This window comes from Glutamicibacter creatinolyticus, assembly GCF_006094275.1.
Classification (GTDB): Bacteria; Actinomycetota; Actinomycetes; order Actinomycetales; family Micrococcaceae; genus Glutamicibacter; species Glutamicibacter creatinolyticus.
Map to the genome: position 1 here is coordinate 167873 of NZ_CP034412.1, position 225073 is coordinate 392945.

Below are 225073 nucleotides of genomic sequence, written 5' to 3' on the forward strand. Positions count from 1 at the left end.
ATCCGGTCGCGATCGGCGTGGGGTGCGGCGGTCTCGCCCTGCGGCGGGAACCTGCCTGGTGACGCAGATCTCAAAAAACTTTGCGCCGCCTTCGGAGCTATCCCCAGCCCAATTCATGCAGTCGGGCGTCATCGATGCCGAAGTGATGAGCGAGCTCGTGCATAACGGTAATGCCCACTTCCCGTACCACTTCTTCAGGTGATCGGCAGACCCGCAGCGTTGGGTTTTTGAAGATGATGATCCGGTCCGGCATGGCACCCGCCGCCCAGTCGTGGTCCCGCTCGGTGAGGGCGATGCCCTCATAGATGCCCAGAATCTCGGTGTTTTCCGGTTCTCCGGGCAAGGGTTCGTACTCGTCTTCAATGAAGAAGGCGACGTTATCCATCATGCGCTGGGCAGAGGCGGGAATCGCCTCGATCGCCTGACGGACCAGCTCGTCAAACTCCTCGTCGGGCATCTGCAAATCCATGCCTCCAGACTACGTTGGAAGATGGCGGCGAAGGGTCTTCGGGTGCGCCATGGGAGGGGTGGAGCTCGTTTTGCGAAATCAAAAAATGCCACGTATAGTTATTGAAGTCCGCAGCGGAGACGCAAGAAACCGCAGCAGATCATAGGCCCCCATCGTCTAGCGGCCTAGGACACTGCCCTTTCACGGCAGCGGCACGGGTTCGAATCCCGTTGGGGGTACAAGCAATCGTTATCGATTGCCAGGTGGAGTAATTCACCGGCTTGCAATAGCAAGGCCCTGTAGCGCAGTTGGTTAGCGCGCCGCCCTGTCACGGCGGAGGTCGCGGGTTCAAGTCCCGTCAGGGTCGCTTAGGTTTCCAAGAAATTGGATACCGGGTGTCCGTCAGCAATGGCGATGCCAGGCTCTGTAGCTCAGTTGGTAGAGCGTTCGACTGAAAATCGAAAGGTCACCGGATCGACGCCGGTCGGAGCCACGCAAGCCCTCGGGTGACCGAGGGTTTTTACTATGTCGTTTGGGTGGCAATCCAAATCACATGGCCCTGTAGCGCAGTTGGTTAGCGCGCCGCCCTGTCACGGCGGAGGTCGCGGGTTCAAGTCCCGTCAGGGTCGCCAAGAAAAGCCTTCCTTCGGGAAGGCTTTTTGCGTTAAGCTTGCCGGTGGCGCGAACCGAAGGCTCACCCGCCTCCCGTGGTCGGCCCTAGTTGGCGCGTCCCAGATGTCGCGGCCCCAGCCAGCGGTTGCTTAACCTGCGGTATGCGGCAGCCGCCCCGGTGGCGTCGCTCTCTTCCAGCGCCTGCAGGCCATGGTGTAGGTCATTGACCGAATCGTCCGGCCAGACCAATTCGGCCAGGGTGCCGTAATCGAGTTCAAGCACCGACTCCCGGTCAAAGCCCTCCAGCCAGGTGCCCAATTGTCCCAGTTCTTCAAACAGCGGGGCCTGGGCGGCGTGCGCGACCATGACGTTCAGGGCCCAGGATAGTCGCTCCACTGCCTGCGAAAACGTGGTCAGCAGGCGAACCGAGCGCAACTTGTCGCCCTGCTGGTGAACCCGAACCTCGTCATCCTCGCGGAAGAGCGCGAACCAGCTCAAGGGGATGCCCCAGCTGGAGGTGCGGGTGTTCAGGTGCGTCAGGTCCTCGGCCAGCCGGTTGGTGTCCAACCGGGCAGCGTTGGCTTCCCGCGCTGCGGGGGGAACGAGCAGGTCAAAAACCTCCGGACGCATAGCTTCCTCCGCCTGCTCCGCGGCGAGCAGCGCCCGGGCCGGCAGTTGGCCTGGGCAGTACCGCGTGTGCTCTGTACCGTCATAGCCAGCGATGGTTACCGCTCGGAAGAACTCCGGCTCGTCGTGGGGGAAGGGATCCGAAACCCTGCGTAACGTGCGGGTCCAGAGCAGACGGGTTTCATGTTCCTCGGATTGTTGCCAGTCGCGCTTGGGGGTGGACAGGATGATACTCTGCGCCCAGTCCTCAAAGGCGGCCAGCGGTTCATACACCCGCAGGTGAGCGGTGGCTGCACTCAGCTCCTGAAGTGGGCCAGAGATCTCCGGAGTCATCAGCCGGCGAGCTCCACAACCACCGGGGCATGGTCCGAAGCACCCTTGCCCTTGCGTTCTTCACGGTCAATCCAGGCATTGTTCACCCGGGCGGCCAGCGCCGGCGAGGTTAGTGCGAAGTCGATGCGCATGCCCTCACCACGCGGGAAGCGCAGCTGAGTGTAGTCCCAGTAGGTGAAGGCGCCCTCGGTGAAGGGGCGCACTGGGTCGCTGAATCCTGCGGTCTCAAAGGCCCGGAACGCTGCGCGCTCGGGCTCGGAAACGTGGGTCATCCGGTTCTCAACGAAGAAGTCGATGTCCCAGACATCTTCGTCCCTTGGGGCAATGTTCCAGTCCCCGGCCAGGGCAATCTGGGCGTCGGGATCCCGTTCCAGCCAGGAGGCCGCATTGTCCTTCAGCACATCGAGCCACTGCAGCTTGTATTCCATGTGCTCGTCATCCAGTGCGCGTCCATTGGGAACGTAGAGGCTCCACACGCGAACGCCGTTGCAGGTGGCGGCCATGGCGCGCGGCTCCTGGATCGGATCCTTCCCACCCTTGCCGAAGGAGGGTTGACCGCCAAAGGTGCGTTCGACGTCGTCCAGCCCTACACGGGAGGCGATCGCCACCCCATTCCACTGGTTCACCCCGAAATGGGCCACCTCGTAGTCGTTGTTTTCGAACAGTTCCCAGGGGAAGTTCTCGTCTTTGCACTTGGTTTCCTGGATCGCCAGGACATCGACGTCGGTGCGCCGCAGCCAGTCCTCGACACGGTCGGCGCGGGCCCTGAGGGAGTTCACATTCCAAGTCGCAATCTTCACGTCTTCAACCTATCAATTTTTGGCGCGGGAATCCGGGTCGATGAAATCACGGGCTGGCCGCTGCGGCGAGCGAGTTTGGATGGCACCCTTCAAAATACTTGGATGTCCGAGTATATTCGTCAGTAGCATGTGACCTCCCTCACGAGAAGGCCTGATAGATGAGCGATATCCGCATTGAACAGCGCGGCACCCTGGGGCTAATCACCTTGGACCGTCCCCGTGCGCTGAACGCCCTGACGACCGCGATGTGCCAGCAGATGCTCGACGTTTTGCTGGCTTGGCGTGACGATCCGCAGATCCACCAGGTCGCAGTGACCGGGGCCGGGGAGCGCGGGCTGTGTGCCGGTGGGGACATCGTTGCCATCTATCGCGACATTAACGACCGCGACGGGTCCACCGAGGAATTCTGGCGCATTGAATATCAGCTCAATGCGCTGATTGATGAATACCCCAAGCCCTATATCGCCCTCATGGACGGCATTGTTCTGGGCGGGGGCATAGGCATCTCGGCCCACGGTAGCCACCGTGTGGTCACCGAGGCCAGCAAATGCGGCATGCCAGAGGTCTCCATCGGATTCTTTCCCGACGTGGGCGGCACCCACCTACTGGCGCGCGCGCCGCGTTCGGCGGGACGCTACGCGGCGCTGACGGGACAGAGCGTCGGGGCGGCCGACGCGATCGAACTGGGCCTGGCCGACGTGCACGTGGAACAGCGCCTGTTGCCGCAGCTGCTGCGGGAGCTGGAAACCCTGTCGGCGGACCAGGTGCTCAACCAGCACCGCAGTCAGCCGGCCCCCGGGATCCTGTCCGAACCGTGGATCAGGGCGTTTGAGGCCGCGGAACCGGTGGATATCCTCCAGCAGTTGCAGCGGTACCAGGATCCGGCGGCGCAGCGGGCGGCCGCCGCCCTGCAACGGGCCTGCCCCAGCTCGGTGGACCTGGTGTTGGCGTTGCTGCAGGAGGCGGGCAGCGACCTGCGCGAAGACCTGCGCCGGGAATTCCGGGCCGCAGTGCACCGCCTGGACGACCCGGACTTCGGCGAGGGGATCCGTGCCCAGGTGATCGACAAGGACCGCAGCCCACAGTGGGCGGCGCGGGTGGACGGGCTCAGCGCGCAGCAGCGCGTGGCCCGCCACCTGGCGCCCCTGACCGGGCGCGAACTGGATTTCGAGTTGATCGAACATGGCACCGTAAGCGTTAAGGAGTGAAATAGGCATGGACAGCAAACCTCGGATCGGATTTCTCGGGCTGGGCCACATGGGCCTGCCCATGGTGGCAAACCTGCACGCGGCCGGCTACGAGCTCAAGGCCTTCGACGTCATGCCCCAGGCACTTCAAGCGGCCACCGGCCTGGGCATCACCACGGTGCAGGAAGGGGCGCAGGCGGCGCAGGGTGTGGACATCGTGGTTACGATGTTCCCCACCGGTCAGCACGTGCTTGATGCCTACCGCGACTACCTGCTGGAGGCGGCCCCGCCAAATACGCTGTTCCTGGAATGCTCCACCATTGATGTGGCCCAGGCCCGCGAAGCCGCCGAGTTGGCGGTGGCCGGTGGGCACCGCAGCGCCGACGCCCCGGTCTCCGGTGGGGTGGTGGGAGCCGAGGCGGGAACGCTGACCTTCATGCTCGGCGCCGAGGAGGCGGACCTGGACCAGATCCGGCCGGTCCTGGAAGTCATGGGCAAGCGGGTGGTGCACTGTGGCGGGCACGGAGCCGGGCAGGCGGCCAAGGTCTGCAACAACATGCTGCTGGGGATCTCTATGATCGGTGCCGCGGAGGCCTTCGTGCTCGGCGAGCGGCTGGGGCTGAGCCACCAGGCTCTCTTTGACGTCATCTCCTCGGCTTCCGGCCAGTGCTGGTCGGTGACGACCAATTGCCCGGTGCCCGGGCCGGTGCCTTCATCCCCGGCAAACCGGGACTATGCCCCGGGCTTTGCCGCGGCCCTGATGAGCAAGGACCTGGGCCTGGCCGCCAGCGCCGTGCAGCTGACCGACACCGACGCGCACATGGGCGCGCTGGCCACGCAGCTGTACAAGAAGTTCAGCGAGGCCGGGGGAGCGGACAACGACTTCTCGGCCATCATCACGGCAATTCGCGAAGGCTCGCTGTAGCGCCGTGGCACGCTACAGGAAATCGCCGGCCCGGTGCCGGAAGGCGGCCAGGATTTCGAACAGCTGTGTGGCTTCCGCGTGCTGCAGCCCGCTGTTGGCGAAGAGCTGCTGGTTCAGTTCATCGCGTGCCTGCTCCAGGACCGCGCGTCCCTGGCCGGTCAGTTCCAGGAGCCGGGTTCGCCCATCGGTGGGATGGGCCACCCGCCGGACCAGGCCCGCGGCTTCCAGCCGGTCCACGGAGCTGGTCAGGGAGGTGGCATGAACCTGCAGGCGCTGGCTGGCGTGGCTCATTGGCAGCGATCCGCGCGAGGAGAACCCCAGCAGGGCGAGCACCTCGAAGCGCGCGAAGGTCAACCCATGCGGCTTGAGGATCGCGTCGGCACGCTGCAGGAAGATCGAGGCGGTGCGCATCACGGCGGTAATCGCCGCCATGGCGTCGGCCTCCTGGCCCCACCCATGTGAAACCCACTGGCTGCGCGCCTCGGCGATCGGATCGCGTGGTAGCGGATCAGTCATCTCATACCCCTAGGAAAACGGAACTAGTCCAACAATATACTTGGACGTCCAAGGTTTGGAAGGAGACCCCAGATGGACCTTTTGGGAATCGAAACGCAGCTGTCACCGGCAGAACAGGCCCGGCTGCGCGAAGTGCGTGAACTGGTGCAGCAACAGCTGCGGACACAGTCGGTCGAGTACTGGAACAAGGAGGCGTTCCCCGCCGAGCTGGTGCGCACGCTGGGCGCTGCCGGGCTGGGCGGGCTGCAGCTGCAGTCGGGCTCCCAGCTGCTGCGCGGACTGATCCATGCCGAAATCGCCCGGGCCGACATTTCCCTGTCCTCCGTGGTGGGCATCCACAATGAACTGATCGTGGGGATGATCGACTCGCTGGGCTCCCAGGAGCAGAAGGACACCTGGCTGCCCAGGCTCAGCCGGTTCGAGGCCTTTGGCGCCTTTGCCCTGACCGAACCGGAACACGGCTCGGATGTCGCCGGCGGGCTGGGCACCGAGGTGGTGCGCGATGGCCAGGAGTACGTCATCACCGGCTCCAAACGCTGGATCGGGATGGCGACCCTTGCCGACTTCGCCCTGGTTTGGGCCCGCGACCCAGAAAGCGGCGAGGTCGGGGCGTACCTGGTGGAAAGCAGCCGGCCGGGATACCGGGCCAGCAAGATCGAGAACAAGATCGGGTTGCGGATCATGCAGAACGCGGATATCGAATTGGATCAGGTGCGCATCCCGGTGGCGAACAAGCTGCCCGGAGCCACCAGCTTCGCCGCGGCCAATGAACTGCTGATGCAGTCACGCGCCTGGGTGGGCTGGCAGGCGGTCGGGGCGATGATGGCCACCTTGGACATCACCCGGCAGTACAGCCTGCAGCGCGAGCAGTTCGGCAAGCCGATCGCCTCCTTCCAGCTAGTGCAGCAGTCGTTGGCCGAGATCGCCGGTCACCTGACCGTTTGCCTGTCGATGATGCGCGATGTGGCCCTGCGGCAGGAGCAGGGGGAGCTGGAGATGGTGCAGGCGGCCCTGGCCAAGTCCACCGCCACCCGCCTGGCCCGCGAATCGGTGTCTCAGGGCCGGGCGTTGCTGGGTGGAAACGGCGTGGTGAGTGACGGGCACATGGCCAAGGTCTTCTGCGATGTCGAAATCCTGCATACCTATGAGGGGACCTATGAAATCAACTCGCTCATCGTGGGGCGGGCCCTGACCGGGGTGAGCGCGTTCGTCTAGCCCGGGGGCCAGCTGTTTGCTGAAAGTACTTTCCAATACGGAAAGTACTTGTCATGGTGGTGGAAACCAACGGCGACGGCAGGGGAGCACGACATGGGCGGCACCGGCAGCACGATCAGGGGCACAACTCATCGGCAGAACACCCGCGGCAGGGCGGCGATGGCGCTGCGCATCACGCTGGTCCTCGCCGCGACGGTGGTGCTCGGCGCCTTCATAGCCTTCGCCCTGACCGGGGCCCCGGTCTACTTTGTGGCCGGGATGTCCGGATTCGCGGCAGTGGGCGCGGCGGCCAGCGCCGCCCACCAGGTCACCGGCCGCAAGGAGGCGGCATGAGTTTTGGCGAACGGGAGGAAGCGGCCCGGCAGTTGGCCGCCGTGCAGGCTGCCCAGCGGGCCCTGGCCTCGCCACGCCGGGCCGGGGCCCGCCAGATCGGCTGGCTGAGCGTGCTGCTCGGTCTGCTCCTGGGGGCGCTGCACGTACTGCTGCATTTCTTTACCCCGCAGCGAAGCCTGACCAGTTTCTGGGTGCTCTGCGCGGCTGCGGCGGTGGCGATCACCGTTCTGGCGCTCGGGTACCGCCGGCTTCACCGGGTGCTGCCAGCGGGCTTCGGGCGCAGGTACCTGGTTGCCCTGGCCGCCAGCCTGGTGCTGTATGCCGGGCTGCTGGCCCTGATCATGACACCGATGCCGTTGGCCGTGGTGTTGCTGCTCGGCGCCGTGGTGGCCCTGCCGCTGGCGGTGGCCGGAGGGTGGATGATCCGCCAGTGACGCAGCATCCCCGGGCCCGAATGAATGAGGACTTCACCAACCCGGTGCGGCTTTCGCTGATGGTGGCGCTGCAGCAGGTGGACGAAGTCGATTTCAGGACCCTGCGCGAAACCCTGGGGGTCTCGGACTCGGTGCTCTCCCGGCACCTGGCGGCCCTGGAGGAGAAGGGCCACCTGGTGATCCGCAAGGGTTTTGTCGGCAAGCGGCCGCGCACCTGGGCGCACCTGTCAAAAACCGGGCGGCAGAGCCTGGCCGAACATGTCCAGGCCCTGCGGGAAATCACCGGGACGCTCTAGTCCTGGGCACGCCACCAGGTGTCGGCCGGGGTGGCCGGGGTGGTGCGCTTGTGCCGGGACACCAGGTAGCGCCGTTCCAGCAGCTCGGCCGCGGCGGTGTCGATCTGCTTGCCCTCCAGGTAGTCATCGATCTGCTCGTAACGCAGGCCCAGTTCGTCCTCGTCGGTGCGCTGGGGCTGATCATCGAGCAGATCCGCGGTGGGCACCTTGGCCCACAGGGCCTGCGGGGAATCCAACTCGCGCAACAGCGCCTGGTTCTGCCGCTTGTTCAGGCCCGCCAGGGGAACCAGGTCGGCCCCGCCGTCACCGAACTTCGTGTAGAACCCGGTCACCGCCTCGGCAGCGTGGTCGCTGCCCAGGACCAGGAGATGACGGTCCCCGGCCAGGGCGTACTGCACAATCATGCGCATCCGGGCCTTGACGTTGCCGCGGTTGAAGTCCGAGAGCTGCTGGTACCCGGATTCGGTGATGGCCTTGTCCACCCCCATCACCGCGTCGGCGATGTTCACCGTGTAGTCCTCATCCGGACCAATGAAGTCGATGGCCGCCTGGGCGTCCGCCGCGTCCATCTGCACCCTGTGCGGCAGCTGCACCGCAACGAAGGTGGCCTCGGTGCCCTCCGCCCGCAGTTCCTGGACCGCCAGCTGTGCCAGCTTGCCCACCAGGGTGGAGTCCACTCCGCCGGAAATGCCGATGGTGAAGCCCTTGGCGCCGGTCACCTTCAGGTAGTCCTTCAGGAAGCCGACGCGGTTCCGGATTTCCTGTGCCGGGTCGATGTGGGGCTTGACGCCCAGTTCCTTGATGATTTCAGCTTGAAGTTCGCGCATGCCTCCATCCTAGGTGCCGGTCTCGGGGGACGTCTGCGGTTCCCAGCCAAGATTGCGGGCCATCTGCTCCAGTGAGGCCACCGTGGTGGCGTACTGGTCCTCGCTCAGGTTTTCTCCGCACTGTTCGCGAATCTGGTCGACCAGTTCGCTGAGCGTGGACAGGGAGGTGCTGCCGCGTTCGGTGATCGAGAAATATTCGCCCTCGTGGGCGATCCACCCAGACTCCACCAGCTCGGCCAGGTGCTCACTCACGCTGGGCGGTTCATCGGCCGAGGCGAAATAGGGGGCCAGCGCATCGATCAGGGAGCGTTCGGTGGCGGGGTGTTGTTCGAGCATGTTCAGTACCTGCCATTGGCGCCGGGTCACGCCATGTTCATCGAGAGTCGCTGCGAAGTGCTCGTCAATCAGCGAATCAACCAATTTCAACCAGAAACCCAGTGGGCGAGTCGCGTTCATGGCATCAGCCTAAACCGGATGCCGACTAGAATCGAGGGCATGAGCAAAACCAGCGCCCGCGAGCGACTCAAAGAACTTATCCAGGAACTTGCCATCGTCAGGGGCAAGGTGACTCTCTCCTCCGGCAAGGAAGCCGACTACTACATCGATCTGCGCCGCATCACCCTGCACCATGAGGCATCAGGTTTGGTTGGCCAGGTCATGCTGGAGATGCTGGATGTGGCCAAGCTGGAATTCTCCAACGTGGGCGGGCTGACCATGGGCGCGGACCCGGTCGGCACCGCGATCATGCACAGCGCTCGCGCCGCACACCGCAACATCGACGCTTTTGTGGTGCGCAAGGCCCAGAAGTCCTATGGGATGGGCCGCCAGGTTGAAGGCCCGAGCATCGAGGGCAAGAACGTGGTCGTCCTGGAGGACACCTCCACCACCGGCGGCTCGGCATTGACCGCCGTTGAGGGCGTGCGCAAGGCCGGGGGCAACGTGGTCGCCGTCGCCGTGCTGGTTGACCGGGACACCGGGGCCAAGGAGCGCATCGAGGCTGAAGCCGAGGTGCCGTATCTGTTCGTTTACGGCAAGGACGAGCTGGGTCTCTGATCCCCGCCGGTTTCCTCCGCACATCCCGGGCCAATTGCCCATGATGTGCGGAGTCGTCGTTTAAGCGCCGGTGCATCTGCGGCGGGCCGTGCTGCTTGGCGAGCACGGTCTGCGCCGTGGCGCGCCGGAGGCGGAGCGCACCGGCCGGGGGCAGGCCCCCACCCACACCGGGGAGCGGGGACCTCAGATGGGTGCTCGTTGCCCGGCCCCGCTTTGGGGCAGTGAGGTGCTACTTGGCTTGGGGAAGGTCCTCATCCTGTACGGCGTCCGTCCCGGACACGACGGGCGGGACATCGGCCGCGGCCTCCGGATGTGGTCCTTCCTTCAGCTGCTGCTGCAGCTCGGCCACGGAACCGGCCATCAGATCCGGCCGGAACGGGAAGGAGGCCACATCGGACTTGGAGGTGATTCCGGTGTGGACCAGGATGGTCAGTAGCCCCGCTTCCATACCGGCCACGATATCGGTGTCCATCCGGTCCCCGATCATGGCGGTGGTTTCCGAGTGCGCGTCTATCCGGTTCAGGGCGGAGCGGAACATCATGGGATTGGGCTTGCCCACCACGTACGGGTCGCGGTTGGTGGCCCGGGTGATTAAAGCGGCCACGGCGCCGGTCGCCGGCAACAGGCCCTCGGGGGAGGGGCCGGTGGCATCCGGGTTGGTGGCAATGAAGCTGGCTCCCGCCTCGATCAGCCGGATGGCCTTGGTGATGGCTTCGAAGGAGTAGGTGCGGGTCTCGCCCAGCACCACGTAGTCCGGTGCCACATCGGTGAGGATGAAACCGGCGTCGTGCAGGGCCGTGGTCAGCCCGGCTTCACCGATCACGAAGGCCCTTCCGCCGGGACGTTGGCGGGAGAGGAATTCCGCCGTGGCCAGAGCCGAGGTCCAGATGTTTTCCTCGGGCACGTCCAGTCCGCTGGACAGCAGACGGGCGCGCAGATCCCGCGGGGTGTAGATCGAGTTGTTGGTCAGGACCAAAAACGGCATGTCATTGGCGCGCCAGTAGTCGATGAGGTCCGAGGCGCCGGGGATCGCCTGGTCCTCATGGACCAGCACCCCGTCCATATCGGTCAGCCAGCTGTTGATGTCGTGGATGGTGCGTTTTGCCCGCTGTAGCTTGGACACGATGCCAAGGTCCTTTCGTTGGATGGAACCGGCGGAACCAGTCGTCGTTGAGCGGCTTCCCTCTTAGGTACAGATTACACAGCCGCGCACGGAGCCCCGCCGTGCCCTCAGAGGACCGTGCGGAAGATGCTCAAAGCCATTTGTTCTTCTTGAACACCAGATACAGTCCCAGCGCGGCGGCCACCATGAGCCCCAGCGCGTAGGGGTAGCCGAAACTCCATTCCAGCTCCGGCATGATCTCGAAGTTCATGCCGTAGATGGCACCGATCAGGCTGGGGGTGAACAAGATGGCGGCCCACGAAGAAATCCGCTTCATCTGCTCATTCTGGGCCAGACCCGTTTCGGTCGCCCGCTGTGAGGCCAGGGTCGCCGACAGGGACAGGGCGTTGGAGAGCAGGGCGCGGAAGGACTCCACCCGCTCGGCGCAGCGAATCGCGTGGTCGATGACGTCCACCAGGTTGGCGTCCAGGCTCTTGGCCTCATCCCGATCCATGCCCGTGCGCCGCACCAGCCGGCGCAGCTGCTCCAGGACCTCGGGCAGCGGGGCCACGGCGCGCTGGAAGTCGATCACCTCGCGGGACAGCTCATAAATGCGCCGCGAGACGTCCAGGTTGCCCTGGAAAAGCTGTTCATCGATCTCGTCGATGTCATTTTGCAGCCCGTCGATCACCGGGAAGTACTCGTCGATCACCTGGTCGATGATGGCGTACAACACCGCCGCCGGGCCGCTGGCCAGCAGCTGTGGGGACTGCTGCAGGTGCCGGCGCACGGTGGCCAGCCGCGGGGACTCGGCGTGGCGCACGGTCACCACGAAGTCGTCGCCCGCGTAGATGTGAACCTCCCCGAACTCCACCTCCTCGACGTCATCGAGGTAGCGTGCCGGGCGCAGCACCATAAACAGATGGCCCTCGTAGCGATCCAGCTTCGGGCGCTGGTGGCCCTTCAGGGTGTCTTCCACGGCCAGTGAATGCAGGGAGAATTGCTCGCTGACCACCTGAAGCTCCTGTTCGGTGGGTCGGTACAGGCCGATCCACCCCATGCCGCCGGTGCGTCGCATCACTTCAAAGGTCTGGTCCAGGTCCTGCGGATGGGCCACGGCCTTGCCCGCCACGTAGATGACGTTGTCGATCACTGTCACCGGTTACCACCCGTTCGTTCCATGGACAGAAAGAATCCCATGACCTACTACCCTAGTAAGAGTGAGTCAAGAAGTGCATGATCCCTCCCGCGAGTCGACCGCCCAAGGTGAGGCTGCAGGCCAAGACACGGCGCAGAGCGAGGTCGGTGTCGGCCCCTGGCAGGGCCCCTGGCCGCAGGATGAGCGGCTGGATCCGCAACTGCTGGAGCACGGGGACCGGCGCAACGTGGCCGACAAGTACCGCTACTGGTCCATGGAGGCGATCGTCGCCGACCTGGATGAACGCCGCCATGACTTCCACATCGCCATCGAGAACTGGCAGCATGACATGAACATCGGCACCGTGGTGCGCACCGCGAACGCGTTCCTGGCCAAGGAAGTGCACATTATTGGCCGCCGCCGCTGGAACCGGCGCGGTGCCATGGTCACCGATCGGTACCAGCACGTGCGTCACCATCCCACCGTTGAGGACTTTGTCCAATGGGCCCAGGGCGAGGGCCTGGCGGTCATTGGGGTGGACATCTTCCCGGACTCGGTGCCGCTGGAAACCTATGAGTTGCCGCGCCGCTGCGTGCTGGTCTTTGGCCAGGAAGGGCCCGGACTGAGCGATGAGGTGCACGCCGCAGCCGAGGCCACCTTGTCCATTGAGCAGTTTGGCTCCACCCGCTCCATCAACGCAGCCTCCGCGGCCGGTATTGCCATGCATGCCTGGATCCGCAGACACGTGTTTAACCAGCAGGTCGGCTAGCCGCCACTCCAAAACTCCCCTACTTTTTACTCAAGCGCCTTTATTAGTCGCGCGGGAGTGCCTAGGCTTGGAAGTGTTCGTCCTCGGGGGAAAGCGGGCACTTGTGAAACGGCGTCATCAGGTTAATCGCGAGCTCTTGCTGCCCACGCGCACACGCGGCGCGCGCCGTGCCGTGAAAGTGTCCTTAACCGGACTGGCGGCAGCTGGCCTGAGCGCGGCCCTGGCCTTCCCGCTGGTGGCCCAGGGCACCGAGGACCGTCAGGGCAACATCCCGGTTGCGATCGATGCGATCGGCGACCCGAACTTCTTTGCCGGTGATGTTGTCGTCGACCAGTACGCGCCGCTGGCGGTATTCGGTGGATCGGGCAAAGTGGTGGCCATCGATGGCCGGCCGGTGGAGATGCTGAAGGGCGCCGCCCCGCACACAGCGGCACCGGACCGGGATTCCCCCAGGGCGCCGCTGCTGGCCGGGCAGGTGGGGCAGCTGGGTGTGCTGCCCGGCAGCCTGCAGCTCATGCACCCGGTCACGACACGCAACATTTCCAGCCCCTACGGGTGGCGCAAGAATCCCACGGGTCCCGGCAACCAGATCCACATCGGCCAGGACTATCCCATCGCCTGCGGTTCGCCGGTCTATGCCGCCGAAGCCGGCCGCGTGGTCGTCTCCGGTTGGCGCGGCCATTCGGGCAATCGGGTGACCATCGACCACGGGAACAATGTGCACACCGGCTACAGCCACAACTCCCGCCTGCTGGTGGGGATCGGGGACGAGGTCGAACAGGGTCAGCTGATCGCCCGCAGCGGAACCACCGGCAACTCCACCGGATGCCATGTGCACTTTGAGGTCATTGTGGATGGGCGCTGGCACGACCCGCGCAACTACCTGCCGGGCATCCCCGGGCAGCGTCAGGCCATGATCGACTCGCGGCGGCTGACCGTGAAGTCCCCGACCCTGCCCGGCGGCGGCCAGCAACGTGAGGAACCGACCCCGCCGGCCGCGGCGCCGGATCCGGATGTGGTGGTGCCGGAGGATGACACCCCGGTGGTTCCCCAACCCAAGCCCAGCAAGCGGCCCAGCTCAGCACCGCCCACCCGCCCGGCAGCGGAACCTTCCCAGTCCTCAACGCGCCCGGATAAGCCGCACAGCTCACCCACACCGAGCACATCGCGTCCCGCACCCCCGAGCTCGACCTCGCCGAGCCCGGAGGAGAGCAGCACCCCACCGAGCGCCGAAGGCTCCAGCCCGTCCTCGACGGTACCGACAGCGTCGCCAACGCCCACCGATTCCACACCCCCGGAAACCACGCGAAGCCCGCAAAGCGAACCTTCTGAGTCCACCAACGCGCACAGCCGGAGCGCCCCGCACACCGAGTCCCCGGATCGCGAACCCACCCACAGCGCGCCGGCCCAGCAATGTGAAGAATCAAGCGCCTCGGTCCTTGAATCGCTGGTTCCCTCCGACAGCGCCTCGCCCTTCGAGCGGTCGACGCCGCCCACGCATGGCTCCCACGGGCCCAGCGGCCCCACCGCCTGCTAGGTCAACCGGTGGGCCCGGCGCCCGGTGACCGGCGTAACTGGCGCGTCACTTACCGTGGCCTTCTGATGCCAACCCAGCGAGGAAGCTAGGATGGAAACGAATTGTCGTCGAGGATGACGGGTTATCCCCGCTCAATCACCAGGAGTGAAGCATGCCTATCGCAACCCCGGATAAATACAACGCCATGATCGACGCTGCCAAGGCAGGGGGATACGCCTTCCCCGCCGTCAACGTCACCAGCTCCCAGACCCTGAACGCGGCCATCCGCGGCTTCGCCGAAGCCGAGTCCGACGGCATCATCCAGGTTTCCACCGGTGGCGCCGCCTACTTCTCCGGCGCTTCGGTCAAGGACATGACCGCAGGCTCCCTGGGCTTTGTGGCCTTCGCCCGGGAAGTCGCCAAGAACTACGGGGTCAACATCGCCCTGCACACCGACCACTGCCCGAAGGACAAGCTGGATTCCTTCGTGCTGCCGCTGCTGGCCGCCTCGGAGGCCGAGGTCAAGGCCGGACGTGACCCCTTCTTCAACTCGCACATGTGGGACGGCTCCGCCGAGACCCTGGACGAGAACCTGCGCATCGCGGCCGAACTGCTGCAGCGCACCTCCGCCGCCAAGCAGATCCTGGAAGTTGAGATCGGCGTCGTGGGCGGCGAGGAGGACGGCGTGGAAAACGCCATCAACGACAAGCTGTACTCGACCGTTGAGGATGCCATGGCCACCATCCAGGCCCTGGGCACCGGCGAACAGGGCCGCTACATCACCGCCCTGACCTTCGGCAACGTCCACGGTGTGTACAAGCCCGGCGGCGTGAAGCTGCGCCCGGAAATCCTGAAGGACATCCAGGCCCAGGTTGGCTCGAAGGTCGGCAAGGACAACCCCTTCGACCTCGTCTTCCACGGTGGCTCGGGCTCCTCCGAGCAGGAAATCGCTGATGCGGTGTCCTACGGCGTGATCAAGATGAATATTGACACCGACACCCAGTACGCGTTCACCCGCCCCGTGGCCGGACACATGTTCACCAACTACGATGGCGTGCTGAAGGTTGACGGGGAAGTCGGCAACAAGAAGACCTACGACCCGCGCGTCTGGGGCGCCAAGGCCGAGGAGTCCATGGCCGCCCGCGTGGTTGAAGCCGCGCAGCAGCTGGGTTCGGCCGGGAAGGCCCTGAAGTAATGATGATTGGCAAGAACCTGCTGGGCATCCCCGAAACCCTGCTGCCGGAGGAGACCGAGGTTCTTGAGCGGCTGCAGGCCGGCGATGAGCCGGTGGATGTTGCCGCCAAGTACCCCGCCTCCTCACTGGCTTGGGCACTGCTATCCAACGAGGCCCACGACGAGGGGCGGGCGGTGGAGTCCTACGCATACGCGCGGGTCGGGTACCACCGCGGCCTGGATGCCCTGCGGCGAGCCGGTTGGAAGGGCCAGGGCCCGGTGCCGTGGCGTCACGAACCGAACCGCGGCTTCCTGCGCTCGCTCTATGCCCTGGGGCGTGCCGCCGCCGCCATCGGTGAAAGCGAAGAGGTGCAGCGCATCTCGGACTTCCTGAACGATTCGGACCCCAACGCGAAGGCCGCCATCGAGGCCGGCGAGTAATCCGAGTAGCACCATCCGCGCCGTTGCCCGGTCCGATCCCGCATCGGTCCGGGCATTCGTGCGCTCAAACGCGCCGGACGGCGGGGAGGGGAAAATCATGAGCAACCCAAAATTCCGGGTTCGCCGAATACTGATTCCGGACTGGCATACGTCAGTTGCGGGGGTTTACGAAGTCGAGGCGACTCCTCGCGGTGCTTCGATCCCAGCCTTTAGGCTCCGTACTCGTTTTCCCGTGGATGTCATGAGCGCCAGTCGACAACCCGGCAGCTTACTTGCCCAGACGAACCAGATTGAACCTCGTTTGGCGTCCAGCATCGTTCAAGAAGCTGACCGCGCGGCGGGAAAGCGAGGTATTCTCTGGGCTAAGTTTGCGAAGACCGAGGAACCCGGACCCTGGTGCGGTTCGGAGAAGGATCATACTGAACCGGAATGGCCAGTATCTTCAGCACAGGAACGAATGGTCCTGATGCAGTGTCAGTGGATGGCCGAGTGGTTCAGTCGCAAAATGGGTCAGCCCGCCCTCCACGAGACATATTCACTGCTCAGTCGCGGAACTCCAGGTCCTGCTCTTGAACAGCTCCTTGCGACGGTTCGGAGAGGGGGAACTCCTGTTCCGCGTCGTTATGCGAACACCTTCGAGCGTCTGGCTCTAGTGTGTGGTCTACCCGACGATGTGGCCACATCGATCTGGTCATTTGTGTCGCCAACAGATGGTGTGAACTTCTGGTCGGAGCTTTTGCCATTACCAAGAATTAGAGTTTGTTGGGTGCCCGAAGTGGAGGATGAGTTGGTGGAAATTGAATTTACGCCGATTGGATCCTCGGAACCAGAATGGGTCGAGACGAAAAAGTTTCCGACCGGGTGGGTGCCGGGGCCCAGCGAAGCGAGAGAGGTCCTTAACGACCTGCTAGATCGAGACTTCGCAAAGAGCCTTACGGATCTCATCGAAGACGAGCAGTATGCTCCAGCGCACCGCTGGCTGTCGCTATTCCGACAAGACGAATTGGAATGACAACAACTGGGAGCGGGGTTGTCGTTCAATAGTCCGACGGATCGTCGGACACGGAAGGGTTGCCCGAGATTCTGGGTGTAGGCATTTCTGAAACATGACCGCCAAGAAAGGAACCTAATTTATCTTGGCGGTACGAATCAGCCATACCTCCCGAACCCATGGAACCGAGGAGCGATCATTGATACATGGTAGTTGAACTAGAACACGAAGCGTTCGGGCAGGTTGCGGATCAGTTGCGTGAACTAGCCGCCTACGTGGAACACGAGCGTCTCATTGCTGCGGCCCAAACCTTCAGGGCGTTCGCCAGTGAACTTGAGGAGGAAGTCCTGCCCGATCGACTGCGGCAGATCGCCAGCGAACTGCAGGAGGCGCTTCGAGCCGGTCCCATGAGTATCAGCGATCACCCGATAACGAATTCAAGCGGGGAAGTGGATCCCCAAGCCGCGGCACGATTCGATGCGCTCATCGAGCAACTGCGTAAATTCGCGCGACAGACCAGTCGCCGACCCAGCATGTTCGGCTTGCTGGGCAAGCGAAAACGATAGGCAGTTCGTCAAGGTGCCGTTCACATTGAATTGAATGCCAATCGGCGGTCAGGCAAGTGACGGCGCACCGGCACCCACCGATTTGGACGAAAAATCGGGCTGCGCGCGGAGATTATGAGCAGATGGATGCCTAGAAAGATAAGTGTTCCTGAGGATCCATGGCAGCAAGTTGAAGCGGCTGGCGGAACAGGTAGGGCGCCGCTTGACGACGGTCGATCGTCAGCTTGACGCTACCTCTGGAAGCTACAAACACGGTGGTTTGCATGGAGATTGCAACAGTGAGCATCGAATCGCCGTTCGAGGAAGATGACTGTAATGGAAGTTGGTGGAGACAATGATCGAGAAAGCTGAGCGCAAACCGCGTTATGCCAAGGGGGCCGACGCCGTGTCCTGGGCTGTTGCCATCGCCGCGCCATTCTCGGCAGTTGCGTTGTCTCTGTTCTTCGTGGGGGTGGGTGTGCTTCCACTGCTTTTGCTGGGAGTAGCCGTAGGAGTGCTGTGTGGATCTGCGATGTACTATTTTCTCCGTCCAAATCTGGCTGGTGTGGCGCTTTCACTAGTGGTCTTCGCCAGCGTTGCGCTGCTTGGCCTGACCGAGAGCCGATGGCTGGGTTTGTGGCCAACGGAATTGGTGAGTGCGGTGTCCGGGGCCATTATTGGGGCACACTTCAGGTTCCTGGCGGATCGGCGCTATTCGAGAATCGGCAATGTGTCGCGTCGTGAGGGAAGAGTTTGAAGAACGCTCGGTCCAGGGTCCGCCGAATTAATAATGGCGCCCGCAATTTTCGTCGCGGTGCGTTGTATAACGTCGAGGCAATCCCGCCGGCGCGGTTATGTCAGCTTTCCGTGGAGGGGCAAGTAGCTCCCCAATAACTCATGAGCGAAATCTGTAGACATCGGCGCATGGACTCCAATCTTTACTAGTCGACGTGATGTTGTTGGTTCAACAAGCCGATCGAACCCGCTGGAAAGGCGGTGCCGGGCGCCGGGACAAGTGGCAGTCGCTATTCAGGGGGGACGTGATCTAGAGCCAATCACGGTCATGTCTTTGAAGGCGGGTTCAGGCTGACGACCCCAAGACATGCCAGACATATCGCGCCGCAAACCGGATTTAAGGGATCATGCTAGTTGCGGGACGCGAACCAAACAGGAAAACCGAATTCTCGGCGACTCGGCGACTCGGCGACAGGGGAGCTCATAGGAAAATGGCCGCTCAATTAGACGGAGCATCACGCCAGGAGTTAGCAGGCAAGCTTCAACGGCTTGCGAGGTACCTTGAGGGAATGTGGCAACCAGAAATTGCCCAGAAGTACGAAAAGGCTGCACTTGAACTTGAGCGCGGTGTCACGCCACAACGGCTATATCAAATCTGCAAGACGGTTTTGGCCACGGTCACCGGACACCATGATGGTCTGTTGGTAATTTACGTTCAAAAATCTGACGGATCACCGGACTCCAGAGAAACTGAAAAATATAATGTTTTACTCAAAGAAGTTCGAGCTTTCGCGCGCCGAACCGTTATTGTTGCTAGATTCCATTGGGCTGCCCGTGGATTCCGGTGGTAGGCATTAAAAGGTCATCTGACGCACTGTATCTAATGAAATAGGCGACCGTACTCCTCGGGGCGAAGTGCGGAAGGACTACGCACTGGGGGGCGTAGGTCGAATCTTCCGACGGGTGCATCGGGCAGATCTGGCTCCTGAAAGGGGCACCGCAACCTGGTGAGCTGCCTGGTTCAGCGATCTAGTTGATAAGAAGACGCTGGAGTTGGTCTATCTTCTGATCGCTTCCGGAGGCACCCGATCCGCCCTTGACCCCTCGTGCGCCGGGGCCGCTTGCTCTCTCGGGCGATTGATGCGGGTTTTTCAGGGCTTCCACTGGTAGCGCCGGACCGTCAGTTGTTGTCATGCATCCCATGACGCACATGAGAGTCTTCTCATCGGCTTCTCTTATTTCCTTCATTTGGCCTTCCTACTCTTGAAACAAGAGATGAACTTCCGGTGAAAGGTAAATGAAATGTTGTCATTCTGGATGGCGCTGGCGGCCAATGTTCTTGGCATGACGGTGCTGGTTTACTTCGTGTACTTCCGTCGGCACTTCCGCCGCGACCTCGTGCTGGCCTACATTGCCCTGAGCATGGGCATCTTCGCGGTCACCCTGCTGCTCTCAGGCAGCGGCGCAGGGATGGGCCTCGGCTTGGGGCTGTTCGGCATCCTGTCGATCATTCGTCTGCGCTCGGACACGCTGACCCAGGAGGAAGTGGCCTACTACTTCATTTCCCTGGCCATTGGTCTGGTCAACGGCCTGCACCCCGATCCGGCCTGGTTCTCCCCGGCGGTGACCGCCGCCCTGGTGCTGGTCATGTTCCTGGCCGATCACCCGGGTTTCGCCCCGCGCACCCAGCGCCAGACCGTCACCCTGGAACGCGCCTACCCGCGCAATGAGGACCTGGTCGCGGCACTGGAGGAACTGCTGGGAGCCAAGGTGCTGCGCACCGTGGTGACCGAGCTGGACATGGTCCGGGATCTGACCATCGTTGACGTCCGCTTCCGGGTGACCCCGTCCACCGGCACCAAGGACTTCCACGGCACCTACGAGCTGGCCAATGTCCCCTCCCAGGTTCCCGGCGGCAAGCAGGAGACGTGGTCCTAATGACTGCGGCATCACAAGACGTCCACGCGGCGGGCACCGGGCATACCGGACGCGCCCGCCAGGCGTTGGAGGAAGCCGTCGCCCGCCGGGCCCCGATCCAGCTGGAGGAGGTGATCCGCGAAGCGGCCCTGCAGACCCGGGTGGACCGCAAGTTCCTGTTGACTCCCGAGCAGTTCACCGCCATGGTGCAGAAGCTGGGGAAGGACTTCAGGATCATGCAGATCGAGGGACTGCGCACCTTCCGCTACGAGTCGGTGTACTTCGACACCGCCGATTTTGAGCAGTACCGTGCCCACCGGCAGGGTCGGCGCCGGCGCTACAAGGTTCGCAGCCGCACCTACGTGGACACCGGGTTGTCGATGTTTGAAATCAAGACAAAGGGCCTGCGCGGCAACACGGTCAAGCACCGCATCGAGCAGGACCCTGCCGACTGCGGGCGGCTCACCGAACGCAGCATGCGCTTCCTGGACGAGGTGATTGCCCGTGAGTACGGCGAACAGGTGCCGGATTTGCGCCCGGTGCTGGACAGCTCCTATGTGCGGGCCACCTTCGTGAACCCGCTGGATGGGGAGCGGGTCACCTGCGACGTGGAGCTGGCCTATTCCAATGGCCGCGAACAGGTGGACGGCCCGGATCTGGTCGTCGTGGAGACCAAGTCCGCGGACGGGCGGGGGGTCTCGGACCGGGCCCTGGCGGAGCTGGGCATCCGGCCGGAGAGCATGAGTAAGTACTGCATCGGCGTGGCACTGCTGAACCCGCAGCTGCCGGCCAACCGCTGGAGCCGGCTGCTGAAGCAGCGGTTCAGCGTCCCGCGCGGTTCCCGGGGGCCGGGACGCCGGATCCCCAAGACCCGTCCGTAGCCCGTGGCGGCGCCCCGGCGGTCCTGGGACTAGTTCAGGCCCAGGACCGCGGTGGCGATGGAAAAGTAGATCAACAGGCCCGTGGCATCGCAGAAGGTCGAGATGAACGGGTTGGAGAACACCGCCGGGTCGGCGCCGATCTTCTTGGCCAGCAGGGGCATCACCCCTCCAACGCAGGCGGCCATGACACAGATGGAGAGCAGGGTCAGTCCGATCACCGCGCCGATGTCCATTCCGTAGACCAGTGAGGCCACCGCGAACCCCAGGGATCCAAGGGCCGCACCGAGAATGGTGCCCACCCGCAGTTCCCGCCAGATCACCCGCGGCAAATCTCGCAGCCGCACGTCTCCGACGGCCAGCGCCCGGGTGACCGTGGTGGCCGCCTGGTTGCCGGTGTTCCCGCCGGTGCCCGTGAGCAGCGGGATGAACAGGGCCAGCGCCACCACCTGGTCCAGGCGGTCCTCGAAGATTTCCAGCACCTGCACCGTGAGCACCGCGGAGAGGGCCAGCACGACCAGCCAGACGATGCGGCTGCGCACAATGCGCAGGACCGAGGTGCTCAGGTAGGAGCGCGAGATCAGCTCCGAGCTGCCCGAACGTGCGGCGCTGCGCGCGGCGGCCTCATCGAGGATCGCCGAGGCGTCATCGTTGGTCAGCATCCCCACCAGGCGTCCGTCGGCATCGGTGATCGGCATCGCCACCAGCTTGTGCTTCATGAACCTTCGGGCGACCTCCCGGCGGTCTTCATCGGCCCGCGCGCTGATCGGCACATCGCTGATCTGCGCCAGCCGATCCCCGGGTTCGGCCCCCAAGAGGTAGCGGATCCCGATCACTCCGGTCAGTTTCCGGTCCTGGTCAATCACCGGCAGCAGGTAGACGGTCTCCGGTTCGCGGATCCGCGAGCGCAGGTACTCCAGCGCCTGCCCGGCGGTGAAGTTCTCATCCAGGCCCAGCACGGCCGGGGACATGTAGCGGCCGATCGCGGTGCGGGGGTAGCCAAGCACCAGTGCGGTCATCTGGCGCTGGTCGGCGCTGAGCGAGGTGAGCAGCTCCTCCCGCACGGCGGCGGGCAGCTCATCGAGCAGGGAGGCCCGGTCATCCGGGGCCAACGCCTCCACCAGGGAGTTGATGTCCTGGCCCTGCAGCACCGAGAGCAGCTTGCCCTGGTAGGCCGGGGCCAGGTCCTGGAACACCCGCAGCCGGGTCTCGGCGTCCAGCGCCTGGAACAGTTCGGCGCTTTCGGTGGGGGAGGTGGCCTGGATGAGATAGGACAGCTCGTCCACCGACAGCTGCCGGGCGTGGTCGGCCACGCTGACCAGCGGGCCCTGCCCGCCCGGTCCGTTGCGCAGCGTCCGCTCGATTTGCTTCATGATCTGTGTTGACACGCTGCGCTCCCGTGATCCCGCTCTGCCTGGTATCCGGTTCGGGCGGGCGCCGCGAACCCTCACCAGCACCGTAGCCACCGGCCGCGCCGCTTACAATTCACCTTCGGTGGACATCGAGCAAACACCCAGCCTCACTGTTCGGCCCGCCCCCGCCGGCGGGGAACCGCTAGGCTTCCCGGGCGAGCCGGTAACCCATGCCGCGCACCGTCTCAAAGCGTGCTCCGCCGAGCTTGTTGCGCAGGTAGCGCACGTAGACGTCCACCACGTTGGAGCCCGGGTCGAAGTCATAGCCCCACACCCGGGAGAGCAGCTGTTCCCGGCTGAGCACCTGCCCGGGATTGCGCAGGAACGCCTCGGCCAGCGAGAACTCACGGGCCGAGAGATCCACCTCCGCCCCGTCGACCTCCACCACCCGGCGCAGCAGGTCCATGCGCAGGCTGCCGTGCTCAAGCACCGCGGTGTCCGCGCCGTTGTCCTCGCTGCGCAGCCGCAGCCGCACCCGGGCCAGCAGCTCATCAAAGTGGAAGGGCTTGGCCATGTAGTCATCGGCCCCGTCCCGCAGCCCGGTGACGGTGTCGTCCACCGAGTTGCGGGCGGTGAGAATGATGACCGGCGAATCGATATGCGCCGAGCGCATCCGGCGCAGCAGGCTGAACCCGTCCTCGTCGGGCAGTCCGATGTCCAGGATGATCAGTTCGTAGCAGCCGTTCTGGGCGTGCTCGAACCCGTCCGCGGCGGTGTCGCACACGGCGGGGGCGAAACCGGCGGCCTTCAAGCCCTTGGCGATGAACGAACTGATCCGTGCCTCATCTTCGATGATCAGGATCCGGCTCATGGGGTGGGGGCTCCTTCGGCTAGGGGGATGTCGATGTAGAACGTGGAACCGCTTCCGGGGGTTGAATCCACCCAGACCTTACCACCATGGGATTCGGCGATGGCCGCGACGATGTTCAGCCCCAGGCCCGAGCCCATGGCCCGTTCACTGTTCTTCCCGCGCCCGAAACGCTCGAAGATCCGCTGCAGGTCATCGGGGGCGATGCCCACCCCGCCATCGCGCACCCACAGGCGCAGGCACGGGGCTGATCCGTCATTGTGCACCAGGGCCGAACCCAAATCGATGCGGGAGCCGGGGCTGGAGAACTTCACCGCGTTGGCGCTTAACTGCAGCATCGCCTGGGTGATGCGCGAGGCGTCGAGCCGGACGCTGGCCTCGGCACGGTGCCCGATGCGCCAGTCCCGTTCGCCCAGGCCCCGGGCCTTGTCCAGGATGTCATCCAGCAGCGCCCCCACCTCGCAGGGCCGGCTGACCACGAAGTCGGCCTGGTTCGCCCCGGCCAGGGTCACCAGGTCGTTGATCAGCAGCGACATCCGCTTGAGCTCATCCAGCGAAATTTCCCGGGTCTGGGCCACATCCTCGGCGTCATGCACGTCCATCAGCTCCAGGTGCCCGCGGATGATGGTCACCGGGGTGCGCAGTTCGTGGCCCACATCATCCAGCAGCTGGCGTTGGGACTGCAGGGCCGCCTCCAGGCGGTCGAGCATCTCATTGATGGTCACCGTCAGCTCGGCGAACTCGTCGTGGCCGGTCACCTCGATGCGGGAGGAGACATCGGATTCGGAGATCTGCCGGGCGGTGTCCCGCAGCCGGCGGATGGGTTCGAGCATCCGCCCCACGATCAGCCAGGCCGCGATGGAGGCCAGCACCACGACCATGGCCCCGGCGGCGATGAACACCATGATCTGGGTGTTGATGTGCCGGACCTCGGAAGTGTAGTCATAGGCCAGCACAAAACGGGCCGGCTTGGGATCCGAGGCCAGCTGGATGGGCACCACCATGGCCCGGTAGGTGCTGTGCTGGGTGGAGACATTCTCGATGCGCACCCGGGCGTCGGTGGAACTGTTCTTGGCCCACTCCAGGAATTCCGGGTCATCCTCCAGGCGCAGTGTCACCGAATGCGGCGCGGTCCACTGCAGCTGATCGGCGCTCAGGCCCAGCATCCCCTGGTAGCGGGCCGGCACGGTGCGCTGCATCGCGGTGTACAGCAGGTCCTCGGCGTGTTGGAAGCCCTGTTTGGTTTGCGGATCCACCCCGGTCTCGGCCAGCACCCGATATTCCTCCACGGTGCGGATCAGCGAGTCATCCAGCCGGTCGTTGAGCTCGTGGCGCTCCAACACGTACATGGCCGTGCCGGCGGTGGCCAGGGCAATTGCCACCAGCAGGATCATCCCGGTGATCACCTGGGCCCGGATGGGCATGCGCCGCTGGCGCGGCCTAGTCGTCGTCATAGTCGTCATCATCGTCCCATTGATCATCATCCCAATCATCGTCGTCGTCATCGTCATCGTCATCGTCATCGGTGACGCGCGGCGTCGAGGGGGAGGTGGGCGGCAGGGGCTTGACCGGCCCGTGGGAGCGCGACGGGGTGGGCTTGGGGGTGGGGCTTGGCTTGGGTGTGGCCTTTCCGCTGGCCGGTGGATCACCGACCTTCGGGGTGGGCTCTTCGGACCCGGGAGACGGGTCGCTGCCGGTGCCCGGCGGATCGGTGGGCGGCTGGTCCACGACCACCCCCGGCCCCAGGTCTCGTTGTGTCGGCCCGGAAAGCACGTGGGCGATTCCCACGGCGCCCAGGGTGAGCAGCACGATGACTGTCACCACGACCAGGATGCGAAAGATTGCCTGCCTACCCATGTGATCCATTCTCCCCAAGCCAGATGAGACGAGGATGAGAACCGCCGCGCACGCCAGAACGCTGGCCTGCACCAGCGTTCCCCGGCGTCCGCCGGCGGTTTTCACCGTAGATGTTCGAAGATGATGCTGGTCTGGGTGGAGGAAAAGGCGGGGTTCGCCCCCAGGTGGCGGGCCACAAAGTCCCGCAGCTCGTCGATGGTGCTGGTGGCCACCCGCACCAGCAGGTCCGGCGTCCCGCCCAGCACGAACACGTCACGCACCTGGGGCAGCGCACCCAGTGCCTGGGCCGAGGGCAGCATCCGGTCCCGGGCATGGGCGGCGACCACGATGGAGATCATGGCGTTGACGCTCACCCCCAGCAGCTTCTCGTTGATGCGGGCCTCATAGCCCTGGATGATCCCGCGGGCCTGCAGCGCCCGCACCCGTCCCAGACAGGTGGAGGGCGCCAGGCCCACCCGGGCGGCGAGCACGTTGTTGGCCACACGGGCATCCTGGCCCAGTTCCGCCAGGATCGCCAGGTCCGTCGCATCGACGCGAACCGGATTCGACGCACCATCCTCGGGCACGGGGAATTTCGAATCAGCCACGGAACCTCCGGCCCTTCTTGCGCAGAACTTCGGCCGCGCCACCACAATCTTGATTCCAATTCTATGATGGGGTTTCACCTCCGATCACGCGCAGACACCGGCGCACCGTTTGTTGAAAGGTCACGATGAGCACTCAGACCAGTCGCGAAGCCCTGCAGGCCCTGGACCGCCAGGATCCCCTGGCCCGCTTCCGGGACCGTTTTGTGTTGCCCGAGGCGGTGATTTACCTGGACGGCAACTCGCTGGGGCCGCTGCCGGTCGGGGCGGCCGAACGGGCCGCCGAAGTGGTGAACGAACAGTGGGGCCAGGGGTTGATCCGCTCCTGGAACACCGCGGGCTGGTTTGAGCTTCCCACCCGGCTGGGCGACAAGCTCGGAACACTGCTGGGGGCCAACCCCGGGGAAACGGTGGTCACGGATACCACCAGCCTGAACCTGTTCAAGGCGCTGGCCTCGGCGCTGCGCATCCAGCAGGTCGACGGACCCGGGCGCCGGGTAATCATCACCGAGCGGGACAATTTCCCCACCGACATCTACATCGCCCAGGGCCTGGCGGATTTGCTGAACTCGGTCACCACCGAAACCGGCGTGGACTACGAGGTACGGCTGATCGACACCCAGGACGAACTGCTGGCCGCCCTGGGGCCGGACACCGCGCTGATCTCCCTGTCCCACGTGAACTACCGCACCGGGCGGATGTGGGACATGCCCGCCATCACCGCCGCCGCCCATGAGGCCGGGGCGCTGGCGATCTGGGATTTGGCCCACGCCGCGGGCGCGGTGCCGGTGGACCTGAACGGGGCCGACGCGGACTATGCGGTGGGCTGCACGTACAAGTACCTCAACGGCGGGCCGGGCGCCCCGGCGTTCATCTGGGTCAACGCCCGGCACCAGCGGCGTTTCTGGCAACCGCTCTCCGGCTGGTGGTCGCACGCCCAGCCCTTTGCCATGGATGAGGACTACGCCCCGGCCGATGACGCCCGCCGCTTCATGTGCGGCACCCAGCCGATCACTTCGCTGGCGATGCTCGAGGTGGGCCTGGACGTGTCGCTGGAGGCGGACCAGCACCAGCTGCGGGCCAAGTCCCTGGAGCTGACCGACCTGTTCATCGAGCTGGTGCGCGAACGCTGCCCCGGACTGGGACTGGAACTGGTCACCCCGCAGCAGCACGCCGAGCGCGGCAGCCACGTCAGCTTCCGCCACCCCCACGGCTACGCCGTGATGGCCGCACTGATTGAGCGCGGGGTCATCGGGGACTACCGGGAACCGGAGGTGCTGCGTTTTGGGGTGACCCCGCTGTACCTTTCGCGCACCGATATCTGGGATGCGGTGGAAATTCTGCGTGAGGTTCTGCACACCGGGGCCTGGCAGCGGGAGGAGTTCACGCGTCGAAACGCGGTGACCTAGTCCAGCTTGGCGTCCCGGGACCAAGACCGGGGCAGGCAGCGGCCCCTGGGGTGGGCGCGGTAGCGTTGTTCACGGCGCCCCAGCGTGGGGCGCGGTGAACAGTGAATCCGAGGACGGTACGTGTCAGAAAGTACGGGGCCCGACGCCACCGGCGGCGGGCTGAAGCGCACCCTGGGCTCCGGGCAGATGTCCATGATCGCGCTGGGCGGCGCGATCGGCACCGGGCTGTTCATGGGCAGCAAGCTGGGCATCGAGATGGCCGGCTCCAGCGTGATCCTCAGCTACGTGCTGGGCGGGCTGATCGCGCTGCTGGTGATGGGCGCGCTCGCCGAAATGACGGTGCAGCACCCGGTGTCCGGCTCCTTCGGCCTCTTCGCCCAAAAATACCTGGGCAACTATGCCGGGTTCATGACCCGCTACCTATACTGGTCCGCGCTGGTGCTGGCGGTGGGGACCGAGGTCAGTGTGGTCGGGCAGTACATGCAGCTGTGGTTCCCGCAGGTGCAGCCGCTGTTGTGGGTGGTCCTGTTCTCGGTGGCCCTGCTGGGGGTGAACATGAGCAATGTGCGCGCCTTTGGCAGCACCGAGTACTGGTTCTCCGCCATCAAGGTCTTCGCCGTGCTGGCCTTCATCATCGTGGCCGGGTGGCTGGTGCTGGGCAGCGGCAATCCCGACTACGGGGTGGCGAACTACACCGCGCAGGCCCCGTTCTTCGCTGGCGGCCCGCTGGGGGTATGGGGTGCGGTCATCGTGGCGATCTTCTCCTACATGGGGGTGGAGGTCATTGCGATCGCCGCGGCCGAGGCCCGTCAGCCGCGGGTGGCGGTGCGCCGGGCCTTCAAGGTCACGTTCCTGCGCCTGCTGCTGTTCTACATCGCCACCCTGGGCCTGATCCTGTGCATTGCCCCGCGCGATGAGCTGCTTAACGGCGGATCCCCGTTCGTGACGGTGATGCAGGTGGTGGGGATCCCCTACGCCGATTCGGTGCTAAACTTCGTGCTGATCGTGGCCGCGCTGTCGGCCATGAACGCCCAGCTGTACGCCGCCTCCCGCACCCTGAAGTCGTTGTCCGAGGTCGGCTACGCGCCGGCGCTCAGCGGCAGGGTCGCGGCCAACGGGGCCCCGGTGCATGCGGTGTGGATGTCCGCCGGGGGGATCGCGGTCGCCGCGGTGGTCTACGCCCTGGTGCCCGAGGGCGGGATGGGCATCATGATTTCCCTGGCGACCTTCGGTGCCATGGCGACCTGGCTGATGATCCTGCTCAGCCACGTGGCCTTCCGCCGCCGGCATCGCCAGCAGGGCACCACCCCGGACTTCCGGCTGCCCGGCTTTCCGGCCGGTTCGCTGCTGGGCGCCCTGCTGCTGGCCGGACTGCTGGTGACCTCCCTGTTCACCGAACAGTTCCGCCTCACCCTGGTCTTTGGCGTGCCGTTCGTGGTGGTGATCAGCATCATTTACCGATTCCTGGGGCGCCGGGCGGACAAACTACACTCGGGAACCGTGGCTTCCGGGCCATCCGGTACGAGCTAAGGGAGCGTCAGTGGCCAAACTGTATTTCCGCTACGGGGCAATGAACTCGGGCAAGTCGACCAGCCTGCTGCAGGCCGCGTTCAACTATGAGGAGCGCGGCCAGCGCATCGCGCTGGCCAAGCCGGGGGTCGACACCAAGGGGGACAGCTCGATTGTGTCCCGGTTGGGACTGGAACGGGAAGTTGATTTCGTGGTTGGTCCCGCGGACAACCTGCGCGAGCAGTTCGCGGCCCTCGCCTCCGGGGAGGACCCCGAGGCGCTGCTGACCCACGTGGATGCCCCGCCGGTGGCGTGCCTGCTCGTGGACGAGGCCCAGTTCCTCAGCCGTGACCAGGTTGATGACCTGCTGCGCATCGCGGTGCTCGATGACGTGCCGGTGCTCGCCTACGGCATCCGCACCGATTTCAGGACCCACGCGTTTCCCGGATCGGCCCGGCTGATGGAGCTGGCGCACTCCCTTGAGGAGCTCAAAACCATCTGCCGTTGCGGGCGCAAGGCCATGTTCAACACCCGCCGGGTCGGCGATGAGGTGGTTTTCGACGGGGACCAGGTCGCCATCGACGGCGAGGACGTCTGGTATGAGTCGCTGTGTGCCGGCTGCTATCTGCGGCTATCCGGCGGGGAGCTGAGCTAGTTTCCCTGCCGCCCTGCGGCCGGCGGGACGTTGTGGCTCAGCCCGCGGTTTTCGGCAACAGCCCGGCAACCGCCCGCTGCAGGGCCCAGTCAAACCCGTCCGCCTGCTCGTGGCTGACGTCCAACTGCACCAGGTTCTGCCGGTAGGCCACCGACCCCAGAATGTGGTTCAGAAGCAGCTGGCGGCCGAACGCGGCCTCCTGGGCCGGCAACCCGGCCGACTGCAGCAGCCGATCCAGCTGGGCCAGCGGGGCCAGGCCGGTCACCTGCAGGGCGCTGGCCACCTCAAGCACCTCCGGGCTGTCCTGGATGGGCAGCAGGGTCAGGTACAGCTTGCGGCACAACTGCAGCAGCGCATCGCGGGGGTGCGCAAAATCGGTGGGATCCACCGCGAGCTGCGGAGTGTTCAGCAGGGCAGCGGCGACCTGGCCGAGCAGTTCCTGCTTGTTCTTCACGTGCCAGTACAGCGCCCCCACCTGGACGTCCAGTTCCCGGGCCAGGCGGCGCATTGACAGGTCGGCCAACCCAAACCGCTGCAGGATATCCACTGCGGTGCTCACCACCGCCGACTGAGTTAGGGCCATACCCACCAGTCTAGGGGCAGTTGTCCCGCCCTGCGCATTAGGCCCCCTGCCGCTGGGGTAGGTGACCTGGGTAGTCTGGACACCACGATTCAGGGCCGTGCGCCCATGACGGGGAGGGGTGAGCCGCAGTGGGAGCGAAGGTGGACTTCAAGCGGCAGATCGAGGCATATCGTGCGCCGCGCGGACGCGTCCAGCGGATTGCGGTGCCCGCCCTGCAGTACCTGATGATTGACGGGCACGGTGACCCGAACACCTCCCCGCGCTTTGCGCAGGGCATCGGGGCCCTATTTCCGCTGGCCTACAAACTCAAGTTCCACAGCAAGAACGAACTGCGGCGGGACTATGTTGTCATGCCCCTGGAGGGGCTGTGGTGGGCCGAGGACATGGGGGCCTTTACCGTCCGGCGGGACAAGTCCCAATGGCTGTGGACGATGATGACCATGGTCCCGGACTGGATCGATGCGTCCCTGCTGGACCTGGCCCGCCAGCAAATTGGGGCCAGCGGCGCCAGTCCGCTGCTGGATCAGGTGCGTCTGGAACGCCTGGAGGAGGGAACGTGTCTGCAGACCCTGCATGTGGGTTCGTTCGATGACGAGGGCGGGGTGATGGGGCAGCTGCATGCCCACGCAGCGGATGCCGGCCTGCGGCTGACCGGGCGGCATCACGAAATCTATTTGAGCGATATCCGGCGCAGTGCGCCGGATAAACTGCGCACCATCCTGCGCCAACCGGTGACCGGCACATGAAGGAGCCCCGGGGCCAGCGCCCCAGAGGTGGTCAGGGGCAGGGGCAGGCGTCCGGTGAGCAGGTCGCGGCTCAGCACAGGTTTCTGCGGGAGGTCGTGGCCGCGTTGCCCGCGCTGAGTTCGATCCTGGCCAGTCAGTTTGCCGCCTGCCTTGTCGAAGCCGCCCCGCACGGCGGCCAGTGCCTGGTCCTGACCCGCCGGGGCGCTGCGGCCCCATTGCCGGCGGGAGTGGAAAACCCGTTACCTCTCGATGCGCAGATCGATGAGAACCCCGGCGCGGCGCAGGTGCTGCTGTGGCATGAGGCAGGGTTCGTGGAGCAGGTGGAGATCTGCTGGTTCGGCCAGGACCATCCGCTGCTGGGGGATTTGCGCCTGATCACGGACGCGTCGCCGCGGCCGTCATAGTTCCTGGGCCACCACAGGTTCTAGACTAGTCTGTCTAGTGGAGGTGGATGATGTCCCCACGGATCAGTGCCAGGGAGAGGCTGCTGCAGGAAGCGGCGCAGCGTTTCTACGCGAACGGGATCGCCGCCACCGGCATCGACGGGATCATCCAGGGTGCCGGGGTGGCGAAAATGAGCCTGTACAACAACTTTGGGTCCAAGGCCGAGCTGGTCGCCGCCTACCTTGAGCGGCGCCACCAGCAGTGGCTGGAGCTCTACCATGAACGTTTGGGCCGCCAGCGCGGGGCGCAGGCCGGGGTGCTGGCGGTGGTGGACGCGTACCTGGACCACGCGCACATGGCCTACGCGCACGGTTTTCGCGGGTGCGGCCTGCTCAACGCGGCGGCCGAATTGCCCGCCGGCCACCCTGGTCGTGCCACCGTGGCCCGGCACAAGGCCGAAGTTGAACACCTCCTGCGCGGGCACCTGGACACGCAGGACCCGGGGCGGGCCGCTGCGCTGGCCGAACAGATCTCCTACCTGCTGGAGGGTGCCATGGCCCGGGCCGGCCTGGAAGGCAGCGACCAGCGTCTGGTGGCGGCGCGCCGGATCATCGCCGGGTGGGTGGAGTCCCGGTGAGCCGCGCCGCGGCCCCCGGCGTCCTGGCCCTGGTGGTCACCTCAATCCTGTGGGGAACCACCGGGACCGCGGCGAGCTTCGCCCAGGGCGTCTCCCCACTGGCCATTGGGGCGGCGTCCCTGGGCATTGGCGGACTGCTGCAGGGGATGATTGCCCTGCCCCAGCTGCGCCGGCAACGCTCGGAGCTGCGTCGGCGCGGTGGGCTTCTCGCCGCCGGCGCGCTGGCGGTCTTCGTGTATCCGCTCGCTTTCTATTCCTCCATGCACCTGGGCGGGGTGGCCCTGGGAACGGTGATCTCCCTGGGCTCCGCGCCGGTGCTCTCCGGAGTGCTGGAACGGATTTTTGACGGACACCCCCTGCGGGCACGGTGGTGGCTGGCCGTGGCCGTGGGGGTAGCCGGCAGCGTCCTGCTGTGCCTGGCCCGCAGCGCCGGCGACCAGGCCGGGCAGCAGCAGGTCGTGGCCAGCGTGTTGCTGGGTCTGCTGGCCGGGGCCAGCTACGCGCTGTACTCCTGGGTGGTGGGCCGGCTGATGGGCAGCGGCATCGAGCGCCGCGCGGCGGTGGGGTCGGTGTTCAGTGCCGGCGGGCTGCTGCTGATGCCGGTGCTGCTGCTGACCGGCGCGCCGCTGTTGGCCTCGGCGGTGAACACCTGGGTGGGCCTGTATTTGAGCCTGGTCCCGATGTTCCTGGGGTATGTGCTCTTCGGGGTGGGACTTTCGCGGGTCAACGCCAGTACCGCCACCACCATCACCCTGCTGGAACCGGCGGTGGCCGCCGTGCTGGCCGTGCTGATTGTGGGCGAACACCTGGGCGTCGTTGGATGGCTGGGGGTGGTGCTGATTGGGCTGGCGCTGGGTGTGCTGGTGTACTCCCCGCGGCGGATAACCGCCCAAGGCCGGCCGCGCGGCCCCGCGCGGTCCAGCGGGGGGCAGCAATGCCCAACCTCCAGGACGATGCAGTAACATCGCCTTCTTATGCACCACGCTGGCCGATGAACCGGGCGCCGCGGGAGCGCGAGGTGTCGATTTTTGGAGGAAGAATGCGCAGCAGTACCGTGGGTGGAGCCCTGGAGGTGCTGCTGTTCGCCGGCGCGGGCCTGGTGGTCCTGCTGAGCCATTCGGTGCTGTTCCAACTGCCCGGGCTGCTGCTGCTTGGCGGAATCGTTCTGGCGTACCGGATGACGGTGCGGGGGCATATTCTGGGCTGCGTCCCGTAGGTGGCCCGGGTCTACCGCAGGAACACGCTCATCCTTGGAAGCGTGGGGTTCCTGGGCCTCTTTGATCCGCTGGGCTGGCCAGCCGCGCTGCTGCTGTTTGTCCTGGCCGTGGTGATCGGCAAACGTGCCCGTGCCTACGGGCACCCGGTCACGGAGCGAGGGGATGTCCCGCGTTTGATGCAGCTTTTCTAGTTCCGGGTCCGGGTCCGCGCCTGCTGGCGGAGCCGGCGCAGGCAGAACACATGACGGCACACGGCAACGAGCTCGAGAATAACCTACCGGTTCGCTAAACTTTGGTTGTAAGAGCCCCCTGAACTCTTATGGTGGACCCATGGTCCTGTAAGTGCGTCAAGGGGTATATTTTTGCCCGGCACCGTGCCGGGGCGGCGCGAAGCACGCCGGTACCACTGCTTTACGCAAGGGGGAGGATCCCATGCCAGCAATCGTGATCGTCGGCGCCCAGTGGGGCGACGAAGGCAAGGGGAAGGCCACCGATCTGCTCGGTGGCAAGGTCGACTACGTGGTCAAGCCCAACGGCGGCAACAACGCCGGGCATACCGTGGTTGTTGGCGGTGAGAAGTATGAGCTCAAGCTCCTTCCCGCCGGCATCCTGTCCCCGAACGCCACCCCGATCATCGGCAACGGCTGCGTGGTGAACCTCGAGGCCCTGTTCGAGGAAATTGACGGGCTGGAAGCCCGCGGGGCGGACACCTCACGCCTGCGGGTCTCGGCCAACGCCCACCTGGTGGCCCCCTATCACCAGACCATGGACAAGGTCACCGAGCGTTTCCTGGGCAAGCGGGCCATCGGCACCACCGGCCGCGGCATCGGGCCCACCTACATGGACAAGATCGGCCGCCTGGGCATCCGCGTGCAGGACGTGTTCGATGAATCAATCCTGCGCCAGAAGGTTGAAGGCGCGCTGCGTCAGAAGAACGAACTGCTGGTCAAGGTCTACAACCGCCGTGCGGTGACCGTCGAGGAAATCGTCGAGTACTTCCTGTCCTTCGCCGAGCGCCTGCGTCCACTGGTCATCGATTCCACCTATGAACTGAACAAGGCCCTGGATGAGGACAAGGTGGTGCTCATGGAAGGCGGCCAGGCCACGTTCCTGGATGTTGACCACGGCACCTACCCGTTCGTGACCTCCTCCAACCCGACCGCCGGCGGCGCGTCCGTGGGCTCGGGCATTGGCCCCACCCGGATCAACCGCTCCATTGGCATCATCAAGGCCTACACGACCCGTGTGGGTGCCGGGCCGTTCCCCACCGAACTGTTTGACGAGATGGGCGAATACCTGCAGAAGACCGGCGGCGAGTTCGGCGTGAATACCGGTCGTCCGCGCCGCTGCGGCTGGTACGACGCGGTCATGGCCCGCCACGCCTCGCGCGTGAACGGCTTCACCGACTACTTCGTGACCAAGCTGGATGTGCTGACCAGCATCGAGAAGATTCCGGTTTGCGTGGCCTATGACGTGGATGGGGTGCGCCACGACGAAATGCCGATGACGCAGACCGAATTCCACCACGCCAAGCCGATTTTCGAGTACTTCGACGGCTGGACCGAGGACATCAGCGGGGCCCGCAGCCTGGAAGACCTGCCGGAAAACGCGCGCAACTACGTGTTGGCGCTCGAGGCCATGAGCGGCACCCGGATCTCGGCCATCGGCGTTGGCCCGGACCGCGACCAGACGATCGTGCGCTACGACCTGCTCAACGACTAGTCTCCGTCGGCTGCAGGACACACCCGGTTGCCGCGCAGGATGGCCGGCACCCCAGGGGTGTCGGCCATTGCCTTGCCCGGGGCGGCCGCCGCCAACGCGGCGCCTGCGACGGTGTCCGCTAATCCTGCGGGGGCGCGGGGTACGGGTTCTGCCGCAGCAGCCGGGCCAGGTGCGCGGTGTTGCGCACCGCGATGGAGGTGGCGTTCGCGGTCACCTCCGGGGTCTGTTCCAGATCCTGGTAGTCCACGGTGTGCATGGCCTCGCCCACCCAATAGGTGGAGCCCTGCGCCGGAAGGCTGAAGCCCACCTCGGCCAGCCCCTGGGAAAGCTCCGCCACCACATGGTGGGCACCGTCCTCGTTGCCCACCACCGCAACCAGGGCGACGCGGTCAAAGAGAATTGGGCGCCCCTTCTCATCGGTTTCCGACAACTCGGCGTCCAGCCGTTCCAGGACGCGCTGCGCCGGGCTGGCCGGGTGGCCCACCCAGATGGGGGTGGCCATCACCAGGATGTCTGATTCCAGCATGGTCTTGCGGATCTGCGGCCAGGCGTCACCTGGGCCCATGTCGGTGAGCACCCCGGGTTTGACGTCGTGGTCGACCACCCGCAGCAGCTGGCTTTCGACGTGGTGCTTTTTCAATTCCTCGGCGACCTGCCGGGCCAGCAGGTCACTGCTGGAGGGCTTCGGGGAGGGGGTGAGCGTGCAGACCAGGATGAGGGCCTTGAGCGGTGTAGGTGTCATGCCCCCAGTCTGCGCGAGGCGCTGCACCCTGGCCACGGTCGCCAGCAGATCGCCAGCTACCGCCAAGTTTTGGCTCTTGCCAGCCGGTTGGGCAGCGCCTCCGGTCGTGCCCGGGCCCTCGGTGCACACCCCAAGTCCCTGCCTGGCGCGACCTGACCTGGAAAAACCGGGTTCGTTCCGGCATGCTCGCCGGGTCGCGCCACGGCAAATTCCCTGCCCGCCATCGTGGCCGGGGGTGGAGATAGATCACGGAGAATCGGCATGACAGCTCCGGCTGTGCGTCATAAGATGAATTGCTACGAACCACCACAGCGACCCCGAGGCGGAGAACAATGGCACAGATGAGCGAGGAGCTCATTGAGCAGTGGGCTGATGCCACTGCTGAGATCTACAACGAATCCCTGACCGGCATCAACCTGACCCGGCTGGAATCCGCGGTGGAGCGCTATATCGACCTGTTCGCCCAGACCGAGGACCTGACCTTCAACCCGGAGGTCACGCCCCTGGACTTCTTCGAACGCCACCCGTTCCATGCAGTGAGCACCATCCTGAACCTGCCCGAGGCCCAGGAAGTGCTGGACTCCGACCAGCTGGACGAGTTGGACGCGATTGCCGACTTCACCGAAGCGTGGCACACCTTTGACGCGGAACAGGAACCGGAGCTGGGGATTTCCGAGGCGGACGACGAAGAGGGCTGGTAGCCGGGCCCCACCGGCTCCCGCCCCCGGCCCGTGGAGCTATTCACTTTCCGGGCCACCCATGGCACGATGCGCGTATGAGTCAGTTCACTGTGTTCGAAAGCGTGGAAACCATCCACCTGCCGGTGCACCGCGTCTGGGAGCTGCTGACCGACTGGGGGTCGGCGAACCTGTGGATGCCGCAGGTGAGCTACATGGACGCCAGCCAGGACCCGCCGCGGGTGGGCACCCTGCTGGATTACCAGGTGGCGGGCCGTTCACGGCAGTTCGTCATCCACGACCTGGTGGAGCCCAACACCCTGGTCCTGCACTCCTCGGAGGATACCGACGCGCTGTCCTACCGTTTTGACCTCACCGCGCTGGGCGCCGACACCCGGGTGATCCTGCAGGTGATGATCATCGACCCGGACCTGACGGTCCAGGAATGCGAGCGCTTTGCCGAACAGGTGCGGGCCAGCGACGAAACGATGCTGGCGCGCCTGAAGCAGTACGCGCAGCAGGCCCCCTGACCGGCGATTACTGGGAATCGGCCGGGGCGCTGGGGGAGGGCCCGGCGCTGGCCGGGGTCTTCAGCTTTGTGTAGACGCTCCCGGGCTCGAACTCCGTGTGGGCGAACAGGTCCTGCACGGTCACCAGGGTGTACCCGGCCTCGCGCAGTTGCTGCACCAGCTCGGGCACCGCGTCCACCGAGGTCTCGTGGATATCGTGCATCAGGATTACCGACCCCGGGCTGACCTCCTGCATGGCGATCTTCACGGTTTTCTTCGGGTCGTGGTGCTTCCAGTCCAGCGTGTCCACGTCCCACAACAGCAAGGGGGTGGGAATCAGCCGGTTGTAGACCACCCCGTTGGCGCCGTACGGCGGACGGAACACCTCGGGCGTCACCCCGGCGGCCTGCTGGACGGCCTCATCGGTCCACTGCACCTCATGCTCGATTCCCTCGCGGGTCAGCTTGGTGATGTCCTTGTGGTCATAGCTGTGCGAACCGATCTGGTGGCCCTCCGCCACCATGCGCTGCAGCGCCTGCGGGTAGTGCCCCACATTCTTTCCCAGCACGAAGAACGTGGCCGGGGCCTGGGCTTCGCCCAGTTCATCAAGCAGCCGGTCGGTGTACTCTCCCGGACCGTCATCGAAGGTCAACGCGACGCAGGCCACCTGCTGGCAGTCCACCTGCTGCGGCGCCTGCTCCTGCGGGGCCGGCTCCTGATCGGATCCGGGGCTTGCGCACCCGGCCAGCAGCGGCAGCAGCAGGGCGGCGGCCACCATCCGGTGCCGCCGACGGTTGAACAAACGCATCCTTCCACTGTGCTCCGGACCCGGGACAAAGTGAAATCGCCACGCGCACCGCGTGGCGATTTCACAGGGTGATCTGTGCCGTACCGCTGGGGCCGGCGGCGCGGGCCCCTACTGGGCGTCGTGGTCGGTTTCCAGTACTGCGGCCAGTGTTTCCAGCGCCTGTTCGGCACCTTCGCCTTCGGCCCGCAGCACCACCCGGGTTCCGTGTTCGGCGCCCAGGCCCATCAGGGACAGGATGCTGGAGGCGTCCAGCGCCTCCTCGATGGGTTCGCCCTCCAGGGCGATGGTGACCTCGACGGGCTGCTCGGCGGCGGCCTCGGCGAAGATCGCGGCCGGGCGGGCGTGCAGGCCCACACGGCTGGCAATGGTGGCGATACGTTCTGCCATGATGACTCCTTCGGTGAAATGGTAATCGGTGGTGTTTTCGGTTGGGCTTGGGCGTGCTGCTTGGTCCTAATTTCCGCTGGCCGGCGCGGTGCCGGGCGCTAGAGGCCGAAGCGCTGCAGGTCCGGCAGCTCGGCGCGCACCAGCTGTCGCGCCTCGGCGGCGGACGCGGCATGCAGCGCCAGCTGTGCCAGGCGGCGCGCGGTGTGCGAGTCCACGCCGCGCAGCACCTGGGCGACCGCCGGCAGGGCGCGCTGGTTCATGGACAGGGAGGCGACTCCCAGCCCAACCAGCACCACGGCCAGGGCCGGGTCGGCGGCCGCCTCACCGCACACGCCCACGGGTTTGCCTCCGCTGCTGCGTGCGCCCTGCGCCGTGGCCTGCACCAGGTGCAGCACCGCCGGCTGCCAGGGGTCGTTCAGGGCGGCCAGCGCGCCCAGCTGCCGGTCGGCGGCCATCGTGTACTGGGTCAGGTCGTTGGTGCCGATCGACACGAAGTCGCAGCGCTGCAGGATCGGGGCGGCGAGCAGCGCCGCGGAGGGCACTTCCACCATCACCCCGCTGGTGTCCAGGCCCGCCTGCGCCGCCAGGGCAGCGAAGTCGGCCGCTTCCTGGGCGGTGGAGACCATCGGGGCCATGACCCACACCTGGGCCGTGCTGGACCGGGATGCCTCGGCGATGGCCGCCAGCTGCCGGGCGAGCACCCCGGGAACGGAGGCGTCGGTGCGGTAGCCGCGCACCCCCAGGGCAGGGTTCGGTTCGGCGGTGTCGGTCAGGAACGGCAGCGGCTTGTCCGCCCCGGCGTCCAGGGTGCGCACCACCACCTTGCGTCCCTCAAAGGCCTGGAACACCGCTTGGTAGGCGGCGACCTGCTCGGCGTGCTCAGGTTCGCTGTCGCGCCCCAGGAAGCAGAATTCGGTGCGCAGCAGCCCGACACCCTCGGCCCCGGCGGCGGCCGCGCTGCGGGCATCGGAGCCGCTGCCCACGTTGGCCAGCAGCGCCACCGCGGTGCCGTCGCCCAGGCGACCTGCGCCGTCGAAGGCCGGCAGCGGCTCGCGCCGGGCGTAGGCCTCGGACAGCTGCCGCTGGGCCTGCCCCGGGTCGGGGATCACCTGTCCGCTGACCCCGTCCACGAATACCTCCTGCCCCTCTGCGAGCCGCTGGCTGTCCCGGGCGGCCACGACGGCCGGCAGCCCCAGCGACCTGGCGATGATCGCGGTGTGGGACTGCGGTCCGCCTTCGGCCGTCACCAGGGCCAGCACCCGTGAGGGGTCCAGGGTGGCGGTGTCGGCCGGGGCCAGGTCCTCGGCCAGCAGCACGAAGGGCTGCCGTTCGTCCGGGATGCCCGGCGCCGGTTCCCCGCGCAGCTCGGCGACGATGCGGGCGCGCACATCCAACACGTCCGTGGCCCGCTCGGCCATGTACCCGCCCAGCGCGCTGAGCTGGGTGGCGACCGCGTCGGCGGCCTCCCAGATCGCCGATTCGGCGCGGGTTCCGGAGGCGACCAGGGCACTGGCCGACTTGAGCAGGGTCTTGTCCGCCGCCATCAGCGCGGTCGCCTTGAGCACCGCGCGGGCGTCGCCGGTGGCCAGCGCGGCGCGCTCCTTCAGCCGTTGGGCCACCCGCCCGGTGGCCTCGGCCAGCCGCGCGGTTTCCTCCTCGACGCTGCTGCCCTCGGGCAGCGGGGCGCCCTCGGGTGGGGCCGCCAGGGGTGCGGGCATCCGGCGCACCGGACCGATCACGCGGCCCGCGCTGACCCCTACACCGTGCACTATCTGGGATTGTTGCCGGCTCATGCCGCCACCTCCGTCTTGACCGGTGCGCCCTTGCGCACATACTTCTTCAGTCCCACCACCAGCAGGCCGGAGACGATCGTGCCGAGCACTGTGGAGACCAGGAACATGGGCCAGCTGCCCTGCATCGCGAAGAAGACGAAGATCCCGCCGTGCGGGGCCTGGCTGACCACGTCGAAGGCCATGACCATCGACCCGGTGATCCCGGCACCGACCATGGACGCGGGGATCACGCGCAGCGGGTCCGCGGCGGCGAAGGGAATCGCTCCCTCGGAGATGAAGGCCGCGCCCAGCAGCCAGGCCGCCTTGCCGTTCTCCCGCTCGGCCGGACTGAACAGCTTCGGGGCGATGAGCGTGGCCAGGGCCATGGCCAGCGGCGGCACCATGCCCGCGGCCATTACCGCGGCCATGATCATCCATGGGGCCGGGTTCTCCAGCGAGCCGGTGCCCAGCCCCGCCACGGCGAAGGCGTAGGCCACCTTGTTCACCGGCCCGCCCAGGTCAAAGGCCATCATCAGGCCCAGGATCAGCCCCAGCAGCGCGGCCCCGGTGCCGCTCATTGAGGAGAGGAACAGGTTCAACGCGTCGGTCAGCCGGGCGATGGGGCCACCCAGGAACAGGAACATCAGCCCGGAGGCGATGATGGAGCCAAGCAGCGGCACGATGACCACCGGCATCAGCCCGCGGGCCCACTTGGGCACGTTCCAGGAGCTGATCCAGCGGGAGGCCAGACCGGCGATCACCCCGCCAACGATGCCACCGAGGAACCCGGCGCCCATGAACCCGGCGACGGCGCCGGCCGTGAAGCCCGGGGCGATGCCCGGCCGATCGGCGTAGGCGTAGGCAATGTACCCGGCCAGCGCGGGGACCAGAAAGCCCATGGACAGCGAACCGATCTTGAACGCCACCGCCCCCAGGTAGGCGCCCAGCCCTCCCGCGGGCAGGTTGAACAGCGTGTTCGTTCCCAGGATGTCATCGGCCACGTCGGTGATGTCGTAGCCGCCAAGCAGGAAGCCCAGGGCGATCAGCAGCCCGCCGCCGGCGACGAAGGGGATCATGTAGGACACCCCGGTCAGCAGGGCCCGCTTCAGCCCGGCACCGAATGATTCCCGCTGACCGCCGCGCGGGTCCTGATGCCCGGATCCTTCCGGCGTGCCGGCCTGAACCCGCCGCGCCGCGGGGTCGGTGGCGGCCGCGATGGCCTGGCGCAGCAACGCTTCCGGCTCGTCGATGCCGCGCTTGACCGGCACCTGGATGACCGGTTTGCCCGCGAAGCGGGAGCGGTCGCGCACATCGACGTCCACGGCGAAGATCACCGCGTCGGCGCGGTCAATGACCTGCTGGTCCAGGGCCGTGGAGCCGGAGGATCCCTGGGTTTCCACCGCGAAGTCCACCCCCATCTCCTCGGCGGCCTGCGCGAGCGAATCGGCGGCCATATAGGTGTGGGCGATGCCCGTGGGGCAGGCGGTGACCGCCACGATGCGTGCGCCGGGCTCCTGCTGGGCGCCAGCGGCTTCCGGTGCGGTGCTGGGGGTTTGCGGGGTCGGCGCGGCGGGCGCTGCCGGGGCCGGGGTCCCGGAAAGCACCCCGTCGATCAGCTCCACGACCTGTCCTGGCTCGCGGGCCTCGCGCAGCGCCGTGGTAAAGGACTTTTTCACCAGGGCCCGGGCCAGGGTGGACAGCAGCTTCAGGTGGTCCTTGTCCGCCCCTTCCGGGGCGGCGATGAAGAACACCAGGTTCGCCGGTCCGTCCTTGGCCCCGAAGTCCACTGCCGGGGCCAGGCGGGCCATCGCAAGCGTTGGCGCAGTCACGGCGGCCGAGCGGCAATGCGGGATGGCGATGCCGCCGGGAACCCCGGTGGCCGTCTTCGCTTCCCGGGCCTTGGCGTCAGCGGCCAGGGCCACGGCGTCGCTGGCCCGGCCCTGCCTGGCCACCAGCGCGGCCAGCGCGTCAATGACCTGGTCGGTGCTGGAACCCAGGTAGGTGTCCAGGCTCACCAGATGCTGGTTGATCAGTTCGGTCATGGCTGCATCCTTGACTTAGAACGGTCCGTCGACGCTGACCGCGTCGGCGGTGAGATGGGTGGGGGAGGGGATGGTGGAACCCGGCAGGGCGACGGCCGCCGAGCCGTAGGCCACCGCGTGGGCCAGGCTTCCGGCCGGGTCCGAACCGGTGGATTCTGCGATCAAGTACCCGGCCAGGGCCGAGTCCCCGGCCCCGACCGTACTGCGCGGGATCACCGGCGCGTGCCGGGCCAGCCAGCAGCCCTCGGCGGTGGCCAGCACGGCGCCCTGCGCGCCGAGGGTGGCCAGCACGGTGCCCACCCCGCGCTGCACCAGGTAGCCGGCGGCGCGGGCCGCCTCTTTGGGGGACTGCTCGAACCCCAGGGCCGAATCCTGGGCGATCAATTCGGTCAACTCCTCGGCGTTGGGCTTGATCAGATCCGGCAGGTGGTTGGCATCAAAGGCAAACAGGCTGGCCAGCGGGGCGCCGGAGGTGTCCACCGCGATGCGTGGGGCGCGGTCGGCGAGCCTGCTGCGCAGGGTGGCGCACAGCCGGGCGTAGAAATCCGGGGCGACTCCCGGCGGCAGGGACCCGGCCAGCACCACCCAGCGGGCCGAGGCACCCAGCTCGCACAGCACCTCGGTGACCTGTTCCAGGGCTGGTGCGTCCAGTGCGGGGCCCGGCTCGTTGATCTTGGTGGTGGTCCCGTCCGGATCGGTGATTGTGATGTTGGTGCGCAACGGCTGGTCGATGGGGATGGCCCGGTGCGGCAGCCCGTCGGCTTCCAGCGCCCGCACCAGCGGGTCGTGGGCCGCCCCGGGCAGTACGGCCAGCACCGGCTGGCCGGCCTGGGCAATGGCACGGGCCACGTTCACGCCCTTGCCGGCGGCCTGCACCCGGCTGGCTGCGGCGCGCTGCACCTGTCCCGGGGCCAGCGCGGAGCTTAGCTCCACCGTCTGGTCCAGGGCCGGGTTCATGGTCAGGGTGAGGATCATGCCAGCACCACGTCCACGTCGGCCGCCTCCAGGGCGGCCGCCAGTGCGCCGGCCGGCGCGCGGTCGGTGACCAGGGTGTCGACCTGGTCCAGGGTGGCGAACTGGACCAGGGTCAGCTCGTCGTGTTTCGTCGCGTCGGCCAGCACGACCACGCGCTGGGCGCTGGCCACCATGGCGGCCTTGACGCTGGCCTCCAGCGGGTCGGGGGTGCTGAGGCCGAAATCGGCGTGCAGGGCGTTGGTGCCCACGAAGGCCAAATCCGCCCGCAGCCGCGCATAGGCCGTTACGGTTCCGGCCCCGGTGGCCGCACTGGTCAGTCCCCGGACCCGTCCGCCAATGAATTCCAGCGCCAGCTGCGGGTTCGCGCTGATGCGGGCGGCGATCGGCAGGGCGTGGGTGATCACCAAGGTGTCCTCGCCACCCTGCTGGGCGATCAGGCCGGCCAGCTCGGCGGTGGTGGTGCCGGCATCCAGCATGATCGAACCGCCCGCGGAGGGCAGCAGCTGTTGTGCGGCCCGGGCGATGGCCTGCTTCGCCTCGGCGTGCAGGGTGCTGCGGTCGCTGTGGCTTTGCTCCCGGGTGCTGGCCGCGGCCAGTCCGACCGCCCCGCCGTGCACCCGGCGCAGCAGGCCGTCGGTTTCCAGCAGCGCCAAATCCCGCCGGACGGTTTCACGGGTGATGGCAAAACGTTCGGAGAGTTCCGCGACGGAGACCTTCCCGTGTGTTTCCACCGCTTCGGTGATGAGCCGGTGTCTCTCTTCGGCGAACATTCCTGCCTCCCGTGTGCGTGAGCTGACCCACAGTGATCTGTGTTTGTATGACTTTATGCCTGTTTGTGTGGCATCGTCAAGACATTTGGGGGGCAAAAGTTGGCGTTATGTTTGCTTATCTGTGCTTTGGGGCTCTTATTCGCCCTGCGGGGCCACTGGTTCCGGGGCGCCCTCGTCCAGCGGGTGGGCGATTTCGTCCCGCCAGAAGCGGCCGCACCACCAGGCGATGACGGCAAAGACCGGGGAGGCCAGGCCCGCGAAGATGAAGATCTCCCGCGGCGCAACGAGCTGGCTCAGCGGTCCGGTGACGGCCATAGAGACCGGCATCAGGGCCAGGGAGACGAAGAAGTCCAGGCTGGAAATCCTGCCGAGCAGGTGCGCCGGCACCCGCCGCTGCAGCAGCGTGCCCCAGGTGACCTGCCCAATCCCGTCGGTCAGCCCCACGATGAACAGCAGGATCACCAGACACCACAGGGCCGGGACGAAGCCCACGGCAACCAGCGGCAGGGAGCCAAAACCCCAGCAGGCCATCATGATGCTCAGGTAGCGCCGGGGCATGCGCAGCGTGGCGGTGGCCATTGACCCCAGGGCGCAGCCCACGCCGTAGGCGGCCAGTGCGGAGGCGAAGTCCGTCGCGTCCCCGCCCAGCCGGTCGCTGACCTCGAAGGGCAGCAGTACTTCGAAGGGCCCAATAAACGTGAAGACCGCAACCACCGCGAACAGCAGGGTCCAGCGCAGCCACGGGGTGCCCACCGTGTAGCCCACGCCCTCCCGCAGCTGGTGGATGATGCCACCCCCGGCCTGCTGCCCGCTGCCACCGGCGGGCCGGTCATAGGCCGGGGCATGGGAAATGCGGCGCAGGGTCAGCAGGGCCGCCACGTGGGTTACCGAAATCCCGGCAATCGCGTGGGCGGGGGAAACCGAGGCCACCAGCACCCCGGCCGCCAACGGACCCAACGCGGTCTGCACCACCGGGCGCACCGTGCCCTCGATGCCGTTGGCCGCCAGCAGCTCGGCGGCCGGCAGCATTCGCGGCAGCAGTGCCGAATAGGCCGGATAGAAGAACGCGGCCCCGGCCCCGGAGAGGAACCCGGCCAGCACCAGGTGCCACAGCTGCAGGCTGTGGGTCAGGGCCAGCGCCGCCGTGGCGCTCATCACCAGCAGTGAGGCGGTTTCCACCAGCAGCAGGATCTTGCGGCAGGAGTACCTGTCGGCAGCGATCCCGCCCAGCAGCACCAGGCCAATCAGGCCGAGCGAGGTGGCCGTGGCGACGCTGGAGAGCTGCACCGGACCGCCGCCGAGCTGGCGCACCTGGTAGACCATGGCCACCGCCCACATGCCGTGGGCCAGGGTGGAGAGCACCAGGGCGCACGCCAACACGGTGTAGTCGCGGCGCGCGAAGGGCCGCAGCAGGCGGATCGCGGCGAATGGCTTGGCGCCCATGGCGCACTCCTCGGGTCGGTGATTTGTCTATCGTCACCGACCCGATTGATATTTGTCAATCACTATTTGCCGGGTCCGCCGCCCCGCCGGGCCGGCAGCCTGCGGCCGTGGCGGGGGGCAGCGGGCAAGCGCTAGGCCAGCAGCTGGCGTTTGGAGGAGATCACCCCGGTGTTGAACCCGGCCAGGCGCAGCCCGCCGTGGAAGCGGGCGTGTTCGATTTTCACGCAGCGGTCCATGACCACATTCAGCCCCGCGGCCTCGGCGCGCTCGGCCACCTCCTCGTGCCAGGAACCCAGCTGCAGCCACAGGGTCTTGGCCCCCACGGCCAGGGCCTCGTCCAGCACCCCGGGCAGGTCATCATGCTTGCGGAAGACCTCGACCAGGTCGGGGGTCTCGGGCAGGTCCGCCAGCGACTTGTAGACCGGTTGGCCCAGGATCTCGTCCACCACCGGGTTGATGAAGTACACCCGGTAGTTTGAGGAGGACAGCAGGTAGGTGGCCACGAAGTAGCTGGCCCGCGAGGGCTTGTTCGAGGCCCCCACGATCGCGATCGAGGTGGTCTCGCGCAGGATCTGGAGGCGCTGCGCGGCGCTGGGGCCCTGCCAGGTGCGTAGTGCGGTGCTCATTAGTTCGCTCCCTTCCCGGCCGGCACGGCGCAGGCCGCCGCGTCATAGGACGGCATCTCGAATTGGTGCTCCGGCTCCGGCTGCTGGGCGGCGCTCAGTGCCTGGTCCAGGTCCCAGATGATGTCCTCGACATCCTCCAGGCCCACCGACAGGCGGATCAGGTCCTGCGGCACCCCGGCCGCCTGCAGCTGCTCCTCGCTCAGCTGCTGGTGGGTGGTGGACCCCGGGTGCAGCACCAGGGTGCGTGCATCACCGATGTTCGCCAGGTGGCTGGCCAGCTGCAGGGCCTGGATGAACTTGGCCCCGGCCTGCCGGCCGCCCTTGATTCCGAAGCTGAAGACCGAACCCACACCCAGCGGCAGCAGCTTGCGCGCCTGCTCGTGCTGGGGATGGGAGGCCAGGCCCGCATAGTTCACGTAGCTGACCCGGTCATCGGCCTCCAGCCACTGGGCGACCTGCTGGGCGTTGGCCAGGTGCGCGTCCATCCGCTGGGCCAGGGTCTCCACGCCCTGCAGCAGCTGGAACGCGGACTGGGCCGGCAGGGAGGGGCCGAAATCGCGCAGCTGCTCACTGCGCAGCTTGGTCAAAAACCCGTACTCCCCGAAGTTGCCCCACCAGGAGACGTTCCCATAGCTGGGTACCGGCTCGGTCATGGTGGGGAACTTCCCGTTGCCCCAGTTGAAGGTGCCCGATTCGATGACCACCCCGCCCAGGGTGGTGCCGTGACCGCCGATGAACTTGGTCGCCGAATGGATCACGATGTCCGCGCCGTGCTCGATCGGACGCAACAGGTAGGGCGGGGTCAGCGTCGAATCGACCACCAGCGGAATGTCGTGGCGGTGCGCCACCGCGGCCAGCCCGGCCAGGTCGGCAATGTCCCCGGAGGGGTTGGCAACCACCTCGGTGTACACCGCCTTGGTGTTCGACCCGATCGCGGCCTCGAAATCGGCCGGGTCGTTGGAGTCGATGAAGGTGGTCTGAATGCCAAAGCGGCGCAGTGAGACATCCAGCTGGGTGATGGTCCCGCCGTAGAGCTTCGCAGAGGCGACAATGTGGTCCCCGGCCTGGGCCAGCGCGGCAAAGGTGATGAACTCCGCCGCCATGCCCGAACCGGTGGCCACCGCGCCGATCCCGCCCTCCAGGGAGGCCATGCGCTCCTCGAAGGCGGCCACGGTCGGGTTGCCGATGCGGGAGTAGATGTTCCCGTACTTCTGCAGCGCAAACAGGTTCGCCGCGTCATCGGTGTCCTTGAATACGAAGGACGTGCTTTGGTAGATCGGCACCGCGCGGGCGCCGTGTTCGGCATCGGGGGTTCCGCCGGCGTGCAGGGCACGGGTGCGGAATCCAAACTTGTGGTCGGCCATGGTGGCGTGACTCCTTATCGGCTCGTCTTCCGGCCCACCGCGGCATTGGCCGGGAGGGCCATCAAGGCAATATCCCGGAATCAATGTCTGTCTTCACTGCACTGGCCCTATGGCCGAAGACAGCTCCATCGTTTCTGGCGGTAGCACCGTATCCACCGGCTGTGGCAGGTTGCTGCGGCGTCATCGAACCAGATCTCTCGGCCGCTCGGGATGGTTACCCCCAGTGTCTCAACATGTGTGAATGTGACCCAAGTTGTGCGTCGAAAGATTGCGCGGCGCGTCACAGGCCCCATCCGGCCATCCGCACCCTGGGGGATTCAGCGCCACCGGCAGTACTGGCTAGACTCAAGAAGTATGAATGGTGCACTGGCTTTGGTTCGACACGGACAAACCGACTGGAACCTGGCAGGCAGGCTGCAGGGGCAGACGGACATCCCGCTCAACGCGACCGGGCGGGAACAGGCGCGCGCGGTCGGCGCCCGGCTGGCCGATGAGGGCTGGGATGTGGTCCTGGCCTCCCCGCTGGGCCGCGCCCAGGAAAGCGCGCAGATCATTGCCAAGACCCTTGGGGCCCGCACCGGCCCGCCGGTACCGGAACTGGTGGAGCGCGGATTCGGGCCACTGGAGGGGCAGTGCCGCTCGGAGCTGGATGAGGACCTGGTGCAGGAGCTGATGGAGCAGGCCGAACCGCGTTCGGCCGTGCTGCGCCGGGCAGTGCCGGCCCTGCTCCAGCTGGCCGCCACCCATCCCCAGCGGCGCATCCTGTGTGTCAGCCACGGGGCGACCATGCGCATCATCCGCGATACCCTGCTCGGACGCCGCCTGCCCCAGGGCGTGGAGAACGGGGAAGTGGTGCCCCTGGACCTGGGCGAACTGCGCGAACTGGAACTGGCCCTGCGCGACGGTGACCCGGTCGTGGTCTAGAAACAGGGCCGGCCCCCACCGCCCGGTGGGTGGTCGCAGGAAATCCGGCCAAAGACCTCACGAAAAGCTGTCCCGCCACGTTTACATGGTGAGAGCCAATCACCAGGAGCACCATGAAGCAGCCATTCGAACAGATCGTGCAGGCCCACGGACTGAGCGTGTTGCGCGTGTGCCGCTCCCTGCTGGATGAACACCGCGCCAAGGACGCCTGGTCGGAAACCTTCCTGGCCGCCCTGCGGGCCTACCCGCAACTGGATCCGGAGGCCAACGTCCAGGCTTGGCTGGTGCGCATCGCCCACCGCAAGGCCATCGATGAGCTGCGCCGCCACCGCGGCGAGGATCTGGAAACCGACCCCGCCGCACACGCCCCCTCGACGGAGGCCGGGCCAGAAGGCCGGGCCGAAAACCTGGAGCTGTGGCAGCTGGTCAAGCAGTTGCCGGAAAAACAACGCTTGGTCGTTGCGTACCGCTATTTGGGTGGATTGGACTACCGGCAGATCTCCCAGATTCTTTCCGGAACCCCGGAAGCAGCGCGGCGCGCCGCCGCCGACGGGATCAGCAATCTGCGACGCCGAATGGACGCCGGATCAGCAACTGGAGGAAAACCATGAGTCAGCTTGATGGCACCGCCCCGCTCAACACCCCGCCGACCGAGGTTGAGCAGCGCCTCCTGGCCAGCCTGCACGACCGGCTGGAGCAGGCCGCCCACCGGGAGCACCTTACCGACGCGGTGTACCGGATCGTGCAGTCGCCCCTGGGCCCCCTGTTGGTGGCCGCCACGGAGGTAGGGCTGGTGCGGGTGGCCTTCGCCTCCGAGGAGCACGAGCGCGTGCTGGAACAGCTCAGCGAAAGCCTGGGCGCCCGGATCCTGCGCTCGCCGGGCGCATTGGACACCGCGGCCCGGCAGCTGGAGGAGTACTTCAGCGGCCACCGCACCAGCTTCACCCTGCCGCTGGATCTGCGGCTCTCCACCGAATTCCGGCGCCGGGTCCAGCTGGAACTGGGCCACATCGGTTACGGACACACCCTGAGCTACCGGCAAATGGCCGAACGCATCGGAAAGCCTGCGGCCGTACGGGCCGTGGGGTCGGCCTGCGCCACCAACCCGCTGCCCATTGTGCTGCCCTGCCACCGGGTGCTGCGTACCGATGGTTCGCTGGGCGGCTACCTGGGCGGGCTGCAGGCCAAGCGGATCCTGCTGCAGCTGGAAAACCCGAACGGCGCGCGGCAACCCTCCACCCTGTTCTAGCTCCCCATGCGACGCCCGGGGTGCCGGCGCTTGCGTGGGAGGACGACCGCCGATTCCACGTGAAACAACCTTGAGAGGCTGATAGCATCACCGACGTGGTGTGATAGAGGTTTGTCGCCACTACGAGAGAATATTCGACAAACGATTTCGTTTGCCATCCGACCCTGTTGTCCTCCCGCCAGGGTCGGGAGTGCGGACCGGATCAGGCATCGATGACCAGGTCCGTGCTCGCGGTGGAGCAACAGGGCAGGAATTTTCCGGCTTCGATTTCCCGGGCCCGGATCCCGCCCTGGTGGTTCATGTCCACCTCACCGGAGAGCTTGATGACCTTGCAGGAGCCGCACATGCCCTCCTGGCAGTTGGCCCCGATGCGCACCCCGGCCTGTTTGGCGACCGGCAGAATCCGCTGGTCGGGGTCGATGCGCACCTTCAGGCCGGACTTGAGGAAGGACATGGTCAAACTGCCTTCCCCGACGGTGGCAACCTCCTGGGGGTCCATGGGCGGTGTGCCGCCAAGGTCCGGTGGCGGCCCGGGCACCGCATCCGATGCGGAACCACGCCCGCCCTCCTCCGTGGGCAGGGCACCGGGCGGGTTTCCCGGCGGCGTGGCTGGCGCCGGGTCGTACAGGCCTAGGTTCTGCTGTTCGAATTGGGATTCGGGTGCCTCGGCCATTTCCCCGGCCAGGTCCTCGGCATATGCCAACTCCTGCTGGTATTCCAGGCGGGTCTGCCGGCCCCCCGAGAAGAACTCCATGTGGATGGAGGTGTCGTCAACCCCCACCTCCAGCAGCAATTGGGCCGCGTTGTTCAGGTACCCCTCTGGGCCGCACGCATAGACGTGGCGGCCGTTCGCGTCCGGGGCCACCTGCTCAATCATGTGGCAGGTCAGTCGTCCCAGCATCCATTCCCAGTCCCCGGGCACGGAGCGGTCCCCCAGGGAGTAATACACCGTGATGCGTTCATCGACCGCCGCAATGTACTCCAGTTCCTTGGCAAATCCGAACCCGCCGGGTTCGGCTCCGTGGTACAGCACCACGACGTCGGCCTGGCCGGGCAGGGCGTGGATGGTGCGCACCATGGAGATGATCGGGGTGATGCCCGCCCCGGCGGCCAGGAAGAGAAAGCGCGCGCGGCGCTCGGCGTCGGGCAGGTGGAAGGCGCCAATCGGGCCGAGCATCTCCAGCACGGTGCCCGGGCGCACGTGCCGGTGCACCCACGGGGAGACCAGACCCTGTTCCTCGCGCTTGACGGTGATGTTAAAGGTCCATGGTTCGGTGGGCGCACTGGAAATCGAATAGTTCCGGTCGACCGGTTCCTGGCCTTCCCCGTGAACGGGAAAGGCGATGTTCAGGTACTGGCCGGAGCGGAACGCCAGCGGGGCCCCGTCGGTACGGCGGAAGACGAAGGTCATCATGCCCCCGGCCTCGGGGATCGTTTCCACGCATTCGGCGCTGAATTCCTGCGGGTGCCAGGGGCCCAGGGCGCGGGCGGCACCGGCTGCCCGGTTCGTGGCCCGCAGCACCCGGTTCCAGGGCATCTCCAGACCGCGGATGCGCTGGATGCCGGAGGCACGGATGCTCGTGGTGGTGACCGTCATGCCAGATGCTCCCGCATCCGCTGCACGTACCAGTTGATGAACGCCTCCACCTGGTACTCGCTTTTCATGTAGGGCCCGGGCTCGTAGGCGGGACTGGCGGCACCGGCCTGGCACAACTCCACGAAGGCCTTGTCCTGCAGGTTGGTCTGCTTCCAGGTGTGCGTCAGGGACTCCACCTCGTAATCCACCCCGGCCTGCGCGTCGTCGGCCACCAGCCAAGTGGTGCGCACCAGGGTCTGGTGTTCGTTGATGGGGAAGACCGCAAAGGTGATGACGTGATCACCAAGCAGGTGGAACCAGCTGTTGGGTTGAATGTGCAGCGAGCAGCGGCCGAGGCGGAAATCTGGGAGGTCGCCGAGCAGTTTCTTGGACAGCCGGCGCCCGGTGGGCGAGAAGGATTCGCCCTGTCCGTCCAAAGGTTCGCGCGAGACGCGGAACCCGGCCACCCGGGTATCCAACTCCTCGATGACCGCATAGGGCAGCCCATAGCGTCGGCAGCGTTCCTCCAGTGCGCCCTGCGCCTGTTGGTTCCGGTCCCAGACCTCGACCAGGTGCGGTGGCACCGTGCTCTCATTCAGGCCCCAGGTGGGGAAGAGCGCGCAGGCCAGCTCCGGGTGGCCGTCGCAGTGGTAGCACTCGCGGTTGTTCTCCATCACCAGTTTCCAGTTGCCCTGTTCAACAATGTTCTGCTGGTAGGCCACCTTGGTGCGGGACAGGTCATGGGGCGCGAGGTAGGGCTCGAAGACGGCCGCTGCCCGGTCAAAGTCCTCGGGCGGCTCGGGGGACAGGCAGACGAGGATCAGTCCCGCATAAACCCTGCTGTGTGCCCGTTTCAGCGCGAAACAGCCCTTGTCGAAATCCACTTCCCCGGGGGCCGAGGCGTGAATCAGCTCCCCGTCCTGGGAGTAGGTCCAGGAATGGTAGCCGCACACCAGGTTGCCGGTCGAGCCGGAGGCCTCGGTCAGCACCCGCGCGCCGCGGTGTCGGCACACGTTGTGAAGGACGTTGATTTGCCCGTCGTCCTTGCGCAGGATGATCAGCGAGCTGGGGCCGAAGTCCACGGTGATGTAGTCCCCGGGCTCCGGGATTTCCGCGACACTGGCGGCGTAGAGCCACTGGGTGCCGAAGATTCCCTCCATGTCCAGGGCGAAGAGGGTCGGGTCGGTGTAGAACGGCGCATTGAGCGAATACCCCGAGCGGCGCCGGGCGAAGAGCTGGCGTATTTCCTCCAGCTGCCCGGCGGGCAGGGCAGTGGCAAGGCTGCCGCGGGCCGTGCGCGGCGCATTCATCGAAACAGACATGGGCGGTTCCTTGGAAGGGGGGCGGAAGGGGAGCCTGTCAGCGGCCGCGGCGTGGCGGGGACCGCAACGTGAACGGATGTTGTACCGATCACATTAGATGCTGTGAAAGTGCAATAAAAGCGCAAAAAACTGCCGATCATCGTGCACAATATCCGCATGATCGATGCCCGTCTCCACACGCTGCGCGTGTTCGCCACCTGCGGCACCGTGGCGGCCACGGCCGAGCTCACCGGCTACTCCCCGTCGGCGGTCTCCGCGCAGCTGCGCGAACTGCAGCGCTCGCTGGGCATTGAGCTGCTGGTCCGTGACGGGCGGGGCGTGCGGCTCACCGCGGCCGGTCGGCACCTGGTGGCGGGTTCGGATGACCTGGTCGCGCAGTGGGAGGGGCTGCGCGCTGCGGCCCTGCGCGCCGATGAGCAGGTGCCGGCGCAGTTTGGCCTGGGCGGGTTCTCCAGTGCCGCCGCGCAGCTGCTGGCCCCGCTGGCCGCCGCGCTGCGCGAAACCCGGCCCACCCTGGCGGTACGCCTGATCGAGGCCAGCCCGGCACGCTGCTACGAACTGCTGGTGGCCGAACGCATTGACCTGGCGGTCGTGGTGGCAATGCAGGCAGACAGCGTGGGGGAGGAGGACCCCCGCTTTGAGCAGACGTTCCTGCTCAACGATCCGCTGGACGTGTTGGTCCCGGCCGGGCATCGGCTGGCCGAGCGGGTCTCGGTGCGCCTGGAGGAGCTGGCCTCCGAGCCCTGGATTACCGACACCGTCGGATCTACCTACCGGGCGCTGTTTACGGCGGCCTTCACCGCGGTGGGCGCCACCCCGCGCATTGCCCACGAGTCCCTGGAGTGGGAGACCATGATCGCCTTCGTCGGTGCCGGGCTCGGGGTGGGCCTGTTGCCGCGGCTGGCACCCATCGGTGGGCATGAAAATGTGCGCAGGCTGCGACTGACCGGGCCAGGACGCCCCACCCGACGCATCGTCGCCGCCGCGCGGCGCGGCAGCATGGACTCCCCGCTGATTGGTCAATGCCTGCAGATCCTGCAGGGGAGGGCGCGCAGCATCCTGGACGAGCGGCTGGACGAGGAGACGTAGGTCGAGCCGACCACGGAGCGCACCCTTGACACCCCCTGTGACGCAGAGCACACTGTTGCTAGGTTGGACTCATTTATCCAACTTATATTTAACAAGGCGGAGGTTCTCAGGTGGGAAACAAGGCAGTGAGCTACGCAGGACCGGGCAAGGTCGAGGTCATCGACACCCCCTATCCGGAATTCGTCCTGCGCGACGGGCCCGGGGTGCACCCAGACAACGTCGGACGCAAGGTGGAGCACGGGGTGATCCTGCGAACCATCGCCACCAACATCTGCGGTTCGGACCAACACATGGTGCGCGGACGCACCACCGCCCCCTCGGGCCTGGTGCTCGGGCATGAAATCACCGGTGAAGTCATCGAGGTGGGGCGGGACGTCGAGTTCGTCAAGGTCGGGGACGTCGTCTCGGTGCCGTTCAACATCTCCTGCGGCCGGTGCCGCAACTGCAAGGAAGGCAAGACCGGCATCTGCCTGAACGTGAACCCGGACCGTCCCGGCTCCGCCTACGGGTACGTGGACATGGGCGGCTGGGTGGGTGGCCAGGCCGAATACGTGCTCGTTCCCTACGCGGACTGGAACGTGCTGAAGTTCCCCGACCGCGACCAGGCGATGGAGAAGATCCTGGACCTGGCGATGCTCTCGGACATTTTCCCCACCGGGTACCACGGGGCCGTGGGCGCCGGGGTGGGTGTGGGATCAACCGTGTACGTGGCCGGCGCCGGCCCGGTGGGCCTGGCCGCCGCCACCTCCGCCCAGCTGCTGGGCGCCGCGGTGGTCATCGTCGGGGACCTGAACGCCGACCGGTTGGCCCAGGCCCGCAGCTTCGGCTGCGAAACCGTGGATGTCTCCCAGGGCGACCCCGGTGAGCAGATAGAACAGATCCTGGGCGTGCCGGAGGTGGAGTGCGGGATCGACGCGGTCGGGTTCGAGGCCCGCGGCCACGGCCACGAGGCGGCCACCGAGCAGCCGGCCACGGTGCTGAACTCGCTGATGGAGATCACCCGCGCCGGTGGCCACCTGGGGATCCCGGGGCTGTACGTCACCGGGGATCCGGGTGCCGCCGATGAGGCGGCGAAGGTCGGTTCGCTGTCGATGCGCTTCGGCCTGGGCTTCGCCAAATCCCACACCTTCGTCACCGGACAGTGCCCGGTGATGAAGTACCACCGCGGGCTAATGCACGCGATCCTGGCCGACAAGGTGTCCATTGCCAGGAACGTGAACGCAACGACCATTTCCCTGGATGAGGCCCCGGCCGGGTACGCGGCCTTCGACGAGGGGGCGGCACAAAAATTCGTGCTTGACCCGCACGGCCTGATTCGCGGCTAAACGCCGAAGGCGGGCGCAATGCGGGGGCGCGGGGGCGGGGAGGCGAGGAATTTCACATCCCCGCCCCTGGCACTGCATGGCACAAGGGCAAAAAGCGTTCTGGTGGGAACGGGATCGGGGGCAAAAAAGACCGTGGGGCTTGACCTGACTTGCCTGCATCCAACAGTATTGAACGCAGACCTTAGGGCCGCGGTGGGCCGTGTTGGCCGTTGTCGCATGCATCTGAACGGCGGGCTCGCCGATCTTCGAAGCGCCGCCGTTTCCGGCCCCTGCCGTCTGCTGGCCCGCCCGACTGGGGCCATGCAACCGTTCCGCTGCCACCGCCTGGCAGCCTGCCGTCCGGAGCGCGCCGCCGCCGAGTCGATGATTTCCCCGTCGGCAGCGCCGTCCTGCCAGTGAAGGAAGAACGTAATGAAGCCAAGTGATCAATCGATCCAGGAGCTCGTGGGTGAGCTGCACACAGCTCGCAAACGCCGCCCCCGGAAATACACCGCCTCCGGCACCGACTACTGGGTGTTCGGCATTGCCGGCTGCCTGGCCCTGGCGTTCATCGCCTGGGGGTTCGTTTCCCCCGAGGGCCTGGGCGCAGTGGCCGGCAAGGCACTGGATTGGGTGATCACCAACACCGGCTGGCTGTTCGTCATCGCCGCCTCGGTGTTCGCGGTCTTCGTGATCGTGCTCGCTTCGAAGAACTTCGGGCGCATCCCGCTGGGCAAGGACGGGGAAAAGCCCGAATTCAGCACGGTCTCCTGGATCTCGATGATGTTTGCCACCGGCATGGGCATTGGCCTGGTGTTCTACGGGGTGGGCGAACCGCTGTTCTTCTACATGTCCCCGCCGCCGGGAACCGTGGAGGGGCAGACCGATGCGGCGCTGAGCACCGCCATGGGCACCACCTTGTTCCACTGGACGCTCTACCCGTGGGCGATGTACGCCATTGTGGGCCTGGGCATGGCCTACGGCAGCTTCCGCCTGGGCCGCCCGCAGCTGTTCTCCTCCATGTTCTCCTCGATCTTCGGCGAGCGCGCCATCCACGGCTGGGGCGGACGCACCATCAACATCCTGGCCATCCTGGCCACGCTGTTCGGCTCGGCCTGTTCGCTGGGCCTGGGCGCCCTGCAGATCGGCGGCGGCATCCAGGCCACCGGCGTGATGGAGAACGTCGGCTCGGGCATCCTGGTGATCATCATTGCCATCCTCACCGCCCTGTTCGTGGCCTCCGCGGTCTCCGGCATTGAGCGCGGCATCCAGTGGCTGTCCAACACCAACATGGTGCTGGCCCTGGTTCTGGCGCTGATTGTCTTCATCGGCGGCCCGACCCTGTTCATCCTGAACGTCATCCCGAACGCGATTGGCGCGTTCATCCGCGACCTGCCGGAAATGGCCTCGCGCACCGCGGCCTCCACCGACGGGACCATGGCCGACTGGCTTTCGTCCTGGACCGTGTTCTACTGGGCCTGGTGGGTGTCATGGACCCCGTTCGTGGGTCTGTTCATTGCCCGCATCTCCCGTGGGCGCAGCATCCGCCAGTTCGTCACCGGCGTGCTGCTGGTGCCCTCGACCGTGACCCTGCTGTGGTTCGCGATCTTTGGCGGCGGCGCAATCGGCCTGCAGGAACGCGCGCAGCGTTCGGGGGATTCGGGCCAGGCGCTGGCCAGCATTGTTGACGGCGCCCCGGACATCAACTTCGACCTGGTGCTCTTCGACCTGCTGGAGAAGCTGCCGGTGCCCGGCTGGGTGGCGGTGGTGCTGATGGTGGTCACGGTGCTGCTGATCGCGATCTTCTTCGTCACCGGCGCCGACTCGGCCTCCATCGTAATGGGGGCGCTCAGTGAGCGCGGGGCTGAACACCCGACCCGCAAGTCCGTGATCTTCTGGGGCGTCGCGGTGGGCGCCGTGGCGGCGGTGATGCTGCTGGCCGGCGGGGACCACCCGGCGGCGGCCCTGAACGGGCTGAAGAACATCACGATTGTCTCGGCTCTGCCCTTCGTGCTGGTGATGCTGCTGCTGTGCGTGGCCATCTGGAAGGATCTGAGCCGCGACCCGCTGGTCATCCAGAACAAGGTGGCCCGTGAGGTGCTGGAGCAGTCGGTGGCCGAGGGCGTGGAACGCCATGAGGGCGGGCACTTCAGCCTGATGACGACCGAAATCGACATCATCACCATCGAACGGGCCCCGGCCCCGCACGACACGATCGTCTACGAGGAAGGGCAGCAGCCGCCGGCCAAGCCGGTGACCGATGAGGACCGCCCCGACCCGGAAGGGGAGAACCCGCGGACCGGGGACGATGACCCGCAGTCCGATGGCACTGATCCCCGGAAATAGCCGGCCCACCGGCTAGGCACCGGCCGGGCGTACGCCCCGGCGGGCACCACAACGGCCTTGCCCCGCCCCGCGCAGCTCACTGCGTGGGGCGGGGCAAGGCCGTTGTTCTCCAAGAGGCTCAGCCCAGCGGGCCCGGCGCCTAGCGGTGGCGGCAGATTTGCTCCAGCTTCGCGATGCATGGCTCGTTTTGCAGGCTGGTGGTGTCACCCAGTTCGGTGCCCTGGAACAGCTGGGTCAGCAGCCGGCGCATGATCTTTCCGGAGCGGGTCTTGGGCACGTCCGGGACCAGCACCACGTCCCGCGGCTTGGCGATCGGGCCGATCTGCCGGCGCACGGTCTCCCGCAGCTCTGCCACGAACGCCTCGCGCCTCGCCGCGGTGGCCGCATCCGGTGCGGCCGCGACCAGCGACTGGTCCAGCGGCACCACGAACGCGGTGGCCGCGTGCCCGGTGGTGGCATCCGGGGTGGGGCACACCCCGGCCTCCACGACGCCCGGATGGGTGACCAGCGCCGATTCGATTTCAATGGTGGACAGCCGGTGCCCGGAGATGTTGATGACGTCATCGGTGCGTCCCAGGATCCAGATGTCCTCATCCGCATCGAACCGGGCCCCGTCCCCGGCCAGGAACCAGCCCTGCTCGGCGTACTGCTTCCAGTAGCTGGTGTAGTAGCGCCGCGCATCGCCCCACACGGTGCGGGCCATTGCCGGACCGGTGCGGGTGATGACGATGTTGCCCTGTTCGCCGGGGGCCACACGTGTTCCCTGGGCGTCCACGATGTCCACCGCGACCCCCGGGGTGGCTCGCGCGGCACAGCCGGGCTTGAAGCCGGTGTCGGTGGGCCGCGGGGAGAGGATCGTCGCCCCGGACTCGGACTGCCACCAGGTGTCCACCATGGGGATGCCTTCGGCGGTGTTGCGTCCCACTTCGGTGCGCAGCCAGCGCCAGGCTTCCGGGTTCACCGCCTCGCCCACGGTGCCGCCCACCCGGATGGAGGACAGGTCATAGTGTGCCGGGATGCCGTCGGGGAACCAGCCCATGAGGGAACGCACCAGGGTGGGGGCCGTGTAGTAGCTGGTGACCTTGTAGCGTTCGATGATCTCAAAATGCCGTCCCGGGTGCGGAGCGTTGGGCACCCCCTCGTAGATCACCTGGGTGACCCCGTTGGCCAGGGGACCATAGATTTCGTAGGTGTGGGCGGTGACCCAGGCCAGGTCCGCCGTGCACCAGTGCACGTCCAGCTCGCGCAGCGCCGGGTCCGGGTTGGCGAACAACAGGTTGTGGCTGTAGGCGGCCTGGGTCAGGTAGCCGCCGGTGGTGTGCACCAGCCCCTTGGGCTTGCCGGTGGTCCCGGAGGTGTACATGATGAACAGCGGGGTTTCGGCGTCAAAGGCCTGGGCCTGGTGTTCGGTGGGCTGGCTGTCCACCAGCTCGTGCCACCACACGTCCCGTCCCTCGGTCCAGGCGATGTCGCACCCGGTGCGCCGGATCACCAGCACGTTCTCAATGTTGTTCTCCCCGGCCACCGCCGTGTCCGCGTTGTCCTTGACCGGGACGGCGGCGCCGCGGCGAAACTGGCCGTCCGTGGTGACCAGCAGCTTCGCTGCGGTGTCCTCGACCCGGAACTTCAGGGCCGCGGCGGAGAACCCGCCGAAAACCAGGGAGTGGATCGCGCCAATGCGGGCGCAGGCCAGGGTGATGACCACCGTCTCCACCAGCACCGGCAGGTAGATGACCACCCGGTCACCCTTCCCGATGCCCAGTTCGGTCAGCGCGTTCGCGGCCTGGCATACCCGTTCGGCCAGTTCCCGGTAGGTGACGGTCTCCCGGTCCCCGGGTTCCCCCTCGAAGTACAGGGCCACCTTCTCACCGCGGCCGGCCGCCACATGCCGGTCCGTGCAGTTCACGGCGGCGTTCAGCGTGCCGCCCAGGTACCAGGAAATCTGCGGGCCGCGTTCGGCGGCGGGGTCGGCGGCAACGATCCGGGAGGTGGTGTGCCATCGGGTGTCCCAGTCCAGCAGGTTCGCCGCTTCATCCCAGAAGCGCTGGCGGGTGGCTTCGTCGGTGCTTTCCTCGGAGGTGAGGTCGATGGTTGTCATCGAAGAAAATCCTTTACACGTGGTCGCGGGCCCTAGGCCCAGCGGGCAATGGCCTTGCGTTCGGCGATGGACAGCAGGGCATCGGTGAGTTTGCCGAAGATCGCCAGCAAGATGATGGTCAGGATCAGGCGGTCAATGCGCCCATTGTTTTGGGAATCGGTGAGCAGGAACCCCAGGCCCATGGAGGCGCCGAGCAGTTCGGCCGCCACCAGGAACAGCCATGCCTGGGCCAGGGCCAGGCGCAGCCCGGAGAAGATCGCGGGAACCACGGCCGGCAGCTGAACGGTGCGCAACAGGCGCAGGCCCCGGTAGCCAAAGGAGCGGGCCGCCTCCACCAGCTGGGGATCCACGTGGCGCAGCGCCAGGGAGACGGTGGTGAAGACCGGGAAGAAGGCGCCGATGATGATCAGGGTGACCTTGGAGTCCTCACCCATCTTCATCCACAGCACCAGCAGCGGAACCCAGGCCAGTGACGGGACCGCGCGCAGCGCCCCGATGCTCAGGCTCAGCAGGGCATCGGCCAGCTTCGATAGTCCCACCAGGGCACCGAAGACCAGGCCCAGCAGCGAACCGGCGGCAAAGCCCAACAGGACCCGCTGGGCGGAGATGCCTATGTGGGTCCACAGCTCGCCGCGCTCCAGCAGGTCAACGGCGGCGGTGATGACGGAGGCCGGGGTGGGCAGCGCATAGGAGGGCACCAGTCCGCTTGTCGTGGCCAACTGCCACGCCACCAGGACCAGGGCGGGGACAACCAGGCCCACCAGCCAGTGCGGGAGCCCCAGCAGTGCGGCGAGCAGCCCGGCGCGCGGGGCATCGGCTTGTGTGGTGGCCGGCTGCTGGTCAACAGGAGCGGTCATCGCCTATTCACCCGCAATCTGTGAGGCATCGGCCTGCCGGGCAAACTGGTCGTCAACCAGGGTGTCCAGTGCGGCGTCCACCTCGGCTTGGCTCTTCACATCGCCGCTGTCGACAAACACCGGCCCAATGTTGCCCAGCACCTGAACGAACTTCTCGCCCGGGACCGCCGCCACGTCGAGGTTGGATCGCTCGGAGATGACCGTGTCGGCGACCTGAGCGTCCAGTCCGGCGACATCGGCCAGGATCTGTGCGGTTTCCTCCGGGTGGCTGCCGGCCCACTGGCGCGCCTTCTCATAGGCGTCAACCACGGTCTGCGCCACTTCCGGGCTGTCCTTGAGGAAGTCCTCACGGGCGTTGAGCGCCCCATAGGTGTTGAAGTCCAGGTTGCGGTACAGCAGGCGTGCCCCGTCCTGTTCGGCGGACGCCATGATCGGGTCCAGTCCGCTCCAGGCATCCACCGAGCCGTTGGCCAAAGCGGTGCGCCCGTCGGCGTGCTGCACGTTCTGCAACGTGATGTCCTTTTCCCCCAACCCCGCCTCCTGCAGGGCCTGCAGCAGGAAGAAGTAGGGGTCGGTGCCCTTGGTGGCCGCGACCTGCTTGCCCTTCAGGTCGGCGACCGAGGAAACCGGTGAATCCTTGCCCACGACCAGTGCTGACCATTCGGGCTGCGAGTACAACGCGATCGTCTTGATCGGGGAACCGTTGGAGCGGGCCAGCAGGGCGGCGGATCCGGCGGTGGAGCCCACGTCGATGGCGTCCGCACGCAGTGCCTCGTTGGCCTTGTTTGACCCGGCCGACTGGATCCATTCGACGCTGATGCCGTCGTCGGCCAGCGCATCCTCCAGCCATCCCTTTTCCTTCAGCACCAGGCTCAGGGGGTTGTAGGTCGCATAGTCGAGGGTCAGGGTCTCACCGGCAGCGGCGTTCTCCCCGGCGCAGCCGCTGAGGCTGCTCGCGGCCAATGCCACGGCGGCGAAGGTGAATGCGCAACGGCGGGACAGGATGAATTTTGACATGGGAATCCTTAGCGGGTGGGTTCGGCGGCGCACGGGAGCAGGCCCGGACGCAAGGGTGAGGGATGGGCAGGAAGGCGACGCGGCGCGGGGGTTAATGGCCCGACGGGTCGACACCGAGCAGCTGCAGCAGATGCGCGCGCTGGGCGGTGAATCCGGAACCCGTCCGGTTGCGGGGCCTGTGGGAGTTCAGGGGCAGGTCCTCGATGACCCCGGCCCCGTTCTGCTTCTGCTCCGCGTTCGGCCGCCGGTGCCCCAGGACAATGACGCGGTCGGCCAGGCTCAGGGCCTCGTCCACGTCATGGGTGACCATCAGCACCGTGGTCGGGAACGAACGGTGGATGTCCAGCAGCAGATCCTGCATTTTCAGGCGGGTCAGGGCATCCAGCGCGCCGAACGGTTCGTCCAGCAGCAGGACCCCGGGGCGCCGTGCCAGGGCGCGGGCCAGTGAAACGCGCTGGGCCATGCCCCCGGAAATCTCGCGCGGACGAAGTTCCGCCGCGTGGGTGAGTTCGGTCAGTTCCAGCAGCTCGGCGATCAGCTCGCGCCCGGCCTGGGCGGTCAGCTGCGGAGACAGGCCCAGGGCGATGTTCTGGCGCACCGTCCGCCACGGCAGCAACCGGGGTTCCTGGAACGCCACCGCACAGCGGTCATCGATTCCCTCCACGGCGTGGCCGCCAATGCGGACCTGGCCGACACTGGGGTGATCCAGGCCGCTGACGGTGCGCAGCAGTGTGGACTTGCCGCAGCCGCTGGCGCCCAGGATGGCCACCACCTGACCGGCGGTGATCTGCAGGTCGATGCCCGACAGGACCGTGCGGGTCTGCCGTCCTGCGGTGAACGAACGCCCCAGGTTGTGGAACTGAACCGATCGGGCAGTGGATGGCGCCACGGGTGTGGGCGACACAAGGACAGTACTCATTGTCATCTCCATCGCTTCTGGCGTTAGCACCGTCCATGCAGGAAGAGGCCTTCTCCCCGTCATGGTGGTTGCTGCGGCGTCAACGAGCCAGATCTCTCGGCCGCTCGGGATGGTTACGCCACCATGTAATCGTCCCGAACGGATGGAAGGCAAATCGTTCGTAATGTGACGAATCTTCGAAGCATACGTTTCTGGGGCCGGTAATTCTGGTATTTCTTTGATCCCTTGTGGATTCTGCATCATTCTGCCGCTTGAGGGGGTCAGGCTGTAACGTCCTGCCCATTCGCGCGATCCGGGCGTTCGACGTCATCTGCGCTTCATGCCCCGAAATATGACGCCAGGCCTTGAGCCGGCTTCGTCACCGCCGGTACAAATGAGATGAACCATCCAGAGCGGCCGAGAGATCTGGCTCCACGACGCCGCAGCAACCACCCCATGCGGGCCGGTGCTACCGCCAGGACCGATGGAAGAATTGAGGCTCTTGCATGTCATTCGGCGAACCCCAACCGGACTTCAACACGCTGTCCGACCCTGCCCAGGCCCCTGCGGGCAACGCCGTGGACCTGGACCAGCACCCCGAGCAGCTGCCCGAGCGGCAGCTGCTGAAGATCACCCCGGGGCCTGGGGCCGACGAACAATATGAACGCCTGGCCGCCACCTTCCGGCCGGTCTTCGCGCAAATCGCCGAGGGCGCGGCCCACCGGGACCGGGAGCGCATCCTGCCCTTTGAGCAAGTGGGGCTGCTGAACCGGGAACGCTTCGGGGCCCTGCGCGTCCCGGTGGACCGCGGCGGGTACGGTGCCCGCATGTCCGATGTCTTCCGCCTGCTGATTGAACTGGCCGAAGCCGACTCCCACATCGCCCAGCTCTGGCGTGCCCACCTGGCCTTCGTCGAAGACGTGCTGGCCTTCGAGGACCAGTCGCTGCAGGCCAAATGGCTGGAGCGGATCTCCGCCGGGCACATTGTGGGCAACGCCTACACCGAACGCGGCGGCAACCGGCTGGGCAGCCTGAACACCACGGCCACCGAGCACGAGGGCCGCTGGTTCGTCACCGGGGAGAAGTACTACTGCACCGGGACCATCTTTGCCGACTGGACCATGGTGGCCGTGGCCCACCCGCAGCTGCCCGGTCGGCAGATCGCCGTCGTGGCCACCCAGCATTCCGGGGTGCGGATCCTGGATGACTGGGACGGGTTCGGCCAGCAGCTGACGGGCACCGGCACCACTACGTTCGAGCGGGTCCCGGTGGACAGCTTCATCCCGCAGCATGAGAACGACACCGAATCGGCGATCTTCCAGCTGGTGCTGCTGGCCGTGCAGGCCGGCGTGGCCCGCGCGGCGCTGAATGACCTGCGCTCCTCGGTCCAGCTGCGCACCCGCAGCTTCAGCACCGGCACCGGGGTCCCGGTCCGCCACGAACCGCAGGTCCTGCAGGTCGTGGGGGAGGTCTCGGCCGAGGTCTTCGCCATCGAGTCGGTGGTGATGGGCGCCGTGCTGGAGGTCGAGGCCGCCCTGGCCGACGCCAACCTGAGCCCCGCCGAACGCTATGCGGTGTGCGAGTTGGCCGCCAACCGCGCCCAATCGGTCACCCAGCCGCTGACCATCGGGGTGACCAGCAAGCTCTTTGACCCGCTGGGCGCCTCGGCCACCAAGGCCAGCTGCAACATGGACCGGCACTGGCGCAACGCCCGCACCATCGCCACCCACAACCCCGCCATCTACAAATCCCGCATCGTGGGCGACTACGAGATCAACGCGGTGCCCCCGGTGCGGCTGAACGCCACCGGGGACGTCCCCGCCCCGGGCCAGGTCAGCTTCCGCTAGTCCCGCCCGCCACCATCGAATCAAACCCCCGAAAGAAGGACCGCCATGAGCCGCACACCCCGCGAAATCCTGTTCAACGCCTTTGACATGAACTGCGTCGCCCACCAGTCGCCCGGACTCTGGCGCCACCCGCAGGACCAAGCCGCAAGCTACAACACCCTGGGCTACTGGACCCACCTGGCCAAGGTGCTGGAAAAGGGCAAGTTCGACGGGCTGTTCATCGCCGATGTGCTGGGCACCTATGACGTCTACAACGGCACCAACGAATCCCCGCTGCGCACCGGCGCCCAGGCCCCGGTCAACGACCCGATTCTGCTGGTCTCCGCCATGGCCGCGGTCACCGAGAACCTCGGCTTCGGCATCACCGCGGGCACCGCCTACGAGCACCCGTACCCGTTCGCCCGCCGCCTGGCCACCCTGGACCACCTCACCGGGGGCCGGGTCGGCTGGAACGTGGTCACCGGCTACCTGCCCTCCGCCGCGCGCAACATGGGCCAGGAAGACCAGATGGAGCACGACGAACGCTACGACCACGCCGATGAGTACCTGGAAGTGGTGTACAAGCTGCTGGAGGGCTCCTGGGAAGATGACGCGGTCAAGGCCGACAAGGTCCGCGGCATCTACACCAACCCGGAGCAGGTGCACCCGATCAACCATGAGGGCAAGTACTTCAAGGTACCGGGCATCGCCATCACCGAACCGAGCACCCAGCGCACCCCGGTGATCTACCAGGCCGGGGCCTCCAGCCGCGGGGTGAAGTTCGCGGCCGAGAACGCGGAGGCCGTCTTCGTCACCTCGCCGACCCGGGAAATGCTCAAGGCCACCGTCACCAAGATCCGTGACGCCGCCGAGGCCGCCGGCCGGGACCGCTACGACATCAAGATCTTCGCCATGCAGACCATCATCACCGGCCAGGACTCGGCCACCGCGCAGGCGAAGTACGAGGACTACAAGTCCTACGCTGACGTCGAGGGGGCACTGGTGCTGATCTCCGGGTGGATGGGGGTGGACCTCTCGGCCTACGACCCGGACGACGTGATCGGCTCGAACGTGAAGTCCAACGCGATCCAGTCTTCCGTGGAGACCTTCCAGAAGGCCAGCGGCGACGAGGGCTCACCGTGGACCATCCGGCAGCTGGCCGAGTGGGTCGGCGTGGGCGGTTTCGGCCCGATCACCGTCGGTTCGGGCGCCGAGGTAGCCGAGAAGCTGATCGACTGGGTGGACTACACCGACGTGGACGGGTTCAACCTCGCCTACGCGATCACCCCGGGAACCTTTGAGGACATCGTCGAGTATGTGGTTCCCGAACTGCAGGCCCGCGGCGCCTACAAGACCGAGTATGCCGAAGGCTCGCTGCGCAACAAGCTCTTCGGTGCCGGCGACCGGGTCAAGGACACCCACCGCGCCGCCCAGTACAAGATCGCCAACCGCCTGGCTGCCGCCCGCTAGCGGCCAGCGGTGAACAGGGCGGCGCGGCCGCGGAAAAACCCGTCACTGGTCTTTCCGCGGCCGCGCCGCCTTCGGTGTGGATGCGCGGGAGCTACTTGTGCTTCTTGTGTCCCTTCAGCTGCTTCACCACCATCGCCGAGCCGCCCCCGCGCCGGGTCGGTTCGGCCGCGGCGGTCAGCTTGCCCCGCGGGCCGATCTCCACGGCCGCCACCGCACCGATCTCCGCCTGCGGGGTAAAGGAATCCCCGGACGGCACGAACTGGTGGCCGAAGGGCTCCAGCATCCGGGCATCATCGGCAATGAACTCCGGTTCGGCGGTGACCGCGGTGGTGTTGCGCTGTGAGGCGCGCGGCGCGGCAATCGCCTCGGAAATCTCCATGCCCAGATCCACGCGGTTGACCAGGGTCTGCAGCACCGTGGTGATGATCGTCGAGCCGCCCGGGGAGCCAACCGCCAGCACCGGCTTGCGGTCCTTGAGCACAATGGTCGGCGCCATGGAGGAGCGCGGCCGCTTGCCCGGCTCGATGCGGTTCGGGTCGGCCGGATCGTAGACGGTGGAGAAGTCGGTCAGCTCGTTGTTGAGCAGGAACCCGCGGCCCGGCACCACGATGCCCGAACCGCCGGTCTGTTCAATGGTCAGCGTGTAGGACACGACGTTGCCCCACCGGTCGGCCACCGACAGGTGCGTGGTCGAGATGTTCTCCGTGTCCTTCTCCTGCGCCACCACACCGGCTTCGGTGGGGCAGCGCCCGTCGTAGTTGGCGGCATCGCCCGGCGCTACCGGTTTCACGGAGGCGCGCTGCGGATCCAGGGCGCAGGCCCGCTCGGCCCCGAAGAGCCGGTCGGTCAGCTGGCGGGTGGGCACATCGACGAATGCCGGATCCCCGACGTATTTGCCGCGGTCGGCAAACGCCAGGGCGCTGGCCTCCAGGTAGTGGTGCAGCGCGTCGGGTCGCGGCATCGTGGAAAGCTGGAACCGATTCAGGATGTTCAGGGCCTCGCCGACCGTGGTGCCCCCACTGCTGGAGGGGGCCATCCCGTAGACGTCCAGGCCGCGATAGTTCACCCTGGTCGGCTTCTGCTTTACGACCTTGTAGCGTGCCAGGTCCGCGGCGGTCATGTGGCCGGCTGGCACGGGCAGCTCGGTTCCCGGCACCACCGGCGGGGCCTGCACGGTCGCGGCGATCTGCTCGGCGAGCTCACCGCGGTAGAACGAGTTGATGCCCCGGCGCGCAATCATGCGGTAGGTCTTGGCCAAATCGGGGTTCTTGAACACGCTGCCCACCTTGGGGGCATCCCCCCGGGGAAGGTACAGCTTCCGGGTGGACTCGAAGGCCTCGAACCGCTCCTTGTTATCCAGGGTTTGCTCGCGGAACGTCTCATCCACGACGAAGCCGCGCGTGGCCGTCTTGATGGCCGGCTGCAGGGCCTTGCCCAGGCTCATCGTTCCCCAGCGGTCCAGGGCCTCATCCCAGGTGGCCAGCGTGCCGGGCACGCCCACGGACACCCCGCTGGTCACCAGCTCCGGGGTGAAGGGGTAGGGGCTGCCGGTCTGCGGATCAATGAAGGCGTCGTGGGGCATGGCGGACGGGGCGGTTTCCCGACCGTCCAGCGTGCTGATCTTCCGGGTGTCGGCGTCGTAGTACATGAAGTAGCCTCCGCCGCCAATGCCGGCGCTGTAGGGTTCGGCGACTCCCAGTGTCGCGGCGGCGGCCACCGCCGCGTCCACGGCGTTGCCGCCGCGGCGCAACACGGAAATCGCCGCGGAGGTGGCCTCCGGGTCGACGGTGGCCACGGCGCCACCGTAACCGGTGGCGGTGGCTTGCTTTTCGGTTTGGCGTGGTTCTGCCTGGGCCGGCGCCAGACTGAGCGCGGTCAAGCCCAACGCCAGGCTGATCGCGCAGGCTGGGGCGCGAAGTGATCGTGGGTGCACAGCTACCCGCTCCTTGGGGGGTTGATGGGTTCTGACCCCCTCAAGCTAGGCGAAGTGCACCACATCGAATGGAAGTGACACGCATCACATCCCAAAAGTTGTGGTTGTACTGAGGAACCGGCTTTCGGCGCAGTGCCTCCTGGGCGGGGCCGTCCTTCGGAGAGGAGCCGGTGGTTTCTGCGCACGAAGCACCATATGCCTTTCCCGCCGATTTTTGCGCGCAACCTTGGTTCCGGGCAGAGGCAATGAAAGGCCCCTGTGCAGCGCCGGCCCATGGCGGAAAGCACTAGGCTTGGGGCCATGGATTCCTCGGCCTCCCGGTTCCCGCCGGTCGGCCTCGCGCGGGCAAGACAATTGTGGGGCGATTATGTGCTTTGGGCAGGGGGCGGGGGCCTGCGACCCGAGGTGTTGCCTGTCGTTGACTACTTCGGGGACAGTCCCGCGTTGGCCGATGCGTTGCTGCGCGCAGTTTCCGACGGGGATAAGCGCGCAACCTCGAGCCTGGAGAACGAGTACACGGCAAGCGGTGAACCGTTGCCGGAGGCAGGCGCCTATTGGCTAGCCTGCGATTCCACCGGTACGGCGCGTCTCATCCTGCAGACCACCGAGGTCACCTTGGCGGCTTTTGATCACGTGGACGCCGATTTCGCCTTTGCCGAAGGGGAGGATGACCGCTCGTTGGCCAGCTGGCGCCGCGAGCATGAGAAGTACTGGCGTCGCACCCAGCGGGTTGCTGGACACCAATGGGATCCGACCCTGACGTCGCAGCCGGGTTTCCGGGTCGTGCTTGAGCGTTTCGTTGTCGCCTGGCCTATGGGCCCCGGCAGGGCGTAGCCCCCAGCGGTTTTTCCGCGCCGGTGGATCGGCCGGCTCGTGGATGAGGAATCTGTACAGGGTTTCACAGGGCTCCAACTGCGGGACAGGGGCAAGCAGGCCCGGCCCTGCGGCTGCTGCACGGTGCTGCCCCCGGTCCGCGGATGCGTGTAAGACCCGCGCCACCCGCTACAGCGGGCGCGGTGGCACCGGCGCCATCCTGCCGGGGGGATTGTCAAGGATCTGCGGTTTTCGCCTTCACATAATGACTTACCGGCGCATGTGACCCCATTGTTACGGTGCTGCCGAGCCTTTGTCGCCTCCTCGGTGACGATGTGACGTCGATGTTTCGTCATGGTTGGTCACATGAATGTCCCCGCCGCACACTGAAATCACCCGGAACACCCACCGGAACAACACCATCCAGAGCGACTGAGAGACCTGGCTCGTTGACGTCGCAGCAACCACCCCGACGGGGAGCGGTGCTAAGGCCAGGACCGATGGAGATTGCTAGATTTCGCAACGGTCCCCGAACACGGGCGGATGTCTGCCTGTTTTGCCTCCCTTCGCGGGAGGGACCTGAATTCAGCGTGCTCCTCGGGCTAAACCGAGAGGAACACGGATTATGCGGCCACCACGTTTGGCGCTGAAAGCCACCGCACTGCTTGCGGCCCTGGGGCTGTCGTTGACCGCATGCGGCGGCAGCGGCGTGGCAAGCCCGAACACCGAGTCGGCACAGTCGGCCGGCGACCCGGTGCAGGGTGGAACCCTGACCTACGCCGAGGTCACCCCCATCGACAACTGGCAGACCCAGGCGGCCCGGTTCTACGAGAAGGCCAACGTGCTGAACTCGGTGCTGGACCGGCTGACCTATTTTGACGCCGAGCAGGGCAAGCTGGTGGGGTGGATCGCCAGCGGCTTCACCTCCAACGAGGCCAAGACCCAGTACACGTTCACCATTCGTGATGGGGTGACGTTCTCCAACGGCACCGCACTGGATGCCAAGGCCGTCAAGGCGAACCTGGACGCGCTGGGACTGGGCATCAAGGATGCGCAGATCCAGCCGAACGTGGATTTCTCGGCGTACAAGTCCTCCAAGGTGCTGGACGGGAACAAGGTCCAGGTCACCCTGAAGCGTCCGGACGCCAACTTCCTGCGCGCCACCTCCTCGGTGACCGCCGGGCTGGTGGCCCCCGAAACGCTGAAGCTGGACAACGCCGGGCAGTCGGCGATCTCCAAGATCGTGGGTTCGGGACCGTTCGTCTTCGCCTCGGAAAAGCCCGATGAGGAAGTGGTGTTCAGCGCCCGCGACGACTACGCCTGGGCTCCGCAGGGTGCACAGAACCCGGGGGCTCCCTACCTGGATGAGCTGGTCATCAAGTACCTGCCGGAGGTTGCGCACCGTGCCGGTGCCGCCCAGTCCGGGCAGGTGGACCTGGTTCGGGGATTGCAGCCGGTGGATGAGCAGGTGCTGAAATCCGGCGGCGGCCAGGTGTTCGCCGCGCAGGGCGTGGACTTGACCACCAACAACGCCTCGGTGCGCATTGGCTCCGGGCAGCTGGCCGACGCCAAGGTCCGCCAGGCGCTGCAGGTGGGCATCGACCGCCAGGCGCTGAAGGACACCGTGCTTTCGGACAGCTATGTGATTTCCGCATCGATTCTGAACCACAAGGCCCCGGGCTTCGTGGACTTCTCCGCGGAATTGGCCTACGACCCGGCGCGCTCCAAGGAGCTGCTGGATGAGGCCGGCTGGGTTCCGGGACCGGATGGGATCCGGCAGAAGGACGGGAAGAAGCTGGAGGTCACCGTCGCCTCCTCGAACAACTCGGTGGTCATCAAGCCGGCCTTCGAACTTATTGAGCAGCAGTGGCGCGAGATCGGGGTCAAACTGGTGAACCGGGCAGCGGACAACACGTTCCTGACCAGTGCCCTGGTCGATGACAAGGTCGAATTCTTCGGCACCCGGCAGTTCGCCTACGGCGGGCTGGGGCCGGTCTTCGGGCCGGCGAACAACACCCAGACGCTGAACGCGGACGAAGAGCTGAACGAACTGTTCACCCGGGAACAGGCGGCCACCACCGAGCAGGAGCACCTGAAGCTGATCGGTGAGGAACAGCGTGCCCTGGTGCTGGACAAGGCCCTGACCCTGGTGCTGTGGGATGAGGTCCAGGTCTACGGCGCGCATTCGGGCACCCACGTCGACTTCACCTCCGGCACCGCCCCGATCTTCCAGGGCGCCTGGAAGAGCGGCAAGTAGGGGAGGGAAGCATGGGCGGATACATTGCCAAGCGCGTTGGCCAGGCCCTGCTGGTCATCTGGCTGGCCTACACCGCGGTTTTCCTGGCGGTGCAGGCCCTGCCGAATGACCCGGTGACCATCTTCCTGTCCACCGACGCCGCCGCGGACCCGGCCACCATCGCACAGCTGAAGGCCCACTACGGCTATGACCAACCGCTGATCACCCAATACCTGGGGCAGCTGTGCGCGCTGCTGCGCGGGGACCTGGGCTACTCGCTGTCCTCCGGGGCGCCGGTGGCCGCCCGGATCGGGGAGGTCATCGGATCCACCCTGGTCCTGGCCGGCAGCGCCTTCGTGCTGGCCGTCCTGCTGGCGGTGGCCCTGGTGGCCGCGGCCACCCTGGCCCGCGGTGAGCGGCTGCGCCGGGCGCTGTTGAACCTGCCGCCGCTGTTCATTTCAATCCCGGTGTTCTGGCTGGGCCTGGTGCTGCTGCAGCTGCTGGCCGTGCAGCTGGGGGTGATGTCCCTGTTCCCGGACGGTTCGGCGCTGTCGCTGCTGGTGCCGATCCTGGTGCTGGCCCTGCACCTGAGCGCACCGATCGCCCAGGTGCTGCTCAAGAGCGTTCAGCAGGTCTCGGCCCAGCCGTTCGTGGACGTGCTGCGCGCCAAGGGGGCCGGAGAGTCCTGGATCTTCTACCGCCACACCCTGAAGAACGCCGCCCCGGCCGCGCTGTCGATTGCCGGGATCACCATCGGCACCCTGCTGGCCGGCTCGGTGATCACCGAGACCGTGTTCGCCCGCGCCGGACTGGGGCAGCTGGTGCTGCAGGCGGTCACCGTCCAGGACATTCCCCTGGTGCAGGGGCTGGTGCTGCTCACCGCCGCCACCTTCACTGTGGTGAACCTGCTGGTGGACCTCATCCACCCGCAGCTGGACCCCCGAATCATTACCGCCCACGCCGGCTCGGCACGGGCCCTGGCCGCCTGAAGGGACAAGGGATCATGAGCGTACTGACCGAACAGAACACCACCCCGGCCGGGCTGCCGCTCCCGGAGCCGGCACCAACCACCGCGGCGCCAGCACCGGGCCGCCCGGTGCGCCGCTGGCTGGGACGCTGGTGGATGCTGCTGCCGCTGGGCCTGCTGCTGGCCTGGGCGCTGGTGCCCGGCGCGTTCAGCGCAGCGGACCCGATCACCGGGATCCCGGCGCAGAAGCTGAGCGCCCCCAGCCCCGCCCACCCCTTTGGCACCGACCACCTGGGCCGCGACGTGTACTCCCGGGTGGTGCACGGCACGCGGCAAACCCTGATGACCGCGGGACTGGCATGCCTGATCGGTTCGGTGCTCGGCAGCGTGCTGGGCCTGCTGGCCGGCACCGCCGGAAGGGCGGCGGACGCCGTGGCCATGCGCCTGGTGGACGTGCTGCTGGCGGTGCCCGCGTTCCTGATCGCGCTGATCCTGGTCACCGCCACCGAGCCCGGGCCGCTGTCCCTGGGCCTGGGGGTGGGGATCGCCTCGATCGCCGCGTTCGCCCGGCTGGTGCGCACCGAGGTGCTGCGGGTGCGCTCCCACGACTTCGTGCAGGCGGCACTGATGAGCGGCGGCGGCTACTTCACCGTGCTGCGCCGGCACATCCTGCCGCACGTGATCGGACCGGTGCTGGCCCTGCTCGCCGTGGATTTGGGGGCGGCGATCCTGGCCATCTCGGGACTGGGTTTCCTGGGCTTCGGCGCCCCGCCGCCCACCCCCGAATGGGGGCTGCTGATTTCCGAGGGACGCCAGTACCTGTCGGTGGCCTGGTGGCTGACCACCCTGCCGGGCCTGGTGATCGTCACGGCCGTCATGCTCACCGCCGCCCTGGGGCGCAGCATCAACCGCGCCTTCCGCTTCTAGGACAAGGACAGTGGACATGGAAATGAACACCAAGAACACCCCCGCCGCACCGGTGGTGCGCATCGAGGACCTCACGGTACGCTACCCCGGCGGGACGGTGGCCGCCAACGGGCTGGACCTGCACATCCCCTCGGGGCAGATCCTCGCCGTTGTCGGGGAATCCGGGTCCGGCAAGTCGACCCTGACCAAGGCGCTGATCGGGCTGCTGCCGGCCGGCACCCGCGTCGAGGGGTCCATCCGCTTTGGCGGCACCGAGGTGACGAGCCTGGATGTGCGCCGCTGGCGGGCCATCCGCGGGGCCGGCATCGGGCTGGTGCCCCAGGATCCGGGCTCCAGCCTGGACCCGGTGAAGACCATCGGCTCCCAGCTGATCGAGGTGTTCCGGCTGCACCCGCAGCGTTCGGTGCCCAAGGCCCAATGGCGGTCCCGGGTCGTCGAACTGCTGGCAAGCGTGGGCGTTGACCGCCCGGAATACCGGCTGGGCCAGTACCCGCACGAGCTGTCCGGCGGACTGAAGCAGCGGGTGCTGATCGCGATCGCCTTCGCGCTGGACCCGCAGCTGCTGATCGCCGATGAGCCGACCAGCGCCCTGGACGTCACGGTGCAGCGCACCGTGCTGGAGGTCTTCGTATCCCTGGCCCGGCAAAAGGGCACCACGGTCCTGTTCGTGACCCACGACCTGGCGGTCGCCACGGACATCGCCGACCGGGTGCTGGTGATGAATTCGGGGCGGATCCTGGAGGACCGCAGCGTGCGCTCGCTGATCACCGAAAGCACCGAACCCTACACCCGGGCGCTGCTGGCCCAGGCCACCGGCAACCGGCAGCGGCCCCAACCGGTCGCACACGCAGACATCGCGATCGACGTGCAGGAGGTGTCCAGGACCTTCGGCCGCGGCGCCACCGCCCACCGTGCGGTGCACCAGGTCAGCTTCCAGGTCCCGCGCGGCACCACGTTCTCCCTGGTCGGGGAATCGGGTTCGGGCAAGTCCACGACCGCCAAGCTGATCATGGGCCTGCTGGATCCGCAGTCCGGGCAGATCCGGGTCAACGGGCAGCGGGTGGGTGCGGCCCACGGCCGGCGCCGGCACCAGCTGTGGCGCCAGGCCCAGCTGGTCTACCAGAACCCGGACTCGGCGTTGGACCCGCGCCAGCGCATCGCATCGATCATTGCCGAGCCGTTGCTGAACTACCGGCTGGGGGACCCGCGCTGGCGTTCCGGACGGGTGGCCGAGCTCATGGAGCAGGTCAACCTGGCCCCTTCCCTGGCCGCGGCCCGCCCGCCCCAGCTCTCCGGCGGACAGCGCCAGCGGGTGGCGATCGCCCGGGCGCTGGCGTCCGGGGCCGAGATCCTGGTGCTGGACGAGGCGCTGAGCGCACTGGATGTGCTCACTCAGGAGCAGATCCTGGCCTTGCTCCAGTCCCTGCAGCGCGAGCACGGGCTGACCTACCTGTTCATTTCCCACGACCTGCATGTGGTGGAACGCATCAGCCACCATGTGGGGGTCATGCGGCGCGGGGAGCTGGTGGAGAGCGGCAGCGTGCACCAGGTGTTCACCGAACCGGCCCACCCCTACACCCGCACCCTGCTGGCGGCGAACCCCGGGCAGGTTCTGCGTGAACTGTGCCCTGCCGCCGGCTGAACCCGAGCCCGGCCGGGAAGCGCCCGGCCACCGACGAACGACGAACTTCCCCCGTCACGAAAAGAGGAGCATGAGCACCCACGCCATCCAGGCCACCAGCGACGAAGCGGTCTACCAACGCCTGCTGGAACGCTTTCGCCCGGTCTTCACCCGCATCGCCCAGGGCGCCCGGGAGCGCGAACAACACCGTGAACTGCCCTACCAGCAGGTGGCGTGGCTCAAGGACGCCGGCTTCACGGCGCTGCGGGTCCCGGCCAGCCACGGCGGAACGCCGGTGAGCCACACCGACCTGTTCCGGCTGCTGATCGAATTGGCTGCCGCCGACTCCAACGTGGCCCACCTGCTGCGCAGCCACTTCTCCTTCGTGGAGACCATCGCGCTGCAGCCCGCCGAGTTCCAGGACCGCTGGTTCCCGCGGGTGCTGGCCGGCGAAATCTTCGGCAACGCCGCCACCGAACGCGGCGGCAACGCCCTGGGCGCCACGAACACCAAGCTGATCAACACCGGGGCCGGGTGGGTGCTGCGCGGGGAAAAGTACTACACCACCGGCTCCATCTTCGCCGACTGGGTGGTGGTGATGGCCTCCACGGACGGCGTGGAGGGGCGGCAGTACGCGGTCGTGGAACGCACCGCGCCGGGCGTGCGGATCCTGGATGACTGGGACGGCTTCGGCCAGCCGCTGACCGGCACCGGCACCGCCATCTTTGAGGATGTCCCGGTGCAGGAGCAGAACATCATCCAGCGCAAGGTCGCCTCCACCCTGGAACCGGCGTTCTTCCAGCTGTGCCTGCTGGCCGTGCTGGTGGGCATCGGCAAGGCGGCCCGTGGCGAGGCGGCCGGGCTGGTGGCCGCGCGCACCCGCACCTTCAACACCGGTTCCGGGGCGCTGTTCCGCGATGACGCACAGATCCAGGAACTGGTGGGGCGCCTGGCCGCCAACGTGTTTGCCGCCGAGTCGATTGTCATCACCGCCGCCCGGGAACTGGATGCCGCCCACGATGCGGCGCTGGGGCTGGACGAGCAGCAGGCCTACCTGCGCGCCGAACTGGCGGTGCAGCAGGCCCACGTGGCCACCCCGAAGCTGGTGCTGGATGCCACCAGCGAGCTGTTCGACGTCACCGGCGCCTCCGCGGTGTCCACCAGCAAGTCGCTGGACCGCTACTGGCGCAACGCGCGCACCGTGGCCACCCACAACCCGGTCGCGTTCAAGGCCCGCTCCGTGGGGGACTACTTCATCAACGGCACCATCCCCACCGGGTTGAACTCCATTGGCGAAGCGAAGGGAAAGAAGTAAATGGGAACCTTTGACCAGCGACCGCGCCTGCTGCTGTCCGCCTTCTTGATGAACACCTCCAGCCACATCCTGGGCGGCATGTGGCGCCACCCGCAGGCCCAGCAGCACCGCTTCCACGAACTGGCGCCCTGGGTGGACCTGGCCCGCAAACTGGAGGACGCGAAGTTCGACGCCATGTTCTTCGCCGACGTGGTGGGCCTCTATGGGGACCACGAGGGCGGCTGGGCCTCCCACGTGCGCAAGGGGCTGCAGGTGCCCAGCCACGATCCACTGGTGCTGCTCTCCGCGCTGGCCGCCGGCACCGGGCAGATCGGGCTGGCCATGACCAGCTCGGTCATCCAGGCCCACCCCTTCCAGTTCGCCCGCCAGCTCTCCACCCTGGACCACCTCTCCAACGGCCGGGTCGCCTGGAACATTGTCACCAGCGTCCTGGAAAACGCGCACCGCAACTTCGGGGGAGCCTCCCTGGTCGCCCACGATGACCGCTACAGCTGGGCGGAGGAATACGTGGAGGCCGCCTACAAGCTGTGGGAAGGCTCCTGGGCGGACGACGCGCTGCTGGCGGACAAGGCTAACGGGATCTACGCGGATCCGGACAAGGTCAGCAAGATCAACCACCGCGGCCAGATCTATTCCATCGACGGGCCGCACCTGGCCGTGCCCAGCACCCAGCGCACCCCCTTCCTCTTCCAGGCCGGTTCCTCCCCGCGCGGCACCCAGTTCGCCGCGACCCACGCCGAGGCGACCTTCCTGTTCGCTCCGCACCCGCAGTACGTGGCCAAGAAGGTCGCCCAGCTGGATACGAACCTGCAGGCGGCCGGGCGCCGCCGCCAGGATCTGAAGGTTTTCGCCGGGCTTTCCTTCGTGGTGGGCTCCACCGAGGCGGAGGCCAAGGCGCTGGAAGCCGAATACGACCAGTACCTGGACCCGCACGCGATCATCGCGCACATCGGCGGCGGGCTGGGAATCGACCTGGGAGGACTGGAGCTGGACACCCCGCTGGGCCAGGTGCAGACCGAAGGCGCCCAGGGGGTGCTCGAAGCGGTGCTGGCCTCCACCCCCGGCGGCAACCCGACGCTGCGGGATCTGGCCCACTACCGGGCGAAGGCCCAGCAGCTGGTCGGAACCCCGGAACAGATCGCCGACCAGCTGGAGCAGTGGCAGGACGCGGGCATCGACGGGCTGAACATCATGAACCACGTGCTGCCCGGCTCCTACGACAACTTCATTGACGGGCTGCTGCCCGAACTGCGTCGCCGCGGACTGGCGCAAACCCAGTACACCCCGGGAAGCCTGCGCCACAAGGTGTTCGGGCGCGGGGACCGGCTGCCGTCAAACCACCCGGCCGCCGCGTTCCGCGGGGCATTCACGCACTCCAGCGCCGCCAGCGGCCAACCGGAGCAGAATCTGGTCCCGTAGCCGGACACAAGACCCGGGTAGCGGCCCCTTGGATGGCTGGGGGAGGCCGGGCCGCTACCCGCACCTGAACCACCGCTGCAAGTTCGCAGCGGTGGTTTTCCCCTGCCCGCACCCGGGGTAGGGTGACGGCATGAACGCCAAACATGTCAATGATCCAGAGGTTATCCGCCGGCTGCTGACCACCCCCGCCCGCTGGGCCGTGGTGGGATTGACGAACAACCCGCGGCGGGTGGCCCCCTCCATTGCCCGTTACCTGAAGGAACAGCTGGGAATGCAGATCCTGCCGGTATCCCTGAGCGGGGAAACCGTCATGGGGGAAACCGGGTTTGAGCGTCTGGACCAGATCCCCGGGCACATCGACGTCGTGGACTGCTTCGTGAACTCGGCGAAGGCCGGGGACATCGTGGACCAGGCCATCGAGGTCGGCGCCAGCGCCGTCTGGCTGCAGCTGGGCGTTGTGGACGAAGCCGCCGCGCAGCGCGCCAAGGACGCCGGGCTCGAGGTGGTCATGGACACTTGCCCGAAGATCGAATACCCGCTTCTCTAGCGCCAGTGCTGCGAAGGAGCCCACCCCAGTCCCTGCCCCGGACGGCGACTGCTACCGTGGGAACCGGACGCGGCGGAGATCCGGGACGGTGGAAATGAGCGCGCTGGAGGAGCACCACGAGGTGTGGCGGGCCCTGTGCCTGTCCATGCCCGGAGCCTACGAAGACTTCCCCTTTGGGGAACACAGCACCGTGTTCAAGGTTGCCGGACGGGACCGCGCCAAGGGCAAGATGTTCGCCCTGCTGATGGTGCATCAGGGCGAACTGCTGCTGAACCTGAAATGTGAACCGGCCATCGCCGAACGGCTGCGAGACGAGCACGAACAGATCACCGGCGCCTACCACATGAACAAAAGACACTGGAACTCAGTGCGCGTGGGACTGGGCCCGCAGGTGATGCGCGAACTGGTCGAGGATTCCTATGATCTGGTGATCGAGGCAATGCCGGCACGTGACCGGAGCGCCATCCAAATCAAGAGACACACCGGTGGCGGCTAACTAGACTGGTGGCATGTACTTCATCGTTGTTAAGTTCCAGGTAAAGCCCGAATTCACCGAAAGCTTCATGGACCGCGTCGCCGAGTTCACCCGCACCACCCGCGCCGAGGAGGGCAACTTGTTCTTCGACTGGTCCACCAGCGTCGAAGACCCGAACGAGTTTGTGCTGGTTGAGGGGTTCCGTGACGACGAAGCGGCCGCCACCCACGTCAATGGCCCGCACTTCGCAGCAGGTCTGGAAGCCATGCGTCCGGCCCTGGTGTCCACCCCGAAGATCATTTCCCGCAAGGTCGATGGTCAGGGCTGGGACGAAATGGGCGAGCTGAAGATCGACTAGTTTCTGCCGCTGAGCGACCCCGCTTCCCCGGCTGGGGTCAGGGCGTCGACACGTCAAAAGCACCGCCGCTGGCGGTGCTTTTGACGTTAATCTTCACATTGTCTCCCTGGGCTCTCGGCCTTTAGTGGGTGTTGCCCCGGCGACGCAGCAGCACCATGAGCAGCCCTACGACCAGGATGACCGCGGCAATGATGCCGATGCTCGAGTACGCGAAGCCCGTGTCGGCCAGATCCTGAGGATCGGGTGCCGGTGACTGGGAAGCGTCCGGGCGTGGCGGTGCGGGGCTTTGGGTTGACTGGGTCGGCGACGGCGACGGCGACGGCGACGGCGACGCCGACGGGGACGCCGTGGGCGAGGCGCTCGGCTGCGGGCTGGGTTGCGTGCTCGGCGTGGTGGGTGCCTCGGCAGCTACCGTGAGCGGCACGGAAATGTCCTCCCGGCCCACCTGCGAGATCACCAACTGGTACTGGCCTTCCTTCAGCTTTTGAGGCGCGGTCAGCTGGAAGGATGTGGAGCCGGCGCCATCGGCCGCGGCGATGTCCTGAACTTCAACCTCCCCGTCGAAGGCGCTGGCCGAGATCTTCGCCCCGGGCTCCAAATCGGAAACCGCCACATCCAGGGTGCCGCCAGGAGCGAGGGTGGCCGAGGAGAGGCTCACGGTGGCCCATTCGGTGCCGGCCTGCACGGCGCGGCCCAGCGGCGCTGGATCCACGACGTCGTGGGACTTGAAGTAGTTCACCGTGGCGTCCAGGTCCACCTGGCCGCTGTCGGCATGGTCCTTGGCTTCAGCGAAGGCCGTGAAGTTATCCCCGCCGGAGGCCAGGAACGCGTTGGCCGCGACCCGAAACGTGTCAGAGTCGGCGACGGGCTTTCCGTTGAAACTCACCGACGTGATGTGCTCACCGCGGGCCGCGTCCTCCACGTAGGTGTAGCTCAGTCCTTCGGAGATCCCCAGGTGCAGCTTTTCACGGGAAGCTCCTTCCGGCTGCCACTGCTGTTCGAGCACTTCATACAGCTGGGCGCCGGTCATGTCCATGGTGATCAGGGTGTTGGCGAAGGGCTGTACGTCCGCGGCTGCTTTGTAGGTGACGATGCCGTTTTTGCCGTACAGCAGATCAGCGCGCAGACCACCGGGGTTCATGAAGGCGATTTGTGCCAGGGTCCCGCCGAAGTCCTCGTTGGAGGTCGCCCACAAGTGGACATCGGCGACGGTGTTACCCAGGGTGGATTCTACGCCGCGGTCATCACCCGCCGGTTCGCCGCCGCGCAGGATGTCGGCGCTGATGGCGCCGATTTCCTGCTGGCCTACTTCTTCGGATTCGGCAACGGCCTTGTCAACAATCTTTGTAGCGGCATCGTTTGGCTCGAAAGCCGAGCCGCCTTCGGCAGCCAAGGGGACAAGCTTGGTGTCCGACTGCGTGACCGTGCCGTCGCTGGCATCAATGCTCAGGGAGATTTCGCCCAGGGTGGTGCCGTACTGATGCGCCTGGATCACCGGCCGGGTTTGGTCAGTGCCCGCGACTGGCACTGAGCAGTGGTAGGGCTTATGGGTGTGTCCGGAAATGATGGCGTCAATGTGCTCATCGGCATTGCGGATCAGCTGCCCATAATCCGTTGATTCCTGAGCGATCGTGTCACAGGCCGTGCTTTCGGATCCGTCGTGGGTCAGCAGCACCAGCACGTCGGCTTCACCGTTGTTCTTGTCGCCATCGCTCAGCTTCTCTGCCACCCGGTTGGCGGCCTCGAGCTGGTCGCCGAAGGTGAGGTCGCTGATCCCGCTGGGGCTAACCAGCGTGGCCGTGTCCGCGGTGACCGTGCCGATGAACCCGACCGATACACCGTCGACTTCGCGGATTGTGTACTCCCTGAGGGCCGGCTTGCCGGTGCCCTTCTCGTATACGTTCGCGCCGAGGGCATAGTCCGCCCCCTCAGCTCCTTCGGCTTCGGACTTCGTGCCGTAGCGGGGGATGACACGCTCCTGCAGGTCCTGGAAGCCACGATCGAATTCGTGGTTGCCCACGACCGACAGGTCCAACCCGGCGGCGCCGAGCGCGTCAATCGTGGGCGCATCCTGCTGTGCAGCGGAGGCGAACGTGGAGGCGCCGATGTTGTCGCCGGCCGAGACAAAGAGGGTATTCGCGTTCTCCTGCCGATATTTTGCGACCGCTCCGGCCAGTACTGCAGCTCCGGCAGATTCGCCCTCGGCCTGGATGCGTCCGTGGAAGTCATTGATGCTCAGCAGGTTGAGCTCTACTTCCTTGGCCGGACTTGTGTCGGTGGGCGCTGCCTGCGCGCCAACGGCGCCGGAGGCAATGAGCGAAAAGGACGCCAGGGCAGTGAAACCGACCCTGGGCAGACGTCTGGAGGTAGGCATGGAAAATCCCCTAGAGGTAAACAAGTGATCGTCACATGTTTATCCCATGGGAGTGAACCTGTCGATACTTTTTGATGAAGTGTGGGGTTGATGTCGGGGGTCGTTCACGTGGCCTGGCTTCACACGGCCCACTCGCAGCGGGTCGGCCTGGTCGGCTTTCATCGCGAAATCCGCGCCACAGTTTGACTATCAAGCAGATCTTTCACGTTCACCGTGTGATCGTGGCCGGCTTTGGTGCAGAGCCGCAACGGGGGCGCGCGGATCATTCGCCGCTGGGTGGTCTCACCCGCGAGGCTCCCACGATTCGTCCGACCAGCGTGCATACGGCCAGCACGAAGAGCAGGTATGCCCCGGTGAGCAGGCCGTAGGCCAACTCACGATGCTGGACGTTGAGGGCAAAGATGAAGACCGCGGCACCGCACACCAAAAGCGCAACCCCCAGAAGCCGCATCTTCATCTCCGCATCACGCATCCCTTGTTCCGTAGACCACGCTGTCCCGTGAAAAACCAATGACTGTAATTACAATAATTGCACAAATAGTTGTCCGAAGGAATCCTCCGAAAGGACTAGATGTGCCTGCTCACCTACCGCAGTGGGATGAAGCGGCGCCTCGGGGAGCAGGGTAAACCTAGGAAAAACCCGTTCACCGCCGTGAGTCGGGGGTGTGCGGTTAGAGGCAGCTGCGCAGGATCTTCTCAATGGCCGCCTGTTCGGCCTTTGTCATCCACGCGTCATATTTCGCCTTCACCTGCGTCTGACGGGAAACGTAGCTGCACCGGAAGGAGCGGTTGGGCGGCAGCCACGTTGCCGCGTCCTTGTCGCCCTTGGATGCATTGGTCGGGCCATCCACAGCCATCAGGTTCAGCGGGTCGTTGGCAAAGTTCAGGCGGGTTTCGGCGTCCCACTGCTGGGCGCCCTTCTGCCAGGCATCCGAAAGCGCCACCACATGGTCGATCTGCACCGCGCTGCTGGTTCCCTGCCCGCGCACAAAGGAGATGCTCTTGCCGGTGTAGGGGTCATCAAGTACGCCGCTGAGCACCACGCATTCAATGCGTCCCTCCCGGTATTCCACGTCCTTCAGGTCCCGGGCGAGAATGTCATTGCGCGCGTCGCACCCGTTGCGATCGGGGTCCTTCCAGCCCTTGCTGAATTCCTCGCGCGAGTACCCGGTCTTCGGGGCGCGGCCCTTGACGTCGATTTCCTCAAGCAACGCCAGCGATTCTGCGAACTCAAGGCTTTGCTCTTCGGTGATGGGGCCGCCGGTGGAGAGGGCTTGTGACTGCGTTTGCCCTGGAGCGGCGTCGGGGTTGAAATCGCTGAGCGTCCCGGCCGAGCATGAGGTCAGTGACAGTGAGCCAAGCAAGAGGGCCAGGGTGATGAAGCGACGCGGGCTGCGCATGCGGTAGAAGGTTCCCTTCGATGCAGTGGGCGCACCAAAAATAAGGTGCTGCCTGTGGTGTACAGCCAGCACCTTATCGCTTCGGGGCGACACTATCGCCCGAACCGCCGGGGCACCTTCATGTGGTGTCCGTGACGCAGACCGCGCTAGTTGGTCGCGGTTCCCGGATCCTCGTCCTGGCCCGGACGGATGTGCGATGCCCCGCCCTCATCACGCCACTTCTTCAGCTGCTCGGGTGACACTTCGCCGGTGTCGATGTTTTCTGGTGCGTAGGGATCCTTGCCCTTGTCATTTACCGTGTCCATATCCTCACCGTAGGCCGGTTCCGGCAAAGCGACAAGGAGTCCGGTCCCGTCCGTTTTCGTAACGGCAACGGCGGCCTCGGCATTGTCCGGGCCAAAAAGTCTCCAAGTCGGTGCCTTGTCGCTGGATGTGGTAGGAATGGGGTTAGTGACACGGGGTGCCGCCGCAGCGGCTGAGAAAACACCCGTCGAACCTGCACCAGTTAGTACTGGCGAAGGGAATGTCCTGGATTCCACGATGCCCCGCACCTTTGAGTGGCTGCGGCGTATCCACACCGGGTTCCGTTCGCCTTGACCCACATTCAAGGAGTTCGAACACCATGAACACACAAACCACCACCGTCGAAACCAGCAACAGTGCTCTACCCCTGGCAGAGCAGCAGGTGTTGGTCACCGGCGCCGCGCGCGGGCTGGGCGCGGCCATCAGCACCGCCTTCCTGGACGCCGGAGCGAACGTGGTCCTCAACTACCACTCCTCGAGGCAGGCCGCCAACGATCTGGCTGCCCGCTACCCCGAACAGGCCCTGGCCGTGCAGGCTGATGTGCGTGAAGCCGGGCAGCTGAAGGACCTGGTCCGCCAGGCCGAAGAGCACTTCGGCAAGCCGCTGACCACGCTGGTCAACAACGCGCTGGTCGACTTCTCCTTCAACGGGGACGCCCGGCCCAAGGCTGGCGAACTCAGCGCGGCCGATTTGAGCAAGCAGTTCACCGGGTCGGTGCTGGCCCCGGTCGCCGCAATCCAGGCCGTGCTGCCGAACATGCGCAAAGCCGGTTTTGGACGGATCATCAATATCGGCACGAACCTCTTCCAGCATCCGGTGGTCCCGTACCACGACTACACGGCCACCAAGGCGGCACTGCTGTCGCTGACCCGCACCTTCGCCGATGACCTGGGACCCGAGGGGATCACCGTGAACATGGTCTCGGGCGGACTGCTGCGCACGACCGACGCCTCCGCGGCCACCCCGGAAGAGGTCTTTGACTTCATCGCCTCCGGCACACCGCTGCGCAAGGTCACCAGCCCGGCCGAACTGGCGGACGCCGTCCTGTTCTTCGCCTCCCGCTGGGCCCGCGGCGTGACCGGGCAGAACCTGATCGTGGATGGGGGACTGGTCAAGGGATGAGCCCCAAGCAATTGAAACTGAACCTGTTCATCTACGGTGCCGGCCACCACCAGGCTGCCTGGCGGGACCCGGACTCCGCTGCCGAACGCCTGGGCGACACCGGGTACTACACGCAGCTGGCGCAGACCGCAGAGCGCGGGCTGCTGGACGCGGTGTTCCTGGCCGACGGCCAATCCGTCTCCCCGCAGGCCGCAAAGGCCGGACCCACCTGGTTCTACGAGCCGCTGACCCTGCTCTCGGCATTGAGCCAGCACACCGAGCACATTGGCTTGGTGTGTACTGTCTCCTCCAGCTTCTACTCCCCATTCCATGCCGCCAGAATGCTGGCCAGCCTGGACCACCTCTCCGGCGGGCGGGTCGGGGTCAACGTGGTCACCAGCATGTGGGATGCCGAGGCGCAGAACCATTCGATGCCCGGGCTGGGGGACCATGACACCCGATATGCGCGAGCCGATGAATTCATTCAGGTGGTGCGCCGGCTGTGGGACTCCTTCCCGGCCCAGGCCATACAGGCCAGCCGGGACGGGGACTTCGCCAACCCGGAACTTCTGCAGCCCATCGAACACGTGGGGGAGCACTTCACGGTGCGTGGCCCCCTGAACGTTCCCGGCGGCCCGCAGCGGGCCCCGGTGCTGTTCCAGGCCGGCTCCTCCCCGCAGGGTCGGGAGCTGGCCGCGAAATATGCCGAGGCCGTGTACGCGGTGGCCGCCGACCAGCAGATGGCCCTGGAGTACGGTACCGACCTGCGCTCCCGGATCACCGCGGCGGGACGCGACCCGGAAGCGGTGGCGATCATGCCGGGTCTGGTGACCTACGTGGGGCGCACGCATGAGGAAGCACGGGCCAAGCAGCGCCGACTGAACGAGCTGCTGCCCACCGGTGACGCGCTCAAGCAGCTGGGCGTCTTCGTGCAGCAGGACACCTCCGGGTGGGACCTGGATGCCCCGGTGCCCGAACTGCCGCCACTGCACAGCTTCACCGGACCGAAGGGACGCTATGCCACGATCCAGCGGCTGATCGCCGTGCACCAGCCCACGGTGCGCGAACTGCTGGGGCTGCTGGCCGCCGGAGGCGGACACGCCACCATGATCGGTACCCCGCAGTCCATTGCCGATGAGATGGAGCAGTGGCTGGACTGCGGGGCGGCGGACGGCTTCAACCTGATGCCGCCCACTCTGCCCGGCGGCATCGCGGATTTCGTGGACCTGGTGATCCCCGAACTGCAGCGGCGGGGACTTTTCCGCACCGCGTACTCCTCCTCGACCCTGCGCGGGCATCTGGGACTGGGCCTGCCCGCATCGTCCCGGCCCCGCGAAGAAGCCAGCCAGCCCGGATAGCGGCCGGGGCCGGTTCAGCGCGATCGGGTCCGTAGCGTCCAGTAGGAGGAGACGTGCACCCGCTTCTTGTCCAGGCCCCAGCCAGCGACGATGCGGGAGATCGCCTTGGCGGCAGAGCGCTCGCCGTGGGCGATCACCGTGCTCTGTGGCGGGGGAGTGGGCAGCTCCAGGAAAGCTTCGGCCAGCAGGTCGGTGGTGCCCGGAGGCTGTCCATTGCGGTGCAGCCAGCGCAGCTCCACTCCCGCAGGGTGGGGGATCTGCAGTTCGCCCTGCGGCCCGGCCACCTCCAGCAGGGCCACGCCCTGCGCCGTCTCGGGCAGGGCGGCAAGGGCGCGGGACACCGCCGGGATCGCCGTTTCATCGGCGCCGAGGACGAAGTACTGCGAGTCCGGGTCCGGGCTGAACTTGCCGCGGGCCGCCGAGATCACCAGTCGGTCCCCGGGGCGCGCGGCCAGCGCCCACTCCCCGGCGGAACCGGGTTGATCATGCAGCACGAAGTCGATGGCCAGTTCCTGCGCAGCGCGGTCCACCCACCGGATGGTGTAGGAGCGGGAGCGGGGCACCAGGTGGCGGGGCAGGTGCTGCCGCAGCGCCTTAATGTCATAGGGCGGTTCAAGACCCAGCTGGGGGTCGGCGAAGTAGACCTTCACATATTGGTCGGCCTTCGTGTTGGGCTGGAAACCGTCCAGCTGTGGTGCTCCGGCAATGATCCGGAGCATTTGCGGGCTCAACTGCTCGCTCCGGCGGATCTCCAGCACGTGCTGGCCCTTGCCCTGCGCCGGCGCCACACGGGGCTGGTCGGATTCGGAGGCGGCGGAGGCCGGCGCCTCGGCGGGCTCCCCTTCACTGTGCGGTGCGTGGAGCGCGGAACCGTGCAGCATGTTGCGGGCTTCGAGCAGGGCCGCGGCGGCCCCGGCACGTTCGGCGGCCGCCCGAAGCTGCTCACGCTGCTCTGGGCTCAACTCGAAGCCAGGGGTGTCGGCGTACTTCAGCGCCTTCCTCACCGCTTTGCGCCCGGCCTTCGCCCCGGCCTGCTCGGCGCGTTCAAGCACCTGCAGGACGAACAGATCCGCGCCACTCGGAGCCTCCTCGCCTCGTCCGGGGCGCGGGTACTTCTGCCTCTGGTGCTTCGACATCTGCCGGCTCCTTTCGAATCACGCGCGGGTATCGGGTGGCGGTGCCGCACTGGCCCGGCCCACCGCGCTTGGGCCGGAACCTCGAGTCTGCGCGCTGCCGAGCGGGGATACAAGATGGGACGGCTCACCTCCACCACCGACGTGACTCTCCGTAGCGCAGCCTTATCTTGCACTATTCCACGGCTACCACGAACATCAAGGTTGACGAATGGAGAATTTTGTTTGAGCGTCCCTTCAGCCGTGTCAAGTGGTGTCTTCGGTGATGAGAGACGGGCTGAATTGGCATGAAGGGGTCGATGATTCGTTGGAGATCAGTGCCGCTCTGCTCCAACATGGCGGTGTAAAGTTCTAGATTCCCCTGTAAGCGGATTGCTCGAAAGGACCTAAGAGTGGGCAAGCTGCCTCGTGATCGCGTCACTGCGACTTCCCGTAAGCGGATTCTTCAGTGGCTCGATTCCCCTGAGATTGACGCCGCGTTTCTGGGCGATGATTTGAAGTTCTCTGTGTTGTTGCTAGACCAGTACGAGGCCGGTGTCGAGCGTATCCTTGCAGAGCGGTCCGAACTAGGGGAGCTGTCCTGGCTTGGTGGACCAGCATTAGGCCCGATGGAGCAATGGCCTCGTAACACGGATGGGGAACCGTTGGCGCATATCGCAACGATCCAACTTGGTGAAGCCCAAGCGCTAATTGAATCCCCGGACTTCACGGAACCCGACTGGCCCGAAGCCACGGTCCGTTTACCGGAATCTGGATATCTTGAGGTATTCCATCACTTGGGCACCTATGGGAACCCTGAAGACGAAGGCACTGGCGGATGGCTTGTTCGTCATCTGCCGCTAACCGGTGAGTATTTTCCGCCGTTGGTTGATGGTCCTGAGGATTTGGAAGTCCCTCACCCGGTGTGCCAACCAGTCCTGCTTGGGACCGGTTTCAGCCTGCCTCGCGCTGTGGAGTTCATTGATGATGCTGCTGCTACATTCGAGGCTGCTGAGCGGGTTGAAGAAGAAGCTAACGCCACCTGGATGGCCTGGCGGCAGGGAGCTGATTCTGTCACCGGCCCGGTCATTCCCACCTCGCACCTGTACGGCCACAGTAACTCCGGCGATACCTACGCTCACGAGATCCTTACGGCAGTTCGCCCATTAGAGCCGGGAGATACCTACGTTCTGATCCTTAGTGTCGAAAGCTGGACGCATTTTGAAGGCTGGTTCGCAGACGTCGGAAACTTTGAAGTGTGGATGCGCGCCAGCGACCTTAAAGCGCAACGCTTCGACCAGGCTTGGTGCATGATCCGGACCGATCACTAGCAGAGCTACCAGCGAACTTGAGTAGTCCGTCGTGCCAAATAATCAGTAAGTGGGGGGGATTCACCTTGGTGTATGAAGCGAGGACACTGTCCTGAACCGGCCTGGGTTTGCGGGAGAGCATGATCTAACACGGAGAATAGGAATTATGCCCACACCACGCAAATACGACGCCGAGACCCAGGCCCGAGCAGTCCGCCTATACCAGGAACGCATAGAGCAGGGAAACATCTCGCAGACCCGTGCCCGCCAAGAGATCGGTGAGTTGCTGGGTAATAATCCCGGCACCCTGCGCAACTGGATCCGTCGAGAGCAAGGCGAAAGCCTCACCCCTGCAGCGGCCGCCAGTCGGGAGCCGGCCAACGAAGAAGTGGCGCGCTTGCGGCGCGAGAACGCTCAACTGCGGCGGGCGAACGAGATCCTGAAGACCGCGTCAGCTTTTTTCGCGGCAGCGGAGCTCGACCGCAAACTCGGACAGTAATCGCCTACATTCGCCAGTACCACCCCCGGTTCGGGGTCGAGCCGATCTGTGATGCCCTGCGCGAGCAGGGCATCACGATTGCCCTGTCCACTTTCTATGCCCACCAGGCCCGCGGATTCGGTCCCAGCGACCGCGACCGGACCGACGCCTACCTGGCCAACAGCATCTACGATCTCTGGGCGGCTAACCGCCGTCTGTATGGGCGCAGGAAGCTGTGGAAAGCAGCGCTGCGTGCCGGTATCGAGGCAGGCCGGGATCAGGTCGAACGGCTGATGAAGCTGCTGGGCATCACCGGGATCCGGCGTGGGAAACGCACCACGGTCGCGACCCGCCAGGATCCGCAGGGTCTGCGGCATCCGGACCACGTCCAACGCCGATGGAACTGGCCCACGCGACCGGATCAATGGTGGGTGGCGGACTTCACGTATGTGTGGACACCCCAGGGTTTTTGCTATGTCGGGTCTGCTGAAAGTTTGGTTGACACCGGGGTTTATGCCGCCAGAGCGACGGACTCGATCATTCTAGCTTCGAACTGGACAGGAGTCAGCTTCCCCAGCCTGCGCTGCTTGCGTTTGCGGTGATACTTCCCCTCCACCCACCCCACGATCGCCAGGCGCAGCTGCTGGCGGGTGGTCCACCAACGCCGATCCAGCACGTTCTTCTGCAACAGGCTGAAAAACGATTCCATGGCCGCATTGTCACCGGCCGCACCAACCCGGCCCATCGACCCGATCAGCCCATGGCGTTCCAGCGCCTGAGTGAATTTGCGGGAACGGAATTGACTGCCACGGTCGCTGTGCACCCGAACCCCACGCTGGTATCCACGGCGCGCCACCGCCATCTGCAGGGCGTTGACCGCCAGCTGGGCCTTCATCCGCGAGTCCATCGAGTAGCCCACGATCCGGTTGCTGAACACGTCCTTAATCGCACACAGGTACAGCTTGCCCTCACCGGTGTGATGCTCCGTGATATCGGTCAACCACAGCTGGTTAGGCTGCTCGGCGGTGAAATTCCGCTGCACCAGGTCATCATGCACCGGCGGACCAGCCGGGGCGCACTTGCGCCGACGCTTGCTGATCACCGAACGAATGCCCGCCTTGTTGCACAGCCGCCACACCCGCCGCTCTGAGACCTGGTAGCCCAGGTCCTCCAGGTCATCGGCCAGCACCCGGTACCCGCCCTCAGGGTCCTCGGCGTGCAGCTCACGCAGCTTCGCGGTCAGCTCCTGCTCTTCAACATCCCGCGCCGAGACGGGACACTTCAGCCACTTGTAATACGCCTGGGTACTGAATCCCAGGACCTAAGCACGTCACCACCACAGGCACACGTTTCCTGCCTGTTCTGGCGGCCAATCCACGGACGAGCGGGCCCATTATTTTGGGGAGCGGATATGCGGCTGTGAAAGGTAGGCCGCAGCCTTGCGCAGCACCTCGTTCTCCATCTCCAGCTCCCGGATCCGCTTGAACGCCTGGGACATCTCCTTGCGTTCTTCCGGGTCGATGGACGGTGTCATGCCATGGGCATGGAACCGAGTATCGCGCAGCCAGGACTGCAGCGCTGTCCTGGAGATCCCCAAATCCTGACAGACCTGCTTCTGGGGAATCCCTGATTCCACCAGCGCCACGGCATCGCGCTTGAACTCATCGGTGTAGACATTCTTGGGCATGGGGTCTTCCTTCGTTTGAGCACAACCTTATCGAGGTTATGCGGTCGAAGTATCAACCAAACCTTCAGCAGACCCGGGTCTTGCGCCCAGGCGAACACGTCAGTAATCGGACGGTTGCCGACCGCTGCGGCGAAGAACAGGTGAGAGAGCAACCGTTTACCGTCGGATTCGAAATACGCGTCCTGCTTCGCGCCGGCATCGGTGGCCGAGGCCAGGAACACGTCCGCGAGTTTCTCCGCTGTTTCCATATCGGTCACGAAGGAGAGGGGATTCCACCACCAGGAGGGTTCTTCTCCGATGATGCCTTGCACGTCATGCACCCACACGGTACCGATCCGGGCGCGGGGGCCCCGAGTCATGTCCACGATGTCGCGCTTGTTCGAGGTGGCCAGTACCGGTCCCCCGGTTTCTATTCACCGCCGCCGCGTCTGAGTCGCTAGCTACCGCAGAATCTACACCCGAATCGGAGGAACCAGCGATGGAACTCGCCCAAGCTGCCGACAAGCCTCAGAGCGTAACACCGGCCCCCGCGGGCCCTGATGCTGTAGCATCCAAAGCCCAGCAGCCGAACCCGTTCGCCCAGAAATCCCAATCCCACACCGTTCCCGCACCGGACGGGGCACCGGCAACCCGGCGCGAAGCCCGCCAAAGCTTCCTCACCCAGGAACAAGTTGAAGAACCGGCCACCCAAGGCTGGCGCGGCACCGTGACCCGCCTCGGTATCCGTATGACACCCAGCGAGGCCGAACGCGCCGAACGTGCCGATGTGCAAGCCGTGAGCCAGCACTGGCCAGGGCCACGCACTATCGCCATCGTGAACGGCAAAGGTGGAGCAGGTAAAACCCCCACCACCGTGTTGCTCAGTGCGATCTTCGCCCGCTACGGCGGAGCCGGGGTACTGGCCTGGGATAACAATCAAACCAGAGGAACTTTGGGCTGGCGTACCGAACAAGGCCCGCACGAAACGACCTTGTTGGAGCTGCTGCCCGAATCCGAAAAACTCTTAGGCACTGGGGCGCAATCAGCAGACCTCGCGCATTTCGTGCACCACCAGACCCGCGATCGGTTCGACGTGCTGCGCTCCAAGCCGATGGAGCTGGCCAGCGCGCAGCGCGTAGACGCGGCCGATGTGGACGCGATCCACCGGGTGGCTTCAAAGTATTACCGGCTGATCTTCATTGACTCGGGCAATGACGAGTCAGATCCGATGTGGCGGCGCATGATCGACCACACCGATCAGCTCGTTGTGGCCACCACGACCCGAGATGACCACGCCGAAGCCGGCGCACTACTGCTCGAAGCGCTCGCTCAGCAGAACGACAAAGCCCACGCCCTGGCACAGAACGCCGTAGCCGTGGTAACCCAAGCTGATTCCAAGGCCACCGCCGCCGACGTGAAGCGCGTCGCAGACGGTTACCAGACCCTGGCCCGTGATGTGGCAACGATCCCATTTGATCCAGCAATGGTAGATGGGATCCTGCGCTACGACGCGCTACGCCCGAGCACGCAGCGCGCATGGCTGGCAGCGGGTGCCGCAGTCGCAAGAGGGTTGTAGAAACTTTTCTAAAGGATGCAGGAAGTTTAGCGGGAAGCCGGAGGCATCATAGAACGGAAAGAACAGCGGTTCCCCTCTGCCTGTTGAGTTTCTTCCCTCTCTACTCATAGGAAGCTAGTAGAAGTCGAATAAAGGTTCAAGCGTTTTTCCGTGCCTCGTTAAAGCAAAAGCTGGGTCGCCACCCTTGGTAGCAACCCAGCTTCAGTGAGCCGAGGATTCCTTAGCGTGAATGCTTCCGTTCAAGGAACTGATGACGCAACGAGTTCACGGACTGGAGGGCTTGGCTTTCGTCGGTTCCAATGTTTTCTTCGACCCACGTGTAGTAGCGGTAAGCTTCATCCAGGATTCCCGGAATAAAGTCGTCGGGATCAACAATGTTTGTTTGGCGATTAACAGTGAAAAGTGTCGATCGTCCCTTCACTTCCAGTCGAAGTGGCACTGGCTGGCTAGGAAACAGCCTTTCAGCTGACCCCTTCTCCATGAACTCCTCTACAAGCTCGAGGAGCTCAAACCAGATTCCTGTAACCTCATCCCACAGGTCACCTGAGATCAAATCGATCCCGTAGTAAGACAGAGAAAGAAAACCTTCACTGCCGTAGGGATTCTCTTTGAGTCGATTCCGCCATATCTCGGCGGCCCGTTCGGGTTCCTGAAACATACTTACCAAGTAGTTTTCGGGATTAGCGACGAAATCATCGAGATCCGTGACCGTCTGCGGAACCAGAATGTATGGTTCGCTATATACAGCTTGTTCTTTCATCTCACCTTGATTCTTATCGCGGGTAGAATTGGACAACTCGACCTCTGTCAATGACCATTTTGTACTTCACGTTGTTATAGGTTCCTTCGAGCTGTATTCGCTTGTTGGTTCCACCGCTTTTCAGTTTACTTTGGTTCTGCTTCATGGCGCCATGAACCAGATTTCGTACATCATTGACTGACATCTTCGGATTGAAAAATGTTTGGCTACTCTTAGAAGAACCATCCCAATACTTAGGATGATGCCGCTGAAGAATATGCTTCATTCCGCTCTTATCAAGTTTGAACGTATGTGAACCCGTTCTGTAAGAAAGGGTCTTGAAGGAAGACAACGCGTTGACAACTCGTGAAGCGGGAGCCTTAGCGTACTTGACGGTCTTGGAGCCTACCTTGATTACGATGCTGGTAACCCTGATAGCGACAATAATTGCTGGGATCCAAAACGGATCAGCTACGACGGGGTAATCATGGTCTTCCCCAATGTCTACTTTTTGGACCAAGTCACCATCGTGAAGCTCATACCAAGTTTTGACTGTTTCGCCACTTGCATCAACTGCCCATGCAGGTTCGAATCGACTGGTCAGGACGTTTTCGTTTTCATCGGGGAAAGATTGAAAGACGTCTACTCCGCCATCTTCGGCAATCTCAGCGAATGACCCTTCCGGTAGCCCCAATTCATACCGGAACTCATGAGGCGCATCGGCGTCGTGAATAATTGTCTGGGCACGTATAGCTCCGTCGTTATGAGTCCGCAGTGCGAGATCTATTTCATCATCGCTGAATACAGCAGTGCCATCTTCGAGCATCTGCGCATCATTTGGCGCACTCTCAATGGGCAATCCGAAGCTGAACTCTTGTTCCGCATTCTCTGCACCAACTACAAGCGATTTACCTTCTTCAGTTGCTTGGACGAATACCGCGCCTCCCTCGGTCCCGAACTCCAGGACTTCAGAGTTCAGCGTCGGTTCAACTAAATTGCCTTCAGTTTCTCCCACTGCCACTAAAGCATCTGACAGGAGCTCTTGGGTAGTTACTTGGCTCGGCTCGGAGGGATCCGCGAGGCTGGCTGATGTTGCAGTTACAGAGACTGCGCAGGCGATGGCCATCGCCGATAGGAGCCGAGAACGAGTCCGGCGAAACAAAGTGCTATTCATTTTTCTTCTTTCCTATGCACCGAGTGAATACCGGATGCATGGTTGTGGCATGCCTAGGAATATCCAGCGACTTTGCATTCAAGTCAGATGCCAATGCATCCAGAGCATCACTCGGGACACGGGATTCCCCAAAAATCCCTACTCAGACCAATATGAGTCGCTATAAGAGATAGTAATGGTTTTAAAGCCGATACAGTGGGTTTTTTGTGAAAAGGAGAGAGCTTTCGCGCAAAGGGTGCACTTGCCTACCGGGAATTAGGGCCGTTCGCTGGAAAGGTGGTCTCGGCAGATCCGACAGTTGAGTGAGAATTCGACTGTGCATCGGTATTGACGAGGAGTTGTTTGGATACTACTTGCAGAGCCGATAACCGACGTTATGTAAAGTATCGCTTGCCGGAGACGTAGGCGAAATATACTTGTTTATCGTCAGACAGAGAGCTGCAGATCGAGACTACGAAGCAATAAGGCTCTCGAAGTCCCTTTCAGTAAAAAATTCGAGCATCAGCTCAGCAACTGAATCTGCACCATCGGGCAGTAGTTTTGGTTCAGAGCGGTCATCTCAAGGCCGAACCACCATCAATTCAGACCCCGAGCTTCCTCTGATTTATGAGCCCGAAGGCTCCGATTACATCGTTGGAATCAACCTGCCATCCGACCTGGATCTAACCGACGGCGTAAAGCTTGATTCTGCGGTGGCATTCCAAGATGCTAAATCCGGCGTAGTCGTTACTGCCGAAAGCGTGGAAGGTGGAGCGCGCGTCCACACCGTCCTGGAAGACGCAGATTCGCCTCATTCCTTCTCCTATGCATTAGACCTTCCGTCCGGAACTTCCCATCATCAGTATGATGACGGATCGATCGTTTTCACTCACGGCGGCGGCGCGGTTGTTTCGATGGTCGCCCCTCCGTGGGCAAAAGATGCTACCGGAAAATCGATACCAACCCAGATTTCCTTCGAGGGTGGTGCGCTGACCCAGGTGGTATATCCAGAAAAGGGTTAAGAGCGTGACCTACCCAATTGTTGCCGACCCATACATGGGGCGGACGCTTTTCGGTAGCTTCAACACCTCAAAGCGCTGGAAGAGCCAAGTGGTCTATTCGGGCACAAAAACAAAATGGGGCCAGGACATCCACAACGGTTCAGCTGGAGACGCAGCAGGCTGGGTTGGCGGCGTGATTGCCGGCCAGGGCATCATGCACAACGAAGGTTGGGCAGAATGGAAGAAGCGCTTTGGGTCAACCACAATGACCAACACGGCCACGCTCTATCAGCAATACAGCTGCCACATCCTTGGCGGATTCTATAACTGGGCCGGAGACCGGAACCTTGAGCGGGCCCGATCGAATAACTCGGGCTGGGGTTGGAACGTAGCGTTCCACCATTGCAACTGGTAACAACCACGCATAAAGTAAGAGCGACTTGAAACCCTTGGGCATCAAGTCGCTTTTACTTTATCTGAATCTAACGTACCCGCAACGCCAAGTTGGACTGAATGCGCGGTGCGAACCATAGTGCGACCAAACTCGCAACAACAACGACAAGACCTGCGATCAACAGGATAGATCCACCAGCCGCCAGAGGGCATCCCATTGCTGAATCCTCTTCGGCGCACCTTGCCCATGGCTGGAACACAGCCAGAACAACAATGCTCACGCCCAATCCCAGTAAAACAAGGAGACCGATTACCAGTGCGGCCAGTGACATGGGTTCACGCTTCCGCATCGTGGCTCCTTTCAAATCTTGTTTGCAGCAATACACATAATTTAAGCATCTGGTGAAAATTATACCTTCCCACGTATATGTTTTAGTAGCTTTCAGGTCTGCCGCAGGAGAAGCCAGCAGTTCGTGTCAGGCCTTTAGAGACAGGTTCCTGCCCAACATCTCCTCGAATTCGACTAGAGCCAAACGCCCGCCTCGATGTCTTTTAACAGGCCGTAAAGCATGGAATCGGCCTCACGTTGCCTAGGCGGACTCATACAAGGTTCCCTGCGATTCGAGCTACGCAATCTCACCTGGTGGGGGTATTCGCCCTGGGTTAGGTCATGAAGCACATGGATCTCGAAAAGATGATCGGCGTGCACCCGTCAGGGGCGGCACAGCCTCCCCGGGCGAATATTTGAGAGATGTGAAGGTGCAAGCCCCGAGGAACCATTGGTTTTTCGGAGCTCGTGTGTTTGCTGTCTGCTGCACTTCAACACCTTAGAGGAATTCATGACCAAGGCCTACACCCATACTCTGGCCGCTAGCGAAATCGAACATGAGCTCACGTTGGACGATGTCGCCGCCCAGCTGCCTCGGCGCGCTTTCATCGACAATGGCCAAGCAGTGGTTTTACTGAAAGATGTGGGCTCTGCGTTGGTCAGCAGCACGGCACGCTGCGTGTTCGCCGGAAGCCCTGCATCCTTTGCCCGGGTTGAATAAGCTGGGGATGCCGGTTTACCGACGCAAAAGCTCCAACCAGATCTAAACAGCTACACCCCGCAGCTCCAAGAAAGGCCATATTCCCAATGGCCCGCACCCCGTCTTTGAACCCGACCGATACTATCGGCGACCTTAAGGCAAACGTTCCCTCCGTTGACGACGATTCCTTTGCCTTCGACATGCTGAGCTTGGCTGAAAACTTGCTATGGATGCACGCCTTGGCTCTCGTCAATGAGCAAGAACTTCCCGAGAGTCGTAGGGCTAGTGGCCGGGTTGCTTGTCCCGTTCGGCTCATTCACGCGGTTCATAGTCGTAGCATTTTTCATGCTCATCGGTGGTGTGGTCGGCTGGTTCTTGCAGACGCGAGTCGACTGGGAGCGTGTTTTTATTAACCGTCGGAGGTAACTCTCAAGGCAACAGATAACAATCGCGCAGGTGTAACGACTATAGATACGCAGGTGTATTCGAAAATTGCCGCTAAGGCAGCTTCGAAAGTTCCCGGAGTCGGCGCCAGTTCCGGCGGCTGAATATCATTCGGGAAACTCTGATTCCAGAGTTGGAACAGGCCCTCGGTGCTCAGTTCATAGAAAAGCACATCAGCATTGGTTTTCTCCCCAAGAAAGCCGAACCCATCAACAAAACAACATTGACTGTGTAAGTTCTGGCCGAACCTTCTGGGATGAAACGACACGGATCTCCCAAACAAGACCAAAGACGAAGCCCGGGTCGCAAACACGACCAAAGAACGGGTACGTGAAACTCCTGTTTTCCGTGAATCATTGATACAAGAGGTTCTTGGCACTCTCAGCAGAGTGGCAAGGACCTCTTATTTTCCGGGGCTTCCAGGTCCATTTGGGGGGTTGGACATGAAAGTTAGACCACTGTACTGGTTTCGACTAGGGGGAACGAAACCAAACGCCCGGTTTGGTCTGTGGCCAGGCTAGCAATGAATCTGGCTACATGGAATAAAAACTGTAGAGAACCTCGACATGAGTGCGACGGGCATCAAGCGCGATATGTCTTTCTACCTAAGAGTTGCAAGACGTCTCGTCATGCTCCTTGTCCCCGCTCCTAAACCCTTGAGAAAACAGCGATGGACGATTCTCGTAACTATGTGCTGCAACCGATCTCTTGAGTTCGTGTCACCATCGTTAGTTGCGAGACACCCTTCACGTACTAAGGTTCTGGCTGGTCAGATACGTCCGCGCTTCTACCAAAGCTCGGAACACAAATCTGCAGATTTAGGTTCTTCTCGCGGCAGAGGTGTCCGGGGATAACCTCTATGTGGACCCCGTCCTTTCCATTGCACCCACCAAGTGACCAGTATCGGGGAAAGCACTCGGCGCATTGCGCCCAAGGGGACTGTGGCCATCACCTCCATATACAAGACGGGGCGGCTCACCCCTGAGAAGAGGGAAACGCAACGGCCCGTCTCCCCGCGAGGGGGAAACGGGCCATTGCGCTAATGGGAGGGCGGCGATTAACCGAAGTACTTCTCCATAGTGCCCTCGTGGGCCTCACGCAGTTCCTCCACCGAGGCGGTGAAGTGCCCCTGGACCTCCAGCGCATTGGACTCGGCGTCCACCACGCCGATCCGGGCCACGGTGATCCCGCGGGCGCTGGTCATGTCGTTGAAGCGCACTTCCTCGCTGCGCGGCACCGCGACCAGGGCGCGGGCCTGTGTTTCGGAGAACAGCGCAGTGAACGCGTCGATGCCATCACGAGCCATGATCTCATCCAGTGCCACCCGGGCACCCACGCCGTAGCGCAGCACCATCTCGGACAGCGCCGCGGCCAGGCCGCCTTCGGACAGGTCGTGCGCGGCGTCGATCATGCCGTCGCGGCTGGCGTTGATCAGCACCTGGCCCAGCGCCTTCTCCGCGGCCAGGTCCACCTTCGGCGGCAGACCGCCCAAGTGCCCGCGCAGGTTCGCGTACTCGGAGCCGTCCAGCTCATCCAGGGTCTTGCCGATCAGGTAGATCGCCTGCCCGTCGGCCTCGGCGCGCCACCCGGAGGGGGTGCGGCGGGCCACGTCATCCAGCTTGCCCAGGGTGGCGACCACCGGGGTCGGGTGGATGGCCTTCTCCCCGGTCTGGTTGTACAGCGACACGTTGCCGCCGGTGACCGGCACGCCCAGCTCCATGCAAGCGTCGGACAGCCCGCGGATGCCCTCGGCCAGCTGCCACATTACGTCCGGGTCCTCGGGGGAACCGTAGTTCAGGCAGTCGGAGACCGCCGCCGGGATGGCCCCGGAGGTGGCCACGTTGCGGTAGGACTCGGCCAGCGCCAGTTGAGCTCCTGCGTAAGGATCCAGGTAGGTGTAGCGGCCATTGGCGTCGGTGGCGATCGCCACCCCCAGCCCGCTCGCTTCGTCCACGCGCACCACGCCGGCATCATCCGGGGAGGCCAGCGCGGTGTTGCCACCCACGTAGCGGTCGTACTGGCGGGTGATCCAGGACTTGTCGCACAGGTTCGGGCTGGCAATCAGCTCCAGCACCGCCGCCTTGAGCTGCTCACCGGTGCCCGGCAGGTCCTGCCCGGCTGCGGAGGAGCGGAAGGTGTCGGCCTGCAGCGCATCCTGCCAGTCGGGGCGGGAGTATGGGCGGTCGTAGACCGGTCCGTCGTGGGCGACGGTCTTGGGGTCCACGTCCACGATCACTTCGCCGTTCCAGGTGATGACCAGGCGGTTGGTGTCGGTGACCTCGCCCAGCCAGGAGTACTCCACGCCCCACTTGGCCATGACGGCCTCGAACGCCTCAACGTTCTCGGGGGAGACCACCGCCATCATGCGTTCCTGGGACTCGGACATCAGGATTTCGCCCGGGGTCAGGGTCGAGTCGCGCAGCAGCACGCTGGTCAGCTCCACGTGCATGCCGCCCTCGCCGTTGGAGGCCAGCTCGCTGGTGGCGCAGGAGATGCCCGCGGCACCCAGGTCCTGGATGCCCTCGACCAGGGAGGCCTTGAACAGTTCCAGACAGCACTCGATGAGCACCTTCTCGGCGAACGGGTCACCGACCTGCACGGCCGGGCGCTTGGAGGGCTTGGAGTCGTCGAAGGACTCGGAGGCCAGCACGGAGGCGCCGCCGATCCCGTCCCCGCCGGTGCGTGCCCCGAAGAGCACCACCTTGTTGCCCACGCCCGAGGCGTTGGCCAGGCGCAGGTCCTCGTGGCGCAGCACGCCCACGGCCAGCGCGTTGACCAGCGGGTTGCCCTGGTAGATCGGGTCGAACACGGTTTCCCCGCCGATGTTCGGCAGGCCCAGCGAATTGCCGTAGCCGCCGATGCCGGAGACCACCCCGTGCACCACACGCTGGGAATCCGGATGGTCGATGGCGCCGAAACGCAGCGGATCCATGACCGCCACCGGGCGGGCGCCCATGGAGATGATGTCACGCACGATGCCGCCGATGCCGGTGGCCGCACCCTGGTAGGGCTCCACGTAGGAGGGGGAGTTGTGCGATTCGATCTTAAAGGTCACGGCCCAGCCGTCGCCCAGGTCGGTCACGCCGGCGTTTTCGCCGATGCCGACCATCAGGTCCTTCTTCATCTCCTCGGTGACCTTCGCGCCGAACTGGCGCAGGTGGTTCTTCGTGGACTTGTAGGAGCAGTGCTCGGACCACATCACCGAGTACATCGCCAGCTCGGCGGCGGTGGGGCGCCGGCCCAGGATCTTGACGATTTCGTCGAACTCGTTTTCCTTCAGGCCCAGTTCGGCCCAGGGCAGCTGAACCTGCGGGGTGGCCGAGGCATTCTCCACGGTGTCGATATTGAATTCCTGAGCGACGTCCTTGCTCATTTCTTGCCTCCAACAAGGTGGGTCAGAACACTGGTGAAGAACCGCAGGCCGTCGGTGCCGCGGTGGTCCGGCCCGAAGCCGGGCTCGATGGCGTGCTCCGGGTGCGGCATCAGGCCCACGACGTTGCCGGCCTGGTTGCTCACCCCGGCAATCGCGCGGCGGGAGCCGTTCGGGTTCCAGCCCACGTAGGAGAACGCGATGCGGTTCTCCGCCTCCAGCGCGTCCAGGGTCTTCTCATCGGCCACGTACTGGCCGTCCTGGTTCTTCAGCACGATGGTGATTTCCTCACCCTGCTCGTACTCACCGGTCCAGGCGGTCTGGTTGTTCTCCACGCGCAGCACCTGGTCGCGGCAGATGAACTTCAGATGGTCGTTCTTGATCATCGAACCGGGCAGCAGGTGCGCCTCGGTCAGGATCTGGAAGCCGTTGCAGATTCCCAGCACGGGCAGCTTCGCCTCGGAGTTCGCCGCGTCCACGATCTTGTCCATCATCGGGGCGAAGCGGGAGATCGCCCCGGCACGCAGGTAGTCGCCGTAGGAGAAGCCACCGGGGATGATTACCGCGTCCACCTCTCCCAGCGAGGTGTCGGCGTGCCACAGCGGCACGGCCTGGGCGCCTGCGGCGCGCACCGCACGGGCGGCGTCGCGGTCATCCAGTGTTCCGGGGAAGGTCACCACGCCGATGCGGGCGCCGGACAGTTCAGCACTGGGCGTCGAATAGTCGCCAATCAGGGGCAGTTCGGTGCTCATTAGTCCGCGACGACCTCGACGTTGACGACGTCCTCGATCACCGGGTTGGACAGCAAGGTGGCGGCCGCCTCACGGGCCTGGGTGAGGATCTGCTCGGTCACCTCGCCCTCCACGGTCAGCTCGAAGCGCTTGCCCTGGCGGACAGCTTCGAAGGAGGAGAAGCCAAGGCGGGGCAGTGCTCCCGCAATCGCCTTGCCCTGGGGGTCAAGGATTTCTGGCTTGAGCATGACATCAACAACGATCCGGGGCATCCGGCATATCTCCTGTGCGCGAGGGGGTTAAATGCCACACGGAGTTGCCGTCTCACACCAGGGGGATTGGCGCTCCGCGAGCTTGCCCATCCAGTCTACCGGCAATGTGACCGGTGCTGGGCCGAGTGTGAGCCAGCTATCCCCGGGACCGGAACCCGCCCTCCGCACGGGTGCCGGGCGCAGCCAGGCAGTACGCTGGAGGCGTGGCTACTTCACTGAGCACTTCACTCGCGGCGACCTGCCCTTGCCGGGTCGCCGAGGAGCACGCGCGCAGCTATGGGCGCTGTTGCGCCCCCTGGCATGCGGGACGGGCCGATGCCAGCGCGCTGCCGCAGAGCGCCGAACAGCTGATGCGTTCACGCTACAGCGCGTTTGTGCTGCAGCTGGCCGACTACCTGCTGGCGACCTGGCATGAGAGCACCCGTCCGCGCAGCATCGACTTCGACCCGGGTGTGCACTGGCTGGGGCTGCGGATCCTTTCCACCCGGGCCGGCCAGGAATCAGCCTCGCGCGGGGTGGTGGAGTTCGAGGCCAGCTACCGTGCGGCCGACGGGGTGGGCACGCAGCACGAAAAAAGCACGTTCGTCAAGGAAGACGGGGCCTGGTTCTACCTGGACGCCCTGTAGCCGCCGGGCGCGGCCGCACCCTAGCGCGAGGCGCTGCGGATGGCCTGCACCATCTGCGACAGCCCGCGTTCGCTGGCCAGCTCCAGCGCGTCGCTGCCGGTGCGGTCCTTGATCGTCGCATCGGCCCCGCCCAGCAGCAGCAGCCGGGCGACGTTGACGAAGTTCGAGGAGCCCTGGCCCAGCACGACGGCCTCATGCAGCGCCGTCCAGCCCAGGTCGTTGACGTGGTCGACCTCCACGTCGTGCTGCAGCAGCAGCCGCACGGATTCGACCTCACCGTTTTCGCTGGCCATCATCAGCGCGGTGCTGCCCATGTGGTTGGTGGCCTCCAGGTCCGCACCGTGCTCGATCGCGGCGGAGAGCACCGGCACCATTCCCTCGGCGCTGGAGCGCAGGTAGGCGGATTCGTGGAAGTCATCGGTGGCGTTCGGGTCAGAGCCCAATTTCAAGAGCTTCAGGGCCATCGCCTCGTCCTTGTTCACCACCGCCTTCAGCAGCGCGGTGCGCCCGTAGCTGTCGCGGGCCTCCAGGTCCGCGCCGTCGGCAACGGCCTTCTCCGCCTGGGCGACCTTCTTGTTCTTTACCGCATCCAGGAGCTGGGTGGTCGCCTTGTCGTAGCTGGCACTGGTGCTGGGCAGCAGGGACACCGCCGGGGCCTTAGCTCCGGTGCCGGCGCTGGAAAGGGGGGCCACCTCATCGGCGGTCTTGCTCGCAGCGGTGGAGGGGGCCGGTTTGGTGGTGGCCGGCGCCTTGCCAGGGCTGCTGGCCTTGGGTTCACTGCTGGGCTGTGGGGCGGCCGCGACCTGGCTGGAACCCTGTGCGGCGGCCTCGGGGGCCGAAGACGAGGTGGGGGCGGCGGGCTGGGCCGGTTGGGACGGAGCCGAGCAGCCGCTGACGCCCAGCGCAGCGGCCAAGGGCAGGGCCGTGAAGGCCAGGGGACGACGAAGCGAGCGGCGTCGAATCTGCTGAACCATTGTCCCTTTCCGGGGTTGCGAGTGCGGTCATCATGCTACGCCCCAGCGAAGCAACTGGGTTTGAGCCTATCGCCGGAACCTGAAAAATCCCGGGCAATCAGCGTCGAGCTCACTTAGTTGGCAGCGGGGCGGATTCGATAACATGGCCAGCATCATGCAATGCCTCTACTTCTCGGCCGGCCGGTGCCGTTCCTGCAGCCAAATGACCCGCCCCTACCAGCAGCAGCTGCGGGGCAAGGCCGAGCACTGCGCCCAGCTGCTGGCCGGGCATGAGCAGCTGCGCTTCCTGCCCCCGCAGCCCAGCGTCGAATCAGGGTTCCGCAACAAGGCGAAAATGGTGATTTCCGGCACCAGCGAGAACCCGACCATCGGCATCCTGGACGCGGACGGGCACGGGGTGGACCTGCGCCACTGCGGGGTCTGCGACCCGGCGTTGCGCGCCGCGTTTCCCGTCATCGAACGCTTCATCCGCCAGCTGGGGCTGATCCCCTATGACCTGCCGCGGCGCAAGGGTGAGCTCAAGCACGTGATCATCACCCTGGCCCCCTCCGGGCAGCTGATGGTGCGCTGGGTGCTGCGCACCAAGAAGCACTTCGTGGCGCTGCGCGATTCGCTGCCGCTGTTTTCCAAGGCGCTGCCCGCGGCGAAGGTGGTCTCGGTGAACTTCCTGCCCGAGCACAAGGCCGTGCTCGAAGGCAGTGAGGAGATCGTGCTCAGCGCCGCCCAGACCCTGCCGATGGAGTTGAACGGCATTGGGATGCACCTGCGCCCGCAGGGCTTCTTCCAGACCAACACGCCGATCGCCGCCGCCCTGTACCGCCAGGCCGCCAGCTGGGTGCGGCAGCTGCAGCCGGCCAGCGTCTGGGACCTGTACTGCGGGGTCGGCGGGTTCGCATTGCACACCGCCGCGCCGGGGCGCAGCGTGACCGGGGTGGAAACCAGTGCCGAGGCGGTGCGCGCGGCCGAACGCAGCGCCGCGGACCTGGGGCTGGCCGATACCCGGTTCATCGCCGGGGACGCCACGCAGTTTGCCCTGGCCCAGGACCAGGCCCCGCAGCTGGTCGTCGTCAACCCGCCGCGGCGCGGCATCGGGCCCACCCTGGCCGACTGGCTGAACGCCTCTGAGGTGCAGCACGTGATCTACTCCAGCTGCAACGCGGTGAGCCTGGCCAAGGACCTGCGGCGCATGGACCGGTTCACCGCCGTCGAGGCACGGGTGATGGACATGTTCCCGCAGACCAACCACTATGAGGTGATTGTGCGCCTGCAGCGCCGCCCCCGCACGGCGGACAACGGCTAGCGGTCCAGGATCATGGTGCGCTGGTCGAGGCGGTGAATGATCTCATCGACCATGTGCGGGTCCACCCCCGGTTCGTTGCGCGCCCGCAGCAGCTCGTTGCGGGCCGCGTCCAGCGCCTGGCTCTGCAGGGAATCGGAGATGTGGATCAGCTTGCGGTACTTGGCCATTTTCTGCCCGTGCAGGGTGTCGCTTTCCACCTGCGACTCCTCGCTGAGCAGCAGGGTGTGCAGCGTCTGCAGCCGGCGGGTCACCAGCTCCCGGTAGTCATCGGGCAGCCTGTCCAGGTCCGGGGAGGCCTTTAGGGTCTCCATCGCGGTGTGCTGTGCCCGGTTGGCCAGCTTGCGCCGCTTGCGCCCCAGCAGCTCCACATTGTCCTGGATCTTCAGCACCCGCATCAGCGCCGGCAGGGTCAGCCCCGGGATCACCAGTGTTGTCAGCAGCACCGCGCAGGCGGTGACCACCGCAAAGTTCCGGCCTTCGATCGCCTGCCCGGCCGCGTCGCTGACCGGCAGCGCGAGCGCCAGGGCCAGGGTGGCCAGCCCGCGCATCCCGCACCAGGTGAGCACCAGCGAGTCCTTGGCGGCGGACATGCCCTGCGCCCGCACGTGCGGCAGGTAGTAGGTGGCGAAAATCCAGGCCAGGCGCACCAGGATCACCACCGCACAGATCAGGGCCACCTGCGGGATGAAGGTCAGCAGGTGCGCGCCCTCCTCGATGACCACCCGGTTCATCTCAATGCCCATGAACCCGAACGCCAGGCCCGTGGCCAGCATCTCCAGCACTTCCCAGAACGCGGTGCGGGTCAGCCGTTCACGGGAGTCCTGTGGGCGGGCCCGGCGGCCCAGCTCCAGCGCCGTGACCACCACCGCGATCACCCCGGAGGCGTGCACCTCCTCGGCCAGCAGGTACACCGCATAGGGGGCCACGAGCGTGGCCGCGCAGCGGGCCACCAGGTTCGGCACGAAGCGGTTCATTGCCCCGACCAGCCAGGCCATTGCAATGCCCAGGATGGTGGCGGCCGCGGCGCCGAGCACGAACTGCGGGATGATTTCCAGTCCCACGTCGGTGCGGTTGATGGTGGCGTTCACCGCCAGCTGGAAGATCACGATCGCCATCGCGTCGTTGAACAGGCCCTCGGTCTCCAGCAGCGAGGTCAGCCGGCGCGGCATCTTCACCTTCGTGGCAATCGCGTCCACGGACACCGGGTCCGGCGGGGCGACGATGGCGCCCAGCGCGATGGCCAGGGGCAGGGACAGCAGCGGCACGAAGGCCCAGACGGTGGCGGCCACGGCGCCGGCGGTGACCACGATCAGCAGCACCGCCATGCGGATCAGCGTGCGCCAGCGCAGCCGGAAGACCGACCAGGAGCTGCGTTGGGCGGTGGCGAACAGCAGCGGCGGCAGGAACAGCGGCAGGATCAGTTCGGGGTCGATGTGCAGGGTCGGCATGAACGGCAGGAAGCCGGCCACCAGCGCGGTCAGCAGCATCAGGATCGGATAGGGCAGTCCGATGCGTTCGGAAACTCCCACCACCAGCACGGTGACAAAGAGCAGGGCGACGGTGAGGAGGAAGAATTCCATGACACCTCAAATCCTAGTTGTCACACGATCAAATGTAGTTGATTTTCATCAACTTTTTTCCGTGTCGGTCCGCGGGTGGCAGGTCGCCTAGAGTCCGCCGTGGCCCAGCAGTGGGGCCAGCACATCCCATTCGGCGATCGCGCAGCCGTTGCTGCGCGTAAAGGATGTTTCCACTGCGTTGCCCCGGTGGGTGCCGGTGACCACGGCCCGGTCCGGCCCGCCGTACTGCTCGGTGCACGGCTGGGAGGCCGGGCGCTGCGGGGCGAGGACCGCCGGGTTCTCCTCAATCAGCGCGCAGGCCGCCGCCGCATCCGGGACGGTGCTCGAATCCACCGGCTCGGCGCCCCGGCAGCTCAGCGTGTACTGGCTGCTCAGGTTCGTGCCGTCGGCGTACAGCTCCACCGTCAGCGCGGTGTCCACGGCCGGATCCGTGGGGTTGGGGGAGGGGGCGGAGCTGCTGCTGGCGGTGGTCGTTGGCTGCTGCCCGTCGGGCTCGACCTGCGCGCAGCCGCTGGCCGCCATCAGGGCCAGCAGGCAGGTCAGCGAAAGTCCGGCGCGGCGCGCCAAGCGTAGAACGTCCATAGTCCATTGTGGCTTGAAGCACAGCCCGGCCGCCAGCGTCCCGGCGCTAGCTGGTGCTCAAGGTGTTGCCGGAGGTCGGCAGCGCCACGGATTCGGCGACCGCCAGCAGCCGCGAACGCAGCACGTCGGCGCGTTCGGCGAAGCGCTTCTGCTCCCGCACGTAGCGGGCCTTGCCCTCGGCGGTTTCGATCCGGATCGGCGAGTAGCCCCACTCGGCCAGGTCGTAGGGGGAGGCCTGCATGTCCATGGTGCGGATGTCCCAGGCCAGCTCGAAGCAGTCCATCATCAGCTCACTGGAGACCAGCGGCACCAGCTTGTACGCCCACTTGTACAGGTCCATGTTGGCGTGCAGGCACCCGGGCTGTTCCAGGTCCCGCTGGGTTTCCCGGGTGGGCTGCAGCTCATTGAGCGGCGCGGCCTGCGGGGTGTAGAAGCGGAAGGCGTCAAAGTGGGTGCAGCGGATCCGATGCCTCTCCACCACCCGGTCGGTGCCGGCCGCGCCCAGCCGCAGCGGCAGGTATTCGTGCCGGATCCCGTTCTCCTCGGACTTGTAGGCCATCGCCCACTCGTGCAGTCCAAAGCAGGAGAAGCTGGCGGGGCGGCTCGCGGTGCCGCGCAGGATCACCCGGGCGAACTCCAGCATCCGGGCCCGTGCGGCGGCGAACGCGGCGAGATCGACCTGCGCGACCGGCGTGCCGTCCACCTCGGAAACCCGGTAGAACTTCCAGTGGGCCCGCTGCCGGGCCGGTTCCCCGGCCAGCTGCACCCCGGCCCCCGGATGCCAGCGGTACAACTGGCCGGGCTTCTGCGTGTAGTAGGTGAACAGGAAGTCCTCAACCGGGTGCTTCTTCCCGCTCATCCGCCGCGTGGTGAAGGCCTCGCCGAAGCTGCGCGCGCGCCGCTCATGCTCCAGGGCGCGTTCGCCCCATGCGGCGGCGGGCAGCAGGACGGTTTCAGGCGTGGGCATGGCACCCATTATCCCGCCCCTGAGGCGGTGGCGGCCAGCGGCCGTCGCGCATCTCACTCCCACCGCCCGCTTAACGCCGCTGGCGGCTCTTCCCGGCAATGTCGGGAAGAGCCGCCAGCGGCGTGGGAAGTGGGTCTAGCCCATGTGGATCACGCCGAAGAGCACGCCGGAGGCGAGCATCACCAGCGAGACCACCAGGGCCCGCCACAGCACCTTCTTGTGGTGATCGCCCAGGTCAACCTTGGCCATGGAGACCAGCAGCAGGATCGCGGGCACCAGCGGCGACTGCATGTGCACCGGCTGGCCGGTGATCGAGGCGCGGGCCATGTCCACCGCGTCGATGCCGAAGTGGGCTCCGGCCTCGGTCAGCACCGGCAGGACACCGAAGTAGAACGCGTCATTGCTCATGAAGAACGTCGCCGGGACGGAGATCAGGCCGGTGAGCACGGCCAGGTAGGGGCCCATGGAATCCGGGATGATGTCCACGAGCCAGGCGCTCATCGCATCGACCATGCCGGTGCCCGAGAGCACGCCGGTCAGCACCGCGGCGGCCAGCACCATGGAGACCACGGCGATGATTTCGCTGGAGTGCGCGGTGATCATCTTCATCTGGTCGCTGACCTTCGGGAAGTTCACCACCAGGGCGATGCCGGTGCCGACCATGAACAGGTAGGACAGCGGAACAACGTCGATGATCAGCAGCACCATGATCGCCACGGTGAGCACCAGGTTGAAGATGAACAGCTTCGGGCGCAGCGTCTCGCGGTTCGGGTCCAGCGCGGTTCCGTCCATGGTGGGCCGTTCGCTGCCATCGCCCTTGGTGGCCACCGCCTCCAGCACGGCCACCGGGGAGGAGCCCGGGCCGCCGGCCGGGGTCTTCGGGCGGTTCAGCGCGCCGCCGCCCAGCTCGGTGCCCCACACCTCGGGCATTTCGCGGTGCAGCCGGCGACGCTCGGACAGGCCCAGCTGCCAGGCGAAGATGCCGACCACGACCAGCGCCACACCCAGGGAGGGGAGCATCGGCACGAAGATGTCGGTGGCCTCCACGCCCAGGGCGGCCGCAGCGCGGGCGGTGGGCCCGCCCCAGGGCACGACGTTCAGGGTGCCGTTGGTCAGGCCGGCCACGCAGGTGAGCACCACCGGGCTCATGCCCAGACGCTGGTACACCGGCAGCAGGGCGGCGGTGACCACGATGAACGTGGTGGAGCCGTCGCCGTCCAGCGAGATCACGGCGGTGAGCAGCGCGGTGCCGATGACGACCTTGGCCGGGTCGTTGCCGACCAGCTTCAGGATCGCGGCCACCAGCTTGTCGAACAGGCCCACGTCGATCATGATGCCGAAGTACATGATGGCGAACATGAGCAGGGCCGCGGTGCCGGACATCGACTTCACGGCGTCCATCACCATGTCGCCCAGGCCCAGCCCGGCCCCGGCGAACAGCCCGAACACGGTGGGCACAATGATCAGTGCCAGCATCGGGGTCATGCGTTTGGTCATGATCAGCACCATGAAGGTGGCGACCATGAGGAATCCGAGGGCAACTAACATTGCACCGACCTCCTTGGCGGAAAAACGTTGATGATTGCACCCGTGGGGCGGGTACGCCATTGACGCTACGTGGGCTGCGTCACGACCGCGGCTTGTGCTGGGTTCTGATCGCTTTTAGTTTTTGACCGCTTTTTGCTCATTAAAATCTCCCCGGCCCGTATGCTGGGTAAATGCGCTCCACCACCGCCACCAGCCGCCGCCTGAGCGGCAAGCACTTCGCCTCGCGCATCATGCGCCTGCAGTTCGCGGTGCTTGGGCTGCTGATCCTGGTGGTGACAGCCGCGACCATCGCGGTGCGCTACGACCAGGTCTTTGAACGCGCCGAAGCCACGGCCCTGGGCATCGCCCGCACCGTGGCCGCCGATCCGCAGGTGCGCCAGGTGGCCGCCGAGCAGGCCGAACGTGAGCGGCTCGACGCCGGTTCGCTGCGCCGTGGGCCGCTGCAGGCGCAGGCCGAAGCGGTCCGGCGGGACACCGGGGCCGCGTTCGTGGTGATCACCGAGGACCGCGGGCTGCGACTGACTCACCCGAATCCGCGGCAGATCGGCCAGCGGGTCTCCACCGATCCGGTTGCGCTAAGCGGGGTGGAGGATGTCTCGCGGGAGCACGGCACCCTGGGCGATTCGGTGCGCGCCAAGGTGCCGGTCCGGGCCCCGGGCACTGACGCCGTGGTCGGGGAGGTCTCGGTCGGGCTGGCCACCGAGTCGCTGACCCGCACCCTGCTGGTCTCCATTTCCTGGATCATCCTCTTTGCGCTGCTGGCCGCGGTGCTGGCCACCCTGGTTGGCCGGGCGACGGTGCGCCGGCTCAAGCGTGAGACCCTGGGGCTGGAACCGGCGGAAATCGCCCAATTGGTCCGCGACCAGCAGGCCGTGCTCTACGGGGTGACCGACGGGGTGATGGGCCTGGGCAGCGACGGGGTGATCACGGTGCGCAACAAGGCCGCCCGGCAGATGCTCGGGCTGCCGCACCGCACCGAGCTGGCCGACGTGGTGGGCCGCCACTACGCGGCCGCCGGACTGAACGAGCGGCTGGTCACCGCCATCCGGCAGCGCGAACGGACCCCGGTGCGCCTGGAGGTTGGCCAGACCTCGCTGATCGCGCGCATCAATGACGTGGTGCGCGACGGGGTGGACCTGGGCCAGGTGATCCTGCTGCGCGACGTGACGGTGGTTGAGGCGTTGGGCACGAAGCTGGATGCGGTGCAGGACATGGCCGACGCGCTGCGCGCGCAGCGCCACGAATTCGCCAACCGGATGCACGCGGTGCTGGGACTGCTGCACCAGGGCAGGATCGACCAGGCCCGCGACTACCTGCGTGAGGTCACCGACTCGGGGCCGGCCATTGTCCCGGTCCAGGGGCTGGAAACCGTCAGCGACCCCTACCTGGCCGCGTTCATTGCGGCCAAGGGGATCAGCGCCCACGAAATGGGAATCGAGCTGCGCATCTCCCCGGACTCAATGCTCTACGCGCCGGTCGCCAGTGCCCACGACGCCCAGGACGTCACCGCGGTCCTTGGAAATATGCTTGATAATGCATTTACTGCTTCACTAGGGGCTGAAGCGCCGCGGTGGGTGGAAGTCGACCTGTTGTCCGAGGGGAGCACCCTGCATCTGGCGGTAGCCGATTCGGGGGCGGGCATCACCACCGCACAAGACATCTTCAATCCCGCGGTCACCACCGGCAGCCAGCTCGGTGCCGGGCACGGACACGGGGTGGGACTGCCCCTGATCCGCCGGCTGGCCCGGGCCCGCGGCGGGGACGTGTGGGTGGCCGACCGGGGCGGGGAGCACGGCGGGGCGGTCATTGCCGCCCGGCTGCCGTCGGTACTAAGCGAGGAAAGGAAGGGCTGAACCATGCCAACCCCTGGGGACTACCGGGTGCTGATCGTCGACGACGACTTCAGGGTCGGTGAACTGCACGCCTCCATGGTCAATGAGATACCGGGTTTCACGGCGCTGGAACCGGTGCAGGATTCGCGCACGGTGCCCAAGGTGGTGGCCGCGCAGCAGCCGGACCTGGTGCTGCTGGATTTGTACCTGCCGCAGGTGAGCGGCCTGGAGCTGGCCAAGGTGCTGGACGTGGATGTCATCATGGTTTCGGCCGCCAGCGAACCGCAGAACATCGCCGCGGCCCTGCGCGCCGGGGTGCTGGCCTTTGTCATCAAGCCCTTCGAACCGCGCACCCTGGCCACCAAGCTCAAGGGCTGGGCCCGCTACCGCCGGCAGCTGGCGGCGAGCACGAACCTGGACCAGAGTGCCGTGGACCGGCTGTACAAGGCGTTGTGGGCGGGGGAGGAGACCGCCGCGCCGTCCGGAGGCGCCGCCCCCACCGAGCAGGCGGTGCTGGCCTGCGTGCAGGATGCCAGCGAACCCTTGAGCGTCGCCCAGGTCGCCGAGGCCGTGGGAATCGCCCGGGCCACCGCGCAGCGGTATCTGGCCGCGCTGGTCGCCAGCGAGGCCCTGCAGCTGCAGCTGAGCTACGGAAACCGGGGCCGACCTGAACACCGATACCTGACTTCACCTCGGTAGGAACGCTACGATAAGTGCAATCACCACTTCGTGTCGAAGGAAAAACACATATGTCTACGATCGGCAAGAAACCGTCACGCACCGGGAAGGCCACACCACCCCCGTGGCTGCGCCCGGTTCTCACGGTGGCAGCGGCATTGATCGTCGCCGCCCTCGTGGTGCTGCTGGCGCGCTGGCTGCGCACCCTGGAACCGGTGCAGGATTTCCTGACCCGCTACCCGGGGCATTCCACGCTGCCGCAGAACGCGCCGGTCGGCTTCCCGGCCTGGATGGGCTGGCAGCACTTCCTGAACATGTTCCTGATCGTGCTGATCATCCGCTCCGGCTGGCAGGTGCGCAGCACCGGGCGCCCGCGCACCTTCTGGACGCGGAACAACAAGGGGCTGGTCAAGACGAAGGGCACGCCGAAGAAGATCAGCCTGGAACTGTGGTTCCACCTGAGCCTGGACGCCCTGTGGGTGCTCAACGGGCTGGTGTTCTACATCCTGCTGTTCTTCACCGGCCAATGGATGCGCATCGTGCCAACCCACTGGGACGTGTTCCCCAACGCCCTGTCCTCCGCCCTGCAGTACGCCTCCTTCGACTGGCCCCTGGAGAACAGCTGGACGAACTACAACGCCCTGCAGATGATCACCTACTTCCTGGTGGTGTTCGTCGCCGCGCCGCTGGCCATCATCACCGGGTTGCGGATGTCCAACGCGTGGCCGAAGCAGGCCAGGATCAACAAGGCGTACCCGATCGAGCTGGCCCGGGCGATCCACCTGCCCACCATGCTGTTCTTCGTCATGTTCATCATCGTTCACGTGGTGCTGGTCTTCTCCACCGGGGCGCTGCGCAACCTGAACCACATGTACGCGGCACGTGATGACACCGGCTGGCTGGGCCTGTGGGTGTTCATCGGCTCGGTGGTCGTGGTCGTCGCCGGCTGGCTGCTGGCCCGCCCGATCTTCCTGCGCCCGATCGCCGGGCTCACCGGCAAGCTCAGCCGCTAACGCGCCGGCACCCTGACGCCAAAGGGCCCGGGTTTCCTCCCGCTGTGGGAAGGAACCCCGGGCCCTTTTTGTGCTGTTGCCGGCCGGCCGCGCGCTGCGGGCCTAGCGCCCGGTGCCGCCGTAGACGGTGGCCTCGACCTCGGCGTCCAGGTTGAACGCAGTGTGGATCGCGCGCACCGCGTCGTTGAGCTTGTCCGCGTCGGTGACCACGGAGATGCGGATCTCCGAGGTGGAGATCATGTCCACGTTGATCCCGGCCTGGTGCAGCGCCTCGAAGAAGGTGAAGGACACCCCGGGGTTCGAACGCATCCCGGCGCCGACCAGGGAGAGCTTGCCGACCTCTTCGTTGTACTCCAGCTCCTCAAAGCCGATCTCGCCCTTGGCGGTGTTCAGCGCATCGAGCACCCGCTTGCCCTCGGTCATCGGCAGGGTGAAGGAGATGTCGGTCTTGCCCGAGCCCTGGGTGGAGATGTTCTGCACGATCATGTCGATGTTGGCCTGCGCGGCGGCGATGACCCCGAAGATCTGCGCGGCCTTGCCCGGGATGTCGGGCACGCCGATAACGGTGACCTTCGCCTCGGAGTGGTCGTGGGCGACACCGGAGATGATTGGCTGTTCCATGGGTTCTCCCTCTTGGATGGTGATCTTGTCGTCCGGGTCGGGGATGACCCAGGTACCCTCATGGGTGCTGAATGAGGAGCGCACGTGCAGCGGCACGCCGAAGCGGCGGGCGTACTCCACGCAGCGCAGGTGCAGGATCTTCGAGCCGCTGGCGGCCATCTCCAGCATTTCCTCGCTGGAGATCTTCTCGATCTTCTGCGCCGAGGAGACCACCCGCGGGTCGGCGGTGTAGATGCCGTCCACGTCCGTGTAGATCTCGCAGACATCGGCGTCCAATGCCGCGGCCAACGCCACCGCGGTGGTGTCCGAGCCGCCGCGGCCCATGGTGGTGATGTTCTTCGTTTCCTTGCTCATCCCCTGGAAGCCGGCCACGATCGCGATGTACCCGCGCTCGATCGCCCGGTGCACCCGCTGCGGGGAGACCTCCATGATGCGGGCCATGCCGTGGGAGGCGTCGGTGATCAGCCCGGCCTGCGAGCCGGTGAAGGAGGCGGCCTGTTCGCCCAGTTCGTCGATGGCCATGGCCAGCAGCGCCATGGAGATGCGTTCCCCGGCCGAGAGCAGCATGTCCATTTCCCGGGCCGGGGCGTTGGTGGTGAGCTGGGCTGCCAGATCCAGCAGGTCGTCGGTGGTGTCACCCATGGCGGAGACGACAACGACCACGTCGTTGCCGGCGGCCTTGGTGTCAATAATCCGGCGCGCAACACGCTTGATGCCTTCGGCATCCGAGACGGACGAACCACCGAATTTCTGGACGATCAGGCTCATGGGCAAGCACACTCCAACACTGAGAGTTGTTGAACCACACCCGTGGCAACAACCATGATGTACGCGCGGCAGCCAGCCGATTTTGGCCGGCGCGGCCACGGTATTTCTATCAGTGTCCTATTGTGACAGCAGGTGCCCCACTTGACCTAGTTGCGGTTCTTAACATTAGTCATATTGCCCAACATCTTCGCAACATGCTGTTGAAATCGTTTCCCGCAAGCCCGATCGACCGGTCAAAGGGCGGGATCCGCGGGGCCGGACCGGCTCAGGAGGGCAGCTGGGCGAGCAGCGAGCGCCAGTAGGACTTCCAGTTCTCCACCAGATCCGGGTCCATGATCCCGCTGTGGTTCACCACCACCGCGGACTTGGTGCCCTTGGCGCTGATGTTCACCGCGATCCGCGCCCCGTCCTGCAGCCCGATGCGCCAGTACCGCCATTTCGGGGTGCTGCTGGCGCGCCCGGGCTCCTGGATCGGCACCCCGTTGAAGTCGCCGCGTTCCTGGACCAGCTCCTGCCAGCGCTGCAGGGCCTGGCCCATGTCGGCGTCGATGGTGCGTGAGACGGAGAACTGGAAACTGCCGTCGTTGGCCTGGCCCGGCAGCCGCCGTCCGATGTGCTGCTCATAGGCCACCGCCACGCTCTGGGCCCACCAGCCGGAGTTCTCCACCCGGTGCGGCATGCGCTGCTCGGCCAGCTCGGCGATGCGCGCGTGGGCCAGCGTCTGGGCCTGGGCCGCGCCCAGGTGCTCAACCCATTGTTCCCACCCAATCCCGGTGGCGCGCTCGATGGCTGGGATGTTGCTGGACTTGCTGGTCATGGCACGACCTTACCGAAGCCGCGCCTCGGTGTCAGGGGTGGAGAAACAGCAGGACGCCGGGGGACTTTCGTAGTCCCCCGGCGTCCTATCCGGTGATACACCTTGCTCTCCGCCTCGGAGCACGAGGTGAGTCCGGCTGTTTAGTTCTCCCGCAGATCGATGTTCAGCCGATCCAGGAGTCCGATCAGCCGGTCCACATCGTCACGGGGCCACTCGCTTACCTTGGACCGCCAGCGCGACCGGTGCTCTCCCATCAGAGCGCGCCAGCGTGTGCGCGCTTCGTCGGTGGCACTAAGCCGGCTGACCCGGCGGTCCTCCGGATCCAGGCTGCGCACCAGCAGCCCGACCTCTTCCATCCGGGTCACCAGCCGGGAGAGGCTGGCCTTGTCGATCATCAGCTGCGAGCACAGCTCCGACTGCGCGATATGGTCGTTCTTCAGCACCAGCGCCAGTACCGGCAGCGCGGCCGGCGGCAGCTGATCCCCGAATCGGGCCGCGAGGTTCCGTTTGGCGTGGGTGTTGTTCACCATCAGCTGCACCAGCTGGTGCTCCAGCGCCTCAAAGCGGTGGCTGAAGTCGTCCCCGGTGGCCGCCGGCCCCAGGTCTTCCCGGGCCGGTTCGGCCGCGGCCGCTAGATCCGTGTTCATCGTGGATTACTTTCCCGCCGGGTTCCCCGGGCGTTGCTGCGCGGTGGAGCCTGAGCCCAGTGTCTTGCCCTGCTCCGGGGCCTGCGGTGCATCGGCGGCATCCCCGGTGGGCTGTGCGGCCTCGGTGGTCACCGCGGCGGCGGCCAGGCCGTGCTCCGGGTCAACCTCAACCAGGCCCTGCTCATCGCGCATGCGCTCGGTGCGGGTCTGGGTGCTCAGCGACTGGTTCGGCAGCAGCAGCACCGCGATCACGGTGATGATGCTGATCGGTGCGGCGACCGCGAACAGCTGGGCTACGGCATCGCCATAGGTGGATTCCAGGATCACGCGCACCGGTTCGGGCAGCGAGGAGATTTCGGGCAGCGAGCCCGAATTCAGGGCGGCGCCCACCTCAGCGGCCTTGTCGCCCAGCGAGGCCAGGGCCTGCATCAGCTCGTTCTTGCGGTCCTCGAGCATGTTCGGGATGCTGACCGCCAACAGTGCGCCCAGTCCGGCGGTGCCGGCGGTGCCGCCCAGGGTGCGGAAGAAGTTCACGGCCGAGGAGGCCACGCCCAGCTCACGCTGTGCGACCGAGTTCTGCACGACCAGCACCATGTTCTGCATCACCAGGCCCACGCCGGCGCCCAGGATGAACATGTACGTGGCCACCAGCACGAACGGGGTGTCGTAGTGGATGCTGCCCAGCAGGAACAGCCCGATCACCTGCAGGAAGGACCCGCTGACCACCAGCGCCTTCCATTTGCCGTAGCGCGAGATCAGCCAGCCGGCTCCGGTGGAGATCACCAGCAGGCCCGCCATCATCGGGAAGGTCATCAGCCCGGCCTGCATGGCGCTGGCGCCGCGGGCCATGATCATGTACTGGCTGAGGAACACCGAGGTGCCGAACATCGACACGCCCACCGCCAGCGAGGCGATCACGGCGAAGGTGAAGGTGCGGTTGCGGAACAGGGTCAGGTTCAGCAGCGGCTCCTCGGCGCGCAGCTCGACCAGGACGAACGCGGCCAGCAGCAGTACCGAGCCGGCGACCATCAGGTAGCTGGTCAGGGAGGCCCACTCGAATTCACTGCCGCCCAGCGACATCCAGATCAGCAGCAAGGACACACCGGCGGAGAGCAGGATCATGCCCCAGTAGTCGATCTTGAACGACCGCTTGGTCACGGCCGGCAGGTGCAGGGTCCGCTGGATCATGATGACCGCGACGATCGCCACCGGCAGGGCGACGAAGAAGTTCCAGCGCCAGTTGATGGTGTCGGTGATGAACCCGCCGATCAGCGGTCCGCCGACCGTGCCCACGGCCATGACCGCGCCGAACAGGCCCATGTACTTGCCGCGTTCGCGCGGGGAGAGGATGTCGGCCATTACGATCTGGCTCAGGGCGCCCATGCCGCCGCCGGCCAGGCCCTGGATGATGCGCATCGCGATCAGGAAGTTCGTGTCCTGTGCAAAGCCGGCGGCCGCGGAGGCCAGCACGAACATCATCAGCGCGATCTGCAGCAGCAGCTTGCGGTTGCCCAGGTCGGCGAACTTGCCCCAGATCGGGGTGGAGACGGTGGTGGCCAGCAGCGTGGCGGTCACCACCCAGGTGTAGGCGGTCTGGCTGCCGTGCAGGTCGGCAACGATCACCGGCAGCGAGCTGGCAACAACGGTGCCGGCCAGGATCGAGACGAACATGCCCATCAGCAGCCCGGTGAGAGATTGCAAAACCTCCCGGTGCGACATACGCGGGTTCTGATCCGCGGGTGTAGTGGTCATAGTGCTCCAAAGTCTGTTAGTTGAACTACGTCAACTATAGACCGATGGTTGAGTTCGATCAACCAAAGTGGTCGATTCCACATTCATTGACTTTTGACAACTAAAAACCGGGCGTGTGTGCCCGTCCACGGGAGGCGAACCGTGGCGTGCCGGGGAGGGCGATGGCCGTGGGGACAGGCAGCCCTAGGAATCCTGGGAGGCGGAGGGCGTGGCGGGGGCCGCGGGCGCGGTGTCGCGCCGCCCCTCGAACGCGCGGGCCAGGGTGACCTCATCGGCGTACTCCAGGTCCCCGCCCACCGGAAGGCCCGAGGCCAGCCGGGTGATGCTGATGCCCAGCGGCCGCAGTGCACGAATCAGGTAGGTGGCCGTGGCCTCGCCCTCCAGGTTCGGGTCGGTGGCCACGATCAGCTCGGTGATCGACTCATCGCCCAGTCGGGCGAGCAGCTCGCGGATGTGCAGCTGCTCCGGGCCGATGCCCTGGATCGGATTGATGGAGCCACCCAGCACGTGGTACTTGCCGTTGAAGGCGCGCGTGCGCTCAATGGCCAACACGTCCTTGGACTCCTCGACGATGCAGATCTTGCTGCCGTCGCGGCGTTCATCCCGGCAGATCGCGCAGATCTCCTGCTCGGTGATGTTGAAGCAGATCTGGCAGAACTTCACCTTCTCCTTCACCGTCTGGATGGCGGCCGCCAGCCGGGTCATATCACCCGGATCGGCATCGAGGATATGGAAAGCGATGCGCTGTGCGGACTTCGGACCGATGCCCGGAAGCCGACCGAGCTCGTCGATCAGTTCCTGAACTGCTCCCTCGTACACTGCTGCTCTCTTTCCTTGCTGGGCGAACCCGTGCTGGCTGGCCCGGGTTCGCGTACTAGATTAGCGTCTCACACCGACACTTACCCGTGGCGGGCGGCGCAGCTAGAGGCTGCGGCGAAGTTCCACCGGATTGCCGTTGGTGTCACGCTGTTCGATCACCACGCCGCCCAGCAGCCGTTCGATGGCCGGCACCCCGATCAGGTTCGAATCCTCCACCGCGATGTCATCATCGCTGGGCACGAACTCATCCGGCTCCGGTTCCGGCTGCGGGGTGGGGCGCTGCGGTGCCGAACGCTGCGGCTGGCCCCAGGACCCGGCGGCCGAATCCACCGGGGAAGAGGAGCTGCGCGCCTGGTTCATCAGCTGCTGGTAGCGGCTCAGCCGCTGGCCGCCCTGGGCTGCAGGAGCAGCGGGGGCCGCGGGTGCGGGGGCTGCGGGTGCGCCCGACTGTGCGCGCGGCGCTGCGGGCTGCCCCCACGCATTGTCCGCCGCCGAGGCATGCCCGGCGCCATGAGCCGGGGCGACGGGGGCCGGTTCCTGGTTCATGGGTGGGCGCTGCTGGTGCGGTTGCGATGGCTGTGACGGTTGGGCCTGCGGCAGGCCGGTCGGCTCCGGCCTGGCCGGGATCGGGGCTTCGCGGTGGGCCTGGGGTGGTTCCGGTTGCCGACGCTGTGGTTCGTTGCCCGGGGCCGGCGGTGCCGGCTCGGAAGGCACGTCCACCGGACCGGTAGGCGTCGGGAAGGAATCGGTGGTGCTGCCCGGGCGCAGCGGAACGTCGCTGACCGGCCGGGAGTAGCCGCCGGCCGCCGCGGCAGGTGCCGCCGGCCCGCCCTGCTCGGCCTGCCGGGCACTCATGCCGGCGGTCATCCGCGGCTTGGGTGCCACCGGTGGCCCGTCAAAGGTACGCGGAGCCCCGGGGGCAGCCGTCTGCCCGGAGGGGGCCACGGGACCGGACGGGTCCTGCCGGGCAGGCGTAGCTGGTACGTCGGCAGCGGCCGGGCGCGCGGCTGGCTGGGGGCGCGACGGCTCGGGGGAGTAGTAGCTGTCCTCTGGAGGGTAGGAGTCCTCGTACGGATCGTACGGCGGTTCCTCATCGTAGGGCGGTTCGTCGTAGGGCGGGGCGGAGATCCCCGCCGGTGCGGAGTCCGCACCGGCGCGCTGCCCGGCAGGTTCCTGCCGGGAGGGCTGGGCGACCGAGGCTGCCTGCGGTGAGTGGGGGGTGGGCGCCGGGGCGTCCGCCGCTGCGTTCGACTGACGTTCAGCTACTGGTGCGGACGCCGGCTGGGGCCGGCGGTCACCTTTTGGGGAACCACCACCGGTGGGGCCCGAGCCTCCCTCGGTGAGGACCACCTCGACCTGTTGCCGCATGACCTGGCTGACCGTATTGGTCAGCAGCCCCATCATGTCCGGCCGGTTGCGCAAGTTCACCAGCGGCCCGGAGTTTGAGAAGGCCAGCGTCAGGGTGCGACCGTCGAAACCTCCGATGTTCGCATAGTTCGCAACCATCGAGTGCAGAACCCGCGAGTGGGATTGCAGCTGCTCCAGGATCGTGGGCCAGGCCTGCTGGAACGCCTCGACTGCACCGCCGGACCCGCCTGAGGCGGCAGCCGCTTGAGACTGCTGCTGTGGCTGTTGGCGCTGCGGGGAAGGCAGACCATGTGGTGCCTGCTGCTGCGGCCGCTGCTGCTCCTGCTGCATCTGGCGCTGCTGTTCGGCGCGCTGGGCCTGCTCGCGCTGGGCTTGTTCGCGTTGGGCCTGTTCACGGCGTGCGATTTCTTCGGCCTGGCGCTGCGCTTCGGCGCGTTGGGCTTGTTCGCGTTCGGCCTGTTCTCGGCGTGCGTTTTCTTCGGCTTGACGCTGCGCTTCGGCGCGTTGGGCTTGTTCGCGTTCGGCCTGCTCGCGCTGGGCTTGTTCGCGCTGGGCCTGTTCGCGGCGCGCGTTTTCCTCAGCCTGGCGCTGCGCTTCGGCGCGCTGCTGTTCCGCGTGCTGATCCTGCTCGTCGGCCCCTCGGTGCTGTTCGAACTGGGCTGGATGGGCAGGGGAATCCTGTGCGGGTTGTGGCGAGGCGGGCTGCTGCTGACCGGTTTGCTGTGGTGCGGCTGGGCCCTGCGGCTGGGACTGTTCGCGCTGCGCCGCCGCGCGCTTGGCGAATTCGGCCATGGCCGCGTTCTGCTTCACGTCGTCGATAGGCACTCCGGTGCCAAAGGAGAGGTCTTCGCCGCTGGCCGGATCCGGAACCAGGCTGAACGGGGAGACGCCTTCCGGACGCTGGGCCGGGACACTCGGGGAAGGATCCACCGGGGTGGTTACCGGATTGCTCGGCGCATCACTGATCGGACCCCAGGTGCCGCCCCAGTCGGCGTCGGCCCCGGTGTTGAGTGAGCCGCCCGGATCCAAGGGTCCGTCTTCGGCATCCGGGATCTGCTGCGCGCTCGGCTCCTGCGGCTGCCGGTGATCGGAAGCCGGAGTCTGTGAGTGAGCGGTCTGAGCGTCGGCTGGAACCTGTTCGGGCTGCTGAGCGGCGGGGGTTTCAGGCTCCTGGGATTGCGGGGAGGCAGTCTCGGCGGGGGCTGTTCCCTGCTTGCGGGCGCGGGCAGCCGCCAGTGCCTCACGTACTGCGGCGGCGCCCTGGCGGGTGCTTTCCGGAGATGCCATGGGAGCGCTGGACATCGGTGCATCGCTGGAGCCATCCTGCGCCAGCTCGGGCAGCGCGCCGCCGGTCATGGCATGGCGTTCGAGCCGATCCAGGCGGGCGGCAACGGCGCTGGCCCCGGCATCGGCCGAAGGCAGCAGCAAGCGCGCGGCCAGCAGCTCCAGGTGCAGGCGCGGTGAGGTGGCCCCGGTCATGTCGGTCAGGGCCTGGTTGGTTACATCGGCCCAACGGCTCAGCTCGGCCTGTCCGAACAGGGTGGATTGATCGGCCAGGCTCTGCAACTGGTCGCCGGGCATGCCGCGCAGGATCTTTTCCAGCCCCTCAGGCACCGCCTTGGCGATGATCAGGTCACGGAAACGCTCCAACAGGTCCTCGACGAAGCGGCGCGGATCCAGGCCGGTCTGCACGATCCGGTCGATCGCGTCGAACAGGCTGGCCCCGTCGGCCTCATGCAGCGCCAGGGACACCTCATCCAGCAACGTGGCGTGCGTGTAGCCCAGCAGGGCGACCGCGGTTTCGTAGTCGACCCCGGCCTCCGAGGCCCCGGCCATCAGCTGGTCCAGTACGGAGAGGGTGTCACGCACCGATCCTCCGCCGGCGCGGATCACCAGCGGCAGCACGCCCTCGGCCACCTGGACGTTCTCACGTTCGCAGAGGGTCTGCAGGTACTGCAGCAGGGCCTCGGGAGGAACCAGGCGGAACGGGTAGTGGTGGGTACGCGAGCGAATCGTGCCGATGACCTTGTCCGGTTCGGTGGTCGCGAAGATGAACTTGATGTGGGCCGGCGGCTCTTCAACGATTTTCAGCAGGGCGTTGAATCCTGCCGGGGTAACCATATGGGCCTCATCGATGATGAAGACCTTGTACCGGTCGCGGGTCGGGGCAAAAGTTGCACGCTCGCGAAGGTCGCGGGCGTCTTCGACGCCGCCGTGGCTGGCCGCGTCGATCTCGATGACGTCAAGGGAGCCCGGGCCGCCGCTGGCCAGTTCAATGCAGCTGTCGCATTTGCCGCACGGGGTCGGCGTCGGGCCTTCGGCACAGTTCAGGCAGCGTGCCAGGATGCGGGCGCTGGTGGTCTTGCCGCAGCCGCGGGGCCCGGAAAAGAGGTAGGCGTGATTGACCCGGTTCTTCGACAGGGCAGTCATCAGGGGGGTGGTCACGTGCTCTTGCCCGATAACGTCGGCGAAGGTGTCGGGACGATATCTACGGTAAAGCGCTGTACTCACACCGATACCCTATCTGTTCTTCGATGCATCAGGCATCAGCTGGTGAACAATTTCATCTGGCCGTACCACCCAAGGCTCCCGGGGCAGCCGGGCCGGGTCAAAGGCCCGCAACGCGGCGTCGAGCGAGCTGGTAGGCAGGCCCAATGACTCTAGCAAGATCCCGCGCACTTGGTCGGCATCAATGCCTTTCTCGAAAAGGTCTTCGAGGGTCACTGACCCGTCGCGTTTGGCCAGCCGTTGCCCCTTGTCGTTGACCGCCAACGGCACATGGGCATATTCGGGGACGGGCAGTGACAGCAGCGACGCCAAATAGGCCTGCCGGGGCGCCGAAGAGAGCAGGTCGTCCCCGCGCACGACCTGGTCGATGCCGAAGTGCCCGTCATCAACCACCACGGCGAGGTTGTACGACGGTGCGCCGTCGTTGCGTAACAGCACAAAGTCGTCGACCAGTCCGCGGTATTCGCCAGCCAATTCGTCATGGACGGTGAAGGAGGCGGTTTCGGCGCGGAGCCGCAAAGCGGCAGGCCGAACCTTGGCTCGCTCGGCCCGCTGCACGTCCGTCAGGTTTCGACAGGTGCCCGGGTAGGCGCCGGGTGCGGCGTGCGGCGCGGACGCAGCTTCGGCGATGTCCTTGCGTGAGCAGAAGCATTCGTAAACCATTCCGCGTTCAGCCAGAGACGCGATGATCTGCTGATAAGTGTCCAGCCGCTCGTGCTGGCGGACCAGGGGGCCATCAAAATCCAAGCCCAGCGCCGCCAATTCCTTGAGTTGCATTTCTTCGGCGCCGGAACGCACACGGTCCAGGTCTTCAATGCGCAAGAGGAACTGCCGCGAGGTTGAGCGGGCAAATAGCCAGGCCAGAATCGCAGTGCGTAAATTGCCAAGGTGAAGCGGCCCCGAAGGACTTGGGGCGTAACGACCAGCGCCCACCTAGACTCCATTCACGCATCGTGGAAAAGTAAAGACCCCTCATGCACCTGCCAGAGCCCATCTACCCTTGCTACCTTCCGGTCCTGGGGGAGTTCAACAGGATGACACCACACGAGGGGTCACCGAAAATACTACCGGAGACGTGCCCGTGGATGAAATCGAGGAGACGTGCCCTTGCTCTCAACGAGGGTGTCAAGATCCTTGCCGCTTACCCGGCATTCTGTTGGGGAGGGTCACGCCAGCCCAGAACCCGGAGCACTTCATCGTTCACCTCGACTGTGGGCAACATTGGATTTGTCGCCATCTCGGGTTCGAACGATTGGGCGCTGCGGATGCTGCCCGGCAGGTGAGTTTGAATCATCCCGTTGGGGGTGCGCCATTCAACCGAGCCATCCGGGCGGTATGTGGATTGCCACCCGAGCGCGTGCTTGAACATCTGGTGCCGCTTGCACAGCAGTCTCGTGTTCCGCCGTGTCGTTCCGCCGCCCTTCGCCCAGTCGTCGATGTGGTCGATTTCGCTGGCATCGGGCAACCGACGACATCCGGGGAAGCAACAGTGCTCGTCCCGCCAGCGAAGGAATTCCCTTAGCACGTTGGGTGGCCGGTAGCGGGTTCGACCAATGTCGATTACCGCTCCGGTCCAGGGGTCGGTTAGCACCGGAATCAACGAAGGCGCGTTCATGGCCAGCTGCAGCGCCACTCCCAGTGGGACCGGCCCGTAGCCTTCTAGTTCCGCTACCGTCCGCTGTGGGTTTGCAAGCATTTCCAGGGCCGGGATGGTGATTGCAATACGAGCCTTGACGTCGGCTCCCTTGCGCTCCGGCCAGCCATCCAACAACACATCCCGGAAGATGTCCGCGCGAATCTGCGCGTCGCCGCGATCGTCGTCCGGGTCGCGGTGTCCCGCGATGTGCCAGTTCAGCGTATTCATGATCGCGAGTGCGTCCTGGGCTTCCAGGGTGATCAGAATCTTGGCCATCCCGCCATCTTCGTTCCAGCAAATGACGCCGCGTTCGGCCTGCTTCACCTTGTGGCGTTCCTCCGGGCTTTGTGGATGAAGGCGTCCGCGCATCTTCTGCGCCTGTTTCTTGACGGTGTGGTCGGGGCTGGTGCGGGCAATGGGCAGCAGCACCTCTTCCAGATGGTGGGCTTCCTCCGGTTCAAGATCCTGCGAGTTTTTCACGATTTCCACCGCGCTCTTGGTGGTGATGCTTCCTTGGCTGAGCTCGCTGAGCGTCCTTGGGCACAAATGGCGCAGGCCTTCTGCGGTGATCAGTTTGCCTCGCACTACCCGCTCGGGTTCGCGCATGGCGATGGAAACTTCACTGACCAGCGAAGAGCGGATAATGTCCGGGTTTCGAGGGTCGACTCCGTAGTACTCAGCGCTGCGTTCCTGGAGTGCGTCCTGGAAGAGGACCTGTTGCTCGGCGTTCTGTTCCGCCTCCCGATTGGCCAGTTCCAAGGCATCAGCCAGCAGGAGCGCTTCCGCGCTATCCAGTTGTGAGCGAATTCTGGCGATTTGCTCAAGCTGGGTCAGGGCCTGCTTTGCAGTGGTGGCAACACCGAGCGCCGACAGTGTGGTGACGTTATCTGCCAACGAGCTGAAGACAACTTCCTGTTCCACCTGCGCGGACCAGTCTCCATCTGATCCACAAAACTCACGATGACCAGATGGGAGGATGTGCAAACGGTGAGGATCACCGTCGTTATGAAATACATCTCTTTTTCCCATGTATTCATTGTCTCGTGGCACCCCGACACTTTGATCTCGCGGTCTGCGCGATGGGGATAAGCGTCTGGAATCCCCGAACTTCCGGGGATCTTGAGCGACTGGGATACTTTTGAGGCTGGCTCGGAACCCGATTCGTGAATCAGGAAAAATTTCGATATGCTGGAGCCTGCTCTACAGAGCGCTATGGAGGATTCGCCTAGCGGCCTATGGCGCACGCCTGGAACGCGTGTTGGGTTCACGCCCTCGGGGGTTCAAATCCCCCATCCTCCGCCAGATGGATGTCCCGGTGGACCGTAACTTCGGTTCACCGGGACATTATCATTTAAGCCCTGGGATCCTGCGGACTTGATCCCTGAGGGGAGCCGAGAATGACTAGTTGGATCACCGAGATCGGAATCGGGGCTATAGGCAATAAAGTGTGTCTGGCCCGGGCGTGTTCCAAGGCCAGACACCCTCAAAACCAGTGACTAGTAGCTGTTTCGAATCCAGCCTCGTCTGATGAACTGTCCATCCTCGGTACTAGCGCCGGTGCCATAAAGCTCCGGGCCGATTGGCTCGTCATCTGACACTTGCTCAGCTGCCTGGATGTCGTGCCGTTCTTTTTCATGGGTGAATGGCAGATAATACAAGTATGGGATTGTCCAGTAAGCTCCACACTTATGGATTGAATACCCATGTGAACCTTGATCCTGTCCCGGCTTTCCGGGGCAGGATCAGGTTTTCAGACACACTTTATTGCCTATAGGCCCGGAATCGACTGTCATCAACCCGAAGCCTTGGCGGATTTCTGGTGTGCCGCACTGGGCTTTGCCGTTATCGAACGCACCGCCGAATTCGTGTCCATAGGTTCGCCCGCACTACGTGGTGAAGGTGGGCTTATGAGGAGTGCGGGTGAGGGGTCCGGGACCCCGATCCTGACCTTTGCTCGAGTTCCCGAGGGCAAGGGCGTCAAGAACCGGCTGCACCTGGACCTCACCCCGCATGGTGTTTCCCAGGAGGAGGAGGTGCGGCGTCTAATTATCCTTGGGGCCCGTCCCATCGACATTGGTCAGGGCATTCAAGAATGGGTGGTCATGGCCGACCCCGAGGGCAATGAATTTTGCGTCCTTCCTGATCGATAGGCCCGCCACGTCGACGGTTGTGGGTGTGGCGTCGTTGTTCCTGGATTGCATTGGATTTGCGGCTTCCCAGGTAATCTGCGCTCTTTACCCGTCATCTCTTTCCCCGTCAGCCGCATGTTCTGCTGTAGTATCTGCTGTACTTGGGAAAAATTGGATCGTTCATCGATGTTTGGGGCATAGATATGGTGAATGAGAAGCGCAGAGTTGTGCTTATTTGTGGAGACGCGGCGGCGGGACCAGATTTTGATTTGGTGCTGCATAACGCCGGGTTCTCTGTTGACCGTGCGGACTCGGGCCGCTTAGGGGTGCAGCAGGTTGAGAGGGCCGAAACGGACATTGTCCTGGTCTTCCCCGGGCTGCCGGATATCGACATGAATGAAACCATTCAGCGAATCCGCCCGATAACCAAAGCGCACATCATTGCGATGTTGCCCAGCGACGACGAGATAGAAGTCGTGCTGGCGCTGGAGGCCGGGGCCGATCAATACATGGCCGGAACCGGACGCATGCGGGAGCTTCGCGCCCGGATCAATGCGATCATGCGGCAACGCGAGCGAATGCGGCAGCTGCTGAACGGAATCGATCCAGACGGCGGCGAGGAATTGCGCCACCGGGATCTGATTCTGAACACCAGCACGTGGGATGTGACGATTGACGGAACCTCCATTCCGGTCACCGCCACGGAGTTCTCGCTGCTGCACATGTTGCTGATGAATCCGGGGCGTGTGCGCAGCAAGCAGGAGATGGTGCGCCATCTCAATGGCTACGAGAACGGCGGAGACAGCTACATTTCCTCCGCCGATCAACGCAGCATCGAGGTGCATATCGCAAACCTGCGCCGCAAGCTGGGTGACTCGGCGCGCGAACCAAAATGGATTGAGACCGTTCGCGGCGTTGGCTACCGAATGATTACGGAACAGAAACTAGCGGTCTGACAGGCGTATTCAGATGAATTGATGAAATCTTTAGATGAACCTATCAGTAGTTTGAGTCACACGGGTAAGAATGGGGGCACGGTGTATACCGGGAGTGCTTCTCAGATGACGGCTTGACTGGTAATTGGGGGACCAGTTGACGTCATGAACACTCGCACTGTTAACAGCAGACGGTTGGCAAGAGCTTCAGGTTCCTGCCAACCGTCTGCTGTTTACAGCACCGTAAGGGCTCCCGCGCTCGCGGCGTCCGTTGCGCCCGGCCTTGCGGACTTAAGCGCTGGCCTTGCTCTGCACCAGTTCTGGGTAATGGATTGCCGCGGTCTGTGGGTGGGCGCGCAGCCAACCCTTGAGCACATTGGCGCCGTAGGAGGCCAGCATCGGGTTCTGCGGATCATCGGAGACACCCCGGGCTTCGGCCGCCAGTTTGGCTGGCAGCTGGACCTTGTCGATCACCGCGTCCAGGCGCGGGGAGTAGAAGAAGGGCACCGAGTAGCGGTCCACGCCCGCCGGCGGGGCGATCACCCGGTGAATGGTGGCCATCAGGTAGCCGTCGGTCGCCACCTCGAGCATCTCACCCAGGTTCACCACCAGCGCGCCGGGAGTGGGTGGCACTTCAATCCACTCTTCCTGCCCGTACGGCTGCACCTGCAGCCCGCCCACGCTGTCCTGCAGCAGCAGGGTGATGAAGCCGTAGTCGGCGTGCAGCCCCACGCCCTGGTTGCCGGCGTCCGGGACCACGTCGCCGGAGACGTAGTGCACCAGCTTGCCCATCCAGGCCGGGGTGTTGGCAAACGGCTCATCGAAGTGGTCCTCATCCAGTCCCAGGCCCACAGCCAGCGCCGAAAGCAGCTCATGTCCGGTCTGGTGCATCAGCTCGGCCCACGCCATCGCGCGTTCCTCCAGCTGCGGGAAATCCTGGGGGAACTGGTTCGGGCCCTGCAGATTCAGGTAGGGGGCGTCCGCGGGAACGGCGTCGAGGGCCGGACGCTGTGGGCCGTAGTCGATCTGTTCGCGCGCATCGGCCCGTCCCCGGGTGATCTCGGTGCCCATCCGGGTGTAGCCGCGGAACTGGGCGCTGTTGCGGTTATCCAGCTTCAGCTTCTGCTCCACCGGCTTGGCGAAGAACTCGGCGATGGTTTCCAGCAGCTGCTGGTCCTGGTTCTCGGTCTTGGCGTAGCCGACGATCTGGAAGAAGCCGACGCGGTGCGCCGCGTCGCGCAGCTTCTGGACGAACTGCTGGTTGAAGGAGCCGTCGGCGTTGCGGGCGGTGGAGATATCGAGCACTGGGATCTCGGTGACTGCGTTGTTCATGCCCACAATGTTGCACCCGCCGCGGCGATTGTTACCAGCGTAGGTTACGCACGGTTCCGGCAGGTTAATGAATGCGTCGAAATCCTTGTTTTCTGCGTGATTACTGGGGCATACTGCCCGGCGACGGCACGCGGGGGCGCTGTGTAGAGGACAACGAGCCGCTCCGCCGGGGACATGGTAACCCACGCGGGGGCGGCTGGCCGCATCCGTTGCGTTGCGGGTCTGGGCCGACAGCGGTTTTCTATGCTGGAGGGGTGATTTTTAAAGCAGTAGGAGAGCAGCGCCCCTATCCAGAGCATCAGATGCGCAGCACCCGGGACTGGAGCGCGATTCCCCCGCAGCAGGTGCGCCTGGAGGAGCTGACCACCACAAAGCGGACCCTGGACCTGGAAGCCCTGTTGGCCGAGGACTCGACGTTCTTCGGGGATCTGTTCCCGCACGTGGTGCGCTGGCAGGGCAACCTGTATCTGGAGGACGGGCTGCACCGCGCCGTGCGCACCGCCTTGCACCACCGTTCGATAATGCACGCCAGGGTGTTGAACCTGGACGAGTAGCCGGTAAGCTACAGGTCACACAGGGCATCGACGCCGCCCCGGCCAGGCCGGCCACTACGGAGCGCGGCGCGCGGGCCCGGAAAGGTGGGCCATGAGCGGCGAGCAGGAACCCCAGGACGCGAACACCTGGCATGGGCAGCGGATTGTGGGGGAGGATGAGCTGTCCTTCCAGTCCGACGCCCAGGCCAAACGGCGTCGCCGCCGGCGGCAGAACGCCGTGTTCGGCGCGCTCAGCGCACTGGTGGCCGTCGTGCTGGTCGTGGCGCTGCTGGTGTTCACGCAGAAGATCCAGCTACCCGGGCAGCGGCAGACCCCGGCCGCCGCCGACCAGCAGCAGCCGATTGCCAACCCCGATTGCCCGCAGCGTGACTTCACCTACCTGGATCCGAGCGAGGTCGAGGTGCGGGTGCTGAACGCGGGCGGGCAGAACGGCCTGGGCGGCAGCACCGCACAGAAGCTGTCCCAGCGCGGTTTTCAGATTGCGCTGACCACCAGCGCGGTCAGCGACTACGCGGACACGGTGGGCGCGGTGGTTTCCGGCCCGCAGGGCTATGCGCAGGCGCTGACCCTGCAGCGGCACCTGGATGGGGCCGTATACGTGTTCGACAAGGACAAGCGCGGGGCGCAGGTGGACTTTGAAATCGGTGCGAAGTTCGCCGAAATGACCAAGACCCGGCGCCTGGACAAGACGCCGGGTCCCCTGCGGTGTGCCGCGCCGGCGGCGAAGAAGTAGAAGAAGCCGGACGGCAGGGATGCCGGCGGTCTCCTGCCGCTAGGCCTGCTCGGCACGCACCTGACGCAGCGCCTGGACAAAGTTCTCGGCCGGCTGCGCCCCGGAGATCCCGTACTTGCCCTCCAGCACGAAGAACGGCACCCCGCTGATGCCCAGCTGGCGGGCCTGGTCGATGTCGGCTCGCACCTCATCGGCGTGGGCATCGGTTTCCAGCACGTCCAGCGCCTGCGAACGATCCAGGCCCACCGCGGCGGCCAGGTCGGCCAGGGTTTCCCGGTCGCCGGTGTCCAGGCCGCGCTCGAAGTGCGCCGAGAGCAGCGCCTCCTTCATCGCCGAGCCCTGCCCCTGCTGCTTGGCGAACTGAAGCAGCCGCAGCGCGTTGAACGAATTGGCCGGACGCAGTTTCTCAAAGTCGTAGGACAGCCCCTCACCGGCGGCCTGGTCGGTGACGTGCTCCAGCATGCCCTGCACCTGCTCGGCCGGCATTCCCTTGACCTCGCTGAGGTACTGAAGTTCAGTGCCCGCATAATGCTCGGGCAGGCTCGGGTCCAGCTGGAAGGCGTGCCAGTGCACGTCGACCTGGTCGGCAAAGTCCAGCTGCTGCAGCGCGGACTCGAAGCGGCGCTTGCCGATGAAGCACCACGGGCAGGCGATGTCGGACCAGATGTCCACGCGAAGACGTTGTTCACTCATGTCGGTGCCAACCCGGGGCCGGGCGGGCTTATTCCCGGCCGCTGCCCGAGGGGGCGTCCACCGCCTGCGCGGCCGGGGCCTTGACCAGCAGCTTGTAGCTGATGCCCAACAGCACCAGCCAGCCGGCGCCCACGTAGAGTGCGACCCGGGTTTCGGCGCTCAACGCCAGCAGCACCACCACAAAGCCCATGAACGCCAGCGCCGCCCAGGCGCTCAGGCTGCCGCCGGGCACCTCGAACGCGTTGCGCTTGCCGCCGGTGCGTCCCATTTCACGGCGCATCGACAGGTAGGAGGCCAGGATCATCACCCACACCCAGACGGTGGCGAAGGTGGCCAGCGAGGCGATCATCAGGAACAGCTGCTCGGGCAGCAACACGTTGAGCACCACCCCGATCACCAGCACCAGCACCATCACCAGCACGGTCATCCACGGCACCCCGTTGGCCGAGACCCGGGTGAAGGAGCGCGGGGCCAGGCCCTTCAGGGACAGGGCATAGAGCATCCGCCCGGCGCCGAAGGTGTCCGCGTTGATCGCGGAGATCGCCGCGGTGATCACCACGAAGTTCAGTACGTGGGCGGCGGCCGGGATGCCCAGCGCGTCGAAGATCTGCACGAACGGGGAGGTGGTCCCGTCGATCTGGCGCCAGTCGAAGAGCATCATGATCACGGCCAGCGAACCGACGTAGAACAGCAGGATCCGCCACGGCACCGTGTTGATCGCGGCGGGCACCGCCCGGGCGGGGTCATCGGCCTCCCCGGCGGTGATGCCGATGGTCTCGATGCCGCCAAAGGCGAACATCACCACGGCGAAGGAGAGCAGCAGGCCGGTAAAGCCGTTGGGGAACAGGGTGCCGGCGGCCAGCAGCGTGTCCAGGCCCGGGGCGGTGTCCTGCCCGGGCGCGTGGAACCCGAAGACGATCAGCGCGGCGCCGGCCACAATCATCGCCACGATCGCGCTGACCTTGATCACCGCCAGCCAGAATTCGGTTTCCCCGAACACCTTGACCTTCATCAGGTTGATCACCAGGATCAGCAGCACCACCGCCGCCACCCAGATCCAGCGCGGGACCTGCGGAAACCAGAAGCCCATGTAGATGCCGAACGCGGTGACGTCGGCGATCGCCACGATCGCCATCTCAAAGGTGAATGTCCAGCCGGTGACGAATCCGGAAAAACGCCCCAGGTAGCGCGCGGCGTAGTGCGCGAAGGAGCCGGAGACCGGGTGCTTGACCGCCATCTCGCCCATGGCGCGCATCACCACGAACACCGCGGCGCCGCCGATCATGTACGCGAAGAGCACCGCCGGTCCGGCGGCCTGGATGGCGGCCGAGGAGCCGTAGAACAGCCCGGTGCCGATGGCCGATCCCAGGGCCATGAAGCGGATGTGTCGGGCATTCAGGCCCCGGGCGAGGGCCTGCTGGGTTTCACTCACGGTGCGAACTCGGTTCCTGGTTGGCTAGATTGGAGTCGGTGACGCGCCTACCGCGCACCGCTCTGCCGGCCTTGCGCCGGCACCTGCGCGGCGGTGGACGTCGAACCGTGAAAATCATACGCGCTGCCGCGCCCTTTTGGGTACTGATGTGGCGCAAGTCAATATGAGGTTGACCGCAGGCACGCGCCGGGGCCTGGGTGAAGGGGGAAGTGGTGGCCAGAAACCTGTCGTGGCGGGGAGTGTTCTTCGCCGGCGCGATCACGGCGATCGCCGGATTCGTGGACGGGGTGGGGTTCATCCACTACTCCGGGTACTTCCTGTCGTTCATGTCCGGCAACTCCACCCGCTCCTCGGCGGCGCTGGCCGGCGGGGATGTGACCGGGTGGTGGCTGGCGATGGCGTTTGTCTCCTGCTTCGTGCTCGGGGTCATCCTGGCCACGCTGGTCGGCGCCCGGGCCCGGGTGCACCGCCGGCCGATCGTGATGTACATTTCCGGGGCCCTGCTGGTGGTAGCGGCGCTGCTCGGCGAGCGCGGGCAGGTGCTCACCGCCTGCGTGCTGGCCAGTGCGATGGGGGCGGTGAACGTGAGCTACACCCGCTCCGGGGAGGTGTCGATGGGGCTGACCTACATGACCGGCACGCTGGTCAAGCTCGGCCAGCAGCTGGCGGCGGCGCTCAGCGGCGGGAACCGGGGGATGTGGGCGCCCTACGCGGTGCTGTGGGCGATGATCACCCTGGGCTCGCTTCTGGGGGCGATCAGCTACCTGGCGTTCGGGCTGGCGGTGCTGTGGATCGCGGCCGCGGCGATGCTGCTGTGGGCCACCCTGGGGCTGAACCATGAGCGGCGGCAGCGCGCCCTGCGCCCCTAGCCGCAGCCGAGCGCTACCTTGCCCCCGGCTGCTGCCCGGCCCCATCCGCTGACGTGGCCGCGGCGCTGCGCCGGGCGGCGGTGTCCTCGGTGACCCTGCGGGCCAGGGCCTGCAGCCGGGACCCGGCCATCCGGTGGCGCTGGGTATCCAGCCAGGAGCCAACGGCCAGGTAGGCGCGCTGGCGCACCTGGGGCACGGAGAGGAAGATGTCGTGCAGCGCCCCGTCCAGGCGCAGCAGGGACAGGTTGGCGCCCAGGTCCACGCTGCGCCGGGCCACCACCTGAACGTTCAGGGCCACATCCGCGCGGGTGGCGTCCGGGGTCCAGCGCGGCAGCAGGTAGTCACGGGCGGAGAGTAGCACCAGCACCGGCTGCTGCAGCTCCAGGCCCTTGGCCACGGTGGCCTGGGCGCGGAACACGGCGTTGACGAACCCGGTGGTGATCCGAAACCCCTGCGGGGGACGCCACTGCAGGTTGTAGTCCCATTCCCCGTCGTAGGCGCTGGAGACGCTGCGGGTGTAGAACCCGGGGTCCACCTGCGGCAGTTCCCGCAGCGGGTTCAGCCGCGAGCCGGCGGCGAACAGTGCGGAGATTGCGGTGCGCCCGAACTCGGTGGCCTGGAATTCCAGCCAGGGGCTGTTGAGCACCAGCGCATCCACCTTTTGCGGGTTCTGCGCCGCGTACAGGGATGCGGTCAGCCCGCCGGTGGAATGCCCCAGCAGCACCACCCGGTTCTGCGGGTGTTCGGCGCTCATGATCCGGTGGGCGGCATCCAGTTCGGCGGAGTATTCCTGCAGGTCCGTGATGTATCCCGGTGTGCTTTGCGCGGTGAGGTTGCGCCCGTAGTTGCGCAGGTCCACCGCGTAGAAGTCCGCCCCGGCGGCGCTGAAGAACTCGGCCAGCTCGCGCTGGAAGAAGTAGTCGGACCAGCCGTGCAGGTAGAGCACCGAGTGCCCGCGCAGCACCCCGCCCACGGCACGGCGCCAGCGGGCCGGACGGTGCCGGATGAGGGTGGCCTGCTCAGCATCGGGCAACGGCAGCACCCGGCACTCAAAGTCCTCGCCGAGCACGTCAGCGGTCCATCCCTGCCCTTGCCGGTCCCATTCTGCTGCCATGCCTCCAGCATAGGCGCTGCCCGCCTCCGGTCCCTCCGCCCCCCCGGTTCCGGCGCACAGCTGCAGCGCCCGGGCACAGCACAGCGGCACCCACCGCGGATTCCTGGGGCCCCGGCCCGCCTCGCCCCCGGTACGGGCAACAGTGCCGGAACCGGGAACTTGGGGGCCGAAACCTGGTGGAATGCTGGCGGGTGCCGCAGGTCCTTGCGGGATTAGCTGGCCATCGCGTACTGGCGGGCCGGCTTGTCCAGGTAGCGCAGGTAGGCGTTGGAGGTCAGGAACGTCGGGAAGTCGTCGCGCAGCGAGCAGGCCTCGAAGATCTCCATGGCCTCCTCAAAGCGGTCACCTTCGAAACGCTCAATCTTCTCCATGGTTTCCTCGGCCAGTTCGCTCACCCAATGCCGGGTGACCACTTCGCCCTCGTCGGTGATCGCCGACTGGTGGATCCACTGCCACAGCTGGGAGCGGGAGATCTCCGCGGTGGAGGCATCCTCCACCAGGTTGCGGATGGTCACCGCGCCGTTGCCGCGCAGCCAGGACTCGATGTAGCGGATGCCGATCTCCACATTGTCCCGGATCCCGGTTTCGGTGATGCGCCCACCCAGCCCGGAAACGTTCAGCAGCTCGGAGGCCGAGGGCTGCACATCCTCACGCAGCCTGGAGACCTGGTTCGGGTTCTCGCCCAGCACGTTGTCGTAGGCCTTCATCGCCACCGGGACCAGGTCCGGGTGCGCCACCCAGGAGCCGTCAAAGCCCTCGGCCGCCTCACGGGACTTGTCCGCGTTGACCTCGGCGAAGCCCTGCTCGTTGATGCGCGGATCCTTGCGGTTGGGCACGAACGCGCTCATCCCGCCGATCGCCAGCGCCCCGCGGCGGTGGCAGGCGCGCACCAGCTGCTCGGTGTAGGCCCGCATGAACGGGCTGGTCATGGTCACCGAGTCGCGGTCGGGCATCACGAACCGGGCGCCGCGGGAACGGAAGTTCTTGATGATCGAGAAGATGTAGTCCCAGCGCCCGGCCACCAGGCCGGCCGAGTGGTCGCGCAGCTCGTAGAGGATCTCCTCCATCTCAAACGCGGCGGTGATCGTCTCGATCAGCACGGTGGCGCGGATGGTGCCCTGCTCGATGCCCAGCAGGTCCTGGGCCAGGATGAACACGTCGTTCCACAGCCGCGCCTCGGCGTGGTTTTCCAGCTTCGGCAGGGAGAAGTACGGGCCGCGCCCGGCGGCGATCAGGCGCTGGGCGTTGTGGAAGAAGTGCAGTCCGAAGTCCACGAACGCGCCGGCGATCGGCTTGCCGTCGATGAGCATGTTCTTCTCCGGCAGGTGCAGCCCACGGGGGCGAACCACGATGGTGGGCAGCTCGCGCAGCTCGGTGCTGCGCGGGGTGAGCACGGTGCCCTCCACGGTGGTGTAGTCAATGGTCCCGTCCAGCACCCGGCGCAGGTTCACCTGGTTCTTGATGACGTTCGCCCAGGTGGGGGAGCACTGGTCCTCCATGTCGGCCATCCACACCTTGGCGCCGGAGTTCAGTGCCCTGATGGTGGACTTGCGGTCGATGGGGCCGGCGATCTCCACGCGGCGGTCCTCCAGGCCCGGTGCGGCCGGGGCGACCTGCCAGCTGTTGTCTTCGCGGATATGGCGGGTGGAATCCAGGAACTTCGGGTCGTGGCCGTTGGCGATGCGGGCCCGGTTCAGCTGGCGGCGCTGCATCAGTTCCACCCGGCGGGATTCAAATGCCTGGTGCAGCTTGGCGATGAAATCCAGTGCGTCGGCGGTCAGGATCTGTTCCTGGTAGCGCACCGGGGAAGCGGTGATGGACACGGTGTTCAAAGTGATTGGGGAGTTCATGGCTGCATATCCTTAAAGACTTAATGGCTGGTGGGGCCCGTGGGCCCCGGCAACCGCTGACGACTGGTGCTGAGTTTGTCGGCTGCCGGGGCGTTTCAGACCCCACCAAGGCTCGAAAAGTGAGCCAGTTTAGTGAAATTGGCCTTCTTCGGTGGATCCCACCAGGGCCAGGGTCGAAGCGTTCGGGTTCAGGGTGGTCGAGATGTCATCGAAGTATCCGGTGCCGACCTCACGCTGGTGCCGGGTGGCGGTGTAACCGCGGTCCTCGGCGGCGAACTCGCGCTCCTGCAGGTCGACGTAGGACTTCATGCCGTCCCGGGCGTAGCCGTGGGCCAGGTCGAACATCGAGTAGTTCAGGGCGTGGAAGCCGGCCAGGGTGATGAACTGGAAGCTGAAGCCCATGGCGCCCAGCTCGCGCTGGAACTTGGCGATGGTCGCGTCGTCCAGGTGCTTCTTCCAGTTGAACGACGGTGAGCAGTTGTAGGCCAGCATCTGATCCGGGAACTCGGACTTGACAGCTTCGGCGAACCGACGGGCCACTTCCAGGTCGGGGGTGCCGGTTTCCATCCAGATCAGGTCCGAGTAGGGCGCGTAGGCCTTGGCCCGAGCGATGCACGGCTCGATGCCATTCTGCACCTTGTAGAAGCCTTCCGCGGTGCGCTCGCCGGTAATGAACTGCTGATCGCGTTCATCCACGTCCGAGGTGATCAGGGTGGCGGCCTCTGCATCGGTACGGGCGATGACCACGCTCGGGGTGCCGGCGACGTCCGCTGCCAGGCGGGCGGCGTTCAGGGTGCGGATGTGCTGCTGGGTGGGGATCAGGACCTTGCCGCCCAGGTGGCCGCACTTCTTCTCGCTGGCCAGCTGGTCTTCCCAGTGCACGCCTGAGGCGCCAGCCGTAATCATCGACTTCATCAGTTCGTAGGCGTTCAGCGGCCCTCCGAAGCCGGCTTCGGCGTCGGCGACGATCGGAACCAGCCAGTCCTCGACGGTCTTGATGTCTTCGGAAAATTCGATCTGGTCGGCGCGCAACAGGGCATTGTTGATGCGACGCACCACCTGCGGCACCGAGTTGGCTGGGTACAGCGACTGGTCCGGGTAGGTGTGGCCCGAAAGGTTGGCATCCGCGGCGACCTGCCAGCCGGAAAGGTAGATGGCCCGCAGTCCGGCCTTGACCTGCTGGACCGCCTGGTTGCCGGTCAGGGCCCCCAGTGCGTTCGTGTAGCCGCCGGTCGGGGTTTCTTCAGTCAGCTGCTTCCACAGCTTTTCCGAACCGCGTTTGGCCAGTGTATGCTCCTCTTGGACTCGGCCCTGGAGCTTGACGACCTCGGCTGCCGAGTAATCACGGGTGGTCCCCGCCCAGCGCGGGTTGTTTGCCCAGTCATTCTCAAGGGTTGCAATCCGGTTCTCGGTGGTGTTCTGATCGGTCATGTCCTGCTCCTTCGTCAGCTGTCGTCCTCTACCGGTGATGCTCCGGTCTTGCCGGATCTTGCCGGTGGACTTCCTCGTGACAACTACTTTTCCCTAGGGGCAAGAGTGTTGGTAGAGGTTATCCAAGGAAAGATCTCCGATTATTGATGGTGTGAGAAGAACTAGTCTTTTTCGCTTATCTATGAGGTGGATCATGAAGAGCGTGCGATTTTTGAGGATTCAACCCAGAAGAATCGGCAAATTATAGATTTCAGGGTTTTTTGCAAGCGCAACGTGGTGCGATTCGTGGATAAGAGGGAACCGCTTGCAGTGGTGGTACAGAACTGCGCGCAAGAAGCCGCCCGGAAGTTTGCGATGTGTCGGAACTCCAAAAAGCCTCCCGGCTATACAACCGAGGTATAGCGAATGCATGGCCATGCAGTGGGATGGGTGGGCAATTCCGAGCATAGACGGCCCTTATTCCCAGGCGCGTGCTTAACTCCGAGTGCGGGTTCGCAGGGGTAGCGAGGTGCTGTTTACCCGTTTCGGTCCAGAGAAACGACGGCGAGCGTCCCCCGCCCGTGTAATCTAACGCCTTCTGACTCGCTACCAATGACCGTGTCACGCAACATCATGCGCGACTCGTTATCGGCGGTATTCACGATGGCCTGTCCTTGGATGAGGACGCCGAGTTGCCCGTCAAATAGATATTGCTCGCGGTTTTTGGACAGTTCGACCAGGCGGACGACACCGCTTACCTTGGATGTGTCATGCGCCAGATGAAGAATCAGCAGTTGTTCCATGGGGCGGGCGGCTTCGATTGATGACCTATCGGCAAGAGTAAGAGGTCGAAATAATTCGAGGCCTTGACTCTTTCCCTCAACCTTTAGCTGGAGGAACTCGCCTTCGATAATAGTCACAGTCTGTCGGAGCATTGACGTCTCAAAAATACCAGCGCGTTCTACGGACCGAACCGAAAGAAACCATGATGTCTCGTCATTCGATGATGGCACTAGTAGTCCCTTCTGGGAGACTGTTCCAGTGGCTATTTGTCGCATGTCCCCCAACTCCCACGACCGCTTTGTGCTGGTGGCAAGTGGAATGATTGAACCGGGCGTGTATGACGAGACGTTTTCGCTCATGGTACGAGTCTAAGGGTCGTAGTTTGAGTCGGGGCATCGGCGGTGAACGACAAAGAAGCGCACACGCAGAGATCTCCGGCACCTTAGGTTTCCGGCCTACTCGATGCGGACTCGGTCCTAAAGGACTCACGAGGCGAAGACTATAAGCGTGTTCCGGTTTTCCAGGACCTGGAGCTCCTGCCATGAGTCATCTTGTAATTTCAGGGATTCTTTGACGGCGTACGCACCGCAGATATTCAAGGACGGCAACGAAATTACCAAAGGCTGGAAAGTATCTCAGTTCTTTCCTAGACTGTGCGTGTGACGACTACCACATGGAGCGGGCAGGTTCCCGGTGAATCAGACGATTCCGAACGTGCAGAGCTAGATTCCATCGCGCTTGGACGAAGGATTCGGCACCTTCGGAAGCAAAAGGGCTTCACCCTCGATGATGTTTCCGGACTCGTGGATACAGCACCCAGCCAGCTGTCGCTCATTGAAAACGGCAAACGGGAACCGAAGCTTTCACTTCTCAGAACTTTGGCCCGAGCCCTAGAAGTCGGTATCGATGACCTTCTTGGTACTGAGCCGCCCTCCAGAAGGGCAGCACTCGAAATCGAACTGGAGCGGGCTCAGCGAGGGCCCTTATATCAATCGTTGGGCCTGCCGACGGTCCGCGTTAGCAGCACGCTATCCATGGATGTGCTGGAATCCTTGGTGGGGCTGCAACGAGAACTGGAACGACGACTTAATGAACAAGCAGCGACACCGGAGGAGGCGCGGCGGGCGAACACCAAACTTCGTGAGGAAATGCGGCAACGAAACAACTACTTCCCGTCCTTAGAGGAAGAAGCCAGCTCGTTGCTGAAAGCAATCGGCCAAACCGAGGGACCGCTGTCAACACATCAGATTACCGATATCGCAAGTCACCTGGGCTTTACACTCCACAATGTGTCTGACCTCCCTCACTCGACACGATCCGTAACCGACCTGAAAAACAAGCGCATTTACTTGACGCAGTCGTCTCGATCGGAGTTCAGCACACGTTCGGTCCTTCTGCAGGCTTTCGGACATCAGGTACTTGGGCATCAAACGCCGAAGGACTACGCCGAATTTCTGAGACAACGAGTTTCTACCAATTACTTTGCTGCAGCGCTGATGATGCCCGAAAAAGCTACTGTCGATTTTCTGCAACGCGCAAAGGAAGCCCGCGAAATCGCAGTGGAAGATATCCGGGACGCTTTTGCTGTTTCCTACGAGACGGCAGCTCACCGTTTCACCAATCTTGCGACAGAACATCTGGGAATTCCGGTGCATTTCCAGAAGGTGCACGAGTCAGGAATCATTCACAAGGCGTATGAGAATGACGGCGTGAATTTTCCGCAGGATCACATTGGCGCGATCGAAGGACAGTCGGTGTGCCGGTACTGGACCAGCCGAGAAGTTTTTAACGTTCCAGACCAGTTCAGTGCATTTAACCAATACACGGATACGATTGCAGGAACGTTCTGGTGCACGGCGCGTACCGAGCGTTCGACCAGCGGCCGATTCTCGCTGAGTATCGGGGTTCCATATGTCCATGTCAAATGGTTTCGCGGCCGCGATACAACTGAGCGATCAACTTCAACCTGCCCAGACCCTTCCTGTTGTCGTAGGCCCCCTCACGATCTGCAGCAAGAATGGGCAGGGCAGGCATGGCCAAGCGCCCGAGCTCAGACTCATCTTTTGGCAGCGATGCCGCAGGGCGCATTCCCCGGTGTTGATGAAACAGAGGTTTACGCCTTCCTCCATCATCATGCGCAAATCAAGTGACCTAGCACCGTCAGAAATCTCGTTAGAAGGAAGTGAAGCTTGAAGTATGTAATCGGTTGTACCGATGATGAACGGGGACGAGCCGCGATTTCGCTGGCTTTGACCTTGGCCCGTTCCCTGGCTGAGCTTGATCAGGTGGAGCTGGAACTTGTGCACATCATTCACGGTGTCTCCCCGGAAGATGCGTCTACCCAGAGCGAGAAGGTGTTTCAGCAGTACCAGCTTGAAACTGCGCAAACATGGATGAAGAGGTCCTTGGATCTGATACCTTCGTCGATAAACGCTCGGACCCGGGTCCGTTTCGCGGACTCGATGGCTCAAGGGCTGTTGGAGAGTGTTTCCAGTTTTAACGCTGACCTGGTCGTTATTGGCGCAGCGAGTCATGGCCCACTGCGGCGTTTTACTGTCGGAAGTGTTGCCAATGCCCTTCTGCATTCATCACCGGTTCCGGTGGCTTTGGCACCAACAGGGTATCTTCCGCCGCGTCACCTCACACGTTTTACCTGCGGTGTGGGGCTGCGTTCCGGATCTGATGCCGTCTTAGACGTAGCCGTTGAAGCCGCAGCATTACGCCATGTTCCGTTGCGTCTCGTGTCGTTGGTTGCCTTGGATCTCAGCGCCGCGCGTAAAGTTGGCAATTTGCAACAACGAGCGCAGGCGCATGCCACACGAATGCTCAATCAGGCCGTGGCGGCCGTAGCCCATCGAACTCTCGTAACTGCCGAAGTGGCTCAGGGAAAGACGATTGAGGCGGCTATTGAGCAGTTGGAATGGGACGAATCCGAAATTGTTCTCATCGGTTCCAGCCGTCTGGCCGAGCGGAGCACGATTTTCATGGGAACAACCGCCAACAAAATGCTCCGGGCTCTTCCTGTGCCCATGGTGGTAGTTCCCCGGTACCACCTGAGCAGAAATTCCACGCACTCAATCCAGCTCTGAGTGACGCTGACATGACGAATAACTCTCAGAAACCTGCTCCTGAAGTGTATGAGCAGATTCTTGCCCCAATCTCGATCAGTTCCGAGGTCGGAGAGCCGCTTTACCGGCAGTTGCGTCGAGCTCTAGAGCATCAGATCCGCGTGGGCGGCTTTGCTCCAGACGCTCCTCTGCCCTCTTCCAGGGAGCTTTCACGCGAGCTCGGGTTGTCACGAAACACAGTAAATGCGGCCTTCCAGGAGTTGCTGGCCTGTGGAATCATAGAATCCCACGCTCGACGCGGCTATTTCATCAATGCCCAGATCTTAGACGCCTCTGCGCCTTTGCCCCACAACGCGGTTGTTGGCCCCACGGCCATCGACTGGAGTCAGCACATTCGTCCGCGCGTAGGCGCAGACAGGCCCGAAATCACCAAGGTAAGCAATTGGCGAGAACACCGCTATCCGTTTGTCGCCGGGCAGGTTGACGAACGCGATTTCCCGCGTTTGGCATGGGCTCGTGCATTGCGGGATGCACTGGATCCACCACACTTGCATTACTCCTTACGCGACTCTGTCGATGAGGATGACCCTTACCTAATTGATGTTCTGTGCCGCAGAGTGCTACCGTCCCGCGGGATTGTTGCCGAGCCCAAGAACGTACTTATAACCGCGGGTTCGCAACAAGGACTAGATCTTCTGGCCCAGACGATCATGGATAGCCGCTCAACAGTTGCCGTGGAGGATCCTGGCTACGTGGACGCTCGTCATACTTTCGCACGTACTGGAGCTGAACTGCGCCCTCTGGACGTAGATGAACATGGGCTGATCCCGCCAGAATCATTTGCTGGTTTGGACGCACTCTACTTGACCCCAAGCCACCACAGTCCAACGAATGTGACACTCAGCGTTAGTCGTCGCAGAACTATTTTGGATGCGACACTTGCAAGCGGAACCTTGGTAATCGAGGACGACTACGACAGCGAGTTTCGGTATCGGGGAAAACCCACTCCGGCGTTGAAAGCTCTACCTAATTCGGCGCACGTCGTTTATCTGGGATCCTTCACCAAGTTTCTCGCTCCGGGGCTTCGCATGGGGTACATAGTTGGTGACCCCGTGATCATTGCTGAGTTGAGAAGCCAACGGCGATACCGCATCCGCCATATCGCCGGGCATCCCCAGCGCGCCATGGCGATGCTGATTGACTCTGGGCAGTACCATCGAACAATTTCGCGGCGGCGCACGCAACTCCAGCGGAAATGGCGCTTGCTTGTCGAAGCACTTGAAAAGTACCTCCCCTGGGACGTGTCGGCTCCACCCGGAGGAGTCAGCGTGTGGATTAGGGGGCCGCAGGAATTGGATTGCATCGAACTTCAAGCGGCGTGCCTGAGGGAAGGAGTCGTCATCGAACGCGGTGACGTGTTCTTTGACGATCCGTCTACTCACCGGAATTTTTTCAGACTCGGGTTTGCCGCAATCGACGCAGCGGCCATAGAACCGGGGATAAGACGACTGGCGAAAATCGTTCACGGCCTCGGCCTATAGACCTTCTTACCGCTGGTTCTTGGAAAACCAGTGCGATCTGGGTCTAGGGCCGCGAGTCTGCTTCGGCGACAGTAGTTGGGAAGGTACCCGAGTGTGTAAAGGAGCACGCTATGACCGCCCAACAAGAAGCCGCGTTTGCGGCTAAACCCGAGGCCCAATATGGGCGTGGACAGCGAAATGCCGATATCGATTTGGCTGCCATCAGCAAAAACGTTTCTCTTCTGAGCCAGTTTGCCGCGCAATCCAAGGTGATGGCCGTGCTAAAAGCCGATGCCTATGGTCATGGGTTGATTCCCTCGGCCGAGGCTGCGTTGCGGGGTGGCGCGGATTTCCTGGGGACTGCCGTTCTGGAGGAGGCGTTCGCCCTGCGAGACGCGGGTATCGAGGCGCCGGTTTTCGCATGGCTGGCGGCACCAGGCGCAGATTTTGTCACCGCACTCTCCAAGCAGATCGATGTAGCGGCTTACAACATCGAACAGCTAGCAGAAATCATCAAAGCCTCCCGAGAAGCCGGAGCCACTGCCCGTATTCACCTGAAAATCGACACCGGCATGTGGCGGGGTGGCGCCGACGCAGCGTCATGGCCTCAATTATGCGCAGCCGCCCGCCGTGCAGAAGCTAACGGTGTTGTCCGCATCGTCGGGGTATGGTCCCATCTGGCTTGTGCCGATGAACCCGGGCATCCTTCCATCGACGCTCAGCTTTCCAACTTTCGTCGAGCAATAGCCGTCGCACGAGATCTGGGGCTCAGACCAGAGCTTTGCCATATTGCAAATTCTGCCGCAACCCTCTCCCGCCCCGATGCCCATTTCGACATGGTGCGCACCGGCCTAGCCGTCTATGGCATCAACCCATTGCCCCGTGAAGCCCGAACTTCACGGATGCAACTACAGCCCGCCATGAGATTGAGCGCGAAGATCGTGAACGTGAAGCCAGCGCCTGCTGGAGCACCTGTCAGCTACGGGGCGACCGAGAAAACCGCTCGAGCCACGCGGCTGGCTGTCGTGCCTCTTGGGTACGCAGATGGTGTGGTTCGGAGTGCCAGTTCAAGGGGACCTGTGCGCATCGGGGACGAGCACTTCCGCGTTATAGGGCGCATTTGCATGGACCAGTTCGTGGTCGACGTGGGCGACTACGCGATCCAGGCGGGAGACGAAGCCGTTCTCTTCGGTTCTGCACAAGATGGCGAACCAACAGTTGAGCATTGGGCGGAAGCCGCAGGAACCATACCCTATGAGATCCTCACGGGCATTGGCGCAAGAGTCCCACGAAACTATCGAGATTCAACATCTGGTACCTAAAAACTGGCTCCATTGTGGCTCTGGGAAAGGACCCAGCGACAAGGCAGAGTGATATTCACCACATCAAATCTTGGTAGTTGTTAGTGAATCTAACGCTGGCAGGATCAGATCTTCATCAAGGAGGAAAGCAATGACCGCTTCAGACATCCGCAATCGTGCCCAGCAGCACCTCTACCCGCACTTCACTGCCGGCCAGGTGTGGAATGACAAGAATCTGCCGATTATCGTCAAGGGCGAAGGAAGCTACTTATTCGACGAGTCCGGGGAACGCTACCTCGATGGCTTGGCAGGGCTTTTCTGCGCGAACATCGGTCATGGTCGACAGGATATTCCGAAGGCCGCCTATGAGCAGATGTCCGAACTGGCCTACTGGACGAACTGGGGTTCAGCTCACCCTGCAGCGGTGGAGGCAGCGACTCGTATTGCCAACTTGGCTCCGGGTGACCTGGATGTAACGTTCTTCGTCAACTCCGGCTCTGAGGCCGTGGAATCGGCGATCAAGTTCGCGCGCCAGTACCACCGCAGCCAGGGGCAGCCCGAGCGAACCAAGATCATTGCTCGCAACATGGCCTACCACGGCACCACCCTCGGTGCGCTGGCAGTAACGGGAATCCCGGCCTACAAGGAACCTTTCGGCAACTTGATGCCCGGTGTGTTCCATGTTCCAAATACTCTGGGAGAAACGATTCCAGAAGGCGGAAGCGCCGCAGACCTGCCCTCGGTTCAAGCGATTCGGCAGGTCATTGAGGAGCAGGGCGGTCACACGATCGCGGCCTTGTTCGCCGAACCAGTTCAGAACTCCCGCGGTGCCTTGGTGCCCCCGGCCGGCTACTGGCAGGAACTGCGAAAGATCTGTGATGAGCATGGAATCCTGCTGGTGGCGGACGAAGTCATCACGGGCTTCGGTCGACTGGGCGAGTGGTTCGGCAGCATCAAGTTTGATGTGGTCCCTGACATGATTACCTTTGCAAAGGGATCCACAAGTGGCTATGCGCCACTCGGGGGAGTGATCATTCGCAAGCCGCTGGCCGATGGCATGCTCGCCAGTCCGCAGGCGGGGATCTTCACACATGGCGCCACCTGGGGCGGTCACCCCGTGTCGACTGCCGTGGCCGTGGCCAACCTGGATGCTCTGAAGGAAGAGAACATTACAGGCAACGTTCGTAGCCTCGAGCCTTACTTCCAGAATGGACTGAACCAGCTGGTCGATGCCCATTCGAGCATCCGAGAATACCGAGGTGCGGGATTCTTCTATGCAATCGAACTGATGGGTGACCGGAACACTGGACGAGAACTGACTGAGGAAGAATCCAAGCACTTGCTGACCCAGGTGATGCCGAAGGCGATGCGGGAAGTCAATCTCATTACTCGCCCGGACAACCGGGGCGCCACCATGCTGGTGCTCTCCCCGCCGCTGGTCGCCGACCAGGACGTTCTGGATGACTTGCTGGGCAAGGTGGATCATGTGATGAGCGCAGCCGATCAGTACTTGCGCACTAACGTGCAATCGCTGGCAGGCGTCTAAGCGCGGGACCGCAGGAAGGACCATTCCATGGCCAGCACCATTGTGGATCTCGCCGGCATTGACCAGATGCTTCTACAGCGTTTCGAACAAGCTCTTGCCTACCGGAACATGCATCGCATCATCTTGCCGGAAGGACAAGATGAACGGATACAGCGCGCTGCGGATATCTTGAGCGGACTGGGTGCCCAACCAGTCTTGCTTCAGGCGCCCGCCGCAGCGGTCGGGAACTGTTCGATACGCGAACTGCGCACCTCATCGGTTGAGGAGCACCTGCGTTCCTCGCTGGAACCACGCGGTGCAGAAGCGGTGGACCAGGCCTTGCAAGACCCGGTGGCGCTGGCCATGGCGAAAGTCGCATGTGGAGAAGGAGAAGCTGTTGTGGCGGGGGCAACCCTGCCCACGGCAGACATCATGCGTTCCGCATTTCGTGTCGTCGGACCGGCAGAAAAAGGGGCGACCGTATCGTCCTGCTTTCTGATGCGCTTGACGTCTGGACAGTATCTTGCCTACGGCGATTGCGCGGTGGTACCCGACCCCGAGGTCGAACAACTGGCTCGGATCGCCATCGATACTGCCGGTACGTTTCAAGCAATAACAGGCACAACACCTCGGGTTGCAATGCTTTCTTTCTCCACAGCCGGAAGCGCCGAGCATCCGAGTATTAGGACGGTACGTGAAGCCACGAAATTGGTACGCCAATGGCGCCCCAGCCTATGCGTAGATGGTGAACTTCAGTTTGATGCGGCAGCGGATTCCGCTGTCGCAGCCGCTAAAGCACCGCAATCTGAAGTAGCCGGAAGAGCCAACGTGTTTATATTCCCGAACCTGGCGGCCGGGAACATCGGATATAAAATCACTCAGCGGTTAGCCGAAGCGCAGGCCTATGGGCCGATCCTTCAGGGCCTGGCCGCACCGGTCAATGACTTGTCCCGTGGGGCGAGCGTCTCAGACATCGTAAATGTCTCCCTTATCAGCTTGGTGCAGTCTCTGCCTTCACCGCCCGCCGAGGCGTGAAGGAGTAAGAGTCAGTCCAAAGAAGTGCAGCACCACTTGAGATCGAGGTAAAAATGAAGGCGACTACTACAAGCAACACCAGCCAACCGGCGAGACCTTCCGGAATCGCTATGGAATCCGCGTCAGGGGGAGAACAGCCCGAACGCCTAGCCAAAACACTTAAGGCCCGGTGGGTCTGGGCAATTGCTCTGGGATCTGCCGTCGGATGGGGCGCGTTTATTTTGCCCACTGACTGGCTCGCGATCGGCGGACCCGTCGGAGCTTTGAGCGGCTTCATGATCGGTGGAGCGCTGATGATTCTTATCGCCGTCAGCTATGGCTTCCTGATCAAGTCCTTCCCGGTTTCCGGTGGTGAGCTAGCATTCGCGCTTGTCGGTTTCGGACGTACACACGCGTTCTTCTGCGGCTGGTACCTGACCCTGGGGTATACCTGTATTGTGGCCCTGAACGCTTCAGCCATGGCCTTGCTTTTCCGCAAGCTCATGCCGGACGTAGTGCAGCAGGGATACCTCTACACCGTGGCCGGATGGGATGTGTACATCGTCGAGGTAGCCATCTCGTTGACTGTGCTGATCGTCTTCGCCCTGCTCAACATTCGAGGCACAGCGCTGTCGGGCAGAATTCAATTCATCGCCTGCGTCATCATGCTGATAGCGGTGGCGTGCATCCTGGTCGGCGTCCTGGCCAGTCCACAGGCAGTACTGAGCAACGCTACCCCCGCGTTTCCCGCTGAAGTGAATCCAGTTGCCGCTATTGCCGCGATCGTCGCCATCGCGCCTTGGGCATTTATCGGATTTGATAATGTGCCTCAGGCGGCCGAAGAGTTCGATTTTCCTCCGGCCAAAGCCATGCGACTGATCGTGCTGGCTCTGTTGGCTGCTGCATTGCTGTACTGTGCAATGATTGCGGCAGTTGCTTTCAGTGCACCTTGGGAGGCCTTGGCAAATGGGACTTCGGCCTGGGGTAGCGCCGATGCTTTGACCGCGGTCATGGGCGGTGTAGGAATGCTGTTGCTGACCATCGGCATCACCATGGGCGTCAGCACGGGGCTGAACGGTTTCTACGTATCGGCCAGTCGCATCCTGCTGGGCATGGGGCGCGCGCAGATGATTCCGGCAGTGTTTGCCCGGCTTCACCCCAAGTACAAGACCCCCCACTACGGAGTTCTCTTTGTGGCAGCAGTTTGCTTGATCAGCCCGTGGTTTGGCCGCGCTGCGCTTACCTGGGTAGTAGACATGTCGGCTGTCGGGGTAACGGTCGCTTACCTGTACACGTGTTTGTGCGCTTTCAAGCTTTTCCGCACGACAAATTCCAAACAGGGAATCAGCTCTCTAGGAGACGTCAACTCGACTTCAAAGAAGGTTCTCAGCCTGCTTGGGGCGATCACCTCGCTGACGTTTATGGCGTTGCTATTGATTCCTGGGTCACCTGGAGTGCTCGGAAAGGAATCGATGATCGCGCTGGCTGTGTGGACGCTGCTCGGAGTTCTGTTCTTCCTCATGCGTCGTAAGCACAATAAGACACTGAGCGATGAGCAAGTCGACATGCTAGTGCTCGGAGCACCGCGGCCAGCAGGCACGGAGCTAGCGGTCAAAGTGAAAAGGTAGGCAATCGAATAAAGGCTGACAAGGCCCGGGAAGCAACCTCGTCTTCCCGGGCCTTGTCTTGTATTCAAGGGACAAAGGTGTCGGGACGCCCATCACCGGATGAGGTAAGCCTGGTGTGCTCTGTCGGTTAGCCAGTTATCTTTCCCACCTCCGCATTGTCCTGCGCAGAGATCCCTCTCATGGAAATGGTTTGACGTGCTTCCAGTCTGCGAGCTTGTCGTGAGTGAGATTCAGGCAACGGAAGCCTTTTCTCTGGCGTGGTCACGCGAGCCTACGAATGTGCCATTGGGTTCGGCCCTCACCAAGTTGCCGAAGAACTATTTGGCCAGCCTCCGTTTTTGAATGTGGACGCCGTTCCTTTGACCGCATAAATTAACCTGGGAAACAGCGTGCCGAGGGTAAGCATTCTTCTCGGGCGGGCTCAATGGGCCGGGAGCGGCTGGCGTTTCAGACAACGCAATTTCGCCCGCCTGAACGGCAGCATCTAGCGGACAGCCTGAATTGCGGTAACTTACGTTTCTTGGAAGACCCATTCTCCTATAGATGACGAGAGCGCAACAGTGTCTACTGGATCTCCAACGGGTACGAATGACAGCAGGAAGTTGAATTCAGCGGAGGGTGGGAAGCCTTGCCAAGAGCGACAAGAAGGCACGGATCCCGCGGTCGCTGGAAAGCTCACAGTCTTCAATTACTACTGCCTGATCACCGAAATACGGGCTCATGTCTAATCCCAAACCTATTCCTGCGACACTTGTTCGGCTAGTATTTGCGTGCCTGATCACCTCAACCAGATCCTGGTGGAGGTAGGATGCACCGTTCGTTTGTGTCGTGGCGGTATCCGATGGACTTCCATCTGAAATGACGATAAGAACTCGACGTTCTGCGGCATTTTCGGATAGACGGTGTAGGGCCCATCTCACAGCTTCACCGTCTACGCCCTCCTTGTAGAGAGGCTGGTGCAACAATGCGCCGATGCTGTTCCGGCTCGTCCGCCAGCTTGAAGTGAAGTCTTTAAAGATAAGATGGTTTATCTCGTTCAGCCGTCCCGGCTGTTGGGGTGAGCCGGCACGACGCCATTCGCTTAGCGGGCGGCCGCCATTCCAAGCTCGCGTTGTGTAGCCGAGGACCTCTACGGGAACCTCACACTGATCCAGCGCTCTTATCGTCAGGTTCAGAAACGAAGCAATCGATTTCGCATGGTGCCGCATCGATCCCGAGCAATCGATGAGAAAGCTGATCGCTGCGAATGGATGCGATGCTTCGTGTGTTTCTCGAAATACTCTATGGTCAGTGGGAGAGGCAATCAACGTAGCCAACCTGCCGCCGTCAATCAAGCCGCGTTCGGCACCCCCATACCAGGCATCCGGTGTGGGATAGCAGAAGATCGCTCGCAGGGCCCGTGCGAGGAATCTGTGGTTTATTCCAGATTGAGACGCTAAATGCGCGATCTCCGCACGGTAGCGTTCGAGTAGCCCAGCACGAATATGCTGGGTTGCCGGAACAACCTGATCATACTGTCGGGTAAAGGCACGGTAGCGGGAATCCTCGCGCCCGCTCTTGGATCCAGGGTCCAATGCTGCACGTGCGACGGCAGCAGCTTCACCAGCGACATCCAGATGTAGAGTGAATCGTGAATCATCCGCTCGACGTCGTGGTGCCGGCCGACTGCCGCGATTGGAGTGGTGCGCGGCGATACTGTCGTCTACCAGTCTGGCAATACGCAGTGAGATCTGCGCGAATCGGAGCTGGTCAAAACGTGCCGGACGGAGACGGGCCGCTAACGCCCCGATGCCGGATGGGAAAGCTATGCGCGCAGCTTCGATGGAATCTTCCATCTCTGGAGCTAGCCCGGTGCCATTGATTTTGGACCGGCAGACTTGGGCCAGTGCGAATAGCATCTGCCCTAGCTCCGTCTCTGCCAAAGCTGACGCCTGAAACTGTGTGGTCCAACTGTGAAATCCATTGTCGAGATTTGAGCGAACGCCAGGCAACCTGTTTAGCGACTCGCACCGGAATTGCTCGAGAAGCTCGAAGATGAAACGGCCGCCCGAAGATTTCGGAAGTAGCTCTTGATGCTGTCTCATATCTGAATGACGCACCCGAAGGGCCATTCCGTCGCTAGCGCCTCGATAGGCGTGCAAATCGGAATAGCCAATTTGAGGGTAGAGATGGGCTGCGTTGATGGGAAGCATCCTGCCGGAGCTCCAGGCAGTGTTGCCACGTAACTCTAATCCGGCATCAGCACTCAGTGCCCGGAGGCAAGCGCTCTGGAGGCGTCTGATCTCCTGAGCGTGTTGGGATATGCGGGGCGGCTCCGTAGGCTGTTCAGTCATCGCTGAAGCCTTCTAAAAATCAATGGCCATAGACTCTGGCAGTTCTGTGTCAAAACAACGTTGGAAGTATTCCGCGATGAGAGAGTGTTCTGATTCATCGCACTTATTGAGGAAGGTGAGGCGAAATGCCAAAGCAGGATCGCGGAATATTTCGATGTTTTGGGCCCAGGTGATCACGGTGCGTGGCGACATGAGTGTAGAAACATCGCCGGCCGCAAACCCGTCACGCGTCAATGCAGCAACGGACACCATGGCACGAATTAGCTCCATGCCTTCCGGAGTGCGAGCCAGTTCCGGAACACGTCCCGCTACGATAGAGATCTCGTCCTCAGCCGGCAGGAAGTTGAGGCTGGCGACAACGTTCCAGCGGTCAATCTGCGCGTGATTTAAGCGTTGCACACCATGATAGAGACCGTTCAAGTTTCCCAATCCGACAGTATTAGACGTTGCGAACAACCGAAAATGCGGATGGGGCTGAATGACGCGATTCTGGTCGGGCAGCACGAGTGCCCCGTTCTGCTCTAGCAGGCGTTGGATTACAAACATGACATCTGGACGACCTGCATCGTACTCATCAAGAATGAGGGCCATTGGTTGGCTCATCGCCCAAGGAATGACACCTTCTTGGAACGATGTAGTCGGCTGCCCATCACGTATCACGACGCTATCCTTGCCGACCAAATCCATACGCCCTAACTGCCCGTCAAGGTTGACTCGCATCACCGGCCAACGAAGACGCGCCGCGACCTGCTCAATATGGCTCGACTTGCCCGTGCCATGCATCCCCTGCACCAAGACTCGCGAATCGTGCATGAAACCCGCGAGTATGGCCAACGTGGTGGGCTTATTGAACCGATAGTTCGTGTCGATTGTTGGTACATGAGGCGAGTCACCAAGAAATCGAGTCACCGTTAGGTCAGTATCAATATCGAAGAGTCTGCGCGCGCTCACGCTTTCGAATTCGTCAGTCGGTGCCGGGGCGAAGGTCGTCATCTTTACCATCCTGCAGCTAGTGGGCTGTCGTCTTCTTCCAAATCCTCAATTCGCGCGATATCTGCGGCTGCTTGCTGTACCAACGGCAGTAGCTGTTCCAGATCCGATGCAGATTTGCGCATTACCGGTGCTTGAATAGCAACGCACATATTCGAGCGTCCTGCCGCGTTCGGAACTAAGACCGCGAGACACACTAGGCCGTTCAAGAATTCTTGACGGTCGAGTGCATAGCCCTGCTGGCGAACGAGTGCCAGCTCGGATTCCAGTGCCTCAAAATCGGTCAGCGTTTGCTCCGTGTACCGAGGTAGGCGACCCGTGCCGAGTAGACGACGGCGCTGCGCAGGGCCAAATTGAGCGATGATGAGCTTTCCACTCGCTGAACAGTGCGCCGGAACGCGAGAGCCCGGGCCGAGGTGTACGCGAATTGGTTCAGAAGTTTCGACGCGATCTAGATAGATCACCTCGTTGCCAGAGAGGGCGGTGATATTGCAGCTTTCGCCGATGCGGGACACTAGGTCCTGCAAGATCGCGTTACGCGCACCTTTGCGTGTGTCGTTAAGTAAAACGTCCTCGGCAAGACGCCGCATTCTTGCTCCCGTGGCGTAATGGCGTCCATCGCTGTGCCGAGTTAGCAGATCCGCGCTTTCCAGCTGCTGCAACATCCGGTGCAATGTCGGCTTAGGCAGACCGGTCTGATCGACAAGTGATTGCAGCGTAAATAGCTGATCTCGGCTCGTGATGAGTTCCAGTAAGGCGAACAAGCGTAGTGCCGGCGTCTCGCCCTGAACTGACCCCTGCGCCCCGAGCGAAGGCTCGGTGAGATTGTCCATGGTAGGACTCCTCCCGATTCGAAGTTTCATTAAATACTAACATTCGAAACAAAAAGCTGAACAGGTCTTGACGAATGTGACTCAGCTCGCATAGCTTTGGTGTCAATCCCATTTTCTATGGGAAAACGCACCATTTTCTGAGATGCAGAAAGTATGTTCCACTGAAGGGGGCAACATGTCCGAACAGATCATTGAATCCCAGCGGGTTGAGACGGACGACGCGAGCGCGCAGGCAGCGCCGGTCGCCAAGCGCGAAGCGGTCAAGGGAGTGCAAAAGATGACGCCGTCTGAGGCGTTCGTCGAAACTTTGGTAGCCAATGATGTCACCGATATCTTTGGAATCATGGGCTCAGCCTTCATGGACGCCATGGATATCTTTGCGCCCGCAGGGATTCGCCTGGTGCCGGTGGTTCACGAGCAAGGCGCTGCACACATGGCTGACGGCTACGCCCGTGCGTCCGGGCGGCACGGTGTAGTCATCGGGCAGAACGGCCCTGGCATCTCAAACTGTGTCACCGGTATCGCCGCTGCATTCTGGGCCCATAGCCCGGTTGTTATTGTGACTCCAGAAGCGGGCACCAACACCATGGGACTGGGTGGTTTTCAGGAAGCCAACCAGTTGCCTATGTTCCAGGAGTTCACCAAGTACCAGGGACATGTCACCCATCCCAACCGCATGGCAGAATACACGGCACGTTGCTTCGATCGGGCCATGAGCGAAATCGGCCCGACACAGCTCAACATCCCTCGCGATTACTTTTATGGCGAGTCCACGACGGAGATCCCTGAGCCACGTCGTGTCGACCGTGGAGCGGGTGGAACGAAATCGCTCGACGAGGCGGTGGAACTGCTGGCCCAGGCCAAGTTCCCCGTGATTATTTCCGGTGGGGGCGTCGTTATGGCTGACGGCGTCGAAGAGTGTAAAGCCCTCGCCGAACGGCTAGGCGCTCCGGTCGTGAACAGCTACCAGCACAATGACTCGTTCCCTGCCAGTCATCCTCTTTGGGCCGGTCCTCTGGGATACCAGGGCTCGAAGGCGGGGATGAAGCTGATTTCCCAAGCTGACGTCGTCCTCGCACTGGGCACGCGACTTGGACCATTTGGCACCTTGCCGCAGTACGGCCAGGCTTACTGGCCAAACGATGCAAAAATCATTCAAGTCGACGCTGATCACAAGATGCTGGGCCTGGTTAAGAAGATCTCCGTCGGTATCTGCGGGGACGCCAAGGCTGTCGCCACGGAACTGGTCGCGCGTCTGAAGAGCCGTGCGCTTGATTCGGATGCCACGAAGGCGGAACGTGCTTCAGCTATCCGGGCTGAAAAAGAAGCGTGGGAAGAAGAGCTCTCGGCTTGGACGCACGAAAAGGATGACTATTCGCTGGATGTGATTGAAGAAGCCAAGGACGAAGACGGCAATTGGCTGCATCCTCGTCAGGTCCTGCGCGAGCTGGAGAAGGCCATGCCGGAAGACGTTATGGTTTCAACCGACATCGGCAATATCAACTCTGTGGCCCACAGCTACCTTCGTTTTGAGAAGCCACGCAGCTTCTTTGCGCCGATGTCCTTTGGCAACTGCGGCTACGCGCTGCCGACGATCATTGGAGCTAAGGCAGCCGCGCCTGAACGACCGGCGATTGCTTACGCAGGGGACGGCGCGTGGGCCATGAGTATGGGAGAAGTTCTGACGGCGGTTCGCCACGATATCCCTGTCACTGCGGTTGTATTCCGGAATCGGCAGTGGGGTGCAGAGAAGAAGAATCAGGTGGAGTTCTACGGGCGCCGCTTTGTTGCAGGCGAACTCGACAACGGCGAGAGCTTTGCAGAGATGGCTCGCAGCATGGGCGCTGAAGGAGTCGTAGTCGACAAACTTGAGGATGTCGGACCCGCACTCCAAGCTGCCGTGGATGCACAAATGAACGACGGCAAGACCACTGTCATCGAAGTGATGTGCACCCGAGAATTGGGTGACCCGTTCCGCCGTGATGCGCTGTCGACTCCAGTGCGCCACCTCGAGAAGTACAAGGACTACGTATAAAAGGAGACCGAATATAAGCAGCGAATAATCTGCAATAAACGGCCCGACTAGAGGGCTCTGTACACCGGGTAATGGGTGTCCTGTCACTCTCCCATTAGGGGAGGGCCAGGACACCCATTGCCTTTACCCTCGGGCCCAAAAAATAGTTACAGCAGAAACTGGTCGATGAAGTTGGAGGCAAGCGGAGCGAGCAGGGCTCCATCTTGCTCGACCGTACGCCCGGAGTATGCCGTCTTGAAGGAATGATCGCCGCCTTCGATCCAATGCATTGTTGCCCTTGCGCCACGTTTTCCGACCACATCCTCGAGCAGCTGCGGTGTTGCAAAAGGGTCCTTGGTTCCCTGCAAGAACAACATTGGGGTGTCCAGACCGTACAGATGCTCATCGCGCAGTTTTTCGGTTTTCTTTGGTGCGTGCAGCGGATAGCCAAGGAAGATGAGGCCTGGAGTCTGCATCCCTTCGGCCACCGCCGCCGACGCCATGCGCCCACCGAAGGATTTGCCAGCGGCGAATACGGGAAGGCCCGCGGCAAGATTTTCAGCGGCCCATTCCCTTACCTGTTTCCACACTTCTACTGCTCGGGGAGCGCGGTCCGGAAACTTCTTGCCCGCATCCATGTATGGAAAGTTAAAGCGCAGCGTGCTGATCCCGAGCCCGGGCAACGCAGTGGCAAACCCGGACATAAACGGGTGGTCCTTGCCCGCGCCTGAGCCGTGAGCGACGATGAGAAGCGACTTTGGACCCGCGGCTGGATCCCAGAGCGCGCTCACGGTCTCGCTGTCGAATGGAATTCGTAGTTCTTCGCTCATGTGGTTAACCCTATGTGGAGGCATTGACGTCATAAGGTCGTGGAGCAGAGCATTACTGGCTCCATTGCTCGCGCGTTCCCGTGCTGGATTCCTTCCCGTTTTCAGTTTTTACAGTCAACTTCTCCACGGCCTCACTACTATGAGCCTTCTTGTTGATTTTCAGAATCATGTTGCCGGAGACAAAATCAACACCGGGGATTCTTGCAGTGTCGTAGGTATTGTTTTGCCATTTTCCGTCCGCCAAGGTCACCAGGAGCTCTCCGCGTGCAGGCGCCTCAACGGATGCAATGTACGCGTGAGGATCGGTGGGAATGCAGGACCGATAATCCTCCAATTTCTTGATGCTCTTTCCGCAGAAGGACTCGTACGTATCATTCATGCTGTCGAGCCACTGCACGTATTTTTCTTCGGCCCAACTCTCCAGGTCGGCCGGATCCGCTCCGGTGCGCGCACGAGAGTAGGTGCCGCTTTTTGAGCGGTCCTCTGTCGTGAAAGTGACGGCTTCCAGCTCTGGAGAGGATTCTCCGATGCTCTCGAACATAACTAGTCCCATGACGCGCAGCTCATCCTCAGCGGTTTGGTAGCTCTGGAACATGCCGTCCGAATTGAACCGATAGGAATTCTCTAGGTAGACAGTGATATTGCCCGGTTCGTTAACTTTCCATGAGTTGATGAGGTTGCAGGGCGGAAGAAACCCCTTAACGGACTTGATCCCCGAATTCGCTACCCACATGGCCATCTTTTCGTCCGCCCACTGCTGGGTGGTAGCCGTCGTGGCAGGGGATGCGCCCGGACGTGACGATGCAGGATCCTCACTCTGAACGGAGGATACGTCTGGATTCGCTGTAGCGGCAGCAGTGGACGGTGCCGCCGACGAAGGCTGGGTGACCGCTTCAGCGCTCTTCTGCGGAACCGCTGCCGTGGAACAACCGGTGAGCAGCAGCCCGGCAACAACAAGAGACAAGGGGATAGCTGCGCGCATGAGGCCTTCCAGGTCGGGTGATTCCCGATCAGTGTAGACCGGGACCTGATAAGGAACGAAACCTGTTTGGCCACCTTCTCGCCTCGTCTCGCCCCGCGGCTCTGTCCGCTGTTCCCGGCATAGCAAAACTGCCCCGCAGCCTTCGCACACAAGGTGAAAAAGACTGCGGGGCAGTTACAGCTAGCAGCTGGCTACCGCGTTCGGGTTAGACCCCGAAGTATTCGGCGGTGGTGGCGGCCGCCACCGGCTGGTCCTTGCCGACCGACAGTTTCCCGTCGACGACATCGACCAGAACGGTGTCGCCCTCGCCCAGTTCGTCAGCGACCAGCAGATCCGCGATCGCGTCGTGAACCCTGCGCTGCACCAGACGGCGCAATGGGCGGGCGCCGAACTCCGGATCGTAGCCCTCGGTTGCCAACCAGCTGGTGGCCGCATCGGTCACCTTCAGCTGCAGCTTCTGGTCGGACAGGTAACTGCGGGTTTCCTCCAGCACCAGGGTCACGATCTGGGCGATCTCCTCCTCGCTGAGCTTGCTGAACAGCAGTACCTCATCCAGGCGGTTCAGGAACTCGGGGCGAACGAATTCGCGCACCTTGCCCATGACCTTTGCCCGGATGTCCGAGCGTTCGCTCTGCGCATTGGCGGAGGCGAAGCCCAGTGAACCGGTGCGGCTGGCCAGGTACTGGCTGCCCAGGTTGCTGGTCATCAGGATCAGCGTGTTCGAGAAGTCCACGGTCCGGCCCTGTGCGTCGGTCAGCCGTCCGTCATCGAGCACCTGCAACAGGACGTTGAAGATGTCCGGGTGGGCCTTCTCGATCTCGTCGAGCAGGATCACCGAGTACGGGTTGCGCCGCACCTTTTCGGTCAGCTGGCCCGGCTCGTCGTGACCGATGTACCCCGGAGGGGCACCGATCAGCCGTGCCACGGTGTGCTTCTCACCGTATTCGCTCATGTCGATACGGATCAGCGCATCGGACTTGCCGAACAGGTTCGTCGCAAGCGCCTTGGCCAGCTCGGTCTTACCCACGCCGGTCGGGCCCAGGAACATGAACGAGGCAATCGGACGGTTGGCGTTGGCCATGCCGGTGCGTGAACGACGCACCGCACGAGCCACCGCGGAGACCGCATCGTGCTGGCCGATGACCGAGGAATGCAATTCCTCTTCCAGTTTGGCCAGGCGCGACTTGTCATCCGAGGTGATCCGGGCGGCCGGGATGCCGGTCGAGCGGGCAATGACCTCGGCGATCTGCTCCTCATCGACCACGCGGGTCACGCTCTTGCCACCGGCGGACTCCACCTGGCGGATCCGTTCGGTCAGCTCGGTGATGTGGTCGCGCCACGCACCGGCGTCCTCGAACCGTTCCTCCGCGATGGCCCGGGCCTTGTCCCGTTCGGAGTCAACCAGCTCGGAACGCAGCGCCTGGACATCCACGGTGCCGTCGGCGGCAATCGAGCGCCGGGCACCGGCAATATCCAGCAGGTCGATGGCCTTGTCCGGCAGCTGACGGTCGGTCAGGTAGCGGGCCGAGAGGCTCACCGCGGCCTGCAGGGCCGCGTCCGTGTACTGGACCTGGTGGTGGTCCTCGTAGGACTCCTTCAGGCCCTGCAGGATCTGCAGTGCATGCTCCTCGCTGGGCTCATTGACGGTGACCTTGCCGAAGCGGCGGGTCAGCGCGGCATCCTTCTCCACCTTGCGGAACTCGGAGAGGGTGGTGGCGCCGATCAGCCGCAACTCACCGCGGGCCAGCCGCGGCTTGAGGATGTTGGCCGCATCCATGCTGCCCGATTCCCCGGCCCCCGCGCCGACCAGCAGGTGCATCTCATCGATGAACACGATGGTCTGGCCCTCGGCGCTGGCGATTTCCTCCAGCAGGGAGGTCAGGCGCTGCTCGAAGTCACCGCGGTAGCGGGTACCGGCGAGCATACCCGGCAGGTCAATGGAGATCAGCCGGGTGCCCGAGATCTGCTCCGGCACCTCGTCGGCGACGATGGAACGGGCCAGGCCCTCGGCGATGGCGGTCTTGCCGACACCGGCCTCACCGATCAGCACCGGGTTGTTCTTGGTGCGCCGGGCCAGGATCTCAATGACCTGCTCCAGTTCCTGGTCGCGACCGATCACCGGGTCGATCTGCCCATCGGCAGCCAGGGCGGTCAAGTCGGTGCCGAAGCGCTCCAGCATCGACTCGTCGGATTCCTGCTGCCCCTGGCCGGCGGCACGCTGTGCCTGTTCGGCAGCGGCCTGCTGCAGGGACTGGGCGGTCACACCGTGCTCGGCCAGCAAGATTCCCACCGGGGACTCCGGGGAGAAGACAAAGGCCAGGAACAGGTGCTCCGGATCAATGTAGGTGGAGCCGTAGTTGCGGGCCACCTGGTAGGCGTCAAACAGGGAACGCTGGGCAGCGGCCGAGAGCCGGTTGGTCTTCTCGTTGCTTTCCGAGCGCTTGGGAAGACGCTGGTTGGCGGCGGCGGCCAGGGCCTCGAGGTCCACTCCCATGAACTTCAAGTGCGAGGCAACCGGTTCGGTATGCAGCAATGCCAAAAGCAAGTGCAAGGCATCGATTTCGTCGTGGCCGTCCTCGCTGGCAATAGTGGCAGCCCGTGAAACCACTTCATGAGTGCGTTGCGAGAGCAGACGGGTGATGTCGATCGGACGGGCTGATTGGGCTCGCGAAGAGAGGAACCGCGAAAGGAATTCCTCAAACGAGCCATCGGCGGATGAACCGAAGAACGCTGGCAAGTGAGCCTCCTGAAACTTGAGTGTTACGTACTCATGTTCAACGCTACAGATCGTCAACTATTCCCGAACACCGAAAATTGGTTCGAAAGTTATGCGCTTCACACGCTGGGGCGGCTTTAACGGTGCGGGGGGTCGATTTCTCGGGCGTTGAGATTCACCAGTTGGAGCTGGGTGGCCACGATCAGTGCCTGGACGCGGTCACGCACGCCAAGCTTGTGGAAGATTTTGGCCATATGCGATTTAACGGTCGTCTCGGCGACATCGAGGTACTTGCAGATTTCGGTGTTGTTCAGGCCTTGGGACAAGAGGGTGAGGATCTGCATCTCGCGGGCGGTGAGGCCTAGCTCGTCAGCGACACCTTCGGAGGAGGCGGGCGGGCTGTAGGCGCGCTGCACGGCTGCGATTAGGTCCGTGGACACCGAGGGGGAGATGGCGGCGGTGCCGGAATGCACCGACAATACTGCCTGAACGATTTCCGCCGGTTCGGTATCCTTCACGAGGTATCCCGAGGCGCCGGCTAGCAGGACGGGCACCAGGTAATCGTCGGAGGAGAAGGCGGTAATCGCCAGGATTGCTGTTTGCGGATTGTGGTGTTTGATCTGGCGGGTGGCCTCGACGCCGTCCATGATCGGCATCTGCAAATCCATGAGAACAACATCCACCTCGTGAGAGGAGCAGTAGTTTACTGCTTCCTGTCCATTTTGTACGGAATTTAATAACAAAATGGCATCGTCTGTTGCTAGGATTGTGCCCAAGGCACGCCGGATGAGCGGTTCGTCGTCCGCAATCAGAACTCTGACTTGCTCCATGGGTAATTCAACTTCCTTTGCGGGAACCGAAAAAGTGGCTGCTTAGTGTCGAAGTATATAAGTTCTAGCGTTGGGGATGGATTATGAAACTCGTATATGCAGCAGCTGCACTGGCCTTGGCTATCTCGCCATTTGCCGCCGTTCAGTCCGCCGCACCCGCCCAGGCCGCACCGGCCGTGGCACTGGCAGGACCTCCGGTGGCTTCGCCGGCCGGCCTTGGTACTGAATTCTCGAAGTGGATGTGCAAGCGCTACGGAATCTCCTGCTAGTCCAAAGTGCGGAGCATTTATAGCATCGCCCTGAACAGCCTATGAAGGACCGAATTGGTCTGCGCCTAGGCAGGTTTTTAGGCGGCAGCAATGCCATCATCTGGCTCGGGGCGATTGCTATTGCCGCAATCACCGTTTCGGAGCTCGTGACGGTCCTGCAAAACGGTCTTGAGAATACAGAAGGTCGGGCAGCTCGTGGAGCAGTGCTTGGGCTTTTGATTCTGGTGATCCTCATCGTCGGATACCGCTTTGCAGGAGCTTCTCTGGGCGCGTATATCGCCGTGCTCTTGTTTGGGTTCGGAGACGCGGACCTCTTACTCCTTTTAATTGTTTCTGAAGCAGTTTTCTCAGCATTAGCAGCCAGCACTAGATCGTCGTTGCTTAGAACTATCTATTTAGCGATGCAGATAGCGTGGTTTGTTCAGTTCGGATTGCGGGCGCCTGACGACGTTATCACTCTTGTCATTCTGGCTCCGGTAGTTTTTATTACGTTCGGAGCAACGCGGAGCATCTTTGTATTGCTCGAAAAGAACCAGCAGAGTGCACAGCAGATGGAGCTATTGAGGGAACGTACCGAAAGCGCGATCCGTGACGAGCGTAAGAATATTGCGCGGGACCTGCACGACATCGTCGCGCACGACATCACCATTGTTGCGATGCAATCCAAGGCGGCGAAATTTGCAAACAATGAGAGCACTTTCCGCGAGGCGGTTGAAGTGATCTCCAAATTGAGTTCCGAGACTTTGCACGATTTGCGGCTAATGCTCAACGTGCTCCGTAGTGACGGGACGATGAGTGACATAGGTGCAGATCTCGACGGGAAACCGTCGGCAACTACTATCCAAGCGCTCCAGGGTGTATCGGTGTTTTCCCAGCGCCTCGCCGACGCTGGGTTCGACGTGCACACAGATGTCGACGAAGAAATCACTCAATTGCCACGATCGGCACATACTGCTCTCTATCGAGTGATGCAGGAAGCAACTACCAACATCATTAAGCACGCGGAGCCTGGCAGTCAGTGCTCAATTTCGCTCAAGCGCCGCGGAGACACTGCGGTGCTGCGCATGGTGAATCAAGTGATGACTAGCAAGAAGATCGCCACCAACGACGCGTTGTGGGGTGGCAGTGGTCTCATTGGCATGGAAGACCGCATGCGGGCTTTCGGAGGCCAATTTGAGGCCGGAAAGCATGCTCACCAGTGGATTTTGGTCGCTGAGATCCCCTTCTGACCCACCCCCTCCTACTTAAGTACTATTTCGCTTCACAGAATGACGGGTTAAGTTAGATATGTATCGGTGAAGACCGATCACCGCGGAAGACGAATGACGGGGTTTTGCGAGTGGCTCCTGATTTTATCCGCAGTGATTAAAAGGTACGTTGCGTGTACTACGGAGTGTAACTTTCTCGGTGATGTGCCCCCATCGCATGCCGTGTCCGAGAGTACATGCAACGTACCTTTTATAACGCCCAAACGCATTCTGCGTGTGCTTCCACTCACAATCGGTTGCACGGATCCCCAATAATGGCGAACTGTTGAGTTGTAAACGAATTCGCCCCTGAAGGAGACCCCGTGACCCAGCAGGCATATGCCACGGCCCACGACGCATACACCATCGATCCCGCAGCGATGGATCAGCTGTTTTTCGAAGCCCGCAGCGCTAATTCCTTCAGTGGCGAACCCGTATCCGATGAATCCCTCGAAGCCATTTACGATGCCATGAAGATGGGTCCGACGCTGATGAACAATCAGCCGCTGCGCATCAGTTGGATCAAGAGCGATGAAGCGCGCAACGCCATCGCCGCTACCATGTCCGGCTCAAATGCTGCCAAGGCGCTGGCGGCCCCGGCCCTGGCGGTGTTGTCCTTCGATCCGGAATGGCATGAACAGTTCCCCAAGTTCTTCCCGCACGCCCCGGAACGCAAGGCAATGTTCGAGGACGCCGAGTCCCGTGCCGCCGTGGGCAGCAGCAATGCCTGGCTGCAGGCGGGCTACTTCCTGATGGCTGTGCGTGCAGTAGGCCTGGCCGCCGGACCGATGGGTGGATTTGACCATGCAGCTGTGGACGCGGCCATTAACGAAGAAACGGGCCACAAGTCCTTCATGATCGTCAACGTCGGCAAGCCGGGCGCCAATGCCTGGATGGAGCGCCTGCCGCGCCATGAGGCGAAGTTCGCGGTGCGCAACCTCTAGCAAGAAGTACAGGTGGGGGCGCGGTCCATGTTCGGACCGCGCCCCCACCTGTATCAGACGTCCTGTTCGTGGGACTGTTTGCTAGTCCTGTTCTGGGGCCTCGGATTCGCCGCTGAGCAGCCGTTCGGATACCTTCTCCAGCGCGCGTTCCAGCGGGCCGCGAACGACTTCTGGCACCTCGATGAACTCGTCGATGACCACCAGGCCCTCGCGTTCGAAGCAGCGCAGCACGCGCTCAACTTCGGGGATGGTCGATTCCAGCTTGGGAATCAGGTGATGTTGTTCCTCGGGCAAGTCATCCTTGCCCGGTACTTGCAACGCGAACTCGGCACGCGGCTGGTTGGACGAGGCGGCATTGCTCAAGACGCCGGCCACCATCTCGGCCACCTCGCCTTGACCGGGAACCGCCAGAGCATTGGTGAGCACGTTGGAGAAGATAACTTCGGCGACGAGCTCCTTGATCAGCCGGGCGCCTGGGCCGGTGGCGGCGTTCAGGGCGTCCCGCAGGCTCTCGGTGGGCACTGCGTTGGGCGCATCGTAACGCAGCATGGCCGTTCCAATCAGGGCATCCCAGTAGGCCGAAAGCCGTGGAATCTGGCCGAGGGAGGAAACTGCCGTTCCATCGGCCGGTTCCCAATCCTTTACTGGGTCCGTGGCGGCCCCATCAATCCGCACGTCCATGCCCAAGGCCGCGGCGGCCTGCTGCAGCTGATCGCCGTGCAGCACGCCACTGGGGTCTGTCGGCTGACCCGCGCCAACCCACGCCACCAGCTCCCGCGCGGCGAAGACCAGCGGCAACTGCTCCAGTGCGGCGTTGGCCTCGTCGTCCTCCATGAAGGGCACGACGATGGGGGAGTCTCCGGCCATGCGGGAAAGGAACTCGAAGCTGGCTTTGAAGTCCTCGACGCTGCCGCCGAAGTGGGCGCTTTGACCCAGGAAGACCAGGTACTGCTTCAGCAGCCCTGCGCTGGCCTTGAGCACTTCCTCGCCCAACGAGCGCAGGTGTCCGAGTTGCTCACCCAGGGCTGTGGAATCCAGGGTTGTCACATCGACTTCCTTGCGCAGCTGCGCGTGCACGGTTAGCAAGGTGGTCAGCCCCTCCAGCGCGGCGCGGGTTTCGGTGGCAGACTCGTGCTGGAAGTGGCGGTACAAGGCCTGTTTGAAGGGCTGCAGGGCCTGGCGGACCTCGGTTTCGAAGGGTACCGAGCTCGCGCCGGGGCGGCGCGCGGGGTGGCCCTGGGCGGTCTTCTTCTTGTGCGGTTTGCGTGATGCCATGACGGGCGCGCGGTCCTTTGCGTAGGTTGGCAGTAAGAATCTGATTCCAGTCTACGCAGGCGGTTCTGAGCTCCGGCCGGCTCCATCGCCGGGCTGGAATTCCAAAACGTGGAAAACCTCAGCAAAACACCAGTATTCGGAGCAGAGGCAGCGAAAGCCCGTTGAGCGCCGCAAATATTGCGGTAGTTCCCAAGTTTTGCTCCAAAAAATTCAGTGTAGGACAAAATGTGGCCTGGATCACCGTTGAATCTCCAGTCCGCGTTGCAATCGAGGGGCAAAACCGAGACAGTGAGGGCAAAGTTATTCCCTTGTGTCTTCAGGGGAAGCAAAAGATTTTCGTTGGTTTCAAGGAGTGTGGATCATGGCCAAGGGTGCTGCCCCGGATCATGTAGTTATCGTCGGCGCGGGTTTCGTCGGCCTGTCGACCGCCTGGTACCTCCAGGAGCAGGGTGTGAAGGTCACGGTCGTAGACCGCGGCGGTGTCGCCTCCGGTGCATCCTGGGGCAATGCCGGCTGGCTGACCCCGGCCCTGACCCTGCCGATTGCAGAGCCCTCGGTCTTCACCAACGGGCTGAAGATGATGTTTGACCCGGCCTCGCCGCTGTACATCCCGCTGAAGGCCGACGCCAAGCTGATCCGCTTCCTGCTCGGCTTCGCCTGGCACAGCACCCCGAAGAAGTGGGAGCAGGCCATGCGGACCTTCTCCGAGATCGGCACCAGCGGCCTGGACGCCTTCGACGAGATTTCCGAATCCACCTCGGCCGGCCCGGGCGTGCAGGAAACCACCACTCCGGCCAATCCGTTCCTCACCGGCTTCCGCACCATGGCGGACCGCGACGGGCTGCTGCACGAATTCGAGATGATCCACAAGACCGGTGGCAGCGTGGAATACGACCTGCTGACGGGCGATGAGCTGCGCGGCATCGAACCGACCCTGTCGGAGAACGTCGTGGCCGGCATTGCCATCAAGAACCAGCGCTTCCTGAACCCGCCGAAGTACATGGCTTCGCTGGCGGAGTCCGTTCAGGCCCGCGGCGGTGACATCATCGGCTCGTTCAACGTCACCGATGTGCGGGACAACGGCGGCTCGGTGACCGTCATCGGTTCCGAGGGCCGCGCAATCACCGCGGATCACGTGGTCATGGCCACCGGCGCCTGGATGAACGACCTGACCAAGAAGTTCGGCGTGAACGTCGTCGTGCAGGCAGGCCGCGGCTACTCCTTCACGGTCAAGCCGGAGCACATGCCGACCCACCCGATTTACTTCCCGGCACAGCGCGTGGCCTGCACCCCGCTGGGGGACCGCTTCCGCATCGCCGGCACCATGGAGTTCCGCGACGCCAACCACAAGCTCGAGCCCAAGCGCATCGAGGCCATTGTGGCGGCCGCGAAGCCGGTCTACACCGGCATCAACTGGGAGAACCGCCAGGAGGAATGGGTTGGCGGGCGTCCCTGCACCGCCGATGGCCTGCCGCTGATCGGGCAGACCAACTCCTCGCGCGTCTCCGTTGGTGGCGGACATGGCATGTGGGGCGTGGCCCTGGGTCCGCTGACCGGCAAGATCCTGGCCTCGCAGATCACCGGCCAGTCGGTGCCCGCGGTGGCCCGTCACTTCAACCCGTTGCGCAAGGGCTTCTAAGACCAGTAATCGGTCGAAGACCAACACGCATTCTGCCTCGCGGCCGGAGCCTCACCCTGGGGGATCCGGCCGCGAGGCCGTTTAAGAGCCCGGCCCCGAGGCTCGGGCCGCCCCGGAGCGCCGGGGCCGGGAACCTTCAAGGTGTTGCGCGGTCAGTGGTGGCGGCGACCGGAGCCGCGCAGGATGGCCCGGTACCCTTCCCGGTAATTCGGGAAGGTCGGCTCCCAGCCGGTGGCGCGCAAGCGTGCGTTGCTCAGCCGCCGGTCGGCCCCACTGCCGGGGGCCTCCTCGCTGGCGGGTGGCAGCGTGGTGCCCAATAGGCCGGCCAGGTGCTCGTAGACTTCGGCCAGCTGCGCCGGCTCGTTGTCGGTGGCCAGGTAGAGCTCGTCAATATCGGAGCCAAAGTGCGCCAGATGCACCACGGCCTTGGCCAGATCGTCGCGGTGGACCCGGTTGGTCCACTGCGAGCTTCGCGGCAGGCGGGCCTTGCCCTCGCGCAGGGAGTCAATCAGCCGGGTGCGCCCCGGTCCGTAGATGCCCGAGGCGCGCAGGATAGTGACCGGCAGGGCTGAATCCAGCAGGTAGTCCTCGGTGCGGGCCAGGACCTTGGCGGTTTCCCGCCGCGGCTCCTTGGGGTGTTGCTCGGTGACCCACTGCCCGTCGTTGCCGGCGTTCACCGCCGTGGAGGAAATATAGAACAGCCTGCGCAGCGCGGGAGCCTGTTGCTGCAGGGCGGTGACCAGGTGCCGGGCCGCCTGCAGATAGCTGTGCTCGTAGCCTGCGGCGTCGCGGCTGGCCGGGACCGGGGTGAACAGCACGACCTCGGTGTCCGGGTCGATTGGCGGCAGCTGCCCGCTGGCCACATCCACCTGCTGCCCGTGAAAGGTTGGCGGCAGCTTCTGCGGATTGCGCCGCCAGGCGGTGACATGGGCTCCGCGGGCCTGGAAGCGGAAACCGGCTTCCGTGCCCACGTCCCCGCAGCTGATCAGTAGTACCTTCACGAATGCGGCTCTCTTCCCCCGGGTGCAATCTTGGCAGACGCGCCGACCGACGGCCGTGGTGCGCGAATCCTGCCTGCTTACAGCATAGACACTGCGGCGTGTTTCCTTGCTAGAATCACAGTATTCGAATATGTGTACGAAAAGTGGTGGGCGATGGCTGCGAAGGATCCGCTGGTCCCCGAGGCCAGCAGCAGCGGGCCGGTCGGCGCGGTGCAGGCCATGGGGTTCCCCTCACCGGCGCGCGACTACTTCGACGGCGGGCTGGACCTGAACCGGCTGCTGATTACCGACCGCGTCTCCACATTCATCATGCGGGTCGCCGGAGGGGCGATGGTCTCCGCGGGGATCCATGACGGGGATGAAATCATCGTGGACCGCTCCCGCTCGGTCCAGCACGGCAGCGTGGTGGTGCTGAGCCTCAATGAGCAGATGCTGGTGCGCCGCTGGCAGGTGGAGCGGGGCCGGGTCGGGCTGCTCAGCGACGAGTCGGCCCAGCCGCAGTGGCTGGGTGAGCATGACGAGGTCGAGGTGTTCGGCGTCGTGACCAGGTGCCTGCATTATGTCCGCTGACCCATCCGCACAGGCCGGCGAGCACATCGCCCTGGTGGACGTGAACAACTTCTACGTTTCCTGCGAACGGGTTTTTGACCCCACCCTGCGCAACCGGCCGGTGGTGGTGCTGTCCAACAACGACGGGTGCGTGGTGGCCCGCTCCGCCGAGGCCAAGGCCCTGGGCATCACCACCGGCCAACCCTACTTCCAGGTCCGCGACCTGCAGCGCAGCTATTGGTAACCCGCGTTGTTCAAGACGGCGCTATTGCCTTAGTTGACGAATCGGCAATAGGTCAGCCGGCGCGGTGTACCTTTTCCGACAGGGAGGTTCCCGAGGATCCTGCATCTGCCGCAATACCGCCGAGAACACGGGCTGGCGGTGCGCTCGAGCAACTACGAACTGTACGGGGACCTCTCGGCCCGGGTCATGGAGGTGCTGGCACGCTTCGGAACCTGGCAGGAGGTGTATTCCATCGACGAGTCCTTCCTGGGACTGACCGGGTCCCTGCAGCAGGTGCAGCGCACGGCCGCGCAGATTAGGGCGGCCCTGCAGCGTTCGGTGGGGGTGCCGGTCTGCGTGGGGGTGGCCGCCACCAAGACGCTGGCCAAGTTCGCCAACCATGTGGCGAAGAAGAACCCCGGACTGCAGGGGGTCTGCGTGGAGCAGCTGATGGACCCGGAGGTGGTGGCGCGGATCAAGTCCCTGGTTCCGGTCACCGAGGTGTGGGGTGTGGGACGCAAAACCGGCAGGAAACTGGCCGGGATGGGCATCGTGAGCATCGCCGACCTGGCGGGCGCGGACCCGCAGCTGATCCGCAAGAGGTTCTCCGTGGTGCTGCAGCGCACCGTTTTTGAACTGGGCGGCACCCGCTGCATCGGCCCGGTGGAGGAGCGTGCCGACAAGGGGCAGGTGATGTTCACCCGTTCCTTCGCCCACCCGGTGACCAGCCGGGAGCAGATGCGCGAGGTGATGAGCTTCTACGCCCAAAAGGCCGCAGCGCGCCTGGCGCGGGAGGGGCGCTACGCCGCACTGCTGACGGTGATGGCCGGAACCAGCCGCTTTGCCGCCGGCCCGGCCTCCTTCCCCTCCACCCAGGTGCGCCTGCCGCAGGCGACACGGGACCCGATCCTGATCACCCGGCTGGCGGTGCAGGCGATGGAGGGGCTGATGGAGCCCGGCACGGAGTATGTGCGTGGCGGGGTGATCCTCTCCGGGCTGAGCGACCAGCCCGAGGCCACCCAGCTGGACCTGCAGTGGCAGGACGCGGCACCGGCACCGCAGGGCGCCGGGGACAGCGGGGAAACACTGAGCCAGATGGTGCAACAGGTGACCGAGCGTTTTGGCAGCAAGGCGATCGGGCTGGGGCGCAGCGGGCTGGCCGGGGATCCGGACTGGGCGATGCGCCGCGAGCACATGTCCCCGCGCTTCACCACGAACTGGGATGAGCTGCCCACGGTCCGGGCCTGAATCCGGTTGCCGCGCGGCCGGGGCCCGGCGGGGGTGCCACAATGAGAGCATGAGGTTTCCCTGGCGTGCACCACAGTCCCTGGCCCTGTCCTGCGTCCTGGCATTGGCGCTGAGCGGATGTTCCGGCGGGGCCCCGCAGCCCGACCCCGCCCCGGCCCCCGGCTCTTCCAGCCCCGCCCCCAGCGGCAGTGCCTCCGCACCGGCGTCCCCCACGGCGTCGCAGAGCCCCACCGCCTCCCCGACCACCACCGCCTCCCCGCAGGATCCGGAGGCGCAGCGGGCCAGTGAGCTGGTGCGGGACCTGGAGGTGCAGCAGCAGGCCGGACTGCTGGTGATGGCCGGGGTGCCGGCCACCGGTGCCACGCAGCAGGAACTGGACCAGCTGGCGGACGCGGGGATTGCCAGCGTGTTCCTGCGCGGGCGCTCGCAGTTGTCGCTGCAGCAGACCGCCGGTCAGGTGAAGCAGATCCGCAAGGCCGTGGCACCGAACGTGCCCGGCCAGCTGGAGCCGTGGATCGCCACCGACCAGGAGGGCGGTTCGGTGCGGGTGCTGCAGGGTTCGGGCTTCACCAACCTGCCCAGCGCGCAGACCCAGGGCGGATGGTCGGCCAAGCGCCTGGCCCAGTCCACCGGACAACTGGGCCGGCAGCTCAGCGAGGCCGGGGTGAACGTGAACCTGGCGCCGGTGGCCGACACGGTCCCCAAATCGCTGGGGGCCGGCAACGCCCCCATCGGGCAGTGGCAGCGGAATTTCGGTTACGACCCGGACACCGTGTGGGATGCGGTGGGCGAAGTGAACCAGGCGCTGGATGATGCCGGGGTGCAGCCGGTGATCAAGCACTTCCCGGGCCTGGGAAGGGTGAAGGGCAACACCGACACCACCGAACGCGTGGTGGACACCGTCACCGACGCCCAGGACCCGTACCTGCAGCCCTTCGTGCGCGGCATTGAACAGGATCTGGCCTGGGTGATGATCTCCAACGCCAGCTACTCCAAGCTCGACGCCAAGAACCCCGCCCCGTTCTCCCGGGCGATCATCGATGAGCTGCTGCGCGACCAGCTGGGCTATGAGGGCCTGGTGATCTCCGATGACCTGTGCGACGCAGCGGCCGTGTCCGAGACCGCGCTGGGGCAGCGGGCGGTGAAGTTCATTGCCGCCGGGGGCACCTTGGCCCTGTGCGTGCAGGCCGATGAGGCGGTGCAGATGGTGCAGGCGATTGCCGCCCGCGCCGCCAAGGACGGGGCCTTCGCCGACACCGTGCGACAGGCGGCCACCCTGGTGGTCACCGAGCACCTGCGGGCGCAGGAGTAAGTGCAAGAGCCCCGGTCGTGCCCCCAGCATCTGCTGGGAGCACGACCGGGGCTCGGTACCTCAGGACGGAACAAGTCCTGCCGGATCGTGCCGGCTAGTTCTTGCGGTGTCCCGACTTGTGTCCGTCGACCACGGTGAGCACCTCGGCGCGATCACCATCGTTCTGCGGCTTGTGCTTGTTCTTCTTCTCACCGAGCTTTCCGGTGCCGTTGTGCAGGTGCAGCAGCAGCGCCTTGGACTCCTTCTTCACGTTCTCGACGCTGACCGGGATGTGGTTGCCCTTCAGGTCGGTGAACAGGGTGCCGGTGGCGCCGAAGTCCAGCTGCGGGCTGGCGACGTTGAAGTCGATCCACTTCGTGGTGTCCACCGGAACCAGGGCGCCCTGGTCATCGGTGTGGTACCAGGAGTAGGACTGCACGCGGTAGGAGATCTTGCTGCTGGACTCATCCAGGCCCAGCGAGCTGAGGGCCACCGGCAGGATCGCCACATTCGTGTCGAAGGTGTTGGTGTCCACGTCTCCCAGCACGCCGTTCAGCGGCTGCAGGTCAACCTGGGCCCCGGTCTTCGAATCGAACGTCGCCACCAGGTCCAGGTCGATGTCATCGAGCTGGGTGGTGAACGAGACGTAGTCGGCCTTGCCGTCCCCGTTGGTGTCGAATTCGACGTCCAGTTCGGTGGCGCCGGCCAGGTTCGCCCAGTTGTCCCAGGTGGAGATGCCGATGTTCAGCAGCCCATCGGCCACCCCGGTGCGCGGGGCAGTGGTGGAGGCGCCCACGTACTGCAGGTCCATGGCGCTGGCCACGGGGATCGACTCCAGGCGCTTGCCCTCACGCTTGCTGGTGGCGCCCAGTTCGAACGCGCCCAGCAGGCTGGTCACCTGGCCCTCACCCTTGCCCAGGGCCAGATCCTGGCCCTTGAGCTTGATGCTGGTCTGGTTCTGCCCCTTCTTCAGCTTCTTGACCTGCCCGCTCATCTCGGCAGTGGGCTTCGGCGCGGCCTGGACCGGCACCCGCAGGGTGGGGGCCTTGGAGCTGCTCAGTTCCACGCGCCCGGTCACGTCGCTGACCCAGGCCCGGGCCAGGCCGGACTGGGTGCGCTCCATGGTCGGGTCCATGGTCTTGGAGAACTTGCGCGGGTCGATGCGCAGGGTCACGTTGACCTTGGCGCTCTTGCCCGGGGCCACCCGCACCGAGGAACGGTCCAGGCTGTAGCTGGCACCCGGGATCTCGGTCGACGGCACGTACTTCAGCTTGTAGTCCACGCTCTTCTTGCTGGTGTTCTTCACCGTGATCGAACGGGTGGCGGAGAACTTCTTCTTCGCGTCCAGTTCGATGACCCCGAACACCACGGAGGTCAGGTCCGGGTTCTTGGTGTCGAAGGCGTAGGCCGGGGAGGAGATCGCAGCATCGGCCATCACCCGTCCGGCGCCCACGCGGTTCGGCCCGTAGGCCTTGCCGTTGGCGGCCAGCACGTCGGCGGCGGCGGTGTTCATGATCAGGCTCTTGGCCTGCTCCGGGCTGTAGTTGTTGCCTTCCAGCACCAGGGCGGCCACACCGGCGACCATTGGGGTGGCCATCGAGGTGCCGGACTTGACGGACGGACGGTTTCCGGTGCCTACGGCCACGGAGCCGATCTGCGTTCCGGGGGCCGCCACGTCCGGCTTCACCACGCCGTTGGAGCCGTGCACGCCGCGCGAGGAGGAGGAGTTCAAGGTGTCCTTCGCCCCGGATTCCCCGGAGGTGGCCCCGATCAAATCGGGGGACAGGGTGACCTTCAGGGTTCCGGCCTCGGCCGCCGGGCGCAGCTTCTTGGAGTTGTCCAGGGTCAGCTGGGCGCCGGGGATGGTGGCGTTGCCGGCGATCCCGGCATCAAACAGGTTCGTTTCCGAATCCAGCAGCACCCCGGTGGCGCCCCCGGCTTCGGCGTTGTTGAAGCGGGCGGCGGAGCCACAGGGGAACTGCCCGTCTTCGCTCCACTGCAGCCACACCCACTTGCCCTTGAGCGAATCGGCCGCAAAGGGCTCACAGCCAAAGGCGTTGGAGGACGGGGCCATGACCACTTCACCGCTGAGCTTGGCAGGATCGGCGGAGGTGTAGTTGAAGTTCGAGGAGTACTGTCCGGCGACGGTGCCGGCCACATCGGCCGGGGCATCGACCTGGATGCCGTCCAGGGAAACCTGCGAGCCCACGGTGTTGGCCACCGTCAGGGAGCTGCGTGAGTTGCCTGGCGAACCGCCGATGTCGGTGACGTCCCCGGCGTTGCCGCTGGCGACGACCGAGAGGATCCCGGCCTTGCTCAGCGCGTCAACGATGTCGTTTTCCGGGTCCTGCGTGGGGGAGCGGTCCGAACCCAGGGACATGTTCACCACGTCGGCGCGGTCGGAGAAGTCCCCGTCGCCGTTCGGGTCCAGCACGTAGTCCAGGGCCTGGCCCACCACGGCGGAGGAACCGGAGCAGCCAAAGACGCGGATGCCGATCAGCTGGGATTCCGGCGCCGTGCCCGGACCGACGCGCATCGTGGAGACCTCCTTGGCGGTGAGCTTGGAGTAGTCCCCGCTGAAGGTGGTGCCATCGGCGTTCACGCCGTAGCCCGAGGAGCTGCCGGCCACGTGGGAACCGTGCCCTGCGCTCTGGCAGTCCAGCGGGTTCGGGTCGGGGCGCGGCACCGGCTGGTAGTCCGCAGCCTTCGGGTCGGCATTGTAGTCATCGCCCACCAGGTCCCAGCCGCCAATGAACTTCTCGGGATCCAGCAGGCCGGAGTCGGCCGAAGGCAGTTCGTGGGAGGCCTGGGCCTGCTTGTATCCCTCCAAGGTCCCCGGACCGCCGAATCCGGCGTGGGTGTAGTCCACGCCGGTGTCCAGCACGGCGATCTTCACGCCCTCGCCGGTCTTGCCCAGCGCCTTCCAGCTTTCCAGCGCGCCGGTGTCAATGACGGCGCCGCGGTTGGTTGGATGCTTGGGAACGATGGCGCTGATCTTGGCAACGTCCGGGCTTTCAGCCAGTTCGCGCAGCTGTTCTGCATCGCCCTTCAGTGCCACGCCGCGCAGCGTGTTTGCCGTGGTGTACAGGACTTCGGACTTTGATTCCTTGGCCAGCGCCTTGCCGCGCTTTTCGACCTCGGAACGGATCTGCTTGACCCGCTTGGTGTTCTTCTTGCGGGTCTTGACCTCCACTTCCTCGAAGGCGCCGGCGCCTTCGAGCTGAACGTATACCGATACTTCACCGCTGGCCTTGGCCAGCGGCCCGGAGACCTTCAGGTCCTCCAGGGTTGAATTGTGCTTGCCGCCAAGCGACTGTGCTGCCTCACCGTCGGCAGGTCGCGGCACCGGGGCCGCCATGGTGGGTGAGGATATGGTGACTGCCAACGCCAAGGCGGTGGCCGACGCCATGACCGTACGGGCAAGGCCCGATGGGCGCCGAGTGATCATGATTCTCCTAGCTGGGCTGGAAAGCGGAATCATCCTGCGCGAGTATCGGCTCCCGGCAGAAGCACCCCATTGCCCCAAGATCAGTCGCCGCTAGGCTTTCTTGACGTCCGCTCGTGCGTCAAGATCCCACCGTTATCTTATGTGACCATGACCACATTTCAAGCGTTTATTGAATAGTAATCTTCGGAGCTTCGCATTTTCGCTACCCAGCGGGCGATAGCGGGAGGAAAAATGCCGCGAGATTCCCGGCCCGGAGGCGGTTCGCAGCTCGCGCGGCGTTCATAGAAGTATGACGCCATCTGACGTCCGCCCCCCGGCCGGGGGGCGGAGATCAGCTGGCGTTGTTGGTGCTGTGGGGTGCGGGCGCCGGGCTACACCCGGTTGATCAGTGCCTGCAGCCGTTCGCCCATTTCAATGATGCGTTCGGCCACGACCGCCGCGGGGTCCGGGTTGATTGCGTTCTTCGGCGGCAGTACACGGATGTTCTGCGGGCATTGGAAGTCCGAGCAAATCAGCGTGCCCAGGCTGTTGCCGTTGCGTCCGCTGGCGCCCGAACGCCGGGCGTTCCACATGGTGACGGGGTTGGTGGCATTGACGTCCCGGCAAATCTCGCACATGATCGCGCGCTTGACCTTCGGGGTGGTGTCCGGCGCGCGCAGCAGCAGTGCGCGGGTCGTGCCGTCCGGGCCCGTGGCGACCAGGTAGGCGCGCTGCGGCATTTTAGGATCGCGCCAGCCCAGGAAATCATGTTGCTCCCACTGCAGGGTGGGGAAGCCTTCCGGAAGGGTGAGTTTGCGGGCCTCGGAGCGGGAGGCGTTGATGAAGCTGGAGCGGATGGTGGATTCGGTAATGGGCTGCATGAGGATGTCCTGGCGTAGGTGGGTGCGGACAAGGCGCACCGGCGGGTAGGGAGGCTAGGCCCTGCAGCGAACATCGGGGACGCGAAACGGCGGCAGCGCGCGCGGCGCACTGCCTGAGGTGGCGTTAACCCCGTCCGCCGGCAGGGGCGAACGGGCGGGGAATCCTCAAGCCCATGTGGGCCACACCCCTTTCCCGTGCCAGGCACGTATCGCAGTCAGCAGACAAGTCATCGGCGGCTCCGGCAAGGGCGGAACCAGAATGAGCCCCGCGGCGCCAGCAGCGGCACACGACTCACTTTTTAGGGTAACAGCCAACGAACGCCGAGGATCTCACATTCCCGGGGGAGATGCGCCACAAGGGGGCAGTATCGCAATACTGCCCCCTTGTGGAATCCTGCGTGGCAGGAGTCTAGCGACGTCCGCCCTGCCAGAGGGCATCGAACGGGGTGGCGCCCGAGACGCGGTGGCGGATGCCCTCGGTCACGAACTCCTTGGCGGTGCGGGCCGCCTCCAGTGGGGAGGCGCCCTTGGCCAGCTCAGCGGTCACGGCGGCAGCCAGCGAGCAGCCGGCGCCGGAGACGGCAACATCACCAATCTTCTTGGCGCGCAGCACCTCCAGGGTGGTGCCGTCGTAGAAAACGTCGATCGCGTCCTCACCGGCAATGCGGACCCCGCCCTTGGCCAGCACCGCGGCGCCGGAGGCCTCGTGGATCTTCTTGGCGGCGGCGATCAGGTCTTCCTCCGAGGAGATCGAGATCCCGGACAGCTGCTCGGCCTCGAAGTGGTTCGGGGTGACGAAGGTGGCCAGCGGCAGGAGGTTCGCCTTCAGGGCCTGGTCGGTGTCCAAGGCGTGGCCCGGTTCCTGGCCCTTGCAGATCAGCACCGGGTCGAGCACGACGTTCTTCCACGTCTGCTTCTTCAGGGCGTTGGCCACGGTGTCGATCGTGGTCGGCGAACCCATCATGCCCAGCTTGACGGTGTCCAGGCTCTCGGCGTAGCAGGCCTGCACGGCCTCGAGCTGGTCGGCGATCACCTGGGCATCGACCGGCACGAAGCGGTGGTTCCAGTTGTCCTTCGGGTCAAAGGAGACGATGCAGGTCAGCGCGATGATGCCGTAGGTGTTCAGTTCCTGAAAGGTCTTCAGGTCGGCCTGCGCCCCGGCGCCGCCGGTCGCTTCGGAACCGGCGATGGTCAGGGTGATGGCAGGGCGTTCAGCAGTGCTCGTAGAAGTCATAGTTCAAGTGTAGGGAATCGGCGGGGATGCTCAGTTCGATTCACGGGACATGACACTGATCTGTGTGGCCTTGGACCAGCCGGGCGCCAGCGGGTTGGCGTGCTGCTCCTCGGCGACCAGCAGCATCCAGCTCATCCCGTGCTGAAATGCCGAGCCGGCGAAGTTGGCCAGTACGGCCCTTCGGGCCAGGTCCGGCTGGGAGGGCGAGTACAGGTCCGGGTCGGAGAGCAGCGCGAAGTTCGAACCCAGGTGCATCCGCCCGCGGGCGACGGGGCGGTCAAAGTCGGTGACCTCCACGACGTCGTAGTTATCCATCGGTGCTTCAAAAATGGTGGAGGTATCGGGCAGTTGGACGACCTGCTCGACATCTTCGGGCTTCCCGGCCAGCAGGACGAGCGTGGCGGTGTGCTGCCAACCCTGCTGCGAAAGTTCGGTCGCGGCCTGGTCATTGCGGGCGCCGAGCAGCATCAGCCGGGTCGCGTCGGAAGGGGCCTTCCAGGAGCCCTGGGGCCAGTAGCGCAGCAGCTCCACATCATTGCCGTCCTCGGAGACCGAGCGGACTTCCTCCGGGGAGGGCACCGAGGGAATGCGGTCCCGCAGCAGGGCATAGCTGTTCGTCCATTCCGGAAGCTGTCGGGCTGCGGCGTTCATGCGGGACTCCTCTGGTGGTCAGGGCCTGGGATTCGTACTTTCGACTTTACGCCCATTTGCCGCCCCGTCCAGATCAGTGTGACCAAACCCGGGCCGGGAACCCGGTGCGTCAGGAGGCCAGGTTTCCGGCGGCAGGACGCCCGGGGTGGGTGCCCTGGGGTTCCTCGGCGTCCCGGGCTGCGGAATCATCCAGCAGCCCCAGCAGGTCATCGAACAGGGAGCGCACCACCGGCAGCCGGGAGAGAACCGCGAACTTCGCGGCAAGGGGCGCCGCATTGCGCATTAACCGGCGGGAGCGGCGTTGGTTTGCAGTGCTGTCATAGGCCCACAGGAAGAACAGCATCCGGGAGAGCAGCAGCAAGAAACGCGGCAGGTCCCGGCGGATTCCCAGCGGCGGCAGGGGTCGGGCCTGCTCGACCACCTGCTGCCACATCTTCAGCTCGGTCTCCCGGCCCGGCGCGCCGGTGGGCTCCGCCTCGCCGAGCAGCACCTTTAGAAAAGTGGGGCCAAAGCCGTGGTACGGCTGCAGTACGCCGACCGAGATATCCAGTGCGCTGCGGATATTGCTTTCCAACGTGTTGCCCTCGGTCAGGACCTGCTGGCAACGCTCGAACTGTTCCTGGCGCAGGCGCAGCAGCAGCTGCCCGACAATCTGTTCCTTGGACTCGAAGTAGTAGTACGCGTGCGACAGCGACACACCGGCCCGCTGGGCGATGACGCGCATGCTCGCCTCCCGGTAGCCGAGCTCGGCAAAGGCCTCCAGGGCGGTCTGCAACAGTTCGGCCCTGGTGTTGCGGCCCTTGCGGGTGGCTGGCTGCACGGCGGCGATTCTCCTTCAAGGCCCGGCGATCACGGTCCCTGGCTCCATTCTACGGACTTTTGAACGCGTTCAAAAATAACGGTTCGGAAACGACGGATCCAGGCCTGAATCAACTGAAGCCCCCTGTTCCTACCGGATGTTGATCGAAGAACACCAGATGGAAATGGGTTTGGGAGCCTACCCGTATCCACTGTGACGCAGCTGACTTTTGTCCCGACAGGCTGCAGGCGGCCCAAAGTGCTGTGGTTCTTCGAATGGGGCTGGCTGACCGGCGGGAACCGGAAGGGGCAACAAGCGCCGGGCAGGCCGCTGGGCCCCGCGCCATCCAAGGGGCCGAAGCGTGGGATAATGGTGGGGCAAGTGCTAATACAGCGGGGTCCGGTCGGCCCCACTTCCGGGGCAGATCGCCCCACCCCTCCAGACGGAAACCGCAGCCGGTTTCCCGCGGGCGGCGAAGTGGGAAGGCAGGCAGGACCCTGGCGAACCACTTCTAATGAGGAAAATTTCATGGGCGCATCAAACGCCAACTCCCTGACCGAACATCGCTCCAAGGCCATTTTCGCGGCCACCGGCAGCCCCTATTTCTCCACCGTCCTGGCCCTGATGGCCACCGTGGTCATCCTTTCGAACATCGGCGCCTCCAAGGGCGTGGCGTTCGGGCCGATCATCACCGACGGCGGGTTCTTCCTGTTCCCCATCGCCTACATCCTGGGCGATGTGATCTCGGAGGTGTACGGGTTCAAGGCCGCACGCCGCTCCATCCTGGTCACCTTCGCCCTGGCCATCTTCGCGGTCGTGTGCTTCTGGATCATGATTGCCCTGCCGTCGGCCGACTTCTACGACGGACAGCAGGCCCTGGAGCGCACCCTGGGTCCGGTGTGGCAGATCGTGCTCGCCTCCGTGCTGGGCTTCCTGACCGGGCAGATGGCCAATGCCTGGGTGCTGGTCAAGCTGAAGGAACGCTTTGGCGAACGTGGACTGATCGGCCGCCTGATTGGATCCAGCGGGGTTGGTGAATTCCTGGACACCCTGATCTTCTGCTCCATCGCCGCCTCGGTGATCGGCATCGCCGATGCCGCCAGCTTCATCAACTACGTGGTGGTCGGCTTCGTGTACAAGACCGGGGTGGAGATCATCTTCGTTCCCCTCACTTCCCTGGTGATCCGCTGGTTCAAGCGACGCGAGCCCGGGTACCGGGACGCTGGCCTGCAGGGCCAGGGCTAGGGCGAAATCCTCCACGCGGAGGATGCCTCTGCCACCGCGGGGCCGATAGCCTCGGAAGATGAGCGAAGCGGCCCCCACCATCGGCATTCAGGGCCTGGTCGCCGGTTACGGCGCCCAGGCCCTGTGCGCACCCCTGGACCTGCAGCTGCACCCCGGGCAGGGGGTTGGCATCATCGGGGTCAACGGCAGCGGGAAGTCCACGGTGCTGCGCGCCATCTTTGACCTGCAGGCGCCGCTGGAGGGCAGCGTGCGTTTCGTGGACGAACCGATGAACGCGGCCGCGCTGGACTACCGGCGCAAACTGGCCCTGCTGGTGGAAGACGCCGCCTTCCTTGACGAGCTGAGCGTGGCCGAACACCTGGACCTGGTCGCGCGCGGACACCAGGTCCGGGACCCGGAACAGGCCGTGGCCCGGGAGCTGGACTTCTTCGGCCTGCAACCGGTGGCCGCACACCTGCCCCACGAGCTCTCCTCCGGTCAGCGGCGCAAGCTGATGCTCGCCGCCGCCCTGATCCGGCCGGCGGACTACCTGGTGCTTGATGAACCCGAACAGCGCCTGGATCCCCAGTCCAAGGCCCGGCTGGCCGAGCGGCTCAGGCGCCGCCGCGAGCAGGGGGCCGGGCTGGTGCTCGTCAGCCACGATGCCGGCTTCATCGGGCAGTGCACCGCTCGCGTGCTGCTGCTGGACCAGGGGCAGTGGAGGGAACTGACAAGCGCGCAGGCGGTGAACTGGCTTGCCCGCTAGCATGCGCTATCCGCAACCGGCCGCCAACGCACCGGGCCTGGATCCGCGCGCGGTACTGCGCCAGGCGCGGCGGGCGCGCAGCCGGGCAGAGAAGTTCGACGCCTTTTCCGACACCTACATGTGGATCCTGCTGGTGGGTTTCGCCTTGGCCTATGCCTTTGGTTTCCTGCGGGCCTGGCTGGGGGCGCTGCTGGGCGAGTTCGCCGCGCCGGTGCCGTTGCCGAGCGCGGTGCTGCCCCTGGGACCGGTGCTGCTGGTCGGGGTCCTGGTGATCCCGGCCCTGGTGGCGCGCCTGCTGCTGCATCTGGGGCCGGCCGCGGTCAGTGCCGCCCAGGCGGTGTGGTGGCTTTCGCTGCCCATTGACCTTCGGGGGCTGCACGCCGCGGCGTTGCGCCGCGCCCGCTGGATTGGGGCGCTGGGCAGTGTGGCCGCCGGGGTGCTGTGGTTCGCCCTGTGCTGTGCGGTGCTGCCGGCCCCCACCCTGGTGCTGGCCGCTGCCGCGCTGGGAGCTGCGGTCCTGGCCGGGGTGCTGGTGGCGAACCTGGCGGTCATCGCCCAGGCCCGCGGCGCCACCAACCGGTTGCGCCGGGCCGGCACGATGCTGTTGTGGTCGGTGGTGCTGGCGTCACTGGCCGGGTGGGGGCTGGCGGTGGCCGGGATCCTGCCGGATGTGGAGGGCTGGATGCGGGACTGGGCCTGGCAGGGGTTGAGCTTCCTCGTGCTCGTCCTGGTTCTGCTGGTGCTGGTGCTGCTCACCCACGGCCCGGCCGGGCGTGCGGTGCGCGGCATTCCGCCACGGGTGCTGCGCGCTGCCGGGCAGCGGCAGCAGGTGGTGTCCGCGGCGCTGGGCGTGATGAATCCGGGGGCCGCGTTCGTGCAGGCCCCGGCCATTCGCGGGCCGCGTCCGCGGCGCCAGAAACGGGGCGCGCGGCTGCCGGTGCTGCAGCAGGTGCTGCTGACCCGGGTGTGGCGCCGAGGCCTAGCCGTGCCGCCACTGGGGATGGGTTTGGCGCTGGCGGCGGTGCTGCTGCTGGTGCGTTCGGCGGCGAACCCGATGACGCTGGCAGTTGGGTTGCTGCCCTTGCTGGTGCTGCTGATGCTGGCCGCGGCCAGCGCGGTGGAACCGCTCCTGGCCTCGGCGGCGCTGCGCCGGATGCTGGCGGCGGACCGCACCCAGGTGGTGCGCGCGGCGGCGTGGCTGATCCTGCCCGCGGCCCTGCTGGCGACCTGCCTGGCGGTGGGCGTTGCCGCCTGGTTGTTCGTGCTGCCCTCCTGGACGGCGGCACTGGCCGGGGTGCTGCTGGCCAGCGGCGGGGTGTTCGCCGGAGCGGTGCAGCGGGCCGGGCGCGGGCACCAGGACTTCTCAGGCCAGCTGCTGGCGGCCGGCACCAGTACCGAGGGGTTCGCGGCGGTGGGGTATTCCCTGTCCGGGGTGCTTCCGGTGTTGGCCGGGGCCGCACCGCTGCTGGCGGTGCTGCTGGGCACCACCGACCTGCCCTGGGTGCTGTGGGCCGTGGGCGCACTGGCCTGCGGGGGCGTCCTGGCGGCGCTGCGCGGGAAGGCAGCCTGAGCTTCCTCCGGCCGTTAGGCCGGCTGGCCCTGCGGGTCGGGTTTGCCGGCGTAGTACTTGGCCATGACCTCGTCCTTGAACTCGAAGAACGTGCCCTGCTCGATCGCCTGGCGGGCGGATTCGACCAGGTTCACGGTGAAGTGCTCATTGTGGATCGAGATCAGCGTGTGGCTGAGCAGCTCCTTGGCCTTGTACAGGTGGTGGATGTAGGCCCGGGTGAAGTGCTGGCAGGCGTAGCAGGTGCAGCCGTCGACCAGCGGGGTGAAGTCGCGCTTGTAGCGGGCCCCGGAGAGGTTGAAGCGGCCGTGCGGCGTGTAGAACGCCGAGTTGCGCGCCACCCGGGTGGGGGAAACGCAGTCGAAGGTGTCGGCCCCGTTTTCGATGGCGGTGAAGATGTCATCCGGTTCGGAGATTCCCAGCAGGTGCCGCGGCTTGTCCTCGGGCAGTTCCTGCGCGCACCATCCCACGATGGTGCCCAGGTTTTCCTTCTCCAGGGCCCCGCCGATGCCGAACCCGTCAAAGGCCATTGCCCCCAGATCCCGGCAGGCCTTGCGGCGCAGGTCTTCGTACTGGGCGCCCTGGATGACCCCGAACAGGGCCTGGTAGGGCTTGGTGCTGCGCTCGTCGGTGAGCCGGAAATGTTCGGCGATGCAGCGTTCGGCCCAGCGCCGGGTGCGCTCCAGCGACTCGACCTGGTAGCCGCGCGAGTTCTGCAAGGTGGTCAGCTCGTCAAAGGCGAACATGATGTCCGCCCCGATCTGGTGCTGCACGCCCATGGAGATTTCCGGGGAGAAGCGGTGCATGGTCCCGTCCAGGTGGGATTTGAACCAGACCCCGTCCTCGTCCACGTTGGCCATGCGTTCCTTGCCGGGGGCGACCGCATCATCCGGGCCGGACTGGTCCACCGACTTCATGTCGATGACCTTCTTGAACCCCGACCCCAGGCTCATCACCTGGAAGCCCCCGGAGTCGGTGAAGGTCGGGCCCTGCCAGCCCATGAACGAGCCCAGTCCGCCGGCGGCGTCCAGGATGTCCGCCCCGGGCTGCAGGTACAAATGGTAGGCGTTGGCCAGCACCGCCTGGGCGCCCAGCTCCTGGACCTGCACCGGGGTCAGTGCCTTGACCGTGGCCTTGGTGCCCACCGCGATGAACGCGGGGGTCTTGATCTGCCCGTGCGGGGTGGTGATGGTTCCGGTGCGCCCGGGCAGGGTGTTGCCCTCGCCGTCCGTCAGCCGGGTGCCGACCTGGAAGGAGAACTCGGCTTGCTGGGGGTGGGCGGCGGCGGGATCAAAAGTTGTTTCTGGCACCTATCTAGTGTGCCGCATGCGCGCACCCGTGAGGAAAACGACAGGTGGCGGCGTGGAACAAACTAGGCAATGCGCGGTGCAGCGGACAAGAATGGACAGCGGAAGGCCGCGGGCCGCCGGAAAGCGGTGGGGCCGTGGGCGCAGGTGGTGTCGTTGGGCAAGGGAGGCAGCGTGGGTTTGGAGCAGCCGGGACTGCGTGGAGCATTGAAGTCGCTGGTGACGCTGGGCCCTGCCCGCAATGACCACTGGATCGGGCTGCGCACCGCGCTGGGAATCTTCCTGCCGCTGCTGGTGCTGATGCTCGTGGACCGGCTGGATCTGATGGTGTTCGTGGTCTTCGGCGCGTTCACCGGCGTCTACGGCCGGGTGGACGGGTACTGGAACCGGCTGCGCATGCAGGTGCGCTCGGGGCTGCTGTTCTTCGCGGTCATCACCCTGGCGCTGGCGGCGTCCACCTGGTGGGTGGCCCATGATGACCCGGAACTGAAGTCCTGGCAGATCGTGGGGGCGACCACGCTGGTGGCCGGGATCTGCTCGGTGCTCGCCGGGCTGCTGCGGTTGCGTCCGGCCGGTTCCCTGTTCCACATCTTCGCGTTTGCCGCGATTGCCTCCATCCCGCATCCGGTGCCGTTCGCCGACGCGCTGATCGCCACCGGGGCCACCATGGCCCTGGCCGTGGGGATCGGGGCGGCCGGGGCGGTGGGCCAGTGGGCGAACGTCTGGCAGCGCACGAAGCTGCCGCCGTTGTCGGACAACGTGAAGAAGGCGATCTGGTGGGAGGGGCTCTTCCACATCCTGACCGCCGGTGCGGCCGGGGCGCTGGCCAACATCGTGGGCAGCCAGCTGGCGGCCGGGCACAACTACTGGGCGATGGTCGCCGCGGTGGTGCCGTTGGCCGGGCACACCACCCGGCTGCGGGTGCGCCGCGGCATCCACCGTGTGCTGGGCACCTTGGTGGGCATGATCCTGATGGCCGCGCTGATTCTGATCAACCCGCCGCTGTGGGTGCTGGTCGGCTGCATTGGTCTGTTCCAGTTCATGACCGAGGTGCTGGTGATGCGCAACTACTTCTTCGCGCAGATCTTCGTCACCCCGCTGGCCCTGGTGGGGGTCACGCTGGTGACCGGGTTGTCCACGGCCGTGATGTATGACCGGATTGTGGAGACCGTGATCGGCTCGCTGGTGGGCATCATTGGCGTGCTCGCCGGCAGCGCCTTCGGGCGGATGCTGCTGCGTCGCCGCGCTGAGCAGGCATAGCCGCCGGCGCTTCGGTGCCGGCACCGCCGCCGGACGGAGGTCCGGTGCGGCGGCGCGGGCGGTGGATTGGCGGTCGGGTTAGACGTTGATGCCCACGTGGGCCATGGCCTGGCGCAGGATGTTTTCCCGTCCGCCCACGAACTCGGACTGGATCTGGCTGCTCAGCGCCTCGGCGGGTGACAGCCAGCTCAGTTCCAGGGCGTCCTTGCGCGGGGTTGACTCCCCGCGCACCGGCACGATGTAGCACATGGCCACCGCGTGCTGGCGGTCATCGGTCAACCCGGTCTCGCTGGGGGCCGGGAAGTATTCGGCGACCGTGAACGGCACCGGGCTGGCCGGCAGCTGCGGCAGCACCAGGGTGCCCAGGTCCTTCTCAATGTGGCGGATCAGCGCGGCCCGGATGGTCTCGCGGTACATGACCCGCCCGGAGACGAAGGTGCGGCGCATGCGCCCGTCCCCGTCCCCGGTGAGCATCAGGCCCACCTCGTTGACGTAGCCCAGCGGGTCCAGCCGGACGGGGATCGCCTCCACGTACAGCATGGGCAGGCGTTGGCGGGCCTCGTAAAGATCCTCTTCACTCAGCCATCCCGGATAGGGGTCAGGTGTGCGCACGTTCATACTTCCCATCTTCTCCCACAGCCGGGCGAATGGAACAGAAGCTGACCCGGTGTTGCGCAACTCACTGGCGAAGGTACCCTCCGGGGGTAGTCAGCAGCCGCGCAGGACGGTAAACTTGTTGGGATTCTTCAATCACTTGCGGCGCGATGTCGGGCCCGCCCTTTCAACCACGCGACCATCCACTCGAGCGGGGACCAAGATGACCAATGCCACCGAGCGCCTGAGCGCCAAAAACTTCACCACCATTGCGGTGCTGATCGTCTCGACTTTCGTGGTCATCCTCAACGAGACGATCATGAACGTTGCCCTTCCCGTGCTGATGGGTGAATTCCAGGTCACCGCCGACACGATCCAATGGCTGACCACCATCTTCATGCTCACCATGGCGGTGGTCATCCCCACCACCGGGTTCCTGCTGCAAAAGCTGAGCACCCGGCAGGCCTTCGTGCTGGCCATGGGCCTGTTCACCCTGGGCACCGCGCTGGCGGCGCTGGCCCCGGGCTTCTCGGTGCTGCTGGGGGCCCGCATCATCCAGGCCTCCGGCACCGCGATCATGATGCCGCTGCTGATGACCACCATCCTGGACCTGGTGCCCCCGGAGCGCCGCGGCGTGCTGATGGGCAACGTGTCCATCGTGATCTCGGTGGCCCCGGCGGTCGGGCCGACCCTGTCCGGGCTGATCCTGCAGTACCTGTCCTGGCGGTTCATGTTCATCGTCATCATCCCGGTGGCGGTGCTGGCCCTGCTGATCGGCACCCCACGGCTGGATGCCACCGCCCAGAGCTCGCAGACCCCGCTGTCGGTGCCCTCCCTGCTGTTGGCCTTGCCGGGCTTCGGCGGCCTGGTGTACGGGCTGAGCCGGCTCTCGGCCGCGGGGCTGAGCGCCGTGAACGCCACCGTGCTGGTGGTGGCGGTGCTCTGCCTGGTGGCCTTCACCCTGCTGCAGGCCCGCCTGCAGCAACGCGATGCGGCGCTGCTGGACCTGCGTTCGTTCACCTACCGGCCCTTCACGCTTTCGCTGCTGCTGATGGTCTTTGCCATGGTGGCCCTGTTCGGGGTCATCATCCTGCTGCCGATGTTCTTCACCTCGGTGCTGGGCCTGGACACGCTGGCCACCGGCTTGATCATGCTGCCCGGCGGGCTGTTGATGGGTCTGCTGGCCCCGTTCGTGGGCCGACTGTTCGACAAGGTCGGTGCCCGGCCGCTGCTGGTGCCCGGCGGGGTGATCCTGACCGCGGTGCTGCTGGGCTACGCGCTGGTGCTTGATGCACAGACCCCGGTCTGGCTGCTGGTGGTGATGCACCTGGTGATGAGCCTGGGCATGGCGCTGATCTTCACCCCGGCGTTCACCACCGCGCTGAACCCGCTGCCGCACCACCTGCATTCGCATGGTTCGGCGGTGCTCTCCACGCTGCAGCAGCTGGGTGGGGCCATGGGCACCGCCCTGGTGGTGGGCGTGGTCGCCGCCACCACCGGTGCGCGCGCCGCCGCCGGCGTGGATGAGCTGGATGCGACCATCCAGGGCTTCTCCGCCGGTTTCAGCGTCGGGGTGGTCTGCGGCATCGGCGTCATCGTCATCGGGTTCCTGCTGGGCGGCAGGCAGCAGGCGCCGGTTGCCGAGGAGGGCGCCCTGTCCACCCACTAGCCAAGCGGGTGGATCCTACTGAGCAGGCCGCATCCGGGATTTGCCCGGATGCGGCCTCTTCAATTTCCGCGCGGGCCGAACTAGGCTGAAGTCGAAACCACATCAGTAAGTGAGCATTAACCGAATGTCGGTGGTGGCCACGACGGCGGAGGGGTAGCGGATGCAAATCAAGAATGCGGTGGCACTGGTCAGCGGCGGCCTGTCGGGATTGGGGCGGGCCACCGCCCAGACCCTGGCCGAGGCCGGGGCCAAGGTCGTGGTGCTGGACCTGCCGCGGGAGGACGGGGATGAGCTTGCCGCGCAGATCGGGGCGGGGGTCAGCTACTGCGCGGCCGACGTGACCAGCGCCGAGCAGGTGCAGGCGGCCGTGCAGGCCGCCGCCGCGCGCGGGCCGCTGCGCATCGTGGTCAACTGCGCCGGGGTGGCCACCCCGGGCAAGGTGCTGGGCCGCGAGGGGGTGCTGCCGCTGGAAAAGTTCGCCAAGGTCCTGGAAATCAACACCATCGGCACCTTCAACGTCATCCGGCTGGCGGCCGAGGCCATCAGCCAAACCGATGCGCTGCAGGACGAGCAGGGCACCAGCGAACGCGGGGTCATCGTCAACACCGCCTCGGTGGCCGCATTCGACGGGCAGATCGGCCAGCCGGCCTACGCGGCGTCCAAGGGGGCGGTGGCGGCCATGACCCTGCCGCTGGCCCGTGAGCTGGCCCGCCACCAGATTCGGGTGATGACCATCGCCCCGGGGATTTTCGAAACCCCGATGATGTCCGGGCTGCCGCAGGCCGCCCAGGATTCGCTCGGCGCCCAGGTGCCGCACCCTTCCCGGCTGGGCAAGCCGCAGGAATATGCCGCGCTGGTGAGCCACATCGTGGCCAACCCGATGCTGAACGGGGAAACCATCCGGCTGGACGGCGCGATTCGGATGGCGCCGAAGTAGGGGGCGGTTCTACCCCGAGGAATCTTCCGGCGAGGTGCTCCCGGGGTCGGCGGGGTGGGAAGCGTGGTGCCGGGCGGCCCGGTGCTCGGCGTGCGTGACCTGGTGACGTCGGGTCTCGGCGGCGATCAGCACGATCACTGCGCCCAGGGCGGTGCTAACGGGCAACCACCATGGAAGCCCGGGGTCCCGCCACTGGCCAAGGGCCACCGGCAGCATCCCGGCAAGGAAGCCCACGGCCACCGAATGCCGCCCCCGTTCACCGTGGGCGGCGGCCGCGCCCAGCACGGCCAGCACCAGGACCGCCACCAGCCCCGCCCACGCCTGCTCGTCCCATTGCGTGGCGGAGAAGAACAGCTCGGTGGTGAAGACCAGCCCGTAACCGGTCAGCAGCCCCAGCGGCACATCGGTGCCCAGCCGCTCGGTGAGGTTGCCGGCGGTGTGCCGATTCAGCTCCCGCAATCCCAGGGCCGCGGCCCCCGTGGCCGCCACTGCCGCCACCACCGCCGTCCACGGCAGGAACGCGGCCGCCAACACCTGGCTGCAGCCGAACAGCGCTGCCGTGCAGGCCAGCAGCGGGCCGGCCGCCCGCTGCCGACGGGCGCTGCGCTGGGTGGGCAGCAGCGCAAAGAGCCCGGCCCCGAATACCGCGAACGCCAGGACCGGCCAAACCGCCACCTGGCTGGCACCGGTGCTCCACAGGGCGGTCGCGGTGCGTGCCACGCCGGCGGCGCCCAGCGTCAGGCCGCTGAGCGTAAACAACACGGTGGCCAGCAGCTGCACCCCCAAGCGGTAGTGATCCAGCGCCTCCACCGGCGGGGCGCTGCGCAGGTCCGGGGCCGTGTAGGGCAACGGAACCGCGCTGCCGCCGGCGGGACTGGCTGCGTCGCTGCTCATGACGGACCTCGCTTCCCGGGCGGGCGGAGCCGCCCACGGCTGTGCCACCCAGCCTAGGAGGAATGCCCGGCCCTGACCAGCGCCCGGCGGGAAGCGCCCGGCGGCTCACGCTGCCGGTGGGGCCTCCAGCAGCTGCTGTTGGGAGGTGAAACTGCGCGCCTGGCCGCTGAGCGGGTCGGTGAACGCAATGGACTTGGCCAGCAGCTGCAGCGGACGGTCGTAGTCATCCGGGGCCAGGTCCCACAGCCTGGGGTAGAACGCGTCATTGATGATGCCCAGGCCCAGCGAGGCCAGGTGGACCCGCAGCTGATGGGTCTTGCCGGTCAGTGGATCCAGGTCCAGCAGCGCCACCGGAAGGCCGCTGAAGTGCCCGGCACTGCGCCCCAGGGCGGCCAGGCTGATTCGGGTGCGGGCATTGGGCTCGCCGTCCTGCACGATGGAGCGCAGCTGGCCCTTGACCTTGGTCATCCGGTTGGCGAAGTCCAGGGGCAGGCTCTCGATGAGTTCGCGCAGCTGGGCGGGGCTGCGTTCGGCGATGATGTCCCCGGCCTGCAGCACCTTCCCGGTTTCCAGTCCGGCCCCGGGGGCCAGCGGAACCACCGCCTGGTAGCCCTTGCGGATTTCGCGGCGTTCAAACAGGCTCTGGTAGGCGCCGCGGGTCTGCGGGTTGACCGCAAAGAGGATCACCCCCGCGGTGGCCCGGTCCAACCGGTGCATCGGCACCAGCTCATCGATCCCCGTCTGGTTGCGCAGGCGCACCAGCGCGGACTGCTGGATGAACCGTCCGCCCGGGGTGGTGGGCAGGAAATGCGGCTTGTCCACCGCGATCAGGTGCTCGTCCTGGTGCAGGATCCGCGCCTGGAACGGGATCGGCTCCTCTTCCGGCAGGGAGCGGTAATACCAGATGAAGTCGTGACGCCCCAGCGGTGTGCCGGCATCCAGCGGCTGCCCGCCCAGCCCCACGATCTCCCCGTCATGGAAACGGCGCAGGATCCCCGCCGGGTCAACATGCCCGAAGCGTTCGAGCAGGTAATCGGCCACGGTGGGCCACGGGCCGGAGCCGGGCAGGCGCAGCCGGGTGGCGTTCACGCCGTTGCGCACCGGTAGCGGGGAGAGCATTGCCATGGGTTCTATTGTTCCAGCTGTTGGCAGTGCGGGCAGTAATAGCAGTCTCGTTCGTGCTGCCCGGATTCCTCGGCCAGCTTCAGCAGCCGGATCCCGGTGCCGCAGCGCAGGCACGGTTTGCCGGCCCGCCCGTAGACCCAGAACGGGTCCCGGGTGCGGGCGGTGCCGGTGGTGACCCGCCGCCCGCGGTCCTTGTTCGCCTGAATCAGCCGGTGGGACATGGCCACCACCTGATCCAGCTGCGCCACCTGCCCGCACGGGGTCAACGGGTGCAGCCGGGTCAAAAACAGCACCTCACAGCGGTAGATGTTGCCCAGACCGGCCAGCAGGCGCTGGTCCAGCAGCGCGGTGCCGATGGTGCGCCGCGGATCGCAGCGCAGGTTCTCCGCCGCCAGCCCGGGATCCCAGTCCGGGCCCAGCAGATCTGGTCCCAGGTGGCCCACCAGCTCGGATTCCTGGTCGGTGGGCACCAGGCGCAGCTGCTGGATGTCGTAGCCGACCACGTCCGCCGACTCGGTGCGAAGGATCACCCGGGCGGTATGGGCCGGGCGCTTGAAGCGCTCGCCGGGAACGTAGAAGTCCCAGCGCCCCTCCATCATCAGGTGTGAATGCAGGCTCAGCGTCGGCTGCTCACTGTCCGGGTTGTGCAGGCGCAGCAGCAGGTGCTTGCCGCGCGGAACCACCTCGGTCACCCGGTACCCGGCCAGGTTGGTGGTGGCCAGCTGCGGCACCCGGAATTCGGTGGAGCGCAGCACCTGCCCTTCAAGGGCCGTGCGCATGCGCCGCGCCAGGCGGTAGACCGAATCTCCTTCGGGCATTGTTGCTCTTCCTCCTGCATCGGGAAGCGCCGGCCGGGTCGCGTCGGGTCCCGGCCGGCGCCGTGGTCGGGTTAGCGCCGGAAACGGATTCCCTGCGGGGTGCTGTAGAAACCGGCCTGCAGCAGCGCCTGGGCCAGCGGGTCCTCAAGCACGGGGAGCCCGTTGACGGTGGCGATGGCAATCTTTTCCACCGCCGCGGTGCGCAAGGTGGCCACCAGCCTGGCGCCCAGGGCCGCCAGGTGCTCGGCCGGCCAGGAGCCGAAGCTGAGCACGGTGCGTCCACCGCGTTCCAGGTAGAAGGCCAGCTCCCCGTCGATCAGCCCCACCAGCGCCCCGGCCTTGCGCCCGGGCCGGTGCCCGGTCTCGGTGGCCGGCCAGGGCAGGGCGGCCCCGTACGGGTTGGCCGGGTCGGTGGCCGCCAGCACCAGGATGCGCGGTTGGCGCCGCGGGGTCTGGGTTTCCAGTTGGAAGGAACGCAGCCGGTCGATGGTGTTGGCGGAGGCGAACTGGGCGGCGCCGAGCTTCTCGATGAAGTAGCCGCGCCGCGTATGCCCGGCCTCCTCCAGCTTGCCCAGCACCCGGTACAGGGTGCCGAAGCCGCCGGGCACCTGTTCGGCGGCGACCGAGCCGCGGGTCACCACCCCGTAGCGTTCCAGCAGCACCTCCGCGGCGGCATGGGAGCGGATGGTCGGATCGGCCACCGGCTCGGGCAGCCGGCTCCAGCGGGCCCCGCCCGAACGCGCCGGGGCGTGCGGCGCGGCCGGGCTGCCGGCCAGCCGGGTGAGTCCGGAGAGCCGGTTCAGCCGTGCCGCGCGGGCCCGCGGCGGGGGCTTGGCGATCTTGTGCGCGGTGCTGCCCCCGGCCAGATAGCCGCGCACCGGGGACAGGGTGTCCGGGCTGATGAAGCCGGCCCAGAACAGCTGCCAGCACGCGTCACCGACCTGGGACAGGGACGGGGGCGCGTTGTCCTCCTCGGTCATCCAGGCGGCCAGCTCCTCCACAAAGTAGGCGCCGGTGCTCTCGAACCGCTCCAGCAGGCGCAGCGCGAACGCGTCCAGTTCGCTGCGGTCCCCCGGCGGCAGGGTCAAGCTGGCGTGCTCGGCCGTGTGCAGCGCCAGCCAGCCGTCCTTGCCGCCGGCGGCCCCCGCCCCGGCAATCAGCACATCACCGGAACTGGTCAGCTCATCCAGCGCGGCGCCGGTGTAGTTTTTCACCCGTGCCGGCAGCACCAGGGATTCCAGGGCGCTGGCCGGCACCTGGGCGCCGGTGAGCTGGCCGATGGCCTCATAGAGCCCGTCGGCGCCCTCCAGCTGGGAGCCCACCTGCTGCCAGACCGGCAGGAACCGGGCGAAGGTGGGCTGGTCCACCGGCTCAACCTCGGCGCGCAGCGCAGCCAGCGAACGGGTCCGGATGGTGCGCAGCACCTGGATGTCGCAGTACTCATCGCCGCTGACCCCCTCGGGCACAATCTCCAGGGGGCGGAACGCCCCGGTGGCCAGGCGCCCGGCGGCCACCAGCGCGTCGAGCACCGCCCGCACCACCGCCACGCCCAGGCCCAGTGCGCTGCCCGCCTCGGCCGGGGTGAACGGCCCGTGGGTGCGGGCGTAGCGGGAGACCAGGTCCTCCACCGGGTTGCTGGCCGGCTCCAGGAACGCCTGCGGGATCCCCGGCGGCAGCGGGGTGCCCAGCGCGTCGCGCAGCTTGCCGGCGTCCTCGATGGCCGCATACGCGTTCTGCCCGCCGCGGCGCAGCGGGAACACGCGGCGGGCGGCGAGCAGCGACTCGGCGTGCATCCCGGCGGCCGCCGCCTGCAGCGGCTCCCGCTCATCACGGGGGTCCGCCAGGCGCCGGGCCAGCTGCTCGGCGGTGAGCGGGCCGAGCAGGCGCAGCAGGTCCGCGGCCCCCTCCATGCCGCGCAGCCGGCGCTGCGGGGCCAGGTGCTGCAGCTGCGCCTCGTACTGGCGGATCACCTCCGCGTCCAGCACCTCGCGCACGTCGTTGCGGCCCAGCAGTTCACCGAGCAGCACCGGGTCCAGGCTCAGCGCCGCGGCGCGGCGTTCGGCCAGCGGGGCGTCGGACTCGTAGAGGAACTGGGCCACGTAGCCGAACAGCAGCGACTGGGCGAACGGGGAGGGGGTGGGGGTCTGCACCTCCACCATCCGGATGCCGCGGCTGCCCAGATCCTTGAGCACCTGCACCAGCGCCGGCAGGTTGTACACGTCATTGAGGCATTCGCGCACGGTTTCCAGGATGATCGGGAAATCCGGGTACTTGCGCGCCACATCCAGCAGCTGGCTGGCCCGCTGGCGCTGTTGCCACAGCGGGGTGCGCTTGGCCGGGTTGATCCGCGGCAGCAGCAGGGCCCGGGCCGCGCACTCCCGGAAGCGGGCGGCAAACAGCGCCGAGTTGGCCACCTGGGAGGTGACCGCGTCCACGATCTCATCATCGGCGAAGGTGAACAGCTCGGCGCCCGGCGGTTCGTCATCCATGGCCGGGATGCGCAGCACGATCCCGTCATCGGCGGCCATCGCCGAGGCGTCCAGGCCCCAGCGTTCGCGGATCCGCGCCCCGATCGCCAGCGCCCAGGGGGCGTGCACGCTCAGCCCCAGCGGGGAATGCAGCATCACCCGCCAGTCCCCGAGCTCGTCGACAAAACGCTCGATGACAAAGGTGGTGTGGCTCGGCACGGTGCCGGTGGCCTGCTTCTGCTCCTGCAGGTAGCTGAGCAGGTTGTTCGCCGCGTACTCGTCCAGGCCCTGCCCGCGCAGCCGGGCCAGGGCCGCGGGCTCCTCGGCGGCCAGCAGCCCGGTGGTGAAGCGCCCCAGCTCCCGGCCCAGCTCGATGGGCCGGCCCTGCCCGTCCCCGTGCCAGAAGGGCAGCTTGCCCGGCTGGCCGAACGCCGGGGAGACCAGCACCCGGTCATGGGTGATGTCCTCGATCCGCCAGCTGGTGGCCCCCAGCGCGAACACGTCGCCCACCCGGGACTCGTAGACCATCTCCTCATCCAGTTCACCCACCCGCTTCGGGGCCTTGGAGTCCTCGGCCCCGGCCAGGAACACCCCGAACAGCCCGCGGTCCGGGATGGTGCCCCCGGAGATGACCGCCAGGCGCTGGGCCCCGGGACGGGCGGAGAGGGTCCCGGCATCCCGGTCCCAGATGATCCGGGGCTTGAGGGTGGCGAACTCATCGGAGGGGTACTTGCCCGAGAGCATGTCCAGGGTGGCCAGGTAGGCGCTGCGCGGCAGCTGGGCATAGGGGGCGGAGCGGCGCACCGTGTCAAACCAGGACTCCACGCGCAAATCCGCCAGGGCGACCGCGGCCAGGGTCTGCTGGGCCAGCACGTCCAGCGGGTTGGCCAGCACCGTCATCTTCTCGATCTGCCCGGTGCGCATCCGGGTAACCACCAGCGCGGTGGACAGCAGGTCCGCCCGGTGCTTGGGGTAGAACACGCCGCGGGAGACGGAGCCGACCTGGTGCCCGGCACGGCCCACCCGCTGCAGCCCGGAGGAAACCGAGTTCGGCGACTCCACCTGGATCACCAGGTCCACCAGCCCCATGTCGATGCCCAGCTCCAGGGAGCTGGTGGCCACTACGGCGCGCAGCCGCCCCAGCTTCAGATCCTCCTCGATCACCGCGCGGGTGTCCTTGGACACCGAACCGTGGTGGGCGCGGGCCAGGATGGGGGCGGCCGGGTCGCTGCCGGCACTGGAACCGGCCTGGGCCATCAGCACCGCCGGGGTGCCGGCCGGTTGCGCCGGGTCCGGGGTGAAGCCCTCGCGTTCGGCGTAGAGCTCGTTGAGCCGGCCGGTCAGCCGCTCGGCCAGGCGGCGCGAGTTGGCGAAAATGATCGTGGACTGGTTGGCCAGCACCAAATCCACCAGCTGGTTCTCCACGTGCGGCCAGATGCTGGCCCCGGCGGTGGGGGAGGAGCCGGGCCCCAGGTCGTGGGCGGCGGCCGCGGCCGGCAGGTCGGTCATGTCCTGCACCGGCACCCGCACCGACAGCTCCCACTGCTTGGCCGCCGGCGGGCGCACAATGTTCACCGGCCGGGTGCCGCCCAGGAAGCGGGCCACCTCCTCGGGTGGTTCCACGGTCGCCGACAGCCCGATGCGCTGGGCCGGGGTGCCCAGCAGCACATCCAGCCGCTCCAGGGACAGGGCCAGGTGGGTGCCGCGCTTGGTCGCGGCCAGGGCGTGGACCTCGTCAATGATCACCGTCTGCACGGTGGCCAGCGTGCTGCGGGCCTGGCTGGTGAGCATCAGGTACAGCGATTCGGGGGTGGTGATCAGGATGTCCGGCGGGTTCTTCACCAGCTGGCGGCGCTCGGCGGCCGGGGTGTCCCCGGAACGGATGCCCACGCTCACCGCCGGCTGGCTGATGCCCAGATCGTGCGCGGTGGCCCTGATCCCGGCCAACGGGGAACGCAGGTTGCGTTCCACATCCACGCCCAGGGCCTTCAGCGGGGAAATGTAGAGCACACGGGTGCCGCCGCCGCTGGGCGGCTGCGGCAGCCCGGGCAGCGCCGGGGCGCCGGCGGCGGTGTTCAGCAGCGAGTCCAGGGCCCACAGGAACGCGGCCAGCGTCTTGCCCGAGCCGGTCGGGGCGATCACCAGCGTGTGGTTGCCCCGGGAGATCGAGTCCCAGGCGCCGTTTTGGGCCGCGGTGGGTTCCCGGAAGACATCGGTGAACCATTTGCGGGTCGGGGCGCCAAAACGCGAAAGGATTTCGCTCATGGTTCGATCTTAGGACCTGGGACCGACGGGTTAGGCGGGAGCCGGAGCCGGGGCGCGGTCACCGGGTGGTCCCGGTGATTTCGCGCAGCGCCGCCAGGTGCCCCACATAGGCGGCGCGTCCGGCGGCGCTGAGGCTCAGGCGCGTGCGGCTGCGCCCGGCGCGGCTGAAACGCTCGGCCCGGAGGTAGCCGGCGGCGTCCAGCTGCCGCAGGTGCTTGCTCAATACCGAATCGGTGATGCCCAGCAGGTCGCGCAGCTGGGCGAATTCGGCCCACTGGACCGGGGCCAGGCTCGCGCAGATGCGCAGCCGTATCGGGGCGTGGATCAGCGCATCGAATCCTTGTGGTTCAGTGGGCGTGCTCATGCGCGTCCTTCTGCCGGGCCAGCGCCAGCGCCCGGCGCATGCGCTGCTGGCAGAACCAGAACACCGCGAAGGCGCTGAGCCACTTCGCCGTGATCGCGATGGGGCCCAGGGCTTCCCAGAACTGCAGCACAGCCAGCGCCAGCAGGCCGAACAGGAAATAGCCGGCGTAGGCGCCGTCATTCTCCACCAGCCGGCGGGGCCGCGGGCGGCGGCGGTAGTGGAGCAGGCACCACAGGGCCAGGGGCAGCAGCAGGCTGGCCAACACGATCAGCAGCCCCAGCGGGGCGACATGCCGCAGGCTGAGCAGGGTTGCCACCCAGGCCCCCAGCAGCGCCAGCAGGCCCCGGGGGGCAGCGCTGGTGCGCACCATGTTCGCCGCGGCGTCATCGGCCAGTGCCAACAGCTCGGCCGCGGACTGCGCCGGAGCTCGGCCGGAGCCCGTGGATCCATGCATGAGCCGCTCTCTTTCCGTTGTGGAAAGTCTTGTCTTTCCGGTATGGAAAGTCAACCGGGTGCCATCGCCAGGGGCACTGATGGGGGCCGGAAGTCTAGACGTGGTGGTACTTGCCGCCGGCCAGGATGTCCTGGGCCCGGTAGAGCTGTTCGGTGAGGATCAGCCGGACCAGCTGGTGGGGAAAGACCAGCTTGGACAGCGACCAGGTGAAATCCGCGCGGTCGTGGACCGTGGAGTCCACCCCGTAGGCCCCGCCGATGACCACCACCACATTGCGGCCGGCGTCGATCGGGGCGCGCAGCGTGTTGGCCAGGGCCGGCGAATCGACGTTGCGCCCACGCTCATCAAGCAGCACCACGAAGTCGCCGGGCGCCACCTTGGCCAGGATGCGCGTCGATTCCTCGGCGCGCGCCGCCTCGTTGTCGCGGGCGGAATGGCTCAGCAGCTGCCAGGACAGGTTGAAGGGCTTCTTCAGCCGCTTCTCATAGCGCCCGATGCCCTCGGTGACCCAGGACTCATGCTTTTTCCCAACTGCCAGCACCTTGATTGTCATGACGCCATTCTCCCGCATCCCCGGCGGTGACCCGGTGACTTCTGCCGCGGGGCACGCACCGGGGCGGGGGGCGAAGACTACGATGGAAGCCATGCGATCCTCGTGGTATTTCCGGCCCGGCCAGCGCACCGGCGCAGCCCGGGCGCTGTGGGTGGTGCTGGGCCTGATCGTCGCCATGTTCTACTTCACCCGCCGTGTGGTGGTTTCCCTTGGCGCGGGTGGCTGGGTGCAGGATTTTGACGCCCCGGTGCAGCAGTGGGTGCTGGAGCACCAGGACCCGGTGCTGGCGGCCCTGGCCCATGGGTTGTATTGGTGGGGGTCCACACCGGGGATGACCGCCACCATGGTGTTGGTGACCGCGCTGTTGTGCTGGTTTACGCGCAGCTTCTGGCCGCTGGCCACCGTGGGCTTCACCGCGCTGGTTTCCGTCCTGCTCACCACGATCCTCAAGGGACGGCACGAAGTGATCAGGCCCGACGGGATCCCCGGGGGCCCGGAACCCCCCGGTTCCTTTTCCTTTCCCAGCGGCCACACGCTGAACGCCGCCGCGCTGATCGGCATCGCCGCCTACCTGGCCATCGTCTACGGGCTGCGCCGCTACGCCTACCTGATTGCCTCGCTGGCCGCGCTCTTCGTGTTGGCGATGGGCTTCTCCCGGATCTACCTGGGCCACCACTGGCTCTCCGATGTCGTGGTCGGCTTCGTGATCGGGGCCGGCTGGGCTGCGGTGGTGGCCATCCTGCACTACTACTTTGTTCCCTCGAAGCGCATTCGCCGATAATTCCGGTGTGCCAACGATCATTTCGAGATGTGAGAAATGTATCAAAGAACCGACGGCTTGTTGAGACTCGCGGCACATTAAAGCGACGAGCGAGATCGTCGGATTTTCCGCCGCGGATGTTGCCGCGGCCACGCGGCGGGGCCTGTTCCGTCACATAAAAACGTTGGATTCGCGCCGATCAGGAACCCATGGGCCGCGCTGCGGCCCGTGCGTGCGGTGTCCTTTGGGGACACGGTTAAGCCAGCTCACTCTTTTCCAGCTCCCGGGAATTTTCCCTGCGGCATTCTCATGCGGTGAGAATTTCGACTTGCCCCACCGCCGCGGTGGAAAGAACAATGGGTGACTGCGCCTGATTCCACCTGCCTTGAATCGGGTGGTGAACAGATCGTGGCCCGCAGCCCAGGGCCCCCGGCAAAGGTGTTATGTACGTAAGAAAAGTGTCCGATTCGCAGACCGCTCGGGTCCTGTGGATCCTCGCGGCGTTGGCCAAGGTCCCCCAGGCGACCGTTAAGGAGCTGTCCGAGGCGTCCCAGATTCCGGTCAGCTCGGTCTACCGGCTGCTGGATGACCTGGTGACCTCCGGCTTCGTGCACAAGACCTCCTCGCGGCACTACGGGGCCGGCCCGGTGGCCGTGCAGCTGGCCGAACGCTACCGCGACACCACCATGATGACCGGGACAATCACCCCCTACCTGCGCCAGCTCAGCCAGGACACCGGGGAGCTGGCCGCGTTCATGGTCGCCCACGGCGCCGAGGCGGTCTGCGTGGAATCGGTGGAGGCGGCCCGGGCGCTGCGCTGCAGCTACACGGTGGGCGCCTCCCAGCCGCTGACCTTCGGCGCCAGCGCCACCGCACTGCTGGCCCAGCTTCCGCCCGCATCCCGGGCGGAGATCTTTGACTTCCATGCCCTGGCCGAGACCGACCGCGAGCGCATCGACGCCGCCTGCGCGGCCGCCCAGGCCGCCGGCTACGCCCAAAGCGCCGGGGAACTGGACGAAGGTATCTGGGGAGTCAGCGCCCCGGTGCTTGACGGCGCCGGGGAACTGCAGGGTGTGGTCACCCTGATGGCTCCCATCCAGCGCAGCCAGCAGCGCCGCGCCCACCTGATCGAGCAAACCCGCCGCACTGCGATGAACCTGAGTGGAGGAATTAAATGACTTGGAAACAGCCCCAGGGCTGGTCCGGACGCGATGACGGGCCCGGACCCCAGAACGCCCGATGGCACAACACCATCACCCCGTGGCAACCCGGTGCCGACGTGGGCACCGCGTTGCTCGGCTTTGCCAGCGACGAGGGCGTGCGGCGCAACAAGGGCCGCACCGGGGCCCGCACGGGTGCCGCCTCGCTGCGCACCGCCCTGTCCTCGCTGGCCCTGCACGAACCGCTAAGGCTCTACGACGCCGGAGACATTGAAGTCCAGGGCCAGGAGCTGGAGGCCGGGCAGGAGGCCTTCGCCGCCGCGTTGGCCACCCTGCTCAGCGAGGGACACTTCACCGTGGGCCTGGGCGGTGGACATGAAATCACGTTCGCCAGCTACCGCGGGCTGGCCCGGGCCCTGGGCGATGAGACGCCCTGGAGCCTGGGCATCGTGAACATCGACGCCCACTTTGACCTGCGCGAAGAACCGCTGGCCAGCTCCGGCACCGGGTTCGCCCAGATCGCCCGGGCACAGCAGGACGCCGGCCGGGAATTCCGCTACGCCGCGGTGGGCATCAGCGAGGCCTCCAATACCCGCAAGCTCTTCGACTACGCCCGCAGTCTGGGCGTTGAGGTGCTGCTGGACACCGAATGCCACCTGGGGAACCTGGATGGGGTGCGCGGCTTTGTCACCGACTTCGCCGACTCGGTGGACCACCTGTACCTGACCATCGACCTGGACGCGCTGCCGGCCAGCATCGCCCCGGGAGTCAGCGCCCCGGCCGGATTCGGCATCGGGCTGGAGGTGGTGCGCGAGGTGGTGCTCGCCGCGGCCGGCAGCAACAAGCTCATGCACGCGGACATTGCGGAGCTGAACCCGCTCTTTGACATTGACCAGCGCACCGCCCGCACGGGCGCCCGGCTGCTCAACGACCTGATCCTGAACCGAGGGTAGACATCTATGGAATTGCAATTATCACTGGTCCAGACCTCGGCGCTGGCCATGGTCCTGCTGGCCTTCGGCGAGTTCGCCCGGCGCCGGGTGGGATTCTTGGAGAAGTTCTGCATTCCCGCCCCGGTGGTGGGCGGCTTCCTCTTCGCACTGCTGGTGCTGGTGCTGCGCCAGACCGGCGCTGCCGAAATCAGCCTGGACACCTCGCTGCAGACCCCGGCCATGATCGCGTTCTTCTCCACCATCGGCCTGGCCGGTTCGCTGGCCACCATTAAAAAGGGCGGCAAGCTGCTGCTGGTGTACCTGGTGGCCTGTTGGTCCCTGGCGATCGCGCAGAACCTGATCGGCATGGGCATGGCCAAGGTGCTGGGGGTCGATCCGATGCTGGGCATCATGGCCGGCGCGGTCAGCCTGGAAGGCGGGCACGGCGGCGCGGCCGCGTTCGGCCCGACCGCCGAGGAAATGGGCGTGCAGGGCGCAACCACCGTGGCGATCGCCTCGGCGACCTTCGGCCTGGTGGCCGGCAGCCTGCTGGGCGGCATGCTGGCCAGCTTCCTGATGCACTGGCACAAGCTCAAGGCCCCGCAGAAGGCCGGGGTGCGTGAGGCAAAGCAGCCGGTGGGCGCGGGCATGCGCAAGCTGGCCGGTGGCGGCGGCTCGGCCGGCGGCCCGGCGGTGGGTGAGGACCTGGACGAGGCGATCAAGCAGCCCGGGGATGAAATCAGCAACTACTCCTCGCTGTTGTCCACGGCCACGGTCATCGGCATCATCATGGTGGTCGGCATGCTGCTGGGCGACTGGATCGCCGAGATCACCGGCTTCTCCCTGCCGGCCTACGTCGGTGCGATGATCATCGCGGTGATCTTCCGCAACCTGAACGACAAGCTGAAGCTGATCAAGATCAACGACGACTCGGTCAACCTGATCTCCCAGATGACCCTCGGCTTCTTCCTGACCCTGGCGATGATGAGCCTGAAGATCTGGGAGCTGGCGAACCTGGCCGGCCCGCTGTCGGTCATCCTGCTGGTGCAGCTGGTGTTCATCGTCCTGTTCTCCGCGTTCGTGGTGTTCCGGATGATGGGCAAGGACTACGACGCGGCGACCATGGTCGCCGGCTTTCTGGGCCACGGCCTGGGCGCCACCCCGAATGCGCTGGCGAACATGGACGCGTTCAACGCCAAGTTCGGGATCCGCTCCGAGAAGGCCTTCCTGATTGTGCCGCTGGCCGGTGCGGTGCTGATCGACCTGGTGGCGCTGCCCTGGATTGTGTGGTGCATGAACCTGGTCGCCTAGCCGCGCCACGGTCTTCACCCCGCGGTGCCCCACCCCCTGCTGTTGCCGGGGGTGGGGCACCGTTGGTTTCCCCGGTCCGCTGACCGTCGCGCTAAGCTGGGGCGAAACCCCGGGGAGGAACAATGGGCGCCGAGATGGACATGCAGGCCGCGCTGCTGGCCGGACGCCGCGGACGGCGGCTGCTGTACGAGCTGGTTGCGGCCAGCCAGCTGGAGCAGGACACGGAGGGTGGCGGGCCGGCACCGGTGCTCGGTGCGTTCCACGACGCCGCCTACCTGGTGGCCAAGGAGCGCGGGGATGCGGTGGCCCGGTTCGTGGCTGTCCCCGAAGGCGCGCCGGTGACCACCGCGGACCTGGAACCGGTGATGCCCACCGACGCCGAACTGGCGGCGCTGCTTGGCCAGGTGGCGCTGCCGGAACCGAGCCTGCCCACGGTGCGCCGGGCCCTGGCCGCCTCGGTGGACGCCGCAATGTACTGGCAGCCACCCGATGGCGAGGACACGCTGCTGGGCCGGGCGGACATCATCCCGGCCCTGCGCCGGCTGGCGGGTGCGCTCGGCCCCTCACGCCCGGTCACCAGGTGGACGGATGCGTGCGCCCGGGCGGATCAATGGAGCATCACCTGGGATGATGTGCAGGGCCTTGGCGGGCCCGGGCCGGAGCAACCGGTGCCATCGGCGGCCGAATGCCTGGCCCGCTGGAAGGAACAGGTTGTGCGGGAGAACGGGCGGCGGCGCCGGGAGCTGCGCCGGCCGCTGCGCAAGCTGGGCAGCGGGCCGTGGTGGTCCACCCCGCCCTTTGGCACGGTCCGCTCCACCGGGCGTTTTGCCGACGGCACCCCGGTGGGGCTGTGGTGCGCCGAAGACGGGATGGGTTGGCGCGGGGCGCAGCTGCGCCGGCTGAGCGTGCCGGCCGATGCCCCCGTCTATGAGATCACCGGGCCCAACAGCTGGGCCCGGCTGTGCCGCCAGTACCCGCTGGAGGTCACCGCGCTGCGCCGCCGCGACTGGTTTGATACCACCGGGCGCGACGGGCGCTGGGTGATCCCGGACTTCTCGGCGGTGGCCCGGGACTACGCGGGCGTGCACCTGAGCATTGCCGGGTACCTGGCCACCGCCGGGGAAGTGGTCCCGGTGGACGAGCACACCGCCTCGCTCATCGCCGGCTGGGACCCCGATGCCACCTACTGGCTGCGGGACGAAACGGCGCTGGTCGGGCAGGCGCAGCGCTGGGTGCTGGACGATGCCGGTCCGGGCCCGGATGACTGGGTCCGGGTCCGGTCCTCGGCCTGAGGACCGCTGGGCTACTGCTGGTACTCGGCCAGGACCTTATTGCCGATCTTGAAGGCCACGTTCGCCGCCGGGACCGAGCAGTAGATGGCGCTTTGCAGGAACACTTCCTTGATCTGCTCGGGCGTCATCCCGTTGCGCAGGGCCGCGTGCACGTGCATCTCCAGCTCCTCCCAGTAGCCGCCGGCAATCATGGCCGTCAGGGTGATGGCGCTGCGGGTGGTGCGCGGCAGGCCCTCGCGGGTCCAGATCGTGCCCCAGGCGTAGCGGGTGATCATTTCCTGGAATTCATCGGTGAACTCGTTCGAGGTGCTGCTGGCCCGGTCCACGTGCTCGTGGCCGAGCACCTCACGGCGGACCGCCATCCCGGCATCATAGGTGTCCCCGGGCAGGCGCTGTGAATCTGTCATGGTCAAACCTTTGCTAGTTGGCGGTGAAGAAGGCGCTCAGCTGGCGCGCGGTGGCCTGCGGGTCCTCGGCCGGGGCCAGGTGGGCGACGCTCTCAATGATGGCGCAGCGGCCCCGCGGGGCGTGCTCGGCAATGAACTGGGCATCGGAGGGCGGACAGACCTGGTCATGGGCGCCGTTCAGGGCCAGCAGCGGGTCGGTGAGCCCGGCCAGCTCTTCGCGCAGGTCGAACCCGGCCAGCGCCCGGCAGACGTGGGCGTAGGAGAAGCGGTCGGCGTCCTGCAGGTTGTGCAGCAGATTGGTGGAGGTGACCGGGTCCTTCTCGATGAACCCCGGGGCAAACCAGCGCTGGGCGGAGCCGACCACCATGGTCGGGGTTCCGGCGGCGGCGACCAGGTCGGCCCGTTCGTTCCAGGCCTGCTCCGTCCCGATCTTGGCCGCCGAGCACACCACCGAGAGCGCCTGGAACGCGCCGGGATGGTCGTGGGCCAGCTGCAGGGCGATGGCCCCGCCCACGGACACCCCCGCATAGTAGGGCCCGGCCCCCTGGTCGATGACCCCATCCACGCGCAGCGCCTGGATCATGTCCATGACCGCCTGGGCCAGCTCGGTCATGGTGAACGGCTGCGTGGCCGGCTGGCTCGCACCGTGGCCGGGCAGGTCCCAGGCGATGAGCTGGAAGCCGTCCTTCAGGTGGGGGACGGCCGGGCCCCACAGGTGTAGCGCGCCGGTACCCAACGACGGGCCCAGGATCAGCGTCGGCAGCGAGGCGTCGAGGTGGAGCAGCGAGGGGGTTAGTTGTGGGACAGCCATGATTCCTTCCACAGGGCGTAATCGGCAAGAACGGTGTCGGTGAAGCGTGCGGCGCTGCCCAGGTAGCCGGCCGGGTCCAGCAGCTCATCAAGCTGCGCGTCGGACAGGTCCGTGTGGGAGACCTCCAGGCGCAGCAGCTCGCGCAGGCTCACCTGGTCGGTGAGCGAACGGCGCACCAGATCCTGGACGGCGGGCTTGCCGCCCGCAATGACCGGGGCCAGCACGGTGGCCAGGCGTTCGGAGAGCACCGCGTCCCCGCCCAGGGCCAGGTTGCGGGCCAGCGCCGATTCGTTGACGCGCAGCCCGTTGGCCAGCACGTCGGCGTGCTCGGCGCTGCCCACCGCCAGGCGCAGCAGTTCGCGCAGTGCCGGCCATTCGGCGTGCCAGGCGCCATCCGGGCGTTCGTCGGCCGCGGTGCCGGCGGCGGTGAACAGCGTTCCCACCAGGGCCGGGGCGCTGAGCGCCGCGGTGCGCAGCAGCAGCGAATGCACCGGGTTCTGCTTCTGCGGCATGGCCGAGGACCCGCCCTTGCCGGCCTCGCGTGGCTCGGAGAGCTCCCCAATTTCCGGGCGGGAGGCGGTGAGCACATCGGTGCCGAAGGTGCCCAGCGCCGCGATCACCGTCCCCAGTGCGGAGCCAGCCTGCAGCAGCGGCACACGGTTGGTGTGCCACGGGACCTGCCGGTCCACCAGCTGCAGTTCGGCCGCCATACGGCGGACCAGTTCGGCGCTGTCTGGGTGGGTCCTGGGCTGGTCGGCAAGGAACTGGTCCAGGGAGGCCAGCGTGCCCACCGCGCCGCCCCACTGCAGCGCCAGCGTGTTGGACAGCTCCTGCAGCGCCCGGCCGGCCGAACCCAGCGCGGAAAGCCACGCGGCGGCCCTGTAGCCGAAGGTGGTGGGCAGCGCATGCTGGGTCAGCGACCTGGCAATGCACGGGGTCCGGGCATAGGTGCGCGCCAGTGCGGCCAGGCCCTCACCCGCCGCATGCAGGTGGGTGGACACCACCTTGATGCCGCGGGCCAGCAGCAGCATCAGCGCGGAATCGATGATGTCCTGGCTGGTGGCCCCGCGGTGCAGCACCGTGCCGGTGCCCCCAGGCGCGCCGTCCCGGGCCAGCAACTCGCGCATCATGCCCAGCAGCGGGATCAGCGCGTTCGCTCCGTCCGGGGTCCGCCGCGCCACTTCGGCCAGGTCGTAGCGTTCGGCGCGGGCCACGGCGTCCACCGCCGCGGCCTGCTGCGCGGTGCACAGTCCGGCCCCGGCCTGCACCCGCACCCAGGCGGCCTCAACATCAAGCATCGCCTGGACGAAGGCGGTGTCATCGGCCAGCCGGGCCGCGGCGCCGCCGGCCCACGCCGGGCTGAGCACCCCGTAATCGGCATTAGTCATCGGTCAACCTCACTTCGGCAATACGTTCAACGCCCCGCCGGGGCGGAAGGCCGCGGTGCTTGGGCACCTGCAGCTTCCACCCTAGCGGGGCAGCTTCTCCTGCTTCCTAGCTTTCGCGCGGGTAGGTCAGGAACACGGTCTCGTCCTCACCCTGCAGCCGAATGTCAAAGCGCAGTGATCCGTCCTGTTCCCGGGTGGCGATCAGGGTCTTGCGCCGCTCCTCGGGCAGCGCCGACAGCAGCGGGTCATTGGCCAGCGCCTCGGTGTCCTCCGGCAGGTAGATGCGGGTGAACAGGCGGTTGAGCAGCCCGCGCGCGAACACGGTGAGCATGATGAACGGGGCCTTGCCCGCCTCGGTCGCGCCCGGGTTCACGGTGGTGAAGGTGTAGCGGCCCACGTTGTCCACCGCCACCCGGCCCCAGCCGGTGAACGTGTAGCCGTCGCGCAGCAGCGAACCGTCCTGGGTGGGCACCCGTCCCTGATGGTCCGCCTGCCAGATCTCCAGCATCGAATCCGGGATGGGGGTGCCCTGCCCATCGGTGATCACCCCGTGCAAGCGCACCGCGTTTGGGTTGGACGGGTGGATCAGTTCGTGGCCCTTGTCGTAGGGCAGTGCGTAGCCGTAGAACGGGCCGATGGTCTGTCCCGGGGTCGGGACGAGCTTCAGCTCTGGTGCCGGTGCCATTTAGTGGTCCCCCTCTTCGTCTTCCATCCAGGTGCGGTTGCTGCCGGTGAGCACAATGTCCCAGTTGTAGCCGGTGGCCCACTCATGCGAGGTGATCGAGTGGTCGTAGGTGGCGACCAGCCGGTCGCGGGCCTTCTGGTCGGTGATCGACTGGTAGATCGGGTCCAGGGAGAACAGCGGGTCACCGGGGAAGTACATCTGGGTGATCATCCGCTGGGTGAAGTCCGTGCCAAACAGCGAGAAGTGGATGTGCGCCGGACGCCAGGCGTTGTGGTGGTTCTTCCACGGGTACGGTGCCGGCTTGATGGTGGTGAACGTGTACTCGCCATTCGGCCCGGTGATCGCCCGGCCCACCCCGGTGAAGTTCGGGTCAATCGGGGCCGGGTGCTGGTCGCGCTTGTGGATGTAGCGTCCGGCCGCGTTGGCCTGCCAGACCTCAATCAGCTGCCCCGCCACCGGACGGCCGTCCCCGTCCAGTACCCGGCCGGAGACCACGATGCGCTCGCCGATGGGGTCCCCGTTGTGCTGGATGGTCAGGTCCGATTCCAGGATGTGCACGTCCCGGTCCCCGAAGGCGGGGGAGTGCAGCTCAATGGTTTCCGGATCCGTGTGGTGCAGGTCCTTGGTGGGGTGGCGCAGCAGGGAGGAACGGTAGGGGGCGAAGTCGATCCGCGGCTGGGTTTCCTCCTTCTTCCCGGCCAGCACCTCCTGCCGGTAGGCCTCATGGATGTCCTGGATTTCGCTGGTGATGGTTTCCTGCGAGTCGGCGGTGGCGGCAGGATCCAGGACGCGCGGGTTCTCGAACGTCTCATCGGTGGTGTGGTTCGTATCGGTGCTCACTGCGTGCTCCTTTCAGTGGTCAATGGGCGGGAAGGTGGTGGTTGGGCGGGTCAGGCGTGCGGCCAGCCGGTGTAGGACTCGGCCAGGTATTGCTGGCCGAAGCGCGAAGAGGTCACGGTTTCCAGCTCTCCCAGGGCGCGGCGGGTCATGAACGGGTCGGCGCCCACGGGGGTGTGGAGCATGGAGGTCATCCAGTACGAAAAGTTCTGGGCCTTCCAGACCCGCTTCAGCGCCAGGTCCGAGTAGCCGGCCAGGAGCCGGTCACTGCCGGTGGTGTAAAACGAGTCGATGGCCTCGAACAAGACCTTCACATCCGCGAAGGCCAGGTTCAGGCCCTTCGCCCCGGTGGGCGGGACCGTGTGCCCGGCATCTCCGGCCAGGAACAGCCGGCCGTGGGAGAGCGGTTCGCGGACAAAGGAGCGGAACCCCAGCACGGTTTTGTCGAAGATTGGCCCGGTCGCCAGCTGGAAGCCATCCGGTCCATCCACCCGCCGCTGCAGCTCGCTCCAGATCCGGTCCTCGCTCCAGTCATCAACGTTTTCGTTCGGATCGCACTGGAAGTACATGCGCTGCACCGTCTCGGAGCGCTGGGAGATGAGCGCGAATCCGTGGGGGGAGTTCGCATAGATCAGTTCCGGAGAGGACTTTGGGGCCTGGGTGAGGATGCCGAACCAGGCGAAGGGGTATTCGACCTTGAAGTCATTGCGCTGGGCTGCCGGCATCTGGCGGCGGGTAAAGGAACGCGACCCGTCGGCGCCCACGATCACGTCAGCGTGCACCTCGAACAGGGTGCCCGCGGCGTCGGTGAAGCGGAACTTCGGGGTGTCGGTTTCGATGCCCAGGATCTCGGTGACTTCGGCCTCGTAGCGCACGTCCCCACCATCGCGCTTGCGTGCCGCGGCCAGGTCGATGAAGACCTCGTTTTGGGCGTACAGGGTGACCGTGGCGTCCACCAGGTCGCGGAAATCCAGCGGATGGGACTCGCCGTTGAAGCGCAGGTCGATGCCGGCGTGCTCGTCGCCCTCGGTCAATACCCGGCCGTTGACCCCGCTGTCGGTCAGCATGGCCACGGCCTGGGCCTCAAGGATGCCAGCGCGGTGGGTATTGCGGATCGTTTCGTGATCCCGTTTTTCCACCACGATGTTCTCGATGCCTGCCTGGGCCAGCAGATGCGAGAGCATGAGCCCGGCCGGACCGCCGCCGATGATGCCCACCTGGGTGCGGATGATCCGGGGAGTCTGCGTCATTGAAGCCTGCCTCAGCGTTCGGGGCCGTGTCTGCCGCTACGCCGATTCTCGGCGGGCAGGGCGACATGGGTGGGGACAAGAGATTGACTTCAAGAATGCAGTGACGTGGGGAAAAAACACATCATGCTTCTCATTGAATAAGAATATTTATGGGCAGTGCGTTGGGAAGCCTGAAATGCGGCGCCCGCCCCGGGCCGGTCACCCGGGTGGCCGCCGCATTTTCAGCATCGGGAAGGTGCGGGACGAATGCTTCCGTCCTAGATGCCCTCGCGCCGGCCGCGCATCAACAGCAGGAGGGTGACGCCCAGCAGCAGCAACATGAAGGCGCCAAAGCCGAGCACCGATGGCGCCAGCGCAATGAACTGCATCAGTGCGCCAAGCAGCAGGACCGGCACTGACATTCCCAGGTAGCCGGCCAGGAAAATGCCGGCCAGGGCTTCGCCGCGCTGGGCCGGGGAGGCAATGGAAATGGCGGTGCCGATTCCTGCCTTGAACGACATCCCCGAGCCTGCACCGGCCACCAGTCCGCCAATGACCAGCAGCGCCAGGGACGCCACCAGGATGCTGGCGGTCACCAGGAGCAGGCCGATACCCAGGCAGGCCAGACCCGCCGTGGTCTGCCGGTGCAGGCTCCAGCGCGAGGAAACCACCTGCATCGCGGCAGCCGCGGCAAAGACCACGAAGGCCACGGCGCCGGAGACCACATGGGAGGAGATGGCCAGCTCGCCGGCAATCAAAGCCGGGGCCAGGGAGGTGAACAGCCCAAACATGGCAAATCCGACAAATGCCATCATCGCCGCGGCCGCAAAGCGCGAATGGGCCTCCGGGGGCACCGAAACCCTTTGTGGCCGATATTTCCAGTTGCGATCCACCTGCACGGTTTCCGGGACACGGACCAGTGACAGCAGGCCGAGCAGCAGCAGCGCGGCAAAGACAATGTAGGTGGTGTAGAGCGGAGCCGGGGCAAACTCCGCCAGCATTCCAGAGACCAAAGGCCCCAGACCCAGCCCGCCGATGTTGGCGGCGGTGGCGATGACCTCGGCCCGGCGCAAGCCCGTCCCCGGGCGGGAAGTGGCGTGCAGTTCGGTCATGCAGGCGGTCGCGGTCGCGGTCAACATGCCCACCCCAAGGCCCGAGACGAAACGCGCGGTGAGCAGCCCGGGCAGGTCCTGCCAGAAGATGAAGACGAGTGTGGAGATGAAAACCAGGGCCACGGCGGGCACCAGGATGCGGCGCCGGCCGACACGGTCGGAGATATGTCCGGCCAGAAACAGGCTCACCACCACGCCGAGGGCGTAGGCGGCAAAGATGAGGGTGACGGTAAAGGAGCTGAACCCTGACCGCTGTTGATACAGGACGTAGAGCGGGGCCGGGGCGGAGGCAAAGGCCATCGAGGTCAGGAACGCGAAGGCGACAATCCAAAAGCCGCGGCCGTGCTGCACGGCGGGTGCGGAGCGGGTTGCCGCGGGGGAAGATGAAACGGGCATGAATCCATCATCCGTGGCGGTGTTGATCGCGTCCAACGATAAATGTTGATTGCTTGCATCTTGCTTGGTGATACTGAAGCATGCAGTTATCCCAGATCCAGTACTTCCTGGCCGTCGCCGAACAGCTGAGCTTCACCCGTGGGGCACAGGAGTTGAACGTGGTCCAGTCGGCCGTCTCGGCGGGAATCAAGCAGCTTGAACGCGAACTGGGAACCCAGCTTTTCGTCCGTCAGGGGCGCAGCGTTCGCCTGGCTCCCGCGGGGGAGGCGCTGCTGCCCCGGGCACGGGCCATCCTGGCGGAAGTGGATGGCGCGCGGGATGCAGTCGATGCCGTGGGAGGAATGGTGCGCGGCACGGTGTCGCTGGGCACCCTGTCCTACCTGGGGGCCTTGGATATGGGGAAGGTGCTGCTGGAGATTCATCGACGGTATCCGGAAGTCGTAGTCAAGCTGCGGCTGACCGTGGAGGGGACGCGCACCAGTCTGGCTGCTGTGCAGGAGGGAACGCTGAACCTGGCACTGCTCTCGGTCAGTAATCCCCAGGTCGCGGGGATAGCGCTGCATGAGATCCATGCCGAGCCAATGGTCCTGGTCATCCCGGCGGGGCATCGACTCGCCGGGCGTCAGCAGGTCGACCTTTCGGAAATTGCCGGGGAACAGTACGTGGACTTCCCCGAAGGTTGGGGAAACCGAACCACCATTGACTCCGCGTTCTCCGCGCAGGGACTGCACCGTAGCGTGCGCACGGAGGTCGTCTCACTGGATTTCGCGCTGGAGCTTGTCCGGCAGGAGCTGGGTGTCGCCTTTTTGCCGCAGTCCACCGTCGAGCGCTCGGGGACCCAGGGAATCTGGGCGGTGCCGGTGCCCCTGAAGTGGCGAATTCAGCTGGCCCGCGCCACGAATCGGCAGCCGACCGCCGCCGAAGACGTGGTCATGCGGGCCATCCTTGCCGAAGCACGCAATGCCAAATAGACCGACCAGCCTAGGCAGCATCAAGCCCGTGCGCGCTGTGGGGGAGCCGGCGGCCCGGGTTAACCGTCGGCGGCGTAGCCCAGGGCCCGCGAGATGCCTCGTGCCGCAGTGCGCAGAGCCATGGCCGCGGCGGGCAGCGTTGCAGAGCCCCGGGGAACCACCACAGCCAACACGGCCGCCGCGTACCCCTGACCGTCAAGAATCGGGGCCGCCGCCCCGGTGGTCTCGGGATCGATAAAGCCATCGAAGGTGGCGTAGCCGCGGCGTCGGATCTCAGCCAGCTCATGACGCAGCCGGGGATGGTAGTCGAGGACGGCTTCCTCGTGTCGGCTCAGGTAGTCCTCCAGTACCGGGGCCGGGGAGTAGGCCAGTAGCGCCATGCCCATGGAGGTGCGGTGGATCGGCATGCGCCCGGCAACGCTGGCCTGATTGACCACCGACCCGGGACGGGAGAGACGCTCAATGACCAGGACGTCATCCTGATGCAGCATCGCCAGCTGGGTGTTCTGGCCCAGAAGCTGATTGATGTCCTCCATAAAGGGCAGCGCTGCGGTGCGTAGGTCCTGGGTAGCGGCACTGCGGTTGGCCAGCTCCCACAGCCGCAGCCCCAGTGAAATTTGTCCTTCGTGATCACGCGCCAGCAAACCGTGGCCGACCAGATCCTCAATCAAGCGGTACATGGTGGCGCGGGGAATCTGGGCGCGCCGAGCCAGGGCGGCGACCGAAAGCTTCGGGGTCTTGGGGTCAAAGGAATCCAGGATCCGCACAATGCGGTCCAGCATGGAATCCCCACTGGGCGAGTTGGCCATGAATCAACTTTAGTCTGTTGACGGCAGAGGGAATATTGGCGAACGAGTGGGAGGGGCTGGGAGATGCGCTGGGCATGGTGGGGGAACCCGGCAGGTCTCCTAGGGGACGGAATGAGTAAGAGTGTGCCGGGGCCATCCTGTGGCACCGGCACACTCTTACTCAATTGTTGGCCCCGGGATTCGTCCGTTTGCCGCTAGGAGGACTTCGGCTTGGGGATCTGCGCGATGACCAGGACCGCGATCAATGCAGCACCCCCGTAGAGGAAGAACGCCCCAGGATATGCGGTCCCCGCGGCCACCATGAGACCGGTGACGTAGGGGCCGATAATCGCGCCGAAACGCCCGATCCCCGAAGCCAAACCGATGCCGGTGGCCACCATGTCACGAGGATAGACGTGCCCGGCATAGACGTACATCAGGCATTGGGCGCTGAAAACAAAGACGCCGGTGATGAAGAGGACCACCGTGAGCAATGCCTGGCTTCCGAAGGGCAGGGCCAGAAGAACCAGGAAGACAGCCGAGGCGGCGAACCAGAGCAGGGAAACCAGTTTGATTCCCTTCGCATCGGCGGCATAGGCGCTGATGATGAGCCCGGCGATCGCACCTAGGTTCAGGACAAAGAGCATCGTCAGGGAGTCGGCCACCGGGTAGCCGGCGGCGCCCATGATCTTGGGCAACCAGGCGTTCAATCCATAGACCAGGACCAGACCCATAAACGCCGCAATCCACAAGCCGATCGAGCTGCGCAAGTACTTGGGCTTGAGCACATCTGCCAGCGAGCTGCGCTCTCCCGCGGGGCGCACTTCGCTTTCGGGGAGCTTGAACCAAAGCAGGCCGAGCAGCACCAGGCCTAGTCCGCCGCCCAGATAGTAAAGCAACGACCAGTGCATGCCCGCGGCCCGGCCAGCCAGGGAGGCCAGCACGGCACCCAGGTGATATCCGACCATGGGCAGGTTGTTGGCCAGGGCCCGGCGTCCAACCGGCGCGTTCTCCTGCATCAACGCCAGGGCCACCGGCATGCATCCACCGAGTCCCAGACCTGCGATAAAACGCACCAACCCCATCAGTGCCGCATTGGGCATCAGCGGAAAGACCAGCGTGAAGGCCGAAAACACCAGAACCGCCAGGAGCAGGGGGCGTCGACGGCCAAAGTGGTCGGCCAAACGCCCCATGAGCGCGGCTCCCACTCCGACGCCGATCAGGGAAAACGTGTTTACCCAGTTCATGGCGGCGACACTGAAGCCTCCGATGTCCGGGTCGGTCAATACGGGAATGGTGGCTCCCAACGCCACGATGTCGTAGCCCTCGAAGACCACGATGAAGAAGCAGAGGGCGGCAATCCAGCCGCCAAGTTTTTGCGGCCTGGTGCCGCTAAGCGACGTAGTCAAGGTGGCTCCCTTCGAGTCCCGCCGACGAAGTGGCGGTGATGTGCGTCATAGCAAAGTGATGTTAGCATCAAATTCACTTCACGCACACTAGTTCGCATAGCGAACTTCTTTGCTAGTATTGAGCGCGAGGGCTGGGGCTGATATTGTTCGTTTTACGAACGAAAGTTCACAGTATGAACATCGAACGGTAATGGAGCAGTGACTTAATGCAGCAGGCCTATCTCTATGACGCGATCCGTACGCCTTTTGGCAAGCTGGGCGGGAGCCTGTCAGGGCACCGGCCGGATGATCTTGCCGCGCACGTGATCCGCGAACTGGTGGCCCGCGCGCCGCAGCTGGATGTCTCCGCCCTCGATGAGGTTATTTTCGGCAACGCCAACGGGGCCGGCGAGGAGAACCGGAATGTCGCGCGCATGGCCACGCTGCTGGCCGGGCTGCCCACCTCCATCCCCGGCACCACCATGAACCGGTTGTGCGGTTCCTCCCTGGACGCGGCCATCGCCGCCTCCCGCGAGGTCGCCACGGGGGATGCGGACCTGGTGCTTGTCGGGGGAGTGGAGTCCATGAGCCGTGCGCCATGGGTGCTGCCCAAGACCGAGCGCCCCTTCCCCATGAACAACCTGGAACTGGCCAACACAACCCTGGGGTGGCGCCTGGTCAATCCGTCCATGCGTGGGGAATGGACCGTTTCGCTTGGTGAAGCGACCGAGCAGCTGCGTGAAAAGTACCAGATCAGCCGCGAAGACCAGGACCAGTTCGCGGCGACCTCCCACCAGCAGGCTGCCGCCGCCTGGCAGGCCGGCAAGTACGACAACCTTGTCGTGCCGGTGCCCCCGGCGTCCAAGAAGGGCACCGAAGTCACCCGCGACGAGACCGTCCGCCCGGACTCGACGGCGGAAACCCTCTCCGGACTGCGCACCGTGTTCCGCCCGGCCGAAACCGGAACCGTGACCGCAGGGAATGCCTCACCCATGAATGACGGGGCCTCGGCAGCCTTCATTGGCTCGGAAGCCGGAGGACAGGCGCTCGGGTTGGACCCGCTGGCCCGCATCATCTCCAATGCGGCCCACGCCCTGGACCCGCAGTACTTCGGCTTCGCCCCTGTCGAGGCCGCCAACAAGGCGCTGTCCAAGGCTGGACTGTCGTGGAACGACATCGCCGCGGTGGAACTGAACGAGGCGTTTGCGGCGCAGTCGCTGGCCTGCCTGCGCGCCTGGGACATTGACCCGGGCATCGTCAACGCCTGGGGCGGGGCCATCGCCATCGGCCACCCGTTGGGCGCCTCGGGCCTGCGCATCCTGGGGACCTTGGCCCGCCGGCTGCAGGAGTCGGGGCAGCGCTACGGCCTGGCGGCCATTTGCATTGGCGTTGGCCAGGGCCTGGCCGTGGTCATCGAGAACGTCAACGCCGCCAACTAGCCACACCGGGGGTTCGCCCCTCCCCAAGGATTTTCGCTCAGAGAGGTAGACACTGATGGCACCACGTATCGCCACCTCGCCCGCCGAGGCCGTGGCCCAAGTGAAGGACGGCTCCACCGTCCTGATCGGCGGCTTCGGCAACGCCGGGCAACCCATGGAACTGATCGACGCCCTGCTTGATGGCGGGGCCACGAACCTGACCGTGGTGAACAACAACGCCGGACAGGCCGACGCGGGCCTGGCCCTGCTGATCAAGGAACGCCGGGTAAAGAAGATCATCTGCTCCTTCCCCCGCCAATCCGATTCCTGGCACTTCGATGAGGCCTACCGGGCCGGGGACATCGAGCTGGAACTGGTTCCGCAGGGAAACCTGGCCGAACGCATTCGTGCGGCGGGCGCCGGGATCGGCGGATTCTTCACCCCCACCGGCTACGGCACGCTGCTGGCCGAGGGCAAGGAAACGCGCATGATTGACGGGCGCGGTTATGTCCTGGAGACCCCGATCCACGCCGATGTCGCACTGATCAAGGCGCTGCGGGCCGACACCCACGGCAACCTGGTCTACCGCAAGACCGCGCGCAACTTCGGACCAATCATGGCCACAGCCGCCAAGCAGGCCATTGTCCAGGTTGATGAGATCGTGCCGGTGGGCGGCATCGACCCGGAGGTCGTGGTGACCCCGGGCATCTACGTGGACACCATGGTGGCACTGGGAGGGAAGAACTGATGGGCACGCTGCTGCACACCGACGAAAAACTGACCCGCGATGCGATGGCCCAGATGGTGGCCGCGGACATCCCCGCCGGTGCCTTCGTCAACCTTGGCATTGGCCAGCCCACCAACGTTTCCAACTTCCTCACCGCCGAACAGGGCGTCACCCTGCACACCGAGAACGGAATGCTGGGCATGGGACCGGTGGCCACCGGGGAGCAGGTGGACGAGGACCTGATCAACGCCGGTAAGATTCCGGTCACCGAGCTGCCCGGAGCCAGCTTCTTCCACCACGCCGACTCCTTCGCCATGATGCGCGGCGGGCACCTGGATGTCTGTGTGCTCGGGGCCTTCCAGGTCTCGGCCGCCGGGGATCTGGCCAACTGGCACACCGGAGCCGAAGGGGCGATCCCGGCCGTTGGCGGCGCCATGGACCTGGCCATCGGCGCCAAGCAGACCTGGGTCATGATGAGCCTGTTTACGAAGAACGGAGACTCCAAGCTGGTGGACCAGCTCAGCTATCCGGTTACCGGGCTCGGCTGCGTCTCGCGAATCTATACGGAGGTCGCGGTCTTTGAGCTGCGCCAGGGGCAGGTGTTCGTGCGCTCCACCCACGGGATCAGCTTCGAGGAGCTTCAGGCCAAGCTGCCGGTCGAACTCGCCCGCGGCTAAACGCGCCAGGCCGCCGCGGGCATCCGCGGAGGCGGTGCTCGCCAACAACCAGTAAATTAGGAGGGGCACGCGCCATCCCAGGCCGCGTGCCCCTTCACCATCCCCGCAGCACGGCACCCCGTGGGCGGAGCACATCAATCAGGAGAGCCTTGAGCAGCGAGAACAGCGAGAACAGCACGTCGGCGAAGACCTCGGTGCAGTCCCTGGCCCGCGGGCTGCAGGTCATCCGCAGCTTCGACGCCGAACACACGTCCATGACGCTGTCCGAGGTCGCCGCACGCACCGGACTGTCCCGGGCCACCGCGCGCCGATTCCTGCACACCCTGGCCGAGCTGGGCTACGTGCGCACGGACGGGAAGCAGTTCGCGCTCACCGCGCTGGTGCTGCAGCTGGGGTATGCCTACCTGTCCAGCGCCACCCTGCCGCAACTCATTGAACCGGTGCTGGAGGAGCTCTCCGCAAGTGTCGGGGAATCGGCCTCCGCCTCCGTGCTGCAGGGCAGTGAAATCATGTACATCGCCCGCGTGCACACCCGCTCCATCATGCAGGTGGGGATCTCTGTGGGGACCCGCTTCCCGGCGCTGAGCACCTCCATGGGCCGGGTGCTGCTGGCCCATCAGCCGGCGCAAACCGTGCAGCAGGTCCTCCAGGACACTCCTGCTGCACTGACCCCGCGCACCATCACCGACGCCAAGGCCCTGGAAGCGGAACTGGAGAAGGTCCGGGAACGGGGGTATGCCCTGGTGGACCAGGAGCTGTCCGTCGGACTGCGCTCGGTGGCTGTTCCGGTGTTCAGCAAGGACGGCAGCATCGTGGCGGCCATGAACGTATCCATGAGCGTGGGACCCGACAGCCCGGCCGATGCGCAGGAAGCGGCCCAGCGGGTGCTCCCGCAGCTGCTGCGGGCGGCCGGCCAGGTCGAGGAGGCGCTCGCCGCGCGGCGCTAGTTATCAAGAGATGTACTGACTCGGAATATCTTCGGTTCAGGCTCAGTTCACGTCCATTTCGCAGAGCTGTTGCCCGAGCGCGAAACAGTAGGCGGTGTTGTATTCGAAACACAGGAGAACCGCTGACGTGAACATTCGATCGCTTTGCCTTGGGGCGCTTTCAGCCCTCATGCTCGCCGGGCTGGGGCTGCCGGCCGCCGCCGCTCCGGCACCCCACTTACAAGACGAACCCCTACTCATCGGCCACCGGGGAGCTGCCGGAGTAGCTCCGGAAAACACGCTTCCCGCCATCAAAGCCGGCAGCCAGTCCGGTGCCGAATTCATCGAAATCGACGTGCAGCTCAGCCGCGACGGCGTCCCGTTCGTCTTCCATGACGACACCCCGGCACGCACCACGAATGTCGAGCAGGTGTTCCCAGGCCGCGAGCATCAGCCGATCACGTCATTTACCTGGGATGAGCTGCAGCAGCTGGATGCTGGCTCCTATTTCTCCGCGGCCTACGCCGGGGAACGCATCCCGCACTTTGACCAGGTGCCGCAGGCCGTTACCGGCACTACCGGGGTTTTCATTGAGATCAAGTCGCCCAAGAATTCGCCGGGCGTCGAAGAAGTGGTGGCCAAGGCGCTGGAGCAGGAGCGCAGCTGGTCCCGGCTGCTCGATGCCGGGCGCATTGAAGTGCTCGGCTTTGACGCCGAATCCAACCAGCGGTTCGCGCAGCTGGCCCCCGAGGTGCCGTTGCAGCAGCTGGCCGGCACCGTGCCGGATGCCGCCACCTTGGAAGGCTACTCCCGATTCGCAGACGCCTTCGGCACCAGCTATCGGACCCTGGATGCGGCCGGTGCCGAACGGGTCAAGCGGGCCGGGCTCGGCCTGGGCGTCTACACCGTGAACTCCACCGAGTCTGCCGATGCCGCCAGGCAGCTGGGCGTGGAACGCATTACCGGTGATTTCCCGGCCCAGCTCTCCCGGCACTTCTCCGGTCGTGACCCGTTTCCGGGCAAGCCCGGTTTGGTGATCCACTCATCGGTCAACGACGTGCCGGGCAATGACCTGCAGCCCGAGACCGGTGAACACGTGGTGCTGAGCAACCCCGGGCCCCGTTCGGTCGATGCCTCGGGCTATCTGTTGCGCGATGCCGCCAATAACCTGCTGCAGATTCCTGCCGGCTACACCATCCCCGCCGGAGGCCAGCTGCGCGTCTACCCTGGCCCCGGCACCAACAGCATGGATGCCTTCTACGCCGATATGGGCAGCGCAATCCTGAACAACGGTGGTGACTCGCTGGGGTTGTGGAACGGGCAGGGCAAACTCGTGGACACCTTCGCCAACTAGCCGGCCCGGATCCGCCAACGTCACAATCCCATCCACCGCTTCTGCCCCTGCCGGCTTGGGGGACCCACAGATTCCCAAGCCAGCAGGGGCAGGGGCGTGCCGGGAGCGAAAAACTGATGAAAGCCCCCACCACGCGACACGCGCGCCCTGCGACACGGTTTGCCCCGCCCCGGGAAAACCGGGTTCACTAAGGGTGGGGAAATTGGGGTCCGAACCTTGTGCCACTGCACTGGAACGGCAAAGTCGCAGGGGGAGCATTGGGCGTAAACGAACTGAAATGCAAGCTTCGAACCGTTACCGGCAACTGGTGGAGCGCCGCGACCGGGCGTGGCCCGCGAACGCTGTTGGGACGAAGCTTTCCCTGGCATCTGTGCCTGGTGGCCACCACCTTCTGGGTTGGGGAAATCCATGATCCGAACGCCCACGACGGCTCGCAGATGATCAGTGCCTACGACGGATGGTGGTACGAGCGCTACGGCGGATGTGACGGCGTGGTCGAAGACGGCGTCTGCAACACGGAGGTTCGTGAGGCGGCCAACAACTATTTCCCGAAGCACATGACACCCCAGCAGAACCCCTTCTACCTGGACCTGCCGTTCAATGACGTGACCAACGAGAAGGCGTTCTCGCAGCGCCACCTGATCCCGTGGGCCAACGACTTCGGCTATGCCGGAAATCTGGAGAACAAGAATTTCTCCTACATGAAGAACCGCTGGGTTGAATTGAGCTTTCGGGGCAAGACCTGTTTCGCCCAGATCGCCGATGCGGGCCCTGTCGTCTACGACGACTTTGAGTATGTTTTCGGGGAGAACAACGAACGCCCGAAGAACTCCGAGTTCAACGGGGCCGGAATGGATGTTTCCCCGGCAGTCGTTGGATGTCTGGGCTTTGATGCGCTGAACGGAACCCAGGCCGGGGTCTCGTGGCGGTTCGTCGATGAAGTCGATGTCCCCGACGGACCGTGGAAGATTGTGGTGACCGAAAGCGGCTACGACTGGAGCAGCGGCGGTCCGCAGGCCAACCAGTAAGCTATTCGCCGGATCTGCCCGTTGCCTTCTCGGATGTAGGTGACTCCTTGCCGCCATCCGAACCTGAGGTCGATCAGGTGCCCGATGCTGCCGCTAGATTGTGCGCGTCAGTGTCGCGGGCCGTGTCCGCCGCCGGTGATGCGCTGTTCGAGCAGGTGTTCCAGCAGCGGGTCCAGAACCGCCAAGCCGTCACGCACTCCTCCGGTGGAGCCAGGCAGGTTCACGATCAGGCAGGAGCCGGCGAAACCGGCGACCCCGCGGGTGAGGACGGACAGCGGGGTCACCGCTTCACCGCGACGGCGAATGGCCTCAATGACTCCGGGCAGCTGCACCTGCAGCAGCGGCGCCGTCTGCTCGGGGGTGAGATCGGTGGGGGAGACCCCGGTGCCGCCGGTGGTCAGGATGAGCCGGGGTTCACCCGCCAGCAGCTGGCGCAGTCCGACACCGACCTCCGGCCCGTCGGCGGTAATACGAAGATCCACGGTGAAGCCGCGCTGTTGCAGCCACTGGCTGATCACCGGCCCGGTGCGGTCCGGGTTCGTCCCGGCGGCTGCGCTGGTGGAGGCCACCAGCACCCCGGCGCGGCGCACGGCGGCGGCTGCATCAGTCACGGGCCCAGTCCCCGGATTTTCCGCCGGATTTGGCCAGTACCCGGATGCCGGTGACCTCGGCGTGCTTGTCCACGGCCTTGACCATGTCATAGAGGGTCAGCGCGGCGACGCTGGCGGCGGTCAACGCCTCCATCTCCACCCCGGTGACCCCCTTGGTGGTCACCTGCGCGCTCACCCGCACCGCCGACTCCTCGGCAGTGAAGTCCACCGACACCTTCGAAATCGGCAGCGGGTGGCACAACGGCACCAGCTCCCAGGTGCGTTTAGCCGCCATGATCCCGGCGATGCGGGCCGTGCCCAGCGCCTCACCCTTGGGCAAGTTGCCGCTCATCAGCATCTGCACCACGTCCGGGCGGGTGACGAACACGGCTTCCGCGGTGGCCACCCGCTTGGTGACCTGCTTGTCGCTGACATCAACCATGGCCGCGCTGCCATCGGCGCGCAGGTGGGTCAGCTGCTGCTCGCCGGACGGGTTCGAATCAGCTGCGTGTGGGGCGTTTGAGTCAGTCATGGAATCTCCAAGTGTCTACCTTGGTGCCGGCCGGAAGGTGGGCGACACCGACGGGAAGGTGCACGAGCACATCGGCCCGTGCCAGGTCGTGAATCAGGTGGGAGCCGGGATCCAATACGGTGACCTGCCCGTCGTTGAGCAGTCCGCGGCGCACCTGGTGCTTGTCGCCCGGGGAATGCACCTCGTTGGCCAGGGCGTACTGTTCGGGGACGGGCTCGGCCACTGCGGCCAGGCGACGCAGGCTGGGGGCCAGGAACAGTTCCAGCGAGAGCAGCGCGCTGACCGGGTTGCCCGGGAAGCAGAGCACCGGGGTGCCCTCCAGCAGCGCGAAGCCCTGCGGACCACCGGGTTGCAGGGCCACATGGTGGAAACTGCCGCCGGAGGGGGCCAGCGCCTCGCGCACCACCTCGTAGGCCCCGGCGCTGATGCCGCCCACCGTGAGGATGAGATCCACCTCCCGCGCCTGCTTGGCCAGTTCGCGGGTCAGCGCCGACGCATCATCGGGCAGCCGCAGAACCTCCACCTGGGCGCCATAGCCGCGCAGCACCGCCGCGAGCATCGGTGAATTTGAATCGGGGATCCGCCCGGACTCGGCGGTCCCGCCCATCAGCTCATTGCCGGTGGTGCACACCAGCACCCGCAGCCGTGTGCGCACCGGAACCCCGCGCACGCCACTGGCCGCCAGCGCCCCGATCAGGGTGGGTGTCAGCCGGGTGCCGGCCTCCGCGACCACGGCACCGGCCTGCAGGTCCTGGCCGAGCGGCCGGATGAAGCGCCCGGGCTCCGCGGGCTGCGTGAAGGTCGCCACCCCGCTCGGCTCGCCCTCGCCCCGGCGCACCAGCGGACCGAAAGCGCCCTGCATAGTGGCCTCCACCGGAATGACGGTGTCCGCCCCGGAGGGGATCACAGCTCCGGTCATCACCGGGGACACGGTGCCGGGCAGCAGTTCGATTTGCCGGTCCCCGGCCGCGGCGGTCACCCCCAGCGGCAGCTGCACCGGGTGCTCGGTGCTCGCGCCGGCCAGCTCCGCGCTGCGGGCGGCGAACCCGTCCATCTGCGAATTGGTGAAGGCGGGAATGGGCAGGGGCGCGGTGATGCGGGCCGCGGTGACGCGTCCGGGCAGATCGGCGGCGTCGACGCCCAGCGTCTGGGTGCCCAACGCCGCGATCACCGGATCCAGCAGCGCCGCGATTTCCGCGCGGTGGGTTTCCAGGGTGCAGCTCATGGGCTATCCGCCGGCGAAGGGAGGCAGCACGTCCACGGTCAGGTCGGCGTCATCGCCCAGCTCACCGTCATCGCGCCGGACCACCCCGTTGATCAGGAAGCTGCCCGCCCGCAGGACCTGGGCCATGGCATCGCCATAAGCGCCGGCCAGCTCGGTGCGCAGCTGGGACAGTGAATCGGGGCGCGCCCAGCGCTCCTGCTCGGTGCCCGCCGCGGCCGCCGCCGCGGCGAAGTAGCGTATCGTAATCTGCGACATGACTTCATGCTATCGCCTATCCTCCGGCGCGGCCGGGCGCGTAGGATCCGACTATGAGTGATCGTGCGTTTAAGCCCCTGGTCGACCCGGCCCCTGCGCTGAGCGACGAGCAGCTGGCCCGGGCCCAGCGCCAGCTGTCCCTGCCCGGATTCGGGGAGGCGTCCCAGCGCCGCCTGGCCGCCGCCCGCGTGCTGGTGATCGGGGCCGGGGGACTGGGCAGCGCCTGCATCCCGTACCTGGTCGGTGCCGGGGTGGGCACCGTGGGCATCGTGGATGACGACGTGGTGGAGCTGTCCAACCTGCACCGCCAGATCACCCACACCACCGCCAACATCGGGCTGCCCAAAACCGCCTCGCTGGCCGCCGCCGCGCGCGCCCTGGACCCCGGGGTGCGGATCATCGAACACCACCTGCGGTTGACCTCCGCGGACGCGTTGGAGATCTTCTCCGGCTACGACCTGGTGATCGATGGCAGCGACAACTTCCCGACCCGCTACCTGAGCAACGACGCCGCCCAGCTGACCGGCATCCCGCTGGTGTGGGGCTCGATCCTGCAGCACCACGGTCAGGTGTCCGTGGCCTGGCACGAACACGGACCGGGCTACCGCGACCTGTTCCCTCTCCCGCCGGCCCCGGGCACCGTGGCCGACTGTGCCACCGGGGGTGTGCTGCCCGGACTGTGCGGAACCATCGGCTCGCTGCTGGCCACCGAGGCGCTGAAGCTGATCACCGGGATCGGCGATCCGCTGGTGGGCCGGGTGCTGATCTACGATGCGTTGGGCGCAAGCACGCGCACCCTGGAGTACGCGCCGGATCCCACCGCGCCACCGGTGACCGAGCTGATCGACTATGAGCTGTTCTGTGCCGGCAACCTGCCGCAGCCCAAGCAGCTGGCCCCCGAGGCGCTGGTGGCTGCGCTGGCTTCGCAAGAACCCCCGTTCCTGCTGGATGTGCGCAACCCGCAGGAACGCGCCGCGCTGAACCTGCGCGGCTCCCATCACCTGCCGCTGCCGCAGCTGGAGGCGGCCATCGACGCGGGCTCGCAGCTGCCGGCGCTGCCCGAAACCCTGGTGGTCTACTGCGCCAGGGGTCCGCGGGCCCTGCGTGCCGCGCAGCTGCTGGCCGGGCGCGGCATCACCGCCTCCTATGTGCCCGGTGGCGCCCCAGCGGTCGCGCAGCTGGCCCCCGACCTGACCGAATCCGCGCTGCACCAGCAGTCATAAGAGTCCTAAGCAGAGGAGCTACGTGAGCTACGCACTGATCACCGACCAGCCCATCGATGAGGACGCCGTCAGGCAGGGCGTGCAATCGGACACCGCCGGAGCCGTGGTGCTGTTCCACGGGATCATCCGCAACCACGACGGCGGCCAGGCGGTGAACTCGCTGGACTACTCGCATCACCCGCAGGCGCAGGAATTCCTGGAGAAGATCCTGGCCGAGGAGGAGGCCCGCACCGGGTTGCGGCTGGCAGCCGTGCACCGGGTCGGGGCCCTGACCATCGGGGATGCCGCACTGGTTGCGGCATCCGCGGCCGCGCACCGGCGCGAGGCCTTCGAAGCCATCGAGAATCTGGTGGAGCGCATCAAGGCGGAGGTGCCCATCTGGAAGCGTCAGCACTTCACTTCGGGATCCTCCGAATGGGTGGGGCTCTAGTCTCAATGCTCGGCTCGTGCAGGGCTTGTTGAAGGGCGATGCCCGGACCCTGAAACACCGGGACGTGCAAGAGTTGGGATGAATCCCTCGACCACGCGGGCGGTAATTTTGTTGTCCGTGATCGCTGGCTGCGCGGCATGGCAAGCATCCCCAGCTGGTGCGTCAGGGCGTGGGTCCAGCGGGAAGCACCACCGGGCCAGACAAACGCGGGCCCGGTTGCCGCGGTTGATCTTTTGATCTGGGGGTCGTTGGTCGCAGCCCCGTGCCTCCACGACGCCGCGTTCACCCCAGCCATCGCTATCTTCGGTTCACTGCCGGTAGATCGGGTTCCCGTGGCTGCTCAGATCGGCCGGCCTCGCTCTACGAGTCGGGCCGCGATGTCAGGTTGGCGGACCACGTCGCGAGCAGCTCACGCAGCTTCGGCGGCTGCACCTCGCTGACCGGGGCCTCGCACAACGCCAATCCAAAGGCGGCCCAGCGCAGGTCTGCGTTCTGGGTGCGCAACATGCTGCTGTGCTCATCCAACGGCTCAATCTCAAACCAGCGCCCCACACGCGGGGCCAGCTGCGCGGCGCTTGCCTGAACCCGTGCGCTGATGTGTGGATGCCCGGACCCGCTTAGCCCGGCCCGCACGAACTGCGCCGCGTCGCCACCTGGAATCCGCCGCGGCGCGAAGCGCAGCGCCCGGGGTTGGGCGTTTTCGGCCCGGTCCACCCGGAAACTGCGCCAATCCGCACGGTCCACATCGTAGGCCACCAGATAGTAGCGGTTTCCCACATTGACCAGATTGACCGGCTCCACCCGGCGCGAAGTGGCGATGCCCTGGGCATCGCGGTAGTCGAAAGCCACACGTTCACGGTCGCGGCATCCCTGGGCGAAGACCACCAGCACCTGCGGGTCTACCGGCTCCGGCGCGGAATATTGGGTAGTTAGCGCAACGGTGCTCGAAGTCAGGGCCTGGGCCCGTTGCCGCAGCCGCGTCGGAAGCACCGGAACCACCTTGGACAGGGCACGCAGTCCCGCCTCAGCCAGCGTGTTCTCCCCGCCGTGGACGGTGGACTGCAGGCCGATGACCAGCGCTACGGCTTCCTCGTCGTCGAGCACCAGCGGCGGCAGCGCGGCTCCGGCGGCGAGCTGGTAGCCGCCGCCCACACCGCGTTCAGCCTGTACCGGGTAGCCCAGTTCCCGCAGCTGATCCACGTCGCGGCGCAGGGTGCGCAACGAGACCTGCAGACGCTGTGCCAGTTCCTGTCCAGACCAGTAGCGCCGGGTCTGCAGCAGGGAGAGCAGGCGCAGCGAACGTTGGCTTGTACTCATGCCCACATTCTGCCTCGATTTAGGACAGAAATAGACACCTATGGCTCCTAGGGTGGTTTTATCCGGCACACCGAGAATGAGGAGCAATGCCATGAGCACCACCATGAAAGCCGTCAACACCACGCTGAGCGGCGAGCGGGCCGACCTGCACCGGGCGCTGGCCAACGCCCGCCACTTCCTGCGCTTCACCGCTCAGAACCTGAGCGACGAACAGGCCGCAACCCGCGCCACCGTCAGCGAACTAACCGTCGGGGGACTGATCAAGCACGTAAGCGCCGTGGAACTGCAGTGGCAGCAGTTCATGATCAGGGGCAAGGCCGCCATGGACTGGGACGGAGTGGACTTCTACAACATGCCGGCCGAGGCGCTGCAGGCCTTGAAAGCCGAGTTCAGCATGCAGCCCGGCGAGACGCTGCCCGGGCTGCTGGAGAAGTACGCCCACATCGGCGAAGAAACCGACGCGCTGCTGGCGGAAATCGACCTGGACACGGTCCACGAACTGCCCCGGGCGCCGTGGTTTGTGGACACCCATTGGTCGGTGCGCCGCACGCTGCTGCACATCATCGGCGAAACCACCCAGCACGCCGGGCATGCGGACATCATCCGCGAGGCGCTGGATGGCCAGAAGACCATGGGCTAGCTAACCGCCGATGTAGGACATCTCGATGCGTCGGCGGTTGCCGGGGGTCAGTGCCGCGCGCAGTTCCGAGTAGTTGTCATTGCGCACCCGCCACAGTCCGCTCAGAGCCACAGCCAGCTGCTCATCGTCGGCCCCGCCGCGCAGCAGGGCCCGCAGGTCGGTGCCGCCGGTGGCGAACAGGCAGGTGTACATCTGGCCCTCGGCCGAGATCCGGGAGCGAGTGCAGTTGCCGCAGAACGCATTGGTGACACTGGAAATCACGCCAATTTCCCCCTGCCCGTCGGTGAAGCGCCAGCGGTTGGCGGTCTCCCCGGGGTCGGTGCGGGCCAGCCGCTCCAGCGGGTATTTCTCATGAATCCGGGAAATCACCTCGCTGGAGGGGACCACGTCATCCAGCCGCCAGCCGTTGGTGCTGCCCACATCCATGTACTCGATGAAGCGCAGTATGTGCCCGGTGCCGCGGAAGTGTTCGACCAGGTCCAGGATTTCGTCGTCGTTGACCCCGCGCTTGAGCACCGTGTTGATCTTCACCGGTCCCAGCCCGGCCTCGGCCGCGGCGTCAATGGCCTGCAGCACCCGGGAGACCGGGAACTTCACATCGTTGATCGCCTGGAAGCGCTCTTCAATCAGTGAGTCCAGGGAAATCGTCACCCGGTTCAGCCCGGCAGCCTTCAGTGCGGCGGCCTTGACCGGCAAGGCGGAGCCGTTGGTGGTCAAGGCCAGGTCCACCGGTTCACCGTCCGGGGTGCGCAATGCGGCGAGCATTTGGATCAGCTCCTCGATGCCCCGGCGCAGCAGCGGCTCGCCGCCGGTCAGGCGCAGCTTGTGCACGCCCAAACCCACCGACACCCGGGCCAGGCGCTCGATCTCCTCAAAGCTGAGCAGTTCGGAACGCTCCCGGAACTGGAAGTCGCGCCCAAAGATTTCCTTGGGCATGCAGTACACGCAGCGGAAGTTGCAGCGGTCGGTCACCGAAATCCGCAAATCCCGCAGGGGCCGGCCCCGGGCATCACCCAACGGTACGAATGCGGGCTTGTCTGCCACGCCAACCTCCTGACTAGTCGGTGCCGCCACGATAGCAGATCGCGGCGCCGCCACCTTCAGCTTACGACAGCCAGTCTGCGCGCTGTAGGGCTCACGGGGCAAGCACCGGGCAGAATCCGCAGCCGCCGGTCAGCTCGCCCCGCCCTGCCCGCGGCCCGAGCCGCGCTTCTCAGGTCACACTTTGGCGCACTGGGCGCAGGCGATAGCATGGCGGCAACCGTTCACGATCAAGGAGTGGGTATGCGCATCCGCGGAACACTGGCACTGCTGGCACTGACGGGGCTGGGCCTGACCGGATGCTCCACCGCGGATCAGCCCGCCGATTCGCCGGCTGCGCAGGATGAAGGCCACACCCAGATCACCATCTCCGCGGCCGCCTCCCTGCAACGCTCCTTCGATGAGATCGCCAAGGACTTCCAGGAAGAACACCCGCAGATCAAGGTGAAGCACATTTCCTATGACGGCTCCTCCACCCTGGCCACCCAGATCGTGGAGGGAGCCCCGGTGGACGTCTTCGCCTCCGCCGATGAACGCAACATGGACACCGTGAGCGATGCGGGCCTGGCCAAGGACCCGGTCATCTTCGCCACCAACACCCTGGTGATCGCGGTCCCGGCCGGAAACCCGGCCCACGTACAGTCCCTGGCGGATCTGTCCCGGGTGACCACGGTGCTGTGCGCACCCCAGGTCCCGTGCGGCGGGGCCTCGCAGAAGCTGCTGGATGGTGCCGGGGTGCAGGTGGAACCGGCCAGCATGGAACAGAACGTGAGCGCGGTCCTGCAGAAGGTCTCGGCCGGGGAAGCCGACGCCGGGTTGGTGTACCGCACCGATGTGGTGGGCGATGACAGCGTGGACAGCATTGTGCCCGACGGGGCGCAGGAGGTCGTGAACTCCTACCCGATTTCCGTGCTCAGCACCTCCCAGTTCCAGCAGCAGGCCGAGGCCGCCCAGCAGTTCGTGGACTACGTACTTGGCGCCGAGGGCCAGGAAGTGCTGGTTGAGCACGGGTTCGGCAACGCCGGCGCCGGAGCCGAAGGCTAGGGCATGGGCCAGGCCGATGTGGGGGTGCGCGCACCCGTTGCCGCGGTGCTGCCGGCCATCCTGGGGGTGGGGCTGCTGGTGCTGCCGCTGCTGGCCCTGGTGGGCCGGGCCTCCTGGGGAACCCTGTGGGCGGATGTGACCAGCCCCAGTGCGCTGCAGGCGCTGGGGCTGTCGCTGCGCACGGGGGTGGCGGCCACCGCGCTGTGCGTGGTGCTGGGGATCCCCCTGGCCCTGGTGATTGCCCGCAGTTCACCGCGCACCGCCCAGCTGCTGCGCGCCGTGGTGGCGGTGCCGCTGGTGCTGCCGCCGATGGTCGGGGGCGTGGCGCTGCTCTTCCTCTTTGGCCGCACCAGCCCGGTGGGCCAGTTCATTGAGTCGTTGTGGGGGGTCACGCTCCCGTTTTCCACCACGGCGGTGGTGATCGCCCAGGCGTTTGTGGCGCTGCCGTTCCTGGTGCTCTCCGTGGAGGGGGCGCTGCGTTCGGCCGGGGCCGGGTACGAGCAGGCCGCCGCCACCCTGGGGGCCGGGCGCTGGATGGTGCTCACCCGGGTGACCCTGCCCTTGGCGGCCCCGGGCCTGGTGGCCGGGGTAATCCTGTGCTTTGCCCGGGCGATTGGCGAGTTCGGGGCCACGGCCCTGTTCGCCGGCAACGCGCCGGGGGTGACCCAGACGATGCCGCTGGCCATCTACACGGCGTTCAACGGTGCCGGGACCGGGCGGGAATCCGCGGTGGCGCTGTCCCTGCTGCTGCTGGCCACCGCCGTGCTGGTGCTGGTCTGTGTGCGGGCCTGGCGTCCCGGGGCCCTGAAATGAGCCCGATGCTCACGGCCCGGTTCACGGTGCCGCGCTCCGGGTTTGAGGTTTCCATCGACCTGGAGCTGGACCGGGGCCAGGCGCTGGCCCTGATGGGCCCCAGCGGGGCGGGCAAGTCCACGATCGTGCACGCGCTGGCCGGGATCGAGCAGATCAGTGGCGGGCAGATCACCCTGGACGGGCAGCGGCTGGCCGCCCCGGGGGTGCACCTGCCCCCGCACCGGCGCGGCATTGGGCTGCTGGGCCAGGACCCGCGGCTGTTTCCGCACCTGGATGCGGCCAGCAACATCGCCTTCGGGGCGCGGGCCGGCGGCAAGGACAAGCGCCAGGCCCGGCAGGTCGCCCAAGGGTGGCTGGAACGGCTGGGCTTCCAGGCCCTGGCAGGGCAGCGTCCGGCGGCCCTGTCCGGCGGTCAGCGCCAGCGCATCGCCCTGGCCCGCGCCCTGGCGGCCGGGCCGAAGATGCTGCTGGTCGATGAGCCGTTCGCGTCACTGGACGTGGAGGCCGCCGCGGACATGCGCGAGCTGCTGCGCACCGAACTGCAGCGCACCGGGATGACCTCGATCGTGATTTCCCATTCGGCGGCGGACGCGATTGCCCTGGCCGGGCAGCTGGCGGTCATCGAGCACGGGGTGGTGGTCCAGCGCGGCCCGGTGGCCGAGGTGCTCAGCGCCCCGGCGACCCGTTTCGTGCGCGCCGTGGCCGCGACCGTGCCGGCCAAGGGCGTCTTCGGGACCGCCGGCGAACCCGGCTAGGGTCCCGGGCTCCCCGGCCCCAGGACGGCAAAAGGCCTCCGGACCGAGAAGGGAACAGGCAGTCCCTTTTCGGTCCGGAGGCGGTGCCGGGCCGGCCTAGGGCCGGTTGGCGGTGATGCCGCGGCGGTTGCGCCGCCGCTCCGGGGGAGCGGTGACCGGGTCCCAGCCGCGGCGCACGGGGCGCATGCCGCTGGGGGCCTCATCGCGCGAACGGTACACGATGTAGGGGCGGAACAGGTACGGGATCGGTGCGGAGAACACGTGCACCAGCCGGGTGAACGGCCACAGGGCGAACAGCAGGTTCGCGGTGATCACGTGCAGCGCGAAGGACAGCGGGATCTGCTGCATCAGCGCCGGGTCGGGCTGGAAGATCAGCAGGCTGCGCACCCAGGGTGAAATGGTTTCACGGTACGGGTAGCCGGGCCCGAACACCTGGTGGACCATGGTGGCCACGGTGCCGAAGAACAGGCTCGCCCCCAGCAGCACGTACATCAGCTTGTCCATCCGGGTGGTGGCCAGGAACACCGGTCCCACGGTGCGCCGCCGGTAGATCAGGATCACCAGCCCGGCCAGCGTCAGCACGGCCGCCGCGGTGCCCATCCAGGTGGCGCCCAGGTGGTAGAGGTGTTCGGTGACGCCGATGGCGTAGAGCCATTCGCGCGGGATCAGCAGCCCCACCACGTGGCCCACCAGAACCAGCAGGATGCCGAAGTGGAACATCGGTGAGCCCCAGCGCAGCAGCCGGTTCTCATAGCTTTGGCTTGACCGGGTGGTCCAGCCGAACTTGTCGTAGCGGTACCGCCAGATGTGGCCCACGATGAACACGGCGGCGCACGCGTAGGGCATCGCCACCCACAGCAGGAATTGCATGGTGCTCATACTCCCGTCCCCTCCCTCGGACTAAATGGTGGTAGGTTGCCCAGGAAGCTGAGCCCCACGGTCTCGGTTGGCGGGCCCTCGCTGACCAGGGACAGGATCCGTTCCTGGGTGGCCCTATCCACCGGCGGCAGGGAGAGGGTGATGGTGCGCACCACGTTCGCCCAGGGGCTGCGCATCCCCTCCAGGGCGGCGCGCAGCACCTCAATGCCCTCCACGTGCGCTGCCAGCAGCGCCCCCGCGATCTCATCGTCGCTGCGGGCGGAGAACTCCAGCACCGCCGGCAGGTAGTCCGGCAGGTCCTGGGCGTCGAACTCGAAGCCGGCCGCCCGGTAGGCCTCCAGGAAGGTGACCAGCGCGGTGCCCCGCTTGCGGGTGTCCCCGGTGGCGAAATAGCTCAGGTACAGGCTGCACTTGCGCTTCTGGTCGAAGGTGTCCACATAGCTGCGCTGCCACTGGGCCGAACCGGCCGCCCGGGAGGCGGCCACGAACTCGGTCAGCGGCCCGGCGATCGGCGCCGGCAGCGCGGCGATGTGCGGTTCGAGCACCTCCAGCTGGGCGAACCACTCCTCGTCGGGGTAGTCCAGCAGCAGTGAGGCGAGCATGTGCACGGCCCGGCGCTGCGGGTTCTTCAGCGGCACCGGATCCAGGGTGCCGGGCAGCCGGCGGCGCGGGGTGGCCCGGTTGAGCAGCTTGGGAATCATTGCTCATTCTCCTTGGAACGCTGGTGCTGCGGCGGGAAGAGCCCCTCGGGCCGGCCGTTGCCGTCCCAGTTCAGCAGGTTCACCCGTCCCGGGGTGGAGGGCCGGTCCGCGGTCTGCCGGCTCTGCAGCGAATGGAAGTTCTCCACCGCCACCGGCACCTGCTCGCCGCTGGAGGAGCCGAACGGCCCGGCCCCGCCCATGCCCGGTCCGCCCTCGAACTCCAGCGAACAGCCCATTTCCTCCAGGTCGTGGGCCTGCTCGGCGTGGGCCGGGGGGATCACATAGCGTTCCTCGTACTTCGCGATCGCCAGCAGCCGGTACATTTCCTCGATCTGCGGCCCGCTCATGCCCACCGCGTTCGCGATCGACTCATCACGCACGTCATCGATGGACACCCCGCGCATGTAGGAGCGCATGGCCGCCAGCTTGCGCAGCGCCAGGTCCACCGGGGCGGTGTCCCCGGCGGTGAACAGCTCGGCCAGGTAGCCGATCGGGATGCGCAGCTTGTCGATCGCCGCGAACAGGTTGTTCGCGTCCTCCCCGTCGTTGCCGGTGCCGGTGACCACGTCCACCACCGGAGACAGCGGCGGGATGTACCAGACCATCGGCATGGTGCGGTACTCCGGGTGCAGCGGCAGCGCCACCTGGTAGTCGCGGATCAGCTTCCAGATCGGGCTCTGCTGGGCGGCGGTGATCCAGTCCTCGTCCATCCCCTCGGCCCGGGCCGCGGCGATGACCTCGGGGTCACGCGGATCCAGCAGCACCTGGCGCTGGGCCTCGAGCAGTTC

208 protein-coding genes, 5 tRNA genes, 1 other RNA gene, 2 pseudogenes, 5 riboswitches and 1 other annotated feature (1 of these 222 only partly in view) are annotated in these 225073 nt (G+C 65.4%); of the genes and pseudogenes, 110 read left to right on the plus strand and 106 right to left on the minus strand.

Annotation, left to right across the window (positions count from 1 at the left end; genetic code table 11):
• Positions 1-97: 97 nt before the first annotated feature.
• Positions 98-469 carry a metallopeptidase family protein gene (locus GcLGCM259_RS00810; RefSeq protein WP_138174615.1) on the minus strand — a complete coding sequence of 124 codons (372 nt, stop codon included), beginning with the start codon at positions 467-469 and terminating at the stop codon, positions 98-100.
• A 145-nt stretch (positions 470-614) separates the two neighbouring features.
• On the opposite strand from GcLGCM259_RS00810, the gene GcLGCM259_RS00815 reads away from it, so the two are divergent.
• From GcLGCM259_RS00815 to GcLGCM259_RS00830, 4 genes are all read left to right on the plus strand, one after another.
• A tRNA-Glu gene (locus GcLGCM259_RS00815) sits at positions 615-687 on the plus strand.
• A gap of 54 nt (positions 688-741) precedes the next feature.
• Positions 742-815 (plus strand) — tRNA-Asp (locus tag GcLGCM259_RS00820).
• Positions 816-868: 53 nt separating this feature from the next.
• Positions 869-941: transfer RNA gene (locus GcLGCM259_RS00825), tRNA-Phe, on the plus strand.
• Between the two features lie 62 nt (positions 942-1003).
• Positions 1004-1080 (plus strand) — tRNA-Asp (locus GcLGCM259_RS00830).
• An 85-nt stretch (positions 1081-1165) separates the two neighbouring features.
• On the opposite strand, the gene GcLGCM259_RS00835 is transcribed toward GcLGCM259_RS00830, so the two are convergent.
• Both GcLGCM259_RS00835 and GcLGCM259_RS00840 read right to left on the minus strand, forming a co-directional pair.
• Positions 1166-2020, minus strand: coding sequence for a DUF8083 family protein (locus tag GcLGCM259_RS00835; protein WP_138925460.1), 855 nt, complete (start codon positions 2018-2020; stop codon positions 1166-1168).
• Positions 2020-2820: an exodeoxyribonuclease III gene (locus GcLGCM259_RS00840; RefSeq protein ID WP_138174611.1), complete on the minus strand. Its 801-nt coding sequence runs from the start codon at positions 2818-2820 to the stop codon at positions 2020-2022. Before GcLGCM259_RS00840 ends, GcLGCM259_RS00835 begins: the two co-directional genes overlap by 1 nt.
• 158 nt (positions 2821-2978) lie before the next feature.
• Between GcLGCM259_RS00840 and GcLGCM259_RS00845 the strand changes: the two genes are divergently transcribed.
• Complete coding sequence (locus GcLGCM259_RS00845) at positions 2979-4028, plus strand: 3-hydroxyisobutyryl-CoA hydrolase (RefSeq protein WP_138925461.1); 1050 nt, start codon at positions 2979-2981, stop codon at positions 4026-4028.
• Between the two features lie 7 nt (positions 4029-4035).
• Entirely contained in the window at positions 4036-4932 is an 897-nt protein-coding gene (mmsB, locus tag GcLGCM259_RS00850) for a 3-hydroxyisobutyrate dehydrogenase (protein WP_138925462.1), read from the plus strand.
• Positions 4933-4944: 12 nt separating this feature from the next.
• Here the strand turns inward: mmsB and GcLGCM259_RS00855 are convergent, their stop codons facing one another.
• Positions 4945-5448 carry a MarR family winged helix-turn-helix transcriptional regulator gene (locus tag GcLGCM259_RS00855; protein WP_054821581.1) on the minus strand — a complete coding sequence of 168 codons (504 nt, stop codon included), beginning with the start codon at positions 5446-5448 and terminating at the stop codon, positions 4945-4947.
• A 72-nt stretch (positions 5449-5520) separates the two neighbouring features.
• Here GcLGCM259_RS00855 and GcLGCM259_RS00860 point away from each other — a divergent pair, with 72 nt between their 5' ends.
• The 4 genes from GcLGCM259_RS00860 to GcLGCM259_RS00875 are packed head-to-tail and all read left to right on the plus strand — an operon-like array spanning position 5521 to position 7726.
• Positions 5521-6663 carry an acyl-CoA dehydrogenase family protein gene (locus GcLGCM259_RS00860; protein ID WP_138925463.1) on the plus strand — a complete coding sequence of 381 codons (1143 nt, stop codon included), beginning with the start codon at positions 5521-5523 and terminating at the stop codon, positions 6661-6663.
• 48 nt (positions 6664-6711) lie between these two features.
• Complete coding sequence (locus tag GcLGCM259_RS00865) at positions 6712-6996, plus strand: hypothetical protein (RefSeq protein ID WP_138925464.1); 285 nt, start codon at positions 6712-6714, stop codon at positions 6994-6996.
• A complete protein-coding gene (locus GcLGCM259_RS00870; RefSeq protein ID WP_138174598.1) occupies positions 6993-7430 on the plus strand; it encodes a hypothetical protein in 438 nt (145 codons plus the stop codon). The genes GcLGCM259_RS00865 and GcLGCM259_RS00870 overlap by 4 nt, the downstream gene beginning before the upstream one ends.
• The gene (locus GcLGCM259_RS00875) at positions 7427-7726 is read left to right on the plus strand and encodes a winged helix-turn-helix domain-containing protein (RefSeq protein ID WP_138925465.1); all 300 of its coding nucleotides are present in this window, start codon (positions 7427-7429) and stop codon (positions 7724-7726) included. The genes GcLGCM259_RS00870 and GcLGCM259_RS00875 overlap by 4 nt, the downstream gene beginning before the upstream one ends.
• Here GcLGCM259_RS00875 and nadE read toward each other — a convergent pair.
• Entirely contained in the window at positions 7723-8553 is an 831-nt protein-coding gene (nadE, locus tag GcLGCM259_RS00880) for an NAD(+) synthase (protein WP_138925466.1), read from the minus strand. The two genes, GcLGCM259_RS00875 and nadE, sit on opposite strands and share 4 nt — an antisense overlap.
• A gap of 9 nt (positions 8554-8562) precedes the next feature.
• Positions 8563-9009 (minus strand): MarR family winged helix-turn-helix transcriptional regulator, encoded by a 447-nt coding sequence (locus GcLGCM259_RS00885; RefSeq protein WP_138925467.1) that lies wholly within the window; start codon positions 9007-9009, stop codon positions 8563-8565.
• Positions 9010-9048: 39 nt separating this feature from the next.
• Between GcLGCM259_RS00885 and pyrE the strand changes: the two genes are divergently transcribed.
• Entirely contained in the window at positions 9049-9606 is a 558-nt protein-coding gene (gene pyrE, locus GcLGCM259_RS00890) for an orotate phosphoribosyltransferase (RefSeq protein ID WP_138174594.1), read from the plus strand.
• A 229-nt stretch (positions 9607-9835) separates the two neighbouring features.
• Here pyrE and GcLGCM259_RS00895 read toward each other — a convergent pair whose 3' ends face one another.
• Both GcLGCM259_RS00895 and corA read right to left on the minus strand, forming a co-directional pair.
• Positions 9836-10669 carry an HAD-IIA family hydrolase gene (locus GcLGCM259_RS00895; protein ID WP_138174757.1) on the minus strand — a complete coding sequence of 278 codons (834 nt, stop codon included), beginning with the start codon at positions 10667-10669 and terminating at the stop codon, positions 9836-9838.
• A gap of 190 nt (positions 10670-10859) precedes the next feature.
• A complete protein-coding gene (corA, locus tag GcLGCM259_RS00900) occupies positions 10860-11867 on the minus strand; it encodes a magnesium/cobalt transporter CorA (RefSeq protein WP_138174592.1) in 1008 nt (335 codons plus the stop codon).
• A gap of 73 nt (positions 11868-11940) precedes the next feature.
• Between corA and GcLGCM259_RS00905 the strand changes: the two genes are divergently transcribed.
• The 10 genes from GcLGCM259_RS00905 to GcLGCM259_RS00950 all read left to right on the plus strand — a co-directional run bounded on the left by GcLGCM259_RS00905 (position 11941) and on the right by GcLGCM259_RS00950 (position 20814).
• Positions 11941-12615 (plus strand): TrmH family RNA methyltransferase, encoded by a 675-nt coding sequence (locus tag GcLGCM259_RS00905; RefSeq protein ID WP_391495632.1) that lies wholly within the window; start codon positions 11941-11943, stop codon positions 12613-12615.
• Positions 12616-12787: 172 nt separating this feature from the next.
• Positions 12788-14152 (plus strand): M23 family metallopeptidase, encoded by a 1365-nt coding sequence (locus GcLGCM259_RS00910; protein WP_175419281.1) that lies wholly within the window; start codon positions 12788-12790, stop codon positions 14150-14152.
• Between the two features lie 151 nt (positions 14153-14303).
• A complete protein-coding gene (fbaA, locus tag GcLGCM259_RS00915) occupies positions 14304-15326 on the plus strand; it encodes a class II fructose-bisphosphate aldolase (protein ID WP_138174586.1) in 1023 nt (340 codons plus the stop codon).
• Between the two features lie 2 nt (positions 15327-15328).
• Positions 15329-15745 (plus strand): DUF3151 domain-containing protein, encoded by a 417-nt coding sequence (locus GcLGCM259_RS00920; protein ID WP_138174755.1) that lies wholly within the window; start codon positions 15329-15331, stop codon positions 15743-15745.
• 241 nt (positions 15746-15986) lie between these two features.
• Positions 15987-16757, plus strand: a complete 771-nt coding sequence (locus GcLGCM259_RS00925; RefSeq protein ID WP_217496547.1) for a hypothetical protein — start codon at positions 15987-15989, stop codon at positions 16755-16757.
• A gap of 185 nt (positions 16758-16942) precedes the next feature.
• Positions 16943-17302 (plus strand): hypothetical protein, encoded by a 360-nt coding sequence (locus GcLGCM259_RS00930; protein WP_138925470.1) that lies wholly within the window; start codon positions 16943-16945, stop codon positions 17300-17302.
• Between the two features lie 334 nt (positions 17303-17636).
• Positions 17637-18038 carry a hypothetical protein gene (locus GcLGCM259_RS00935; RefSeq protein WP_138925471.1) on the plus strand — a complete coding sequence of 134 codons (402 nt, stop codon included), beginning with the start codon at positions 17637-17639 and terminating at the stop codon, positions 18036-18038.
• A gap of 469 nt (positions 18039-18507) precedes the next feature.
• The gene (locus tag GcLGCM259_RS00940; protein WP_138925472.1) at positions 18508-18867 is read left to right on the plus strand and encodes a hypothetical protein; all 360 of its coding nucleotides are present in this window, start codon (positions 18508-18510) and stop codon (positions 18865-18867) included.
• Positions 18868-19318: 451 nt separating this feature from the next.
• Positions 19319-19954: a DUF4956 domain-containing protein gene (locus tag GcLGCM259_RS00945; RefSeq protein ID WP_138925473.1), complete on the plus strand. Its 636-nt coding sequence runs from the start codon at positions 19319-19321 to the stop codon at positions 19952-19954.
• Positions 19954-20814, plus strand: a complete 861-nt coding sequence (locus GcLGCM259_RS00950) for a polyphosphate polymerase domain-containing protein (RefSeq protein ID WP_138925474.1) — start codon at positions 19954-19956, stop codon at positions 20812-20814. Before GcLGCM259_RS00945 ends, GcLGCM259_RS00950 begins: the two co-directional genes overlap by 1 nt.
• 29 nt (positions 20815-20843) lie before the next feature.
• On the opposite strand, the gene mgtE is transcribed toward GcLGCM259_RS00950, so the two are convergent.
• From mgtE to GcLGCM259_RS00975, 5 genes are all read right to left on the minus strand, one after another.
• Complete coding sequence (mgtE, locus tag GcLGCM259_RS00955; protein ID WP_246049668.1) at positions 20844-22199, minus strand: magnesium transporter; 1356 nt, start codon at positions 22197-22199, stop codon at positions 20844-20846.
• A 166-nt stretch (positions 22200-22365) separates the two neighbouring features.
• A complete protein-coding gene (locus GcLGCM259_RS00960; RefSeq protein WP_138174571.1) occupies positions 22366-23034 on the minus strand; it encodes a response regulator transcription factor in 669 nt (222 codons plus the stop codon).
• Complete coding sequence (locus GcLGCM259_RS00965) at positions 23031-24485, minus strand: sensor histidine kinase (protein ID WP_246049669.1); 1455 nt, start codon at positions 24483-24485, stop codon at positions 23031-23033. Before GcLGCM259_RS00965 ends, GcLGCM259_RS00960 begins: the two co-directional genes overlap by 4 nt.
• Positions 24472-24888, minus strand: coding sequence for a hypothetical protein (locus GcLGCM259_RS00970; protein WP_138925475.1), 417 nt, complete (start codon positions 24886-24888; stop codon positions 24472-24474). The genes GcLGCM259_RS00965 and GcLGCM259_RS00970 overlap by 14 nt, the downstream gene beginning before the upstream one ends.
• Before the next feature lie 101 nt (positions 24889-24989).
• Positions 24990-25475: an Lrp/AsnC family transcriptional regulator gene (locus GcLGCM259_RS00975; protein ID WP_246049671.1), complete on the minus strand. Its 486-nt coding sequence runs from the start codon at positions 25473-25475 to the stop codon at positions 24990-24992.
• A gap of 125 nt (positions 25476-25600) precedes the next feature.
• Between GcLGCM259_RS00975 and kynU the strand changes: the two genes are divergently transcribed.
• The 3 genes from kynU (at position 25601) to GcLGCM259_RS00990 (ending at position 29045) form a co-directional block, all read left to right on the plus strand.
• On the plus strand, positions 25601-26881 hold the full coding sequence (gene kynU, locus GcLGCM259_RS00980; protein ID WP_138925476.1) for a kynureninase: 1281 nt from the start codon (positions 25601-25603) through the stop codon (positions 26879-26881).
• Between the two features lie 120 nt (positions 26882-27001).
• Entirely contained in the window at positions 27002-28411 is a 1410-nt protein-coding gene (locus GcLGCM259_RS00985; RefSeq protein WP_246049673.1) for an amino acid permease, read from the plus strand.
• Between the two features lie 10 nt (positions 28412-28421).
• Positions 28422-29045 (plus strand): thymidine kinase, encoded by a 624-nt coding sequence (locus GcLGCM259_RS00990; protein WP_054820926.1) that lies wholly within the window; start codon positions 28422-28424, stop codon positions 29043-29045.
• Between the two features lie 37 nt (positions 29046-29082).
• On the opposite strand, the gene GcLGCM259_RS15665 is transcribed toward GcLGCM259_RS00990, so the two are convergent.
• Complete coding sequence (locus tag GcLGCM259_RS15665; RefSeq protein WP_138925477.1) at positions 29083-29628, minus strand: TetR/AcrR family transcriptional regulator; 546 nt, start codon at positions 29626-29628, stop codon at positions 29083-29085.
• Positions 29629-29756: 128 nt separating this feature from the next.
• Here GcLGCM259_RS15665 and GcLGCM259_RS01000 point away from each other — a divergent pair, with 128 nt between their 5' ends.
• The 7 genes from GcLGCM259_RS01000 to GcLGCM259_RS01025 all read left to right on the plus strand — a co-directional run bounded on the left by GcLGCM259_RS01000 (position 29757) and on the right by GcLGCM259_RS01025 (position 34334).
• Positions 29757-30374: a GyrI-like domain-containing protein gene (locus tag GcLGCM259_RS01000; RefSeq protein ID WP_138925478.1), complete on the plus strand. Its 618-nt coding sequence runs from the start codon at positions 29757-29759 to the stop codon at positions 30372-30374.
• Between the two features lie 104 nt (positions 30375-30478).
• The gene (locus tag GcLGCM259_RS01005) at positions 30479-30778 is read left to right on the plus strand and encodes a hypothetical protein (RefSeq protein WP_138925479.1); all 300 of its coding nucleotides are present in this window, start codon (positions 30479-30481) and stop codon (positions 30776-30778) included.
• A 47-nt stretch (positions 30779-30825) separates the two neighbouring features.
• Positions 30826-31395: a TetR/AcrR family transcriptional regulator gene (locus GcLGCM259_RS01010; RefSeq protein ID WP_138174561.1), complete on the plus strand. Its 570-nt coding sequence runs from the start codon at positions 30826-30828 to the stop codon at positions 31393-31395.
• Complete coding sequence (locus tag GcLGCM259_RS01015; protein ID WP_138174559.1) at positions 31392-32357, plus strand: DMT family transporter; 966 nt, start codon at positions 31392-31394, stop codon at positions 32355-32357. The genes GcLGCM259_RS01010 and GcLGCM259_RS01015 overlap by 4 nt, the downstream gene beginning before the upstream one ends.
• Positions 32358-32434: 77 nt before the next feature.
• A complete protein-coding gene (locus tag GcLGCM259_RS15185) occupies positions 32435-32611 on the plus strand; it encodes a hypothetical protein (RefSeq protein ID WP_175419283.1) in 177 nt (58 codons plus the stop codon).
• On the plus strand, positions 32612-32803 hold the full coding sequence (locus GcLGCM259_RS01020) for a hypothetical protein (RefSeq protein WP_138925480.1): 192 nt from the start codon (positions 32612-32614) through the stop codon (positions 32801-32803). It abuts the gene before it with no gap.
• 241 nt (positions 32804-33044) lie between these two features.
• Positions 33045-34334, plus strand: coding sequence for an adenylosuccinate synthase (locus GcLGCM259_RS01025; RefSeq protein ID WP_138174555.1), 1290 nt, complete (start codon positions 33045-33047; stop codon positions 34332-34334).
• Positions 34335-34452: 118 nt separating this feature from the next.
• Here GcLGCM259_RS01025 and GcLGCM259_RS01030 read toward each other — a convergent pair whose 3' ends face one another.
• Positions 34453-35076, minus strand: coding sequence for a flavodoxin family protein (locus GcLGCM259_RS01030; protein ID WP_138174553.1), 624 nt, complete (start codon positions 35074-35076; stop codon positions 34453-34455).
• Positions 35077-35417: 341 nt separating this feature from the next.
• Here GcLGCM259_RS01030 and GcLGCM259_RS01035 point away from each other — a divergent pair, with 341 nt between their 5' ends.
• A complete protein-coding gene (locus GcLGCM259_RS01035; protein ID WP_138174551.1) occupies positions 35418-35777 on the plus strand; it encodes a hypothetical protein in 360 nt (119 codons plus the stop codon).
• Between the two features lie 74 nt (positions 35778-35851).
• Positions 35852-36283, plus strand: a complete 432-nt coding sequence (locus tag GcLGCM259_RS01040) for an SRPBCC family protein (RefSeq protein WP_138925482.1) — start codon at positions 35852-35854, stop codon at positions 36281-36283.
• Between the two features lie 7 nt (positions 36284-36290).
• Here the strand turns inward: GcLGCM259_RS01040 and GcLGCM259_RS01045 are convergent, their stop codons facing one another.
• From GcLGCM259_RS01045 to GcLGCM259_RS01085, 9 genes are all read right to left on the minus strand, one after another.
• Complete coding sequence (locus tag GcLGCM259_RS01045; protein ID WP_138925483.1) at positions 36291-37070, minus strand: polysaccharide deacetylase family protein; 780 nt, start codon at positions 37068-37070, stop codon at positions 36291-36293.
• 108 nt (positions 37071-37178) lie between these two features.
• Positions 37179-37457, minus strand: a complete 279-nt coding sequence (locus tag GcLGCM259_RS01050) for an HPr family phosphocarrier protein (protein WP_138925484.1) — start codon at positions 37455-37457, stop codon at positions 37179-37181.
• Positions 37458-37555: 98 nt separating this feature from the next.
• Positions 37556-39250 (minus strand): phosphoenolpyruvate--protein phosphotransferase, encoded by a 1695-nt coding sequence (gene ptsP / locus GcLGCM259_RS01055; RefSeq protein ID WP_138925485.1) that lies wholly within the window; start codon positions 39248-39250, stop codon positions 37556-37558.
• Complete coding sequence (locus GcLGCM259_RS01060) at positions 39247-41271, minus strand: PTS fructose transporter subunit IIABC (protein ID WP_138925486.1); 2025 nt, start codon at positions 41269-41271, stop codon at positions 39247-39249. Before GcLGCM259_RS01060 ends, ptsP begins: the two co-directional genes overlap by 4 nt.
• Before the next feature lie 15 nt (positions 41272-41286).
• Positions 41287-42246, minus strand: a complete 960-nt coding sequence (locus GcLGCM259_RS01065) for a 1-phosphofructokinase family hexose kinase (RefSeq protein ID WP_138925487.1) — start codon at positions 42244-42246, stop codon at positions 41287-41289.
• On the minus strand, positions 42243-43016 hold the full coding sequence (locus GcLGCM259_RS01070) for a DeoR/GlpR family DNA-binding transcription regulator (protein ID WP_138174537.1): 774 nt from the start codon (positions 43014-43016) through the stop codon (positions 42243-42245). Before GcLGCM259_RS01070 ends, GcLGCM259_RS01065 begins: the two co-directional genes overlap by 4 nt.
• A 135-nt stretch (positions 43017-43151) precedes the next feature.
• Positions 43152-44459, minus strand: a complete 1308-nt coding sequence (locus tag GcLGCM259_RS01075; RefSeq protein ID WP_138925488.1) for an MFS transporter — start codon at positions 44457-44459, stop codon at positions 43152-43154.
• Between the two features lie 131 nt (positions 44460-44590).
• Positions 44591-45085 (minus strand): CoA-binding protein, encoded by a 495-nt coding sequence (locus GcLGCM259_RS01080; protein WP_138925489.1) that lies wholly within the window; start codon positions 45083-45085, stop codon positions 44591-44593.
• Positions 45085-46449, minus strand: coding sequence for an O-acetylhomoserine aminocarboxypropyltransferase/cysteine synthase family protein (locus GcLGCM259_RS01085; RefSeq protein ID WP_138174531.1), 1365 nt, complete (start codon positions 46447-46449; stop codon positions 45085-45087). The genes GcLGCM259_RS01080 and GcLGCM259_RS01085 overlap by 1 nt, the downstream gene beginning before the upstream one ends.
• Positions 46450-46571: 122 nt before the next feature.
• A riboswitch (SAM riboswitch) is annotated at positions 46572-46666 on the minus strand.
• A gap of 137 nt (positions 46667-46803) precedes the next feature.
• On the opposite strand from GcLGCM259_RS01085, the gene GcLGCM259_RS01090 reads away from it, so the two are divergent.
• From GcLGCM259_RS01090 to GcLGCM259_RS01100, 3 genes are all read left to right on the plus strand, one after another.
• Positions 46804-47373 (plus strand): histidine phosphatase family protein, encoded by a 570-nt coding sequence (locus tag GcLGCM259_RS01090; protein ID WP_171021128.1) that lies wholly within the window; start codon positions 46804-46806, stop codon positions 47371-47373.
• Positions 47374-47486: 113 nt separating this feature from the next.
• The gene (locus GcLGCM259_RS01095; protein WP_138925491.1) at positions 47487-47984 is read left to right on the plus strand and encodes an RNA polymerase sigma factor; all 498 of its coding nucleotides are present in this window, start codon (positions 47487-47489) and stop codon (positions 47982-47984) included.
• A complete protein-coding gene (locus tag GcLGCM259_RS01100; RefSeq protein ID WP_138174525.1) occupies positions 47981-48622 on the plus strand; it encodes a methylated-DNA--[protein]-cysteine S-methyltransferase in 642 nt (213 codons plus the stop codon). The genes GcLGCM259_RS01095 and GcLGCM259_RS01100 overlap by 4 nt, the downstream gene beginning before the upstream one ends.
• 202 nt (positions 48623-48824) lie before the next feature.
• Here GcLGCM259_RS01100 and GcLGCM259_RS01105 read toward each other — a convergent pair whose 3' ends face one another.
• Positions 48825-50219, minus strand: coding sequence for a flavin reductase family protein (locus tag GcLGCM259_RS01105; protein WP_138925492.1), 1395 nt, complete (start codon positions 50217-50219; stop codon positions 48825-48827).
• Entirely contained in the window at positions 50216-51520 is a 1305-nt protein-coding gene (locus GcLGCM259_RS01110; protein ID WP_138925493.1) for an aromatic ring-hydroxylating oxygenase subunit alpha, read from the minus strand. The genes GcLGCM259_RS01105 and GcLGCM259_RS01110 overlap by 4 nt, the downstream gene beginning before the upstream one ends.
• 156 nt (positions 51521-51676) lie before the next feature.
• Here GcLGCM259_RS01110 and GcLGCM259_RS01115 point away from each other — a divergent pair, with 156 nt between their 5' ends.
• The 3 genes from GcLGCM259_RS01115 to GcLGCM259_RS01125 all read left to right on the plus strand — a co-directional run bounded on the left by GcLGCM259_RS01115 (position 51677) and on the right by GcLGCM259_RS01125 (position 56259).
• On the plus strand, positions 51677-52609 hold the full coding sequence (locus tag GcLGCM259_RS01115) for a LysR family transcriptional regulator (protein ID WP_138925494.1): 933 nt from the start codon (positions 51677-51679) through the stop codon (positions 52607-52609).
• A gap of 110 nt (positions 52610-52719) precedes the next feature.
• The gene (gene fdhA / locus GcLGCM259_RS01120; RefSeq protein ID WP_138925495.1) at positions 52720-53934 is read left to right on the plus strand and encodes a formaldehyde dehydrogenase, glutathione-independent; all 1215 of its coding nucleotides are present in this window, start codon (positions 52720-52722) and stop codon (positions 53932-53934) included.
• A gap of 411 nt (positions 53935-54345) precedes the next feature.
• Positions 54346-56259: a BCCT family transporter gene (locus GcLGCM259_RS01125; RefSeq protein WP_138174514.1), complete on the plus strand. Its 1914-nt coding sequence runs from the start codon at positions 54346-54348 to the stop codon at positions 56257-56259.
• 139 nt (positions 56260-56398) lie between these two features.
• Here the strand turns inward: GcLGCM259_RS01125 and acs are convergent, their stop codons facing one another.
• The 4 genes from acs to GcLGCM259_RS01145 form a co-directional block, all read right to left on the minus strand.
• On the minus strand, positions 56399-58357 hold the full coding sequence (gene acs, locus GcLGCM259_RS01130) for an acetate--CoA ligase (protein ID WP_138925496.1): 1959 nt from the start codon (positions 58355-58357) through the stop codon (positions 56399-56401).
• A gap of 32 nt (positions 58358-58389) precedes the next feature.
• A complete protein-coding gene (locus tag GcLGCM259_RS01135; protein WP_138174510.1) occupies positions 58390-59214 on the minus strand; it encodes an ABC transporter permease in 825 nt (274 codons plus the stop codon).
• A 3-nt stretch (positions 59215-59217) separates the two neighbouring features.
• Entirely contained in the window at positions 59218-60231 is a 1014-nt protein-coding gene (locus tag GcLGCM259_RS01140) for an aliphatic sulfonate ABC transporter substrate-binding protein (RefSeq protein WP_138925497.1), read from the minus strand.
• A gap of 91 nt (positions 60232-60322) precedes the next feature.
• A complete protein-coding gene (locus GcLGCM259_RS01145) occupies positions 60323-61150 on the minus strand; it encodes an ABC transporter ATP-binding protein (protein WP_138925498.1) in 828 nt (275 codons plus the stop codon).
• A 5-nt stretch (positions 61151-61155) separates the two neighbouring features.
• Positions 61156-61266, minus strand: a riboswitch (SAM riboswitch).
• Positions 61267-61530: 264 nt separating this feature from the next.
• A riboswitch (SAM riboswitch) is annotated at positions 61531-61620 on the plus strand.
• 15 nt (positions 61621-61635) lie between these two features.
• On the opposite strand from GcLGCM259_RS01145, the gene GcLGCM259_RS01150 reads away from it, so the two are divergent.
• Both GcLGCM259_RS01150 and GcLGCM259_RS01155 read left to right on the plus strand, forming a co-directional pair.
• The gene (locus GcLGCM259_RS01150) at positions 61636-62976 is read left to right on the plus strand and encodes an acyl-CoA dehydrogenase family protein (protein WP_138925499.1); all 1341 of its coding nucleotides are present in this window, start codon (positions 61636-61638) and stop codon (positions 62974-62976) included.
• Positions 62977-63021: 45 nt separating this feature from the next.
• Positions 63022-64425 carry an LLM class flavin-dependent oxidoreductase gene (locus GcLGCM259_RS01155; RefSeq protein WP_054821484.1) on the plus strand — a complete coding sequence of 468 codons (1404 nt, stop codon included), beginning with the start codon at positions 63022-63024 and terminating at the stop codon, positions 64423-64425.
• A gap of 91 nt (positions 64426-64516) precedes the next feature.
• Here the strand turns inward: GcLGCM259_RS01155 and ggt are convergent, their stop codons facing one another.
• The gene (gene ggt / locus GcLGCM259_RS01160; RefSeq protein ID WP_138925500.1) at positions 64517-66358 is read right to left on the minus strand and encodes a gamma-glutamyltransferase; all 1842 of its coding nucleotides are present in this window, start codon (positions 66356-66358) and stop codon (positions 64517-64519) included.
• A 300-nt stretch (positions 66359-66658) separates the two neighbouring features.
• On the opposite strand from ggt, the gene GcLGCM259_RS01165 reads away from it, so the two are divergent.
• The 10 genes from GcLGCM259_RS01165 (at position 66659) to GcLGCM259_RS01210 (ending at position 77036) form a co-directional block, all read left to right on the plus strand.
• Positions 66659-67192 carry an ASCH domain-containing protein gene (locus GcLGCM259_RS01165; RefSeq protein ID WP_246049675.1) on the plus strand — a complete coding sequence of 178 codons (534 nt, stop codon included), beginning with the start codon at positions 66659-66661 and terminating at the stop codon, positions 67190-67192.
• A 395-nt stretch (positions 67193-67587) separates the two neighbouring features.
• Positions 67588-67678, plus strand: a riboswitch (SAM riboswitch).
• 118 nt (positions 67679-67796) lie between these two features.
• On the plus strand, positions 67797-69428 hold the full coding sequence (locus tag GcLGCM259_RS01170) for an ABC transporter substrate-binding protein (protein WP_138925502.1): 1632 nt from the start codon (positions 67797-67799) through the stop codon (positions 69426-69428).
• An 11-nt stretch (positions 69429-69439) separates the two neighbouring features.
• Positions 69440-70396: an ABC transporter permease gene (locus tag GcLGCM259_RS01175; RefSeq protein WP_138925503.1), complete on the plus strand. Its 957-nt coding sequence runs from the start codon at positions 69440-69442 to the stop codon at positions 70394-70396.
• Positions 70397-70410: 14 nt separating this feature from the next.
• Positions 70411-71301, plus strand: coding sequence for an ABC transporter permease (locus GcLGCM259_RS01180; RefSeq protein ID WP_217496548.1), 891 nt, complete (start codon positions 70411-70413; stop codon positions 71299-71301).
• A 16-nt stretch (positions 71302-71317) separates the two neighbouring features.
• On the plus strand, positions 71318-72943 hold the full coding sequence (locus GcLGCM259_RS01185) for an ABC transporter ATP-binding protein (protein ID WP_246049677.1): 1626 nt from the start codon (positions 71318-71320) through the stop codon (positions 72941-72943).
• 70 nt (positions 72944-73013) lie between these two features.
• On the plus strand, positions 73014-74237 hold the full coding sequence (locus GcLGCM259_RS01190) for an acyl-CoA dehydrogenase family protein (protein ID WP_138174490.1): 1224 nt from the start codon (positions 73014-73016) through the stop codon (positions 74235-74237).
• Positions 74238-75656, plus strand: coding sequence for an NtaA/DmoA family FMN-dependent monooxygenase (locus GcLGCM259_RS01195; RefSeq protein ID WP_138925504.1), 1419 nt, complete (start codon positions 74238-74240; stop codon positions 75654-75656).
• Between the two features lie 130 nt (positions 75657-75786).
• A complete protein-coding gene (locus GcLGCM259_RS01200; protein WP_138925505.1) occupies positions 75787-76203 on the plus strand; it encodes a CoA-binding protein in 417 nt (138 codons plus the stop codon).
• Positions 76204-76297: 94 nt separating this feature from the next.
• Positions 76298-76699, plus strand: a complete 402-nt coding sequence (locus GcLGCM259_RS01205; protein ID WP_138925506.1) for an MmcQ/YjbR family DNA-binding protein — start codon at positions 76298-76300, stop codon at positions 76697-76699.
• Between the two features lie 13 nt (positions 76700-76712).
• On the plus strand, positions 76713-77036 hold the full coding sequence (locus GcLGCM259_RS01210) for a putative quinol monooxygenase (protein ID WP_138925507.1): 324 nt from the start codon (positions 76713-76715) through the stop codon (positions 77034-77036).
• A 121-nt stretch (positions 77037-77157) separates the two neighbouring features.
• Here GcLGCM259_RS01210 and GcLGCM259_RS01215 read toward each other — a convergent pair whose 3' ends face one another.
• From GcLGCM259_RS01215 to GcLGCM259_RS15190, 4 genes are all read right to left on the minus strand, one after another.
• Positions 77158-79410 (minus strand): bifunctional metallophosphatase/5'-nucleotidase, encoded by a 2253-nt coding sequence (locus GcLGCM259_RS01215; protein ID WP_138925508.1) that lies wholly within the window; start codon positions 79408-79410, stop codon positions 77158-77160.
• 262 nt (positions 79411-79672) lie between these two features.
• A complete protein-coding gene (locus GcLGCM259_RS01220; RefSeq protein WP_175419284.1) occupies positions 79673-79882 on the minus strand; it encodes a hypothetical protein in 210 nt (69 codons plus the stop codon).
• A 199-nt stretch (positions 79883-80081) separates the two neighbouring features.
• Positions 80082-80810: an HNH endonuclease family protein gene (locus GcLGCM259_RS01225; RefSeq protein WP_138925510.1), complete on the minus strand. Its 729-nt coding sequence runs from the start codon at positions 80808-80810 to the stop codon at positions 80082-80084.
• 146 nt (positions 80811-80956) lie between these two features.
• Positions 80957-81115, minus strand: coding sequence for a hypothetical protein (locus tag GcLGCM259_RS15190; RefSeq protein WP_175419285.1), 159 nt, complete (start codon positions 81113-81115; stop codon positions 80957-80959).
• A 141-nt stretch (positions 81116-81256) separates the two neighbouring features.
• Positions 81257-81351: riboswitch (TPP riboswitch) on the plus strand.
• An 81-nt stretch (positions 81352-81432) separates the two neighbouring features.
• On the opposite strand from GcLGCM259_RS15190, the gene GcLGCM259_RS01230 reads away from it, so the two are divergent.
• Positions 81433-82236, plus strand: a complete 804-nt coding sequence (locus tag GcLGCM259_RS01230; RefSeq protein ID WP_138925511.1) for a 3-oxoacyl-ACP reductase — start codon at positions 81433-81435, stop codon at positions 82234-82236.
• The gene (locus GcLGCM259_RS01235; protein ID WP_138925512.1) at positions 82233-83573 is read left to right on the plus strand and encodes an LLM class flavin-dependent oxidoreductase; all 1341 of its coding nucleotides are present in this window, start codon (positions 82233-82235) and stop codon (positions 83571-83573) included. The genes GcLGCM259_RS01230 and GcLGCM259_RS01235 overlap by 4 nt, the downstream gene beginning before the upstream one ends.
• A 14-nt stretch (positions 83574-83587) precedes the next feature.
• On the opposite strand, the gene GcLGCM259_RS01240 is transcribed toward GcLGCM259_RS01235, so the two are convergent.
• The gene (locus GcLGCM259_RS01240; protein WP_138925513.1) at positions 83588-84709 is read right to left on the minus strand and encodes a siderophore-interacting protein; all 1122 of its coding nucleotides are present in this window, start codon (positions 84707-84709) and stop codon (positions 83588-83590) included.
• A 389-nt stretch (positions 84710-85098) separates the two neighbouring features.
• On the opposite strand from GcLGCM259_RS01240, the gene GcLGCM259_RS01245 reads away from it, so the two are divergent.
• The 3 genes from GcLGCM259_RS01245 (at position 85099) to GcLGCM259_RS15785 (ending at position 87075) form a co-directional block, all read left to right on the plus strand.
• Complete coding sequence (locus tag GcLGCM259_RS01245; RefSeq protein ID WP_138925514.1) at positions 85099-86016, plus strand: DUF1963 domain-containing protein; 918 nt, start codon at positions 85099-85101, stop codon at positions 86014-86016.
• A 145-nt stretch (positions 86017-86161) separates the two neighbouring features.
• The gene (locus GcLGCM259_RS15440; RefSeq protein ID WP_138925515.1) at positions 86162-86494 is read left to right on the plus strand and encodes a transposase; all 333 of its coding nucleotides are present in this window, start codon (positions 86162-86164) and stop codon (positions 86492-86494) included.
• Positions 86449-86580, plus strand: a sequence feature (AL1L pseudoknot). (Overlaps the previous gene by 46 nt.)
• Positions 86581-86688: 108 nt before the next feature.
• Entirely contained in the window at positions 86689-87075 is a 387-nt protein-coding gene (locus tag GcLGCM259_RS15785; protein WP_484103585.1) for an IS3 family transposase, read from the plus strand.
• Here GcLGCM259_RS15785 and GcLGCM259_RS01260 read toward each other — a convergent pair.
• A pseudogene (locus GcLGCM259_RS01260) lies at positions 86985-88160 on the minus strand (IS3 family transposase). The gene GcLGCM259_RS15785 and the pseudogene GcLGCM259_RS01260 overlap by 91 nt on opposite strands.
• Positions 88161-88638: 478 nt before the next feature.
• Here GcLGCM259_RS01260 and GcLGCM259_RS01270 point away from each other — a divergent pair.
• Positions 88639-89715, plus strand: coding sequence for a MinD/ParA family ATP-binding protein (locus tag GcLGCM259_RS01270; protein WP_246049648.1), 1077 nt, complete (start codon positions 88639-88641; stop codon positions 89713-89715).
• A 220-nt stretch (positions 89716-89935) separates the two neighbouring features.
• On the opposite strand, the gene GcLGCM259_RS01275 is transcribed toward GcLGCM259_RS01270, so the two are convergent.
• Complete coding sequence (locus GcLGCM259_RS01275; RefSeq protein WP_138925516.1) at positions 89936-90475, minus strand: hypothetical protein; 540 nt, start codon at positions 90473-90475, stop codon at positions 89936-89938.
• 13 nt (positions 90476-90488) lie between these two features.
• Positions 90489-91628: a hypothetical protein gene (locus GcLGCM259_RS01280; RefSeq protein WP_138925517.1), complete on the minus strand. Its 1140-nt coding sequence runs from the start codon at positions 91626-91628 to the stop codon at positions 90489-90491.
• Between the two features lie 416 nt (positions 91629-92044).
• Between GcLGCM259_RS01280 and GcLGCM259_RS01285 the strand changes: the two genes are divergently transcribed.
• Both GcLGCM259_RS01285 and GcLGCM259_RS01290 read left to right on the plus strand, forming a co-directional pair.
• Positions 92045-92629, plus strand: a complete 585-nt coding sequence (locus tag GcLGCM259_RS01285) for a hypothetical protein (RefSeq protein WP_138925518.1) — start codon at positions 92045-92047, stop codon at positions 92627-92629.
• A 4-nt stretch (positions 92630-92633) separates the two neighbouring features.
• On the plus strand, positions 92634-93023 hold the full coding sequence (locus GcLGCM259_RS01290) for a hypothetical protein (protein WP_138925519.1): 390 nt from the start codon (positions 92634-92636) through the stop codon (positions 93021-93023).
• 67 nt (positions 93024-93090) lie between these two features.
• Here GcLGCM259_RS01290 and GcLGCM259_RS01295 read toward each other — a convergent pair whose 3' ends face one another.
• Positions 93091-93333 carry a hypothetical protein gene (locus GcLGCM259_RS01295; protein WP_138925520.1) on the minus strand — a complete coding sequence of 81 codons (243 nt, stop codon included), beginning with the start codon at positions 93331-93333 and terminating at the stop codon, positions 93091-93093.
• A 507-nt stretch (positions 93334-93840) separates the two neighbouring features.
• Between GcLGCM259_RS01295 and GcLGCM259_RS01300 the strand changes: the two genes are divergently transcribed.
• Positions 93841-94050: a hypothetical protein gene (locus GcLGCM259_RS01300; RefSeq protein WP_138925521.1), complete on the plus strand. Its 210-nt coding sequence runs from the start codon at positions 93841-93843 to the stop codon at positions 94048-94050.
• Between the two features lie 388 nt (positions 94051-94438).
• Here the strand turns inward: GcLGCM259_RS01300 and GcLGCM259_RS15195 are convergent, their stop codons facing one another.
• From GcLGCM259_RS15195 to purS, 4 genes are all read right to left on the minus strand, one after another.
• Positions 94439-94741, minus strand: coding sequence for a hypothetical protein (locus GcLGCM259_RS15195; RefSeq protein WP_175419286.1), 303 nt, complete (start codon positions 94739-94741; stop codon positions 94439-94441).
• Between the two features lie 789 nt (positions 94742-95530).
• Positions 95531-97846, minus strand: coding sequence for a phosphoribosylformylglycinamidine synthase subunit PurL (purL, locus tag GcLGCM259_RS01305; protein ID WP_138925522.1), 2316 nt, complete (start codon positions 97844-97846; stop codon positions 95531-95533).
• Positions 97843-98595 carry a phosphoribosylformylglycinamidine synthase subunit PurQ gene (gene purQ, locus GcLGCM259_RS01310; protein ID WP_138925523.1) on the minus strand — a complete coding sequence of 251 codons (753 nt, stop codon included), beginning with the start codon at positions 98593-98595 and terminating at the stop codon, positions 97843-97845. Before purQ ends, purL begins: the two co-directional genes overlap by 4 nt.
• Positions 98595-98846 carry a phosphoribosylformylglycinamidine synthase subunit PurS gene (purS, locus tag GcLGCM259_RS01315; RefSeq protein ID WP_054820624.1) on the minus strand — a complete coding sequence of 84 codons (252 nt, stop codon included), beginning with the start codon at positions 98844-98846 and terminating at the stop codon, positions 98595-98597. The genes purQ and purS overlap by 1 nt, the downstream gene beginning before the upstream one ends.
• Positions 98847-99049: 203 nt before the next feature.
• Between purS and GcLGCM259_RS01320 the strand changes: the two genes are divergently transcribed.
• Entirely contained in the window at positions 99050-99472 is a 423-nt protein-coding gene (locus GcLGCM259_RS01320) for a YchJ family protein (RefSeq protein WP_246049680.1), read from the plus strand.
• Between the two features lie 20 nt (positions 99473-99492).
• On the opposite strand, the gene GcLGCM259_RS01325 is transcribed toward GcLGCM259_RS01320, so the two are convergent.
• Positions 99493-100446, minus strand: a complete 954-nt coding sequence (locus GcLGCM259_RS01325; RefSeq protein WP_138925524.1) for an ankyrin repeat domain-containing protein — start codon at positions 100444-100446, stop codon at positions 99493-99495.
• Positions 100447-100600: 154 nt separating this feature from the next.
• On the opposite strand from GcLGCM259_RS01325, the gene rlmC reads away from it, so the two are divergent.
• Positions 100601-101746, plus strand: a complete 1146-nt coding sequence (rlmC, locus tag GcLGCM259_RS01330; RefSeq protein WP_138927134.1) for a 23S rRNA (uracil(747)-C(5))-methyltransferase RlmC — start codon at positions 100601-100603, stop codon at positions 101744-101746.
• Here rlmC and GcLGCM259_RS01335 read toward each other — a convergent pair.
• The 4 genes from GcLGCM259_RS01335 to GcLGCM259_RS01350 form a co-directional block, all read right to left on the minus strand.
• A complete protein-coding gene (locus tag GcLGCM259_RS01335) occupies positions 101743-103326 on the minus strand; it encodes a cation:proton antiporter (RefSeq protein WP_138925525.1) in 1584 nt (527 codons plus the stop codon). The two genes, rlmC and GcLGCM259_RS01335, sit on opposite strands and share 4 nt — an antisense overlap.
• Positions 103327-103413: 87 nt before the next feature.
• Positions 103414-103908, minus strand: coding sequence for a serine protease inhibitor (locus GcLGCM259_RS01340; protein WP_138925526.1), 495 nt, complete (start codon positions 103906-103908; stop codon positions 103414-103416).
• A gap of 46 nt (positions 103909-103954) precedes the next feature.
• On the minus strand, positions 103955-104875 hold the full coding sequence (locus GcLGCM259_RS01345; RefSeq protein WP_138925527.1) for a 3-methyladenine DNA glycosylase: 921 nt from the start codon (positions 104873-104875) through the stop codon (positions 103955-103957).
• Between the two features lie 135 nt (positions 104876-105010).
• Positions 105011-106423 carry a CitMHS family transporter gene (locus GcLGCM259_RS01350; protein WP_138925528.1) on the minus strand — a complete coding sequence of 471 codons (1413 nt, stop codon included), beginning with the start codon at positions 106421-106423 and terminating at the stop codon, positions 105011-105013.
• 170 nt (positions 106424-106593) lie between these two features.
• Here GcLGCM259_RS01350 and GcLGCM259_RS01355 point away from each other — a divergent pair, with 170 nt between their 5' ends.
• Genes GcLGCM259_RS01355 through GcLGCM259_RS01365 form a run of 3 tightly spaced genes read left to right on the plus strand, consistent with a single transcriptional unit; the run spans position 106594 to position 109946 of the window.
• Complete coding sequence (locus GcLGCM259_RS01355; protein ID WP_138925529.1) at positions 106594-108276, plus strand: sensor histidine kinase; 1683 nt, start codon at positions 106594-106596, stop codon at positions 108274-108276.
• A 3-nt stretch (positions 108277-108279) separates the two neighbouring features.
• Positions 108280-108954: a response regulator gene (locus tag GcLGCM259_RS01360; RefSeq protein WP_138925530.1), complete on the plus strand. Its 675-nt coding sequence runs from the start codon at positions 108280-108282 to the stop codon at positions 108952-108954.
• Positions 108955-109004: 50 nt separating this feature from the next.
• Positions 109005-109946: a cytochrome b/b6 domain-containing protein gene (locus GcLGCM259_RS01365; RefSeq protein WP_138925531.1), complete on the plus strand. Its 942-nt coding sequence runs from the start codon at positions 109005-109007 to the stop codon at positions 109944-109946.
• 102 nt (positions 109947-110048) lie between these two features.
• Here the strand turns inward: GcLGCM259_RS01365 and GcLGCM259_RS01370 are convergent, their stop codons facing one another.
• From GcLGCM259_RS01370 to GcLGCM259_RS01410, 9 genes are all read right to left on the minus strand, one after another.
• A complete protein-coding gene (locus GcLGCM259_RS01370; RefSeq protein WP_138174449.1) occupies positions 110049-111335 on the minus strand; it encodes an aspartate kinase in 1287 nt (428 codons plus the stop codon).
• 265 nt (positions 111336-111600) lie between these two features.
• Positions 111601-112152, minus strand: coding sequence for a hypothetical protein (locus GcLGCM259_RS01375; RefSeq protein WP_138925532.1), 552 nt, complete (start codon positions 112150-112152; stop codon positions 111601-111603).
• A 140-nt stretch (positions 112153-112292) separates the two neighbouring features.
• Positions 112293-112799, minus strand: a complete 507-nt coding sequence (locus GcLGCM259_RS01380; RefSeq protein ID WP_054821631.1) for a MarR family winged helix-turn-helix transcriptional regulator — start codon at positions 112797-112799, stop codon at positions 112293-112295.
• Positions 112800-112805: 6 nt separating this feature from the next.
• The gene (locus GcLGCM259_RS01385) at positions 112806-114518 is read right to left on the minus strand and encodes a DHA2 family efflux MFS transporter permease subunit (protein WP_138927135.1); all 1713 of its coding nucleotides are present in this window, start codon (positions 114516-114518) and stop codon (positions 112806-112808) included.
• Between the two features lie 216 nt (positions 114519-114734).
• Positions 114735-115370, minus strand: coding sequence for a recombination mediator RecR (gene recR / locus GcLGCM259_RS01390; RefSeq protein ID WP_138174443.1), 636 nt, complete (start codon positions 115368-115370; stop codon positions 114735-114737).
• 102 nt (positions 115371-115472) lie between these two features.
• Positions 115473-119255 (minus strand): DNA polymerase III subunit gamma and tau, encoded by a 3783-nt coding sequence (locus tag GcLGCM259_RS15445; RefSeq protein WP_246049832.1) that lies wholly within the window; start codon positions 119253-119255, stop codon positions 115473-115475.
• 3 nt (positions 119256-119258) lie between these two features.
• Entirely contained in the window at positions 119259-120179 is a 921-nt protein-coding gene (gluQRS, locus tag GcLGCM259_RS01400; protein ID WP_138174441.1) for a tRNA glutamyl-Q(34) synthetase GluQRS, read from the minus strand.
• Positions 120180-120206: 27 nt separating this feature from the next.
• Positions 120207-120303, minus strand: an RNA gene (gene ffs / locus GcLGCM259_RS01405) — signal recognition particle sRNA small type.
• Between the two features lie 84 nt (positions 120304-120387).
• Positions 120388-121803: an HNH endonuclease gene (locus GcLGCM259_RS01410; protein WP_175419287.1), complete on the minus strand. Its 1416-nt coding sequence runs from the start codon at positions 121801-121803 to the stop codon at positions 120388-120390.
• A gap of 293 nt (positions 121804-122096) precedes the next feature.
• Between GcLGCM259_RS01410 and GcLGCM259_RS01415 the strand changes: the two genes are divergently transcribed.
• The 3 genes from GcLGCM259_RS01415 to GcLGCM259_RS01425 all read left to right on the plus strand — a co-directional run bounded on the left by GcLGCM259_RS01415 (position 122097) and on the right by GcLGCM259_RS01425 (position 123967).
• Positions 122097-122184: transfer RNA gene (locus GcLGCM259_RS01415), tRNA-Ser, on the plus strand.
• A 410-nt stretch (positions 122185-122594) separates the two neighbouring features.
• Complete coding sequence (locus tag GcLGCM259_RS01420; protein ID WP_246049684.1) at positions 122595-123032, plus strand: VOC family protein; 438 nt, start codon at positions 122595-122597, stop codon at positions 123030-123032.
• Positions 123033-123172: 140 nt separating this feature from the next.
• Positions 123173-123967, plus strand: a complete 795-nt coding sequence (locus GcLGCM259_RS01425; RefSeq protein WP_138925534.1) for a response regulator transcription factor — start codon at positions 123173-123175, stop codon at positions 123965-123967.
• A gap of 270 nt (positions 123968-124237) precedes the next feature.
• On the opposite strand, the gene GcLGCM259_RS01430 is transcribed toward GcLGCM259_RS01425, so the two are convergent.
• Complete coding sequence (locus GcLGCM259_RS01430; protein WP_138925535.1) at positions 124238-125278, minus strand: isopenicillin N synthase family dioxygenase; 1041 nt, start codon at positions 125276-125278, stop codon at positions 124238-124240.
• Between the two features lie 254 nt (positions 125279-125532).
• Here GcLGCM259_RS01430 and GcLGCM259_RS01435 point away from each other — a divergent pair, with 254 nt between their 5' ends.
• Together GcLGCM259_RS01435 and GcLGCM259_RS01440 are read left to right on the plus strand one after the other, a co-directional pair.
• Entirely contained in the window at positions 125533-125832 is a 300-nt protein-coding gene (locus tag GcLGCM259_RS01435; protein ID WP_054821128.1) for a type II toxin-antitoxin system VapB family antitoxin, read from the plus strand.
• Positions 125833-125923: 91 nt separating this feature from the next.
• Positions 125924-126565 carry a LytR C-terminal domain-containing protein gene (locus GcLGCM259_RS01440; RefSeq protein ID WP_138925536.1) on the plus strand — a complete coding sequence of 214 codons (642 nt, stop codon included), beginning with the start codon at positions 125924-125926 and terminating at the stop codon, positions 126563-126565.
• A 39-nt stretch (positions 126566-126604) separates the two neighbouring features.
• On the opposite strand, the gene GcLGCM259_RS01445 is transcribed toward GcLGCM259_RS01440, so the two are convergent.
• Both GcLGCM259_RS01445 and GcLGCM259_RS01450 read right to left on the minus strand, forming a co-directional pair.
• On the minus strand, positions 126605-127258 hold the full coding sequence (locus tag GcLGCM259_RS01445) for a DsbA family oxidoreductase (RefSeq protein ID WP_138925537.1): 654 nt from the start codon (positions 127256-127258) through the stop codon (positions 126605-126607).
• A 28-nt stretch (positions 127259-127286) separates the two neighbouring features.
• Positions 127287-128633, minus strand: coding sequence for an amino acid permease (locus GcLGCM259_RS01450; RefSeq protein ID WP_138174737.1), 1347 nt, complete (start codon positions 128631-128633; stop codon positions 127287-127289).
• Between the two features lie 269 nt (positions 128634-128902).
• Here GcLGCM259_RS01450 and GcLGCM259_RS01455 point away from each other — a divergent pair, with 269 nt between their 5' ends.
• A complete protein-coding gene (locus GcLGCM259_RS01455; RefSeq protein ID WP_138925538.1) occupies positions 128903-129559 on the plus strand; it encodes a YoaK family protein in 657 nt (218 codons plus the stop codon).
• Positions 129560-129572: 13 nt separating this feature from the next.
• Here the strand turns inward: GcLGCM259_RS01455 and GcLGCM259_RS01460 are convergent, their stop codons facing one another.
• From GcLGCM259_RS01460 to GcLGCM259_RS01475, 4 genes are all read right to left on the minus strand, one after another.
• On the minus strand, positions 129573-130673 hold the full coding sequence (locus GcLGCM259_RS01460) for an alpha/beta hydrolase (RefSeq protein WP_217496549.1): 1101 nt from the start codon (positions 130671-130673) through the stop codon (positions 129573-129575).
• Positions 130674-130885: 212 nt separating this feature from the next.
• Positions 130886-132523, minus strand: coding sequence for a malate synthase A (gene aceB, locus GcLGCM259_RS01465; RefSeq protein ID WP_138925539.1), 1638 nt, complete (start codon positions 132521-132523; stop codon positions 130886-130888).
• Positions 132524-132652: 129 nt separating this feature from the next.
• Entirely contained in the window at positions 132653-133954 is a 1302-nt protein-coding gene (aceA, locus tag GcLGCM259_RS01470; RefSeq protein WP_138174421.1) for an isocitrate lyase, read from the minus strand.
• A gap of 515 nt (positions 133955-134469) precedes the next feature.
• Positions 134470-135075, minus strand: coding sequence for a HutD family protein (locus tag GcLGCM259_RS01475; RefSeq protein WP_138174419.1), 606 nt, complete (start codon positions 135073-135075; stop codon positions 134470-134472).
• 300 nt (positions 135076-135375) lie between these two features.
• Between GcLGCM259_RS01475 and GcLGCM259_RS01480 the strand changes: the two genes are divergently transcribed.
• From GcLGCM259_RS01480 to GcLGCM259_RS01510, 7 genes are all read left to right on the plus strand, one after another.
• On the plus strand, positions 135376-136866 hold the full coding sequence (locus GcLGCM259_RS01480) for a helix-turn-helix domain-containing protein (RefSeq protein ID WP_171021125.1): 1491 nt from the start codon (positions 135376-135378) through the stop codon (positions 136864-136866).
• 39 nt (positions 136867-136905) lie between these two features.
• Complete coding sequence (locus GcLGCM259_RS01485; protein ID WP_138925540.1) at positions 136906-137805, plus strand: universal stress protein; 900 nt, start codon at positions 136906-136908, stop codon at positions 137803-137805.
• An 11-nt stretch (positions 137806-137816) separates the two neighbouring features.
• Positions 137817-139325, plus strand: a complete 1509-nt coding sequence (gene pdxR / locus GcLGCM259_RS01490; protein WP_138925541.1) for a MocR-like pyridoxine biosynthesis transcription factor PdxR — start codon at positions 137817-137819, stop codon at positions 139323-139325.
• Positions 139326-139435: 110 nt separating this feature from the next.
• Positions 139436-140626, plus strand: coding sequence for an alanine racemase (alr, locus tag GcLGCM259_RS01495; protein ID WP_138925542.1), 1191 nt, complete (start codon positions 139436-139438; stop codon positions 140624-140626).
• 130 nt (positions 140627-140756) lie between these two features.
• Complete coding sequence (locus GcLGCM259_RS01500; RefSeq protein WP_054820483.1) at positions 140757-142151, plus strand: aspartate aminotransferase family protein; 1395 nt, start codon at positions 140757-140759, stop codon at positions 142149-142151.
• Between the two features lie 27 nt (positions 142152-142178).
• Positions 142179-143165 (plus strand): phosphotransacetylase, encoded by a 987-nt coding sequence (locus GcLGCM259_RS01505; RefSeq protein ID WP_212743863.1) that lies wholly within the window; start codon positions 142179-142181, stop codon positions 143163-143165.
• Between the two features lie 110 nt (positions 143166-143275).
• Complete coding sequence (locus GcLGCM259_RS01510) at positions 143276-144772, plus strand: APC family permease (protein WP_138925543.1); 1497 nt, start codon at positions 143276-143278, stop codon at positions 144770-144772.
• A 608-nt stretch (positions 144773-145380) separates the two neighbouring features.
• On the opposite strand, the gene GcLGCM259_RS01515 is transcribed toward GcLGCM259_RS01510, so the two are convergent.
• Genes GcLGCM259_RS01515 through GcLGCM259_RS01525 form a run of 3 tightly spaced genes read right to left on the minus strand, consistent with a single transcriptional unit; the run spans position 145381 to position 148928 of the window.
• Complete coding sequence (locus tag GcLGCM259_RS01515; protein WP_138925544.1) at positions 145381-147105, minus strand: cobaltochelatase CobT-related protein; 1725 nt, start codon at positions 147103-147105, stop codon at positions 145381-145383.
• Positions 147106-147117: 12 nt separating this feature from the next.
• Positions 147118-148098, minus strand: coding sequence for an AAA family ATPase (locus GcLGCM259_RS01520; RefSeq protein WP_212743869.1), 981 nt, complete (start codon positions 148096-148098; stop codon positions 147118-147120).
• A gap of 2 nt (positions 148099-148100) precedes the next feature.
• Positions 148101-148928: an IclR family transcriptional regulator gene (locus GcLGCM259_RS01525; protein ID WP_054820484.1), complete on the minus strand. Its 828-nt coding sequence runs from the start codon at positions 148926-148928 to the stop codon at positions 148101-148103.
• Positions 148929-149103: 175 nt separating this feature from the next.
• On the opposite strand from GcLGCM259_RS01525, the gene xsc reads away from it, so the two are divergent.
• Complete coding sequence (gene xsc / locus GcLGCM259_RS01530) at positions 149104-150963, plus strand: sulfoacetaldehyde acetyltransferase (RefSeq protein WP_246049685.1); 1860 nt, start codon at positions 149104-149106, stop codon at positions 150961-150963.
• Between the two features lie 146 nt (positions 150964-151109).
• On the opposite strand, the gene GcLGCM259_RS01535 is transcribed toward xsc, so the two are convergent.
• The 4 genes from GcLGCM259_RS01535 to GcLGCM259_RS01550 all read right to left on the minus strand — a co-directional run bounded on the left by GcLGCM259_RS01535 (position 151110) and on the right by GcLGCM259_RS01550 (position 156300).
• Complete coding sequence (locus GcLGCM259_RS01535; protein ID WP_138925545.1) at positions 151110-151772, minus strand: alpha/beta hydrolase family protein; 663 nt, start codon at positions 151770-151772, stop codon at positions 151110-151112.
• A 52-nt stretch (positions 151773-151824) separates the two neighbouring features.
• Positions 151825-152754: a hypothetical protein gene (locus tag GcLGCM259_RS01540; RefSeq protein ID WP_138925546.1), complete on the minus strand. Its 930-nt coding sequence runs from the start codon at positions 152752-152754 to the stop codon at positions 151825-151827.
• Between the two features lie 205 nt (positions 152755-152959).
• Positions 152960-155491 carry an ATP-dependent Clp protease ATP-binding subunit gene (locus GcLGCM259_RS01545; protein WP_138925547.1) on the minus strand — a complete coding sequence of 844 codons (2532 nt, stop codon included), beginning with the start codon at positions 155489-155491 and terminating at the stop codon, positions 152960-152962.
• Positions 155492-155607: 116 nt separating this feature from the next.
• Positions 155608-156300, minus strand: coding sequence for a response regulator (locus GcLGCM259_RS01550; RefSeq protein ID WP_138925548.1), 693 nt, complete (start codon positions 156298-156300; stop codon positions 155608-155610).
• A gap of 310 nt (positions 156301-156610) precedes the next feature.
• On the opposite strand from GcLGCM259_RS01550, the gene GcLGCM259_RS01555 reads away from it, so the two are divergent.
• The gene (locus GcLGCM259_RS01555; protein ID WP_138925549.1) at positions 156611-157798 is read left to right on the plus strand and encodes a sensor histidine kinase; all 1188 of its coding nucleotides are present in this window, start codon (positions 156611-156613) and stop codon (positions 157796-157798) included.
• Between the two features lie 341 nt (positions 157799-158139).
• Positions 158140-158760, plus strand: a complete 621-nt coding sequence (locus GcLGCM259_RS01560) for a malonic semialdehyde reductase (protein ID WP_138925550.1) — start codon at positions 158140-158142, stop codon at positions 158758-158760.
• Positions 158761-158841: 81 nt separating this feature from the next.
• Here the strand turns inward: GcLGCM259_RS01560 and GcLGCM259_RS01565 are convergent, their stop codons facing one another.
• Entirely contained in the window at positions 158842-160035 is a 1194-nt protein-coding gene (locus GcLGCM259_RS01565) for a hypothetical protein (protein ID WP_138925551.1), read from the minus strand.
• 361 nt (positions 160036-160396) lie between these two features.
• On the opposite strand from GcLGCM259_RS01565, the gene GcLGCM259_RS01570 reads away from it, so the two are divergent.
• Positions 160397-161674, plus strand: a complete 1278-nt coding sequence (locus GcLGCM259_RS01570; protein ID WP_138925552.1) for an NAD(P)/FAD-dependent oxidoreductase — start codon at positions 160397-160399, stop codon at positions 161672-161674.
• A 152-nt stretch (positions 161675-161826) separates the two neighbouring features.
• Here GcLGCM259_RS01570 and GcLGCM259_RS01575 read toward each other — a convergent pair whose 3' ends face one another.
• The gene (locus tag GcLGCM259_RS01575) at positions 161827-162675 is read right to left on the minus strand and encodes an NAD(P)H-binding protein (RefSeq protein WP_175419288.1); all 849 of its coding nucleotides are present in this window, start codon (positions 162673-162675) and stop codon (positions 161827-161829) included.
• Between the two features lie 153 nt (positions 162676-162828).
• On the opposite strand from GcLGCM259_RS01575, the gene GcLGCM259_RS01580 reads away from it, so the two are divergent.
• The 4 genes and pseudogenes from GcLGCM259_RS01580 (at position 162829) to GcLGCM259_RS01595 (ending at position 166007) form a co-directional block, all read left to right on the plus strand.
• Entirely contained in the window at positions 162829-163245 is a 417-nt protein-coding gene (locus tag GcLGCM259_RS01580) for a LexA family protein (RefSeq protein ID WP_054821624.1), read from the plus strand.
• A pseudogene (locus GcLGCM259_RS15790) lies at positions 163235-163969 on the plus strand (Y-family DNA polymerase); the annotation flags it as partial. The gene GcLGCM259_RS01580 and the pseudogene GcLGCM259_RS15790, both read left to right, overlap by 11 nt.
• A gap of 21 nt (positions 163970-163990) precedes the next feature.
• Positions 163991-164695 (plus strand): DinB/UmuC family translesion DNA polymerase, encoded by a 705-nt coding sequence (locus tag GcLGCM259_RS15795; protein WP_425459796.1) that lies wholly within the window; start codon positions 163991-163993, stop codon positions 164693-164695.
• 49 nt (positions 164696-164744) lie between these two features.
• On the plus strand, positions 164745-166007 hold the full coding sequence (locus GcLGCM259_RS01595; protein ID WP_175419289.1) for a glycoside hydrolase family 3 N-terminal domain-containing protein: 1263 nt from the start codon (positions 164745-164747) through the stop codon (positions 166005-166007).
• A gap of 94 nt (positions 166008-166101) precedes the next feature.
• On the opposite strand, the gene GcLGCM259_RS01600 is transcribed toward GcLGCM259_RS01595, so the two are convergent.
• From GcLGCM259_RS01600 to GcLGCM259_RS01620, 5 genes are all read right to left on the minus strand, one after another.
• Positions 166102-169434: a S8 family serine peptidase gene (locus GcLGCM259_RS01600; RefSeq protein ID WP_138925555.1), complete on the minus strand. Its 3333-nt coding sequence runs from the start codon at positions 169432-169434 to the stop codon at positions 166102-166104.
• Positions 169435-169805: 371 nt separating this feature from the next.
• On the minus strand, positions 169806-170294 hold the full coding sequence (locus GcLGCM259_RS01605; RefSeq protein ID WP_138925556.1) for an FBP domain-containing protein: 489 nt from the start codon (positions 170292-170294) through the stop codon (positions 169806-169808).
• A gap of 409 nt (positions 170295-170703) precedes the next feature.
• Complete coding sequence (thiD, locus tag GcLGCM259_RS01610) at positions 170704-171528, minus strand: bifunctional hydroxymethylpyrimidine kinase/phosphomethylpyrimidine kinase (RefSeq protein WP_138925557.1); 825 nt, start codon at positions 171526-171528, stop codon at positions 170704-170706.
• 30 nt (positions 171529-171558) lie between these two features.
• Complete coding sequence (locus GcLGCM259_RS01615; protein ID WP_138925558.1) at positions 171559-172179, minus strand: hypothetical protein; 621 nt, start codon at positions 172177-172179, stop codon at positions 171559-171561.
• 109 nt (positions 172180-172288) lie between these two features.
• Complete coding sequence (locus tag GcLGCM259_RS01620) at positions 172289-172999, minus strand: TetR/AcrR family transcriptional regulator (RefSeq protein ID WP_138175142.1); 711 nt, start codon at positions 172997-172999, stop codon at positions 172289-172291.
• A 507-nt stretch (positions 173000-173506) separates the two neighbouring features.
• Here GcLGCM259_RS01620 and GcLGCM259_RS01625 point away from each other — a divergent pair.
• From GcLGCM259_RS01625 to GcLGCM259_RS01635, 3 genes are read left to right on the plus strand one after another with little or no spacing between them, the layout of a single operon-like run.
• Complete coding sequence (locus GcLGCM259_RS01625; protein ID WP_138175140.1) at positions 173507-174223, plus strand: queuosine precursor transporter; 717 nt, start codon at positions 173507-173509, stop codon at positions 174221-174223.
• A gap of 58 nt (positions 174224-174281) precedes the next feature.
• Entirely contained in the window at positions 174282-174968 is a 687-nt protein-coding gene (locus tag GcLGCM259_RS01630) for an ABC transporter ATP-binding protein (RefSeq protein WP_138925560.1), read from the plus strand.
• Between the two features lies 1 nt (position 174969).
• The gene (locus GcLGCM259_RS01635; protein WP_175419290.1) at positions 174970-176538 is read left to right on the plus strand and encodes a hypothetical protein; all 1569 of its coding nucleotides are present in this window, start codon (positions 174970-174972) and stop codon (positions 176536-176538) included.
• A 14-nt stretch (positions 176539-176552) separates the two neighbouring features.
• Here the strand turns inward: GcLGCM259_RS01635 and tgt are convergent, their stop codons facing one another.
• Entirely contained in the window at positions 176553-177845 is a 1293-nt protein-coding gene (tgt, locus tag GcLGCM259_RS01640) for a tRNA guanosine(34) transglycosylase Tgt (protein ID WP_138175134.1), read from the minus strand.
• Between the two features lie 171 nt (positions 177846-178016).
• Between tgt and GcLGCM259_RS01645 the strand changes: the two genes are divergently transcribed.
• Positions 178017-179102: an FUSC family protein gene (locus GcLGCM259_RS01645; protein ID WP_175419291.1), complete on the plus strand. Its 1086-nt coding sequence runs from the start codon at positions 178017-178019 to the stop codon at positions 179100-179102.
• A 78-nt stretch (positions 179103-179180) separates the two neighbouring features.
• Here the strand turns inward: GcLGCM259_RS01645 and GcLGCM259_RS01650 are convergent, their stop codons facing one another.
• A complete protein-coding gene (locus GcLGCM259_RS01650; RefSeq protein ID WP_054821910.1) occupies positions 179181-179720 on the minus strand; it encodes an NUDIX hydrolase family protein in 540 nt (179 codons plus the stop codon).
• 199 nt (positions 179721-179919) lie between these two features.
• On the opposite strand from GcLGCM259_RS01650, the gene GcLGCM259_RS01655 reads away from it, so the two are divergent.
• Positions 179920-181365 carry an MDR family MFS transporter gene (locus GcLGCM259_RS01655; RefSeq protein ID WP_138925563.1) on the plus strand — a complete coding sequence of 482 codons (1446 nt, stop codon included), beginning with the start codon at positions 179920-179922 and terminating at the stop codon, positions 181363-181365.
• 160 nt (positions 181366-181525) lie between these two features.
• A complete protein-coding gene (locus GcLGCM259_RS01660) occupies positions 181526-182302 on the plus strand; it encodes an SDR family NAD(P)-dependent oxidoreductase (RefSeq protein WP_138925564.1) in 777 nt (258 codons plus the stop codon).
• Positions 182303-182311: 9 nt separating this feature from the next.
• On the opposite strand, the gene GcLGCM259_RS01665 is transcribed toward GcLGCM259_RS01660, so the two are convergent.
• The 7 genes from GcLGCM259_RS01665 to GcLGCM259_RS01695 all read right to left on the minus strand — a co-directional run bounded on the left by GcLGCM259_RS01665 (position 182312) and on the right by GcLGCM259_RS01695 (position 191243).
• The gene (locus GcLGCM259_RS01665; protein ID WP_138925565.1) at positions 182312-183196 is read right to left on the minus strand and encodes a hypothetical protein; all 885 of its coding nucleotides are present in this window, start codon (positions 183194-183196) and stop codon (positions 182312-182314) included.
• A gap of 105 nt (positions 183197-183301) precedes the next feature.
• Positions 183302-184315 (minus strand): pseudouridine synthase, encoded by a 1014-nt coding sequence (locus tag GcLGCM259_RS01670; protein ID WP_175419471.1) that lies wholly within the window; start codon positions 184313-184315, stop codon positions 183302-183304.
• An 11-nt stretch (positions 184316-184326) separates the two neighbouring features.
• Complete coding sequence (locus tag GcLGCM259_RS01675) at positions 184327-185139, minus strand: Fpg/Nei family DNA glycosylase (RefSeq protein ID WP_138925567.1); 813 nt, start codon at positions 185137-185139, stop codon at positions 184327-184329.
• 71 nt (positions 185140-185210) lie between these two features.
• Positions 185211-189872, minus strand: coding sequence for an ATP-dependent helicase (locus GcLGCM259_RS01680; RefSeq protein ID WP_138925568.1), 4662 nt, complete (start codon positions 189870-189872; stop codon positions 185211-185213).
• Between the two features lie 58 nt (positions 189873-189930).
• Entirely contained in the window at positions 189931-190236 is a 306-nt protein-coding gene (locus GcLGCM259_RS01685) for a transcriptional regulator (protein WP_138925569.1), read from the minus strand.
• Entirely contained in the window at positions 190220-190690 is a 471-nt protein-coding gene (locus GcLGCM259_RS01690) for a hypothetical protein (protein ID WP_138925570.1), read from the minus strand. Before GcLGCM259_RS01690 ends, GcLGCM259_RS01685 begins: the two co-directional genes overlap by 17 nt.
• Positions 190691-190784: 94 nt before the next feature.
• On the minus strand, positions 190785-191243 hold the full coding sequence (locus tag GcLGCM259_RS01695; protein WP_171021146.1) for a 23S rRNA (pseudouridine(1915)-N(3))-methyltransferase RlmH: 459 nt from the start codon (positions 191241-191243) through the stop codon (positions 190785-190787).
• Positions 191244-191334: 91 nt separating this feature from the next.
• Here GcLGCM259_RS01695 and GcLGCM259_RS01700 point away from each other — a divergent pair, with 91 nt between their 5' ends.
• From GcLGCM259_RS01700 to GcLGCM259_RS01720, 5 genes are all read left to right on the plus strand, one after another.
• Complete coding sequence (locus GcLGCM259_RS01700) at positions 191335-192024, plus strand: phosphatase PAP2 family protein (protein ID WP_175419292.1); 690 nt, start codon at positions 191335-191337, stop codon at positions 192022-192024.
• Positions 192025-192461: 437 nt separating this feature from the next.
• The gene (locus GcLGCM259_RS01705) at positions 192462-193181 is read left to right on the plus strand and encodes an IclR family transcriptional regulator (protein ID WP_175419293.1); all 720 of its coding nucleotides are present in this window, start codon (positions 192462-192464) and stop codon (positions 193179-193181) included.
• Entirely contained in the window at positions 193178-194116 is a 939-nt protein-coding gene (gene hutG, locus GcLGCM259_RS01710) for a formimidoylglutamase (RefSeq protein ID WP_138925573.1), read from the plus strand. The genes GcLGCM259_RS01705 and hutG overlap by 4 nt, the downstream gene beginning before the upstream one ends.
• Before the next feature lie 6 nt (positions 194117-194122).
• The gene (locus GcLGCM259_RS01715; protein ID WP_138175108.1) at positions 194123-195406 is read left to right on the plus strand and encodes a sodium/glutamate symporter; all 1284 of its coding nucleotides are present in this window, start codon (positions 194123-194125) and stop codon (positions 195404-195406) included.
• Between the two features lie 122 nt (positions 195407-195528).
• Entirely contained in the window at positions 195529-196698 is a 1170-nt protein-coding gene (locus GcLGCM259_RS01720) for a hypothetical protein (RefSeq protein WP_138925574.1), read from the plus strand.
• Between the two features lie 11 nt (positions 196699-196709).
• On the opposite strand, the gene pcaC is transcribed toward GcLGCM259_RS01720, so the two are convergent.
• The 7 genes from pcaC to GcLGCM259_RS01755 form a co-directional block, all read right to left on the minus strand.
• The gene (gene pcaC, locus GcLGCM259_RS01725; RefSeq protein WP_138925575.1) at positions 196710-197105 is read right to left on the minus strand and encodes a 4-carboxymuconolactone decarboxylase; all 396 of its coding nucleotides are present in this window, start codon (positions 197103-197105) and stop codon (positions 196710-196712) included.
• A 13-nt stretch (positions 197106-197118) separates the two neighbouring features.
• Complete coding sequence (locus GcLGCM259_RS01730) at positions 197119-197916, minus strand: alpha/beta fold hydrolase (RefSeq protein ID WP_138175102.1); 798 nt, start codon at positions 197914-197916, stop codon at positions 197119-197121.
• Positions 197898-199304 carry a lyase family protein gene (locus GcLGCM259_RS01735; protein ID WP_138925576.1) on the minus strand — a complete coding sequence of 469 codons (1407 nt, stop codon included), beginning with the start codon at positions 199302-199304 and terminating at the stop codon, positions 197898-197900. The genes GcLGCM259_RS01730 and GcLGCM259_RS01735 overlap by 19 nt, the downstream gene beginning before the upstream one ends.
• A 106-nt stretch (positions 199305-199410) precedes the next feature.
• The gene (gene pcaG, locus GcLGCM259_RS01740; RefSeq protein WP_138925577.1) at positions 199411-199989 is read right to left on the minus strand and encodes a protocatechuate 3,4-dioxygenase subunit alpha; all 579 of its coding nucleotides are present in this window, start codon (positions 199987-199989) and stop codon (positions 199411-199413) included.
• A complete protein-coding gene (gene pcaH, locus GcLGCM259_RS01745; protein ID WP_138925578.1) occupies positions 199990-200829 on the minus strand; it encodes a protocatechuate 3,4-dioxygenase subunit beta in 840 nt (279 codons plus the stop codon).
• A gap of 50 nt (positions 200830-200879) precedes the next feature.
• Entirely contained in the window at positions 200880-202076 is a 1197-nt protein-coding gene (locus GcLGCM259_RS01750; RefSeq protein ID WP_138925579.1) for a 4-hydroxybenzoate 3-monooxygenase, read from the minus strand.
• A gap of 257 nt (positions 202077-202333) precedes the next feature.
• Complete coding sequence (locus GcLGCM259_RS01755; RefSeq protein WP_138925580.1) at positions 202334-203563, minus strand: MFS transporter; 1230 nt, start codon at positions 203561-203563, stop codon at positions 202334-202336.
• Positions 203564-203643: 80 nt separating this feature from the next.
• Here GcLGCM259_RS01755 and GcLGCM259_RS01760 point away from each other — a divergent pair, with 80 nt between their 5' ends.
• On the plus strand, positions 203644-204534 hold the full coding sequence (locus GcLGCM259_RS01760; RefSeq protein ID WP_138925581.1) for a LysR family transcriptional regulator: 891 nt from the start codon (positions 203644-203646) through the stop codon (positions 204532-204534).
• A 59-nt stretch (positions 204535-204593) separates the two neighbouring features.
• On the opposite strand, the gene GcLGCM259_RS01765 is transcribed toward GcLGCM259_RS01760, so the two are convergent.
• Together GcLGCM259_RS01765 and GcLGCM259_RS01770 are read right to left on the minus strand one after the other, a co-directional pair.
• Positions 204594-205343: an IclR family transcriptional regulator gene (locus tag GcLGCM259_RS01765; protein ID WP_138175088.1), complete on the minus strand. Its 750-nt coding sequence runs from the start codon at positions 205341-205343 to the stop codon at positions 204594-204596.
• A gap of 194 nt (positions 205344-205537) precedes the next feature.
• Positions 205538-206731, minus strand: coding sequence for an MFS transporter (locus GcLGCM259_RS01770; RefSeq protein ID WP_246049687.1), 1194 nt, complete (start codon positions 206729-206731; stop codon positions 205538-205540).
• 206 nt (positions 206732-206937) lie between these two features.
• Here GcLGCM259_RS01770 and GcLGCM259_RS01775 point away from each other — a divergent pair, with 206 nt between their 5' ends.
• From GcLGCM259_RS01775 to GcLGCM259_RS01800, 6 genes are all read left to right on the plus strand, one after another.
• Entirely contained in the window at positions 206938-208149 is a 1212-nt protein-coding gene (locus GcLGCM259_RS01775) for a thiolase family protein (protein ID WP_138925582.1), read from the plus strand.
• A 55-nt stretch (positions 208150-208204) separates the two neighbouring features.
• Positions 208205-208876, plus strand: coding sequence for a 3-oxoacid CoA-transferase subunit A (locus tag GcLGCM259_RS01780; protein ID WP_138925583.1), 672 nt, complete (start codon positions 208205-208207; stop codon positions 208874-208876).
• A complete protein-coding gene (locus tag GcLGCM259_RS01785) occupies positions 208876-209532 on the plus strand; it encodes a 3-oxoacid CoA-transferase subunit B (RefSeq protein WP_138925584.1) in 657 nt (218 codons plus the stop codon). Before GcLGCM259_RS01780 ends, GcLGCM259_RS01785 begins: the two co-directional genes overlap by 1 nt.
• Positions 209533-209681: 149 nt before the next feature.
• Positions 209682-210479 (plus strand): IclR family transcriptional regulator domain-containing protein, encoded by a 798-nt coding sequence (locus GcLGCM259_RS01790; protein WP_246049688.1) that lies wholly within the window; start codon positions 209682-209684, stop codon positions 210477-210479.
• Positions 210480-210606: 127 nt separating this feature from the next.
• Complete coding sequence (locus GcLGCM259_RS01795; protein WP_246049689.1) at positions 210607-211812, plus strand: glycerophosphodiester phosphodiesterase family protein; 1206 nt, start codon at positions 210607-210609, stop codon at positions 211810-211812.
• Between the two features lie 377 nt (positions 211813-212189).
• Positions 212190-212840, plus strand: a complete 651-nt coding sequence (locus tag GcLGCM259_RS01800) for a hypothetical protein (RefSeq protein WP_138175046.1) — start codon at positions 212190-212192, stop codon at positions 212838-212840.
• 107 nt (positions 212841-212947) lie between these two features.
• Here the strand turns inward: GcLGCM259_RS01800 and GcLGCM259_RS01805 are convergent, their stop codons facing one another.
• The 4 genes from GcLGCM259_RS01805 to GcLGCM259_RS01820 are packed head-to-tail and all read right to left on the minus strand — an operon-like array spanning position 212948 to position 215442.
• Positions 212948-213451 carry a molybdopterin-binding protein gene (locus GcLGCM259_RS01805; RefSeq protein ID WP_246049690.1) on the minus strand — a complete coding sequence of 168 codons (504 nt, stop codon included), beginning with the start codon at positions 213449-213451 and terminating at the stop codon, positions 212948-212950.
• Entirely contained in the window at positions 213444-213962 is a 519-nt protein-coding gene (gene moaC / locus GcLGCM259_RS01810) for a cyclic pyranopterin monophosphate synthase MoaC (protein ID WP_138925587.1), read from the minus strand. The genes GcLGCM259_RS01805 and moaC overlap by 8 nt, the downstream gene beginning before the upstream one ends.
• Positions 213955-215187: a molybdopterin molybdotransferase MoeA gene (locus GcLGCM259_RS01815; RefSeq protein WP_138925588.1), complete on the minus strand. Its 1233-nt coding sequence runs from the start codon at positions 215185-215187 to the stop codon at positions 213955-213957. Before GcLGCM259_RS01815 ends, moaC begins: the two co-directional genes overlap by 8 nt.
• 3 nt (positions 215188-215190) lie before the next feature.
• Positions 215191-215442 carry a MoaD/ThiS family protein gene (locus GcLGCM259_RS01820; RefSeq protein ID WP_138175032.1) on the minus strand — a complete coding sequence of 84 codons (252 nt, stop codon included), beginning with the start codon at positions 215440-215442 and terminating at the stop codon, positions 215191-215193.
• A 53-nt stretch (positions 215443-215495) separates the two neighbouring features.
• Here GcLGCM259_RS01820 and GcLGCM259_RS01825 point away from each other — a divergent pair, with 53 nt between their 5' ends.
• Together GcLGCM259_RS01825 and GcLGCM259_RS01830 are read left to right on the plus strand one after the other, a co-directional pair.
• The gene (locus GcLGCM259_RS01825) at positions 215496-216665 is read left to right on the plus strand and encodes a ThiF family adenylyltransferase (protein ID WP_138925589.1); all 1170 of its coding nucleotides are present in this window, start codon (positions 215496-215498) and stop codon (positions 216663-216665) included.
• Between the two features lie 22 nt (positions 216666-216687).
• The gene (locus GcLGCM259_RS01830) at positions 216688-217095 is read left to right on the plus strand and encodes a molybdenum cofactor biosynthesis protein MoaE (protein WP_138175028.1); all 408 of its coding nucleotides are present in this window, start codon (positions 216688-216690) and stop codon (positions 217093-217095) included.
• A 360-nt stretch (positions 217096-217455) separates the two neighbouring features.
• Here GcLGCM259_RS01830 and GcLGCM259_RS01835 read toward each other — a convergent pair whose 3' ends face one another.
• Positions 217456-218412 carry a helix-turn-helix transcriptional regulator gene (locus GcLGCM259_RS01835; protein WP_138925590.1) on the minus strand — a complete coding sequence of 319 codons (957 nt, stop codon included), beginning with the start codon at positions 218410-218412 and terminating at the stop codon, positions 217456-217458.
• Between the two features lie 91 nt (positions 218413-218503).
• On the opposite strand from GcLGCM259_RS01835, the gene GcLGCM259_RS01840 reads away from it, so the two are divergent.
• A complete protein-coding gene (locus tag GcLGCM259_RS01840; protein ID WP_138925591.1) occupies positions 218504-219052 on the plus strand; it encodes a DinB family protein in 549 nt (182 codons plus the stop codon).
• Here the strand turns inward: GcLGCM259_RS01840 and moaA are convergent, their stop codons facing one another.
• On the minus strand, positions 219053-220096 hold the full coding sequence (moaA, locus tag GcLGCM259_RS01845; RefSeq protein ID WP_246049691.1) for a GTP 3',8-cyclase MoaA: 1044 nt from the start codon (positions 220094-220096) through the stop codon (positions 219053-219055). It lies immediately after the preceding gene.
• Positions 220097-220336: 240 nt separating this feature from the next.
• On the opposite strand from moaA, the gene modA reads away from it, so the two are divergent.
• Genes modA through GcLGCM259_RS01860 form a run of 3 tightly spaced genes read left to right on the plus strand, consistent with a single transcriptional unit; the run spans position 220337 to position 222705 of the window.
• Complete coding sequence (modA, locus tag GcLGCM259_RS01850) at positions 220337-221137, plus strand: molybdate ABC transporter substrate-binding protein (protein WP_138925592.1); 801 nt, start codon at positions 220337-220339, stop codon at positions 221135-221137.
• A 3-nt stretch (positions 221138-221140) separates the two neighbouring features.
• Positions 221141-221950 (plus strand): ABC transporter permease, encoded by an 810-nt coding sequence (locus GcLGCM259_RS01855; protein WP_138925593.1) that lies wholly within the window; start codon positions 221141-221143, stop codon positions 221948-221950.
• Complete coding sequence (locus GcLGCM259_RS01860) at positions 221947-222705, plus strand: ABC transporter ATP-binding protein (protein WP_138925594.1); 759 nt, start codon at positions 221947-221949, stop codon at positions 222703-222705. The genes GcLGCM259_RS01855 and GcLGCM259_RS01860 overlap by 4 nt, the downstream gene beginning before the upstream one ends.
• Positions 222706-222801: 96 nt before the next feature.
• Here GcLGCM259_RS01860 and narI read toward each other — a convergent pair whose 3' ends face one another.
• The 3 genes in view from narI to narH are tightly spaced (each overlapping or abutting the next) and all read right to left on the minus strand, a layout consistent with a single transcriptional unit that may run on beyond the window.
• Positions 222802-223584 (minus strand): respiratory nitrate reductase subunit gamma, encoded by a 783-nt coding sequence (gene narI, locus GcLGCM259_RS01865; protein ID WP_175419295.1) that lies wholly within the window; start codon positions 223582-223584, stop codon positions 222802-222804.
• Positions 223581-224285 carry a nitrate reductase molybdenum cofactor assembly chaperone gene (gene narJ / locus GcLGCM259_RS01870; protein WP_138925595.1) on the minus strand — a complete coding sequence of 235 codons (705 nt, stop codon included), beginning with the start codon at positions 224283-224285 and terminating at the stop codon, positions 223581-223583. The genes narI and narJ overlap by 4 nt, the downstream gene beginning before the upstream one ends.
• On the minus strand, positions 224282-225073 hold the final stretch of the coding sequence (narH, locus tag GcLGCM259_RS01875) for a nitrate reductase subunit beta (protein ID WP_138925596.1). It continues 864 nt past the right edge of the window; 792 of the gene's 1656 nt are visible here — the last part of the coding sequence; its start codon lies beyond the right edge, outside the window — the gene reads right to left on this strand; it ends in the stop codon at positions 224282-224284. The genes narJ and narH overlap by 4 nt, the downstream gene beginning before the upstream one ends.

What these genes read in the sequence shown, in the direction of transcription:
- GcLGCM259_RS01605 (WP_138925556.1), bottom strand. Translation starts at nt 170,294, where the DNA reads ATGCAGCCCATTACCGAATCCACCATCCGCTCCAGCTTCATCAACGCC.
- GcLGCM259_RS01155 (WP_054821484.1), top strand. Translation starts at nt 63,022, where the DNA reads ATGAGCCGCACACCCCGCGAAATCCTGTTCAACGCCTTTGACATGAAC.
- aceA (WP_138174421.1), bottom strand. Translation starts at nt 133,954, where the DNA reads ATGACCGATCAGAACACCACCGAGAACCGGATTGCAACCCTTGAGAAT.
- fbaA (WP_138174586.1), top strand. Translation starts at nt 14,304, where the DNA reads ATGCCTATCGCAACCCCGGATAAATACAACGCCATGATCGACGCTGCC.
- pyrE (WP_138174594.1), top strand. Translation starts at nt 9,049, where the DNA reads ATGAGCAAAACCAGCGCCCGCGAGCGACTCAAAGAACTTATCCAGGAA.
- thiD (WP_138925557.1), bottom strand. Translation starts at nt 171,528, where the DNA reads ATGACTTCTACGAGCACTGCTGAACGCCCTGCCATCACCCTGACCATC.
- GcLGCM259_RS01190 (WP_138174490.1), top strand. Translation starts at nt 73,014, where the DNA reads ATGAGCACCCACGCCATCCAGGCCACCAGCGACGAAGCGGTCTACCAA.
- GcLGCM259_RS00810 (WP_138174615.1), bottom strand. Translation starts at nt 469, where the DNA reads ATGGATTTGCAGATGCCCGACGAGGAGTTTGACGAGCTGGTCCGTCAG.
- GcLGCM259_RS01115 (WP_138925494.1), top strand. Translation starts at nt 51,677, where the DNA reads ATGATCGATGCCCGTCTCCACACGCTGCGCGTGTTCGCCACCTGCGGC.
- GcLGCM259_RS00970 (WP_138925475.1), bottom strand. Translation starts at nt 24,888, where the DNA reads ATGGGTAGGCAGGCAATCTTTCGCATCCTGGTCGTGGTGACAGTCATC.
- GcLGCM259_RS01655 (WP_138925563.1), top strand. Translation starts at nt 179,920, where the DNA reads ATGACCAATGCCACCGAGCGCCTGAGCGCCAAAAACTTCACCACCATT.
- GcLGCM259_RS01165 (WP_246049675.1), top strand. Translation starts at nt 66,659, where the DNA reads ATGGATTCCTCGGCCTCCCGGTTCCCGCCGGTCGGCCTCGCGCGGGCA.
- GcLGCM259_RS01735 (WP_138925576.1), bottom strand. Translation starts at nt 199,304, where the DNA reads ATGACTAATGCCGATTACGGGGTGCTCAGCCCGGCGTGGGCCGGCGGC.
- GcLGCM259_RS01040 (WP_138925482.1), top strand. Translation starts at nt 35,852, where the DNA reads ATGAGTCAGTTCACTGTGTTCGAAAGCGTGGAAACCATCCACCTGCCG.
- GcLGCM259_RS00920 (WP_138174755.1), top strand. Translation starts at nt 15,329, where the DNA reads ATGATTGGCAAGAACCTGCTGGGCATCCCCGAAACCCTGCTGCCGGAG.
- GcLGCM259_RS01150 (WP_138925499.1), top strand. Translation starts at nt 61,636, where the DNA reads ATGTCATTCGGCGAACCCCAACCGGACTTCAACACGCTGTCCGACCCT.
- GcLGCM259_RS01295 (WP_138925520.1), bottom strand. Translation starts at nt 93,333, where the DNA reads ATGTCACTGGCCGCACTGGTAATCGGTCTCCTTGTTTTACTGGGATTG.
- GcLGCM259_RS00885 (WP_138925467.1), bottom strand. Translation starts at nt 9,009, where the DNA reads ATGAACGCGACTCGCCCACTGGGTTTCTGGTTGAAATTGGTTGATTCG.
- GcLGCM259_RS00950 (WP_138925474.1), top strand. Translation starts at nt 19,954, where the DNA reads ATGACTGCGGCATCACAAGACGTCCACGCGGCGGGCACCGGGCATACC.
- GcLGCM259_RS01780 (WP_138925583.1), top strand. Translation starts at nt 208,205, where the DNA reads ATGGCACCACGTATCGCCACCTCGCCCGCCGAGGCCGTGGCCCAAGTG.
- GcLGCM259_RS01200 (WP_138925505.1), top strand. Translation starts at nt 75,787, where the DNA reads ATGAACGCCAAACATGTCAATGATCCAGAGGTTATCCGCCGGCTGCTG.
- GcLGCM259_RS01630 (WP_138925560.1), top strand. Translation starts at nt 174,282, where the DNA reads ATGAGCGAAGCGGCCCCCACCATCGGCATTCAGGGCCTGGTCGCCGGT.
- GcLGCM259_RS01325 (WP_138925524.1), bottom strand. Translation starts at nt 100,446, where the DNA reads ATGGTTCAGCAGATTCGACGCCGCTCGCTTCGTCGTCCCCTGGCCTTC.
- GcLGCM259_RS01570 (WP_138925552.1), top strand. Translation starts at nt 160,397, where the DNA reads ATGGCCAAGGGTGCTGCCCCGGATCATGTAGTTATCGTCGGCGCGGGT.
- GcLGCM259_RS01440 (WP_138925536.1), top strand. Translation starts at nt 125,924, where the DNA reads ATGAGCGGCGAGCAGGAACCCCAGGACGCGAACACCTGGCATGGGCAG.
- narI (WP_175419295.1), bottom strand. Translation starts at nt 223,584, where the DNA reads ATGAGCACCATGCAATTCCTGCTGTGGGTGGCGATGCCCTACGCGTGC.
- GcLGCM259_RS01840 (WP_138925591.1), top strand. Translation starts at nt 218,504, where the DNA reads ATGAGCACCACCATGAAAGCCGTCAACACCACGCTGAGCGGCGAGCGG.
- GcLGCM259_RS01580 (WP_054821624.1), top strand. Translation starts at nt 162,829, where the DNA reads ATGGCTGCGAAGGATCCGCTGGTCCCCGAGGCCAGCAGCAGCGGGCCG.
- GcLGCM259_RS01095 (WP_138925491.1), top strand. Translation starts at nt 47,487, where the DNA reads ATGAAGCAGCCATTCGAACAGATCGTGCAGGCCCACGGACTGAGCGTG.
- GcLGCM259_RS01650 (WP_054821910.1), bottom strand. Translation starts at nt 179,720, where the DNA reads ATGAACGTGCGCACACCTGACCCCTATCCGGGATGGCTGAGTGAAGAG.
- GcLGCM259_RS00925 (WP_217496547.1), top strand. Translation starts at nt 15,987, where the DNA reads ATGAGCGCCAGTCGACAACCCGGCAGCTTACTTGCCCAGACGAACCAG.
- GcLGCM259_RS01100 (WP_138174525.1), top strand. Translation starts at nt 47,981, where the DNA reads ATGAGTCAGCTTGATGGCACCGCCCCGCTCAACACCCCGCCGACCGAG.
- GcLGCM259_RS01335 (WP_138925525.1), bottom strand. Translation starts at nt 103,326, where the DNA reads ATGGAATTCTTCCTCCTCACCGTCGCCCTGCTCTTTGTCACCGTGCTG.
- GcLGCM259_RS01235 (WP_138925512.1), top strand. Translation starts at nt 82,233, where the DNA reads ATGAGCCCCAAGCAATTGAAACTGAACCTGTTCATCTACGGTGCCGGC.
- mmsB (WP_138925462.1), top strand. Translation starts at nt 4,036, where the DNA reads ATGGACAGCAAACCTCGGATCGGATTTCTCGGGCTGGGCCACATGGGC.
- GcLGCM259_RS00895 (WP_138174757.1), bottom strand. Translation starts at nt 10,669, where the DNA reads ATGGACGGGGTGCTGGTCCATGAGGACCAGGCGATCCCCGGCGCCTCG.
- GcLGCM259_RS15190 (WP_175419285.1), bottom strand. Translation starts at nt 81,115, where the DNA reads ATGGACACGGTAAATGACAAGGGCAAGGATCCCTACGCACCAGAAAAC.
- GcLGCM259_RS00960 (WP_138174571.1), bottom strand. Translation starts at nt 23,034, where the DNA reads ATGAGCCGGATCCTGATCATCGAAGATGAGGCACGGATCAGTTCGTTC.
- GcLGCM259_RS01855 (WP_138925593.1), top strand. Translation starts at nt 221,141, where the DNA reads ATGGGCCAGGCCGATGTGGGGGTGCGCGCACCCGTTGCCGCGGTGCTG.
- GcLGCM259_RS01665 (WP_138925565.1), bottom strand. Translation starts at nt 183,196, where the DNA reads ATGAGCAGCGACGCAGCCAGTCCCGCCGGCGGCAGCGCGGTTCCGTTG.
- GcLGCM259_RS01715 (WP_138175108.1), top strand. Translation starts at nt 194,123, where the DNA reads ATGGAATTGCAATTATCACTGGTCCAGACCTCGGCGCTGGCCATGGTC.
- GcLGCM259_RS01825 (WP_138925589.1), top strand. Translation starts at nt 215,496, where the DNA reads ATGAGTGATCGTGCGTTTAAGCCCCTGGTCGACCCGGCCCCTGCGCTG.
- GcLGCM259_RS01125 (WP_138174514.1), top strand. Translation starts at nt 54,346, where the DNA reads ATGAAGCCAAGTGATCAATCGATCCAGGAGCTCGTGGGTGAGCTGCAC.
- GcLGCM259_RS01030 (WP_138174553.1), bottom strand. Translation starts at nt 35,076, where the DNA reads ATGACACCTACACCGCTCAAGGCCCTCATCCTGGTCTGCACGCTCACC.
- GcLGCM259_RS01625 (WP_138175140.1), top strand. Translation starts at nt 173,507, where the DNA reads ATGGGCGCATCAAACGCCAACTCCCTGACCGAACATCGCTCCAAGGCC.
- GcLGCM259_RS01300 (WP_138925521.1), top strand. Translation starts at nt 93,841, where the DNA reads ATGACCAAGGCCTACACCCATACTCTGGCCGCTAGCGAAATCGAACAT.
- GcLGCM259_RS01565 (WP_138925551.1), bottom strand. Translation starts at nt 160,035, where the DNA reads ATGGCATCACGCAAACCGCACAAGAAGAAGACCGCCCAGGGCCACCCC.
- GcLGCM259_RS01680 (WP_138925568.1), bottom strand. Translation starts at nt 189,872, where the DNA reads ATGAGCGAAATCCTTTCGCGTTTTGGCGCCCCGACCCGCAAATGGTTC.
- GcLGCM259_RS15795 (WP_425459796.1), top strand. Translation starts at nt 163,991, where the DNA reads ATGGGCATCGTGAGCATCGCCGACCTGGCGGGCGCGGACCCGCAGCTG.
- ptsP (WP_138925485.1), bottom strand. Translation starts at nt 39,250, where the DNA reads ATGAGCCGGCAACAATCCCAGATAGTGCACGGTGTAGGGGTCAGCGCG.
- GcLGCM259_RS01070 (WP_138174537.1), bottom strand. Translation starts at nt 43,016, where the DNA reads ATGTTCGCCGAAGAGAGACACCGGCTCATCACCGAAGCGGTGGAAACA.
- GcLGCM259_RS01140 (WP_138925497.1), bottom strand. Translation starts at nt 60,231, where the DNA reads ATGTCAAAATTCATCCTGTCCCGCCGTTGCGCATTCACCTTCGCCGCC.
- GcLGCM259_RS00860 (WP_138925463.1), top strand. Translation starts at nt 5,521, where the DNA reads ATGGACCTTTTGGGAATCGAAACGCAGCTGTCACCGGCAGAACAGGCC.
- hutG (WP_138925573.1), top strand. Translation starts at nt 193,178, where the DNA reads ATGACTTGGAAACAGCCCCAGGGCTGGTCCGGACGCGATGACGGGCCC.
- GcLGCM259_RS01540 (WP_138925546.1), bottom strand. Translation starts at nt 152,754, where the DNA reads ATGCGCGCAGCTATCCCCTTGTCTCTTGTTGTTGCCGGGCTGCTGCTC.
- purQ (WP_138925523.1), bottom strand. Translation starts at nt 98,595, where the DNA reads ATGAGCACCGAACTGCCCCTGATTGGCGACTATTCGACGCCCAGTGCT.
- GcLGCM259_RS01510 (WP_138925543.1), top strand. Translation starts at nt 143,276, where the DNA reads ATGGAATCCGCGTCAGGGGGAGAACAGCCCGAACGCCTAGCCAAAACA.
- GcLGCM259_RS01340 (WP_138925526.1), bottom strand. Translation starts at nt 103,908, where the DNA reads ATGGACGTTCTACGCTTGGCGCGCCGCGCCGGACTTTCGCTGACCTGC.
- GcLGCM259_RS01105 (WP_138925492.1), bottom strand. Translation starts at nt 50,219, where the DNA reads ATGACGGTCACCACCACGAGCATCCGTGCCTCCGGCATCCAGCGCATC.
- GcLGCM259_RS01205 (WP_138925506.1), top strand. Translation starts at nt 76,298, where the DNA reads ATGAGCGCGCTGGAGGAGCACCACGAGGTGTGGCGGGCCCTGTGCCTG.
- GcLGCM259_RS00835 (WP_138925460.1), bottom strand. Translation starts at nt 2,020, where the DNA reads ATGACTCCGGAGATCTCTGGCCCACTTCAGGAGCTGAGTGCAGCCACC.
- acs (WP_138925496.1), bottom strand. Translation starts at nt 58,357, where the DNA reads ATGACAACCATCGACCTCACCTCCGAGGAAAGCACCGACGAAGCCACC.
- GcLGCM259_RS01025 (WP_138174555.1), top strand. Translation starts at nt 33,045, where the DNA reads ATGCCAGCAATCGTGATCGTCGGCGCCCAGTGGGGCGACGAAGGCAAG.
- GcLGCM259_RS15665 (WP_138925477.1), bottom strand. Translation starts at nt 29,628, where the DNA reads ATGGCCCTAACTCAGTCGGCGGTGGTGAGCACCGCAGTGGATATCCTG.
- GcLGCM259_RS01820 (WP_138175032.1), bottom strand. Translation starts at nt 215,442, where the DNA reads ATGTCGCAGATTACGATACGCTACTTCGCCGCGGCGGCGGCCGCGGCG.
- GcLGCM259_RS01110 (WP_138925493.1), bottom strand. Translation starts at nt 51,520, where the DNA reads ATGTCTGTTTCGATGAATGCGCCGCGCACGGCCCGCGGCAGCCTTGCC.
- GcLGCM259_RS01430 (WP_138925535.1), bottom strand. Translation starts at nt 125,278, where the DNA reads ATGAACAACGCAGTCACCGAGATCCCAGTGCTCGATATCTCCACCGCC.
- GcLGCM259_RS01675 (WP_138925567.1), bottom strand. Translation starts at nt 185,139, where the DNA reads ATGCCCGAAGGAGATTCGGTCTACCGCCTGGCGCGGCGCATGCGCACG.
- GcLGCM259_RS01350 (WP_138925528.1), bottom strand. Translation starts at nt 106,423, where the DNA reads ATGTTAGTTGCCCTCGGATTCCTCATGGTCGCCACCTTCATGGTGCTG.
- GcLGCM259_RS01595 (WP_175419289.1), top strand. Translation starts at nt 164,745, where the DNA reads ATGAGGTTTCCCTGGCGTGCACCACAGTCCCTGGCCCTGTCCTGCGTC.
- GcLGCM259_RS01080 (WP_138925489.1), bottom strand. Translation starts at nt 45,085, where the DNA reads ATGAGCACCGCACTACGCACCTGGCAGGGCCCCAGCGCCGCGCAGCGC.
- GcLGCM259_RS01185 (WP_246049677.1), top strand. Translation starts at nt 71,318, where the DNA reads ATGGAAATGAACACCAAGAACACCCCCGCCGCACCGGTGGTGCGCATC.
- GcLGCM259_RS01525 (WP_054820484.1), bottom strand. Translation starts at nt 148,928, where the DNA reads ATGGACAATCTCACCGAGCCTTCGCTCGGGGCGCAGGGGTCAGTTCAG.
- GcLGCM259_RS01555 (WP_138925549.1), top strand. Translation starts at nt 156,611, where the DNA reads ATGAAGGACCGAATTGGTCTGCGCCTAGGCAGGTTTTTAGGCGGCAGC.
- GcLGCM259_RS01280 (WP_138925517.1), bottom strand. Translation starts at nt 91,628, where the DNA reads ATGAATAGCACTTTGTTTCGCCGGACTCGTTCTCGGCTCCTATCGGCG.
- GcLGCM259_RS01270 (WP_246049648.1), top strand. Translation starts at nt 88,639, where the DNA reads ATGGAACTCGCCCAAGCTGCCGACAAGCCTCAGAGCGTAACACCGGCC.
- GcLGCM259_RS01240 (WP_138925513.1), bottom strand. Translation starts at nt 84,709, where the DNA reads ATGTCGAAGCACCAGAGGCAGAAGTACCCGCGCCCCGGACGAGGCGAG.
- GcLGCM259_RS01775 (WP_138925582.1), top strand. Translation starts at nt 206,938, where the DNA reads ATGCAGCAGGCCTATCTCTATGACGCGATCCGTACGCCTTTTGGCAAG.
- GcLGCM259_RS01145 (WP_138925498.1), bottom strand. Translation starts at nt 61,150, where the DNA reads ATGAGTACTGTCCTTGTGTCGCCCACACCCGTGGCGCCATCCACTGCC.
- pdxR (WP_138925541.1), top strand. Translation starts at nt 137,817, where the DNA reads ATGACGAATAACTCTCAGAAACCTGCTCCTGAAGTGTATGAGCAGATT.
- nadE (WP_138925466.1), bottom strand. Translation starts at nt 8,553, where the DNA reads ATGCGCGAACTTCAAGCTGAAATCATCAAGGAACTGGGCGTCAAGCCC.
- GcLGCM259_RS01635 (WP_175419290.1), top strand. Translation starts at nt 174,970, where the DNA reads ATGCGCTATCCGCAACCGGCCGCCAACGCACCGGGCCTGGATCCGCGC.
- moaC (WP_138925587.1), bottom strand. Translation starts at nt 213,962, where the DNA reads ATGACTGACTCAAACGCCCCACACGCAGCTGATTCGAACCCGTCCGGC.
- GcLGCM259_RS01380 (WP_054821631.1), bottom strand. Translation starts at nt 112,799, where the DNA reads ATGAACACGGATCTAGCGGCCGCGGCCGAACCGGCCCGGGAAGACCTG.
- GcLGCM259_RS01695 (WP_171021146.1), bottom strand. Translation starts at nt 191,243, where the DNA reads ATGACAATCAAGGTGCTGGCAGTTGGGAAAAAGCATGAGTCCTGGGTC.
- aceB (WP_138925539.1), bottom strand. Translation starts at nt 132,523, where the DNA reads ATGAACTCCCCAATCACTTTGAACACCGTGTCCATCACCGCTTCCCCG.
- GcLGCM259_RS01615 (WP_138925558.1), bottom strand. Translation starts at nt 172,179, where the DNA reads ATGAACGCCGCAGCCCGACAGCTTCCGGAATGGACGAACAGCTATGCC.
- rlmC (WP_138927134.1), top strand. Translation starts at nt 100,601, where the DNA reads ATGCAATGCCTCTACTTCTCGGCCGGCCGGTGCCGTTCCTGCAGCCAA.
- GcLGCM259_RS01355 (WP_138925529.1), top strand. Translation starts at nt 106,594, where the DNA reads ATGCGCTCCACCACCGCCACCAGCCGCCGCCTGAGCGGCAAGCACTTC.
- GcLGCM259_RS01075 (WP_138925488.1), bottom strand. Translation starts at nt 44,459, where the DNA reads ATGGGCGCCAAGCCATTCGCCGCGATCCGCCTGCTGCGGCCCTTCGCG.
- GcLGCM259_RS01050 (WP_138925484.1), bottom strand. Translation starts at nt 37,457, where the DNA reads ATGGCAGAACGTATCGCCACCATTGCCAGCCGTGTGGGCCTGCACGCC.
- GcLGCM259_RS01170 (WP_138925502.1), top strand. Translation starts at nt 67,797, where the DNA reads ATGCGGCCACCACGTTTGGCGCTGAAAGCCACCGCACTGCTTGCGGCC.
- narJ (WP_138925595.1), bottom strand. Translation starts at nt 224,285, where the DNA reads ATGATTCCCAAGCTGCTCAACCGGGCCACCCCGCGCCGCCGGCTGCCC.
- GcLGCM259_RS01750 (WP_138925579.1), bottom strand. Translation starts at nt 202,076, where the DNA reads ATGACGCAGACTCCCCGGATCATCCGCACCCAGGTGGGCATCATCGGC.
- GcLGCM259_RS01685 (WP_138925569.1), bottom strand. Translation starts at nt 190,236, where the DNA reads ATGAGCACGCCCACTGAACCACAAGGATTCGATGCGCTGATCCACGCC.
- GcLGCM259_RS01275 (WP_138925516.1), bottom strand. Translation starts at nt 90,475, where the DNA reads ATGAAAGAACAAGCTGTATATAGCGAACCATACATTCTGGTTCCGCAG.
- GcLGCM259_RS01450 (WP_138174737.1), bottom strand. Translation starts at nt 128,633, where the DNA reads ATGGCCCTGGGATCGGCCATCGGCACCGGGCTGTTCTACGGCTCCTCG.
- GcLGCM259_RS01195 (WP_138925504.1), top strand. Translation starts at nt 74,238, where the DNA reads ATGGGAACCTTTGACCAGCGACCGCGCCTGCTGCTGTCCGCCTTCTTG.
- GcLGCM259_RS01520 (WP_212743869.1), bottom strand. Translation starts at nt 148,098, where the DNA reads ATGACGACCTTCGCCCCGGCACCGACTGACGAATTCGAAAGCGTGAGC.
- GcLGCM259_RS00870 (WP_138174598.1), top strand. Translation starts at nt 6,993, where the DNA reads ATGAGTTTTGGCGAACGGGAGGAAGCGGCCCGGCAGTTGGCCGCCGTG.
- GcLGCM259_RS01385 (WP_138927135.1), bottom strand. Translation starts at nt 114,518, where the DNA reads ATGTCGCACCGGGAGGTTTTGCAATCTCTCACCGGGCTGCTGATGGGC.
- xsc (WP_246049685.1), top strand. Translation starts at nt 149,104, where the DNA reads ATGTCCGAACAGATCATTGAATCCCAGCGGGTTGAGACGGACGACGCG.
- GcLGCM259_RS01035 (WP_138174551.1), top strand. Translation starts at nt 35,418, where the DNA reads ATGAGCGAGGAGCTCATTGAGCAGTGGGCTGATGCCACTGCTGAGATC.
- kynU (WP_138925476.1), top strand. Translation starts at nt 25,601, where the DNA reads ATGAGCACTCAGACCAGTCGCGAAGCCCTGCAGGCCCTGGACCGCCAG.
- GcLGCM259_RS01065 (WP_138925487.1), bottom strand. Translation starts at nt 42,246, where the DNA reads ATGATCCTCACCCTGACCATGAACCCGGCCCTGGACCAGACGGTGGAG.
- GcLGCM259_RS01500 (WP_054820483.1), top strand. Translation starts at nt 140,757, where the DNA reads ATGACCGCTTCAGACATCCGCAATCGTGCCCAGCAGCACCTCTACCCG.
- GcLGCM259_RS01670 (WP_175419471.1), bottom strand. Translation starts at nt 184,315, where the DNA reads ATGCTCTCCCCGCTACCGGTGCGCAACGGCGTGAACGCCACCCGGCTG.
- GcLGCM259_RS00845 (WP_138925461.1), top strand. Translation starts at nt 2,979, where the DNA reads ATGAGCGATATCCGCATTGAACAGCGCGGCACCCTGGGGCTAATCACC.
- GcLGCM259_RS01660 (WP_138925564.1), top strand. Translation starts at nt 181,526, where the DNA reads ATGCAAATCAAGAATGCGGTGGCACTGGTCAGCGGCGGCCTGTCGGGA.
- GcLGCM259_RS01535 (WP_138925545.1), bottom strand. Translation starts at nt 151,772, where the DNA reads ATGAGCGAAGAACTACGAATTCCATTCGACAGCGAGACCGTGAGCGCG.
- GcLGCM259_RS15185 (WP_175419283.1), top strand. Translation starts at nt 32,435, where the DNA reads ATGCGCAGCAGTACCGTGGGTGGAGCCCTGGAGGTGCTGCTGTTCGCC.
- GcLGCM259_RS01090 (WP_171021128.1), top strand. Translation starts at nt 46,804, where the DNA reads ATGAATGGTGCACTGGCTTTGGTTCGACACGGACAAACCGACTGGAAC.
- GcLGCM259_RS01060 (WP_138925486.1), bottom strand. Translation starts at nt 41,271, where the DNA reads ATGACCGAACTGATCAACCAGCATCTGGTGAGCCTGGACACCTACCTG.
- GcLGCM259_RS01505 (WP_212743863.1), top strand. Translation starts at nt 142,179, where the DNA reads ATGGCCAGCACCATTGTGGATCTCGCCGGCATTGACCAGATGCTTCTA.
- GcLGCM259_RS00930 (WP_138925470.1), top strand. Translation starts at nt 16,943, where the DNA reads ATGGTAGTTGAACTAGAACACGAAGCGTTCGGGCAGGTTGCGGATCAG.
- GcLGCM259_RS01815 (WP_138925588.1), bottom strand. Translation starts at nt 215,187, where the DNA reads ATGAGCTGCACCCTGGAAACCCACCGCGCGGAAATCGCGGCGCTGCTG.
- GcLGCM259_RS01460 (WP_217496549.1), bottom strand. Translation starts at nt 130,673, where the DNA reads ATGGCAGCAGAATGGGACCGGCAAGGGCAGGGATGGACCGCTGACGTG.
- pcaG (WP_138925577.1), bottom strand. Translation starts at nt 199,989, where the DNA reads ATGGCACCGGCACCAGAGCTGAAGCTCGTCCCGACCCCGGGACAGACC.
- GcLGCM259_RS00945 (WP_138925473.1), top strand. Translation starts at nt 19,319, where the DNA reads ATGTTGTCATTCTGGATGGCGCTGGCGGCCAATGTTCTTGGCATGACG.
- GcLGCM259_RS01515 (WP_138925544.1), bottom strand. Translation starts at nt 147,105, where the DNA reads ATGACTGAACAGCCTACGGAGCCGCCCCGCATATCCCAACACGCTCAG.
- GcLGCM259_RS01765 (WP_138175088.1), bottom strand. Translation starts at nt 205,343, where the DNA reads ATGGCCAACTCGCCCAGTGGGGATTCCATGCTGGACCGCATTGTGCGG.
- GcLGCM259_RS01730 (WP_138175102.1), bottom strand. Translation starts at nt 197,916, where the DNA reads ATGGCTGTCCCACAACTAACCCCCTCGCTGCTCCACCTCGACGCCTCG.
- GcLGCM259_RS01600 (WP_138925555.1), bottom strand. Translation starts at nt 169,434, where the DNA reads ATGATCACTCGGCGCCCATCGGGCCTTGCCCGTACGGTCATGGCGTCG.
- GcLGCM259_RS01045 (WP_138925483.1), bottom strand. Translation starts at nt 37,070, where the DNA reads ATGCGTTTGTTCAACCGTCGGCGGCACCGGATGGTGGCCGCCGCCCTG.
- GcLGCM259_RS01225 (WP_138925510.1), bottom strand. Translation starts at nt 80,810, where the DNA reads ATGCGCAGCCCGCGTCGCTTCATCACCCTGGCCCTCTTGCTTGGCTCA.
- GcLGCM259_RS01835 (WP_138925590.1), bottom strand. Translation starts at nt 218,412, where the DNA reads ATGAGTACAAGCCAACGTTCGCTGCGCCTGCTCTCCCTGCTGCAGACC.
- GcLGCM259_RS01720 (WP_138925574.1), top strand. Translation starts at nt 195,529, where the DNA reads ATGGGCGCCGAGATGGACATGCAGGCCGCGCTGCTGGCCGGACGCCGC.
- GcLGCM259_RS01550 (WP_138925548.1), bottom strand. Translation starts at nt 156,300, where the DNA reads ATGGAGCAAGTCAGAGTTCTGATTGCGGACGACGAACCGCTCATCCGG.
- GcLGCM259_RS01755 (WP_138925580.1), bottom strand. Translation starts at nt 203,563, where the DNA reads ATGCCCGTTTCATCTTCCCCCGCGGCAACCCGCTCCGCACCCGCCGTG.
- purS (WP_054820624.1), bottom strand. Translation starts at nt 98,846, where the DNA reads ATGCCCCGGATCGTTGTTGATGTCATGCTCAAGCCAGAAATCCTTGAC.
- GcLGCM259_RS01175 (WP_138925503.1), top strand. Translation starts at nt 69,440, where the DNA reads ATGGGCGGATACATTGCCAAGCGCGTTGGCCAGGCCCTGCTGGTCATC.
- GcLGCM259_RS01370 (WP_138174449.1), bottom strand. Translation starts at nt 111,335, where the DNA reads ATGAGCCTGATCGTCCAGAAATTCGGTGGTTCGTCCGTCTCGGATGCC.
- GcLGCM259_RS01085 (WP_138174531.1), bottom strand. Translation starts at nt 46,449, where the DNA reads ATGGCCGACCACAAGTTTGGATTCCGCACCCGTGCCCTGCACGCCGGC.
- GcLGCM259_RS01760 (WP_138925581.1), top strand. Translation starts at nt 203,644, where the DNA reads ATGCAGTTATCCCAGATCCAGTACTTCCTGGCCGTCGCCGAACAGCTG.
- GcLGCM259_RS01700 (WP_175419292.1), top strand. Translation starts at nt 191,335, where the DNA reads ATGCGATCCTCGTGGTATTTCCGGCCCGGCCAGCGCACCGGCGCAGCC.
- GcLGCM259_RS00935 (WP_138925471.1), top strand. Translation starts at nt 17,637, where the DNA reads ATGATCGAGAAAGCTGAGCGCAAACCGCGTTATGCCAAGGGGGCCGAC.
- GcLGCM259_RS00940 (WP_138925472.1), top strand. Translation starts at nt 18,508, where the DNA reads ATGGCCGCTCAATTAGACGGAGCATCACGCCAGGAGTTAGCAGGCAAG.
- GcLGCM259_RS00855 (WP_054821581.1), bottom strand. Translation starts at nt 5,448, where the DNA reads ATGACTGATCCGCTACCACGCGATCCGATCGCCGAGGCGCGCAGCCAG.
- GcLGCM259_RS01860 (WP_138925594.1), top strand. Translation starts at nt 221,947, where the DNA reads ATGAGCCCGATGCTCACGGCCCGGTTCACGGTGCCGCGCTCCGGGTTT.
- alr (WP_138925542.1), top strand. Translation starts at nt 139,436, where the DNA reads ATGACCGCCCAACAAGAAGCCGCGTTTGCGGCTAAACCCGAGGCCCAA.
- GcLGCM259_RS01785 (WP_138925584.1), top strand. Translation starts at nt 208,876, where the DNA reads ATGGGCACGCTGCTGCACACCGACGAAAAACTGACCCGCGATGCGATG.
- GcLGCM259_RS00965 (WP_246049669.1), bottom strand. Translation starts at nt 24,485, where the DNA reads ATGACGACGACTAGGCCGCGCCAGCGGCGCATGCCCATCCGGGCCCAG.
- GcLGCM259_RS01135 (WP_138174510.1), bottom strand. Translation starts at nt 59,214, where the DNA reads ATGACCGCTCCTGTTGACCAGCAGCCGGCCACCACACAAGCCGATGCC.
- GcLGCM259_RS01180 (WP_217496548.1), top strand. Translation starts at nt 70,411, where the DNA reads ATGAGCGTACTGACCGAACAGAACACCACCCCGGCCGGGCTGCCGCTC.
- GcLGCM259_RS01365 (WP_138925531.1), top strand. Translation starts at nt 109,005, where the DNA reads ATGTCTACGATCGGCAAGAAACCGTCACGCACCGGGAAGGCCACACCA.
- GcLGCM259_RS01360 (WP_138925530.1), top strand. Translation starts at nt 108,280, where the DNA reads ATGCCAACCCCTGGGGACTACCGGGTGCTGATCGTCGACGACGACTTC.
- pcaC (WP_138925575.1), bottom strand. Translation starts at nt 197,105, where the DNA reads ATGACAGATTCACAGCGCCTGCCCGGGGACACCTATGATGCCGGGATG.
- GcLGCM259_RS01690 (WP_138925570.1), bottom strand. Translation starts at nt 190,690, where the DNA reads ATGCATGGATCCACGGGCTCCGGCCGAGCTCCGGCGCAGTCCGCGGCC.
- GcLGCM259_RS01230 (WP_138925511.1), top strand. Translation starts at nt 81,433, where the DNA reads ATGAACACACAAACCACCACCGTCGAAACCAGCAACAGTGCTCTACCC.
- GcLGCM259_RS01475 (WP_138174419.1), bottom strand. Translation starts at nt 135,075, where the DNA reads ATGAGCGAAAACGTCTCGTCATACACGCCCGGTTCAATCATTCCACTT.
- GcLGCM259_RS15440 (WP_138925515.1), top strand. Translation starts at nt 86,162, where the DNA reads ATGCCCACACCACGCAAATACGACGCCGAGACCCAGGCCCGAGCAGTC.
- GcLGCM259_RS01375 (WP_138925532.1), bottom strand. Translation starts at nt 112,152, where the DNA reads ATGACCAGCAAGTCCAGCAACATCCCAGCCATCGAGCGCGCCACCGGG.
- GcLGCM259_RS01010 (WP_138174561.1), top strand. Translation starts at nt 30,826, where the DNA reads ATGATGTCCCCACGGATCAGTGCCAGGGAGAGGCTGCTGCAGGAAGCG.
- purL (WP_138925522.1), bottom strand. Translation starts at nt 97,846, where the DNA reads ATGAGCAAGGACGTCGCTCAGGAATTCAATATCGACACCGTGGAGAAT.
- modA (WP_138925592.1), top strand. Translation starts at nt 220,337, where the DNA reads ATGCGCATCCGCGGAACACTGGCACTGCTGGCACTGACGGGGCTGGGC.
- GcLGCM259_RS01445 (WP_138925537.1), bottom strand. Translation starts at nt 127,258, where the DNA reads ATGAGTGAACAACGTCTTCGCGTGGACATCTGGTCCGACATCGCCTGC.
- GcLGCM259_RS01220 (WP_175419284.1), bottom strand. Translation starts at nt 79,882, where the DNA reads ATGCGTGATGCGGAGATGAAGATGCGGCTTCTGGGGGTTGCGCTTTTG.
- GcLGCM259_RS01345 (WP_138925527.1), bottom strand. Translation starts at nt 104,875, where the DNA reads ATGCCCACGCCTGAAACCGTCCTGCTGCCCGCCGCCGCATGGGGCGAA.
- GcLGCM259_RS01210 (WP_138925507.1), top strand. Translation starts at nt 76,713, where the DNA reads ATGTACTTCATCGTTGTTAAGTTCCAGGTAAAGCCCGAATTCACCGAA.
- GcLGCM259_RS01215 (WP_138925508.1), bottom strand. Translation starts at nt 79,410, where the DNA reads ATGCCTACCTCCAGACGTCTGCCCAGGGTCGGTTTCACTGCCCTGGCG.